Raw genomic sequence first — 230,686 nt, 5'->3', positions numbered from 1 at the left:
TTAAAATGTTCGTCAGTTTCATTAGCACCTTCTAATAATTGGTTGTAATTATCAAAACCAACTGCTAAGCTAATGCTTAAACCAACTGCACTCCATAAGGAGAAACGTCCACCAACCCAATCCCACATCGGGAAAACGTTGTCAGGATTAATTCCGAATTCAGTTACTTTTTGAATGTTAGTAGATACAGCAACAAAATGTTTTGCAATATCTTCTTGTGAAGCCGATTTTAAAAACCATTCTTTAATAGTTTCAGAATTGGTTAATGTTTCCTGAGTAGTAAAAGTTTTTGAAACAATTACAAATAATGTAGTTTCAGGGTTTAGTTTCTTAATAACTTCATTTACGTGATCACCATCTACATTAGAAACAAAATGTGTAGTTAAATGATTTTTGTAAAACTGTAAAGCTTCAACAGCCATAACAGGACCAAGGTCAGAACCTCCGATACCAATATTAACAATATCAGTAAAAGCTTTTCCTGTAAAACCTTTTCTTTCTCCAGCAATTACTTCATGGCTAAATTTTTTGATTTTGTTTTTTACTTCGTAAACTTCTGGAATTACATTTTCTCCGTCTACTTTTATTACAGCAGATTCTGGCGCACGTAAAGCAGTGTGTAAAACGGCTCTGTTCTCAGTTTGATTAATTATTTCACCACCAAAATATTGAGAGATCGCGTCTTTTAACCCAATAGAATTTGCCAGCTCTAATAAAAGAGAGATAGTTTCCTGATTAATATTATTTTTAGAATAATCTAGTAAAAAGTCATTCCATTGTAAATTGAATTTTTCAACACGAGTTGCATCTTGTTGAAATAATTCTTGTATCGTAGTTTCGTGAATTGTGTTATAGTGGTTTTGTAGATTTTTCCACGCTTCAGTCCCAGTTGGGTTTGTTGTGTTTAAAGCCATTTTTTTGTCTTAATTGAAAATTTGGTTATTAAAACACAAAAATACTGAAATTAGTTTTTAATAGTGTAACGCTTCACGATTATATAACAAATAGTTACGAAAACGTTTTATGTGGCTAAATACTATTATAATGATTATTGTATTTTAATTTTCTCCCATGATGCAACTAGTTTGCCTTCTATGTTGGCATCTTTAATTTCGTAATACTCAAGATTATTTTTAGATGTTTTTCTGAATAGCTTTTTAAAATCTTTGTCAATGAAATATTTATCGTTTAAAATAAAAGAGAATGATTTAATTTCTTTCCACTCAGAATCTTTTAAACTGTATATCGTAATTGCTTTGTATCTACTTGTACATGATGAATAATATTCGGCTATTTCACTTTTACCATCTTCATCAATGTCTCCAATGTTTATAATACTTGAAGGATGGCAACAATTAGAGTCGGTTAAAATTCGGGGAATGCTGTTATCTGTAAAGTAATAAGAATCTCCTTCTTCGCAATAATTCAATGCATGTAAAACAAAAACATAATCTTCTTTTTTGTCACCATTTAAATCTCCTAGATTATTAAACCCTTCATTATAATATTCATCAAACATTTTCTTTTTAAGTCTAAAAGGCAAGCATTCTTTTATTTTGCTTTCAGCTTCGTATTTTGAAATGTCTAATTTGAATTTTCTTTTTAAAATAGAATCGTTGATAAATTGTATGTCATTTGATAAAACAGAATCTTTTGATGTGCCATTCTTAACTGCGAATAATTGCCAATCATAAGAAATCTGATTGGACTCTAGGAATACTTTTTTTGTTCCAGTTTTTTCAACGTCATTTTTGCAAGATGTGATGTTTAAAATAATAATTATAAGGAGTAGTTTTTTCATCACCAAATCTTCCACCAAGGTTTTTTGTTTACTTCAATTGTTTTCTTGGCAGTATTGATTTCTATTCTTTTTGGAGATTCCGTTTTAATTTTAGAATCATCAAAGAACATTTCGCCATTGTCGTTCATCCCAATTGGAGTTTTGGTTCTTTCTTTCCAATCGTTAGTTTGTAGTTCAGGAATTAGCGGCGAGTTTCTTTTATCAATAAACTTTCCTCTTGCTTTTTCTGTAATTTCTTCTTCGAGGTTTGAAGATGAATTTTTAAATAGTGTTAATGAGTTGTCTGGAATGTTTAAAAGGAAAACCTGTGTTTTGTTATCAATTCTCTGAATATCTAATACTTTAAAATAAGCAATAGTGTCTAATAAATAGTGACCTATCTTTGCTGAATCAGGATTGAATATTGACAAATCTTTTGCGTTAGCGCTTGCAATTAAATATCTGAAATTTCCCGAAAGACCACCGCCAAGGGTACTCATGTCAGTAAATCCTTTTTCTTGAATTATCTGTCCGACTTTATAATTTGAAATTAAATCTTCGGGCAAATTTGTATCTCTGTAAAATAGTTTTAAACCCGAAAAAGTTTCATTATAAATTGCTTTAAGACGAGTGTTTTTCATTGTTCCTGTTTTTAGAGAATGTGTTTCAGTAAAAATTATATATTCCCAATACTATCCAATTCTCTCTTTAAAGGCTCTATTTGTTTCATGAAACGGGTTTTCTCATTTCCTGTTAGAGATTCTCCAGTAGGTAAATTAAGTCGAAGAGCATCTACCTGAACGCCGTTTTTCCAGAAACGATAACATACATGAGGTCCAGTTGCAAGTCCGGTGCTTCCTACTAATCCGATAGTTTGTCCTTGAGTTACACGTTGCCCGCGTTTTACTAATATTCGGGACATATGTAAGTATTGAGTAGAATAAGTACCGTTGTGTTTTACTTTTACAAAGTTTCCGTTTCCTGCTGTATATCCTGTAGCTTCTACAACTCCAGAAGCTGTGGTTGAAATAGGAGTTCCTGTTGGAGCTGCATAATCAGTTCCTTTGTGTGCTTTCCAGGTATGTTGTACCGGGTGAAACCTGTTGGCAGTAAATCTAGATGTGATTCGGCTAAATTTGATTGGTGTTTTTAAGAAGAAGTTTTTCAGTGTTTTTCCTTCGTCATCATAATATTCAACTTTTCCTGAAGTTGTGTCTCTTTCAAAAGGAAAGGCATATATAATTTTGCCTTTATATTCAAAAAATGCAGCTTCAAGTTCTTCAACACCATCATAAGTTTTGCCGTTTATAAAACGTTCTGTGAAAATTAATCCGTAGCGATCTCCTTTTTTAAGTTTGAAGAAATCGATAGACCATGAGAAAACTTTGGTGATTCGGCTTGCAAGTGCGGTTTCTACACTTTCATTTCCTAAAGTTTCTGATAAGGAGCTTTTTAAAACTCCACCTATTATTTTTCGTTTAAGAGTAACAGGTTTTACTTTTTTGTATGCTTTTGCAATACTATCGCGTAAGTCGACTACGTAGTAGCTTAATGCGTCGGGTTGATATATGAAAACTTGTAAATCGTTTGTTTTGTTTTTTGATCTAAGAAGGGTGTATGGTTTATGGTATCTAATGGTTCTTACATTAAATGAATCTTTAATTTGTTCTACAATATTATAGACTTGTTTGCTTCCAATGTTTTGTCCTTGGATAATAGTCCCAAAAGTTTCACCTTTTTCTATAGTGTCATTAACCACATTGTAGTCAGCATAATTAAACCCAAAATCAACTTTTTGTGGTTTTGGTTTGGTAATTTTAGTTTCAATTTTATCCGTTGTTTTATTACATGATATTATTAAAAATAACATTATTATAATTGCTGATACTTGTTTCAAACTCTTCTTTTTTTTATTAATTATATTTCTTTTTCATTTCCCCAGTCGGCCAATTCTTCTGCACTCCATAATTCTGGAAAAAATATCCTGCGTTGGTATTTAGGATGCATGTATTTTTGCCAATCACTTCCGCCTGTTGCTTCTCCATTTCCTTTTCCGCTTTCAAGAATGTATTTTCTGGCAGTATTTAAATGTTGCATTACCCAAGTAATATTTACGGTGTGGTCATAATGGCGCATTGCTTGAACTAATGCTGGGTTTTTTTGATCTTCTTCGGGAAGTTGTTTGAATTTTTGCCAAATATTTTTGGTCTTGTATTCTTTCATTTGTGTTAGAAATTGAGATTTGTATTTTTTCTCAAATTCTTGAAGTAAATATGATTTTTGACCTGTTTGATAATCTTTTCCGGCTGCTTGCCAGTATAAATGTTCAAAGCTAGTTTCTAGGTCGGTATTTGCATCAAAGCGGTCTTTGTATCTGCGATCTGTTAAATTAATTACATCTGTTGAGGAAAATTCGACTAATCGATATTGTGCGCTCTGAAAACCACTTGCAGGAGTTAATGTATTTCTAAATTTCATATACTGCTCGACTTCCATACCGTTTTCCATAATGCTAAATGAATTGGTTAGCATATCAAAATAACGTGTAATTCTGGAAAGGCGCTCACTAAAAAAATCAGTCTGAATATTTTCTACTTCCGAAACTTGCTCAATCTCCCAAAGAATCATCTTGAAGATTAATTCGTTTACCTGATGGTACATAATAAATACCATTTCGTCAGGAAGAGTTGTTCTTTGTATTTGAAGATTTAAAAGTGCATCAGTTTGGATGTAATCCCAATACGTAATAGGTTTTGACCAAAGCAGACCTTCTAATTGTACGTCTGTTTTTTGGTTAATAGCATGGTATTTTTTATCAATTTCTTTTAAAATTGATTCTGAATTATCAGTGATATTCATTATTTTTTTACTTTAAATGGATTTTTTAATCCTTTGAATGCGTCCAAATCGGCTTTTATAGAACCAACGGCAAGATCTGCTTTTATTCGGACAGGTAATTTATTATCGTCATCTGTTATCCAGAGTGTTACGCTTTCTTTTTCTTTAAAAACTCGTCCTGATTGTACCAATGGTTTAAAAATCATTGTCGGAACGGTTCCAAATTTAGTTGTAATATCCTCACGACCTACGAATTTTAACTTAAATTTTGTTGTTTCGTCGTCAAAAAACATGTCAATTGTTATCGATTCTCCTGATTTTAGTTTGTCTATATTAGGATGGTTCCTTAAATAGTAAAAGGAGGACATAATATCTTGTACGTTTTTACCAATAACAATTGTTTTCTCTGTCTTGTGTTTGTAATCTTTTACAAGAACACGCCCATCTTGGTTAAAGAAACCTTCTTGATTCTTGGTATAGCCGCCTTCGTCTATTTTTCGTACAAACTGATATGGGTTTCCAGTTTCTTTGTCAAAATAGCTTTCATATAAATCATCTACTTTAAAGAAAAAACGAGACATTCCAGTTGTGTAACCTTTACCCACGGCATGAAACACTTTTTTGTTGTTTACAGTAGCATCTTTTATTTCGAGTGTTGCATATCCAGCATTTATGATACCATAATGAATTCTGAATTTGAACCATTCGCCTACATCAAATGAGTCTTCTTTTTGAGTATCGAAGCTAAGTGTAAGGATTACGAATATGGAGAGGATTAGTTTTTTCATAAGATTCTTTGACAATTTATAAAATAAATGCAAATTCTATTCCAAATGTATTAAAACAAAAAAACTCAGTCAAGGAATGACTGAGTTTTTATGCTATTAACTAACCAAAAAACTATAAATTATGAAATTTATATCAATTTAGGAAGGAAACCACCCCCTCCTGTTTTGCGAGTGCAAAGATAGATATAAAGACATTAAAAATAATAGTAAAAAAGTGAGTTTAACATATCATTTGCAAAAAAAGCATCTGTTTAAAGAGGATTTTTCCACATAATGCATAAAAAATGCGTTTTTACAGCGTTCCTCGCAATTCTTGTTCTCTCTCAATCGACTCAAAAAGTGCTTTAAAGTTACCAGCACCAAATCCTTTAGCTCCCATTCTTTGAATTATTTCGAAAAATAGGGTAGGACGGTCTTGAACTGGCTTCGTGAAAATCTGTAATAGATACCCATCTTCGTCAGCGTCGACCATAATTGCTAATTTTTCAATTTCGTTGATATCTTCTTTCATCATATCCATATGAACACCTAATCTTTCAGGAATTGCCTGGTAATAAGTGTGCGGAGGGGCAGATAAAAACTCAACCCCACGCGCTTTTAATTGTGATACCGTTTTTATGATATCATCGGTTGCGATGGCAATATGCTGAATTCCTGGTCCGCCATAGAAATCTAAATATTCTTCTATTTGAGATTTTTTCTTTCCTTCGGCTGGTTCATTGATTGGGAATTTAATTCTTCCGTTTCCGTTAGACATTACTTTACTCATCAAGGCCGAATATTCTGTTGTGATTTGTTTGTCATCAAACGATAAGAAATTTACGAATCCCATAACGTCTTCGTAGAATTTTACCCATGTGTTCATTTCATTCCATCCCACATTTCCAACCATATGGTCGATATATTTTAATCCTGTTGGTTCTGGATTATAGTCTGATTTCCATTCTTTATAACCTGGTAAGAAAACACCATTATAGTTTTTTCTTTCTACAAAAATATGAACTGTTTCTCCGTAAGTGTAAATTCCAGAACGTACTACTTCTCCAAATTCATCTTTTTCGACAGTTGGTTCCATAAATGAACGTGCACCACGTTTCATAGTTTCTTCGTAAGCGCTTCTTGCATCTTCAACCCAAAGAGCGGCAACTTTTACACCATCACCATGTTTTTTAAGATGTTCGTGTATTGGTGAATCTTGTGTTAAAGGGGTTGTTAAAACAAGTCTTATTTTGTCTTGTTTTAAAACGTAAGATGCTTTATCTCTTACTCCTGTTTCTAATCCTGCATAAGCTAATGATTGGTAACCAAAAGCTGTTTTGTAATAATGTGCCGATTGTTTTGCATTTCCTACGTAGAATTCTACATAATCTGTTCCTAATAACGGAAGGAAATCTTGTGCTCCTTCAAAGATTTTTTCTAATCCGTATTCTACTGATTTTACCTGTTTCATAATTAGATAATTTGATAATGAGAAAATTAGATAATTTTTGATGTGCTAATTAAATTAATTTTCTAATTGACACATTTCTTTAATTATCTCATTTTTTCATCTTAGATGTTGATATTATTTTGTTTAAAATTTTTAAAATTTCGGATAATTCATTTAATAATCCTTTACAGTCTGGATAGCCTCTATGAGCATCACATAAGAACAACCAATATTCTGCTTCGTCTGCTTCCTTAATGGCTATTTTTAATTTATGTATAAAATCGGCTTTACTTTCTGCGTTTTGAGATTCTTTTGAATTGGCTCCAATTGATGTTCCGCTTTTTAATAACTGATTTGCAATTACGAATTTCTTTTGTTCTTGAAGTTCAGTCGTGTAATCAATTATGTTTAATGCGAAATTGAATGTTTTAATTAAAAGAGCGTTGTCTTTATATTTTTCGTTGAAAGTCATTTGTTTTAATTTGATAATTAGAAAATTCGCTAATGAGATAATTAATTTATAGGTTTAAAGTTGTAAATTAATTAAATTTTCTAATTGATTAAATTATCTAATTATCAAATTGGCACATTGACTAACTATTCCGTCCAGGATTTGTAATACTGTCCATCATCAAGACCCATTGCTTCTTCCGTGACCATAAGTGGGCGGAAAGTATCAACCATTACGGCTAATTCATGAGTTTCTTTGTGACCAATACTACGCTCCATTGCGCCTGGCGCTGGACCATGCGGAATTCCTTTTGGGTGTAAAGTGATATGACCTTGCTCAATATTATTACGACTCATAAAATCACCATCAACATAATATAGTACTTCATCAGAGTCTATATTGCTGTGATTGTATGGTGCCGGAATTGCTTTCGGGTGATAATCGTAAAGTCTTGGGCAGAATGAGCAAACGACAAAAGTTGCCGTTTCAAAAGTTTGATGTACTGGTGGCGGTTGGTGTACACGACCAGTTATAGGCTCGAAATTATGAATCGAGAATCCGTATGGGAAATTATATCCATCCCAACCCACAACATCAAAAGGATGTGTGGCATAAACCACTTCGTGAATCATGCCTTCTTTTTTGATTTTAATTAAAAAATCACCTTTTTCATCATGTGTTTCCAATTCGTTTGGCAAAATAAAATCACGCTCACAAAATGGAGAATGCTCTAAATGCTGACCTGATTGGTTTTTATAACGCTTTGGGGTATAAAAAGGAGCGAAGGATTCGACATAAAAAAGGCGGTTTTCTTCGGTCTCAAATTCTATTTGATAAATAATACCTCTCGGAATGATTAAATAATCGCCATACTCAAAAGGGATATTCCCAAGCATGGTTCTTAGTTTTCCTTTTCCTTTATGGATGAAAAGCATTTCATCGGCATCGGCATTTTTGTAGTAATATTTTCTAAGCGATTCTTTTGGAGCTGCTAAACCTATAATACAGTCTTTATTGACTAACATGGCTTTGCGGCTGTCAAGAAAATCATTTTCAGGTTTAAGTTCAAAACCTTTAAAAAGTAATGATTTTATGTTTTTTCCGATTGCAATTTTTGGTTCAACCGAATAAGAATTTAAAATTTCTTTTACTTGTGTTGGTCTGTGAACATGATAAGACAATGACGAATGTCCGTGAAAACCTTCGGTTCCAAACAATTGTTCGTAGTATAACCCTCCGTTAGGTTTTTCGAATTGGGTGTGTCTTTTTTGAGGAAAATCTCCAAGTTTATGATATAATGGCATGGCTTTTCTATTAGATAATTTTAAATTAGATAATTCGAAAAATTTGAATTGTGTGAACAGATAATTAGCTCAATATTGTGTAATTGACTAATTATCTCAATTCGGTAGTTTTATTCAGGATTTCTCTTGATAAGGAATTGAAGATACTCTAATAAACCTGTCCATTTTGTTTTCATTATAACAAATGTCGTAATTTTTATGAATCAAAATTACATATTATATTATTTATAACATAAATTTTTTCTAAAAAACTAAATTAAAACACAAAACCTATTTTAAACCATGTATAGCCTTTGGTGTTTTCAGGCGACCAGGAGTATTTTATTTCTATAGGACCTATTATTGTCTCTAAGCCATAACCTACGGCATAACCTGTGTATTTTGGTACTGAAACCCACTCGACTCCTTCAAAAATATTGTTTCCAAGGTTTGCAAAGTTGGCTGTGAAATTAATATGATTTTTTTTGAATATTTCGTAATCAAAGGTTGCTTCGGCTTTTATAAGACTGTTTCCTGCAAGACTTAAAAAGTCATATCCGTAGAAATAATTAAAATTATCTAATTTATAATAACCATATCCTCCTAAAACGTAATTGAAAAATGGTACACTTGTTTGACCAAAAGTAAGTCCTGCATTTGCTTTAAAAACTACAGTTGCTTTATTGAATATGGTTTTTGCTACACCAATTTCTGCTTTTGCAGTAGAGAAAGGTTCAAAGGCACTTGTGTAATTTGAAGAAAATAAATAAGATTGAATATTACCTGAAAAACCCCATCCTCTTTTAGGAAAATCTTTATTATCGAAGGTGTCATAATTCATATAACCAAATAAACTAAAGTAACTGCTTTTGTCTATGTTTGGATCTATAGCTGCTAAGGTCTTTGAGTGTATTTTTAAATATTTATATTCGACTCCTCCACCTATCAGGAATTTTTGGACAAAAAGTGTTTGAAAATAGGCTTGATTAGTTATGTCGAGAAAATCAACATTAACTAAATTAGGATCTGTACTTTTAAGAAGTGGACTACTTAGTTCTTGAGTTATATTTCGATTAAATTGTGTTAGTCTTGATTTGAATCCAAAGCTTATATTAAATCCGTTCTCGATATAATAGTCAAGATTGTATCTAAAATTATCTCCTAAAATGATATCCAATGAAGTAATGTCGTTTTTAAAGAGCGTTTTTCTGTGGGTAAGATTTACTAAAATTGCACTTTTGTAAAGTCCGTCATAATGCAAACCAAATTTTAGATAGGTTTGAGTTGGATTTTCTTTTAACGTTAAATTTAAGTCATCACGAGTTCCATTTGGATCTAATGAATAGGAAATTGCACTAAAGTTTTGGGTGGCATTAATATTATTGACACCTTTTAAAAGGTCACTATAAGTTATTTTCGATCCTGCTTTAAAGCGTAATTTACTTGTAATATATTCGTGAGTAAAATTTTCCAGGTGATTGCAATTTATATCTTCGATTTGCAATGTGTCTGAAGCTACTTTTAATTCAGGTTTTTTGTAATAACCTTGTTTTTCGACCAATGCTTTAATTTTTTCGTAAGTCGCAAAGGTTGCATCTTCTCCTCTTCGGATAATTTGTTCTCCTTTATCAAAAGAGATTACACCATATTCTTTAATATCTGGTTTGATATATATATCGGTATTTTTTATTTTTCTCTTCATCTTATCGATAGATTGAAGATTGGTTATTTGTACTAATATACGAGTAGCATCTTTCAGTTTTGTGCGATCTAATAAATCATCCTGAACATCTACACCTATGATTATATCTGCGCCTAGATTACGAACTTCTTTTATAGGATAATTATTTACAACTCCACCATCTACGAGTAGTTTTCCGTCTATTTCTACAGGTGAAAATAGGGAAGGGAATGCTGCGCTGGCAATCATGGCTTGCGCCAAATTTCCTTTGTTAAGCAATACTTCTTCGCCAGTTTCGATATTGGTAGCGATACATAAAAATGGTGTTGGTAGCTGATTAAAATCGCGGATGTGTCTTACGTTTCGAGTAAGGCTGCTTAGTAAATTATAGTTGTACATCCCTTTAGAAAGTGCTTCGGGAATTCCAATTTTAAAATTGCTAAAAGGTAAAATTATAGCGTATAATTCGTCGTTTCTTTTTTCGTAAAAGTTTTTAGATGATCTTGGGATGTAGTCATTTATTAAATCATCAAAATTAGTTCTCTTAAAAATTGAATCAATCTGAGATGCATTGTAACCAGATGCATAAAGTCCACCAATGATGGATCCCATACTGGTACCGCCTATATAATCGATTTTGATTCCTGCTTCTTCCAGAACTTTTAATACCCCAATATGAGCAAATCCTTTGGCTCCACCGCCACTTAATACCAAACCAATTTTTGGACGATAAGTGGGATCGTTTTTATCTTTTTTTATAGTATCCTGAGCAAATATGTTCTGAGTGAAACCTAATGTTATTAAAACAACTAATGTTTTTATGCCCCAGATGGGAATGGAAAACTGCGAGTGAAGAAAAGCTATTTTTTCTTGTAGAAAAAGAGCGACCCAAGAAGCTCCTTTTTTTGCAATAGAAAAAAAGTTTTTTAATCGAGTATTTGTAATGGACAGCTGGATGAGGCTCATAGAAATAGCTGGTTTGTTCTGTAAAAGTCGGAAATATTATCGAGCTTTATATGTCATTTTTGTTTTAATAACATTATTTCTTCAATAATATAAGGTTTTTGTTTTTGTCGAATTTCCAAACGTCAGTATGCCATCGTGCACCACCTCGACAACTTGATTGAATTGTCTTTTTCTTTTTGTTTATTTGGATGTCGCAAAACTCATCACATTCTGGTCCGAAGTTTCGAGGCATTTTTAATTGTTTAAACTGACTGCTTATTGGGTCGTAAATAAAAAGTTGAAATATGGTGTAAACTCCCATGCCGTCGTCTAGATGATAGGTGGCAAAGTCCTGATAACCATCGAAGTTGTAATCTTCAATCGCAAAATGCATTTCTCTGTCTGAAATTGAAGTTTCTATGCTATCTATAATTTGTGTTTTATTATTTTTAGAAGTGGTGATTTCTAACTTTTCGAAATCATTAACCGCTTTTATTTTTATTTGGGTGTTATCTTTTTGATTAATTTCAATATTCTTTTGACTATAACTATGGTATGAAAATAATAGAATGATGTTTAAAAGGATTATTTTCATGAGGTTATTCTTGATTGGTGTTACTGTAAAATGTTGTTATTTTTTTTGCTTTGGATGGACCTACAACATCTGCTATTTCTTTTTCGGTTGCCAGTTTTAATCGTTTAACACTTTTAAAATGTTGTATTAATGTAAGCATGGTTTTCTCACCTATTCCCGGAATACTTTCTATAGAGGAATTTAATGCGGCTTTACTACGTTTGTCCCGATGAAATGTGATTCCGAATCGGTGTGCTTCGTTTCGTAATTGCTGAATTACTTTTAGGGTTTCGGATCTTTTATCTAGATATAATGGGACTGAATCTCCAGGATAAAAGAGTTCTTCGAGACGTTTGGCGATACCTATTATTGTGATTTTACCGCGTAATCCGAGTTCGTCGATACTTTTTAAAGCCGATGATAATTGTCCTTTTCCTCCATCGATAATTATAAGTTGTGGCAGAGGTTCATTTTCATCTAATAATCTTTTGTAACGGCGATATACAATCTCGGTCATAGAGGCAAAATCATCTGGACCTTCGACGGTTTTTACATTAAAATGACGATAATCTTTTTTGCTTGGTTTTCCATCTTTAAAAACTACGCAGGCTGCAACGGGATTTGTTCCTTGTATGTTGGAGTTATCAAAACATTCTATATGACGTGGCTCAACTGGCAGGCGTAAATCTTTTTGCATTTGTGCCATAATACGCTTGGTATGACGATCGGGATCTACGATTTGTAATTGCTTGAGTTGTTCGATTCGGTAAAACTTAGCGTTTCTGATTGATAAATCGAGAATCTGTTTTTTATCGCCCAGTTGTGGAACGGTAACTTTAATGTTTTCTCCCAAATCGACTTCAAAAGGAACAATGATTTCTTTAGATAATAATTGGAAACGCTCACGCAGCTCAATTATAGCAAGTTCGAGCAATTCGGCATCGGTTTCGTCTAGTTTTTTCTTGATTTCTAAAGTATGAGAACGAATAATCGAGCCATGCGAAATTTGAAGAAAATTGACATACGCCGCGCTTTCATCCGAAACTATCGAGAACACATCGATGTTGGTAATCTTAGGATTTATAATAGTCGATCTGGATTGATAATTTTCCAGAACTTCTATTTTTTCTTTTATTTTTTGTGCTTCTTCAAATCGTAAATCTTGCGCCAATTGGGTCATATGGCGCTTAAAATCTTTCATGCTTTCTTTAAAATTTCCTTTTAGAATTTCGCGAATAGCATCGATTTGTTTTTGGTAATCTTCTAGTGTTTGTAGTCCTTCGCACGGACCTTTGCAATTACCAATATGATACTCTAAACATACTTTAAACTTACCACTATCAATGTTTGATTTACTTAAATCGAAATTACAGGTTCTAAGCGGATATAGCTCTTTTATAAGATCGAGGATTGTATGTACGGTTTTAAAACTGGTATATGGACCAAAATATTCTGAACCATCTTTGACCATTCTGCGTGTAGAAAAAATACGCGAAAAAGGTTCTCTTTTTATGCAAATCCAAGGATAACTTTTATCATCACGCAACAATACATTGTAGCGTGGTTGTAGGGTTTTTATAAGGTTGTTTTCTAATAAAAGCGCATCGGTTTCGGTAGGAACAACAATGTGTTTTATAGTTACAATTTTCTTTACCAAAACATTGGTTTTGGCAGTATCATGAATTTTATTGAAATAAGATGAAACTCTTTTCTTTAAATTTTTGGCTTTGCCTACATATAATATTTTTCCATCTTTATCATAATATTGATATACGCCAGGATTATCTGGTAAAGTTTGGATTTGAAGTTCGAGAGGAGTCTGCATACAACAAATTTAAACTTTTGAGTTTGAATTTTATAATTCTTTTGAGTTTCTTCCAAAAAAAGAGCCCGTTTTTTTATAGAAAACGGGCTCTTTTTTTATTTGGAATTTTTATTTAATTGTAAAGTATTCGGTTTGTAGTAAATGCGTTCTTTCATCAAATGAGAAGTCTACATATTTTGCATCGTCTTTTTTAATAGAAACCTCTAAACTGCTTCTTCCGATTTCTTTTTTATCGGCATCAAAAGCTTTTAAAACTAGATTTCCTTTAAAATCTTTTTTAGCAATTAAGTAAATTGTTACTTTCTTTTGTTTATCAGTATCTGCTCCGTATATTTTTTCGGCTTTGCATTCCTCAAAGTTTGCTTTAAAAGTGGGTTCAGAAATCACTTTAGAGGTGTTGATGCTTTCGCTCATTCCTGAATTTATTCCTTTTATAACATCTCCAATTCCTTTAGATGCGCTTTTGGCGGCGTCTTTTCCTTGTTCTTGGAGTGCTTTTCCTGCACCTTCTATTAATTTAGATTTTACAGCAACTGCTTCGTTTCCGTCAGCTTCTGCTTCTTTCATTTTCTCTTCTTTACTCATGCAGGAAACCAGAAGGGTTAATGCGCCAAATAAAACTGCTATTTTTTTCATTTTAAATTTTGATGTGGTTAGTTGGTTAAGATTATAAGTGTTAAAGTCAAAGATATAAATTTAAAATATAATTTCTATATTTAGCTTTTATTATTGAATATGAGAAATAGTAAACCATTGGTGATTTTTGGGGAATCCATTTTACCAGGTGAAAGCAAAACCGTTAACGTCGAAATTGCTCGACTGCACACTACAACCAAATTAAACATTCCTGTTATTGTAAGACGTTCGAAGATTGAAGGGCCTGTTGTGCTTTTTTCGGCAGGGATTCATGGTGACGAAATTAATGGTGTCGAAATCGTACGTCAGATAATAAGCAAGAGAATTAATCGTCCGCAAAAAGGAACTATCATTTGTATTCCGGTTATAAATATGTACGGTTTTGTAAATAAAGCGCGTGAGTTTCCTGATGGACGTGATTTAAACCGAGTTTTTCCTGGAAGTAAAAAAGGCTCTTTGGCAAGCCGTTTTGCTTATCATATTGTTACCGATGTTTTGCCAATTGTAGATTATGCTGTCGATTTTCATGCTGGTGGAGCAAGCCGTTTTAATGCACCGCAGATTAGACTCTCTGAGAATAATCATGACTTAAAGGTTTTGGCGGATGTATTTAGCGCACCATTTACTTTGTATTCTAAAAACATTTCGGGTTCGTTTAGGAGTATCAGCGAAAAATTAAAAGTAAAAATGTTGCTTTTTGAAGGTGGAAAGTCATTAGATATTAATCATGAAATTGCTAATATTGGTATTGATGGAGTAAAGCGTTTGCTAGCTTATTTAGGAATGTTAGATTCTAATCATATTGTTGCAACGCCTGAAGAACCGTCTATTTATATCGAAAAATCGGTATGGCTACGAGCTAAATGCTCAGGGTTACTACATGACTACAATACAATTGGAAAGTTTGTTAAGAAAGGAACTATTCTGGCAATTATTACCGATCCTTTTGGTAAGTTTGAAAGAAAAGTAAAAGCACCGCATGATGGGTATATTATTAATGCAAACCATTCGCCAATTGTGTACGAAGGGGATGCTATTTATCATATGTCCAAAAACAATCTAGACGAAGATGACAACTAAAAAAGAATTGCGCTTACAAAAAAAAGGGTTGAGGAAACAACTTACTGAAACTGATATTGACGAATTGAGTTTGGTTATTGCCAATAAAGTACTTTCATTACCAATTTGGGAGAAAACTTATTTTCATGTTTTTTTACCAATAGTAGAACATAAAGAAGTAAATACGGAGTTTATTTTGCATTTACTTGCCGGAAAAGACAAAGAAATTGTAATTTCTAAAAGTGATTTTGAGACCCGAGAAATGACTCATTTCTTGCTTACTGATAATACTAAAATAAAGAAGAACGAATATAATATTCCTGAACCTGTTGATGGTCTGGAAGTTCCGTCGAGTAAAATTGATGTTGTTTTTGTTCCTCTTTTAGCATTTGATACTTCTGGAAATAGAGTAGGATATGGAAAAGGATTCTACGATAAATTTTTATCTGAATGTAAACCAGAAACAATTAAAATAGGTTTGTCTTTCTTTGAGGCTGAAACCGAAATTACAGATGTTTTTGAAGGGGATATAAAACTTGATTATTGTGTTACGCCTGAGAAGGTATATAAGTTCTAGGTTTTGGGTTTTTACCGCAAAGTTTATTTTGGGTCTTTTTACCGCAAAGTTCGCTAAGAAATTAGGTTTAGTTTGTGGTGTATTAAGGTTCGCAAAGTTTCTCCGTTTGTTTTTTTTTACCACAAAGTTCGCTAAGAAATTATATTTAGTTTGTGTTGAATTAAGGTTTGCAAAGTTTCTCCGTTTGGTTTTTTACCGCAAAGTTCGTAAAGAGATTATGTTTAGTTTGTGGTTAATTAAGGTTCGCAAAGTTTAAGAAAACAACATTCAATTTTAAATCGTTTATTTTCATTTGTAGAAAAAATTTAAAAAATTTTTGGCATTGAATTTGAATTGGCTCAAATCGCAGATAATTTTAACTAGTACATCCGGAATGCTAGCCATTATTTGAAAGAAAAACCAATTTACTAATTCTTAAAATTTATTTAAATGAAAAATAAACATTTTTATTTGATGGCATTCCTTGTTCTTGTTTTATTTAGTTGTTGTAAAAAACGTGAGTACAGCGATGAGGCTGCAGCCGCTGATGATGTAGTAGTTTATGATACGGAAATTCCCGAAAACATACTTCCAGATTCTAATACCGAAAGTTATGTTGGTCTTGAAGAAAATCCTTTTGAATCTCCTATAAAATCACCACTTTCTACTTTTTCTATTGATGTTGATAACGCATCTTATACCAATATCAGGCGTTTTATTAACAACGGACAAAAGGTTCCTCAAGATGCTGTTCGTGTTGAAGAAATGATGAATTTCTTTAAGTATAAATATCCACAACCAGAAGGACAAAATCCATTTTCGATTAATACAGAATTAAGCGATAGTCCTTGGAATAAAAACAGTCAATTACTAAAAATTGGTTTGCAAGGAAAAGATATTCCAATGACGAATTTACCAGCATCAAATCTTGTTTTTTTAATAGATGTTTCTGGATCTATGAGTGATGATAATAAGCTTCCGCTATTAAAAGAATCTATGAAGATTTTAGTAAAAGAACTTCGTAGTGAAGACAAAGTTTCGATTGTAGTTTATGCTGGTTCTGCGGGAGTGGTATTAACGCCAACTTCGGGAGATAATAAAGAAGAGATTTTAGATGCTTTTGATAATTTAAGCGCTGGAGGAAGTACAGCTGGTGGAGAAGGAATTGAATTGGCTTATAAGTTGGCACAACAAAACTTTATTAAGGAAGGAAATAACAGGGTTGTTATTGCTACTGACGGAGATTTTAATGTTGGAGCTTCTTCTGACATGGATATGGAAAAACTAATTGAAGAAAAAAGAAAATCGGGTGTTTATTTAACTGTTCTTGGATTTGGAATGGGGAATATTAAAGACAGTAAGATGGAAATTTTGGCAGATAAAGGAAATGGAAATTACGCTTATATTGATAACATTCAGGAAGCGAATCGATTTTTAGGAAAAGAATTTAAAGGTTCAATGTTTGCCATTGCAAAAGATGTAAAAATTCAGATAGAATTTAATCCTAAGCATGTTCAGGCTTATCGATTAATTGGGTATGAGAATCGCAAATTGAAGCCTGAAGATTTTAAAAATGATGCAATTGATGCTGGAGAATTAGGAAGTGGTCATACCGTTACAGCATTGTATGAAATCATTCCTACAGGAGTCGAAAGTGATTATATACCTTCAGATTTAAAATACACAAAAGTAAAATCGGACAATTCGAATTATAATGATGAGCTTGCAACTATTAAATTTAGATACAAAAAACCAGATGGTGATAAAAGTATAGAAATGGTAAGTACTATTGATAATAAGAAAGTCTCTTTGGATAGTAGTTCTTCGGATTTTAAATTTACAACAGCAGTTGCTTGGTTTGGATTAAAATTAAGAGATTCCAAACTTATTGCGAATAGTTCTAGTGCGGATATAAAAAAGTTAGCAAAATCAGGATTAGCAAATGATGATGAAGGTTATAAAGCCGAATTTATACGATTGGTAGATGCTGTAAATTAGATAGATGTAGCAAACAAAAGAAAATCCCAAATTCAATTTTATATAATATTGAATTTGGGATTTTTATTTTTTAAACAAATGAATTATTTCACCTCTTTAACAGCCGAGGATTCTATCCAACCTTCGGTTCCATCGGTTAGTTCTATTTTTTTCCAGTTTTGTAATGACTGTTTTACGTATACTTTTGCTCCTTCGTGAAGGGTAAAAATAGGTGAACCAGCTTTTTGAGGTTCGCTACGTACTTCGGCAATTTCTGCAAATACTATGGCAGGTCTTTCGTTATCAAAATGACTTTTTTCTAAAAACCCTGCTGTTAAGCTTACCAATAAAGCAAGTAATATCAAAAACATTCCGATAAAATAAACTCTTTTAGAACGTGTAAGTTGCGAAAAATAGTACCCGATAAAGCAAAGCAAGAATGCCGATGCTATCCCTACAGAAATCCATGCCCAGGTATTGTAATGATATATTCCGGTAAAGTTTCGGATGAGTTTTGCAAAACCCACTTTAGGAACTTCTTTTATTTCGTCGATTGTTAGTTTTTTAGCAAATTTTAAATTGTTTAGAGCCTCTGGATGATTAGGGTTTAATACCAAAGCTTTTTCGTAATTGTATATTGCTGGAGCTACTTTATTTAGTTTGTAATAGCAATTACCTAAATTATAATATAATTCAGCCGATTGTTTTTTATCAACTTTTATAACGTTTTCATACTCTTGTACTGCTTGCTCGTATTTTGATTCTTGGTATAAAGCATTCGCTTTATCAAAGCTATTTTGAGCAAAGAAAATTTGGGATAATAATAAGAATAGGTATAAAAGAATATTTTTCATTTTATTGATATGTAATAAGAGTTTCAACTTTGCGAACCTTAATTCAGCGTAAGCTAAATTTAATTTCTTAGCGAACTTGTGTGGTTAGAAACTATATTAAACAATTTGTTTTTCTAATTCTGAAATTATCAATACAGCTTTATCAAAATCTTGCTGAATAGAAGCGCTAGATGCTGGTGCATATCGTGCAAACTCACAGTTTTCGGTTAGGCTAATAAAATTTTTAACCGATTCTGGATTTGCTTTTCGAGACAATAAAAGCTCTGTGATATTATCCTTGCTCATTTCTGAAGTTTCGATATGTAATTTGGCTTTCAGGAAATTATGCATTGCTTTTTCAAGCGCAATATAAAACGGTTCTTTGTTATTGATTTGTTTTTTAGCTTCAGATAAATATTTCTTAGCCAGTTTATTGTTCATTTTAATTCTGTTTCCAGTAATGTCACCATCAATAGCTTCTTTTTTCTTCTTAGCTAAAACTATAATTGGTACAATCAGGAATGGTAAAAACAATAGGGCATAAAACAAGTTTGATCCATAAAAATCATCGTTTACGACAGAGGTAAAATTGCTTTTTAGCTTAATATACTTGAACTGTTCTGTAGCCGATATTTTGTTTTTTGCAGTTGGGCTAGAAGCCACATTTGCATCTGATGGCGTTGGACCATCAAGAACATTCACCATGATTTCTGGAGAAGTAACTGTTTTGTAACTTCCTGTATTTAAATCAAAATACGAGAACTGCATTGGTTTTATGGCATAATTTCCTTTGTATTGTGGTATAATGGTATAGGTGTCTGATATTTTTCCAGACATTCCGCTAAGTGTTGTGTTTACCTTCTCGTCATGTACAGGGTCGTACATTTCTAGCGCGTTTGGTACAACTGGTTTAGGCAGGGTAAATAATTTCATATTTCCGCTACCAGCAGCACTAACAACTAACTCCAGGCTTTCTCCGTTTTTTAACGTAGTTTTAGATGGCGTTACTTTAAAGTCGAATCGACCTACAGCACCCGAAAATCCTTCTGGTTTGCTAGATTCAGGAAGTGCTTTTACATTGATAGTTTTGGCTCCTGCCGATACACGTTTGTTACCATCGGTAACTACAACCTGACCAAACATATTTCTTCGGTTAGTAGGTAATTGCACATCGATATCTAATGCTAAAGGTTCAATCACTAATTTACCTGATTTTTGTGGATATAATACCGTTTTTCTAAGTACTACGTAACGATATTTTTCGCCTTTAAACATACCTTCTTCAGCAACTAGTTGCTTAATGTCAATATTTTGACTCCAGAAATCATTGTATTTAGGTTTGTCTAATTCTCTCCAATTTGTGATACCGATATTATAGCTGAAATACAATTTGTAAACAACAGTAATTGGTTCGTTTATATATGGGTTCGTCTTAGATATATCGGCAACTAGATATAAATTATCATCGGCAGATATTTGTTGTGGATCATTTGGATCTCTTTCTTGTGCTACTGCAGCTGTAACATTTATTTTTATAGGAGATGTTTTGTAAACCTGACCATTATATTCTATTGCAGCTTGTCTTATAACAAGGCTTCCTTTTTGGTTTGGTAATAAGAAATATGAATACACTTTCTCGAATGAACTTCTTCCGTTTACCCATGACTGACTTACTTGCTGACTTGGTCCAGCAACAATTCTAAAACCTTCAAATGTGGGCTGAACAAAGTTATCGCCATCAACATTCATAATGAAGTCAATTCGAAGTCTTTCGTTTAAACCAAGCGTAGTTTTGCTTACTCTGGCCTCAAATTGAACTTGAGCCATAAGCCCTTGGAAACTTAATAGTAATAGAATTAAATATCTTTTCATTACCTGTTTAATCGTTTTTTTAAATCGTTTAACTGTTTAATCGTTTAACCATTTATTGTTTGTCAAATAAACAAATAAACAGTTAAACGATTCAACTTTATTTTACCAGTCTTTTTCAGTTTTTCTAGGAGCGCCTTTTACTTTTTGACCGTTTACTTTATCCTGAATTTTCTTTTCTTCATTATTTACTGCATCAAGAAGATTTTGTAAACGTTCTTTAGAGATTCCGCCTGGTGTAGGTTTTGGTTCTCCTTTATTATCATCTTTCTTAGGGTCGCCTTTATCGTCTTTTCCGTCTTTTTTATCTTTATCAGGATCTCCCTTATCATCTTTTTTATCTTTGTCCTTATTATCTCCTTTGTCGTCTTTCTTATCTTTTTTATCGTCCTTCTTGTCGTCTTTTTTGTCCTTGTCCTTATCTTTATTTTTGTCTTTGTTTTTATCGTTTTTAGGAGGATTTTCTTTTAGCATTTTCTTAGCCAATGCAAAGTTGTAACGTGTTTCTTCATCTGTAGGGTCGTTACGTAATGCATTTTTATAAGCTTCAACAGCTTGTCCATAATCTTTCTCTTTCATAAAAACATTACCAAGGTTGTGGAGTGCTTTGTGTTTTTGAGATGGTGTTTTGGCATTCTTTAATGCTTTTGCGTAAGCAAATTTAGCTTCGCTAGCTTGGTTTTGCTTATAAATAGCATTTCCTAAGTTATAAGGTGCAACGGTACGATTTGGGAATTTAGATTGCGAGATTCTATAATCAGCTTCGGCATCTACAAATTTATTCTGTTTATATTCTTCATTAGCTTTAGGCAACGCTTTGTCCTTTTCTTGAGCCGAAACAGCCAAAGAAAGCGTTAATAAGATATATAGAAGTAAATTTCTCATTCTAATTTTTTTGTTTTTTTTGTTTCAAAAGATAACTGTGTTGAAACAATTATTTTGTTTCGTTAAATAAATTCAACTCTTTAACCCAATTTGTTTTTCTTTCTAATAAGAAAAGATCAATGAATAATAATGCAAATGCAATACCAATAAACCATTGGAATTGAGACTGAAAATCGGCCATTTGCGTAGCTTCAAATTCTGTTTTCTGAATATTATCTAAAGCATTTTTTACATAATCCAAAACTTCTTTGGTATTACTGCCATAAACATAACCACCTTTGGTCGCTTTTGCAATAGCTTTTAGCCCTTCTTGATTTAATTTTGTTATAACGACTTCATTGTTATTGTCTCTTTGGAAACTCTCAACAACACCATTTTTTTTCAATGGGATTGTAGCTCCTTTTTCAGTTCCGATACCAATAGTAATGATTTTCATTCCTAGTTTATTGGCTTCTTCGGCAGCAGCTTCGGCTCCTTCAGAGTGGTCTTCTCCATCTGAGATTAAAATCAATAGCTTACTTGTTTTGCTTTTTTCGTCAAAATAAGTTGCAGATAGTTTTATAGCTTCATCAAGTGAGGTTCCTTGCGATGAAACCATATCTGGGGTCATGCTTTGCAAGAACATTTTGGCAACGCTATAATCTGTTGTAATTGGTAAAACTGGGAATGCACTACCAGCATAGGCTACGATTCCTATTCGGTCGTTTCCTAGCTGATTAATAATTTGCGATACTAATTGTTTACTTTTTTCTAAACGACTTGGAGCAACATCTTCGGCAAGCATACTTTTAGAAACGTCTACTGCAAATACAATATCAATTCCCTCACGTTTTACAGTTTCCATTTTTGTTCCAATTTTCGGATTAACCAATCCTAAAATTAATGCTGCTAAAGCTAAAAGGATAACTCCTAACTTTAAAAATGGTTTAAAAACAGAATGCTCCGGAGTTAGTTTTTTTACTAAATCCAAATCTCCAAATTCGCGTTGTTTTTTTCTTTTCCAATACATATTGAAAAGAAAAATGCACACCAAAATTGGAAGCAATATAAGAAGGTATAAATATTTTTTTTCGTCTAATTCCATTTTTAAATTCTAGTTTTCAGTTTCTAGTTTCAGCTCTCAGTTATTTACTGTGACTGTAACTGAATACTGAAATATTAAATAAAGCTTCTGTAAACAGTATTTCGTAATCCAATTTCCAATAATAGCAATAAACCAGCTAATATCACAAAAGGTCTGTATTTTTCATCATAATCATAGAATTTTAATTCTTCGATTTCGGTTGTTTCCAGTTTATTGATCTCATTATAGATAGAAGCTAATTTTTCATTACTTGTAGCTCTAAAATATTTTCCGCCAGTTTTGTTTGCAATGGTTTTCATCATTTGCTCATCAATTTCTACTTTCATCATTCTAAACAAGAACTGACCATTTGGAGCAATTGCATAAGGAAACTCTGCCATTCCGTTAGTTCCAATACCAATTGTATATACTTTAATACCGTATTGTTTTGCAATATCTGCGGCTGTATCTGGCTCAATAAATCCAGCATTATTAACACCATCGGTCATTAATATAATAACTTTACTTTTGGCTTTGCTGTCTTTAAGTCTGTTTACGGCTGTTGCCAATCCCATTCCTATTCCAGTTCCGTCAACAAGAACATTGTCATATTTTATACTTTTAATAGCCTCAAGAATAATTGCTTTATCACTTGTTACCGGAGTTTTTGTATAAGCTTCAGATGCGTATAAAACAAGTCCAATTCTGTCGTTTGGTCTTTCGCTAACAAAGTCGGCAGCCAATTTTTTAAGCGCTTGCATACGATCTGGTTTTAAATCTCGTGCAAGCATACTTCCAGAAACGTCTATTGCCATTACAATATCAATTCCTTTTGTTGTTTTTGTCTTATTACTTACATCTACCGTTCTAGGTCTTGCTAGTGCAATTATCAAAGAGCTTAAAGCTAAAATTCTAAATACACCCAAAAAAGGTTTTAGTTTTGCTAATAATGATTCTGAAGATTTAAAACCTTGCAGTGAACTCATTTTTAATGTTGCCGATTGCTGATTTCTTTTCCAGAATAACCAAGCAATTGCAATGGGAATCAAAAGAAACAACCAGAAAAACTCAGGGTTTAAAAAAGTTATTTTATCCATTAATTAGTTGCTTTTTTTAGTTCTACAGAGTTTAATATGCGGTCTGCAATATCATTGGCATAAGTATCTCCTTCTTCGTGAAAAATCATTATTTGTTGTAATCCGCCTTCTTGGCTAAATAAAAGGATTTCGTAATACATTTTGGTACTCGATTTTGTGCCTTCATCTATACTAGAGAAAGTACCGTAACCTTTAACTCCGCGAATTCCTTCTTTGGTTTCGAAATCTTCTTGTTTAACAATCATATTTCGTGCTCCTTGTGCTTCGATAGTTTTTATGGTAACTTCTAGAGATTTAGATAAATCTATTTGAGTTTCTTCCTTATATTTTAAAGTAGAAATCATCAATGAGAAATTATCAACCAAGCTTCCGTATCCAAAGGATTGCATTTCTTTAATTAACGCTAAACCTTCTTTAGGGAACATTTTAGTCAAATCCATTCTTTTTAAAACTTTTGGAGTTTCAATTAAGATGCCAGGATTTCCGTATTCACTTTTTACCCATTCTCCTTCTAATAATTCTTTAGATGGATGTCCGATAATATTATCTTTTACATAAGTAAAACCTTTGGTCGCAATAAAATAACTGGTAACAAGAACAATCAAAAACAATACAGTTGCTACTGATAAGGCAATACGTTTGTTGCGTTTTTTTAGTAACTGAAGTTTTATTTGTTTCTGTCTTTGCGCTTCGTTTAATAAAGTATCTTCCTCGACAACTACTTCTACAGGAATTGCGCTGTCTAGAGTAAGGATTGCTTTTTGAATTTTATTTCTGTCTTCGGTAATTTCAAAATCTAATGGTTTAGATTTTGCAAATTTCACTAAATCGGCTTGTTTTAATACACGCTCTAAGTTCTCGACAGTTTCTGGCGTTAATGCCATTTTTTTCTTTACTGATGCAGCTCTAATTCCTTGTATTAATTCAGATGTCGTGCTTTCCATTGCTGGAATTTCGATTGCTTCCTCGATATAATTTCTGGCAATATCAGTCAACTCGCTATAATAGGCTTTAACTTCACCTTTTTGCCAAAGTTCTTTTTTCTCTAATGTGTTAAGCAAACTTGTTGCTTTTTCGATAGGAGTTTTATAAACTTCTTCTTCAATTTTCTTTTGTTGTCTTTTTTTGATAAACCAATATACAAAAGCACCAATTCCTAAAATTAAGGCTAGAATCAAAAGGTATTTCCACCAATCTCCAATTCCATCTTCAACTTTAGTAATGTCTTTAATGTCATACATTTTTTGTTGCAACGTATCTACTTTTACATTTGCAACTTCTACTCGAATAGAATCAGATAGGTAAGGTTTTTTATCGATGAGGATTTGAATACTAGGAATAGTATATCTTCCAGAATCAAATTGAGTTAAACCATATTTTTTTATCAATTCATAACGGTCATCTTTTTTGACAGTATCAATTGGATATGATTTAATTACCTCAAGAGGACCAATATTTTTAAGTTTAGGAAAAACAACTTTCGACTTAGAATCGACAGAAGTTTTAATTGTTAACTTAAACTCAGCTCCAATTTTATTTTTAGTAGTATCTATACTAGTCTCAATCTGTTTTTGTTGTCCAAAAACAGTTGCCGATAGCAAGAATAAAAATATGTAAAGTTTTAATTTCATTTGATTTTTTTGATTCAGATTTTGGTCTAAAACGAATGCTTAAAAATGGAACGATGATGATACAGATTTAAGCAGATTTTATTTTTATTTTTTTCTTCGAATTATGTTTAAAATCTAATTTTCTAACAATCTAAGAAGTCTAATTAATCTAATTCTCTTATCTCGATTTAAAATAGCCTAATAATTTGGTTACATAACTTTCGTCTACGCGAGTATTTACAACACCTGCCCCCGATTTGCTAAAAGTCTCCTTAAAATAAGCTACTTTGCTATGGTAGTGTTTTTCGTAATTTGCTCGTATTGTTTTGGAACCTGTATTGATTAATTGTGTTTTACCAGTTTCGGCATCAAGCATTGAAACCATTCCGATATTTGGTATTTTTTCTTCTCGAATATCATATACTCGAACACCTGTAATATCGTGTTTTTTGGATGCAATTTTCAAGGTATGCTCATAATCATCAGACATGAAATCGGAGATTACAAAAACGATGGCTTTCTTTTTTTGTGTACCTGATAAAAACTTTAATGCTTGTGCAATATCAGTTTTATGACTTTTAGGTTCGAATTCTATTAATTCGCGGATAATACGCAATACGTGAGATCTTCCTTTTTTAGGCGGAATATACAATTCGACTGTATCTGAGAATAATATTAAACCTATTTTGTCATTATTTTGAGTTGCCGAAAAAGCCATTGTGGCTGCAATTTCGGTTACAATATCTTTTTTAAACTGATTTTTAGAACCAAAACTCTCAGAACCCGAAATATCCACCATAAGCATCATGGTAAGTTCGCGTTCTTCTTCAAAAACTTTTACGTGGGCTTCATTATAACGAGCGGTTACATTCCAATCGATAGCACGTATATCATCGCCATATTGGTACTGACGCACCTCGCTAAAAGTCATACCACGACCTTTAAATGAAGAGTGATATTCTCCCGAAAAGATATGATTACTCAATCTTTTGGTTTTGATTTCTATTTTACGTACTTTTTTTAATAGGTCTTTTGTATCCATTTTTAATTTGTTTAAAGTTTAAGAGTTTAAGGTTTCAAGTTCGATATGCGACAATTTGAAACTTTAAACATTAAACAAATTTTTAAGGTACTTCAATTTCGTTTACAATTTTATTGATGATGTCTACAGAAGTGATGTTTTCAGCCTCTGCTTCGTAAGTAATACCTACTCTGTGACGTAATACATCGTGAACAACTGCACGAACATCTTCTGGAATTACATATCCACGACGTTTAATAAAAGCATAACATTTTGCGGCATTGGCTAAGTTGATACTTCCACGAGGAGATGCTCCAAAACTGATAAGTGGTTTTAAATCAGCTAATTTGTATTTTTCTGGGTAACGCGTTGCGAAAACAATATCAAGAATATATTTTTCTATTTTCTCATCCATGTAAACTTCACGAACAGCTTCTTGTGCACGTAAAATTTGCTCAACAGAAACAACTGGATTTACTTTCTCATAACTTCCTTTTAAATTTTGGCGAATTACTAGACGCTCTTCATCCATTTTTGGATAGTCAATTACGGTTTTAAGCATAAAACGGTCAACTTGCGCTTCTGGTAGTTGGTATGTTCCTTCTTGCTCAACAGGGTTTTGAGTTGCAAGTACTAAAAACGGGCGATCTAGTTTAAAAGTAGTGTCCCCAATAGTAACTTGTTTTTCTTGCATCGCCTCCAAAAGTGCCGATTGTACTTTGGCAGGAGCACGGTTAATCTCATCGGCAAGGACGAAATTGGCAAAAATTGGTCCTTTTTTGATAGAAAATTCATTTGCCTTGATGTTGTATATCATCGTACCAACAACATCGGCAGGTAATAAATCGGGTGTAAATTGGATACGGCTAAACGAACCTTGCACTGCTTGGGAGAGTGTATTTATCGCTAATGTTTTGGCTAATCCAGGAACACCTTCTAATAAAATATGACCCTGACCTAGAAGTCCGATTAATAAACGTTCGACCATATGTTTCTGACCCACAATAACTTTGTTCATCTCCATTGTGAGAAGGTCTATAAAAGCACTTTCTCTTTCAATTTTTTCATTGATCGCTCTAATGTCTAAAGTCGTTGTATTTTCTTCCATATAAATATTTTTAAAACCTTGAATTTAATGCCTTACTTTTGAGAGTGCAAATTGAATATTTTTTGAGAAGTAAGATGTTAAAGAATGGTTAAAACTTCGACCAAAGCTCTAATTTTAAGGTTGAATTGTGATTCTATTTTTATATTTTTAAGAACTTTGATGATTATGTTTTAGAAAGCAAGATTTATTACTACAAATAATGTTATATTACCATGAGCAAAACGCTATTATCGCCTATAATTGTGGGCACTATGAATTGGGGAGTTTGGGATAAAAATCTAACTCCCAAAGAAATGGAAAACCTTATCCAAATATGTTTAGAGAATAAAATAACCACCTTTGATCACGCAGATATTTACGGTTCATATACTACCGAAGCTGATTTTGGAAAAGCATTCGCAGCAAGTAAAGTTTCAAGAGAGAAATTACAACTGATTTCGAAGTGCGGAATCCAGATGATTGCCGAAAACAGAAACAATAAAATTAAGCATTACGACTATTCTAAAGAATATATTACTTGGTCTGTAGAAAACTCTTTGAAGAATCTTAAAACGGATTATTTAGATGTTTTTTTACTACACAGACCAAGTCCTTTAATGCAAGCCGATGAAATTGCCGAAGCTGTTGAGAAATTAAGAACTGAAGGTAAAATTGTAGATTTTGGATTGTCTAATTTTACAAGTGCACAAACGGAATTAATTCGCCAAAAAATCGATGTTAGTTTTAACCAAGTACAATTTTCGGCTACAAATTATGAGCCGATGGTTGATGGTAGCTTTGATTATATGCAAATGCACGGAATTCGTCCGATGTCATGGAATCCGCTAGGGACAGTTTTTAGAGAAGACAATAAACAAACGCGAAGATTAAAGAAATTATTGGCAACATTGGTTTCTAAATATAGCTTAGGGTCAGATACTATTTTGCTAAGTTGGATTTTAAGACATCCTGCAAAAGCTCTTCCGATAGCTGGAACAGTAAACGTAGCTAGAATTCAATCGTTAATGAAAGCGGTAGAATTAGAATTAGAAAAAGAAGATTGGTTTGCTATCTGGACAGAAAGTATGGGAGACGATGTGCCTTAATAATAGTTTTAAGTGTCAGTATTCAGTTTTCAGCAGCTATTAGTATGAAAAAATATTTGCCACAGATTAAAAGACTAAAAATATTTTTTTAATCTGTGGCTAAAAAATAAAAAACATAGAATGAAAAAAACAGTTCTAATTACTGGTGCTACAAGTGGTATAGGTAAAGCCACGGCACAATTAATGGCACAAAATAACTATAAAGTTATTCTTTGTGGTAGAAGACAAGATCGATTATCAGAATTAGAGAAGGAACTTTCGGAATTTACAGAAGTGCATACTTTGGCATTTGATGTTAGAGATAAAGAAGCTGTTTTGGAGCGCATTAGTTCTTTGCCAGAATCATTTTCTGTGATAGATGTTCTTATCAATAATGCAGGAAATGCACATGGATTGGATCCAATTCAAACAGGAGATTTAGACGATTGGGATGCAATGATTGATATTAATGTGAAAGGACTTTTGTATGTTTCTAAAGCGATTATTCCGCAAATGACAGAACGAAAATCGGGACATATTATAAATATTGGTTCAACTGCAGCCAAAGAAGTTTATCCTAACGGAAATGTATATTGCGGTACAAAACACGCTGTTGATGCAATAAGTAAAGGAATGCGAATAGATCTGAATCCTTATGGAATTAGAGTAGGAGCTATTCATCCTGGAATGGTTGAAACTGAGTTTAGCGAAGTACGTTTTAAAGGTGATGTTGAGAGAGCTTCAAATGTTTACAAAGGGTTCGCTCCATTGCAACCAGAAGATATTGCCGATATTATTCATTTTGTGGTTTCAAGACCTTATCATGTAAATATTGCCGATTTAGTAGTTACGTGTACAGCTCAGGCATCCTCGACTATTGTTAAAAGAAATTAATTAGATTATTAGACTAGCTAGACTTCTTAGATTTTTAGACTAATAAAAATCGTTAAATGAGATAATTGAGGTTTTAATAATTGCACTAATATGAATTAAGATGGTTTTATTTATGTTGTCTTACGATAAGACAATCGAACAATCCAGTAATCAAATAATCCAACAGTCTAAGAAGTCTAAGCTAGTCTAATAATCTAAGAAGTCTAAATAATGATTAACAAACGCCTTTTAATAAAAAACCTACTCGCTCATAATGATGAGAGTAGTTTTTATGATAAAAAAAGGCAATTGAACTTGCATTCTCGCGAAGGGAAGGCAAAGTTTTTAAAGCATATCTGTGCTTTGTCAAACTCGAACCCTACTAATAATTCTTATATAGTTGTAGGTGTTGAGGACCAGGATAATGAGATTGTAGGTGATGATTTTTTTGACGACAGTCGGATTCAGAATCTGGTAAATGCTTTTCTTGAAAATCCTCCAAAAATTCAATACGAAAATGTACCTTTTCCTAATCTTCCAAAAGATAAAGTAATAGGATTGGTTACAATTAAGCCTAAAAGTAAGATTTCTTATTTTAAAAAAGGAATTCACACTATTGTTGCTAATAGTGTTTTTATTAGACGAGGAAGTAATTCGGTTCCTGTTGAAGAAAGGGAAGTGGAGAAAAATTATCAAAATACTGAAACCGTAATTGGGATAGAGAATAGTTCCCGTAATAGTATAGAGTATACGCTGGATGGTGTAATCGACTTTATGAATTTTCGACATAAAGATATGTCGCCTAAGTATAAAGTTTTTAAAGAATTATTTGTTATTTGTTGGGCTGGAGTTCCTAATAAATCTCGTGATAAAACGTTTTTGTCCCGTGTCGATATCGAGCTGATAAATGAGCAAATTAAGTTGTTTTATTCTGCTCAGGATGTAGTCACAATTACTTTTGATGAAGATAGTTTTACTATTCTCGAATACGTTCCGTTGGGCTTAAATGATAAAACAAGTTATTATCCGCTGGAACAACAAACAATTCATTTTTTTGATAATGGCTACTATAAAATAGATAGAGAAATACTTTTTCAGCCGCCGGAGTTTAATCGAAAAATGCTTTATCATATATACAACTCTAATATTGCATTGCTTGGAAAATTACAAAAAGGAGTGGCCTTGTCTAATCGTGAAATGATTGATTTGGAGAATTTACCTTCGACTTTTATGATTTGTTATCTTAATGGTTTTGAAGATGCAAAACAAAAATTAATTGATGCGAAATTACTTTTAAAGCCTTTTACTCAAGTGTATTTATCTTTTAAAGAAGCTTTACGAATCTTGAGAAAGATGAAATATGATGTTTAGTGAGGAAGGTGAATTAGGTGCTAAGGTTCTGAGAAGCAAAGGTTCAAAGGTTTTTTTAGACTGCATCTAATGAAAATTTTTCATGAATGTCAATAATGTGTCTCGCAAAGGTTTTTCGTAGAGACGCACCGCAGTGCGTCTAATTCTTTGTGATTGTTTTTTTTGAATTGCCTCCAGTTTTAACTGGAGGAGAAATTAAGGTTTTGTGGTTGGCTTCAGCCAAATTGTTTTCGCTTCTGTATTCAAGAATTACTTGAAAATTAAGTAATCATTTACTTTATCGTAAGGCAATAATAATTCTTTTGGACCATCTGCGTACGAAGCAGCTTCATACGAATTGTAATAAAGTAGTAATCCTTCTTTAGTATAAAAAATATTTAAAGGTAGATTGAACTTTTCATTTTCAAACATTAATCCTGTTGCATTGATGCTTCCGCTGGCAGGAATTTTATATTTGTTTCTGAATTCTTTTTCGGCGAAAGCCTTAAAATCTTTTTCGCTTTTAAATAATTGATTGTTTGTAATTGTTTTTCCTGTTTTAGGATTAAATAATAAAGAACGATATCCTTGGTAACCATGTGCGCCACCAGTAAAGGTATAATGGTTAAATTTTATGTTTAGAATGCTATCAGATTGATATTCTACATTACCCTCAATTTTGGCCTCCCAACCAAATTTATCTTCGGGAAATTTTTTCTGCATTTCTTCGTAAGAGCTAATAAAGGATGCAGTTAAGTCATTATAGTCGGTAGATTGGAATGGTTTTTCTCCAAAATAAACGATTTCTTTTAAGACAGAAAATACTTTCTTATTGATGCTATCTGCTACGATTGGAACATTTTGAGCAATCGGAACTTTTAAACTAATCTGAGGACAATTGGTTTTGCAAGGTAAAGCTGATTTCTTTCCGAATGTTTGTTCTTTAAAAGAAAGTTCTTTAGTACAACTTGTTAAAAACAAAAGGCTTACGAATAAAAAGGTATATTGTCTCATCTTGAAAAATGTTAATTAAATATAAAGGTATTAACTTGTAACTTGATTAAAATAAATTAATGGGTAAATTTGTAGAGTATTTTGGAGTCTCAAAAACATAAAGGTATGAAATTGATAAGATTTCAAGCATAAAATTATAATTAAGTAAAAACAGTGCCATATTGCACTAAAAAAATAAATATTATCTACATATGAAATTCAATACAAAAGTTATACATGGTGGTCAGCATCATGACCCAAGTACAGGAGCAGTAATGCCTCCAGTGTATCAAACATCTACGTTTATCCAAACAAGCCCAGGGCAACCTCTTGGAGATTACGAATATAGTAGAGCATCAAACCCTACAAGAAGTGCTTTGGAAAATGCCTTGGCTAGTATTGAAAACGGAACACGTGGATTAGCTTTCTCATCTGGATTAGCTGCGACTGATTGTGTTTTACGCTCATTTAAAGCTGGTGATGAAATCATTGCTATGGATGATTTATACGGAGGAACATACCGTATGTTTACACGAATTTATAAAGATTCAGGAATAAAATTTCATTTTGTAGATATGAATGATATCGCAAAATTTGAGTCTTTAATAAACGAAAATACAAAATTGGTTTGGGTAGAAACACCTACAAACCCGTTGATGAAATTGGCGGACATTCAGGAAATTGCCAAAATCACTAAAGAGAAGAAAATATTATTTGCAGTCGATAATACTTTTGCAACACCATATTTACAAAAGCCTCTTGATTTAGGAGCTGATATTGTAATGCATTCTGCTACTAAATATTTAGGTGGACACTCAGATGTTATTGCGGGAGCTTTAATTGTAAAAGATGAAGCTTTGGGTGAGCAATTACATTTTCAACAATTTGCTACTGGAGGAACTTTAGGGCCAATGGATAGTTTCTTGGTTTTAAGAGGGATTAAAACGCTTTCGCTAAGAGTACAAAGACATTGTGAGAATGGAGAAAAAGTGGTTGAGTTTTTAAGTAATCATCCAAAGATAAAAACAGTTTATTATCCGGGATTACCTAGTCATCCGTTTCATGAAATTGCTAAGAAACAAATGAAAGCTTTTGGAGGAATGGTTTCCTTTACTTTTGTTTCGGGTAAAAAAGAAGATTCGATTACTTTCTTAGAAAAATTGAAAGTTTTTACTTTGGCAGAATCTTTAGGTGGAGTAGAATCTTTGGCAAATCATCCTGCTTTAATGACTCATGCTTCTATTCCTGCGGATAAAAGAGCAGAAGTAGGAATTACAGATGATTTGGTTCGATTAAGCGTAGGTATTGAAGATGCAGAAGATTTAATTGCTGATTTGAAACAAGCTTTAGAATAATAGAAAAATAAGAGAAATAAAAAACCCCAACATTTATAAAATGTTGGGGTTTTGCTTTATGTAAAAGTTTCTAATAATCTAAGTAGTATACATAACCTAATGTAAACCAAACCTGAGAATCATTAGATTTATTTTCTGTGAATACTTTCGAATTTGGGTTTAATCCGTCAATCCAATCTGAGTTGTAAAATTGAGCTCTCATTTCAAATAATAAATCGTGCATAGGAGCTAATTTAAATCGTGTTCCGATCCCAGCGGTTAATGATAATACAGTTCCGCTTTCGCTAGAAAACCCGTATGGGTGCCCGTCTGAAGGAACTAAGTATTTATAAAAAGTAGTTGCTGGATCTCCTAAAGGTCCAAGAGAAGAACTTACTTTGGTGTTGTAATAACTAAACTGAATTCCTCCACTTATATAGGGGCTAAAACTACCTATGGTATTTTCGTAATCATGCATTTTCATAAATGGCGAATACTCTAGTTGTGTACCAAGATTAACCAATGATGTTTTTCCGCTCATGGCTTTAAGTTGGATAACTCCTATTTTATTAGGATTGCCATTAACCGTTTCACCAAAGTGGTCTAAACTTGTTTGGTTGTATGAAATTTCAGTACGTACTTTAAAGTGTTCATTAAAATACGCTTCACGTCTTGAATTGTATGAAAAATTTAAAAAGTGTACTACACCAATACCAAAACCTGTGTTTTTGGTATTTGTAGAGTTATCATTTCTTTGGCCATAGTCTGACTTGAAAGCAGAGGGGCCAAAAATAACACCAACTTCATGAGCTAGCCTAGATTGTGCCTTGGAATTGTATGAAAAAATAAACGAAATTAATAGTGAGATTACTGTGTTTTTGAGCATTAGGTTTAAATTTCTTTTCGCGACAAAGATATAAATATCCATCACAAATCATAAAATTTTCAAAAAAAATAAAAATGCTAAGGAGTATGTTGTTTTGACATTAAAACTATAACGTTTTCGTGCAAGACATTGCGTTAAAAATATCTATTTTAAAAAATATGTATTAATAATACAATTCTACTCATAATTTATAAAATATCAAGCCCAATTTCTTTATTAGGCGTATATTTGTGGAAAATAACAAAAGGATACTTTTATGTGTGTTTTTTGTTGTTTGGTTGAGTAAATAATAAAATTAATTTATTTGATAATTTTTTTAGAAAATGAAACAAAAAATAAATGAATTTATGGCTCTTGTAGAGTCAAAAAATCCAAATGAGCCTGAATTTATTCAAGCAGTTAGAGAATTTGCTGAAACAGTAATTCCATTCATTGCTGAACAAAAAAAATATGACGGTAAGAACTTGCTTCTTAGAATCGCAGAACCAGAACGTTCTATAATTTTTAGAGTGCCGTGGGTTGACGATAAAGGAGAAATTATAGTAAATAGAGGTTTTAGAATTCAGATGAATTCAGCAATCGGACCATATAAAGGTGGAATTAGATTTCACCATACAGTAAATTTATCAGTTTTGAAATTTTTAGCTTTCGAGCAAGTTTTCAAAAATAGTTTAACTACACTTCCTATGGGAGGTGGAAAAGGAGGTTCTGATTTTGATCCTGAAGGAAAATCTGATGGTGAGATTATGCGTTTTTGTCAATCGTTTATGACCGAATTATGTCGTCATATCGGACCAGACTTAGATGTACCTGCCGGAGATATTGGTGTTGGAGCTAGAGAAATTGGATACTTATTTGGTCAATATAAAAGAATCAAAAATGAGTTTACAGGAGTTTTAACAGGTAAAGGAATCGCCTACGGTGGTTCATTAATCAGACCAGAAGCTACTGGATATGGTGTTGTATATTTTACAGACCAAATGTTACGTACTATCGGACATGAGATTAAAGGAAAAAGAGTTGCGATTTCTGGTTTCGGAAACGTTGCTTGGGGTGTAGCTTTAAAGATAAATGAATTAGGAGGGAAGTTGGTAACAATTTCTGGTCCTGATGGATATATTTATGATGAAGAAGGTATTTCTGGAGAGAAAATCGAGCATATGGTAGAAATGAGAGCAAGTGGAAATAACAGAGCAGAAATGTATGTTAAGAAATATCCAAATGCTCAATTCCATAAAGGGAAAAGCCCATGGGAAGTAAAAGTGGATATTGCTATTCCTTGTGCTACTCAAAATGAATTGAACGAAGAAGATGCTAAGAAATTAATCGCAAATGGTGTTTTATGTGTTACTGAGGCAGCAAATATGCCATGTACACTTGATGCAATAAAACAATTTGTAGGTAAGAAAGTTCTTTTTGCTCCAGGAAAGGCTGCAAATGCTGGTGGAGTTGCTGCATCTGGATTAGAGATGACGCAAAACTCAATTCGTTTAAACTGGACTAGTGAAGAAGTAGATCTTAGACTAAAAGACATAATGGTAGGAATCCATAACCAATGTAAGAAATATGGCGTTGGTGCAGATGGTTACGTAAATTATGTAAAAGGAGCTAATATTGCTGGATTTGTAAAAGTAGCAGACGCTATGCTTGCTCAAGGAGTAGTATAGTTTTTTAAATACAATTAAAATGCCTCCATTCGGATTTTCGAATCGGAGGCATTTTTTATTTATATCAGAACGAAATTCAAATACTTTCGTTTGTATTATATTTGTGGAACCAATTGTATAGGTATAGATAATGGAAAAAAAGTTTCTTTACGTTTTGTTCTTATTGCTCATGCAATTTGGTTTTGCGCAAAACAAATTATTATGGCAAGGTTATTTCTCTTATAACCAAATAAAAGATGTTTCGGATTCTCCTACAGCAATTTATGCTGCTACAGAAAATGCATTGTTTTCTAAAAATACTGCAACAAATATTGTTAAGACAATAAATACTGTTGATGGCCTTTCTGGGCAATCTATCTCGTCTTTATATCATAGTGAATCATTTCGTAAAACACTTATTGGGTATGAAAACGGATTGATGACAATAATTAATGAAGTTGATGGAAGTATTGTAAAAGTGGTTGATATCATAAACAAACAACTTCCTGCGAATCTTAAAAAAATTAATCATTTCATGGAATATAATGGGATGGTTTATGTTTCATGCGATTTTGGAATTGTTCAGTTTAATCTCAAGACATTGCAGTTTGGAGATACTTATTTTATTGGTGACAGTGGAGCTCAAATTAATGTAAGACAAACTACGATTTACAACGGATTTATTTATGCAGCGACTAATAGTGGTATAAGGAAAGCTAATATTACGAATCCTAATTTAGTCGATTATATTCAATGGTCATTAGTTACTGCGGGCGATTGGTCAAGTGTAGAAACAAATGACACAAAACTGATTGCAATTAATGCTTCAGGTTATATTAATAACTACGATTCAGGGTCTAATACTTTTGTTGGATTTATGTCGCTCCCTCTACCGTCAAAAGATATGAGAGCTAAAAATCATAATTTATTTATAACTACAGCAAGTACAGTTTATGTATATAATAACCAAATGGTTTTACTACGCCAAATAAATAATAGTGACGTTTCGACCACAGGATTGAGTTTTACTTGCGCAACTGCTATTGGCGATAATATCTATATTGGAACAAATGAAAGCGGACTTTTTGTTTCTACGCTTTCAGGGGCTTCTATGTTTGAAAACACAATGCCAGCTGGGCCATCACAAAATAATATTTTTGCTATAAATGTTACGCCAAATTCTCTTTGGGCAGTTTATGGTAATTATGATGTTTTTTATAATCCATATCCATTGGATAGTTATGGGATTAGTAAATTTAGTACTGCGGGATGGTTAAACATACCATACGAAAAATTGTTTCAGGCGAAATCGATAACAAGAGTTATTGTTAATCCTAATAATGAAAATCAAGTATATGCGAGTTCTTTTTTTTCAGGATTATTAAAAATAGATAATGAGACTCCTTCAATTTTATATAATCAATCAAATAGCGGATTAGAGACTTTAACATTTTTGGGACCGAATTATATAGATGTTAGAATAAACGGAACTGCTTTTGATAAGTCAGGAAATTTATGGGTAACCAATAGTTTAATTAAAAATGGACTAAAGGTGTTGAGAACTAATGGGCAATGGCAAACATTTCCTATTGGTGCAGTTCTTAGTAAGCCTGAGGATGCTAGTTTTAGTAGTATGACTATAGATAAGAATGGAACAAAATGGATTGGTACAAATAGAGATGGCGTAATTGGTTTTAATGAAAGTACAAATACAGCCAAAAAAATTGCAGTTGGTATCGATAGTGGAAATTTACCAACTACAGATGTAAGAGCAGTTGTCGTAGATGCTAAAAATCAGCTTTGGATAGGTACAACAAGGGGGCTTCGTGTTTTGAGTAATGTAAGTAATTTCCAAACAGAAAATCAATTAAAAACAAACCCTATTATCATAATGGATGATGGTTTGGCTCAGGAATTACTTTATGAGCAATTTATCTCGGCAATTGTTGTAGATGGGGCAAATAATAAATGGATTGGAACCACAGATTCAGGTGTTTTTTTTGTTTCACCAAATGGTCAGGAAACTAAATATCACTTTACGATAAATAATTCGCCATTACCAAGTAATCAAATTAATGATATTGGTATAAACAGTGTCACTGGAGAAGTTTATATTGCGACAAGTAAAGGAATGGTTTCGTTTAAAGGAATCGCTACTGAAGCTAATGAAAATTTAAATAATGTATATGTATATCCAAATCCTGTACGTCCAGAATTTTCGGGAACAGTAAAAATTGCAGGATTACTAGATAAAGCCAATATTAAAATTACAGATATCGAAGGTAATCTTGTGTACGAAACAACATCCGAAGGAGGAACAATCGAATGGGATACGACTGCTTTTGGAAAATATAAAGTAGCTTCTGGTGTGTATATGATTGTTGTTTCGGCTGAAGACGGAGGAGAAACCAAAGTTAAGAAAGTAATGATAATACGATAGTTTTTAGTGTCAGTCCCAGTAATCAGTCTCAGTTTCTAAAAATCTAAGAAGTCTAAGCAAGTCTAAATAATCTAAGAAGTCTATTTTGCAAGTAAAAACCAAGGCAATTGTCATTTCAGCTATAAAATTCCAAGAAAAAAGCTTGATTGCCAAGTGTTTTACACTTTCGCATGGATTGAAAACTTATTTTGTTAGAGATGCTTTTTCAACTCGTAAATCCAGTCAGAAAATAGCTTATTTTCAGCCATTAACTATTCTTGAAATTGAGGCTGTACATAAAAATAAAGGCACATTAGAAAATTTCAAGGAAATAAAAATTGGAACCCCTTTTCAGACCATTCACACCGACATTGTAAAAAGTACGATTGTCATGTTCTTATCCGAGATTCTGCATTATTCAATTCAGGAAGAAGAAAAGAATGAATCACTTTTTATTTTTTTAGAAACAGCTTTGTTTTGGTTGGATCAACATGATGAAATTGCCAATTTCCATCTTATTTTGATGTTAGAAACTACTAAGTACCTAGGCTTCTATCCCGATGTTTCTGATGCCGATCTGCCGTTTTTCGAAATGAATGAAGGTGTTTTTACTCTTTTTCATGGGTTAAGTGCCCTAACCGAACATGAAACTAATTTGTTCAAAAAGCTAATAGATTTGAAGTTTGATAATGATCAAAAAGTTTTTCATGTTATTGAACGACAACTACTCCTGAAAATCTTAATAGACTATTATAGTTTTCATTTAGATGGTTTTAAAAGGCCGAAATCACTAGAGGTTTTGAAAGAAATATTTTCTTAAAAATCGAATCCTATTTTTATATATTTGCGCTGTAATTTTTATAAAATTTTGAAGTTTTCAATCTTTTATAATTAATTTCAAGAACATTATTCATTCTTAACTATAAAATTTTAAAAAACCAAACATGAAGAAAATTACGTTTTCGATTATTTTACTTTTATTAGTCAGCTTTTCGGCTATTTCCCAAAGGAAATATGACGAAATAGTTAACACAGAGAATACCGTACAAGATATGGTACAAAATGGAATTACAGGAATTGTTGTTTTTAATGAAGGAGGAACAATAAAAGGTTTAGATCCTGAAACTAAAAAAGTTGTATGGACTTTGACCAAAGATGATTTTGGAGGTAAATCAGCATTGACTATCATAGGTGATACCGATCTTACAAAGCTTTTTGATGATAAAAGTGCTTTAACTACTGTTGCCGGAAGTCCTTATGTTGAAGCTTACATCAATAACAAGTACATTATCATCAATACTGATACTGGTAAAGTGGTTTACAACTCTTCAAAAGAATCTTTTTGGGTAACACAATCAGATTTTATTCCTGAGACAAATGAGTATTTGCTTACTTTGAAAAAAGATGGCGACATGGCAATTGCATTATTGGATATGACGACTGGCGAATTAAAATGGAATACTACTGTAGATAAAGCAAAATCATTATTTAGCTTCTCTTTTAGAGAATCAGTAAACACAAACGTTGCTAAAGTACACGGATCAGTAATTTATTATTTGCTGTACGGAAAATTATATTCTTTTGACAGAGCTACCGGAAAGTTAAACTGGAAAGGTGAAGAAGATTATTCAAAATTCTTCCTGACGCAAAATGATAAAAATATTGTTGTAGTAAACAACACTGGAACTTTTTCGAATAAACAATATTTGAATGTTTTGAATACAGAAAACGGAAAAAGTATCTGGAAAGAATCAATCAAAACAAAGAGAGTTGTTTATCTTGAAGATTGGGGAACAAAATTGTTAGTAGCTCACTATAGTGGTTTTAACTTTTTTGATTTAAAAACAGGTGAGAAAATCTGGAAAAAAGATGCTCGTGGAGATGGTTTGAAAAGAGTAATTCCTATCGATCAGGATTTTTTATACGTTGCTGAGAACGAAATGATGTTGATCAATAAAGACGGAGAAAAACTTTGGAAAAAATTTATTGAAATTTCAGATGATAAAGAAGATCCGATTTATTATTTAGGTAAAGTAGGTGAAAAAGTAATGTATCTTACAGGTACTTACGGAAACATGGTTGATTATAAGACTGGAGTTAAACTTTGGAAACGTAACATCAACTTTGATAAAAACCGCCCGGTCTTACCAACTTATGATGAAGCAACAAACTCGTACTTAGTATATAATGATGAGAAGTTATATAAATTTGATCCAAGTATTAAAGACAAACCAGAGCCTTTTGCTAAAGTAAACATCAAAAAAGAAAAAGACTTAAACAGCATCGAATTATTTCCTTGGGGAGTTGTGCTTTCAGGACCAGTTGAGGTAATGGGAGTTAATATGGATGGTACAATCAAATATCACCTTACTTATACACAACCAGGAGAGTCAACAAGACGCCTTCTAAAAAGTGCTGCCATTGTAGGAAGTATCGGTTTAGGAGTTGCTGCTGGTGTAAGTGATTTTAAAGGTTCAGAAGTAACAATGACATATCGTGATTCTGGCGGAAACATGAGAACTACAGTTGTGAAGGCAGAAGATCAAACGAATAAAGATCAGGCAAAAGCTTATGCAGCCGGATCTGTAGCTCTTGGTATTGTAGCAGCTAAATTTAATTCTCGTTTTAATGCAATGAAACAAAATAGAGATTACTCTTATATTTTTGCAAAAGCAGAAACAGGAGAAAAAATTCTTGTAAAAGTAAGTAAAATAGACGGTGTTGAGGTTGATAAAATTATTTTTACAAACAACAAACCGGTTTATGAAGTAGATCCTGCAACACAAAATATTTTTTATGTTTCGGATAAATCTATTCAGATCTTTAATAAAAAATAAGAAAAATAAAAACCCAAAGCCATCAGGATTTATTTCTGGTGGCTTTTTTTTTGCCTATGAAAAAAATATTACTCTTAGTGGCTTTGCTTGTAATTGGATCAATTCAGGCACAAGAAAAAATAAGCTCAAAAACAAAGAAATTTAAAATTCCGGTAATTAGATATTCTGAATTTCCAGCTCTTGATAATGTATTAACGCAAACGGCTTTTTATCAAATGGATAAATCGCTGCAGGAAGAAGAATCTAATTTAAAGAAGGATTTTTTTAAAATTGATGGATTTATAAAAGATCCTGTAAACGGAAAGCTTAAGCTTTATTTGACCTTTGCGATGCCCAGATATACAGACACTCAAATAGATAGTGTGTATGATAAGGAAAAAAATCGTTGGACTTATAATGCGCACTCTAATTATATAAATAATGTAAAATTAGATGTTAAGCTTGGCGATAAAATTATATTGACTAAGGATTTTGGAGGTTCAGATTCTTATTCGGTAAGTGTGGGAAATAGTATGGGTGCTTTGAAAGTTGTAGCCTCAGAACAGGATAAAAAAGTAAAGACAGCTGTAAAGAACTCAGATTACAGTGATGTAGGGCTTGGATTTGATAATGTTGTTTACAAAGCGGCAATAAGAATTCAGGATTTTTTAAATTATAAATTTGGATATTCAACTAGTGTAGTAAAGGAAAAATTTGAGTTTGTAACTTCAAAAGGGCATTCAGAATACGCACAAATGCTTGCTTTCGAGACAGAAATTACAGCTCAGATGGAGAAAGTAACTCTTGAGAAAGGTTTAGACGAGAAATTACTAACGCCACATTTGCAGTATTTAGAAAGTCTGTTGGTAAAATACCCACTTTCTCCGGCAAATGAAGATATTCGTTTTATTGTCACCAACAATTTGGCTGAAACTTATTTTTTACTTGAGAATAAAGAAAAAGCCCTGAAATATGCTAATTTATTAATTGAAAATGATAAACAAGATTCGAGAGGATCTACAATTATCGAAAGAGTTAATAATGGCTATTTTGCAGATAAAAAAATAAGAAGTCATACACCTCGTTTTGCAGAGCTTAAAAAATTAGGTTTAAAGATTGCGGAGGAAAAAGAAGAATTAAGATTAGCGTTTTTTGAAAAAATCGACCGTCAGGAAGCAGATTGGAGTATTGAGAAAGAAAATAGAGCAGCAGCTTTAGAAAAAAGTAAAATTCAACGAGAAAATATGCTTGATTCTATTGCATATCAATCTAATCCAGATTTGTTAGCGAAGATTATTGCTAATCTTGGTGGAAGCAATATTCTGAAAAAAGTAGAGAAAACACATTTGGTATCTAAGTTAACTTTAGAAGAAAGTAATATACCTCACACCGAAGAAAGATGGGCGACAACGACAAATTATCTTTTGAAAAAGAAAATGCCGGAAACCTATTATGAAATCGTAAATGGACCAGAAGCATGGAGTCATAGTGATCGCGAAAGCGGAGTGGAAGCCAAATGGGCAAAATTGCCAATTTACAAGTATAGTAATCTTTCTGCAAATTTGGACCCTGTGAATTTCTTAACTGCTTTTAGACTTGATTTATGGAATAAGCTGGAGCTATTGCAAGACGAAATGGTTGACGGGAAATGGTGTTATCATTTTAATTATTTCGAAAAAACATTGAACACAAGTAATAGAACCATTCCTAAAACAGATTATCATCTTTTTATTGATAAAGAAGATTTTTCGATTGTTGCAACGGAAAGAACAGAATTTGATGATGGAAATAAAAGTTTTTTTGAGCGAAAGCTTTTCAAAGATTATCGTCCTGTAGCAGCTTTAAATTCAGGAAAAATTCCGCATAAGATTAATTATGAAATTGAAGATTTTTACGGAGATACTTCCTATCAGGAAAATCGCGAAAAAGTGGAAGTAAATGCCGTTTTTGGTAATAGAATTTTTATGAAAGAAGTTTATTTCGGAAGTTTTAAATAAAGATTAATACTATTAATGGCGACCGTCTTTTTTGCTAATAAAAGACTGTTATATTTTCGCTTTTGTGGACACTAAGAAATATTTTCTTGAAGATTGAATCCTTAGGGTTTTTAATTTTTGAGAAAATATTTCTGTTTAAATCAATAACTATTTTTTGATAAATGTGGAATTATAAATGTATTAACAAATTTAATTAGTGAATTGGTGGCTAAAAAAATCAAAATTCCTTACTTTCGCACTTCGATTTAAGAAAAGGATAAAATGAGCACAAAATTTACTGAATACAAAGGACTTGACTTACCTACTGTAGCGTCTGAAGTACTTGACTTTTGGAAGAAAGAAAATATATTTGAAAAGAGTGTAACTACTCGCGAAGGTGCAGTGCCTTACGTATTTTTTGAAGGTCCTCCTTCGGCAAATGGATTACCAGGAATTCACCACGTGATGGCACGTGCGATTAAAGATATTTTTTGCAGATATAAAACTCAAAAAGGTTTTCAGGTAAAAAGAAAAGCTGGCTGGGATACTCACGGATTGCCTGTTGAGTTAGGTACCGAAAAAGAACTAGGAATTACAAAAGAAGATATTGGTAAAACAATTTCTATCGAAGAATATAACGAAGCGTGTAAAAAAACCGTAATGCGTTATACGGACGTATGGAATGACTTAACCGAAAAAATGGGATATTGGGTAGATATGGAAGATCCATATGTAACTTATAAACCAAAATATATGGAGTCTGTTTGGTGGCTTTTGAAACAAATCTACGATAAAGGATTGTTGTACAAAGGATATACTATTCAGCCTTATTCTCCAAAAGCAGGAACAGGATTATCTTCTCACGAAGTAAATCAGCCTGGAGCTTATAGAGATGTTACAGATACTACAATTGTAGCACAATTTAAAACATTGCCAGAAACTTTGCCTTCGTTTTTACAAGGTTTTGGAGATGTTCATATTTTGGCCTGGACGACAACGCCTTGGACATTACCATCGAATACAGCTTTAACAGTTGGTCCAAGAATTGACTACGTTTTGGTAAAAACTTTCAATCAATATACTTTTGAACCAATCAATGTTGTTTTGGCTAAAAATTTAGTTGGAAAACAATTCGGAAAAGGATTTTTTGCAAGTGAAGATGATGCCGATTTCGAGAATGTAAAAGAAGGTGATAAAAAACTTCCGTATAAAATTTTAGCGGAAGCGAAAGGAGCTGATTTAGTCGAAATACGTTACGAACAATTATTACCATATGTATTGCCATATCAAAATGCTGAAAATGCATTTAGAGTAATAGCAGGAGATTTTGTGACTACCGAAGACGGAACGGGTATTGTACATACCGCTCCAACTTTTGGTGCTGATGATGCTAAAGTAGCAAAAGAGGCTAAGCCTGAAGTACCGCCAATGTTGGTTCTTGACGAAACTGGAACTGCAGTTCCTTTGGTGGATTTACAAGGAAAATTTACTTCGCATTTAGGTGAACTTGCTGGTAAATACGTGAAAAACGAATATTATGATGCAGGTCAGGCGCCAGAGCGTTCTGTAGATGTTGAAATTGCTATTCGATTAAAAGAAGAAAATAAAGCCTTTAAGGTAGAGAAATATGTGCACAGTTATCCACATAGCTGGAGAACTGATGAGCCGTTATTATATTATCCACTAGATTCTTGGTTCATTAAAGTAACCGATGTAAAAGATAGAATGTTCGACCTGAACGAAACTATCAATTGGAAGCCTAAGTCTACTGGTGAAGGACGTTTTGGAAATTGGCTTAAAAATGCCAATGACTGGAACTTATCTCGTTCTAGATATTGGGGTATTCCGTTGCCAATTTGGAGAACTGAAGATAAAAAAGAAGAAATTCTTATTGGTTCTGTTGAAGAATTGTACAATGCGATTGAGAAATCTATCGAAGCAGGTTTTCAAAAAGAAAATCCGTTTAAAGGATTTGAAATCGGAAATATGTCTGAATCTAATTATGATTTAATCGATTTGCATAAAAATGTAGTCGATCAAATAACTTTAGTTTCGGCTTCAGGCCAGCCAATGAAACGTGAAAGCGATTTAATTGATGTTTGGTTTGATTCTGGAGCAATGCCTTACGCACAATGGCATTATCCTTTTGAGAATAAAGACAAAATTGATGAGAATAAAGATTTTCCAGCTGATTTTATTGCTGAAGGTGTCGATCAGACTCGTGGATGGTTTTATACGCTTCACGCAATCGGAACTTTAGTTTTTGATAAAGTAGCTTATAAAAATGTGGTTTCAAATGGTTTGGTTTTAGACAAAAATGGAATAAAAATGTCTAAGAGTAAAGGAAATACAATTGATCCTTTTAAAACCATTGCAGAATACGGTCCTGATGCCACACGTTGGTATATGATTATGAATGCAAATCCTTGGGATAATTTAAAATTTGACCTTGAGGGAATTGCTGAGGTTCGTCGTAAATTCTTCGGAACATTATATAACACCTATTCATTCTTTTCGTTGTATGCAAACATCGATGGATTTAAATATGCTGAAGCAGAAATTCCGATAAACGAAAGACCAGAAATTGATCAGTGGATTATTTCTGAATTAAATACACTTATCAAAGAAGTTGATGGCTTTTATGCCGATTATGAGCCAACAAGAGCTGCTCGTGCAATTTCAGACTTTGTACAAGAGAATTTAAGCAATTGGTATGTTCGTTTATGTCGTCGTCGTTTTTGGAAAGGAGAGTACGCGCATGATAAAATAGCAGCATATCAAACACTTTATACTTGTTTGTTAACTATAAGTAAACTAAGTGCTCCAATTGCTCCATTTTTTATGGATAAGCTTTACAGAGACTTAACAACTTCAACACAGTCAGAAAATTATGACAGTGTACATTTGGCAGAGTTTCCAAAATACGTTGAAAACTTTGTTAATAAAACGTTAGAAAGCAAAATGCAGAAAGCGCAGACTATCTCATCACTTGTTTTATCACTTCGTAAGAAGGAAATGATTAAGGTACGCCAACCGTTGCAAAAGGTAATGATTCCAGTACTTGACGATAATCAACGTAGTGAAATTGAGGCAGTTTCAGAGCTTGTAAAAGCAGAAGTTAACGTGAAAGAAATCGTTCTTTTAGATGATGCTTCGGGTATTTTGGTAAAACAAATTAAGCCTAATTTTAAAGCATTAGGACCTCGATTTGGTAAAGATATGGGCTTGATTTCCAAAGAGATACAGTCTTTTACAGCGCAGCAAATCAGTCAGTTAGACAAGGAAGGTTCGTTAGATATTGTTATTGCAGGAAATAATGTAACTTTATCATTAGAAGATGTCGAAATTACATCACAAGATATCGAAGGTTGGTTGGTTGCAAATTCAAACGGAATAACAGTTGCGCTTGATATTACGATCACGGAAGAGCTGAAAAATGAGGGTATCGCAAGAGAATTGGTTAATAGAATTCAAAACATCCGTAAAGATTCTGGATTTGAAGTAACTGATAAGATAAAGGTACAGATAAAGAGAAGCGGTATATTAGAAACTGCAATTCTTAAAAATGAAGACTATATTAAGTCTGAAACATTAACAGATAGTTTGGTTTTCTTAGACGAATTAGAAAGCGGCATAGAAATTGAATTTGATGATATAAAAACAATGATATTAATTTCAAAATAATATAAAAATGGTAGATGAAATTACAAGATACTCTGACGCTGATTTAGCTGAATTCAAAGAGATCATTTTGGGTAAAATACAAAAAGCGCAAGCAGATTTAGACTTGATTAAAAGTGCTTACATGAATGACTTAAATAACGGTACAGATGATACGTCTCCAACATTTAAAGCATTTGAAGAAGGAAGCGAAACTATGTCCAAAGAAGCAAACTCACAGTTAGCTATCAGACAAGAAAAGTTTATTCGAGATTTAAAGAATGCGTTATTTCGTGTAGAAAATAAAACATACGGAGTGTGCAAAGTAACAGGAAAGTTAATCGGAAAAGAAAGATTAAAGATTGTTCCTCATGCTACAATGAGTATTGAAGCAAAAAACTTGCAACGATAGTTTTTTAAATAAATAATAAAGCGCTCCTATTTAAGGGGCGTTTTTTTTGCATCAAAATGAAGAGAAGTAATTTAAGTGTAAAAAAGGAAGTAGTTAAATTAAAACTGTCTTTGTGCAAGACAGTTTTAATTAAGAAAGTAATGCTGTTACGCTAGATTTTTTTCCAAATCAGTTTTGTATTTTCTTAAAACAGCTCTTGTCATTCCTAAGTTGGCTTTTGTAGAGTCTGCGACTAGATAAACCATGAATTTATTATTTGGTGAAATATCAATAATGTGAATTTGATTGGTAAGCGTAATTAAGATATCCTCGATATCTTGTTTTAAATTTAAGGCCTTTACAGCACTTAATTTAGCTTTAACTACTTCAAGGTTGTATGCAGAAGCTAATTCGGGATCAAATGCCGAATCGATGCTTAAATTACCATAACTAAGCCCTGTTTCAATCTCGGTTACAGCTACAGCTATAAAACCATTCACATTTGTTTTCATTTCAGTTAGAAAAACATTTAAAAAGTCGTTGCTCATAATTTTTGGGGATTTATTGGTTATTAATTATTTTAAAAGACTGTTTTTGTTAAGCTGAGTGGCTAGTTCATCGATATTGCGCAGAAATAATCCGAGATTGCTACCATCATTAGAGAAAACGATGATGCTATGAGAATTGTTTATTTTGTTCATTACAGCGACTCCATTGGTGGTTTTAAGGTATAATTGTTTAAGTAGTCCTTTGTCTAAGTCATTAAGGAATTTGTCGCTCATAGATAGGATTGCGTCGCTCATTGCGGCAACACTGTCACTATATTCTAAGTGTAAAGAGGTAATCAATTTTCCTTTTGTACCCGATATAAGTGCCGATGTTGATTTGGTCTGAATTAAAAACTCATTTAGCATGGAAGTGATTTCATTCATTGTGTGGAGATTTGGGGAGTTGTTAAAAAATAATTGATTAAGCTAATTTAATTAAAAAATCATAGCTTTATCATGTATTATCTCGTTAATTTATTTAAAAAATATAAAATTTTTGCGTATTATTGTAAGAAAGGAATGGAGGATTAAGTAAGTATTAATTTAAGATAAAACGTTATGGCTAAAGTGTTGAAGTTTAAAGATGTGAAGTCGGATGTTGATAGTAGAATAAAGGAATTTGATAAAATAAGGGTTAAGTTGAATGTTGCCAAAGCAAAAAAGGCACAGGGTAATATTGTTAAGACTACAGATGGGAAAAAAGAAGCTAAAGGATTGTTCAATTCAATCTCAAGTTTTTTTTCTGAAGGATCTAAGCCAGTTAGAAATAATGGAAAATAATAATGAAACATTTTGTTACGAAATAATTAACGCTCCTAAGGGGGCGTTTTTTTTGATTTAATTGTTACTTTTGCGCCAATAAAAAATTATAAAATGTCACTACGAAAAGCGTATTTACTTATTTTCATTATTTTACTTATTGATCAGCTTTCTAAAATTTATATAAAAACCAACTTCGTTTTAAGCGAAGAAGTGGAGGTTTTTAAGTGGTTTAAGATTCTTTTTATTGAGAATGAAGGAATGGCTTGGGGAACAAAAATACCAGGAGAATACGGGAAATTGATTTTAACCGTTTTTAGGATTTTTGCTGTTTTTGGTATTGGATACTGGTTGTATGACTCTATTAAAAAACAAAGCTCAACATATTTAGTTGTTGCTATTGCTTTAATTTTGGCTGGAGCTGCAGGAAATATTATAGACTCTGTTTTTTATGGTGTAATATTCGATGACAGTTATAACAACTTAGCAACACTATTTGCTCCAGAACATTATGGAACGTGGTTTCATGGTAAAGTAGTAGATATGTTGTATTTTCCTATTTGGGAAGGAAATCTACCAACTTGGTTGCCAATATGGGGGGGACAACAATTTAAATTTTTTAATGCAATTTTTAATTTTGCCGATATGGCAATTTCTACAGGTGTTGGTATTTTAATTGTTTTCAATAAAAAAGCATTTAATAAGCACTAATTAATTTTACTTTATAGAATTTTAGTTTTTTGCAACCGAATAGTTCTCGGGATGTTTTATTTTTACAGTTCGAAAAAATTAAAAAATGCAAAGACCTTCCTTCTCTATATATGATGCATCCGCAGGTTCAGGAAAGACATATACCCTAGTTAAGGAATATCTTAAAATTATACTTTCGGCTCCTAAAAATGATGCGTATCGCAATATTCTTGCAATAACTTTTACAAATAAGGCAGTTCATGAGATGAAAAGCCGAATTGTAGGTAGCTTATCTGAGTTTGCCAAAGAAGAACCTTCCGCGAAAGCGATAGATTTAATGGAGGATTTGGCGAGGGAAACCGGCCTTTCAATCATTGAATTAAAAACAAAATCACAAAATATTATTAAGCATATTATTCATAATTATGCTGCTTTTGATATTTCTACAATTGATAAATTTACCCATAAGGTTATTCGTGCTTTTGCGCATGATTTAAATTTACCCATGACTTTTGAGGTAACTCTGGACACAGAAAACTTACTCATTGAGGCAGTCGATGCAATTATTGCACAAGCGGGACAAGATGAAACTTTGACCAAGTTGCTGATTGATTTTACTATGGAGAAAACCGACGATGATAAAAGTTGGGATGTTTCTCGTGAAATTCTTGAAACAGGAAGGTTAATCTTAAATGAAAATAATCGAAATGAGATTACTCATTTTCATGATAAATCAATCGGAGAGTTTGTAGAAATAAAAAATAAGCTAAAGGATTTGTGTGAAAATCTTGAGGAAGAAAATGCTGTTTTTGCGACTGAAGCTCTTTTGTTAATTGAGAAAAACGGAATCGATTTAAAATCTTTTTCAAGAGGAACATTTCCGAATCATCTGGAGAGCATTCGAGATGGGAAGTTTAATCCCAAGAATAAAACATTTCATGAGTTTGATGATATTGCAATTAATAAAACGGCCAAAGACAAAGCCGTAATAGAAAATATTATTCCTGAATTACTTCAAATTCTGGATAAGATTTATAAAAATTTCGAAAAGAGAGATTTCTACAAAGCGTTTCTTAAAAACATTACGCCATTGTCATTGCTGAATACAGTAAGCAATGAATTAGAAAAGATTCAGAACGAACAAAATGTTTTGTCTATTTCTGAGTTCAATGCAATTATTCATCGCGAAATCCAAAATCAACCTGCGCCTTTTATTTATGAACGTTTAGGAGAAAAATACCGTCATTTTTTTATTGATGAGTTTCAGGATACTTCCGAAATGCAATGGCAGAATTTAATTCCGCTAATCGATAATGCCCTTTCTGGGCAAGATGATTATGGAGTAAAAGGAACTTTGATGATTGTGGGAGATCCGAAACAATCTATTTATCGTTGGAGAGGGGGAAAAGCGGAGCAGTTTATTGAATTAAGTAAGGATTTAAATCCGTTTAATAATCCAGATAAGAAAATAACACATTTAGATACTAATTACAGAAGCTATAGTGAGGTTATTGAATTTAATAATGGCTTTTTTAAATTAATCTCTTCAGAGTTTGAAAATGCAGATTATAAAGATTTATATGAGAATCATAGTTATCAAAAGACAAATGCAAAGAAAGGTGGTTATGTAAATATTTCGTTTCTTCCGGTTATTGATAAAAATGAACAAATTGATGATGATGCTGCTCTGGAGAAAACTGATTTGTATGTTTTAGCAACTTTAAATACAATCCAGAAAGTACTGCGTGAAGGATTTGAATATAAAGATATTGTTATTTTGACTCGTAAAAGGGATCAGGGTATCGCTGTAGCAAATTATCTTACGGAGCAAAATATTCCGTTATTATCATCAGAAACATTGATGATCCAGAATGCAACCGAAGTTCGATTAATTATTCATTTATTAAAGTATTTGAATAACAATGCTGACTTAGAAGCTAAAGCTAATTTTTTACATTTCTTAACTAAGAATATTGAGATTAAAAGGCCTGTTCATGACTTTATAGCCGAAGGAATGGCTGAGAGAAATGAAGCTGCTTTTGAAAAATGGTTAGAGAAATTTGATATTTCGCTTTCGTTTGAAAATATTCGAAAGAAATCACTTTATGAAGCCGTTGAAACTATCGTTTCTAAATTTGTGCGTCTGGAATATAATAATGCCTATGTGCAATATTTTCTTGATATAGTTTTGGAGCGCGACATTAGGAATCAAGCAGGTATTTCGGATTTCTTAAGTTATTGGGATAAGAATGCGGGGAAATTTAGTATTCCGTCTCCTGAGGGGAATAATGCTGTTCGTATAATGACAATTCATAAATCAAAAGGATTAGAGTTTCCAGTGGTAATTATGCCTTTCGCAGAAGAAGATTATAGTCGAAAACCAAAAGATAAGTTATGGTTAAATGCGGAGGAGTCAGACTTTGGATTGCCAAAAGTGTTAATAGATAATAGTAGTGCGGTAGCTGGTTTTGGAGAAGATGCCGCTGTTGTTTTTAATTCAAAAAAACAAGAAGAGCTACTAGATAATGTAAATGTTTTATATGTTGCCTTGACTCGTGCTGAGGAGCAATTATATGTTATTTCTCAGGAAATAAAGCCTAGAAAAGATGGAGAATTCCCAGGTAATATGGCATCTTTTTTTATAAAGTATTTAATTAATCTGGGGGTTTATGATGAGAGTAAATTGGAATATGAATTTGGAAATTCAGTAAAATTATCTTCGGGAGATAAACATTCTTCGTTTACAAAGACGATTCCGCTAGTTTCGGAAGTTTTAAATCCAAAAAATATTAAAATTGCACAACGTGAAGCATTAATGTGGGGAACGCATCAGCAGGAAGCTATATCTTATGGAAATGTGATTCATGAAATCTTAGCGTTTGTAAAATATAAATCAGATGTTGATTTGGCAATTGTAAAAGCATTAGAAGATGGGTTAATTGTATTTGAGCAAAAAGAGATAGTTTTAAAGACGATTAAGGAAATTGTAAATCATTCAGAAATCAGTATTTGTTTTGAGGAAGGTAATAGGGTTTTAAATGAGGAAACAATAATCCAGAAAGCAGGAAAGACATTGAAGCCTGATAGGGTAGTTATTACTCCAAAAGGAGAAGCTTATCTTTTGGATTATAAAACAGGTTTGAGTAATCCTAAATACATACAACAGTTACAAGAATATCAGGATGCTATTGAAAATATGGGTTTCAAAGTGTTAAAAAAAGCATTGGTGTATATAGGAACCGATATCGTTGTAGTAAATTTGTGAAAAAATTAATCAGACGTTAAAGAGAAGAATCAGGCTAACTTGTTAAAATTTAACATATTAAATAAATAAAAATGTACGGAAAAATTAAAGAGCATTTGCAGAATGAATTGCAAACTATTGAAGAAAACGGAATTTTTAAAAAAGAACGAATAATAACTTCTGCTCAAGATGCTGAAATAACAATTTCTACAGGAGAGAAGGTTTTGAATTTTTGTGCCAATAATTATTTAGGATTGTCTTCGCATCCAGAAGTGGTTCAAGCTGCAAAAGACGCTATGGATACTCATGGTTTCGGAATGTCATCTGTACGTTTTATATGTGGTACGCAAGATATTCATAAAACATTAGAGAAAAAGATTGCTGATTTTTACGGAACAGAAGATACAATTTTGTACGCAGCAGCTTTTGATGCTAATGGCGGTGTTTTTGAGCCTTTATTAGGTGAAAACGATGCGATCATTTCAGATAGTTTAAATCATGCTTCTATTATAGATGGAGTTCGTTTATGTAAAGCAGCTCGTTATCGCTATGAAAATAGTAATATGGAAGACTTGGAGCAACAGCTAATAAAAGCAAATGAAGCAGGAGCTCGTTTTAAATTAATTGTTACCGATGGAGTGTTCTCTATGGATGGACTTGTAGCTCCATTGGATAAAATATGTGACTTAGCAGATAAATATGATGCTATGGTTATGGTTGATGAGTGTCATGCTGCTGGATTTATTGGAGCAACAGGAAAAGGAACTCTAGAGGCAAAAGGAGTAATGGGTAGGGTTGATATTATTACAGGAACACTTGGTAAAGCTTTAGGTGGAGCTATGGGAGGATATACAACTGCTAAAAAAGAGATTGTAGAATTATTACGCCAAAGATCAAGACCTTATTTGTTTTCAAACTCATTAGCGCCTGCAATTGTTGGAGCTTCGATTAAAGTATTTGAGCTTTTAGAAAAAGATACTGTATTAAGAGATAGATTAGAGTGGAATACTAATTATTTTAAAGAAGGTTTAAAGAAAGCTGGTTTTGATATAATAGATGGAGATTCGGCTATCGTTCCAGTTATGTTATATGATGCAAAATTATCGCAAAATATGGCAAATGAGCTTCTAAAGGAAGGAATTTACGTAATTGGGTTCTTTTTTCCAGTAGTTCCTAAAGAAAAAGCAAGGATAAGAGTACAGTTATCTGCAGCTCATACGAAAGACCATTTAGACAGAGCCTTAGCGGCTTTTGTTAAAGTAGGTAAAATGTTAAAAGTTGTATAATTCCCACTTTTTACATTTCTTATTGCTTTTTTTTAACATTTCATTTTGTAGTTAAAAATTTACGCATTACTTTTGTCTATAATTAACTAAATTGTAATTAAATAAAATTAAGTATGAAACATCTTAACAAACTTTTAGTTGCTGTGATGATGGCGATGGGTTTAACTTCTCACGCACAAGACAGTAACAATCCATGGGCGATCTCTTTTGGAGTTAATGCCGTTGACACTAGAACCAGTTCTGGTGCAGGGAGTGGTTTCTTTGATCAACACTTTTCTCAGCCATTCGCAGTGAAAGACAACTGGAATATTCTTCCTTCTGTATCTTATATTAGTGTATCAAGATATGTTGGTAGTAATTTTTCTGTAGGATTGCAAGGTTCTGTGAACAAAATTGATAAATTGGTTGTTTTCAATCAGCCAAGTCTTGGAGCTTCTGATTCAAGAGGTAATACTGTGTATAATCCTGGTGACTTAATGTACTACGGAATTGATGCTACTATTAGATATAGCTTCCAAGAATTAATCAAATCTAAAGTAATCGATCCTTCGTTAACTGTAGGTGGAGGTTATACTTTCTTCGGAGATAGTAGTTTTGGTACAGTTAATCCAGGTGCTGGAGTAACTTTTTGGTTTACTGAATCTATTGGTCTTGAGCTTGCTACAAAATACAAATGGGCTGTTTCTCCTAACGAAACTAAAGCTACTGACAGATCTGTTTTCCAACACACTGCTGGTATCGTTTTCAAATTCGGAGGTAAAGATACTGACGGAGACGGAATCTACGATAAAGATGATGCTTGTCCAGATGTTGCTGGTTTAAAACAATTCAATGGATGTCCTGATACTGACGGAGACGGAATCGTTGACGCAAGTGATGCTTGTCCTACTGAATTTGGTTTAGCTGCTTTAAACGGTTGTCCTGATAGAGACGGAGACGGTGTTGCTGATAAAGATGACGCTTGTCCAGACGTATTTGGTTTAGCTGCTTTAAAAGGTTGTCCAGATGCTGACGGTGATGGTATTGCTGATAAAGATGACAAATGTCCTACTGTAGCAGGTCCTAAAGAAAACGGTGGATGTCCTTGGCCAGACGCTGATAAAGATGGTGTACTTGACAAAGATGATGATTGTCCTACTGTAGCTGGTCCAGCTAGTAACAGAGGTTGTCCAGAAGTAACTACTGCTGTATTAGATGATCTTAAAGTTCAAGCTAGAGCAGTATTCTTTGACACTGGAAAAGCTACTTTCAAAAAAGGTGATGCTCAAACTCCAGTTAGATTAGATGCTATCAAAGAAATCCTTAAAGATTATCCAAATGCTAAATTCAGCATTGAAGGACACACAGATAGTACAGGTTCTGCAAAAATTAACGATAAATTATCTCAAGAAAGAGCTGATGCTGTAATGAACGCATTAATCGCAAGAGGTGTTAATCCAGCAAACTTAACTGCTAAAGGATTTGGTTCATCTCAACCAGTAGCAAGTAACAAAACTGCTAAAGGAAGAGCTGAAAACAGAAGAACTGAAATTAGACACGTAGGTTCTAAATATGAAGGTAAATTGTAATTTACTTTTCTAAATAATTTTAAAAAGCCATTCTTAATTGAATGGCTTTTTTTATTTTTATACAATGACAGAGACTTACTTTTTAGATAAGATTGCAAAGGTTATTATTGAAAACTATTCGGGTAAATTAGCCGAAACTACAATTGTGTTGCCGAATAAAAGAGCTAAAATTTTTCTTATTGAAGCTTTAAAAAAACAAATTACCAGTACAGTTATTAGCCCAAAAATAATTAGTATAGAAGACTTTATTCAAGATATAGCTTCTGTGCGTTCAATTGATTCGATTGAATTGTTGTTTGAGTTTTATGAAGTTTACTTATCTGTTACAGAAAAACAGAATCAGCAGTCTTTTGAACTGTTTGCGAACTGGGCAAAAACATTATTACAAGATTTTAACGAGATTGACAGGTATCTACTAGACCCTTCTCATGTTCTTTCTTATCTTAAAGACATTGAGGATATCAAAAAATGGGGAATTGAGGTTGAAAACAAAACGCAATTATTAGAGAATTATATAGATTTCTGGAAACTGTTACCTAATTATTATGAATCGCTGTATACTCATTTGTTGAATAAACAAATCGGATATCAAGGATTGATTTATAGAGAGGCCGTTAATAATATAAATCACTTTACAAATTCAGTTCCGGGGAAACATTTTGTTTTTGCAGGATTTAATGCTTTAAATGCTGCGGAAGAAAAAATTATTCAACATTTAATTGCTTCAGATCAGGCTAAGATATATTGGGATATTGACAGAGTATTCTTGAATGATCCATATCATGATGCAGGATTGTTTGTGCGACGTTTTAAACAAGACTGGAAACATTATAAAGCAAATGATTTTGAGTGGATATTTGATGATTTTTCTCAATCTAAAAACATACAGGTCATTGGAACGCCAAAAACAATTGGGCAGGCTAAAATAACAGGTAGTATAATTGAAGAAATAATTACAAATAATCCAGGTTCTTCACTAGATAAAGTTGCTGTAGTATTAGGAGATGAAAATTTATTGATTCCGCTTTTATATGCTTTGCCTTCTACAGTTGGTGCCTTAAATATTACGATGGGTTATTCTAGTAAAAACAATCCAACTCAAATTTTAATTGCAAAGTTGTTTAAAATGCATACTAATGCATTGTCTAGAAATGGAGCGTCTTATGTTTTTTATTACAAAGATGTTTTGGATATATTAACTCATCCATTAGTCGAGCCTTTTGCAAATGTAAAAGAGTTGGTAAAAAAGATAAATCAGAATAATTATACTTTTATTACTCATTCTAAAATCATTGAACTTAATGAAAATCCATCGGATTTATTTTTATTACTTTTTCAGAAATGGGATTCAGGTTCTGTAGCTGTTTTAAGTAATATTTCTACCCTCTTACTTGTAATAAAAGAGAATTTAAGTAATGATAATGAAGAAGATAAAATAGCTAAGACATTTGTTTTTGCCATTTTTAAAGTAATCAATAAATTAATTAACTATTACTCTCAACATGGACATATCGATAAGATAGAAACGCTGTATGCTATTTATAAGCAGGTTATTGATGTTGCTGAAGTTTCATTTGAAGGAGAACCTTTAAACGGTTTACAGATAATGGGAGTTTTAGAGAGTCGTGTTTTAGATTTTGATACTGTTATAGTCACTTCTATGAATGAAGGAAAATTTCCGGCAGGAAAATCTATGAATTCGTTTATTCCTTATGATGTAAAACGCGAATTAGGTTTGCCAACTTTTAAAGAAAAAGATGCTATTTATACGTTTCATTTTTATCATTTATTGCAACGTGCTAAAAATATTTATTTACTATATAATACAGAGAGTGAAGGATTAGATGCGGGAGAAAGAAGTCGTTTTATAACACAACTAGAAGTCGAAAAAAAGCCGAAACATAATTTAACTCAGGAAATTTATAATGCAGTTTTGCCTGAAACAGCTTATCAGCCAATGGTTATTCCGAAATCGGAAGCTGTAATGACACGATTGAAGGAAATAGCTACTACAGGATTCTCACCATCGGCATTAACAAGTTATATTAGAAATCCAATTCAATTTTATTTTCAAAAGATATTGCGAATTCGTGAAGTCGAAGAGGTTGAAGAGAATATTGCTTTAAATACGTTAGGAACTATTATTCACGAAACGCTAAAGGCGCTTTACGAGCCTTTTATTGGAAAGTTTATTTCAGAAAGTGATATTGCTAATTGTTTCAAGTTGTTAGATGATGAAGTATTGAAACAGTTTAAGGTAGTTTACAAAGAGGGAGAGATTAAAAAAGGACGTAACCTTTTAGCTTTTGAAGTTGCTAAGCGTAATGTTTCTAATTTCTTAAAAGTTGAGCTTGATAGTATTAAAGATGGCGATGCAATTAAAATTTTGGCAATCGAAGAAACTTTCGAAAGAACATTAACGCATCCAAGTTTGCCATTTCCGGTTTTAATAAAAGGAAATGTTGATAGAATTGAACAACGTAACGGAATACTTAGAATTATAGATTATAAAACTGGTAAGGTCGAAAAAGCAAATGTTGTTCTTAAGAATTGGGACGGACTTACAGCAGATATAAAAAATGACAAAATTATTCAGGTTTTGGCATATGCTTTTATGTACGAAAACAATGCCAAAGGATTGCCTATCGAGGCAGGAATTATTTCTTTTAAGAATTTAAAATCAGGGTTTTTACCTTTTGGCTTTAAAGAAGAAAAGGATGTTAATATGATTATTAACAATGAAATAATGCATAGTTATTTGGAGCAAATCGTGTTATTGCTCAATGAAATATTGGATATTACAATTCCTTTTGAAGAGGAAATATTATGAGAATAATTAAGAAGTTAGGGAATGCTTTTGAGTTTTTTAAAGGTACAATAGCGATTAATCTGGCTGTTAGTATCTTGCCTTTGCTTTTTGGAGGATTGCTTCTCTTTAATTATTCGGTTGTGAGTTTTGGTTTTGCCATAAGTTTAGCGGTAAAAGAAATTAATTCTAAAAATGAATATTTATTTTATTTCAATAATGGACTTTCTAAAGGAGTTCTTTGGTTTTATTCTTGGTGCTTTAATTTTATTCTTCTAATATCTGGAATTCTCATTTTTAATCTAATAAATAGATTGTTTTGAAAAGACATATTTTAGAAATTGATAGTGTTAAAAAGTCTTTTGGTGAGAAAATAATTCTTTCCGATGTTTATTTGCAATGCGAAACAAATGATATTATTGGGCTCTTGGGAAGAAATGGCTCGGGTAAATCTACTTTTCTTAAAATTATTTTCGGAGTTATACCGGCAGATTTTAAGTTTGTAAGAATTGATGGAGATATGAAAACCAAGACCAGGGAATTAATGAGTGAAATAAGTTATTTGAGTCAAGATAATTTTATTCCTAATGTTTTTTCTGTTAAAAAAGCAATTCGACTTTCGATTGCAAAAGAAAGGATTGATTCGTTTTGTAATGACGAAATGATACAGGTAATAACCGACAAAAAGATTGCTCATTTATCAGGAGGCGAATTGCGTTATCTCGAAATAAAACTTGTATTAGAAAATTCTTCAAAGTTTGTATTACTCGATGAACCTTACAACGGATTATCTCCTTTGATGATTGAAAAAGTAAACCAATTAATTATCATGAATTCGTCTAAAAAGGGAATCATAATATCCGACCATAATTACAGAAACGTAATTAGCATTTCGACAAGATTGGTTTTAATCAAAGATGGAAAATTAAATCATCTAAAAGATAAAAACGAACTGATCGAAAAAGGATATTTAAGTCCTGAGATGATTTAAATCCCTTTAAAAAAATCTAATAATACAGCAGTTAATTCTGTTTCATTCTCTATGGAACTCATGTGTCCATCAGGAAAAGTAACGAGAGATACATTTGTATTTTCTATTTGTAAAATACTTTCTTCGTAATTTAAAACAGGGTCTTTTTCTCCTAAAATTAATAACATCGGGAAAAGATTAGTATGTAAAATAATTTCCTTGTCTTTTCTTATTTTCATTCCTTCTAAGGATGCAATTATCCCCTGAAGTGGAGTTTTTAAGGCTTCTTCTTTTACGAGTTCTATATTCGTAGCAAGTCTTTCTCTATTGTTTTCGCTAAATAAATTTCCAATGGCTAAACCTATAAAAGCAGCATAGTTTTGTTTAACGGCTTTAATAGCTCGATTTCGATTTAGTTTTCGTTCAGCACTATCGGGCTTAGATGTAGAATTTAATAAAACCAAACCTTCTACCTTTTCGGTATATAATTCGGCGAAAGCCAAAGCAACATATCCGCCCATAGAATGTCCTATAAAAACGGCTTTATTAATCTCAAGGTGAGATAATACTTCATTAACTACATCAGCATTATCCTCCATGGTATGAACGTAACCTAGAGGTTCGGTCTTCCCATGACCCAATAAATCAATAGTAATAACACGGTAATTTTTAGAGAATGCATCAACATAGTGGTTCCACATAGTTTTATTTTCCAAAAAGCCATGAAGTAGGACTATTGTGGTTCCTTTTCCTGTGTCTGAATAAGAAATATTGGTGTTTTTAAAAAGAATATTTTTCAATGAGATAGATTTAATGTTGCAAAAATAGCGGTTTGTTGTGTAAGGAAAAGCAAAACGGCTAACATTTCTGAAAGCCGTTTATTTTATGAATTTAGTGAACTGAATTAAACGTTCATTAAGCTTTCTATTTCATCAGCTTCGATAGGAATATTGCGCATTAAATTAAATGGTTCTCCAGTTTCTTGGATTACAACATTATCTTCTAATCGAATACCAAAACCTTCAGCAGGAATGTAAATTCCAGGTTCAACCGTAAAAACCATATTAGCTTTCATAGGTTCGTGTAACAATCCATAATCATGCGTGTCCAATCCCATGTGGTGAGAAGTACCGTGCATGAAATATTTTTTATAAGCTGGCCAATCAGGGTTTTCATTCTGTACATCGGCTTTGTCTATTAATTTTAGATCTAATAATTCCGAAGTCATTATTTTTCCAACCTCTATATGATATTGTTTCCAAAGTGTTCCAGGAGTAAGCATTTTTGTAGCCTCATTTTTCACACGTAAAACAGCATTATAAACCGCTTTTTGGCGAGCCGAGAATGTACCTGAAACCGGAATAGTACGCGACATATCGCTAGAATAATTAGCATATTCGGCAGCAACATCCAGCAAGATTAAATCTCCAGCTTTACATTGTTGATTGTTCTCGATATAGTGTAAAACATTTGCATTATTTCCAGAAGCAATAATCGGAGTATAAGCAAAACCTTTAGAGCGATTACGAATAAATTCGTGAATAAGCTCTGCTTCGATTTCGTATTCAGTTACATTTGGTTTTACAAAAGACAATAATCTACGGAAACCTTTTTCGGTAATATTGCAAGCATGTTGAATCAAATCGATTTCTTCGCTTTCTTTTACCGAACGAATGCGTTGTAATATAGGGTTGCTTTTTGCAACCTGATGCGCAGGATATCTTTCCTTCCACCATTTTACAAAACGAGCTTCACGAGTTTCAGTTTCAACAGTTGCACGATAATGTTCATTAGTATTAATGTACATAGTATCGGCATACGTCATCATTTCGTTCAGAATCTTATGAAAATCTTGTAACCAATAAACGGTTTTAATTCCCGAAACTTCAAATGCGCGTTGTTTAGTAAGTTTTTCCCCTTCCCAAACAGCAATATGGTCATTGGTTTCTTTTAAAAATAAAATCTCGCGCTGATTTTCGTATGGAGCATCTGGAAAAAGCAACAAGACACTTTCTTCCTGATCTACACCACTTAAGTAAAAAATATCTCTATGTTGAGCAAAAGGTAATGTGCTATCGGCGCTAACTGGGTAAATATCATTTGAATTAAAAACCGCTACACTATTAGGCTTCATTTGAGCCATGAATTTTTCGCGATTTTTTATAAAAAGAGAGCTGTTTATTTGATGATATTTCATATTAATTTAGTTTTATACTTTGAATACTCAAAAATACTAATTTTAGAAATACTAGGTAGATTTGGTTTATTAAAATTTTCTTATTTATCTATACAATATTCACACAAACTTGTCTTTCTGAGGAACGAAGACACGAGCGATAGCGAATTGGCGAAGCAATCTCCACATGGCACTCATACAAAGCATCTCCAGATTGTTGAGCTACTCGCGAAGATTTCTCCTCCGTCGAAATTGACAAAATTGAGGATAAATAAAACTTTCTAAAGTCTTAGCAACTTAGATTCTCAGAACCTTAGAACCTAGAATCTCAATAATGGCGTGTCCCTCCGGGTCGGGCTTTCGGCTATATCTTTTATTCCGCTATCGCTTCATAAAAGGATACCGCCTCTATCCCTCACGCGAACTCAGTATTGTGAGAAATTGTGTTAATAAACCAAGTATTGTAATTTGTTAAAAAATCTTACATGACTAAACTCTTTAATAATCATTTATTTGTACATTGCATATATAACTAATTGTATTATGAAAGAACAAATTATTAGGCAATATTTAGAAAAACTAAAGACGGCTGATTCAATTATTGAAATTGATTCTGTCTTAAATGAAATTATTCCTTTATTAGCTTTATCTGGAGTTTCACTTCCTGAATTGATGGTTTATTTTAAAGTTCATCAAAATGATTATGAAACAAAATCTCAAGATCATCAAAATTCAATCTCTAACTCTAATAAAACGCAATTAATACTTCAAAGATTAATGGCTAAGCTTGGAAAATAATGTGTCCTTCTATAACTGATTGGATAAGCGCATTTTCGAGTGTTCTTTCTGTAATAATTTCTTTAGGTGTTCTCTTAGTTGCGTGGTATCAAATAAAACAAGTTAAAATTCAATTGCAAAGTTTGGCAGAAAGTCAAAAGAATAGTACCCTTATGACTGTTCTAGAATTGGAGAGTGAACTAAATAAAAGAAAAGAATATTTTGATCAATGTAATTTTGAGTTAAGAGCTTATGATATTCAAATAAATTCTTCTGAAGTTGAATTGAATGAAGATGTTTTGGTGTTACTTGATGATAAAATCAAAATTGCTCGTGAAAATTATTTAAATGCTCTTGATCGATTTTCTTACTGTATAATTCACAAATATATTTTGGATAGAGATTGGAGAACGGAATATCGAGATGTGATATTTGAGGCAGTAGATAATTACAGTGAATGTTTTGGGGTTTCCTCACGATTTAGAAATACAAAACAATTATATGAAAAATGGAAAAGTGAATAACAAGAAGATATTTACTGTCAATAAAAGTGACGTACGCCCGATAGCGGATTTACAATCCGTGCCCGTAACAATGAGCCATAATCCATAAACATAAAAAAACCGAAGTTTTGTTGCTTCGGTTTTTTTATAAATATATCGTTTGTAAAAATTATTTCTTCTCGCTTAACAATTTTTCTAAAAAAAAAAGCAACTTTCTCTTTTTCAGCCTGAACCAATCGTTCATAAAGCTTTTTGTTTTCATTATAAGACTCAATCAACTTGTTTAAAGGATTAAAATTGAAAAACAGATCCATAAGCAAGCGATTTTTTTACTTCGAAATAAGTTCAAAATTTCTTCATTCTTCATTATTAATAAATAAAATAACTATTTTTATTATAATCTAACTTTGATAAAACAACCTAATTAAAAATGATTTTATGGGATACTATGACACAATAAAAATGATTTTAGAATTTTTAAGTACAATTTCATGGCCATTAGTTACACTTATTATTTTCTTAATCTTAAAAAGACCAATTACAAATTTTATAAATAACATTAAAAAATTTACTTATGGAAGTACAGGAATAGAAACAAATCTTGCAAATAAACAAATTGAAGAAGATTCTTTGGCTGAAATATTAGGTGATGGTCAAGATGCCTCAAATCTAGATAAAATTTTGGCAAAATTTTCGGACTATACTCTAGCATCAATTGATAAAACAATAGAAAATGAAACTCAAATTAGCAAAGTAGAAGGTCTGCAAAATAAATACGATAGAATTTATAAATATACCAAAATTCTAATTCTTATTAAAAATGTTGAAAAAATTTATAGTGCTATTTTTGGAAGTCAAATTAGGTTACTCCAAAGATTGAATTATTCTCAAACAGAAACTAAAAGTGAATTAAAGCTATATTATGACAATGCTGTAAAATATAATCCTGAAGGCTATAAAAATTACTCATATGAAAGTTATTTGAATTTTCTTGCCTTTTCTGAGTTAATTAAAATTGATGAGGAAACGGTTAGTATAACTGATTCGGGCCGAGATTTTCTGAGATATATTCTTGAGGCAAATTTAGCAGTTGAAAAAATTAACTAAAAAAACTATTTATATCCCTATATAGGATCTTCAATCTGCGGACACAACAATAAGCATAAAAAAACCGAAGCAATCAAACTTCGGTTTTTCTATAAATATATCTTTCGCAAAGATTATTTCTTACTTAGTAATTTTTCTAAAAGAGTAACTTTATCTTTTCAGCTTGAATTAATAGTCGTACGTTTGTATCGACTAAATATTTAAAGAACTTTCAATAAAACTTATTAAAAGTTAACATAAGCGAACCCTCGCCAAGGTGATGGAGCAGGAAACTGCCCTAAATCTATCTTTGGATATTTAGTCACACCTACAGCGAGGGTTTCGTGCGTTTAATATTTTCGATATGACTAAAGAAAATCACAAACTATCTCATCATCATAATGATGATGTAATGCCATCCGTGGCAAAATTCCTTTCGGCTCTTTGGATGGAAGGAGAATTTAAGAATCAACCTGAATATTTATCTGAAATTTTCGAGAATATTCTGGAAACTGAAATGGGTAATAATCTCGACCTGAGAACCAAAATGATTAGTTGTATAAAAACTAGTAAAATGCTAGTAAAAGCACTAGAACCATTTTCAGATGTACAAATCGAAAAAGCTTGCATTAAAATCATGAATGCTTAATATATTTGACGGGTGAATCAATTTTGTTTAAATTGATTCACCCGTTTTGTTTTTTGTTGATGTATGTATTAATAAATCCAATTAGATTAAAATCAATCGTATAATTATGACCGTAGAAAAAGCAAATATAACCGACCATGAAATCCTCACGGAAATCACCAAAAAGTCAAAAGCATATTGGGGATATTCGGCAGAACAGATTTTACAGTGGGATAAAAATCTAACAATTACTGAAGATTATATTAAGAATAATTATGTGTTCAAGTTGATGAAGGAGGGTTTAATCATTGGTTATTATTCATACTTTATTGAAGAAAAAAAGAATGTAAAACTGGATAATTTATTTGTTAGACCAGAATATATTGGAAAAGGATTCGGAAAATATCTAATTGACGATTTTTTAAGTAGGATTAGAGAGGGTAAATTTGAAAAAGTAATACTCGATTCTGAGCCAAATGCAGAAGCATTTTATTCGAAACTTGGATTTGAAAAAGTTGGAGAATTCGAAACTTCAATAAAAGACAGATTCATGCCAATTATGGAAATGAAACTAAAAGAAAACACGAAATAGATAGTGTTAAATTTATTAATGCATACGCTAGAATATATTTAAAATAAGGCAGTAAAAAATGAATAAGTTAGATTTTAAATTAATAACAATCAAAGAAGTCAAATCGCAATATCCATTTTTGATAGAGCGAGAAGGATTCGATTATTTTGAAGAATGGGAAGATCAGGATTTCTTTCTTGTAGCAAACGGAAATGTAAATTTTGAGGGTAATTTTTATTTAGATCTTTATGAAGATAAAGAGAAAAAATGGCTTACAAATGTATTAAATCTACCGTTAAAAGAAATTGATACAAGAAGAATCGAAGGTATTTTAATAAACGGAGATTTCTCTACAAACGGAACAATTATAAATGCGGAAGGTGATTATGGTCCTTACATTTATATTAATGGTAATGTTACTTGTCAGAGTTTGTTATTAGGAGGTTCTTATACCGAAATAATAGGAAATGTAAAAGCAAAGGAAGTTGTAATGACCTCTTATAATCATGGTAATTTTAAATGCACAGGACTTATTGAAGCGCCAGTATTTATAGTCGAAGACCATTATACAACATTTGCGGAGCGTAAAAATAATTTGTTTTATTATAATGATAAAACAGACAATTTTGATGTTAAAAACGAATGTGAATACGATGAAGTTTCAGGAGAAGATATTATCTCAATAGAATTGCGAAAACATCTTGATAATCCGTTAATAGAAACTTTTGAAGAATTAAAACGAGAATTAGAATTTGGAGAATTGATTTTAAAACAAAATAATCCTCCTGCAAAAACGTATGAATATTGGCGCGGTCGTGTTTTATCAAATTATAGAGATCTTAAATTGGTTCCGAAAGAATTTAAAACCGAGGAACTTTGTAATCTGGCATTAAATATTAGCTATCATGCTTTGTCATTTATTGATGAGAACTTAATAACTTTTGAATTCTGCGATAAATTAGTTGGTAAAGATGGTTTTGCAATTCAGGTTATTCCGGATGAATTTATAACAAAAGAACTTTGTTTTAAAGCGGCTGAAAATGGAACAATGTTAAGATTAATTCCAGAAGAATATTATTCTGAAGAATTGATTTTGTTAATTTTCAAGAACGGAAAACATCAACCAGATATTAATGATGTTCCTTCTGAGTTTATCACCGAAAGTTTGCTCAAAGAATATGTAAAAATCGGAAAAGGATTATGGCTTGATAAGGCTTGTAAAGAAAATGGAATTGATAAATTATCTATTCTAAAACAAGTAGTTGATTCTGGAATAGAATATTTGGATACTGTTTTGGGAAATCATTTCAGTAAAGAAATAGTTGATTACGCTTTTTCTGTTTATTGCAGTAAAAACAAAGAGGAATGGAATAAATATGTTCAAAAATACAAGGTTAAATTTGAGCGTATTGGTTTAGAAGGGGGCTTTCAAAAAGAATAAAAGATTATGGAGCTAAAAATTAAAATTAGAAAAGTAGAGAAACAAGACCTAAATTTTGTTTATAAATCGATATGTGAACTCGAAAACGAAGTTTTAGATTTTGGAATTTTTACAGAAATTTTCAATGAAAATATTTCTAACCAAAACAATTTATATTTATTAGCAGAAAATGAGAATGTAGGTGTAGGTTTTATTAGTTTTCACACACAAAATCTTTTGCATCATTGCGGATTAGTTGGTGAAATTCAGGAATTTTTCATCAATAAAGATTATCGAGGTAAAGGAATTGGGCGACAATTAATACAAAAAATATTGGATTACGCCGATCAAAACAATCTAAAAAGCATCGAAGTTACCACTAATCGCAGAAGAGTAGAAAATGTCTTGATTTATGAGAATCTAGGTTTTGGTTTAACGCATAATAAGTTTACTATTTATAAAGAATAATTTAATAAATTGCGGCAAATAATAATTTAAATAGATTGAAAAAACATTTAAAATATCTGATTTATCTCTTTCTGGCATTTGTCGTGATTGCGGGTGATGGTGCTTTAGATTTTCAATCAAAATCAGCCAATTATTATCAATCTTCACTCATTAACGAAAGCAGAGAATTAAAATTTAAAGATTCTGGCTTATATGTTTTTAATCGAATAAACTCGTTTGAAAAGGTTTTTTTCTCGATTCCTTTAAGATGTGTAGAGTTTGCTGCCGTTTTTAGCCTTCAAGTCGAGATTGTTTTAAAGGAACAAAAGTTTCTTTATCAAAATTTAAGATCATTTATAATTCAGTCTGTTTTTATAAATGAAATAATTACTTCCCGTAATCCATATTAAAAGTTTATGCAGCGCTTAGAAAACTTTTTCTAGGTTTTTATGCTATTTAAGGCATAATGATGATAAAAAAAATGTCTAATCATTTATCATTTACAAAATGTATAAACGTAATAATAAAACACGCTTAGAGCAATCTAGGCGACCAATACTTTGGCTAAAAAGAAAAATAATCCTAATTATAACCGCATTCATGCTCGGAATGGCAAACGGAATGAACGTAGATGAGCAATCAATTAAAGGAAATCAAAATTATACAGAACAGCATAAGAAGGATTGATTAAGTAATTAAAGGGTGAGAAAGAAAAATCATTTTAATCCATTCAATCTGTGGCAAAAATTAACAGTTGCAAAGTCTTTGCGAGGAACGAAGCAATCTCATTTTACGCATTACTTTGCTTCCTTTTGTTAGTGTGGTTGCTTCGTTTCTCGCAATGACAGGATTGGCAATTAATAAAAAAACCGAAGCTTAAAGACTTCGGTTTTTAAATAATTTAATCAACCCATTTATAATATCTCGCCCCAATTAAGTTTGGGCTTTCTTTCTCGATTCTATCCAGAACCCATTCGTTTTTGGGAGTTCGGATGCTTTGTTTTTGTTCTTTTTTGTGAAGCTTCTCGTAGGTTTCAAAATCAATTTCGGTACTTTTTTCTAAAGTCTCAAAAAGTTTGGTTTCAGTAAGAGCAGATTTCCATTCAGGTTGAATTGTTCCTTCAAAAACTTTCGATTTAGATCCACTTCCGTAAGCTAGAAAACCGAATTGAGTTCCTGAAATTTCATTTTTGGTGTCATAAAAATGAGCCAAAGTCGATAATAATCCCATAAAAATAGATCCTGTATAAAGGTTTCCTATTAAAGAAGAAGCTAATTCAGCAGGTTGTAATTTATCAACAACAAAAGTTTTGTATGCTTCAGATTTGCTTACTTCTTTTAGTTTGTTTTGATACTCAGCTGCAGATTCATCTCCCGAAATAATTTTAGTTTCGCTGTCTAAAGCATAAATTTCAGATAACATTCTGCGTCCCTGAAAAGAGTATGGTAAATGCATGATGATACTTTTCCAGGAATTGTAAACAGTTTCTGAAGTGTTTTTTAATTTCTTAAACGAAAAATAAGCATTTCGAGTACGATCCATATAACATTGATTCGAATATTGTCCGTCGAAAACAGGTTGGTCCTTATGGATTTCTATTTCGGCTTCAAGATTGTCAAACCAAGATTCATTGGTTGTGTTTCCTGTTATAGATTCTTTTGAAATAGTACGGTATGGTTTAAAAAAGTCGAAAACGCCTTTTGTGCTTGTTGCCCAATTATTTTCGAAAGCAATAATTCTAGGGTTTGAAGTTACAAGCATTGCAAGGGCTCCAGCTCCTTGAGTATATTCTCCAGTTGAATTTAAATCGTATTTTGCAAAATCGGTAGTAACTACAATGGCTTTTTTAGTCGGATTTAATTTTACATAATCAATACAATTCTGTAAAGCATCTACGCCTCCGATACAAGCAAATGTAAAATCGACAACATCGCATTCGGCTAAAGTATCTTCTCCAAATTTCTGTTCCATCAAAGCAATCAAGAAAGAGCTAATAGGTTTAGAACTATCAATGGCACTTTCGGTTCCAACATAAATACGGCCAATTTCGCTTAAATCGATTTTATTATCTTCTATTAATTTGGTTAAGGTATTTGCTCCAAAAACTACGGTATCCTGATAAGTGTCTGGAAGCGTCATTTTAATTAAACCCAAGCCTTTTTCTAGTTTTTCGGGTTCTATATTTCTGGCGGTTGCCAATGTTTTTATAGGTAAATGTATTTTGGCTACATCAAATGTAATAGCGTCAATTCCTGTTTTCATTCTGGTTTCTTTGAGGCGATAAAGGTAAAATTAAGCTATCAAACTTCTATTGTTTTAAAAGGATAAAATTCGGTTTTGGGATACTTTTGAGGAAAACAAATTAAAATGTTAGAAAAAATAACAATTTGGTAATTATATAAAAAGCAGGATTTTGTTAAAACAACCTTTAGAGAAAATGTATTTTATTGTTTTTAAATAATTTGCAATAAAATCATTTAAAACTCTTTAAAATCATTATAAATAACAACGAAATGGTTGTAGTTCATGTCTATTTGAGTTATTTTTGTATAATTTTTTAAAACAAACTACTTAAACACTTATGGCACAATCTGCACTATTGAATGCTTCCATCTTAAAGAAAGTGGCTATGGCTCTTTCGGGAATATTCTTAATCACGTTTTTAGCGCTGCATGTTTCTTTAAATTTTATTTCTATTATTAGTAAAGATGTTTTTAACGAAGCTTCTCACTTTATGGGATACAATCCGCTGATTCAATATGTAATGCAACCAGTTTTGGCAATCGGGGTAATTTTCCATTTCGTAATGGGATTTGTTTTGACTTTACAAAATAGCGCTGCAAGACCAATTGCGTATGCAAAATACAATGGAGCTGCTAATGCTTCTTGGAGTTCTAGAAATATGATTATTTCTGGATTGGTTATTTTAGCATTCTTAGGATTGCATTTTTATGATTTTTGGTTTCCTGAAGTTGCCTACAAATACATTGCAGGTACAGCACCAGATGCTACGAGATATTATGGAGAGTTAGTTCATAAATTTCATGACCCAATTCGTACTGGGTTATATTGTATTTCTTTTGTGTTATTAGGATTCCACCTTTGGCACGGATTCAGTTCTTCTCTTCAATCTATGGGAATGAACAATAAGTACTCAAGATCTTTAAGTAGATTCGGTTATGGATTTGCGGTAGTAGTACCAGCACTTTTCGTCATAATCGCATTATTTCATCATTTCAATAATTAATATAAATTATAATGGCATTAGATTCAAAAATTCCACACGGCCCAATATCGGACAAATGGACAGATTATAAAGATCATATTAATTTAGTAAACCCTGCTAACAAACGTAATTTAGATATTATCATTGTTGGTACAGGTTTGGCTGGAGGTTCAGCTGCGGCTACTTTGGCTGAGCAGGGATATAACGTAAAAGCTTTTTGTTTTCAGGATTCACCAAGACGTGCGCACTCTATTGCAGCTCAAGGTGGTATCAATGCAGCAAAAAACTATAAAGGTGATGGTGACTCGGTTTACAGATTATTTTATGATACTGTAAAAGGAGGTGACTACCGTGCGCGTGAAGCAAACGTTCACCGTTTGGCTGAAGTTTCGGCTAATATTATTGACCAATGTGTGGCTCAAGGGGTGCCATTGGCAAGAGAGTACGGAGGTCTTTTAGATAACCGTTCTTTTGGAGGAACTTTGGTTTCTCGTACTTTTTATGCACAAGGACAAACAGGACAACAATTATTGTTAGGAGCTTATTCTGCAATGAACCGTCAGATTGGTCGTGGAAAAGTAAAAATGTACAACCGTCACGAAATGTTAGACATTGTTATCGTGAATGGAAAAGCGAGAGGTATTATCGCTCGTAACTTAGTTACTGGAGAAATAGAAAGACATTCTGCTCACGCTGTAGTAGTTGGTTCTGGAGGATACGGAAACGTGTTTTTCTTGTCAACAAATGCTATGGGAAGTAATGCAACAGCAGCTTGGAAAATTCATAAAAAAGGAGCGTTTTTTGCAAATCCGTGTTATACACAAATTCACCCAACTTGTATTCCGGTTTCAGGAGATCACCAGTCTAAATTGACTTTGATGTCTGAATCGTTACGTAATGATGGTCGTATTTGGGTTCCTGCAAAACAAGAAGATGCTAAAGCAATCCGTGAAGGAAAGAAAAAAGCAACTGATTTGTCTGAAGCTGAGAGAGATTATTTCTTAGAAAGAAGATATCCTGCTTTTGGTAACTTAGTACCTCGTGACGTAGCGTCTCGTGCTGCAAAAGAAAGATGTGATGCTGGTTTTGGTGTTAATAAAACCGGAGAAGCTGTTTACTTAGATTTTGCTGCTGCAATTAAACGTTACGGAACTGAAGAAGCTTTTGTAAAAGGTTTAGATGATAAGGATGCTGCATTGGTAACTAAATTAGGAGCTGAAATCGTGAAAAGTAAATACGGAAACTTATTCCAGATGTATTACAAAATCGTCGATGAAGATCCTTATACAACACCAATGATGATTTACCCAGCGGTTCACTACACTATGGGTGGAACTTGGGTTGATTATAACTTAATGACTACAATTCCTGGATGTTTCTCAATTGGAGAATCTAACTTCTCTGATCACGGAGCAAACAGACTTGGGGCTTCTGCATTGATGCAAGGTTTAGCTGATGGATATTTCGTATTACCTTATACTATTGGAGATTACCTTGCTCCGGATATTAAAATGGGAGAAATTTCTACAGATTTACCAGAATTCGTAGCAGCAGAAAAAGAAGTAAAAGATCAAATCGATAGATTTATCAATAATAAAGGAACTCATTCTGTAGATTATTTCCATAAGAAATTAGGAAAAATCATGTGGGATAAAGTTGGTATGGCTCGTAATGCTAAAGGATTATCTGAGGCTATTGTTGAGATTGCTGCTTTACGTGAAGAGTTTTATAAAGATGTAAAAGTGCCAGGAAGCGCTAACGAATTTAATCAGGAATTAGAGAAAGCGACACGTGTTGCCGATTTCTTAGAGTTAGGAGAATTGTTCGCAAAAGATGCATTACACCGTAATGAATCTTGTGGAGGTCACTTCCGTGAAGAATACCAAACAGAAGAAGGAGAAGCACTTCGTGATGACGAAAACTTTGCATATGTTGCAGCTTGGGAATACAAAGGAAAACCAAGTGATGCAGTATTACACAAAGAACCTCTAGTTTACGAAAACATTAAATTAGTTCAAAGAAGCTACAAGTAACAAGTTAAGAGTTAAAGGTTATGAGTTCATTAAAGTCGTTCGAAGATTTGGAATGCTGGAAAGCAGCAAGAGAATTGAGGATATTTGTGTCTCAAAATATAATTCCGAAATTTTCAATCGAAGAAAAATATGCCTTAACAAGTCAACTTAGACGTTCTTCAAGATCTGTTAGTGATAATATTGCCGAAGGGTATGGAAGATATCATTATCAGGAAAATATTCAATTTTGTAGAATTGCCAGAGGTTCTTTAACAGAATCATTAAATCAGGTAATAACAGCAATGGATGAAAATTATATTGAAGAAGATTTGTTGCAACAATTTAGAGAAAGGTTTGAAAGAACCAAAGCAATATTAAATGGATATATAAATTATTTAGCTAAGACAAAAATGATGTAGCGAAAGAAAATGAAATCGTAAGATTTTATTTTCTTACTTCTAACGTTTAACTCTTAACTTATAACCCATAACAGAATTATGAAACTTACATTAAAAATATGGCGTCAGAAAAACGCCCAAGATAAAGGAGGAATCGTTGATTACCCAATCGACGGAATCGAACCAGATATGTCTTTCCTTGAAATGCTTGATGTTCTTAACGAACAATTAATCAATAAAGGAGAAGAGCCAGTAGCATTTGATCACGATTGTCGTGAAGGAATCTGCGGTATGTGTTCATTATTCATCAATGGAGAAGCACACGGACCAGACAGAGGAGTAACTACTTGTCAGTTACACATGCGTATGTTTAAAGATGGTGATACGATTTTTATCGAGCCATTTAGAGCAAAAGCTTTCCCAGTAATTAAAGATTTAGTTGTTGATAGAAGTTCTTTTGACAGAATTCAACATGCTGGAGGTTTTATCTCGGTGAATACTTCAGGAAATACAATTGATGCAAATACAATTCCGATTAACAAACACGATGCAGATAAATCATTCGATGCAGCTGCTTGTATTGGTTGTGGAGCTTGTGTTGCAACTTGTAAAAACTCATCAGCAATGTTATTCGTTGCTGCAAAAGTATCTCAATATGCTTTATTACCTCAAGGTAAGATTGAAGCTGTTGATCGTGTATTAAACATGGTACACCAGATGGATCACGAAGGTTTTGGTAACTGTACTAACACTGGAGCTTGTGAAGTAGAATGTCCTAAAGGAATTTCTCTTGAAAATATTGCACGTATGAACCGTGAGTATTTATCTGCAAGCTTGAAAGGATAAAAATAAAATGCAATTTAGTTTTTGTAAAAAACGCATTCGCCGCGGCGAATGCGTTTTTTTATGTGCTATTTGCAAATATTAACAAATAATAAATTATTCAAAAATGAAAAGAATTTTAGTTATTATAATGCTTGTTCTGAGTATTAAAAATTATGCTCAGATAGCAATAACGTCTTCTTATAGAGGAGCAAATGATGAATTTAAAAAAGGAGAGTTAGAGGCATTTAAAAGTACAACTACAATTTTTGTCCTGCCTGAATTAAATAGTAAAGAAGATTATGAGAAAATTTTAAAAGAAGTTTGGACTATTACTCCCTTTAAAGTGGTTGAGTATGCAGATTTTAAAATGTTAGATTATGCTGATGGTAAATATTCATTTGCGAAGTTTGATGGAGACATATTGAGAACTTCTAAAGGAACAGTATTTGTTCATACCAATTTTGCAATAAGAGTTTTAGATAAGGAAAAGTTTGATAAGGGGTTTAAAAAATTAAAACCTGAAGAAAAAAAGTATAATTTGAAACTGTATGATCTTTTTAATGAAACCTTAAGTTATATTGCAAGAGCTCCTCTTAGTGTTAATAATAAGTTCTTAGTTGACGCAATGAAAGCAAGTTCTGAAGAGAGCAGGTCTGATCTTTATACTCGAATGTATAAAGAAAAAAGTTTTACAAATACTAATTTGGGAATGCTAAAGAATTATTTTCAACAGATCAATCAAATTATTAGTAAAGGAGAACATTGTGGGCTTTATGATGATTTCGTAAATCCGGAGATTAAGAATTTAAAAGATAATACACTTTATATTCCTGAAGCTTATTTAATGGAATATAATCCATGGAGAATATCTGAAAAACTTAGAGATGAAAAAGAGATGAAAAAGCTTGTAGAAGACTATAAATTTAAGTTTGAATTTATAAAAGATGCAGATTTAGAAAAGAAGATTTTAAATAATGAGGAAGTGTATTATTTAAGATATGTAAGTATGAACGCAAATAAGTACCTACAAGTTGTGAATGCTAAAACGGGTGATCCTGCATATTATTTTTATGGTGCTGCAACTTATAATTTAAAGGATAATGATTTTGAAAAAATTAGTAAAGCTGTTATAGGTAAATAATTTTTAAACATAAAAAAAACGCATTCCTTTTAAGTTGAATGCGTTTTTTGTTTTGACTATTCATAATACAATTGCGAAGCACTTATTTCTTGTTTTTCTTTCCCTTCTTGTCGGATAAAGCATTGTAGTGTAGAACTTCCTGCAGCATCAAAATAACGGATGTTTATCTTATGGAACCCTTTTTCGAGTTTTGCTGCTCCAAAAGCTTCATTAATCCAATGTCTTCCGTCGTTATCAACAATAAGCTGGTTGTCTATAAATAATTTTGCACCATCGTCTACAATAGTCGAGAACTCATATTGTGCAGTTTCAGGAATATAGATATAGCCTTCAAATTTTAAACCCATATATAGGTTCTCTTTTGATTTGTATCTTTTCATTTCAATTACTCCTTCATGAATGCCTGACTTAATAAATTTGATAGTATCTAGTTCTAGTGTTTGTTGAACGAGTTTATTTGTATAGGAATATTTTAAGCCATTTTTGGTTGGCTTAATAGCTAAAGCAGGTTGGGTTTCGGAATTTTTAACTGAAATTGTGGTAATGGAACTTCTTCTTCCACTTGGACTTATTTGTACTACTTTGATGTTTCTAAATTCTCCTTTTGGGATATAAACTGTAACAGGTTTTGTGTAATTGCTGGCTGTTTCATCTGGATTATAACCATCGATGGTATAGAAAATTTGCCCATTTTTAATGGTTGGTTGCATTTCTAGAATGAATTTTGACGCTATAATAGTGGTGTCCTGAATTCCAAATGGGGTAGGGACTTTATATAATCGTTTTTCGGATTCCAATTTTTCGATATGATGTGGGAACCTTTTTAGCATTAAATTTGAATAATTTTTATTCTTTGTCTCTGTCCAGGCTATTTCTGCAAATGGAAATAGTCTTGGATATAGCATATAATTTAGCTTTGCTGGACTGGTTACATATTCCGACCAAATATTAGCCTGAACTCCATGAATGTATTTTTGTTGCTCTATGGTTAGGCTGTCTACGGGAGTTGGGTTGTAGTTGTATACTTCATGAACTGTGGTTAATCGACCAACTGATAATGGTTCTTGTAAAGAATAGCCTTGATTATGGTCGAAATAAACATAATCTTCCGGAGTCATTACTACTTTGTGTTTGTCTCTAGCTGCTGCAATTCCGCCAGATTCGCCACGCCATGACATAACTGCTGCATTAGGAGCAAGGCCACCTTCTAGAATTTCATCCCATCCAAAAATCTGTCTTCCGTTTGCATTTAGAAATTTTTCCATGCGTTTAATAAAATAACTTTGTAGCTCATGTTCATTTTTTAGACCAAGGTCTTTTATTCTCTTTTGACAATTCGGACATTTTTCCCATCGTGATTTTGGACATTCATCTCCGCCGATATGAATGTAGTTACTTGGAAAAAGCACCATTACTTCTTTTAAAATATCTTCTAAAAAAACAAAAGTTTCTTCTTTGCCTGCGCAAAATACATCTTCGAACACACCCCAGGATTCAATTACTTTTAAGTCTGTAGATGGAAAACAGGCTAAGTTTGGGTAAGCAGCTACGGCAGCAGAGGCATGTCCTGGCATTTCGATTTCGGGAATAACGTTTACAAAATGCTCTTCGGCAAATTTTACAACTTCTTTGATTTCTTCCTGTGTGTAATAACCTCCGTAGGGAGTATTGTCAAAAAATCTTGGGAATCGTTCGAATTTATTCCCAACGAGTGTTTGTGCTCTTTTAGATCCGATTTCGGTAAGCTTAGGATATTTTTTTATTTCAATTCTCCAACCTTGATCATCAGTTAAATGCCAATGGAAATTATTTAGTTTGTAATAAGACATTTGGGCAATGAAATCTTTAATAACATCTGCCGAAAAAAAGTGACGACATACATCGAGATGTAATCCTCTATACGGATATCTAGGCTCATCGATAATTTCAATACATGGTAGTTTGATCTGAGAACTTACTGTTAAGTTATTTGGCAAAAGCTGAAGTAAACTTTGTACTGCATAAAATAGCCCTTGCTCTTGACCCGTAACAAAAATACCTTTTGGAGTAATATTTATTTTGTAAGCTTCCTTATCTCCTTTTGCGGAAGCGGATTCGGTTGTAAATTGAACCAAAATGTCAGCTTTCTTTTTAGGAGAGTTTTTGTTTATAACAGATTCAAAAATTTGAGCTGTTTTGAGTTCTTTGGAAGTGTATTTATTGTTTTTAAAAACAATTTTTATTTGTCCTTTTATAGCGATACTATCACCTGTTGCCTTATAAAAATTAGGTGCAGGAATTATAGTTGTATTGTTAGAAGTTTCTTGGGCATTCCCTAATGAATAGCACAATGTTAAAATAAATAGGAGGATTTTTTTCATGTTAGGGTTTTTGGTTGGTTAAAAACAAATTTAAAGTTTATAGTGATTTAAATTAGTTGTTTTGCAAAAAAATTGCACTGTGTGTTTTTGTGTTTAATGTATTGTAAATGATGTTTTTTGTGTTGTTTTTGTGTTAGTTTTTTATTTCTTCCAGCAATATTATTGCATTATTTGTTTACTTTTGTTATAATAAATGGAAACGCATGAATGATAACGAATTGGTAAATTACACCAAGGAAGAAAGAAAAGCTCATATTTTAAAAGAGATTAACTTACATACCCGAGTGAGTTTCGACACACTTTCTAATCAATTGTTTGTTTCTGAGGATACAATTCGAAGAGATATAAATGAACTTGAATCAGAGTCTTTACTGATTAAGGTGAAAGGTGGTGCTATGACAAAAGCATATCATCATTCTTCGGTAACAAAAACTTACGCAGGTGAATCTAAACAAATAATTGCAAAAAAAACTGTTGGATTGCTTCACGACGGAATGGTTTTGTTAATTGGTGGAGGAACTACAATTAGAGAGTTTATTCGATTAATTCCTAATGATTTAAATCTTACCATTTTTACCGTAACTGTTTTATCTGCAGTTGAACTTTTGGATAAACCTAATGTGAAAGTTATAATGATTGGTGGGAGTATTTCGCCTTATAGTCAAATGTGTGTGAGCGGAGATGTGTATCATCAGTTATCAAGTATTAAGGTTGATTTATTAATTTTAGGAACAAATGCATTAGATATCAAAGGAGGTTTTTCAGACTCAGATTGGGAAACTGTTCAGGTAAAAAAAGCAATGATTCAGGCTTCTCAAAAAACGGCTATACTTACAATATCCGAAAAATTGGATACGGTTTTAAAGATGAAAATTGCCAGCTTATCCGAAGTAGATTTTGTAATAACTGAGGTTGATCCTAATCATGAAAAACTTCAATCGTATAAGCAGGCTGTTCCAAATTTGACTTTTATTTAATCCCAATTTTTTATTAGGAAGTTTATCCAGTTTTGATGGAAGATATTTTTTAAATCTTCTTCTGAATATCCATGGCTTCTAAAGATGAAGACTAATTTTTGTAAATCGGCTATAGTGTTTAGATCATATGGTGTTTGTTCTGTGCCAAATGCGCCATCTAAATCTGAGCCTACGCCAATGTGATTTGCATTTCCTGCCAATTGGCATATGTGGTCCATATGTTTAAAAACGGTTTCGAGATTACATTGCATTCCTAATGGAGTAGAAACGCCTCGTTCCCAGTTTGGTACCAACATCCATGCATCTAATGCGCCACCTATAACTGCTCCTCTGGAAATGAGTTCTTTGATTTGATCATCACTATATTGTCTATTATGATTTACTAAGCTTCGGCAATTATTGTGGCTTGCCCAAACTGGACCGTTATAGTTTTCTAGGGCTTGCCAAAAAGCATCGTCACATAAATGTGTTGCATCCAGAATAATATTTAAACGTTCCATTTCTTTAAGCAATTCGATTCCGTTTGCGCCCATTTTTCCTGTAGAATCGGTTCCGTTAGCATAACGACCTGGGCCATAATGTGCGGGACCAATAGCTCTTAGTCCGTAATTGTGCGCTTTTTCTACGTATGAAACATCAATAAGGGAATCTGCACCTTCGAGACTTAAAATATAGCCAATAGGTTTTTTGTCGTTTGGAGTGCCATCATTCCATAATTCAATTTGTTTTAGTAATGATTTCTTGTCGGTAATTGCAACCATTTCGCCTTCCTCTTCCATGCATTTGTACCAAGAGACTTGTGCTTGTGTTTGCGCCCAAGCTTGTTGTGGTGAATTCCAACCAGGAATTTTACTATCGGGTTTAACAAATCGCGCTATTTGAGTAGCTACTACAATCCCGATGTTTCCTTTTCTTAAATCGGGGAATGATACAGTAGCTTTTTCTCTATCTGGTTTGTCATTCATTCCTTTTTCTAAATGACGCAATGTAGATACATCATTTCTTAAATCTCTATTCCATTCCATAGCATTCATGCTTAGGTCTAGATGTGCATCAAATATGAACATAGTGTTGTATTTTATTTTTAAATACTTATTTTTTTATTGCGGGCAAGAACAGTCCATTGGTTGTAAATATCTTGCTGAGCGTTTACCACTTGAACTGTTTCGTATAAAGCACAAGTAGGGCAAATATGGTAGGGGATTGCATAAATGGTATCGCCTAGTTTGTATTGTTTGTTTCCTTTGTTTTCGAGAACTAAATGTTCTTCGGAATGCGATATTGGAATTAATTTATCGTCATTTAAAATTGTCAAACGTTTATCTATTGGGTTTTCTGAAGCTACAGATTTATATCCGATATCGATACATAGAGTATTTTCTGTGGGTTTAGAAATAATTGTTCCCACTAAAACCGCTGCGGGTTTAAAACTCTGCTCAGGTAAATTAGTCTGATAATTAATATCCCAAAATACAAATGTACCTGGGCTAGATTCTACATTTTCCTGAGTGGCATAAAACGGAAATGTATTAGAGCCACCAGCAACAATTTTTAGTTTGTAATCTAGTTTTTGTTCAAGTGTAGAAAGTTTATCTGTTATCTGGGTAAATGAATCTAATGCTTCTTTTGTTCGTTGTTCTACAGTGCCTTTTAAATGGCCATCATAAATATGTAGTCCTAAGAAATTGATATTTGGTAATTGGATTATGGCACTGGCTAAATCACTCCAATTGCTTTTAAAATTTACTCCGGTTCTATCCATTCCAGCATTTATATCAAGATAGATATTTAGCTTTAAATTGTAGCTTTTACCTAACTCGGACAATTCGTTTGCTGTGTCGATATTATCAACAATAGTCGAAAAATTAAGGCGAGGATATTTATGTAGTAAGGTAATCCAGCGTTTTTGTTTTAATCCTGTGGGTTGGTAGGCTAATAATATATCAGGAACATTATGAATGGCACATAATTCGGCCTCGGCAATAGTGGCACATTTTACTTTGTTTATTTGATATTTTTTAAACAAATCGAGAATTTCTCCAAGTTTATGCGTTTTTATATGTGGTCTTAATTTTTGAGTATTACCATTTACAGATTCAATTAAGTGCTCGATATTGTATCGAATACGGTCGATATAAAGCGCTAAAAAAGGAGTGTCAATACGCGTTTCTGGATTTATTTCCCACCAATTATTTTCCATGTCTTTATTTTCTGGTTTTATCAACAATAGCAATTAAATTTTTAAAAGCTTCAAATGATTTATTATAATCTAATTGAGATAACATTTCTTTGGAGAACAAGTGAGAGCCAATTCCTACACAAACAACTCCTACTTTAAACCAGGATTTTAAATTGCTTTCCTCTAATGTTACTCCGCCAGTAGGCATCAGTTTTAAATTTGGAAATGGCGCTTTTATAGCTTTTACATAATCAGGTCCTCCTATTTTATCGGCAGGAAAAAGCTTAACTATTTCGGCTCCTAATTTATTAGCATGAAGAACTTCGTTTAATGTAGCTGCTCCCGGAATCCAATAAAGGTTATTTTTTAAACAATAATCTCCTATTTCTAAATCTGTATGGGGGCATATAATGCAATCTGCACCAAGTTTATGGTACGTTTCGGCATCATTTAAGGTCAGGACAGATCCAACAGCCAATTTTATATCTAGGTTATTTGTGTTTCTAAAATTTACCATTTGGGCAAAAACTTCTTTTGCGTCATCAGCACGTGCAGCAAATTCAATGATTTTAATTCCTGAATCTGAAGCAGATTTTAGTATAATCTCGGCAGTTTTAATGCTGATTTGTGTGACTAAAGGAAGTACTCTTTGTGCTTTTAAAATATTATACATTTTGTAATTATGTTTTATCTATTAATTCTATTACTTGAGCCGTATTTGATGAAATGGTTTATTTCTTCGGATGTGGTTATTGCAAAGTCTCCTACTATGCTTTGTTTTATAACACCACATGCCGTTGCCCAATCTATACATTCTTGTCCTGATAGATTGTTTTTAAGGCTGTAAAGTAATCCTGCGGTAAAGGCGTCTCCTGATCCAATCTGGTCGGTAACTAAATGTATTAGATATTGTTTTGATTCGTAAAATTTACCTTCGTGAAATAACATGCCTGAATACAAATGGGTTTGACCTTCTGATTTTCTGAAGCTCATAGCTAATGTTTTTAGGTAAGGCATTTTTTCTTTTAGCAATTCGTATGTTTTTAGAAACCGATTAGAATCGGAATCATTTTTGTCTGTTTTAATACCAAAATATATTTCTGTCGAATCTAAATCGGCTACAGTAATTGTGCTATAATAAAGTAAATCGGGCATAATTTCGGAAGGACTTTTTCCGTATTGCCATAGTTTTGTACGAAAGTTAAAGTCAGATGATATTGTTAAGCCTTTGTTGTGAGCGGCTAATATTGCTTTCTTGCAAACTAAACCAGCCTCATTAGAAACTCCTGGGCTGATTCCAGACCAATGAAAATGGGTTGTATTTTCTAAAACTTTATCCCAATTTATTGCATCTTCGGCAATAGTTGCAAAAGCCGAATTATTACGGTCATAGATTACCTGCGATTGTCTTATCTGATTACCTGATTCGATAAAATATAAGCCAATTCTATCTCCTCCATAAATACAATCTGTGGTATTTACATTGTACTTATGGAGTTCATTTAATGCAAGCTGAGATAGGTCGTTGTTAGGTAAACGAGTTATGTAATTGGTATTTATGCCTAATTGTGAAAGTAGTACACAAACATTTGCTTCGGCTCCTCCTATATGAACCTGCATTTCTTTGGCTTGCGTAAATCGATTGCCATTGGCTATGCCCATTCGTAATAGAAGTTCTCCAAATGTTGCAATTTTTGCTTGTGAGGTATTTGTGTTCATAGTTATTTTTTTTTACCACTCCCGATAGCTATCGGGATTCACAGATCAAACATTTAATATTTTTTTACCATTAAGATATTAAGAAAATTAAGCTTGACTTCTTAATGAAAATTAGTAGGTTAAGAAAAATTAAGCTTAGATTCTTAATGAAACTTAATGCCTTAATGGTTTAATTAAAAAAATCAATGTTAATTATTGAATCCCGATAGCTATCGGGAGTGACATAGCTTTTTTAATATAATTCGAAAATCGCTTCTACCTCAACAGGAATATTATCTGGTAAAGAACCCATTCCTACGGCACTTCTTACTCCGATTCCGTTTTCTTGTCCCCATACCTCAGCAAATAATTCGCTACATCCATTAATAACATAAGGATGACGTAAAAAATCAGAGGTACAATTTACCATTCCGAGTACTTTAATTACTCTTTTTACTGCGTTTAGACTATCAAAATTGGTAACAATTGTAGATAACATTGTTAATCCTACTTGTCTTGCGGCTAGTTTACCTTCTTCAATGTCCATATCTTCTCCAATTCTTCCTATGATTAAAGATTTGTCGTCTTTTACAGGACCATGACCAGATAAATACAAATATTTGCCATCGATTAAGAATGGTTTGTATATGCCTAAAGGTTTAGGAGCTGGAGGTAATGTTAGGCCAAGTGATTCGAATTTTTCTTGTGGTAATAAGCTCATAATATTAGTGTATAAAAATGTTTAATATAAATATAAAAATAATTCCAAGGACGGATACTAATGACTCCATCACTGTCCAGGATTTAATGGTGTCTTTCATGCTGGTGCCAAAGTATTCTTTGAACATCCAGAATCCAGGATCGTTTACATGAGAGCACATCAGGCTACCTGCGCCTATAGAAAGAACCAATAAGTTGGGGTCTAATGATTTTAATTGTAATAAAGGTACTAAAACTCCGGCAGTCATTAAGCCTGCGGCAGTGGCCGATCCAACACAAATTCGTATTAATGCAGCTATTAACCAGGCGAGTAAGTAAGGGTGGATGTCTATTTGTATTAAAGATTCGACAATGGTTTGACTTACGCCGCTTACCATCATTACTTCTTTTAAACTTCCGGCTCCCCCAATAATAAGTACTATTAATGCAACGTCTTTTATCGCAACTGCATATTCGTCCATGATGGTTTTCATGTTTTTACCTGTACGAAAGCCTAATGTGTAGGTGCAAATGATTAATGAAATTAACATGATAATACTAGGTTCGCCTATAGTTTTGCATATTAGTTCTACTTGTTCGTTTTTCCAGACTAATGGTAATAAGGAAGTAATTGTTAAGCCAAATACTGGAAATAATGAAGAAGCTATACTTGTAAAAAAACTAGGTTTTGTAGCTTGGTTTGTAGGTTCTTCGGTTGGAACAATAGTGTTTTTATCATTAGATTTAATATTCTTAAGCGTGTCAGAGAATAATAAACCTGCAATAAGAATAGTTGGTATAGAAACAATAATACCATAGGTTAAAACCAAGCCAATGTCGGCACTTAAGGTATTGCTTAAAGCCATTGGTGATGGGTGAGGAGGTAAAAAACCATGTGCAACCGAAAGTGACGCAAGCATAGGGATACCTATATATACCTTGGGTAGTTTAAACTGATTGGCTACAGAAAATATTAAGGGAACCAAAAGTATAAAGCCTACACTATAAAATAAAGGGATTCCAACAATAAATCCTGTAATCATTAAACCTAATCGTACGTATTTTTCGCCTGTCCATTCCATAACTGTTTTTGCAATTACAGATGCGGCTCCAGAAGAAACGGTAAGTTTACCAATGCAGGTACCAAATATGATAATTAGGGCAATTGAGCCCAGCATATCGCCCAAACCTTTTTGAACGGTTTGTGTTAACGTTATTATTGGCAAACCTAATAATAGGCCTGCCAATAATGATGTTATAATAAAGGCAATAAATGGGTTGATTTTAAACCAAGTTATTTGTAGCACTAAAAAAATAATGCATGCCGAAAGAATTATAATACTCATTTAATTTATTTATATTATTGTTTATCCCACCACATTCTTGTTGTAAATGCATCGCTGCCCTGACGCTTAACTGCTTCTGCTAAGTTAGCAGAATTAACAGAATATTCGGCAGTTGGATATTTAAAACGCCTTGGTATTGTGCCGTTTGTCACGTTTCCAGGAAAATTTACAGGAGTTAATATTGGGTAGCCAGTTCTTCTCCAGTTTGCATAAACCTCTTGTTCATCTACAAATAAAGCAATCCAGAATTGAGTATGTATCTGATTCATTTTTTGATCAAATGTACCTCCAGCCAAATATGGATTTGCAGTTAAATATGGGGTTGCATCAGTTATGGCGTAAGATGGTCCATAAATCACAGCATTTAGGAAAGAGGCTTTTACCGCTTTTTCGTATAAACTTTGGTCAGATTCTCCCACATACCATCCTCTAAGGGCAGCTTCTGCCAGATATAAATTAGTTTCGGCATTACTAATTATAATAAGAGGTGAGTCAACTTTAAGAACGGTACTTTGGTTTGGTTCAGAATAAGTAGCCTGCTCAATTGGAGTTGGTGCTATTTTAGTTCCGTTTGGAAAACCTTTTTGCACGGCAGGACTTGTATTTTGTACCGTACCTTGCCAAACACCTGCGTATATACTGATTCTTGGATCGTTAGTAGTTTTTAGTACATCAATAAAAGTTTTACTAAGTTTTCCACCTTCATTGTTTTTTTGTCCGAAAGATGATTTTACAAAATCAAGATTTATTGGATCTAGAGCAGAAGGGTTGCGGTTTATGTCGTTTGGCCCGTCTTTATATTCCATTATGGCATTATCGGCAGCATTAAGGATTACCCCACCTGTAATTGCCTTATTTACCCAAGTTTTAGAAAGCGCTGGGTCAACTTTAGATAATCTCATTCCTAATCGAAGCATTAATGAATATGAAAATTTCTTCCATTTATTAATATCACCATCGTATATTAAATCAGCCTCGCCAAAACTAGGTTTGGATGTGGTTAATGCTGATGCTGCTTCATCTAATTCTTTCAGTAAATCTTTATATATAAATTCCTGACTATCATATTTAGGTAAAAAAAGCAGATCAGAATTTGCTTTTGCAGCTTGAGAGTATGGAACGTCCCCGTATAAATCTGTAACGCGGTGAAATAAGTAAGCTCTCCAAATTCTGGCAATATTATACCTGTTGATATTTTCTGGATTATCCTTCAGTGTGTTTATTACAATAGTTACTTCGTTTATTGCATTTGGATATATTCGTGCAAAAAAGGCAGAGTAATATACTTCGTTGTCAAGGTATTTGTCTCCTGCTCCTGATGCTTCTTTGTAAGTGGAATAATGTTGCATCATTTGACCACATTCAATAATTGAGGTGAAAAAATAATTATTGTTTAATCCGTCAAGCTGAGATCTGCTAAAAATGAAATTTGGAGTAGGTTTATCTACTGCGTTTGGATTTGTATTAGTTTCCTCAAAATCTTTAGTACAAGCTGATATGCTTAATAAAAGGATGCCTGCTATATATAGAGTTGTTATCTTTTTCATGTCTTTTAATTTTTATATTTTAACACTTAAGCTTAAACCAAAACTTCTGGTTCTAGGTACACCAAATTGTTCTATACCTTGAGCATTACCAGCGCTAAAAACTGATTCAGGATCTACGTTTGGAGTTTTCTTATAAAGAATAAATAAATTTCGGGCAACAAATGAAATTGATGCTGATTGAATTACAGACAGACCTTTAATCTTATTAATAGGCAATTGGTATCCGATAATTACTTGTCTCAATTTTACAAAACTAGCATCATAAACAAATTCAGATGTTATGTTTTTTAATCCGTCATAATATGTTCTTAAGTTTTCAGGAGCAATAACCATATCTACAGTTCCTCCGTTTTTATCGACACCTTTTATTGGTAATCCATTTTCACGTCCTTCCAGAGTAAGTTTTGTAAGTCCCATACGAGTTCCGTATAAATCGGTACCAGAATATAGGCTACCTCCAAATTTCGCATCTATCAAGAAGCTAAATGTTATTGCTTTGTATCTAAATTCATTACTAAGACCTGCTCCCCAAGGATGTACACCTTGACCTAATTCTTCAAGTGGTCCTCTTTCTGTGGTAGCCGAGCCTCCGCTTACATTATAAACAGTGTTTCCATTTGCATCTTTAAGTGGTTTGTATCCTTTTATGATACTATATGGTCTGCCAACATCACTTGCAATAATCGCATAATTATTTACAGAAGATGCCATTGTTATAGAGGTTAATTCTTCGGTTAAGGCCTCTACCGTGTTTTTGTTATAAGATCCATTGAAGGTAACATCCCATGAGAAATTTTCTGAACTCATAATTTTTCCATTAATTAAAAGTTCTACACCTTCGTTTCTCATTTTTCCGAGATTTAATAAAGAAGTAGTTGCCCCAGATGCATTAGAAATAGTAGTTTCTACAATGTCGTTGGTTGTTTTACGATTGTACCAAGCAAAATCAATATTCATACGATTATTAAAAAATCCTAGATCTGTACCTATTTCAAATGTTGTTGAGGTTAAAGGGCTTAGAGTAGGGCTAGGTACTCTTGAGCTAGTTGGACCTTGGAGTTGTTGTCCATTGTGTCCTCCTTGAATCATAGAGTAAGATGGATTTAATGCGTATGGGTCAGGAGTTGCTCCACCTACTTGTGCCCATGAACCTCTTAATTTTGCAAAAGAAACCCAGCTTGGCATTGTTAATATGTCTGAAACTATTACGCTAGATCCAATAGAAGGGTAGAATACGGTGTTATTATCTTTAGATAGTGTAGAGAACCAATCCTGGCGTCCTGTAAAGTTTAAAAAGAATACATTTTTATAATCTAAATCTATCGCACCGTAAACTGAGTTGGTTTTGGTCTTTCCGTAAGGGTATGTATAACTTACAGTTTTTAAGTTTGTTAGTGAGTAAAAATCGTCTAGAACAAATCCTGTTCCATCCACTCTTACTTCGTCTCTTAGTGTCGTTCTCGAATTAACTCCTATTAATGAGCTTAAAGAAATTCCTCTGTATATGTTTTTCTTGGTGTAATTAAGTATTGCTTCAGAATTTATATTAGATAATATCATTTTTGAACCCTGAACATAACCATCAGGAGTATTTAAAGATGTTTTAGGGATGTATCCAAAGAATTCATAGTTTGTGTAATCTTGACCGATACGACCTTGTAAAAATAAATCTGGTGTAAAGTTTAACTTTACGTTTGCCATCCCTACAAAACGGTTTTTAGTATCATTATTTTTAATTCTATTCACTACAAATTGAGGATTTGTTGCAACGGGAACAGGGTTCCATGCTACTTCTCTTCCGTTTTCATCATATCCAGGAGCTAAGTTTCTAATGTCTACAGTATTTGCAATTAAGTAAGTTCCCCAGTTTGGGTTTGCTTCAGCATCGGATACAGTTGGTCTGTTGTTTGATTTTTCTAGATTGTATTGTGTTACCACATCAAATTTTAACCAATCAGTTAGATTTACATTACTGGCTAAATTGATTGTTTTGCGATTAAAGTCGGCATTTGGTACAATACCTTCGCTATTCATATTAGAGAACGAAAGACGGCCACTTGCTTTGTCGGTACCACCAGATAACGCAATTGAGTTTATATATGTAGTTCCAGGTCTGTAGAAATTTTTAATATTATCTTTTTGTGGGCTATAAGGTCTTTTTACTCCATCAAATTGCACTACATCAGTTCCGTCCATTTTAGCTCCCCAAGACCAGCGTCCGGTAGCTATGGCTTCATTTTGGGTTAAAGGCTTTTTGCCCGCATCTCCAGCTCCATATTCATATTGCCAATCTGGTATTACTGCGGGAGTTTCTAGAGTAAATGATGTGTTATAGTCAATCCCGATACCTTTTTGAGTAGAACCTCTTTTGGTTTGAATCAAGATTACTCCATTAGCAGCATTAGCACCATATAAAGCCGCAGCAGTTCCTCCTTTAAGAACTGTTATAGACTTGATGTCGTCAGGATTTATTAAAGCAGTTCCATCTCCTCTGTCTACATTTAATTTTGGTGAGCCAGGTGCATTTCCTGTTCCGGGTAGATTAAGTTGTGTGTTGTCTATTGGTAAATCATTTACAACATACATAGGTTGGTTATTTCCGTTTAAGGAACCATTTCCACGTATTACAACTCTGGTCGAACCGTTTGGTCCTGTTGCTGTACTACTAACGTTTACTCCGGCAATTTTACCAACCAAAGCATTTGAGATATTGGCTTCTTTTGCTTTGTTAAACTCAGACCCTTTTAGCTCGGTTACTGCATAGGTTAGAGATTTGCTTACTTTTTTGACACCTAACGCAGTAACAAAAACTTGTTCTAATACATTTTCAGATGGTTTTAAACTTATAAGTAATTGATTTGTGCCATTTATTTTGGATTCGCTTGTTCCGTATCCCATGTAGTTAACGACAACAAAACTTTCACTTTCAGGAACATTTAGTTTAAAGTTTCCGTTTTCATCAGTAATCGTTGCTATTCGGTTATTGCTTTTTGCGTATACGGTTGCTCCAGCAATTGGCATTCCGTCATCTTGACCTACTACTTTACCAGTTATCTCAATTTGACTCGTGCTTTGTTCTAAGAAATGCTTTTTTATTGCATTTTCATGTGCGTTTATTGTTAGACTCATTCCTCCAATAAATACTAAAGATAATAATTTGGTTTTCATAATTTTCTGGTTTTCATTGTTTTGTGGTTTGGTTGGTTATTTGTATGTGGTCAAATATATATAATTTATTCTCACGATTTGAAATATTTTTGCAATATTTTGCAAAAATATTGCAATATTTTTTTGTTTAATGTTTTTTTATTCCCAAAAGTGTGATGTTTGTTGAGTTGGATGAATTTTAAGAAATAATCTATTTGGAGTTAAAGTCGAATGAGCTGATTTATTTTAAAAAAGAGTATTTTTACAATATGAAAATTGCATTAATTCAAACAGATCTCTACTGGGAAAGCCCAGAAAAAAACCGAAATTATTTCGAACAAAAGATTCATGAAATTAGCGAAGCTGTTGATTTGATTGTGCTTCCCGAAATGTTTTCTACAGGATTTACTATGAATCCTTCTAGCGTTGCCGAAACAATGCAAGGAGAAACCGTTGAGTGGATGAGTTTATTAGCTAGAGCTACAAAAAGGGCAATTACCGGAAGTTTGGTAATCGAGGAGAATGGGGAGTTTTATAATAGGTTATTATTTGTTTTTCCCTCAGGAGAAACAAAATATTATGATAAGCGACATTTGTTTACTCTTGCAGGAGAAGATAAAGTGTATACCAAAGGAGATCAGAAACTAATTGTAGATTATTTAGGATGGAAAATATGTCCGCTAATTTGTTATGATCTTAGATTTCCTGTTTTTTCTAGAAATACAGAATCCTATGATTTGCTATTATATGTAGCCAATTGGCCTAAAATACGCACTAATGCATGGGATACATTATTAAAAGCGCGTGCTATCGAAAACATGTGTTATTCGGTAGGGGTAAACAGAATTGGTTTAGATTATCATGGATACGAGCACATTGGGCACTCACAAGTAATAGATTTTCTTGGAGAATATTTAATTACTCCCCAAGAAATAGAAGGTGTTTTTATTACGGAATTAGATAAAGAAAAAATGTATGAAACAAGAAAAAAACTTGATTTCCTGAATGATAAAGATCAATTTATAATCCAGGGATTGTAGTTTATTTCTTTTTATCGGTTTTCTTTTTATCGGTTTTCTTTTTGTCTGTTTTTTTATCAGATTCTGGATTATAAGGAATGCTTAGATCAAAAACTTGATCAACATCCCAATTGGCTCTAACGTCGATTTCTTTTGAGAAATAAATAACCTCTTCGGCATATCTTTTTTCTAAAAAATAAATAAATTTTTCTTTTATTCTCACGGACATCATGAATAATAAAATTGGGATATAAAGACGTATAATTCGAAATATATTCAATGATGGCTGAAGGTGATTCTTCTTATATTCTTTTTTTTTGGATTATAATTATAAGATTATTAATGTTATATGTAAAAAATATGTAAATAAAATACTAATTTTAAGTTAATTTCATTTACTTTAGATGTTGGTTAATAATTTAATGTAGATAACGCGTCAGCCGAAAAGCTAAAATAGAGTAGGTGAAATTTTAATTTATTATTTAATATTATGAAGAAAATTAATTTAGACTCAGTACATTTTTTAAGTAAAGGTGAAATGAAAATGATTGGTGCGGGAGGTTATATAGAAATTAGATGCAAAGGTGGAGGTGGTGCATCGTCAAGTGGTTCAACTATGAGTCAGGCTAAGGCGTATGCTTCTAGCTTGTGTGATGGTGACTATACTATTATTCAGGTAGGAATGCAAGCCCCTTATGAAGATCCTATTTTTATTGATCCTATTGGTGAGAAACCAGAAAAACTTTAATAAAAAGCCTCCAGAATTATGAATCTTGGAGGCTTTTTTATTATTAAAAGTTTTATTATAGTTAAGGCTAAAAAAATGTTCTTTAAAATTAGATGGGATAAATAATTAGCAATTGAAGAACAAAAAGGAGTTTCTATGTTTTATTCAAATTTAAAATTATTTTTTCTTCTTCTTTTCTTCTTCTTTTTTCTCAAGTTCGGGATTGTATGGTATGCTTAAATCGAAAGTATGTGTGGCATCCCAATTGGCTCGAACATCATTGATCTCTTTTTGATAATAATTGACTTCTTCGGCATATCTTTTTTCTAAATAATTACCTGGATCGTATTGTTTGTTTTTATTATCATCATAAATCACGCGAACTGTAAATACATCAGGTTCCAAAAGATTGAACTCAAACGTAGTTTTATCTTCAGAGTAATCATTGGCTAAGATAATGTCACCTTTTTTATTGGTTAATTCAACAATTATAGGAAAGCGTTTTACATTCTGTAAATTAAGGGTAAGATTCCCATAATCAGCAGGAGTTTTTGTTGTTAAAGTATATTTTAAAGTATCATTTGTTTTTTCGTAAAAATCAATCAATGCTCCAGGTAAAAAAGTAAATGAGTATTTTTCAGAAGGTTCTTTTTTGAAGTCAAAGAATAGGCGTTGATCAAAATCATCATATTCGGTTTTAAAAGGAACTGCTACAGAATCTTTGTTTATTAGTTTTATTTTGGATTCATCAAAGCGAACCAAAGGAGTTCCGCTTTCTAATGTAAATCGGTCTCTAAAATGGATAATTCCACTTTGCAGCGCATTAATATGTAAAGTATCTTTCTTTTGATCTTTTATCTTAAAAGAGTAATTCTTTTTGTAGTTGTCTTTGGTGATTTCCATCGATAGAGAATCGACTTTTAGAGGTTTGTACCATACCTGAAGTGAATCTTTTTTAGGAAATTGAGTAACAATTGTTGGGAGAATTTCTCCGTTGTTCTTTAAGATAATCTTAGGTCGGGAGTTCTTAAAATTTTGTTTTCCATCGTAACCTACAACTAGTCTGTTTCCTGAAACTTGAGCAGGTTTATGTGTTTTTAAAGGTAGTACTTCTTTAAATAATTCTAATTCATAAATAGTATCATTAGGTATTGTAATAGGATGTTTTATAAAACCTATTTTGTCATCCTTAGGGTTGAATTTATTGTTGTTTCCTTTGTCTTTTAGAGCAACCAGAAGATATTTTCCAGCCTTTAGATTCTCTAATCTAAACGTCTTTAAACTATCTAATGTGTTGGTAATATATCGTGGATTTTCCTTGTAAACAACCGAATCTTTATAAGTGTCGTTTATTTCATAAAGCATTACAGATACAAATGAGTCTGATTGTTTATCATGTGCATCTTTTATTTTTCCGCCAAGGGCCAAGGAATCTATATAGCTTCCTGTAGAAAAAATGTACTTAAATTGGTTATACGGATTTCCCTCATTATTATCAGTAATACTTTGCCCAAAATTAAAACTATAGGTAGTATTAGGTTGTAAAGTGTCGTTTATTTTTATAGTGATGTATTTGCTCGCCGTTGTAGGATTTATGAGAGGTTCATGCTTCATTGGTGGCGAAATAATCAATTGTTTATTCGCGTTTTTAATTTTTACATACTCATCAAATGTCAATTTTATAGTATTGCCTTTAAATTCTGTGCTAAAATTTTTAGGAACACTAGATAATAAAACAGGTGCAAGGGTGTCTTTTAATCCTCCGGTTATGCTTCCGCGTTTGGCGCAACTTACCATTAATAAGGTCAATAAAAAGAAAATATATTTTAAGTTGCTTTTCAACATAATCGGTTTAGATTTTTATTGCACAAAATAACAATTATATTTGCTTTAATCGAAATTTTTTATCGAATTATTGGGAGTTGTTGCTTTGGATTAAAATAAAGGTAAGTTAGATTTACCTCAAATTATTTATAGATAAACTCGTTTGTATTTATTATTAAAATAAAATGTATCCTTACATTTGACAGTAAACTTAATTTAGAATATTTTGAAATTTCGCATTGTTTTTAGTGTTTTGTTTTTATTATTGATTTCATGTAATAAACAAGAAAAACCAGTTGCAGCTTTTTATTATTGGAAAACTATCTTTAAATTATCTACAGAAGAGAAAGAAGCTTTGCAGCAAAATAATATCAGTAAGATTTATATCCGGTATTTTGATGTCGATTTGCATCCAAAAACTAAAGAAGCATTCCCGCTTAGTCCAATACATTTTGAAAGTAAAACAGAAAACTTAGCAGTTGTTCCAGTGGTATACATCAAGAATAAAGTGATGTTGAAAAAAGGAATTGATGTGGATAGTTTGGCTAAAAAAACATTTGATTTTGTCGAGTTAATAAATAATAAAAATGGAATTTCGTGTCAGGAAATCCAAATCGATTGCGATTGGACATTGGCAAGTAAATTAAATTATTTAAAATTTATAGAAACTTTCAAGAAGATATCTCATAAAAAGCTCTCAGCTACAATACGGTTGCATCAGGTAAAATATTTTGAAAAGACTAAAATTCCAAATGTTGATACTGGGGTTTTAATGTATTATAATATGGGAACAATTGCGCCTGATTCTCTTAACTCTATTTATGACAGAAGAGTTGCGCAGCGATACATAAAAAGTTTAAAGAAATATCCTTTACCGCTTGATTTTGCCTTGCCAATTTATTCTTGGGCGGTTCATATTCGAGACAATAAAGTAATAGGATTAAAAAGTAAAATAGATATAGAAGAATTGCAAAATGATACTAATTTTGTATTAAGTCGGAAAAAATACTTTACTGTAAAGAACTCCAATTATAAAAAAGGTACTTTTTACAAACAAGGTGATGTTTTAAAAATAGAAGCGATTTCTAAGGATGATTTGCTAGAAATGGCTTCCGACCTGGAGGAGAATACGGCTCAATATCCTAAAGAGATTATTTTTTACGACTTAGATGAATTCAATTTAAAAAATTATGAAAAAAATGTTTTTAAACAAGTTCTTTCTTGTTTTTAGTGGTGTTTTATTGTTTGCCTATGGTATAATTTATGCTTGCGGAGGCGGAGATGATTGGGGAATGGGGTATAGTTCTAATTTTACTCCCGAAACTTTTGTCGAAAAATCATACAGACCATTGTTTTACTCTGGAGAAGTTTTTTACGGGATTGGTTTTGATACTCAACATAATTCTAGATTTAATGATGACATCAAATCAGATTGGAATGCCTATTTAAAAACTAAGGTTGATACTGCTACGGTAAGTTATTTTTTAATTGGGGATAATACTTCAAGATATTCGTATGATAAAGAAAATGCTTCAAAATATAAGGAAGAAATTGAACAGCTTCATGTTTTTTTTAAAAACAAAAAAGGAAATCAGGCTTCTTTAAAATGGGGTAAAAAAATAAATTTGAAAGATGATAAAACGAAGGCTTTTATCGAGTTTTTATATTTGGCACAAAAGATAGAAACAGTTTCAGTTGGAGAAGATTATTGGAGTTATGAACCTAGGGTTGCTAACACCTTTGATGATTTAAAAAAGATTCAATCTATCGAAAACGTGTATAATACTATATCAGATCCATTCTTAAAAAACAGGTATTGGTTTCTTACCATGAAAGCTTATTTTTATAGTAGTAATAAGCAAAAAGCAATTACGTTTTTTAATAAAACAGAAGCAGCCGTTCCTAAAAATGTATTGTATTATCGTGCGCTTGCTTATGTCGCAGGAATAAATCATCAGCAAGGTAAATATTCAACTTCTAATTATTTATATGCGCAAGTTTTTGATAAATGTCCAGAAATGAGAATTGTTACAGCTTATAGTTTTCACCCAGAAAACGAAGCAGACTGGAATAAATCTTTGGCTATGGCCAAAAATAATAAAGAAAAAGCAGCGCTTTGGGCAATTCATGGGTATTATAAAGATGAAGCGCAAGCGATTGATAAGATTTATCAATTAGATCCAAAAAATGAACATTTAAATTATTTGCTTACAAGGTTAGTTAATCAGCAAGAGCAAGGGATTAATAATTCATTTGAGTTGGCTAGGGTCGATTCTGAGGGCTCTACTGATTATGGTGCGCCTGCAATAAAACAAACTGTTGCTGAAAACAAGAAAGGAAATCAAGCGAAAATTGATTTAAAAGCATTCGATTTAGTGTCTAAAATTGCTTCAACAGGAAATACGGAAAAGCCTTATTTGTGGGATATTGCTTTAGCGTATTTGCAAACATTAAAAGGGAATTTTGCTAAGGCTGATGAGAATTTTGCCAAAGCCGAAAAGACAATGCCTAAAACAGAGTTGGCAAATAATCAGCTTAGATTACTTCGTTTTGTAAATAATATGAGCAAGATTGATAAGTTAAATTCTAAAAATGAAAAAACAATTCTTAAAGATCTAAATTGGTTGTACAAAGAGCTTCCGAAGCAACAAGTAGGTGATTTTCGTTATGAAAACGCTTCAAGCTGGAGTAAAATGTATTTAATGACTCTTTATACAGAGCAAAAAAATTATGTAATGGCAGAGTTGTTTGCTAATACGTCGGCTTATGGTTATTGGGGAACAGGGAATTCTTTTTATGATGTCGAAAAGAATTTGTTAGGAATGAAAGCATTTTTGGCTAAGCCGGATAAAACCGAAATTGAGAAAATAGGTTACAGTATTTATAATTTGAATTTAAATAACATCAATAATTTTCAAGCAATACAGGCAACATATCAAAATAAAATCCCTGAAGCAATTACTTTCATGCAACAAACGGATACGTTACAAAATGCAGTTTTTTATGGAAATCCGTTTAACGGAAATATAAAAGATTGTCATGATTGTGACCATTCTGCATTCCAAAAAAAGAAATATTCTCAAATAGAATTTTTAACGACTATAAAAGCCATGCAAGATAAACTGGCTAAAAACGAAGATGTATATACAAACAGTTTATTACTAGGGAATGCATTTTATAATATCACCCATTTTGGAAACGGAAGAAGTTTTTATGAGATCGGAATTGTAGGCTATGGTTCAAGTCCGTATTCATTTAGAGATTCTATGAAAAAAATGATCACAGATTGTTCAGTGTCTAAAATGTATTATCAAAAAGCTTTGGAAGCTGCTACAACCAAAGAGCAAAAGGCAAAGTGTACTTATATGCTGGCAAAATGTGAGCGAAATGAATATTACAATAAAAAGTATATTGCGGTTAAAAATTGGTGGACTGCAGATGATGATAAGATAAATTTCTTGGCGTGGAATAATTTTAAAGTACTGAAAAAAGATTATTCGGATACAAAATATTATCAGGATGTTATTGCCGAATGTGGTTATTTTAATACATACGTTAATCAATAAATTGAGATGATGAATAAAATAGAACATATAGGAATTGCGGTTAAAGATTTAGAAGTTTCGAATCTTTTGTTTGAAAAGCTTTTTGGAGCTCCTGCTTATAAATCAGAAGCAGTAGAAAGTGAAGGAGTGATAACTTCGTTTTTTCAAAACGGACCAAATAAAATTGAACTTCTGGCAGCGACAAACCCAGAAAGTCCGATTGCTAAGTTTTTGGAAAAAAAAGGGGAAGGAATTCATCATATCGCTTTTGATGTAACAGATATTGTTGCGGAAGTAGAGCGTCTAAAAAAGGAAGGTTTTGTTGTTTTAAATGAAAATCCCAAAAAAGGTGCAGATAATAAACTAGTTGTTTTTTTACATCCCAAAAGCACAAATGGGGTTTTGATTGAGCTTTGTCAGGAAATTAAATAATTTTAGAGTATTTAATACGGAAATTAGAAGCTTAAGAATCAGATAGTTTTGATTTTACTGAAATTATTAACGAAATTAATGTAAAAATCATTGCCAAATATTTGCTACAAATGAAAAATAGTGGTAATATTGCAACCTCAAAACCGGTCCTATAGCTCAGCTGGTTAGAGCACCTGACTCATAATCAGGTGGTCCCTGGTTCGAGCCCAGGTGGGACCACAGTTTAAATTAGAAAAGCCTTTACAGTAATGTAGAGGCTTTTTTTGTGGGTAAAAATTTTTAGGGTTCAAAAAACAACAGGAAATTTATGTAATCCGTATTATGTTACTGGGGCGCCATTTAAGAAATTTGGCTTCTTTATCGAATCTTAAATTTGGTAATCGGTTTAAAATAGTATTTATGGCTATTTCGCATTCTAGGCGAGCTAAGGCCGCTCCCATACAGAAATGTATTCCATGACCAAAAGCAAGATGCTTGTTGTTCTCTCGGGTTATATCAAAGCGAAGTGAATCGTTGAACATGGCTTCGTCTTGGTTTGCAGATGAGAATAATGCCAATACTCCTTCTTCTTTTTTAATTGTAATCCCTTTGATAGTGATGTCTTCTGCGGCCAATCGCATTGTTGAAGCAAAAAGGGGGCTATTATATCGTAGCATCTCTTCGATAGCAGAATGAATTAGTTTTGGATTGTTTTTTAAAAGCTCCAACTGGTCAGGGTGAGATAATAAAGCATGCATTCCGTTGCTAATAAGGTTAAGTGTGGTTTCATGGCCAGCGATGATAAGTAGTAGGATAGAGGCGTAAAGTTCGTCTTCTGTCATATGGTCTTCGGCTTCTTCCAGTTTTAAAAAAGCACTGATAAGGTCGTTACCAGGTTTTTTTCTGCGTAAATCTAGTATGTTTTTCATGTAGTCGATAAAAGCTTCAGAACTTTCATTGAGAGATTGTTTGTTTTTCTCAGTTATATGAGACTCAATCAAAACATCTGACCAGCGTCTAAGTTTTTCTTGGTCTTCAATCGGGATACCTAATAATTCGATAATTACTGTAAAAGGAAGTGGGTAAGCAAAATCATCAAGGAAATCCATTTTTTTTAATCAAATTCTTGCAATAAAGCTATAAGGATTATAATTTGAATCTTATGGACTTAGATATTCCTTATATCAGAGTAGGAATTTCCTATTTCAAAATTATTGATAAACCTTTAATATCTGGCGATAAAGTAAAAGTAATGGTTCGGTAGAATCGTGAAATAATCATTTCAGATCACGGAAAATCATTTTTGAGTAACGTCTTAAATTATATGGATTTTGCTGTATTCCTAATCATTTTGGTTATGAGTAAATTGTAGATGATTTCTATAATATCTATCATGAGCTCCCTAACGAACAGATCGTTGAAGATTTTCCAATACATGAACTCGAAAAATTGATTCCGAATTCATTGCAATTTATTCAACATGTTTTTGGTGATCAAACGCAATTAGGCTTAGACTATGTAAAACTTTTATATGAAAAACCTAGGCAAATATTGCCAATCCTTTGTTTAGTAAGTAAAGAACGATCGTTAGGAAAAAGTTCTTAAAGGGAGAGGTATTTCTTTTATGGATGATAATAAAGTAAAAATAAGAAGAAGTGAAGTTGTTTTTTCAGTAATAAAAATTAAAAAGATATTACATCAGAAACTACAGTATGCTATCAAAAATGCAGATGAAGAAAAAAAATATGATAGAGATAGTTGGTCAGTATCTAGTTTTTTTAACACAGAAAAACAAAAAGAAGAATTCGATCCTTTAGCAGTTGTGGTAAAAGTAAAAGTATAGCCAGACAAATGATTTTTACAAAACACAAACAAGGATTCGATCAGTTGTGTGCAGCATTTCCTTTGGTAATAGAGTATGTTATAAAATTTAATAGGTTCTGATTTTGATGGTATTGTACTTCCGCCACAACAGCTAGATGATGTTGTAACATATTCATTAATTACACAAGCTTTAGTCATAAAAGGTTATCCTAAATGAGTTATAAATAAAATTCTTGGCAGAAATATTTTAAGGGTATTGAAAGCAAATGAAGTTAAAAAATAATAGAAATACTTTTTTGTCTTTATTTTTCTTCTCAAACAATCTAACCTATAACATGATAAAAATGAAACCACAAAGAGTGTTTCTGCTTTTTTGTGGCTATTTATGGTAAAGAAAATAATTATTTGTATTTGAGGCTGTCTTAATGTACTGTTTTAATGTCTTATTTGGACTATTGCACTCAAGTGGTATTTGTATTTTTGCGTTCCCATTGTAGGAATGGTTAGTTAAGTTTTGGTTAATGAAGGGGAAAGATGCTTAATAGTATTACTAGTGCAATGATTTAAGCGTTTTTTTTTTTAAAAATTAATTATTATGAATATTTTGAAGAAGATGAATTTATATTGATTTCAATTTTTAAAAGGGTATTCCTAAAAATAAAGAGCAAGCAAGGTATTGACAGTAGCTCATATGTTATTAGTAGTAGAAAATGCTTTGAAAACTTATAGTACCAGAACATTATGGGCAAAATTAAATAAAGACACAATGAACAGAATAATTAAAGCAGACCTTTTTCGATATGGTGGGCTTTCTGGCACTAAAGGATTTTTAAAAGGCCTAAGAATAGAAGGATTTAGATATATGTATTTATTGCGGAAAATTTCCGAAAGTAAAAAATATTCAGTAAAATGGTTTTTTTTTACTTTTCTAAAGACAAGATATTCTTATAAATATGGTTTTCAAATTCCTTCAACTACAGAAATTGGTGAGGGATTTCACATTGGACATTTCGGAACAATAGTAATCAATCGTAAAGCAAAAATTGGGAAAAACTGCAATATTGCACATAGTGTTACTATTGGTCAAGCTAACAGGGGTAAGTTAAAAGGATGTCCGACTATTAGTAATAACGTATGGATTGGCACGGGTTCAGTAATTGTTGGCAATATAAATATTGGGTCCAATGTATTAATTGCTCCCAACTCATTTGTAAATGTTGATATTCCAGACAATTCATTGGCGTTCGGAAATCCTTGCAAGATTGTAAGTAAAGAAGATCCTTGCGAAGGTTATATAAATTACATATTAAAATGAAATATTATACTAAATTTTGATGGCGAGATATAGAAAAAGATGATTGGCATATAATGAAATATGATAGAAAAACAAATGTTGAAATTTTTTTTTTGAGAAGAAGTATTATAAGGTGAATGGTGTTTTGTCTAATTCAAATTCATGAATAATATTGTTAACACGACCTGAATATTTTTCAATTAGATCATTAATTTGCTTGTATTCTTTGTGCGATTTTTTAAGGCATTCCGTTTCAAATGATCAATCTTTATGTTTGCATTTCTTCTTGATTGATAAACTAGTATTTATCCTGTCTTTTCAATTAGTTTGCAAGATTAATAAAATACTCACCAGATGCATTTGGCGTTGCCTTTAGAGTAAATTTGTATGATACCATTATTGAAAATATAACTTATGATTTTAGACGAACAAAAGTACAATTAGAAATAATGATTTATTTTAAAAATCACAAACACTTGATTATGGGATGTAATGATGAAAAAGTAAATGATGTTAAAATAAAACAAACCTGACTCATAATCAGGTGGTCCCTGGTTCGAGTCCAGGTGGGACCACAGTTTAAATTAGAAAAGCCTTTACAGTAATGTAGAGGCTTTTTTTGTGGGTAAAAATTTTTAGGGTTCAAAAAACAACAGGAAATTTATGTAATCCTCGTATTATGTTACTGGGGCGCCATTTAAGAACTTTGGCTTCTTTATCGAATCGTAAATTTGGTAATCGGTTTAAAATAGTATTTATGGCTATTTCGCATTCTAGGCGAGCTAAGGCCGCTCCCATACAGAAATGTATTCCATGACCAAAAGCAAGATGCTTGTTGTTCTCTCGTGTTATATCAAAGCGAAGTGAATCGTTGAACATGGCTTCGTCTTGGTTTGCAGATGAGAATAATGCCAATGCTCCTTCTCCTTTTTTAATTGTAATCCCTTTGATAGTGATGTCTTCTGCGGCCAATCGCATTGTTGAAGCAAAAAGGGGGCTATTATATCGTAGCATCTCTTCGATAGCAGAATGAATTAGTTTTGGATTGTTTTTTAAAAGCTCCAACTGGTCAGGGTGAGATAATAAAGCATGCATTCCGTTGCTAATAAGGTTAAGTGTGGTTTCATGGCCAGCGATGATAAGTAGTAGGATAGAGGCGTAAAGTTCGTCTTCTGTCATATGGTCTTCGTCTTCTTCCAGTTTTAAAAAAGCACTGATAAGGTCGTTACCAGGTTTTTTTCTGCGTAAATCTAGTATGTTTTTCATGTAGTCGATAAAAGCTTCAGAACTTTCATTGAGAGATTGTTTGTTTTTCTCAGTTATATGAGACTCAATCAAAACATCTGACCAGCGTCTAAGTTTTTCTTGGTCTTCAATCGGGATACCTAATAATTCGATAATTACTGTAAAAGGAAGTGGGTAAGCAAAATCATCAAGGAAATCCATTTTTTTGTTGTCGTAGATTTTATCTATTAGCTCATCGGTTATTTGTTGAATTCGAGGACGCATCTCGGCAACTATTTTTGGGGTAAAAGCTTTTTGTGCAAAACCTCTCAGTCGTGTATGTTGAGGTGGATCGCTGGAAAGCATGTGCCATCTTCTTAGTATATATGCGGCTGTTGTTCGTTTGGCTTTTTCTTTTGAGGATTCGTTGTTAAGTGTTTGCAAGTTGTTTAGAGATTTGACAAATCTGGGGTCGCGTAGCATGTTGGTTACGTCATCGTATTTGGAAATTAGCCATATGGGGAATTCGTCCCCCAATGTAATTTGCTGAATTGGAGTAATGTTTCTTAGTTTCTGAAACGTCAATTCAGGATTTGCAATAAATGATTCGTCGTAAAAATCAAGAAGGACGTGTGATTTCGTAGGATAAGGACAAGTGCTTTGGGTTTTGGTAAAGTCAATCTTGTTGTTGATAACGGGATTTTTCATAGTAGGTATTTTTAAAGGAGTTGTGTTTGGGTGAAACTCATTATAAAAATAAGGAAAAATCTTTCAATTTGTAATTAAAGTATTGGTTTTTAGTAAATTAATTATTTTTGTACTTCAGAAGTAAGTAAGAATTTGATAATGAGGAGCGGTTTTTGGGTTTTAGCTTATGTCTTGGTAACGTTTTTTGTGTAGGATTTTTAGTTTGTTAAATGCTGAATTGTGTGGATGTGATGAGAAGTAAAATAGCTTATAGTCAGGTGGTTGTGTGTTTTTGTTGATGATAATTGTTGTGTTTTTTAGAATTTGTTTAAGCTTTTTTTATTAAGGTATTGCAGCTTTCTATTAAATTTATACATTTGTCCAGCAATTTTGTTTTGAGTTTTTTCATTGCAAGATTTAATTAAAAAAAACGGATTTCCTTTATTTATTGTGTTGAACTCAGGTAGCTAATATTTTTATATGAAAATTATTTCAAGTAAGTTTTTAATGGTTTTTTTCTTCATGTTTAATGTCGCTACAGTTTTGGCAGGTTCCCCTCCGCCGGGGCCTCCACAAAAAGGGCCAATAAAACCACCTGTTGCTCCAATTGACGAAAACCTTTCGCTATTGTTGGTAGCAGCACTATTCTTCGGGATATATAGTATATATAAACATAAATCAAAACAAAAAACTCCAGCATAGCTGGAGTTTTTTGTTTATTAATGCTTTTGTTTTTTTTAGTTGTTTTTGTATAATCTCGATACATATTTTCCGATTACATCAAACTCTAGATTTATTTTAGTTCCAACTTTAAAATCTTTGAAATTAGTATTTTCAAAAGTATAAGGGATTATCGATACGCTAAATTGGTTTTTCTTAGAGTTTACAACCGTTAAGCTAACTCCGTTTACGGTAATTGACCCTTTTTCGATTGTAATATTGTTCAGATTTTCGTCGTATTCGAAAGTGTAGTTCCAGCTACCGTTGGCTTCTTCTATTGCAATACAGTTTCCTGTTTGATCTACGTGGCCTTGTACAATGTGCCCATCAAGACGGTCATTTAGTTTCATGCCTCTTTCTAGATTGATAATATCACCAGTTTTCCAATCTCCAATATTTGTCTTTTGTATTGTTTCGGCGATGGCTGTAACGGTGTAAAGTGAGTCCTGTGTATTTACAACAGTTAAGCAAATACCATTATGGGATACGCTTTGGTCTATTTTAAGTTCGTTTGTGATTGTAGAATCTACAGTTATATGAAGATTGTCTCTGTCTTTTCTTATTTCGGTTACTTTGCCAAGGGTTTCTATGATTCCTGTAAACATTTCTTATTTTATTTTACTAAATTTGCACATCAAAATTAGTAATAAATAACCTGAGGTCATGATAAAAAATGCAGAAAATATAATCGTTGGAATTTCAATAGGGGATTTAAACGGTATTGGAAGCGAAGTTGTTCTTAAAACATTCGAAGATTCTCGGATGCTTGAGCTGTGCACACCAGTTATTTTTGCAAATGTGAAAATTCTCTCTTTTATCAAAAAGAATTTTACTTCATCGGTAATGTTGCATGGAATTGATAAATTAGATCAGATTTTGCCGGGAAAAATTAATGTTTTTAATCTTTGGAGAGAAGGGATTGATATTAATCTGGGGGCTAATGATGATAAAGTAGGGGAGTACGCGATAAAGTCTTTTGTTGCAGCTACTAAAGCTTTAAAAGAAGGAATTGTAGATGTTTTGGTAACTGCACCTATCAATAAGTATAATATTCAATCGGAGACGTTTAAATTTCCTGGGCATACAGATTATTTAGATCAGGAGTTAGAGGGTAATGCCTTGATGATGATGGTTCAGGATAATCTAAGAGTTGGTTTGTTAACAGATCATATTCCGTTAAGTGAAGTTGCATCGCATCTTACAGAAGAATTAATAGAGCGTAAAATTCAAACGATTAAACAATCATTGATTCAGGATTTTAGTATCAATAAACCGAAAATTGCAGTTTTAGGAGTTAATCCGCATTGTGGAGATGGTGGTGTAATTGGTAAAGAAGATGATGCGATTTTAAAGCCGACATTAAAGAAAATATTTGATAAAGGGACATTGGTTTTTGGACCTTTTCCTGCAGATGGTTTTTTTGGAAGTGGTCAATATGAAAAATATGATGCAATTGTAGCTACATATCATGATCAGGGATTGATTCCTTTTAAAACATTAGCATTTGGTAAAGGAGTTAATTATACAGCTGGTTTAAACAAGGTGAGAACCTCGCCGGATCACGGTACAGCTTATGATATTGCAGGGAAAGACGTTGCAGATTACAATTCATTTAAAGAGGCTGTTTATTTGGCAATAGACATATTTCGCTCTCGTAATCAATATGAGGAGATTAGCAAAAAACCTCTTAAAATAAAAGAAAAACAGTTATAAACAAAAAAAGGTGAATAAGATTATTAGTTTTACAATAATTTTATATCTTTGCACCCCGATTCAGACTTCTGTGGTTCAGAATATGAATTAGGAAAAATGATGTTGAAATGAGCAAGACAAAAGAATATTTAATTCCTTTCGTAGGATTAAAGTTAGGGAAACACCATTTTGAGTATCAAATAAATAATGTGTTCTTTGAGAACTTTGATTATGAAGAATTTCAAAATTCTGATATCAAGGTAAATGTAGTTTTAGAGAAGAAAAGCAACATGTTAGAGTTGGGTTTCAAACACAAGGGTACGGTAAATGTACCATGTGACTTAACAAGCGAAGATTTTGATTTACCATTAAAGGGTAATATGAAGTTGATAGTGCGTTTTGGAGAAGCTTTTAATAATGACAATGAAGAATTGCTTATTCTGCCTTATGGTGAATTCGAAATAGATATAGCACAATATATCTATGAAATGATTGCACTTTCGGTTCCTCTAAAAAGAATTCATCCAGGAATTAAAGACGGAAGTTTAAAAACTGAAGCTTTGGATAAGCTGAATGAGTTAACTATAAAAGAACAAAAAGTAGAGAGTACAAAAGAAGAAGATATTGACCCTCGTTGGGACAAATTAAAGAAACTATTAACGGATAAATAATATAGTAAAATGGCACATCCTAAGAGAAAAATCTCGAAAACAAGAAGAGATAAGAGAAGAACACATTATAAAGCTACTGTAGCTCAAATCGCTACATGTCCTATTACTGGAGAAGCACATTTATACCACAGAGCTTACTGGCATGAAGGGAAAATGTACTACAGAGGGCAAGTTGTTATAGATAAATCTGTAGCTGTTGCTTAATACATTTTTGTAAATGATATTAGAACTCTCACTATGTGAGAGTTTTTTTTGTTAGTAATAATTTTCTTTATTTAAGAAAATTAAGACATTACGTTTAGAATTTTTTTTGTAATTTTCAAGTCTTTTAAAAATTTTTCAAATACCAGTATTTGGAAGGAAATAATTGAATATAATGAATACAATCACAGCCGCAATAACCGCTGTTGGAGCTTATGTTCCAGACTTTGTACTTTCAAACAAAGTCTTAGAAACTATGGTAGATACCAACGATGAATGGATTACTACCCGCACCGGAATAAAAGAAAGAAGAATTCTTAAAGATACTGATAAAGGAACCTCATTCCTTGCCATAAAAGCAGCACAAGATTTAATAGCCAAAGCTAATATCGATCCTCTGGAGATTGATATGATAATAATGGCAACCGCTACAGCAGATATGCCAGTAGCTTCTACAGGAGTTTATGTTGCTACAGAAATAGGCGCAACAAATGCATTCGCATACGATTTACAAGCAGCTTGTTCTAGTTTCCTTTACGGAATGTCTACAGCTGCAGCATACATTCAATCAGGAAGATATAAAAAAGTATTACTAATAGGAGCAGATAAAATGTCTTCGATAGTAGATTATACAGACAGATCAACTTGTATTATTTTTGGAGATGGAGCAGGAGCAGTATTATTTGAACCAAATTACGAAGGTTTAGGCTTGCAAGACGAATACTTGCGTAGTGATGGAGTAGGGCGTGATTTCTTAAAAATACCAGCAGGTGGTTCTTTAATCCCAACTACTTTAGAAACAGTTCAAAATAATAGACATAATATTATTCAAGATGGGAAAACAGTATTTAAATATGCTGTTACCAATATGGCTGATTCAAGCGAATTGATTCTTAAGAGAAATAATTTAACAAATCAAGACGTAAATTGGTTAGTTCCGCATCAGGCAAATAAGCGTATTATAGATGCTACTGCACACAGAATGAATTTAGAAGACTCAAAAGTATTAATGAACATCGAAAGATACGGAAATACAACTTCGGCGACATTACCATTGGTACTTAGCGATTTTGAGCATTTATTCAAAAAAGGAGATAACATTATTTTTGCCGCTTTTGGAGGTGGATTCACTTGGGGATCTATTTACCTAAAATGGGCTTACGATAAAAAATAAATTTAAACTAAAAACGAATATTATGGATTTAAAAGAAATTCAAAACCTAATCAAATTTGTAGCAAATTCGGGAGTTGCTGAAGTAAAGTTGGAGATGGACGATGTTAAAATCACCATTAGAACAACTTTAGAGGGTAATGTAACAGAAACCACGTATGTTCAACAATTGCCTACTCAAGCAACGTTACCACAAGCTGTAGTACCACAGGCTATTCCAGTAGTAACAAATACAGAAGCTCCAGCAGCAGCTGAAAATTCTAAATTTATCACTATAAAATCTCCAATTATTGGAACTTTTTATAGAAAACCTTCACCAGACAAACCAGCTTTCGCAGAGGTAGGTTCAACAATTGCAAAAGGAGATGTTCTTTGCGTTATTGAAGCAATGAAATTATTCAATGAAATTGAATCTGAAGTTTCTGGTAAAATTGTTAAGATTTTAGTAGACGATATGTCTCCAGTTGAGTTTGATCAACCATTGTTTTTAGTAGATCCATCATAAAAATTTAGATTTTAGATTTTGGGTTTTAGAAATTTTCTATAATCTAATGATCAAACTATCTAATTATCTAATTATCTAATTTTAAAAAGATGTTTAAAAAAATATTAATTGCGAATAGAGGGGAAATTGCACTTCGTGTAATTCGTACATGTAAGGAAATGGGGATTAAAACTGTTGCAGTTTATTCTACAGCCGATGCTGAAAGTTTGCATGTTAAATTTGCAGATGAAGCGGTTTGTATAGGTCCACCTCCGAGTAACTTATCGTATTTGAAAATGTCAAATATTATTGCTGCTGCCGAAATTACTAATGCAGATGCAATACATCCGGGATACGGATTTCTTTCTGAGAATTCAAAGTTTTCTAAAATATGTCAGGAACATGGTATCAAATTTATTGGTGCTGCTCCTGAAATGATTGACAGAATGGGTGATAAAGCTTCTGCTAAAGCTACAATGAAAGAAGCAGGAGTTCCTTGTGTACCAGGTTCAGATGGTTTATTAGAATCATTCGAACAAACACAAAAATTAGCTGAAGAATTTGGTTATCCAGTAATGCTTAAAGCTACTGCCGGTGGTGGTGGAAAAGGTATGAGAGCTGTTTGGAAAGCTGAAGAACTTCAAAAAGCTTGGGATAGTGCTCGTCAAGAATCATTAGCTGCTTTTGGTAATGACGGAATGTACCTTGAAAAATTAATCGAGGAACCACGTCATATCGAAATTCAGATTGTTGGTGATGCTTACGGTAAAGCATGTCACCTTTCTGAAAGAGATTGTTCTGTACAACGTCGTCACCAAAAATTAACTGAAGAAACTCCTTCGCCATTCATGACAGATGAATTGCGTGAAAAAATGGGTGAAGCTGCTGTAAAAGCTGCTGAATTTATTAAGTATGAAGGAGCTGGAACAGTAGAATTCTTGGTAGATAAACACAGAAATTTCTACTTCATGGAGATGAATACGCGTATTCAGGTTGAGCACCCGATTACAGAACAAGTTATTGATTATGACTTGATCCGTGAGCAAATTATGGTGGCAGCTGGAATTCCAATCTCTGGAAAAAATTACTTACCACAATTACACGCTATAGAATGTCGTATTAATGCTGAAGATCCTTATAATGATTTTCGCCCTTCACCAGGAAAAATTACTACGCTTCATATGCCAGGAGGTCACGGTGTGCGTTTAGATACTCACGTGTACTCAGGATATAGCATTCCGCCAAACTATGATTCTATGATTGCTAAATTAATTACTACTGCACAATCTCGTGAAGAAGCAATTAGCAAGATGAGAAGAGCTTTGGATGAATTTGTAATCGAAGGAGTAAAAACTACAATTCCTTTCCATAGACAATTAATGGATGATCCGCGTTATATCGCAGGAGATTATACAACTGCTTTTATGGATACATTTAAAATGAAAGATCCAGAATAAAACATTACTATATTATTCTAAAAGCCTCACAGCAATGTGAGGCTTTTTTTTGTTTCTGCTCTTTTCTAATGAATCTGTGTATACTTTTTATACACTTTTTATCCAGTTTACACACTTTGTAACTGGGTAGAATATAATTTATTTTATTTAAATGCCTGACAATTAGTTAATTGACTTGTTTTATGGTTCGTTGAATTTTGCGGCATAATAATTTCTTTATCTGAAGTGTAAAAACAATACAAATAATTTAAAATCTATTATTATGAAAAAGTTAATCTTATCAGCCGCAATCGTATTAGGAAGTTTATCTTCATTTGCAACAACTTTACCAACTTCAGTTATAGATGTTAAAACTACATCAGTTCAAGAAGAATACACAGAAGTAAAAATCGAAGAATTGCCAGCAGCTATTACTGCAGCCTTGAAAAAAGCATATCCAGATGCAGTACTTAATAAAGCATATGTAAATGCAAACAAAGAGTACAAACTAGATGTTACTGTAGGTGATAAAGTAGGAAATCTTTTTGCTGATGCTACAGGAAACTGGATTAAAAAATAATTTAATCTAGAAACTATAAACCCAAAATAGAATAAAAACATTAAAAATATATCATTATGAAAAAGTTAATCTTATCAGCCGCAATCGTATTAGGAAGTTTATCTTCATTTGCAACAACTTTACCAACTTCAGTTTTAGATGTTAAAACTACATCAGTTCAAGAAGAATACACAGAAGTAAAAATCGAAGAATTACCAGCAGCTATCACAGCAGCCTTGAAAAAAGCATATCCAGATGCAGTTCTTAATAAAGCATATGTAAATGCAAATAAAGAGTACAAACTAGATGTTACTGTAGGAGATAAAGTAGGAAATCTTTTTGCTGATGCTACAGGAAATTGGATTAAAAAATAATTCAATCTAGAAACTATAAACCCAAAATAAAATAAAAACATTAAAAATATATCATTATGAAAAAGTTAATCTTATCAGCCGCAATCGTATTAGGAAGTTTATCTTCATTTGCAACAACTTTACCAACTTCAGTTTTAGATGTTAAAACTACATCAGTTCAAGAAGAATACACAGAAGTAAAAATCGAAGAATTGCCAGCGGCTATTACTGCAGCTTTGAAAAAAGCATATCCAGATGCAGTACTTAATAAAGCATATGTAAATGCAAACAAAGAATACAAACTAGATGTTACTGTAGGTGATAAAGTAGGAAATCTTTTTGCAGACGCTACTGGAAACTGGATTAAAAAATAATCTAACTTAGTGGTTTAAAATAAATTAAAAACATTAAAATCTATTATTATGAAAAAGTTAATCTTATCAGCAGCAATCGTATTAGGTGGTTTATCAGTTAATGCTGCAACTGTAGCGAGTACAGAACCAACAGCAAAAGTAATTAGTGTTCAAGACGAATACACAGAAATTGGAGCAGATGCACTTCCTGCAGAGGTAAAAGCTACTCTGGAAAAATCTTTTCCAGGAGCAAAACTTGAAAAAGCATACAAAAATGAGAAAAATGTGTATAAACTAGAAATCGCTCATGGTGATAAAAAGTATACTATTTTCTCTGATGCATCAGGAAATTTGATTAAGAAGTAATTATAAGCCAAATAAATTAAAACATATATCATTATGAAAAAGTTAATCTTATCCGCAGCAGTTGTTTTTGGGAGTTTGTCAATTTACGCAGCAACTATAACAACTACAGAGCCAGTTGCTAAAGTTGTAAAAGTGCAAGATGGTTACACAGAAGTTAGCGTAGATGTAGTACCGGTACCGGTAAAAACAGCTTTACAAAAGGCTTATCCGGATGCGAAACTTGATAAGGCATATGTGAATGAAAAGAAAGAATATAAATTAGAAATTTCAGTTGGTGACCAAAAGGCTACTGTCTATTCAGATGTCAATGGCAATTGGATAAAAATATAATTTAGGTAGATTAGTTTAGGTTTTTTTAAAAAGAGATTGCATCTGCAATCTCTTTTTTTTTGCAAAATTTTATGAGAATACAATTATTTTAGTCTTATTTTAGCATGAAAAGCCCAAACACTAATGCCGAAGATTTTATTAATAGAAGATGATATTTCGTTTTGTAAATTGTTAGATAAATTCCTGACAAAAAAGTTATACACGGTTGTGACTGCTTTTTCTGCAGCCGAAGCACGAAATATAATTAAAGAAGAATCTTTTGACCTTATTATTACCGATTTAAGACTTCCAGATTCAGATGGAATTGGGTTAATGTCTGAATTTAAAAAAATGTATCCCGAAATTCCAGTTATTTTAATGACAGGATATTCAGATGTAAATACTGCTGTAAAAGCAATAAAAAATGGAGCTTCAGATTATATTTCGAAACCATTTAATCCAGAAGAAGTTTTACTTGTAATTGCAAATGCTTTACAAACTTCACCTCAAGTTCCAGAAAAAGAACAAAAAGCTAAAGTTCAAAAAAAATCAAGCGAATTTGAATTTGTAAAAGGAATTTCTAAAGCTTCTAAAAAATTAGCAGAACATATCGAGTTGGTAAGTCCAACTAATATGTCGGTTTTAATTATTGGTGAAAGCGGTACCGGAAAAGAAATAATTGCCAAGAGTATTCATGAACAGAGCCCTAGGAAAGGCAATAATTTTATTGCGGTAGATTGTGGTGCAATACCAAAAGAATTGGCTGCAAGTGAGTTTTTTGGGCATTTAAAAGGTTCTTTTACAGGAGCAGTAACTGATAAAATAGGTTATTTTGAAGCGGCAAATGGAGGAACAATATTTCTGGACGAAATAGGGAATCTTTCGTATGAAAATCAAATCCAACTTTTAAGAGCTTTACAAGAACGAAAGATAAAACCTGTAGGTAGCAATAAAGAAATCGATGTTGATATACGTATTGTAACTGCGACCAACGAAGATTTGCGAGAAGCTGTAAAAAAGGGAGATTTCCGTGAAGATTTATACCACCGAATTAATGAGTTCTCTATACATTCGCCTTCATTGATTGATAGAGAAGAAGATTTAATGCTTTTTGCAGATTTCTTTCTTGAAAAAGCAAATGAGCAATTGAACAAAAATATTATTGGTTTCTCGGATGAAGTAATTACTATTTTTCAGAAATATAGATGGCCAGGAAACTTAAGAGAACTTCAAAATTGTGTAAAGAGAGCAACGCTTTTATCACAAGGAGATTTTATAGAAAGTACTGTATTGCCAGTTGAATTTTTTCAGGTTCAGAAACAAGTTCCAAATGATTTCTCATTATCTGAAAATGAAAAAGAGGCTATTATTCATGCTTTAGCAAAAGCGAAAAACAATAAATCTGAAGCTGCAAAAATGCTTAAGATTACCCGAAAAACATTATATAATAAGCTGAAACAATACGATATAGATTAGGCTATTTCTTTTTCCAGAATTAAAAGTAGCGAACTAATCTTCGTTTTTAATGTAGTGAAAATTGTTTCTAAATCGGTGTCAGGGTATTTCTTTTGCTCTAGATTATCTAAAATTTTGCTGATTTCCGAAGCTTGAATTTGTTTAAACATTGGAGCAATTCTATGTGCAATAGCACTTATTTCCATGCTATCTTTCTCAGTAATACTTTTTTCTAAAATGACTAAGTTGTCTTTTGTTGTTTTTATGAAAGTTTTAATTACCTCTCGCAGTGCTTCTTTATCATTGGTTAAAAATGATTTTAAAGAGTCAAGAGAGAATCCTTTTTCTAAATTAGCATTATTGCTTTCATCATCTTCGGGAGTGATTTCGGTTGAATTATCAAAGAGTGAAAGTATTGTTTGTAGTAATACTTTAGGCGAGTATGGTTTTTTTACAACAGTTGTAAATCCTGCATCAGTATAAACTTTCAGATCCAAATCGTCTCTTCCTGTTAAAGCAATTATAGGTTGGTTTTTATATTGAGAATTGTTGGTTTCTTTTAGCTTTTCTAAAAACTGAAATCCATCAATTTCTGGCATTTGAATATCGGTTAAAATAAAATCAAAAGCAGTGTTCTCAATCGTTTTTAGCGCTTCATTGGCATTACCAAAAGCCAGAACCGTGTAATTATGCTGTTTTAAAACCTCAGAAGTTAAACCTAATAAATTACTATCATCATCTATTACAATTGCGGTTTTGGCCGTGATAATAGGTGTGATGTGAGGCTCTTTATTTGTTTCTTCTAGTTCTAATTCTGTGTTAGTGTCGAATACTAACGGAAGTTGAATTTCAAAAGTACTTCCTTTTCCAAAAACGCTTTTTAGATGTAAATCACCACCCAAAAGAGTTGCTATTTTTTTAGATATAGCAAGTCCCAGACCAGTTCCGCCATATTTTTTTTCAATGCCTTCATTTGCCTGAGCAAATTCTTCAAACACAAGATTTTGGTTTTTTTTCTCAATCCCGATACCTGAATCTTCTATTTTAATAAAAACAAATTCTCCATTATGATTAATTGTAGCATCGATTTTTATAAATCCTTCTTCGGTAAATTTATAAGCATTCCCGATGATATTGCTTAAGATTTGTTTTAATCGAAACGAATCTCCAATTACTCTTTGGTTTAATCTCTCGTCGGTTTTAATTATAAGTTCTATATCTTTTTGCTTGTAAACAGATTGAATGTTTTTAGCAACATCAGTTATAATTTCAGGAAGTGAGAAAGGTTTTTTCTCAATTGCAATTTTCCCAGCTTCGATTTGAGAAAAATCTAGTAAATCCTGTACTAATTGAGAAATGTATTCAGATGAATTTTTGATATTCTTAATAAAATACGATTGCTTCGTATTTAGGTCAGAATTGCCCAAAAGCTCAGTATAGCCTACAATTGTACTCAAAGGTGTTTTTAAATCATGACTTACTGTAGAGATAAGTTGCTCACGACTTTTCAGGAGATTTTTGGTCTTAAAATTGGCAATTTCTAATTGTTTCTTATACAGCTGTGTTTTAGAATAATCACTGGCGATAAGTATAGAGAAAAAGACTGTAAGCAATAAACCAACAACGGCTGCTCCAGTTACAATTTGATTAATTTTTTTTAATGATTTTTCTTTATCCGTATTGTATTTTATCGAGTTAATTATGATTTCTCGTTCAATAATTCGCAATACTTTTCGGAGTTGTTCGGATATTAAAATCTCATTTTTAAGTAGTTTATTCTCCTGATAATTTAAAGATTCTTTTTTCTTTTCAGTTTCTCTTTTTACAGAACTTAATAATTTTTTGGATGTAGATAAAATCGAATCAGATGCTTTTTTACTTAACGTATTTGTACTGTCATCTGGGATATTTTGGTTGAGATAATCAACATATTTTTGCAGTACATTACGCTGATAACTCCCCAGTTGGCCTGGGTTTTTGGTAAAATCCTCAAGTTGTAATTTACGTAATGAAAATTCTAGTTTTGTTAATTCGTCAATGGCATTGTTTACCGTAACTTCATCATTAGCCTTGCTTTTGATGGTTTTTAATTGACGAATATTTTTAGTTTTTTCTGCCAATAAATAATTTACGCTATCAAGTAGAACAATTTGTGATTGCGTAGTGACAATTTTTTTTAAAGAATCAATTCGAATTCGTAAAGAATCCGATTCTCTAATGTAATGTTCAAAGTCTGATTCTGAATTAGACTGAATTGTCTTTCGGGCAAGACTTTCGGTTTTATATACATTCGAAAAAAGCTGACTAACCTTTAAAATTTTAGTCTTTTCAAAAGCAATTTTGCTTTCTATTTTTGAATAAATAACATTTTCTGAATATAAAACCCACCCCACACTAATTACAAGCGAAGCTAATGCAATGTAACTTATAAAAACTTTAAGCGGAATGTAACTCTTCTTACTTTCCATATTGTATGGTTGAAATAATTAGTATGGGATGTGTTTTTTAATTTTAATTATAGGGTCTCGTTTAACCATTTAAAGAATTCACTTTGCCAAACTTGAGCATTTTGAGGTTTTAAAACCCAGTGATTTTCTTCAGGGAAATACAATAATCTACTTTTTATACCGCGCAATTGAGCAGCTTGAAATGCTTCTTGAGATTGTCCAATTGGTACACGGAAATCTTTTCCACCCTGAATAATCAAGATAGGTTGGTTCCATTTATCAACATGGTTTATTGGGTTAAAAGTAGTGTATGTTTTTTGAGCAATTGCATTGTCTTTTTCCCAGTATGCACCACCAAAATCCCAGTTGTTAAAGAAAACTTCTTCAGTAGTTCCAAACATACTTTGCGTGTTGAAAACACCATCATGAGCGATAAAAGTTTTGAAACGGTTGTTGTGGATTCCAGCTAAATAGAAAACAGAATAACCACCATAACTTGCTCCTACGCAACCTAAACGAGTTTTGTCTACATAGTTTTCTTTGGCAACATCATCAATAGCCGATAAGTAATCGTCCATAACCTGTCCGCCCCAATCTTTACTAATTTGTTCGTTCCATTCTACACCATGACCTGGCATTCCGCGGCGGTTAGGAGCAACAACAACATAACCTTTGGCAGCCATTAATGAAAAATTCCAACGGAAAGAATACGATTGTGTTAAAGCAGATTGAGGTCCGCCTTGGCAATATAAAAGAGTTGGATATTTTTTTGAAGCATCAAAATTTGGAGGTAAGATTACCCAAACCAACATTTTTTTACCATCAGTTGTAGTAACATAACGTCTTTCGGTTTTGCTTAAAGTTAAAGTGCTGTAAGTAGCTGTATTTACATTTGATAATTGTTCCCAAGTGTTTTTCTTTAAATTGAAAGAAAAAATCTCGTTTGCATGATTCATATCCGATCTTGTTACAATGATATTATCACCTACAAAACCAACGATATCATTTACATCATAATTACCATTTGTAATTTGAAGTATTTTTATAGCAATTTTAGTTAATCCAGGAAAGTTTACTTCAAATAATTGTTTTGTACCATCTATTGGAGCTGTAAAAAATACTTTTTTACCGTCTTTGCTCCACGTAAAGCTATCAACAGTTCCGTCCCAATTAGCGGTTAGGTTCATTTTCATACCTTTAAAATCAACAATAATGTCGTTTTTATCAGCCTCATAACCATCACGTTTCATTTGTAACCAAGTTAGGTTTCCGGTTGGCGAAAATTGTGGTGCCATATCGTAACCTAAATTTCCTTCGGTTCTATTTGTTGTTTTACCAGTTTCAAGATTGTACTCGTAAATATCAGTATTGGTAGAAATAGCATATTGAGTTCCTGCTTTTTTCTTGCTTACATACAAGATACTTTTACCGTCAGGCGACCAGATATAATCTTCGTCTCCACCAAAAGGTTTTTGCGGACTATCAAAAGTTTCTCCTTTTAAAATATCAATTCCAACAGCTCCATCTTTGTTTTCTTTGTAAAAAACATGATTAAATTTACCTTCATTCCAAGTATCCCAATGACGGTAATCCAGACCATTGTATATTTGAGCATCAGATTTATCCAGATTAGGGTAAAAATCTTTCCCTAAAACTTTATCGATTTTTACTTCTTCATTATACACTAAAAATTTCCCGTCTGGCGAAATGTTTTTATCTGCCAAAATGGTTTTTGTGTCCGAAATTTCGGTTGCATTTCCACCATTTACAGGTAAAGTATAATATTTTGATGTCGAATTATTTTCGGCAATAGATGGTGTTGTAACCTTGTAAACAACGTTTTTTCCATCTTTTGAAAGTCCAAGTGCTGTAACTCTTCCTAATTTCCACAATAATTCTGGTGACATTACATTCTGTGCCATGGTGCTTAAACTCATCATTACTAAGGTTGTAAATAGTACTTTTTTCATAAATTTAATCTAAAAATTTTAAGGTTTTAAAAGTACAAAATTAATTCCAGCAACCCAGTGATAACACAATTGGTATTGTCTTAAATAAATGATAAAAGTTACCCCATGATTAAGAGGGATGAGCTAGTTTTATTTAAAAGGTTTAACCATGTAAGTAATATAAGTTCATTTAAGTTTTATCTGTTTAAGGTCAAGTTTATATGGACTTAAATTTCTTATATGGTTTAAAAAAACATTATTTTTATAAAAAATATCGAAATGGAATTAAGCTATTGGGAACTTAAAAATTGGTTTACAAATGTAGATTTCACCATTGTAGGTAGTGGAATTGTAGGTTTGCATGCAGGATTGCGCTTACGCGAAAAATTTCCGAAAGCTAAAATTTTGATTCTCGAGAAAGGAATGTTACCACAAGGAGCCAGTACCAAGAATGCTGGTTTTGCTTGCTTCGGAAGTCTTTCGGAAATAATTGAAGATTTAAAAACACATACCGAAGAAGATGTAATCCAGCTTATCGAAAAACGCTGGAGAGGGTTACAATTATTACGTAAACGGTTAGGAGATTATGCAATCGATTTTAAACCTTATGGAGGATATGAATTATTCTTAAAGGAAGATGAAAATGGATATGACGAATGTTCAAGCAAATTATCTTTTGTAAATGAAATTCTCAGACCACTTTTTAAAACAGATGTTTTTGCTAAAGAAATAGATCGTTTTGAGTTTAAAGGTATTCATGAGTATTTAGTTTTTAATCCTTTTGAAGGACAAATTGATACAGGTAATATGATGCAGGCATTGCTAAAAGAAGCAATTGAAGCTGATATTTTAATCTTGAATCAACAAACAGTAACTTCCTATTTAGATACTGGGAAGAATGTCGAAATAACCTTGAAGGATTTTAGTTTTACTACAAATAAAATTCTTTTTGCTACCAATGGATTTGCTAATACACTTACAAACGGTGGAGTTAAACCTGCCAGAGCACAGGTTTTAATTACCGAACCAATTCCTGATTTAGAAATTAAAGGCACATTTCATTTAGATAGAGGGTATTATTATTTTAGGAATGTGGGTAATAGGATTTTATTGGGAGGTGGGCGAAACTTGAATTTTGAGACAGAAACTACCACTGAATTTGGGAACACAGAAATAATACAAAATAAATTGGAAGATTTGTTGAAAAATGTAATTTTACCAAATCAAAAAATAGATATCGCTCATAGATGGAGCGGGATAATGGGAGTAGGAAATAGTAAAAATCCTATTGTAACCCAATTATCCGAAAATGTATATTGCGGCGTTCGATTAGGAGGAATGGGAGTAGCAATAGGAAGTTTAATAGGAACAGAATTAGCAGATTTAATATAATGGCAGTAACCAAAAAACCGGCACCAAAAAAACCGGCACCAAAAAAAACAACACCAAGTAAAGCAAAACCAGCAGCGAAAAAGAAAAATCGCTCGTTTGGGAGCAAAATTGCTCGTTTCTTTTTTAAGCTACTTTTATGGTTCTTTGGGCTTTCAATATTTTTTGTAGTTTTCTTTAAATATGTTCCTGTACCTTTTACACCTTTAATGGTAATTCGTGGTATTGAAAATAAGTTAGCTGGTAAAGAGAATTATTTTAGTCACGATTGGGAACCAATAGAAAATTTATCGATGAACTTGCAAAAAGCAGTTATTGCAAGTGAAGATGGAACTTTCTTAACACACAATGGTTTTGACTTTAAGGCATTGCAAAAAGCATATAAAAGTAACGAACGCGGCAGAAGAATAAGAGGAGGAAGTACGATATCGCAACAAACTGCCAAAAATGTATTTTTATGGCAAGGGAAAAGCTATTTCCGTAAAGGACTAGAAGCTTATTTTACAGTTTTAATCGAGTTGGTTTGGGGAAAAGAACGTATTATGGAGGTATATCTTAATAGTATCGAAATGGGCGATGGTGTTTATGGAGCCGAGGCTGCAGCACAACATTGGTACCGCAAGAGCGCAAAGAGTCTTACACCTATACAAGCTGCGGGAATTGCAGCTATCTTGCCAAATCCACGAAAATTTAAAGCAACTGGGTCATCTAGTTATATTAATAAAAGAAAAAATAAGATTGTTAAAGTAATGCGTAGCGTTGGTAAAATTAATTATGATGGTACCAAAAAAGGGACTTAGTATTCTGTTTATTTTAGCAACCACTTTTGTTTTTGCCCAAAGTAGAACCAGTGAGATTGGATTGATTACCGATAATGATTTATATACATCGTCTAAAAATGACATGTATTATACAAATGGTTTAGAGCTTTTCTACCGTTTTTTATCTAAGAATGAGAACGAAAGGATAAACAAGAAAATTACAGAATTTCGTCTTGGACAATATATTTATAATCCAAGATTTATTAATCAATCGGCTGTTGATAAAAATGACCGTCCTTTTACAGGATATCTTTTTGTCGAAGCAGGCCGAAGTTTTTTTTATCAAAGTGAATCGGTTTTAAAGACAGATTTTCAGTTAGGTTTCATGGGTCCGAATGCTTTAGGGAAAGAAACTCAGGAAAGTTTTCACCATTTAATAGGCTATAAAAACGTATATGGATGGGAAAATCAGCTTAGTAATGCTTTTGCCGTGCAGGCGCATGTTATGTATTCTAAGAAATTATTCCCAACGAAACACAATGATTTTATTGATCTTCATTTTCAGTCCGAAGCAAATCTTGGGACTATTTTTACGGGAGTTTCTACGGGATTATTAACCCGAATAGGCTTTAAGAGATTACTCCCAATTTATGACTCTAATTTGCATGATGCTTCAGTAAGTTTCGAACCACAATTCAATATTAGAGAGTTTTACTTTTACGCCATGCCAAGCGTTAATTACCAGTTTTATGATGCTACGATTCAGGGTAGTATGTTTAACAATTCAAGTCCAATAACTTTTGATTTACAACCGCTTCGTTTTAATGCTGAGTTTGGTTTAAAATACCGCCACAATAATTTTAATATGTCTTATTCTTTTATTTATCGTGGCAAAGAATTAAAGGGGGACCCTTATAATACTAATACTGGTTATTTCTTTGGTTCTATTCGATTTGGGTATTTGTTGAAGTAGGACTTATTTTCTTAATGATATTTTGAGTTTATCTTTTTAAAAAAATTAGGAATTGATTTATTTTGATTAGATTAGACTTTGTTTTGAAAAATCTAACTAAGAAAATAACCTATAAATGACTACAAACATACCTAAACAATCTATTAATCAATTAAAAAAAACTCTTGAGAATTTTAAAATTAGCGATGCAATTGAATTGTGTACTAATGAAGCTCAAACACGTAAATTTTTAATTGAACCATTTTTCGAAATGTTAAACTTTGTTTCGAATGATTTAATACCAGAATACAATGCTGATTTTGGTGAACGCATAAGTCAAAAAATTGATTATGCTATTTTGCTAAATAAAAAAGATACAATTTTAGTAGAGGCAAAAAAGTATAATAGTAGATTAAGTGATAAAGAAGCGGGTCAGCTAAACGGGTATTTTAATAATACTAAAAATTCAAGAATTGCGGTATTGACAAATGGAATTGAATATAGATTTTATTCAGATGTTTTGCAGCCAAATGTAATTGATAATAAGCCTTTTTTTGTTTTTAACTTATCTAATTATTCAGATAGAGATTTAGAGACGCTAATTAAGTTTGATAAGAGGTATGTTGTTATTAATGAGATTATTAAAACTGCACAAGAAGCAGTTTTTGTCGAAGATTTTGAAAATAGTCTATTAAAAGAATTGATTGCTCCTTCAAAGGATTTATTGAAAATTATTCATAGAAATATGAATTTTAAAACTAAATTCAATGACGATACTCAAGGTAAAATGATAAGTATGATTAATTCATCTTTATTAAAATCTCTTTATGATAAAAAAGTCATTGCAGAATCAAACTCCAATACTGGTGGAATTATTACAACCGAATCTGAAATTCAAGCATATCATACAATAAGAACATTACTTATTCAAAATAAAAAAATTCCAAATGAAAGAATTTTTTATAGAGATTTTAAAAGCTTCTTTAATATTAGTATTGATGATAATGTCAAAAAAGTGATTTGTAAGTTGGTTTTTAATGATTCAAAAATGAAGATTCTTATTGAAAATAATGAGTATCTGCTAACGAGCATTGATGATGTTTTGAAATATAAAAATGAATTAACTAATAGAACACTTTCTTTGATAGAATAAATAAAAATAAATTAGAGTGAGTACGAAGTCAGGAGACTTCGTCTTTACTTTGGATTAGATAAAAAACTTTAATTTTATTCAAAGGAAAGCAGAGGTGAACTTTAGACTTCGCTAGTTAAGAACCATGCTGTGCATTAGTCCTCTGCCTTCTCCTTGAATCCCGTTGAATTGCTTCAAATAGAATGATAGACATGACGGTCTAATAAAGGCTCTAAAGAAGTTCAACATTTTTATTCATCTTAAATTCAAAGTTATGAAAAAGTATTTATTTTATGTTGGTATTGATGTATCAAAAGCAAAATTGGATATTAATATTCTTGATTCTTTAACTCTTAAATCAGAGCATTTTATCATAGAAAACAATATTAAGAGTATTTCTATTTTTATTAAAAAACTGGATAGAAAAGTTGATAAAGGATGTACTCTTTTTTGTTGCGAGAACACAGGTGTTTATACCAATCATTTATCAAGTGTTTTAGTGAAACTTAATCTAGATTTATGGATTGTTCCCGCTATTGAAATAAAAAAATCTAAAGGAATTTCAAGAGGAAAAAATGACAAAACTGATGCTAAAGATATTTCTTATTACAGTTATAGAAATATAGATAAATTAAAACTATTCGCTTTCGCAAGCATGGATATTCAGAAATTAAAAATTCTTTATACTGAAAGAGAGAAAATGCTAAAAGCGTTATTACTTCTACAAGCGACTAAGGAAAGTAAAGCTTTCACGGATAAAATAATTTTTAAAGAAGTATCACAAATTAACCAAACTCTTGTCAAATCTATTAAAAATTCCATCCATAAAATTGAGTCAAAAATTAAAGAAGTCATCAAAGCAAACGATCAATTAACTAAGCAAGCTCAACTTATCAAATCGATTCCTGGATTGGGAGAACAAACCAGCGTATATTTGATTATTGCAACAAAAGGATTTACAGCTTTTAAAAACTGGAGACAATTTGCCTGTTATTCTGGTGTTGCGCCTTTTGAACATAGTTCAGGTTCGAGTGTAAAAGGAAGGACAAGAGTAAATCATATGGCAGATAAAAAAATGAAGTCATTATTGCAAATGTGTGCTATGACAACATTAAAATATGATCCACAATTAAAAGAATATTACAAAAAGAAAAAAGCGGAAGGTAAAAACTCAATGTTGGTTTTAAATAATATTAGATGCAAACTTATAAGCAGAGTTTTCGCTGTTATAACTAGAGAAACTCCCTATATAAATACTTATAAATTTGCATCTTGAATTTTAACTCTTTTTACTTGTTTTTCATCATAGAATGCACAGCGGGTAAATAAAACATTATTGTTTATTTACCATTCCATAAAAACAATAAAATGATTATCAGGATCTTTTAGGAGAAGCACTTTTCCACCAGGAAAATCCCATGGACCTGAAAATGTACCTGCAGGTAATTTTTCTATATCAGATTCATTGCTTTGAGGGAGTTGGTTTTTTATAAGTGTGTCGTATAATTGGTCTACCAATGCTTTATTTATTTCTATATTTCCTTCATTAATAGGTTTTTGTAAGGTGCTTATTTTTAATTCGACATGATTGTTAATCGGTGCAAAGAAGGTTTTTGCTTTGTTTGTAAAGGTTTGGGTTTTGAGATCAAAAACTTTTTGATAAAAATCAAAAGAAGCTTCGAGATTAGAACTATAAAGCCAGAAATGAATTTTCATACAACTATTTTTAAGTAAAGTTAAATTAGAAAGTCCAGATTTGCAATTTGTATGCACCATCAATATCAAAAAAAAGGTTCTTGTAAAATCTAAAACCTCTAATCTAGCCCCGATGGAAACGGCATCCTTTTTATCCGTCTTTTTGCGGATAAAAAGATATAGTGTACAGCGGGAAATAGGTCTTTTATAAATGGAACTTTCTGCTTCTAAAAAAAATAAGCCGCAATCACATAAGAGCGATTACGGCTTTATATCTGTCTTTTCTGGAACATTTTTAATTTGTATTTAATTTCTACGTACTAATTCAGAAATATTTAAAAATGTTATATCATAAAAAAACAAATAAATTTTTATATCAATACTCAGACGATTTATATTGAGTAGTTTGTGTTTTGTGTAACTATATGTCATAAGACTACTATAGAAACTAATTGTTACAGTGTTAAAGTATTATTTTTATCTTTTTACTTAAAAAACACAACTTACTGTAATAAAATCGTGTTTTTGTAATAAAAATCACAAGGAGTTGTTTGTGGATTTGTACTAATGGACATAAAAAACCGTAAATCATTTAATTTAAAAATAATTTACGGTTTTGAACTCACTTTTATTTGAGCAAGAATTTCTAGATACTTATTGTTTTATGTAATTTCCAGGCAGATGTCCTTTTGATTCCATTTTTGTATCGGATGTTTTTACAAAGTTAAATCGGATTATAGAACCTTCTTTGCCTTGAGAAAAATCAGATACATATAAATTTGGGCTAGAAGATATTTCTTGTGGTAATGTATTAGAGAACTTGGTTGTTTGTTTGCTAAAAGAAAAAGAATCACCTGTTGTGGTATATTTTATATCACGTGCAGTAAAAGTTAATATTGCTCCAGAAGTTTCCTCTTTCCAAGTTCCTTGAATCCAGTTAGGGGGATTAAAAATGCCATAAGTATCTTCATCGTTAGATGAGCAAGAAGTAATAATAAGCATTAAACTAAATAATAGAATAATTTTTTTCATGTATAATAATTAAAAGATTAAATAATGGAAATATAACAAGAGGCTATGTTTTGTTATATTGCTCCTTAAATTCAAAAAACGTACCATTTATTAAGCATTAACTACGTTTTAACTCTTGTTTTATCAAGATTTAGAACAAGAAGCTTTGTTTGCAATAATTAGAAAACAGAGTATTTATTTTCTTAACTTAGTTTTTTTAACAGAAATATTAAAATAATTTTAAGATATAAATAATTGTATTTCAGTTGATTGGTTTTTATTTTAAAAATAAATGAAAAATATTTTATTTAATATGTCCAATTCTGAAAGTTCGATTGTTATTAGGGTATAACAATTAAAAATTTAAACAAAATGGAATCAAGAATTAACATTCAGGAAAAAGGACAAAGCGCATTAAAACCACTTTTTGGAATTGGAGCATATTTAAAAAAATCGGCAGTAGAAGAAATGCTATTAGAATTAGTTTACTTTAGAGTATCACAAATTAATGGTTGTGCTTATTGTCTGGATATGCATTCTAAAGATTTGCGTGCCAAAGGAGAAACAGAGCAACGTATATATGGTTTGAGTGCTTGGCGTGAGACTCCGTATTATACTGAGAGAGAAAGAGCAGCACTGGCCTGGGCTGAAGCATTAACAAAATGTGAAGTGCCAGATTCAGTTTACAACGAAGTGAAAAGTCAATTTTCAGATGAAGATTTAATCGATTTAACGATGGCAATTACAACAATCAATACTTGGAATCGTATTAATCTTGCATTTCCATATGGAGTAGGTACCTATCAGGTTGGACAATTTGGAGGTTAATTAAACGATTCAATAATAGTAAAATAATAAGAAATGGAAGAATTTGTATTGATATTTAGAAGAGATAGCATAACCAAAGAAATTCAGCCTTCGCCAGAAGAAATGCAATCATCTATTAAATTATGGCAAGATTGGTTAGGCGGAATCGCTGCTCAGGATAAATTGGCTAGACCACTACAACGCTGGGATGGTGAAGGTAGAGTTGTGAAGCAAAATAATAATGTAACTAATGGACCTTTTGTAGAAATTAAAGAAGCAATAGGTGGTTTAATTATGATTAAAGTAGCTAATTATGACGAGGCAGTAGAAGTTGCCAAAGGTTGCCCAATCCTTTTATGGGGCGGAAATGTAGAAATACGAATGGCTGTTGTTTTTGAAGGCCATTAATTAAAAATTAAAAATGCTTTTGTGTTTTATAAAAGCTTCAGGATTTGATTTTATGGAAGACAATCAGCTTTTGCCACATTTATTTAGAACAGAGTATCGAAAAATAGTTTCGGTACTCTGTTATTTATTTGGGATTAATCATATCGAAATTGCGGAAGATATTGTGAGTGATACATTTCTTTCGGCTACCGAATTGTGGAGTTTAAAAGGGATTCCCGAAAATCCGACTGCTTGGCTTTATACGGTTGCCAAAAATAAGACGAAAAATTATTTAAAACGTGATGCTCTTTTTGAGCAAAAACTTTCGGTAGAAATAAAACATAATGCTCCTAAAGCCGAAGAAATCGAGATAGATTTATCTAGCAAAAATATTATAGATAGTCAGCTTGCTATGATTTTTACGGTTTGTGATCCTTGTATTTCGTCTGAATCGCAGGTTGCGCTTGCGCTAAACTTGCTTTGTGGTTTTGGAATCCAAGAGATTGCCGATGCTTTTTTGACTAATAAAGAGGTTATTTATAAACGTATAAATCGAGCGAAAGACAAGCTAAAAACGGAGCAAATAAAAATTGAACAACCCTCTTTAAATGAGATTGACAAAAGATTAGATACTGTTTTAACAACCATATATTTATTGTTTTCTGAAGGATATTATTCGACTTCCCAGAATACGATTTTACGTAAAGACCTTTGTGTAGAGGCAATGCGATTGTGTTATTTACTTATCGAGAATGAAGGAACTAATAAACCAGCGGTTAATGCTTTGTTTGCGTTAATGTGTTTTCACTCTTCGAGATTTGAAGCTAGAATGAATGAAAATGGAGAAACGATTTTATATGAAGATCAGGATGAAACTCTCTGGAACAAAGAGTTAATAAATAAAGGAGAAGAGTATTTAAGTAAATCTTCAACTGGAAATAAAATATCAAAATATCATCTTGAGGCAGGAATAGGGTATTGGCATACTCATAAAGAAGACACAGCCGAAAAATGGGAGAACATTTTACAATTATATAATAGTTTATTGATTCTGGAATATTCGCCAATTGCAGCTTTAAACAGAACTTATGCTTTGGCAAAAACTAGTGGAAAAACCGTAGCGATACAAGAAGCAGAAAAATTAAATCTCTTAGATAATCATTTTTACTATTCGTTATTAGGTAATCTATACACAGATATCGATAATGAGAAAGCGTTGCAACATTTTAAAACAGCTTTAAAACTAGCCAACACAACAGCAGATAAATCGACAATTATTAAAAATATAGATAGACTTATTATTCCAGAATAATAATAAAATTAAATAGGGTTCCGCTTTAATTAAAGTGGAACCCTATTATTTTTAAATATACACGATTTTACTCTTCGTTCTTTTTGTCTAAATGTTCTTCAGGACTGTCTATTCCTTTTAAATACGTTGGTAAATTTAATCCTGCCATATTAAACAAGTCGTTTAAAGGAGGAACAGTTTTCATCATCCCAGAAACAAAGTTCGCGGTAGATGAATTACCGTTTTCATTTTGTCCGCTGCCAGAATCCCAAACAGTAATTTTATCAATTTTGATGTTTTTAACAGCCTCAACTTGTATTCTTACTAGTTCTGGTAGTTTTTCTAATAAGAGTAATTGGAATGCTTTACTTGGATCTCCACCAGCTGCAGCCACAACTTCTTTGTAACCTTCTGCTTGTTTCGTTAAAATCTCAAAAAGACCTTTTGCTTCAGCTTCCATTTTAGCAAAAATCGCATCTGCTTCTCCTTTTGCATTTTCTCTTATCGTTTCTGCAGCAGCTTGTGCTTCTATAATGGCTCTTTGTTTAGCAATTTCGGCAGGAATTACAATGTTTGCAATTTGTGTAGAACGTTCTCTTTCTGAACGTGCTAATTCGGCTATTTGTTCTGCTACATAAGATTCTTCCAGAGCTTTTGCTTGTTGTACTTTTTCGGCAGTAATTGCAATACGTAGTGATTCTGCTTCTTTTTCTCTACGAAGTGCTTCTGAATTTGCAATAGCAATTCTTGCTTGGTTTTCTCCCTCAATAGCAATCGCATTAGCTTCGGATGTTTTTACTCTGGTATCTCTGTCTGCTTCTGCTTTTCCGATGGTTTCATCTTTTGCAGCAGTTGCAATACTAATTTCTCTGTCTTTTTGGGTAATAGCAATCTTTACATCTCTGTCTCTGTGAGTTTCGGCTATTTGAGTATCTTTTTCTCTATCGGCTAGTGCTTTCCCTGTTTCTCCTATTTTTTCTTGTTCAGCGACACTAATTTTGGCTTCGTTAATTGCTTTTGCGGCAGCTTCTTTTCCTAATGCTTCAATATAACCTGATTCATCTTTAATGTCGGTAACGTTTACGTTGATTAATTTTAAACCGATTTTTTTCAGTTCACTATCAACGTTTTTAGAAATATTATCAAGGAATTTATCACGGTCAGAGTTAATTTCTTCAATAGTCATTGTTGCAATTACCAAACGTAACTGACCAAATAAAATATCTTTGGCTAATTCCTGAATTTGTTCAGATGATAATCCTAAAAGTCTTTCTGCAGCAGTATTCATACTATCAGATTCAGTAGAAATAGCAATTGTAAAACGACAAGGAACATCTACTCTAATGTTCTGGCGGCTTAAAGCATTTGTTAAGTTTGCCTCGATTGATAAAGGCTTTAAATCTAAGAATGCATAGTCTTGAATTACTGGCCAGATAAAAGCACCTCCACCGTGAACACATTTTGCTGATGTACCTCCAGTACGCCCGTAAATGACTAATATTTTGTCAGATGGGCAACGTTTGTATCTCGATACTAATGCTGAGATTGTTGCAAATAAAACTACAGCTGCAACGACTATGATTATCATTGGTGTCATCATGTTTATTAAATTAAATTGTTTCTACTATTAGAATATTATCGTTTTCTATTTTTACGACTTTTACGACTGCACCAGATGCAATTGTATTCTTTTCGGTCATTGCTTCTAATTCGTGAAATGCACCATTTACACTAATCATAATTTTACCTTTTCCTTTCTTACTTTCGGGAATAGTCAAATAAACTTCGGCTGTTTTGTTTAATGTATTTATGATTTTAAAAGAATTGTCTTCGGCTAATTTTTGTAGTTGTTTAATAATTATGAAAAACAAAAAGACAAACACAATTCCGACCAATAGAGCTAGAATGACAATTAAAGTTTTATTAGGAACGGTTGCGTAAAAGGAAATTCCTGTCCAGCTAAAGCCTAAGAGAAAATTAATTAAATTTCTCAAAGAGAATAGTTGAAACGGTGCGTCTGCTTCTCCTAAATCAGTATCAAAATCGGCATCAAGCCCATGAAAGGAGTCAGCACCAATAAATGATAGAATAGTTTGAATAATAAAAATTACACTTGTAGGTATAGCAACAAACCAAAAGGCGCGGAGCAAAGGATCTAAGTTCTCTAACATTTCCATAATTGTGATTCTTTTTAGCTAAAAAAGCCTTTAGCTTCTTTATAAATAGATAGCATTTTGTATTTGCTATAAATTTTTTGCAAAAGTAGAGCTAGTTTAAATCAGCAAGGACCACAATAAGGTTTTAAAGTAAAAGAATAAGTTTGAATATATGTGGGTGATTTTTAGTGTATTACATAATAAAGTTGGACTCAGTGATGATTTTAGTATTAAGCATTTGAGAAAAACGTTTTTGACAAAATTGCATACTAAGACTGGTTTTATTGAATTTTTGGGGTATCAAAGGTCAGCAAAAGTAACGTTGAATAATTATATTGATAAGGTTCAAGTTGTAAAAGAAATTAATAGAATTGGGTTTGGGTATTTTAATGAGTAGTGTTGATATTGGAGTAATGCATTAAAAGAGTTTAAATAATAATTGAAATGGTTAAAAAACTATATGATATAAAGTGTTTTGAATAGTAATTTTCATAAATTCGTTTTTTTGAAAGAAAAACCAAGACTTTACAGAATGTTAGTTACTAAATTCGACAATTATTAAGCTGAATCTGGATGGATATTTTAATAAGTTTTGAACTATTTTCTTTTAATCTAACTCCACTTGAAAATTAAAAATGGGAATATTACTAAAACAGATAAGGGTACACGGGTTTAGAGGGTTAGACAATATTGAAATTGATTTTGAGCCCACAACAGTTCTGGTTGGTACAAATAATGCTGGCAAAACAACTCTTTTAAAAGCATTACAGCTTGCATTATCCAATTCGTTTCAAATCACAGATGATGATTTTTTCTTTTCAGATGCTATTAATAGAAATAAAATAATTGTTGACTTACTTTTTATTAGTGTAGATGTAGACGGTATTCAAATTCCTGAATTTGAAGATCATTGGGCTACTGTTTTTACTGAAAGTAGAATTAGCTTTGATTCTAATGGTAACCAGATGTTAGCGTTTAGAACTGTAGTAGAGGAAAATCTAATCAGAAAAACATTTACAAAAAAGCAATTTGTTATTGATGAATGGAGCGATTTTCAAAATGATGCTGAGGAATATTGGTATCAAAAAGAGTATGACAATTCTTTAAGTTTTTACTTTGATGAGATTCCATTTTTTTACTTGGATGCTAATAGGGACATCTTAGAAGATTTAAAATCTAAAACTTCTTTTCTAGGTAAACTTCTTTCATCTATAAACTATAATGATGGTGATAAGGAAATAATTGAGGAACTTATAAAAGAGCTAAATAAGGAGACAATTGACAAAAGTGACGTCTTAACAAATCTACATAAGACTTTAGAGGAATTAGACACGGCAATGGATAACCCTAATAATACTGTAGATATTACGCCTTTTACGAAAAAATTAAGAGACTTAAATAAAGGAATTAAGATTAATTATTCTCAGTTTTCTATGGAGTATCACGGAATGGGAACGAGAAGTTGGTCATCATTGCTAATTCTAAAGGCATTCATTTTGCAAAACATGAAATTAGCTCACGATAGTCAAGTTGCCTATTATCCAATAATTGCAATTGAAGAGCCTGAATCACATTTGCATCCAAACGCTCAAAAAAAATTATATTCTCAAATTAATGATATAATTGGGCAAAAAATAGTGGCTACTCATTCGAGCTATATTGCTGGAAGTGCTAAACTAAAAGAAATAAGAAGTATAGTTAAAAATAGTAACTCAACACTAATTGGTAAAATTAACGATAGTGATTTGACTACTGAGGAAATACGAAAAATTAATCGTCAAGTTGTCAATACAAGAGGTGAACTATATTTTTCTAAGGTAATAATACTGTGTGAGGGAGAGACGGAAGAACAAGCATTGCCATTATTACTCAAAAAGCATTTTAACAAAAGTACAATAGAACTTGGAATTGACGTTGTCGGAATTGATGGTGGAGGAAATTATTTTCCATTTATTTATTTTGCAGAGAATCTTCATTTAAAATGGTTTATTTTAAGTGATGGAGAAGAAGCTATAATTAAAAAGTTAAAAAAAGATTTTAAAAAATTATCTAAATCAACTTCAGCAATAAATCAAATAGTTTTGCCTGAGAATATAGTTCATTTTGATAATGGATATGATTTTGAATCTTACATTTCAAATAATGGTTTTTCTGACGAAATTGAAATTTGCCTTGAAACAATATTAGGTGTTGATGATTTAGACGAATTGATTGCAAATAAAAATGGAACTTCTAAAGGCAGGATGAAGACAGAAGATGTATGTGAAACTTGTAATCAAAATATTTTTGTAGATAGTTTAAGAGATTATAATGGCGATGAGGGCAGAGCAAATGCAATAAATGATTTACTCACTAGTAATAAGACTAAATATCCAAGTTTATTATCAGAACTTATTTATAATTCTGAAAAAGACTTACCTGCTAAAATTACAGAATTATTTGACCAAGTGAATAAAATAATAAATCCCCCAACTAATGACTAAAATCAATTTATCACCAAATCAAAGTAATATTGTAGGCTTAAACCAAGGAGCTTATTTGGTTCTAGCGAGTGCAGGTAGCGGAAAAACAAGAGTTTTAACCGAAAGAATAAAACGTTTATCAGAAACTGTAAATGATAAAATATTAGCAATTACATTCACTAATAAGGCTGCAGCTGAGATTAGAGATAGACTAGGCACATCAGATAATATTAACAAAAGAGTCTTTGTTGGTACATTTCACAGTTTTTGTCAATCTATTCTTGAATTAAGGTTTAAGCTTTTGGGATATAATAGAATGCCTCATATTTTTGAAGACGATTCCGATAGATTAGAACTAATTAAACAAGCAATTAAGTCTGTTCCCTTTTTTACAGAAATATACGACAATCTAGAACCAAAGAAAAAAAATGAATACACTTACAATGCATTACAGTTTATTTCAGAGGTAAAACGAGAACTGATTTCAGCAGAAGAGTTAGCCGAAAGTTCAGAAAACATAGAATATCAATACTTATTCGAGACATATCAAGACTTACTAAAGTCAAATAATGCCATTGATTTTGATGATATAATAAGGTTGGTTTATGAATTATTTACAAATAATGAGGCTGTTGCAAATCTATATCGTAAAGCTTATTCTTTTGTTTGCATTGATGAATGCCAAGACTTAAATAAGCTTCAATATTTTCTCTTAAAATCATTATGTGGTAACATTATAAAAAATGTGATGATGGTAGGAGACCCTAACCAGGCAATTTATGGTTTTAATGGCTCTGCATCATCATTTATGCAAGAAGATTTTGTATCAGATTTCAAAGCCCAAAAAATTTCACTTGATGAGAATTATCGTTGCTCTAAATCCGTAATTGAAGCTTCAAATATTCTAATGGGATTAGAAGTAGAAGCTATTAACTATGTGATTAATGGAAGTTTTCAAATTAAAGCTGCTGATACAGAAATTGATGAAGCTAAACTGGTAATAAATGGAATTAAAAAACTTGTCAATCTAAAATTGCACAATGATATTGAGGGTGAAATTACATTTGACAAAATTTCTGTCTTAGGAAGAAATAAATTTGTATTCAAATATGTTGAAAAACTACTTATAGAAGAAGATATACCTTATTACTTCAAATCTGGAAATATAGGAATTAAATTTAGTTCAGTTTCAATGAAAATTTTTGATTTATACTTTCGAGTAAAAATTAATCCTCTTGATAAGCTACATCAAAAGAAACTAGAAGACATTTTGAAAGTTCATGACGTATTTAATTCAAACGAGCTTCAAGCTTCAAAATTTCCAATTTCATTAAATATTAAGGAAGTAGTAATTGATTCTACAATTGAGAACCTTCATTTGAAAATGGATATATTAAAGAAACTATTTAACGAATCAATAAACGATGATGATGAGAAGAAGTTAACCCTAGATGAATTAGAAGATTTTGCAAATCAATTGATTCAATATAAAAAACAAAACCTAAGACCGTCACTTGATGGATTCAAATCTGCAATAGCTCTAGGTTTGACAAATAATTCGAGTAATAAAGATTTAGGTGTTTGTTTAAGTACTGTGCATACGATGAAAGGCCAAGAATGCGAAATTGTTTTTTTAATAGGCATGGATGATGGGACATTTCCAGATTTTCGGGCGGTTAACAAAGGAGGCGAAGAGTTGCAACAAGAAAAGAACAATACATACGTGGCTTTTACAAGAGCTAAAAGATTTTTATATGTCACGTATCCAAAAAATAGATTAATGCCTTGGGGAGACTATAAAGCACGAACAATTTCAAGATTTTTAAAGCCTTTGGTTTAAGTTCAAGCTTACCAAAACAGCAAAAGTACACTCTAAAACAGCACTTAGATAAAAAGATAAAAGCCTTACATCTCTGTAAGGCTTGATTTTACTGGTGGAGAATACGAGATTCGAACTCGTCACCTCTTGCCTGCCAGGCAAGCACTCTAGCCAAATGAGCTAATCCCCCAAAGTGATTGCAAATAAAGTCAATTAATTATCAAAAAACAAATTTCAAATAGTATCGACTGAAAATATTCTTCAAAACCGTAACTTTACAATAAAATCAACTATATGAGTTCAGAAAATCAAAATGGTTTACTTCATACCATAATCCAAAATAAAATAGCAACTATTGAGTTTGGTCATCCGGCTAGTAATTCTTTTCCTAGAACTTTGCTTAATAAACTAACTAAGGAAATTGATAATTTGAGTAAAGATAAGTCTGTAACAGTTATTATTTTAAGAAGTGAGGGAAGTGGTGCTTTTTGTGCAGGAGCTTCTTTTGATGAACTTTTAGCAGTTGAAAATGAAGAACAGGGAACCGAATTTTTCTCTGGATTTGCACATCTTATTAATGCTATACGCAATTGCTCCAAAATAATTATTGGGCGTATTCATGGCAAATCTGTTGGAGGTGGAGTTGGTATTGCTGCTGCTTGCGATTATGCTTTTGCAACGCAAGATAGTTCTGTTAAACTTTCTGAACTTGCAATAGGGATTGGACCTTTTGTTATAGAACCAGCTGTTTCTAGAAAAATAGGAAAAACGGCAATGACCGAGATGACTCTTGCTGCTCACGAATGGAAATCGGCAATTTGGGCAAACCATAAAGGTCTTTTTGCTAAAGTACTTGAAAATGAACTAGAGTTGGACGAAGAATTATCTCATTTTGCTTTAAAATTAGCAAGTTATAATCCAGAAGCTTTGGCAGAGATGAAGAAAGTTATTTGGGAAGGAACAGAAAATTGGGATTCATTACTTTCTGAACGCGCTCGTATTTCAGGAAAATTAGTTTTGTCTGATTTTACAAAAAAAGCCTTGGCACAATTTAAAAATTAATAAATATGAATATTGTTTTATTCGCTCTTAAAGTGGATGTTGCAGAGAAAATGAAGTCTGCTCCCGATGCAAGTTATCAAATAGGAGTAGTTATAGGTTCCTTTATTCCGTTCGTGATTTTAGTAGGGGTTGCCTATTGGATGTATAGTAGAGCCAAAAAAAGAGAAAAAAACGGTTTTTAATTTTGTAAATTTGCAATCTAAAATACAACTCGATGAGTAATATCAGAATTACAAAACAATTTAGTTTCGAAACAGGACATGCGCTTTACGGATATGATGGAAAATGTAAAAATGTCCACGGACATAGTTATAAACTTTCTGTAACAGTTATTGGTTCTCCAATTACAGACCGTGATAATGTAAAGCATGGAATGGTTATTGATTTTTCGGATCTAAAGAAAATTGTAAAAGAAGAAATCGTAGATCAGTTTGATCATGCTACCGTTTTTAATGAAACGACACCACATATAGAATTAGCAAAGGAATTAAAAAACCGTGGACATCACGTAATTTTGGTTGATTATCAGCCAACAAGTGAAAATATGGTTGTTGATTTTTCTGAAAGAATTATCAAAAGATTGCCAACAAATATCTCTCTTTTCTCTTTAAAACTTCAAGAAACTGAATCATCATTTGCTGAATGGTACGCAAGCGATAATTTGTAATCGAAATCTATTTTCATGCAATTACCCAATAATAAAAAAGTATATTTTGCTTCCGATCAACATTTTGGAGCACCAACACCTGAGTTAAGTTTTCCCCGCGAACAAAAATTTGTTGCGTGGCTTGATGAGGTAAAAAAAGATGCTGAAGCAATTTTTTTATTAGGTGATTTATTCGATTTTTGGTTCGAGTATAAAACTGTTGTGCCAAAAGGATTTATTCGTGTTTTGGGTAAATTGGCAGAAATACGTGATAGCGGAATCCCAGTATATTTCTTTGTAGGGAACCATGATTTATGGATGAGTGACTATTTTCAGACTGAACTTAATATTCCTGTTTATCATGATAATGCAGAATTTACTTTTGGAGGTAAAACATTTCTGATTGGTCATGGCGACGGAAAAGGTCCTGGAGATAAAGGATATAAAAGAATGAAAAAAGTCTTTACAAATCCGTTCTCAAAATGGATTTTTCGTTGGCTCCACCCAGATGTTGGTGTAAAATTAGCACAATACTTATCTGTAAAAAATAAATTGATTTCTGGCGACGAAGACGTGAAATTCTTAGGTGAAGAAAATGAATGGTTGGTATTGTATGCTAAACGCAAACTAGAAACCAAGCATTATAATTACTTTGTTTTTGGTCACCGTCATTTGCCTATGATTATTTCTGTAGGTGAGGATTCTAATTATGTAAACCTAGGAGATTGGATAGGATATTTTACCTACGGTGTTTTCGACGGAGAGACTTTTGAACTAAAAGAATTCGGGAAATAATTGCCTTGTTCGTTTAACTACTTAAGTTTGATTATAACAAGTATTCAAAAGTTTATATTCTCTTAAATTGTTTAAGTAGATTGGGTAAGAGTGAACCATTTAAGTTATGTAAGTTCATTTAATGCAAGTATTCTAAATCTTATATTTTCTTAAATGACTTATATGGTTGGAATAATTTTATTGAATTATGTTGAAGTTTTAGAAAAACTTAGATAGTTAATGATATAAGTTCATTTAAGCCGAATAGTCTAAAACTTATATTTTCTTAAATGACTTATATGTTTAAAGCTACCTAATAATTACTTTTTCTTAGTCGGGTAAATAGCAATTTTATGTGTTCTTAACATATAGTTGGAGTCTTTGGATGCTTTAGAAAGTCGGAAACTAATTACTCCCGATGGTTTTTTCGGCATATGACATTCTATGCAATTATCTTTTAGTAAGTTATCTGAAATTGTTTTAATTGTTGCCGTATTGTGCTTTACTGTGTTATGGCAACTCATACATATTTTGGAGTATGTAGCTAAGTTTTTAGTTGCATTTTCATGTGGATTATGACAAGAAATACAATCCATAGTTTCGCTTTTTGTAAAACATTTGCTTTGTAGTAATAACTTAAATTGGTTTCCGTGCACATCAAAATCGGTTGTGTCGGTTGGGCTATGCGAACTTCTAAAATACTCCGAAAGATTGTCTCCGGGTTTAAAGTCAAATCTGGATTTTATTTTCATTCCGTCATTTCCAGAATGACATAATGCACAAGCGTCTAATTTTTGTTGCCTGGTTAATGATTTATAAGTAACAATATTTTTTGCAACTTTTAAGTCTGGAAATTTCAAGTGTTGGTTAACATGTTCTTTGGCAGGTCCGTGGCAACGCTCACAATCAATACCATAAACGATTGTTTTTTTATTAATAACATCTTCTACATCCATAGACATAAAGTTCTTGTCTTTAGAGTTTTGATCTACATTTCTGCTGCTTATATTAGAGCTATGGCAAGCATAACAATCTTTGACCACCTTTCGGTCAAAATAAGGTTTTTCAGCCGAAAACCCTGGACTTGTAGCCCAACTATGAACAGATGTATAATAGGAAAGCGGCAATTCGTATGTGTTGTTATTGCGCCAGAATACGGAAGTTTGAGCGTGTTTGGTTCCAAAAACTATTTCGAGTTTGCGGGCTTCAACTTCTTTTCCGTTTTTGTATAAAACCTGATAAAGACTATCATTTCTTTCTTCCATGACCATCTTGGTGTTTTTATCGTAAACAAAAACATGGTCTCCAGAACTAAAATTACCTAAAACATTCCCCTTTATAGCTGCTGCGGTTGCTTTATAGTGTGAACTTTGTATTGCTTTATGATATACGGCTTGATGACATTGTATGCAGCTTTCGGAGCCTGCATAATCAGTTCCGCGTGGATCAATATATTCATCGGATTTATTGCTGCAGTTAGATAATAAAACAACTAAAAATAAAAGGATAAAAAGCGTACTGGTATTTTTCATTAATGTAAATATACTTTTTTTGAATAAAATCAAAATATATTTAATTATGAAATCATTGATGTTAAAAAACAGAGAATTTGTCTTAATTTAAGCCAACTCCATAAACATATTCTTCTAGCTCAATCTTAAATAAAGAACCTTTTACCAAATCTTCAATCGCTTTTAGTTCATCCATAGAAACAGCTAAATCTATTTGGGTACAAGGAGTTTTTAGCAAAAACTTATGGCATTTGTTTTTTAAAGCACATTCATCACAACATGCATTTGTAAGTAAACTATCTTCGATTAAATCATCAAAATCTTTTAGTTCAGATACTGAAAAGTAGAACCCTGTTTCTTTAAAAATCAGTTGTATTTTGTCAAAAAGGGTCTCATTATGGTTTTTCCAATAAAAGGAAATCCCAAAGTCGTTATGATATATTTGTTCTATTTCTCTCATGTTCTTCAATTATAGAAACAAATATAATTATTATTTATATCAATTCTAAATAAAAAAATCATAAAATAGGTTAATTTTTGTTAACGAAATAAATAGTCTAAAATTAGATTAGGTGAGTTTTGATCAACATTCTTAATAATTGCATTAAAAAGGGGGAATGAACCATATAAGTTATATAAGAAAATATAAGACGAAGCTTATTTGCGTAAAGCTTAAATGAACTTATATAACTTATATGGTTTTATATAACTGAACTAAATGATTTAAAAATTGCCTGATTTATTTAAGCCACTTATAAATGCTATCTAGAAATTCTTTTTGTTGGTCTACAAATAAATAATGAGAGCAGTTTTCGATAGATACGAAATTTTGTTTGCCAACAATATTCTTTAAAGCATTTATTTCTGAAACCGAAAAAATACCGTCTTGCTTTCCATATATAGCATAAATAGGCATTCCTTTTATTTTTAATTTCTGAAGAACAGGCTTTGTATCGATATTGTTTTGCTTTTCATTTTTATAAAATAACAGAGGAGCATTTTTATTTCGAATATTCGTTTTATAAAAATCACTTATTTCATATTGATGATATAATGCTTTAGATTCAGTTGTAGGTTTTGGCATTTTAAAGAAATTATTCTCTCCAGCCAGTTCGAAGCAACCTTTTCTATATTCAGCAGAATTTTTGTCAAGTTTTTCTACATGAGAAACTTTATCAAGCATAGCTAAATCATCATTCTTAGTATAGATTTTTTTGACAGAATCCAGAATATGATTATATGTTTTTTGTTGTGAAAATAAAGCTCCAATAAGAATTAGAGAATTAATTTTTTCAGGATATTTTTCAGAATAAAGTGTAGCAACCAAGCCGCCAAAACTATGAGCGAGTAATGTTGCTTTTTTTAGATTGTAAGTTTTATAAATGGCATTTAAATCCTTAAAGGCTTCATTATAGGTAAATGTGGCATTTGGATCTGTAGACCTTCCTTCGCCTCTACGGTCATATGCAATTACATAAAATCCTCTTTTCGAAAGTGCTTCGGCAGTATTAGTGCCTTCAAAAAGAGTAGCGTTACCACTTGGTCCACCATGGATGAATATAATTGGTGTATCAGTTTTGTTTCCGTATGTTTTTATATATAATGCTTGAGCATTCGCTAAGAATGTCAAAAAAAGAAACGAGAATAAGAATGTTATTTTCATTTACTACATGTTTTGATGGTCTTCCATGTCTTTTTGTAAATCTAGTTTTCTAAAAGTTGGGGACGATATTCCAAAACCTAAAACAGTTAATAGCGTCATGCTTCCGCCAAAAACTACTGAAATTACAGGTGTCATTAATCTAGCAGTTAAACCACTTTCAAAAGCTCCCAATTCGTTAGATGAACCTACAAACATTGAGTTTACAGCAGCAACACGACCACGCATATGATCTGGAGTTTTTAGTTGTAAAATGGTTTGTCGGATAACAACCGAAATTCCATCGGCAATACCACTTAAAAATAAAGCGGCAACCGAAAGCCAGAATATGGTAGAAACACCAAAGAGAATAATGCATAGTCCAAAAACAAAAATAGCGCCCAAAAGTTTCATTCCCGCTTTTTTATACAAAGGAACGTAGGCAGAGATTAGCATCGTAATAAAAGCTCCAATTGCCGGAGCGGCTCTTAATATACCAAAGCCTTCTGGGCCAACTTTTAAAATATCTTGAGCAAATATGGGTAACAAAGCAACTGCTCCACCAAACAGAACTGCGACCATATCCAGAGATAATACACCTAAGATGGTTTTGTTGTTAAATACAAACTTGATTCCTTCTTTTAAACTTTCCATGATTGGTTCACCAATTTTTGGATTTAAAATAGGTTTGGTACTTATTTGTGATAAGGCAATTAAGGCAAAAAGTGAACAAGCAAAAACAGAACACATAGACCAATGTACACCAATCCAGTTAATAGAAAAACCCGCAATTGCAGGGCCTAAAACAGAACCTACTTGCCAAACAGAGCTACTCCAGGTTGCAGCATTTGGATATAATTTTTTGGGAACAATTAAAGATATAAGGGAGAAAATTGTAGGGCCTAGAAAAGCTCTTACTAATCCGCCTAGAAAAACCAAAAAGTAAATAGAATATAAAATAGCTTCTTTAGAGAAACCACTTACTACTTTTGGCCATGTTAATAAAAATAAACCAAAACTAATAACCGAAAAGCCTAAAATACATTTTACCAATAATCCCTTTTTTTCATTTTGATCTACAATATGACCAGCAAACAGAGCCATAGAAACTGCAGGAATTACTTCCATTAAACCTATAATTCCTAACGAAAGAGGATCCTTGGTTAAACTATAAACTTCCCATTCGATTACAATAAATTGCATAGACCAAGCAAAAACCATGGCAAAACGCAATAATAAAAAAACATTGAATTCTCTAATACGCAATGCTGCGTATGGGTCATTTTTCTTGGCTTTATCTTTCATGTTACTGGATATCTTTTAACATTAATTGGATAGAAACGTTGCCATTCCATTCGTTTTCTGAGATGCAATAAGCGGCTTGAAATGTTTTTTGATTAGTTGTTAGGTCTAATTTTTTGCCTAAACCAAATCCTATTGCCGAAATTCCTTCGGTCCCGAGACTTCGGGATTGCTTTACAAAAAGTTTAAGATGATCTTCATCTGCGCCCATTGCTTTTGCATAACCTGTATCCTTTATGTTTTTGGTCATAAAAACAGGAGTCATATTAAGAGGTCCAAAAGGTTCAAACTGTTTTAAAATTCGAATTAACTTTGGAGTAATATCTGTAAAATTGATTTCGGCATCGACCTCAATTTCGGGAGTTAGCATTTCGGGTAGAATAGTTTTTTCTACTTGTCTTTCAAAAGCTTCTTTAAAAGCAGGATAATTTTCTTCTTTTAAAGTCATTCCGGCTGCATACATATGTCCTCCAAATTGTTCCAAATGAGAGGAACAAGCATCAAGAGCATTATATACATCAAAGCCTTTTACAGATCTTGCCGAAGCAGCATATTTATCTCCACTTTTTGTAAAAACAAGTGTAGGGCGATAATAAGTTTCTATTAATCGGGAAGCTACAATACCAATTACGCCTTTGTGCCAGTCTTCCTGAAAAACAACTGTCGAAAAGCGATTCTGTTCCTGATTTTTTTCTATTTGCTGAAAAGCTTCTTTGGTAATTTGTTTGTCCAGATCCTTACGGTCGGCATTGTATTTTTCTATTTCGGATGCAAATTGTTGTGCTTGCTCAAAGTTGAATTCAGTTAACAATTCGACAGCGTGATTACCGTGTTTGATACGACCAGCTGCATTAATTCGTGGAGCTATGATAAAAACAACATCAGTAATGTCGAGCACTTTTTTCTTTACTTGGTGAACCAAAGCTTTTATTCCTGGTCTTGGATCACTATTAATAACTTGTAAGCCGTAATAAGCTAAAACTCTATTTTCACCCGTCATTGGTACAATATCTGCAGCAATTGCAGTTGCAACCAAATCTAAGTAAGGAAATAAATCATCAATAGTTTGATTACGATTTGTTCCTAAAGCCTGAATTAATTTAAAACCTACACCACAACCACATAATTCATCATAAGGATAAAAACAATCTTCTCTCTTTGGATCTAAAACGGCAACCGCATCGGGAAGAAATTCTCCAGGACGGTGGTGATCACAAATAATGAAGTCTATGTTTCGTTCTTTTGCGTAAGCGACATGATCGATAGATTTTATACCACAATCTAAAGCGATAATCAATGAAAAATCATTGTCATCAGCAAAGTCAATTCCCATGAAAGAAATCCCATAACCTTCGGCATAACGATCCGGAATATAGGTTGCTACATTCGGGTAGTATGATTTTAAGTAAGAAGAAACTAAAGAAACAGCCGTTGTACCATCGACATCATAATCGCCAAAAACAAGAATGTTTTCCTGATTGGCAATTGCAAGTTCGATTCGGGAAACAGCTTTGTCCATATCCTTCATAAGATACGGATCATGAAGATGTTCTAATGATGGACGAAAGAAATTCTTAGCATCATCAAAAGTTTCAATACCACGTTGGATTAATAGAGTTGCTACAAAATCTTCTACATTTAGAACTTGAGCTAAATGTTTGATTTTATCTTCGGAAGGTTTTGGTTTTAATGTCCAACGCATGGTTGATTTTAGATTTTAGAGTGTAGATTTTAGATTCTTGAAATCAAAAATCGTTTAATCTGATATGTTTTTTTGCCACAGATTTTAAAGATTTTAAAGGATTTTTTTAATCTGTGCTAATCTGTGAAATCTGTGGCAAAATATTTGGTTTTACCTTTGTCAAAGTTTAAAACTTTGACAAAGGTTTCAGGGTTATTTTTGTTTCAAAGCTTCACCTTCAAACTTAATTCCGTCCCAACCTAAGTTGATGAAGTTTCTAATGTTTTGATGATTGGTTCCGTTTGGATCTCCTAAAACTTCTTCAAAATAAAAAGCTCCAAAACAAGCCAAGGTTTCTTCCTGTGAAAGGTTTTGTGCTTTTGCAAAAGCAAATAATTTACAAGAACCTGAGTTTTCGCCAGCAGCATTGTGTTGAGTTCCGTTCTGGAATGCAGTTGGTGTAAACGTGTAATTCTCTTCGATTACAGCAATAGTTTCAGGGAAAGTTATTTCGTTTGGAGTTTGTTTTAGTTTTTCTAAAAAGGCTTGGATACTCATAATGTCGATATTTTTTTTACCACAAATTACACAAATTTCCACTAATTAAATTTGTGATAATTTGTGTAATTTGTGGTGAACATTTTTTTAATTTATGCTAATTGGTTAGTTCATGGAGAAATTATTCTTCATCATCATCCTTAGAAAATTTACTTTTCTTAGGTTCTTTTATTATTGTTTTTCCAGCAACAACTACAACAATTTCTCCGCGTGGAGCTGTTTTTTCAAAGTGTGCCAATACTTCCTGAGCAGTTCCGCGAACATTTTCTTCATGTAGTTTTGATAATTCTCTGCATACACAAACTTGTCTGTCTTCACCAAAATAAGTGATAAATTCAGCTAAAGTTTTTACTAATTTATGTGGAGAAACATACAAAATCATGGTTCGGGTTTCTTCGGCTAGAGCCAAATAACGAGTTTGTCTTCCTTTTTTATCAGGCAAGAAACCTTCAAAAACAAATTTATCATTTGGTAATCCGCTATTTACCAATGCAGGAACAAAAGCGGTTGCACCAGGTAAACATTCTACTTCGATTTTATTTTCGACACAAGCACGAGTAAGCAAAAAACCAGGATCGGATATTGCAGGAGTTCCCGCATCCGAAATCAAGGCGATAGTTTCTCCAGCTTTTAATCTTGCAATTAAACTCTCGGTAGTTTTGTGTTCGTTATGCATATGATGGCTGTACATATGTGTGCCAATCTCAAAATGTTTTAAGAGTTTGCCACTTGTACGGGTATCTTCGGCTAAAATTAAATCTACTTCTTTAAGAATGCGAATGGCTCGAAAAGTCATGTCTTCAAGATTGCCAATAGGCGTGGGAACAATATATAATTTAGACATAATTTTTTCTGAATTCTGTTTAATCAATTTTTAGTTAACACAAATGATTCTATCGAACTCTTTGTGAAAGGAACGCGGATTATGCGGATTCGCTATCGCGAAAACACGATCCCGAAGCGTCGGGACGGATTTTATTTTTGATTGTTTTTAAATCAGTTTTAATCCGCGTCCCTTTATGGACAATTTAAGTTAGTAACTCTTTACTTCATCCGTCCTTCGCTATCGCTCGAGTGTCAAAGTCCTAAGATATTTTCTTGAAATTTGTGTTTTATTTTTTATGAGAATTTTTTCTCGATAATGCTTACGAAACGTTCCGCATATTCGTCTTTTCCTTCCCAGTTGTTATAATCTGGTTTCACCATGTTTTCAAGAAATTCATTGGCTTCGCTAAAACTATCAAATGTGATTAATTGGTTTAAAACGCGATTGTAATCTTCTGGGCTATTCCCGAAAAGATTTTTTGTAAATGCAATACGGTCGTTAAGATCAACATGAAATCCTTTTGAAAGTTTTTCGTTTAAAGAAACTGGTCTGGATTCTTCTAAAACTGCTGTTGTAGTTGTTTCTTTTGCAACTACTTCTTTCTTTTTCTCTTTAAACTCTATTGGAGCTGATGGAGTAGGAGATACGGCTTCAAAACTATCAACTTTTACAAATTGGGCATTACTATAATCAATACCTAAATCCTCAAATGAGATATGTACAACGTCTGATTTTTTTGGAGTTTCTTCTTCTGTTTCAGGAGTTAGCTCAAAAGCAGGAGCAAAATCCAGAGTTGGAGTTTCTACTACTTCTTCAGCTTTTTCCTCTTCGGCTTTTATTGGTTCAGAAACTTCTGCAACAACTTCTTCTGTAATCTCTTCAGTTTCGATTACTTCTTTTAAAAATGGCTCAGGAATATCTTCGATAGATTCTTCGGTTTCTGCAATAACTTCTTCTATAATCTCTTCCGTTTTGGTTTCAATTACTTCTTCTGCAACTGGCTCAGGAATCTCTTCGATAGCTTCTTCAGTTTCTGCAACAACGTCTTCTATAACCTCTTCCGTTTTGGTTTCTATTACTGCTTCTGCAACTGGTTCAGAAACCTCTTCGATAGGAGTTTCTATAACTTCATTTACAATGATTTCTTCTTTTGCAATCGGTTCTTCGATTACAATAGTTTTTTCTGGTTGTATTGCTTCTTCTTTTTCAAATGCAGTTGCAATAGTAGCATCTATTTGGCTACGACCAATAGTTGGTTTGGTATCTTCAAAATTTTCATCAATAAATTTCAAAACGGCCAATTTTTCATATAATTTCTGCGTTTCAAGATATAATTGATTGATATCGGACTTGTTTTTAAGTTTTAAAATTCGATGTGCAATGCTGATTAAATCGGCTTCCAATTTTTTTTTCATAACGTTTGAAAATTATAATGTGTTAGGCTTGTTTATTAATGCGTATTCTTTTTGATGAAAATCAAAAAATGAAAGAAACATTGTGCAATATTTTTTTTATTTCTTTAAATTAATGCTCCCGAATCTTTGATTTGATAAAAATTTTCTACTTTTGAAAAAACGTAAAAGTATCGAATTTTTATGTTGATTTATTACCAGTACAAAGTAATAAAAACTATTCATCTTTAAAGGTAGAAAAATACAAAATGTTTCTCGAAAATACAGTAAATCACAAAGAACAATTTGGATGGATTGAAGTTATTTGTGGGTCAATGTTTTCGGGTAAAACCGAAGAATTAATCCGCAGATTAAAACGAGCTCAATTCGCCAAGCAAAAGGTCGAAATTTTTAAACCAGCTATTGATACCCGTTATCATGACGAAATGGTTGTGTCGCATGATGCAAACGAAATTCGTTCAACACCAGTTCCTGCAGCAGCAAATATTGCTATTCTTGCACAAGGCTGCGATGTTATCGGGATTGATGAAGCTCAGTTTTTTGACGACGAAATTATTACCGTTTGTAACGACCTTGCTAATCAGGGAATTCGTGTAATTGTAGCAGGATTGGATATGGATTTTAAAGGAAATCCGTTTGGGCCAATGCCGGGACTTATGGCTACAGCCGAATATGTAACTAAAGTTCACGCTGTTTGTACAAGAACAGGAAATCTGGCTAATTATAGTTTCCGTAAAACCGACAATGATAAATTGGTTATGTTAGGCGAAACCGAAGAATATGAGCCGTTAAGCCGTGCAGCTTATTATAATGCGATGAAAAAGAATCAGGAAAAATAGACTTATTATTTTTCTGGAAACAATAACTAAATAAATAATAATGCAGGAAAAAAGCAAGAAAAGAAAAGTAATTACGCAAGTAATAATAGCAGTTGTAATTGTGGCGATTCTGGCAATTTCTGCAAATTTAATTCAGTATTATTTTTTTAAAGGACCATCTGCTGTCGATAAACATATGACAGAATTGGTTAATAAGTACAATAAAAATTGTCCATTAACGATTCAGGAAGGAATTCGTTTAGACAGCGTTAGTTTAATTCAGGAAAGAGTTGCTCAATACAATTTAACCTTAGTAAATAACGACAAAGAAACTACAGATGTTGGAGCTTTAAGTAAGAACATCGAAGAAAGCTTATTAAGTACTGCCAAGGCAAATCCGGGACTTAAAGATTTTAGAGATAATAATTTCACTCTGATTTATAGTTATAACGATAAAAAGAATGAGTTTTTATTTAAGATAAAAATAATTCCGGAGCAGTATAAATAAAGAAATTACAAAAAAGAAACCCGACAATTATTAATTAATTGTCGGGTTTCTTTTTATGTTTAATCAATAGAAGAATTAAATCTTTAATTTTCTTAATTCCTTAATGGTAAAAAAAAATAATTACATTTTTTTACGCATTCTTGCTACAGGAATATCAAGTTGCTCACGATATTTTGCAATAGTTCTTCGAGCAATAGGGTATCCTTTTTCTTTTAGAATTTCGGCAAGCTGATCATCAGGAAGAGGTTTTCTTTTGTCTTCTTCTTCGATTGTATTTTGTAAAATCTTCTTGATTTCTAGAGTCGATACATCTTCACCCTGATCATTCTTCATCGCTTCCGAGAAAAATTCTTTTATCAGTTTTGTTCCATAAGGAGTTTCAACATATTTACTGTTTGCAACACGCGAAATAGTCGAAATATCCAACCCAACCATATCGGCAATATCTTTAAGAATCATCGGTTTTAGTTTGGTTTCGTCGCCATCCAGGAAGTATTCTTCCTGATAATGCATAATCGCATTCATGGTTACAAATAATGTTTCCTGACGTTGTCTGATTGCATCGATAAACCATTTAGCCGAATCCAGTTTTTGTTTTATAAACTGTACAGCATCTTTTTGAGCTGTTGATTTATCTCTGGAATCCTTATACGTTTGCATCATTTCCTGATAATCTTTAGAAACGTGTAACGATGGAGCATTTCTTCCGTTTAAGGTCAATTCAAGCTCGCCGTCAACAATACGTATCGCAAAATCGGGAACTACATTCTCGGTAACTTTATTGTTTCCTGTAAATGCGCCACCTGGTTTAGGATTTAATTTTTCTATCTCGTGAACTGCTTTTTTAAGTTGTTCATTCGAAACATTATATTTTTGTAACAGTTTATCGTAGTGCTTTTTGGTAAAAGCATCAAATTGGTTTTCGATAATATCAATTGCCAATTCTACGTATTCTGTTGGAGTTCGGTGTTTTAATTGTAGCAATAAACATTCCTGCAAATCACGTGCACCAACGCCCGAAGGTTCTAGTTCATGAATTACATTCAGCATTTTTTCGACCATTTCCTCATCCGTATAAATACCTTGCGTAAATGCCATATCATCTACAATATCGGGAATACTTCTTCGTATGTAACCCATATCATCGATGCTTCCTACAAGGAATTCGGCTATTTCACGCTCTTCATCATTTAAGATAAAAGTATTTAACTGATTAATTAAATCCTGATGAAAACTAACAGGCGATGCAAATGGAGTTTCGCGTTCCTGGTCGTCATCACTATAATTATTGGCTTGCGTTTTATAATCCGGAGTATCGTCGTCGCTTAAGTATTCGTCGATGTTAATGTCGTCTGCTTCGATTCTGTCCGATTCAGCATCATCATAATCATCGTATTCTTCATTAGCAAATTCGTCAGCTTCGTACTCTTCTTCTTTTCCAGCTTCAAGAGCCGGATTTTCGTTCATTTCTTCTAATAAACGTTGCTCAAAAGCTTGCGTAGGCAATTGAATTAACTTCATCAACTGAATTTGCTGAGGAGATAATTTCTGAGATAATTTTAAATTTAAAAATTGCTTTAGCATAAAAAAGTGACTAAGTTACTAAGGCTCTGAGGCACTAAGTATCATTATAGTGTTGAATTAAAATTCGTTTAAAATATTTTTCTTGTTTTAAAAACTTTGAACCTTAGTGCCTTAGCATCTTAGGAACTTTTTATTAAAACTCTGCATTTCCAGGAGTTCTCGGGAAAGGAATTACGTCTCTAATGTTTGTCATTCCAGTTACAAAAAGAACAAGTCTTTCAAAACCAAGTCCGAAACCTGCGTGTGTAGCCGATCCAAATCTTCTGGTGTCTAAATACCATGATAATTCTTCTTCGTCTATTTCTAAGGCTTTCATCTTTTCGATTAAAACGTCGTAACGTTCTTCTCTTTCAGAACCTCCTACGATTTCTCCAATTCCAGGGAAAAGGATATCCATTGCGCGAACTGTTTCTTTTCCTGGTTCAGTGTTATCATTTAAACGCATATAAAACGCTTTTATGTTGGCTGGGTAATCAAATAAAATTACCGGACATTTAAAGTGTTTTTCCACCAAGTAACGCTCATGCTCTGATTGTAAATCAGCTCCCCATTCGTTAATGATATAGTTGAATTTTTTCTTTTTATTTGGAGTAGAATCTCTTAAGATATCAATAGCTTCCGTATAAGAAACACGTTTAAAGTTGTTCTCCAATACGAAGTTTAATTTCTCTAACAATGCCATTTCGCTTCTGTCTGCCTGAGGTTTAGATTTTTCTTCATCTAGAAGTCTAGCTTCCAGGAATTTTAAATCATCCTTACAATTGTCTAAAGCATATTTAATTACGTACTGAATAAAATCTTCAGCCAAATCCATGTTGTCATCAAGATTATTGAAAGCAACTTCAGGCTCAATCATCCAAAATTCTGCTAAGTGACGAGAAGTATTAGAATTCTCAGCTCTAAAAGTTGGTCCAAAAGTATAAATCTGACCCAAAGCCATTGCATACGTTTCACCTTCTAATTGTCCAGAAACGGTTAAGTTTGTTTCTTTTTCAAAGAAATCTTCTTTATAGTTTACTTTTCCATCTTCAGTTCTTGGAGTATTGTCAAATGGTAAAGCAGTAACTTTAAACATTTCTCCAGCACCTTCAGCATCAGATCCAGTAATAATTGGCGTATTTACATACACAAAACCTTTTTGTTGAAAATAGCTATGTACTGCAAATGATAATACCGAACGTACACGCATAATTGCACCAAACATATTCGTACGTACACGTAAATGCGCATTTTCACGTAAGAAATCTAAACTTGGTTTATTTTTTGGCTGTATTGGGAATTTCTCTGCATCCGAATCTCCTAAGATTTCAAGTTTTGTAACCTGAATTTCAACACTCTGACCAGCACCTTTACTTTCAATCAAATTTCCTGTTACAGAAATCGCAGCACCAGTAGTAATTCTCTTTAAAGTTTCGTCTGGTGTATTTTCAAAATCAACAACACATTGTATATTATTAATGGTAGAACCGTCATTAAGAGCGATGAACTGATTATTTCTAAAAGTTCTTACCCATCCTTTTGCATTAACCTCCTGAAGCGTCGTAGTACTGTTTAATAAGTCTTTAACTTTTGTGTGTCTCATTTTAATTTTAGAATTGATATTAAAAATTGTCTTTCAATCGAAATGCAAATATAATCGAAATGTTTGTAATTGCCATAAGGAGTTGCGAAGTAAGGAGCTATTTCCTGCTATCCGCTATATCTTTATGTTTTTAAAGAAAAAACATAAAGGATGCCGCTACTATCAGGGCTAGAAGTGGGAGTAAAATAAGGTAATTAGATAATGTGTTAATGTGAAAATTAGATAATGTACAAATCCTGCAAGGTTTTTAAAACCTTGTTGAATCATAAAAAAACAAACCCGATAGACTTTTAAGTCTATCGGGTTTGTAATTATCTAATTTTCTCATTGAGACATTATCCCATTAAGCAGCACCGAACCAAGTCAATAAAATAAGTAGTAATACAAGAGCACCTGTAATTATAAAAAGAACTATTGCAACTTTCTTAAAAAAATTATGAATAGGGCTCTTAGGTCTTATGCCAGCTACAACTCCGGTATTACCATTAATGTAAAGAATATTTTTTTTGCCATTATAATCATAAGTAACAACATAAAGTGGTAATAAAATATGTTTAAATTTTATATTATGATATTGACTCTGGATAGACTTAATTGTTGTATTACCGCCTATTCCAAATTGAGAGCTTACTTTTTGACGAATAGCTTCGTCAACAGCTCTTTTACCTACATAAAAACCTTGTTTTAAACTTATTTTATATTTCTCTACAATATAATCACTCAGATATTGGTCGTTTGTATTAACAAGATTCTTGGTAATCCAAGGACCTGCTTTTGTTAGCAAACTCGCATCTACAGTTCCGGAAGCAGGAACCACAACATCATCAAAAGAGAGAGAAAGATTCCCCGAAGTAGATTGCGTATAGGTATTGTTACCGTTTACTTGTTTTCTTTCCAGTGCATAATTTGTACTGGTTTGCATATCATATGTCCAATGAGGAACATAAACTCCAGATAAATCGATAGAAGACGGTTGGATTTTTTTTGTAAACCAAGTGTCTTTTGCCCAATTATAAGCCAATAGAGATGCCTTTTGTTTGTCTATTTTAAAAGGTAATAAATATTGAGGCTTTATAGTTTTATCTTCTTTTTTATTGCCATCCATTAATGGAGTGTTGCAATACGGACAATCCGAAGATTTTGAATTTATATTTATAGTCGAAGCAGCACCACAACTTTTGCACTGCAATGTTTCTTCAACAACTGAATTTTCTGACTCTAATTTTTCAAGATAAGCTACAAAATCATTTTCTTCAATAATCGTTTGTTCCTGTGGGATGTTATTTTTGGTATTACAATATTCGCATATTAAGGTAGTTGTTCCAGGCTTATATTTTAATCCAGCTCCACAATTATTACAGTCGAAAGCTTTTAATGTTTCATTTTTAATTTCGGCGTTTTCCATTTTATAAATTAGATGTTAGGTAGAGGAGGAGGAGTTTGAGAAAATAAGTTTTGTAATCCAGGAACACTCGATGCTTTTTCCCATCCCGTCATTCCTTGGTTCCATACCAAAGTATCTGCTAATAATTGTCCTTTTTCAATTAAAAGCGAAATCTGACTTTCGTTAAAAGGTCCAGCTTGCGCATTATTAATAGCTACAAAATAAGTTATTCCCGTTGTTGGTAAAGGCGGTGGTGCCTGAGGAGGCATCTGATGACTTGAAAAAGAAGAAAAAGAGCTTGTTTGAAAAGGCTCTTCAAAAGATTGCATCATTTGTCTCGCCATATTCATACCAGTTCCAAAACTAAAGGCAGTTCCAGCTATTCCAGATGGATTTTCGGCAGCTTTTTCAATAGATTGAGCTGTTTTATACTGCGTAAACTTTTTCATGTCGATCTTGTTAAGACGACTTAATTCAAAAATCTCTTTCTTAACATCCTCTGGCATAGAAGTGTTTTCAAGTAAAAATTTGCTAAGTTCAATTCCGTAAGCAGCAAAATCATCTTTCATTATAGTAAAGACGGTAGCCGAAAGCTCACTAGTGTTGCCTACATAAGATTCTATAGGTAAGTTGGCTTCGCCTATAGCATCGGTAAAACGAGATACTATTATGCTTTTTAATTGTTCGTTAATTTCTTCGGTAGTAAAATGCCCGTCAGTACCAACAATTTCTAATATGAATTTTTGAGCATCAACAATTTTAAAAGTATAAGTTCCAAAGGCTCTAATTTCGAGCATTCCAAAACGATCATCATTTAAAATTAAAGGGTTTTTTGTTCCCCATTTTTGGTCGATGAAATTTCGTGTGTTTATAAAGTAAACTTCAGCTTTAAACGGACTGTTAAAATCGTATTTCCAGCCTTTTAAAGTAGATAGAATAGGTAAGTTTTGGGTGTTTAAGTTGTAAGTCCCTGCATTAAAAATATCGGCAATCTTCCCTTCATTCATAAAGATGGCTTGCTGGCCTTCTCTAACAATAAGTTTACTATTGTTCTTTATTTCGTTCTGAAATCTTTCAAATCTGTAAACAAGAGTGTTGTTGCTATTGTCTATAAATTCGATGATATCTAGAAACTCATTTTTTAACCTATCAAATATTCCCATTTTAAATCTAATTAATTTAGAAATCAAATGTAAGAATAATTTGTTTTCTTGTTTTATGAAAAAGTACTTTTTATCCTCTTAATAAGTCTTATTTATTGGTTTTTTCCTTTGAAATTAGTTAATGCACGAATCCTGTAAGGTTTCTTTTAACCTTGCAGGACTGAAAAACAAAATCGTATAAATAAAAAAATCCGTTTTGTAAAAAACGGATTTTTTTATAGAACCTTAGAACCTTAGAACCTTAGAACCTTAGAACCTTAGAACCTTAGAACCTTAGAACCTTAGAACCTTAGAACCTTAGAACCTTAGAACCTTAGAACCTTAGAACCTTAGAACCTTAGAACCTTAGAACCTTAGAACCTTAGAACCTTAGAACCTTAGAACTAATTAATTTCTTCTTCCTCCCATATAAATAGAGACATAATATAATAAAGTAGCAATCGAACCAATAGCAGCTACTACATATGTTCTTGCAGCCCACTTTAAAGCATCTTTTGCACCAGCTTGTTCTTGTTGTGTAAGCATTCGTTTGCTTTCTAACCAAGCAAGAGCACGATTACTAGCATCATATTCTACAGGCAAAGTCACAATCGAAAAGATTGTAGTTGCTGCAAAAATGATAATCCCAATTAGTAATAATTGCGGAAAGCTACGAAGCATTAGGATACCTGCAAGCAAGATCCATTGCATATAAGTCGAAGCTACACTTACGATTGGCACTAATTTAGAACGCATCGTTAACCATTGATAACCTACTGCATGTTGTACAGCGTGTCCACATTCGTGTGCGGCAACAGCAGCTGCAGCGGCATTACGTTGGTTGTAAACGGCCTCACTTAAATTTACTGTTTTATCTACTGGATTATAGTGGTCTGTTAACTGACCTGGAGTCGAAATTACTCTAACATCACGGATACCGTTATCGGCAAGCATTTTTTCGGCAATTTCTGCACCGCTCATTCCGTTTTGTAATTGTAATTTCGAATATTGTTCGAATTTACTCTTTAGTCTTGAACTAACTAACCAGCTAAATAACATAATCGCTCCAGCAAGAATTAAATAACTCATTCCCATATCTTTTGTTTTTTAGTTTATTGTTTAAAGTTATGAGATAAATAGCAATTTCTGAACCAAATTAAAAAAATGTCATTTTGTCATTTTAAACCATATTTAGTTTAAAAGGTTGTTTTTAAGAAGATGCGTCATTAATTCGGCAACATTTTTCATCTTATATTTCTGTAGAATATTTCGTCTATGCGTTTGCACAGTCAAGAAACTTAAAAATAATTCATCGGCAATTTCCTGAGTCGATTTTCCTTTGGAGAGTAATACAACAATATCTTTTTCTCTGCGACTAAGACTAGGAATGTATTCTAAATCTTCGGATAATGGCTGACTAATAATTGTTTTTACTTCATCACTAAATACGATCTCGCCATCGATCGCTTTATAAATGCAACATTTAAACTCTTCGAAAGAAGCATTTTTAAGAATATAGCCATTTCCTCCGTTCTGGATAAATTGCATAACTAAGCTCCTTTCAGACTGGCTGCTCATCCCAATTATTATTACTTTTGGATGTTTTTGCTTAATTGTTTTACATAAATCGACACCATTTATTAGAGGTAAAAAAATATCCATTAAAATTAAATCGACCTTGTTGGCTCCAATATAATCAAGAAGTGTAACCCCAGATTCTAATGTCTGAACAAGTTCTATCTTGTCTAAATCGGAGAGTAATCCCGAAACTCCTGAGATTACAATCGGATGATCATCTACAATAATAGTTTTATAAGTCTTCATGTTTCACTTTTAATTCGATGTAGGTAGAAGTTCCTTTGTTTTCCTTACTATCAATTTCTAATTTTCCGTTTAAGAATTCTACGCGGTTTTTAATATTTCTTAAACCCATTCCTATATTGTCTTTTATTTCAGATACATTAAAACCAACTCCGTTATCTTCGACTGTAATGAAAAAAACATCTTGGTTTTGAGAACAAGAAACTAGAATTTGTGTTGCATTGGCATACTTTAAAGTATTGTTTAGTAACTCCTGAATAATCCTATAAATCATGATTTCATAATTCTTAGATAAATTCTGGTTTTGTACTAAATACTGAAATTCAATTCTGGTTTTTGAATTAGAGTTGGCTATGCATAAATCTCTTAAAGCATTTTCTAAATTTAATTTTAATAAACTTTCGGGCATTAAATTTTGAGAAATATTTCTTAGCTCTTTAATTGAGCTGTCTAATAAAGTTCCTATTTCTATTTTATTGGTAGCATTATCTTTCTCTGCCAGATTCAGATGCATTTTTAGTCCCGAAAGCATACTACCAAGACCATCATGTAAATCTCTTGCGATTCTTTTTCTCTCCACCTCTTCACCCTCTATCAAGGCGTTTGAAACGGATAGTTTTTTCTGGTTCTCGAGGGCAGTTAATTCTTGTTCGTGATTAACTTCTTTCTGGAAACTTAATTTTTTTTGATTTTTGTTTAATATCCATAAAAATAAAACCGTAATAAATAAAACGAATGATAGCACACCAAAAAGTATAGAGTTTAAACGATTGTTATTTGCTAATAAAGCTGCTTTATCGTTTTGCGCTTGTAATAGTGTTATTTTCTTCTCGCTTTCGGCTTTTTTATATTTAGCTTCAAGTTCTACGATTTCGTTCTGAAACTTAGATTTGTTTAGGCTGTCATTTACAGTATTGTATTTATTGGAATAGAAATAAGCTTTCTCATGATTTTTGGTTGCATTGTAAACTTTTGCCAACTCATTGTAGTAGTTTTTTTTATCTACAATAAACGGAGTATTTTCTAAAAGATATTCTAGATTTTTTTTGGCTTTTTCGTAATCTTTTAATTTAAAAAGAACCTCGTATTCTGCAAATTTTAATCGGTTTAAAGCAATGAGATTTTGATGCTTTTGAGCAGATTTAATTCCCTTTTCATAGCTTTTTAATGCTTTTGGATGTTGGTTTTGTTTAGCATAATATATTCCTTCTGCATAAAAGTAAGAGTCATTAAGATTAGATTCCGGGTATTTTGATAATTTAGAATATGCTTTGTCTAATGTTTTTTTCGCATCATAAAAACGCTTCAATTCTACTAGATTTTCAGCATTGATAATATATGTCTCCATTTTAGACTCTGCAAGAGTAGGAGATTTTTTGGTCGCTTTTTCGATGTGATTTTGAGCTTCACTTAAATATTCACTTGCTTTTTCGCGTTCATTTGTATTCATGAAGATAATAGCAATGGCTTTGTATAAATTACTTATCAATTCGTAATCGCCACTTTTCTTTGCAAGAGGAATGGCTTCATAAACCAATATTTTCATGTAGCCTTTTTCGTTGTTTTTTCGTTGCTGCATGAGACCATAATTTTGGAGTATTATGGCACGCAATTTATAGGCTTCGGGATTATTGTATTTTTTTAATTTGTTGTTGGCTTCAACTAATGTTTTTTCAAAACCATCAGCATCTCCTTTTTCTAGAAAACTAAAGGCATTATAATATATAGAAGCGTCATTTAAGAAAGGGAATTTAGTTTTTAGTTTATTAGCTTCTTGCAAATATTCTTTAGATTTTTTCATATCCTGAACCATCAGGTACAATTTAGATAATCTAAAGCTGTAAAGACTTTTTAGACTATCAGACTGAGCATTTTTAGTAACTCGGGCAATACTATCTATATAAACTGTATCATCATCTAAAGAAAGTATAACCTGTGAGTAAGTGGTAGTTGAGAAGAATATAAGGAATAAATAAAAGCCTATTTTGGTCATAAATTGTGTTTTATCAAAAATATTAAATTTAAATTTTTTTCAAAATTTTTTTCTGTTTTTTACCTGATATCAGGTAGAATAAATTACACTTTATCAGGTATTGTCATCTTTTTTCTTCAGGTTTATATTTGTTAAAATGATTATTAAATATAAACAAACCCAAAGAATTCAATCATGAAAACGACTTTAAAAAAAATTATGTTCTTGCTAACCTTGGTTTTTGTAGCTGCATCATGTAGTAGTAGCGATGACGATAATGAGCCAGGACAAGTAACCAAATCAAGAGATGTAAAATATGAAATAACAGGAAATTTTACTGGAGAACTTAGCGCAATTTATTTTGATAAAGGCGGAAGTCCACTAAATGAAGATGTTACCAGTTTTCCTTGGACTAAACAAATTACTGCAGATGCAGGTGTACCAGGAATAACATTCAGCGCAAGCGGTCATGGTGGCGTTAAGGACCAAACATTAACTGCTAAAATCTATGTTGGTGGAGAAGTAGTAAAAGAATCTACTGCAAAAGCAAACAATGACGGAATCATTGTTGTAACTCTTGCACCTTTTCTTTTTCCATAATAATTTATATAAAACATTAAGGTTAAAAAAAAGCTTTGTAATGATACAAAGCTTTTTTTTATGATTCTAATTGATTATTAACTTCTTCAAATTTTGCAATTAGATCATTCAATTTTGATTGTTGTTTTTTAATTTGTTTTGGACGAATATAAAACCAATTAAAGCCCATCCAAAGCAAAGTTACTCCGTAAGTAAAAAAGCCCCATAAAGTCGCCATTCTCGATGTATATTCATAGAGATAAAAACAAATTCCAACTCCAAGTAAAAGAAAATACAAACTCAACATTGTAGATTGCATAAATTGTTGCTTCTTTTTAATTAAAATCAGTTTCTGTAAATATTCCTGATTGGTTTGAGCGGTAACAATATTTTTATACGTTGATACTAATCGATTATAAAAAAACAAATAAATAACCATTGCTAAAATCGTTAAAACGATTCCAATTTTTGTCGAAATAAATTTCGGTTGATAAGTGTACCAAACAAAAATAATGAAGACACAAGTTGTAAAAAGCAAAATATTGGTGATCCATAAAGTACGTACTCCAGCTTTTTTAAATTGCTTTAATCTTGCTAGTAAATCTTCTATATTGGGCTGACTTACGGTTTGTTTTTTCCATAAATCTTTAAAGTCTATATTATTGTCCATTTTCTTTAAATTTTTGAGTTAGTTTTTCTTTAATTCTATGAATTTTCACTCTTATATTCGCTTCTGAGAGACCTACGATTTTAGCTATTTCGACCTGTTTTACATCTTCTAGTTCGAGCGAAATAATAATACGGTCCGTTTCTGGTAATTCGGCGATGCATTTGTATAAAAATTGAATTTGTGGTTCTAGCGAATATTCTTTTTCCTCGGTAATATGTGCCGGAAGTTCTGATTTTGGAAAACGTTTTCCTTTTTCTATTTGTCTAAGGCAATTATTAGATGCAATCCTGAAAATCCAGCTTCCGATATTGGCTTCGTTTCTAAAAGTGTGGAGTTTTTCCCAAATAATAATAAATGTTTCCTGAGCAATATCCTGAGCAATGTTGTAATCATTTACGTAACCCATGCACAACCTAAAGACCTTTTCCCAATAGGATTTATATAGCTGTTCAAACTCCATTATTTCGATTTTATAAAGTTGGTTAGTTGGGCTAAATACCAATCTTTATCATCATACATGATAAAATGTAATCCTTTGTTTGCATATTGAAGATTAGCATTCTTTAAGTTTTTATATTGAGCTTCGATAGCAGGTTTCATGTTTACAAAATAAGCTTCAAGTAATATGAGTGAAGGACATTTTATGGTTGCGATTTTATCTCTTAAATCAGTGTTAGAAAAATCACAAAACATTTCGGCAAATGTTTTTCTGTCGGATTTAACACTCCAGCTAAGTAATAAATCTTGCTTAGAGGTATCTTCTAAAAGTCTTGGAAGGTATTTTTTTTGATTTTCAGAAAATTGCTCATCGGACATTGCTGTCATTTTATTGATTATTGGCGTACAATCATTATTTTCTTTTGCTTTAAAAGAAGGATCCATTAAAGCCGACAAACAAGGAAGAGCATCAACTATTACAATTTTACCTATCAATTCCGGATAATCAGCGGCTAGAGCCAGAGCCAGTCCGCCACCCATACTATGACCGACTATAATTGGTTTTTCGATTTTGTTAGCTTTTATGTAATTAGCTATTTCTGTTTCCCAATTTATAAAAGAAGCATTTGGTTGTGGTTTAGCTCCTGCAAAACCCGCCATTGTAAAAACATAACAAGTAAAATCTTTTTCGAAGTTAGATTTTGTATCGTTCCACACATCTCCAGAACTAGCAAATCCAGGTAAGAAGATTATAGATTGTTTTCCTTTTCCAGTTTTGGTAATTTCAAACGGATACGATTTTGTTTGTCCGAATACATTTAAACATAATGCTGAAAATAAAAGGGCGATAACTAAGAAGATATACTTTTTCATTTTAATAGTTTTTAGTTGTTAAATGATAGAATTTGCCTTTTAGATACAGGAGTTGTTAAAATGTTACAACAAAAATAAAAATTTCAATAAAAAAAATTCCAAACCCCAACAAAAGTTGGAATTTGGAATTTATAAAATATTGTAAATTGAATTTATTATCCAACCAAATTAATGATTTTTCCAGGAACAATAATTACTTTGTTTGGTGTTTTACCATCCAATTGTTTTAATGTTCTTTCGTCTTTCATAATGATTTCTTCAATTTGTTCTTTGGTTAAATCCAAAGGCAATTCGATTGTGAAACGCATTTTTCCGTTAAACGAAACTGGGTATTCTTTGCTGCTTTCTACTAAATACTTAGGTTCAAAAGTAGGGAAAGCAACAGCTGCAATAGATGTTGTATGACCTAGTAATGACCATAATTCTTCCGCAATATGTGGTGCATAAGGCGAAATTACAATTGCCAAAGGCTCAAGTATAGCACGAGAATGACAGTTTTGTGCAGACAATTCATTCACACAAATCATAAATTGAGAAACCGAAGTATTAAAAGAGAAACTCTCGATATCTTCTGCTACTTTTTTGATGGTTTTATGTAATGATTTTAAGTTGTCTTTTGTTGGTTCGTCATTGGTAATGATTAAACCATTATCATCAAAATACAAACGACATAGTTTTTTTAAGAAACCAAATACGCCTGAAATTCCAGCAGTATTCCAAGGTTTAGCCTGTTCTAATGGCCCCAAGAACATTTCGTACAAACGTAATGTATCAGCACCATATTCATTACAAATATCATCCGGAGTAACTACATTATAATATGATTTCGACATTTTTTCGACCTCGCGACCTACAATGTATTTACCGTTTTCATCAAAAATAAATTCGGCACTATTAAAATCTTCTCTCCAAGCTTTGAATTTTTCAATATCCAACTCATCCGAAGAGTTTACGAAATGAACATCAACACGAATTGGCTGTACATTTTGATCTCCAATCTTATTTTTAGAAATAAATGTATTTGTACCTTCAAGTCTATAAACATAAGCAGTAGTTCCCAAAATCATTCCCTGATTAATCAGTTTTTTGAATGGTTCTTCAGTTGGAGCAAAACCTTTGTCTTTTAAGAATTTATTCCAGAAACGAGAATACAATAAATGCCCGGTTGCGTGTTCGCTTCCGCCAATATATAAGTCAACACTTTCCCAATATGCTAAAGCTTCTTTACTTGTAAATTCATTTTCGTTATGAGCATCCATATAACGCATCCAGTACCATGAACTTCCTGCCCAACCTGGCATAGTGTTTAATTCTAATGGGAAAATAGTAACGTTATCAACCAAATTAGTATTTACAACTGTATTGGTTTTAGTATCCCAAGCCCAAACGTTTGCATTTCCTAATGGAGGTAATCCGTCTTCGGTTGGTAAATATTTCTCAACTTCAGGTAAAATGATTGGTAAATGTTGCGCCTCAATCATTTGTGGCAATCCATTTACATAGTATACTGGGAAAGGTTCTCCCCAATAACGCTGACGTGAAAATACTGCATCACGCAAACGGTAATTGGTTTTTCCTGTTCCTTGATTTAGTTTCTCTAATTCGGCTATCGCTTTCTGAGTTGCCTCTTTATAATTTAATCCGTTTAAGAAATCAGAATTTGCAATTTCTACATTGTCTTTTGAGCCGTAAGCGGCTTCAGAAATATCAACATTAGCAAAAATATTTTTTATAGAAGGCATCCCTTGCTCTCCTTTAAAGAAATTTGCAAAAGCATAATCCCTTTCGTCTCCACAAGGAACGGCCATTACAGCACCAGTTCCGTATCCTGCTAATACATAATCACCAATCCAAACCGGAATTGGTTCTTTGGTAAAAGGATGTTCAGCATAAGCACCTGTAAATACTCCCGAAATAGTTTTTACATCGGCCATACGCTCACGCTCAGAACGTTTTGCAGTTTTTTCGATATAGGCTTCAATCGCTGCTTTTTGTTCTGGAGTTGTAATCTCAGCAACCAAAGGATGTTCTGGAGCCAATGTCATAAATGTAACTCCAAAAATGGTATCAGGACGAGTGGTGAAAACCGAAATAGTTGCTGGTTGTTGGTTGTTGGTTGTTGGCAGCACATTGAAAGAAACCATTGCTCCAACTGATTTCCCAATCCAGTTTCTTTGTGATTCTTTTATAGATTCACTCCAGTCGATATCGTTAAGACCTTGCAACAAACGCTCTGCATAAGCAGAAATACGCATGCTCCATTGTGTCATTTTTTTACGGATTACAGGATAACCACCACGCTCAGAAACACCATTTACGATTTCGTCATTTGCCAAAACAGTTCCTAAACCAGGACACCAGTTTACTTCAGTTTCTGCCAAATAAGTTAATCTGTATTGTAATAGTATTTTTTGTTGTTCATCTGATGAAAATGATGTCCATTCGCTTGACGAAAAACCTACTATATTATCATCGCAAACTGCATTTACAGTTGCATTTCCTTCTTTTTTGAAAATAGAAATTAAAGTCGAAATGTCTTCAGCTTTATCAGCATCTTTATTGTACCAAGAATTAAACAATTGGATAAAAATCCATTGTGTATGCTTGTAATAATCAGGATTTGAAGTACGAACTTCTCTGTCCCAATCAAATGAGAATCCTATTTTATCTAATTGCTTTCTGTATCCAGCAATTTGTTTTCCTTCTTTATCTACACCACCATCAATATTTACACGAGTAGTATCTTCTGGGCGTTGACCTGTTTGTATAGCATATTGCTCTGCAGGTAATCCGAAACTATCGTAACCCATCGGGTGTAAAACATTAAAACCTTGGTGTCTTTTAAAACGAGAATACACATCAGAAGCAATATAACCTAGCGGGTGCCCAACGTGTAATCCCGCTCCAGATGGATAAGGAAACATATCGAGTACGTAATGTTTCGGCTTTTCGGAATTATTTTCGGCTGCAAAAGTTTTATTGTCTGCCCAATATTTTTGCCATTTGGCGTCTATTTCAATCGGATTGTACTTCATTATAAAAGATTCAAAGGTTCAGAGTGACAAAGATTCTAAGGTTTTATCACTGAATTATAAGTTGGCAAATTTACGTTTATTGTGCATTGTACCAAAGTTATTTTTTAAGATATAGGATTAATGATAAAAATCAGTATTTAAAAAAACGGGAATACATAAATTTGTGGTTTGCAGGTAGGAATGATTTTTTTGTTTTTTAAAATATTTAAGCAATTGAGAGAATAATTTTACTTAAAATTTGAGTATTTTAGATGCGTTTTTAAAAGATAAATGGGAGATAAGAAAAAATATTCTATTGAAGTTCGACTTTGGATTGAAGAAGCCGAAGGTCCTTTTTTGGGTATTGGCAAGATTTGGTTATTGGAGAATATTAAAAAAACGGGTTCTATTACCAATGCTGCCAAAGAAATGAAAATGGCGTACAGACAAGCGTGGCAATTGGTTGAGGAGATGAACCAACGCGCCGAATCGCCTTTGGTAGAGAAACTTCTGGGAGGAAAAGGTGGTGGAGGTGCACGATTGACCGAAGCTGGAGAAACTGCAATTACAGTATTTTATGAAATCGAAAAAAGAATTAAAGATTTTGCTCAGAAAGAAGTTCAAAATTTAAAGTTCTAAATTTTTTTAATAATCAGTATTCATTTTAAAACATACTGAAAAAAGTATTGACTAATTATAGTCGATTGAGTATAATGGTTTTTAACACATAGAAACATAGATTTTATGTGTAAAAAAGAACACAAAAAGAAATATATTTCTTTCACATAGAATGGCTATGTGTATTTTAAATAAGTGAAACGCCTTCTTTTGAGTTTACAAGTCTATGTTTCTATGTGTTAATTTTTTTTTGGAGTTATGCTTAACGAACTAATTATAATCAAAATAAAAATGCTAATAATCAGTGTTCTTTTAAAAACATACTGAGAAACTATTAAAATTATGAAGTTAAAAATTATAATGTTTTTACTATTTCCGCTCATTGGTTTATGCCAACAAAACAATTCGGTTGCTGTCGATTCGGTAAAACCTACTAATATGTTTATGCTTGGAGAAGTTATTATAAAAAATAATAAAACCAAGGATATGCTAAATAGGGTAACGACAAAAAAGATGGAATCGCAAAATAAAATGGATGTTTCGCAGGCATTAAATATGCTTCCGGGTGTAAGTTTAACTGCTTCGGGACCAAGAAATGAATCTATGGTTTCTATTCGTGGGTTTGATTTAAGGCAAGTTCCTGTTTATATGGACGGAATTCCGGTTTATGTTCCTTATGATGGTTATGTAGATTTGGCTCGGTTTACGACTTTTGATCTTGCTGCGATTGATGTTTCTAAAGGATTTTCATCGGTGCTTTACGGCCCGAATTCATTAGGAGGAGCTATTAATCTTATTTCGAGAAAGCCTTCGGAAATATTAGAATATGATGGTTCGTTAGGAATGATTAATTCAAACGGATATAAAGGCAATATTAATATAGGTTCTAATCTGGGGAAATTTTATGTTCAGGGTGGCTATTCGTATTTGCATCGCGATTCGTTTAGAATGTCGTCTAATTATGTTCCTTCTAAAAATGAAGATGGTGGACAAAGAGATAATTCCTATAGTACTGACCAGAAAATTAGTTTTAAAGTAGGATGGACTCCAACTGAAAAGAGTGAATATGCAATAGGGTACATTAATCAACAAGGAGAGAAGGGGAATCCTGTTTATGCAGGAGACGATGTACTTAATTCGCTTTTAGCAAAACCGCGTTATTGGCAATGGCCAAATTGGGATAAAGAAAGTTATTATTTTATCTCTAATTCTAGTTTTGACGATAAGAACAGTTTTAAAACCAGAATATACTACGATAAATTTAAAAATAAGTTGGATAGTTATGATGATAATACATATTCAACTCAAACGAAACCGTATGCTTTTCAGAGTAATTATAACGATTATACGTATGGAGGAAATCTGGAATATGACACACAATTAATTCCGAAAAATAACCTTAAGATTGCGTTTCATTTTAAAGAAGATGTGCATCGGGAAAATAATCTTGGCGAACCTGTGCGTAATTTTGTAGACAATACAATACTGATTGGGATTGAAGATGTTTATAAAATCTCGAACAAATTTACTTTGGTTCCCGGAGTGAGTTATAATATCAGGAAAAACAAAGAAGCAGAAGATTATAATAGTACTACAAAAGTAATTTCAGATTATCCAACGGCAGATGCAAGTGATGCTTTTAATGCGCAAATAGGATTTTTTTATCAGTTAAATGAAAATCAAAAACTAGGAGCAACCGTTTCGCAGAAAACACGATTTGCAACTATTAAAGATCGTTATTCATACCGAATGGGAACTGCAATTCCTAATCCAGACCTAAAGCCTGAAAAAGCAGTAAACTATGAAATAAATTATACTGCTAATCTTTTTAGCAAAATAACATTTCAAACGGCTGTATTTTATAGTTCGCTAACTGATGCGATTTTAAATGTAAGTAATGTTATGCCTGGTAAATCGCAAATGCAAAACTTTGGAAAAGCCGAATATATAGGAGTTGAGGCGCAATTGAATTATTCGCTATTGCAGAATTTATCTTTTAATGTAAACTATACTTATATCGAAAGAAATAACTTAACAGATCCTACCATTCATTTTACCGATGTGCCTAATACTAAAGTTATGGGAACGGTAGAGTATCAGCCAATAAAATTACTGAGATTAATAGCTAACTCTGAGTTTAATTCGTCTAGAATTAGTACTAGTTATGGCACGAGAGTTCCAGATTATACCCTTTTAAATCTTTATGGCTCGGGTAAAATTGCTAAAAACTTTAGTATCGATGCTGGAGTAAATAACATATTTGATAAGAGCTACAGTCTTGTAGAAGGATATCCTGAGGAAGGGCGCAATTTTTTTGTGACGCTTCGTTTTTTTAATAACTAAATCAAAAATAATTTTATATGAAAACTCAAAATTATATTCTTATTCTATTAATAGCATTTTCATGCACGATGTGTAATTCTTCTAAAAAGGAAAAAGAAGATGCTGTTGCAACTGAAAAAGTTTCAAAAGTGGATAACGATAAACATCCAGTTCTTACGCCAGAAGATAGTTTAAAACTGGTAAATCATCAAATTGAAGTAAAAGGTGAAGTAGAGTTTCTGTTGCAATTAACTGTAGATTCATTGCGTAAAATGAAAGTGGTAACCATAAATGATTTTAAAGTAGTTTGCCAGAGCGGAGAAGTTAAAAAAGATGATAAAACTTGCAAAGGAGTTTTACTAAAAGACATTTTAGAGAAAGCTAAAATTAAACAAAGCGGACATAAAGACCGTAATTTTTATATCGTAGCAAGAGCTTCTGATGGGTATATGGCAACATTTTCGTGGGCAGAAATTTTTAATAATCCAACAGGAGAAAATGCCTATGTTCTTTTTGAAGAAAATGGTAAACCGGTAAAAAACGGAGAAATGATTACGATTTGTAAAAATGACATAAAAACAGGTCCGCGCCATGTTTCCTGGCTTAAAAGTATAGAAGTTTATAAAGTTAAGTAAAGGTTCTGAGTTACTAAGGTTTTTCTAAGCTACTAAGGTTCTAAGTGGCTAAGGTTTTGAAGATCTAACCGCAAAGTGCACAAAGGGGTACGCAAAGTTCGCAAAGCTTTGTGTACTTTGCGTTTTTATAAAACTATATATTTAAAACCTTTGCGCACTTTGCGGTTAAATCAACTTTTAAGGTTCTAAGTGACTAAGATTTTCAATAAGTAAGCTTACGAAAGACTAAGTTGTTGATTCAGCTTTGCGCACTTTACGTTTTTATAAAGTCGCGCATTAAAAAAACTTGGCGTACTTTGCGGTTAAATAAACTTTTTATTCAATGTCTAAATGTATAATTATAGTATAAAAGTTCGTTATTAGCTGTAAATAATGAAATTCTTTATTATTTTTACCACATAATTTAAGCAAACTATGAGTTCTAACTTTGATAAATTTCAAAAACGCAGGTTAATTTCCTCTTATTTTTCGGTTGTATTAAGTGTATTTCTGGTTTTATTCCTTTTGGGAGTACTAGGATTGTTCATTATTAATTCTAAAAAATTAGCAGATGATTTTAAAGAAAAAATCGCAATGACGGTTTTCTTCAAAAACGAAGCTAATGATAGTATAATAAAGGCATTTAATACCGAATTGAAAAGAGCTCCTTTTGCAAGATCGTTTGTTTATGTTACTAAAGAAGCTGCTGCTAAACAACATACCGATATTATTGGTGAAGATTTCCTAACGTTTTTAGGAGAGAATCCATTATTGAATTCTTACGATATTCACTTAAAAGCAGATTATGTTGTTAGAGATAGTATTACTAAAATAGAAACTAACTTACGTAAAAACACTATGGTTTCGGATATTGTTTATGACAAACAATTGGTAAATCTGGTTAATGATAATATCAAAAAAGTAAGTATGTGGATTTTAATTATAAGCGGATTTTTAACTGTAATTGCAGTATTGCTTATTAATAGTTCATTACGTTTATCAATACATTCTAATCGATTTATTATTAAAACAATGCAAATGGTTGGTGCTACAAAATCGTTTATTCGTAAACCATTTGTAATGCGAAGCATTAAATTAGGATTAATTGGTGCTGGTTTGGCAATTGTTGCTTTAATCGGACTTTTAATATATGTAGATACAAACTATCCAGGACTGGGAATATTAGATGATAAAGCTCTTATTGGGTTAGTATTATTGGCTGTTTTAGGAATCGGAGTTTTAATTACTTGGTTAAGTACACACTTTGCTACACAACGTTTCTTGAATTTAAGAACCGACGATCTTTATTAAAAAGTGTATAGTCGCAGTATTCAGTAAACATTATAACAGAATTTAATTTTAGAAATGAAAAATAAAGAAGAACAAAAAAAACAGGAATTCCTTTTTGATAAAGTAAATTATAAAATTTTATTGGTTGGGATTGGTGTAATTGCATTAGGATTTATCTTAATGGCAGGCGGAGGAAGTGATGATCCAAATGTTTTTAATGAAGCTATTTTTAATTTCAGACGTATTCGTTTGGCTCCAACTACCGTTTTGATAGGCTTTGGAATCACAATTTATGCTATTCTTAAAAACCCTAAAACAGACTAATTAGGATCCTTAGACATTTTAGATCTTTAGATTATTAGATTAATCTTTTCTGAAAAATCTAAACAGTCTAATATTCTAAACAATCTAACAATCTAATAAATGAATACTTTACAAGCTGTTGTTTTAGCCATTATTGAAGGAATTACAGAATTTTTACCTGTTTCTTCAACTGGCCACATGATTATTGCCTCATCATTTTTTGGGATTGCCCATGATGATTTTACAAAACTTTTTACGATTGTAATTCAGCTAGGCGCGATTCTTTCGGTTGTAGTTTTGTATTTCAAACGTTTCTTTCAAACGCTAGATTTTTACTTTAAATTATTAGTTGCTTTTATACCAGCAGTTGTTTTAGGATTACTATTAAGTGATTTTATAGATGGTCTATTAGAAAATCCAGTTACAGTTGCAATTTCACTTTTACTAGGAGGAATTATTTTATTAAAAGTAGATGAATGGTTTAGTACACCAAAAGGAGCCGAAACATCACAAGAAATCACCTATTTGCAAGCTTTTAAAATAGGGATGTTCCAGTGTTTGGCAATGATTCCTGGAGTTTCTAGAAGTGGAGCAAGTATAGTAGGAGGAATGTCGCAAAAATTGACAAGAACTACGGCCGCAGAGTTTTCATTCTTTTTGGCAGTTCCTACCATGTTGGGAGCAACGGTTAAAAAGTGTTATGATTATTATAAAGCAGGATTCGAATTATCGCATGATCAGGTTAATTTATTGATTATTGGTAATATTGTAGCCTTTATAGTAGCACTTTTGGCTATTAAAACCTTCATAGGATTTTTGACTAAAAACGGATTCAAAGTATTTGGATATTACCGAATTATTGCAGGAATTGTATTGTTGCTGATTCATTTCTTTATTCATCCGCTTACAATTATATAATGAATACTCCCGAAGATTTTTTAAACGGACAAATTTTACTAATAGACAAACCTTTACATTGGAGTTCTTTTCAGGCAGTAAATAAGTTAAAATATGCACTGATAAACAAAGCTGGATTACCAAAGAAATTTAAAATTGGTCATGCAGGTACATTAGATCCTTTGGCAACAGGGCTATTACTTATTTGTACAGGCAAGTTTACCAAAAGAATTACCGAGTTGCAAGGTCAAGCCAAAGAATATACAGGTACTTTTTTTATTGGAGCTACCACGCCTTCGTATGATTTAGAAACCGAAATCGACCAAACTTTCCCAACGGAACATATCGATGAGGTCTTGATTCATGAAACGGTAAAACAGTTTTTGGGCGAAATAGATCAAAAACCACCTATTTATTCGGCTATAAAAAAAGATGGAGTTCGTTTGTATGAGCATGCTCGTGCAGGAGAAACTATCGAAATTGCAAGCCGAAAAACTACAATTCACGAATTTGAAATTACTAGAATCGCACTTCCAGAAATCGATTTTAGAGTAGTTTGCAGCAAAGGAACTTATATTCGTTCATTAGCCTTTGATTTTGGAAAAGCAATGAATTCGGGGTCTCATTTAACTGCTTTGCGAAGAACCAAAATTGGTGACTACGATGTGAAAAATGCCATCGACGTTACTTTATTTGAAGCTTCTTTAGGGTTGAATAAAGAATAAATTATTTCGGAGTAAACCTGTCTTCATTATTTTCTCGGTTTTCCTTTAAAACTTAATATTTGAGTTTATTAAAACGTATTGAATGAAAGAGCTCAATCTTTCTGTCAAATTGATAAATAATAAAAAAGCACATTATAAATAAGATATTATAATGTGCTTTTTTTTAAGTATCGCTATTCCATAAATTGTGTTTTTTGAGGTTAATAATGAGATATGTTTTTCCCTCCAAACAAGAATCGCGAAAAAAAATCGTAGAACTTTTCAAATAACTTTTTCATAATAGTGCATTTTTTAATTGTTAGACAATAAATAGACACCAATAAAAAGAGCAAATAAAAAAGTAAATAATAGAATTGGGACTATAACAGCAAGTTACAAAAAATAAATTAAAAATAAATATTTTTTTTGATGTATAATCCTTGTTTTCAGTGTTTTAGTTTGTGTTTTGTAAATATTTAAGATTTGTGGTAAAAAATACAATTAGTTATCCTTCCTGTTTTTCCATGATTTCCATGATTTCATCCTGTGTAGAAACTCCTTTATCATGAAGGTACCATAATTGTAAATTGGCCTTGATAGTTTCATCAAAAGCCCCAAATTCTTTTTTATAGTTGTTTACCAAGTCAATTGCTCCTTTTGGGCGAGGTCCCCAATCGGCAAGAACTTCAAGTTTTTCTTTATCGATTATAATTAATTTCGGAATTGCTTTTCCTCCATTTGTCAAGAACAAATTCATTAACTCAGGATTTTCATCACGAAGTACAATTTTCAGATCGATTTTGTTTTCAGATTCTGCGGCCATTTTATAAATAATAGGCAATAGTTGTGCAGCATCTCCACACCAACCTTCAGAAATAACAAGCCAAATGTAATTTTTGCGAATGTTTTCTAGCTTAGAAATTGTTGTTTCGGTAATTTTTATTGTTTTTTCCAGCCGATTCATTCGAGTTTCGTTTAAGCTGCTATAATTTGTTAAATCTTCAGATTGTTCTAGTCCTGTCGATTTTCCTTCGGCTAATAAATCAGAAACAAGTTTTCGGTATTCGATATATGAATAGCTATTGGACAGGGCGTTGGAAATACATTTTTGCATAAATTTTATTTTTTTATGAAATACAAATTTACAGCTTTAATATAAACCGATGCTGATTTTTGTCATGTTGTGTCCTAAATACATTATTAAAATGGACGTTTTATGCAAAAAAGAGAAGATAAATTAATTTTTTTAAAACACTATTTTTAAAAATCAGAATATGTCTATATTTGCACAAACCAACGCAACATAGAAATGAAATACAAAAGAATTCTTCTTAAATTAAGTGGAGAAGCTTTAATGGGAGATTTACAATACGGAATCGACCCAAAAAGATTGGACGAATATGCCGAAGAAATTAAGCAAATTCATGCAAAGGGAGTAGAAATTGCCATTGTAATTGGAGGAGGAAACATTTTTAGAGGAGTTTCTGGGGTAAGTTCAGGAATGGATAGAGTACAAGGTGATTATATGGGAATGCTTGCTACTGTAATTAACGGAATGGCATTACAAGGCGCTTTGGAAAATAAAGGAATGTTAACGCGTTTGCAAACGGCTCTAAAAATAGAATCAATTGCTGAACCTTATATTAAAAGAAGAGCAGTACGCCACCTTGAGAAAAACAGAATTGTGATTTTTGGTGCAGGTACAGGAAATCCTTACTTTACAACAGATACAGCAGCAGTTTTAAGAGGTATAGAAATTAATGCTGATGTTATCTTAAAAGGAACTCGTGTAGACGGTGTTTACGACTCAGATCCAGAGAAAAATGCATCAGCTGTAAAATTTGATTTTATCTCTTTTGAAGATGTACTTAAAAAAGGATTAAATGTAATGGATACTACTGCTTTTACATTAAGCCAGGAAAATAAATTACCAATTGTAGTTTTTGATATGAACAAAATCGGAAATTTATTGAAAATTTGCGAAGGTGAAAATATTGGAACTGTAGTAAATATATAGTATTCAGTTACGGTTTACAGTCGCAATTGTCGACTTGAACTGAAAACTGAGATTGAAAACTGAAAACTTAAAAATATGACTGAAGAAATCGAATTTATCTTAGATAGCACTAAAGAATCAATGGCAAATTCTATTGCACATTTAGAAAAAGAATTTCTAAATATTCGTGCAGGAAAAGCATCTCCAGCAATGCTAGGAAGTGTTTTTGTAGATTATTATGGTTCAGCAACACCACTTTCGCAAGTGGCTAAAATTAGTGTTCCAGATGCAAGAACAATTACTTTGCAACCATTTGAAAAAAATATGTTGCAAACAATTGAAAAAGCAATCATGGTAGCCAACATTGGTTTTAATCCTATGAATAATGGAGATGTGATTATCATAAGTGTTCCGCCATTAACAGAAGAGCGTCGTAGAGATTTGGCAAAACAAGCAAAATCTGAAGCAGAAGATGCTAAGATTGGTGTGAGAAACGTTCGTAAGGATGCCAACACAGATATTAAAAAACTAGAAAAAGAAGGAACTTCAGAAGATGTTTGTAAAAGCGCAGAAGAAGAAGTACAAAACCTGACTAACAAATATATTAAACTTATTGATGAGTTATTAGCTAATAAAGAGGCTGAAATCATGAAGGTTTAATCTTTTTATAACGATTAAAAAATCCGTCTTGTTAATTTTATACGAGACGGATTTTTTTATTCTTACTTTTGTGTATCCTAGCCAATTTATAATATTGTTTTCTGTATGAAGTTATTGTGTTTCTTGACATTGTTTTTCACGCTTTCTATACAAGCGCAATTCCAGATAAACGGAATTGTAACGGAAAACGCTACCAATAAACCACTTCCTTTTGCAACAATCGTTACAGATGATGGTATGAACACCATTACTGATGTCGATGGAAAATTTACACTCCTATCAATTTCTAGTATCGAATATTTTTCGGTTTCTTATATAGGTTATACATCAATTACAATTTATACTTCGCCTAATAAGAAGTTTTATAAAATAAGCCTGGCCGAATCGACAGATGCTTTAAAAGAAGTTGTTATCTCAAACGAGAATCCCGCTCTTGAAATCATCAGAAAAACAATTGCGAGTAAAGACAAAAATAACCCACAAAAAAAATTAACGAGTTTTGAGTATAAAACCTATAACAAATTAATTGTAACGGCAAATCCCGATTCTATAAACTCAAGATTAGATTCTATTTTTGTGCAAGAAGCTATAGGTCGAAGATTTATTAAGGTAGATTCTGCTAATTTTAAATTCAAAGAGATTTCTAACAAACAGCATTTGTTTCAAACCGAAAAAGTATCTCAATATCAATTTGGTAATAAGAAGCTAAAAGAAACCATTCTAGGAACAAAAATGGCAGGTTTCAAGCAGCCTATTTATGAAATTATTGCATTTAATCTACAATCGATTTCTATATACGATTCTAATTACGAACTTTTCGAAACGAAGTATAATAGCCCGATCGCCAAAGATGCCTTAAAAGACTACAGCTATAAGTTGCTGGATACGGTTATGATAAAAGGAAGGCAAACCTATATGGTTTACTTTAAAAACCGAATGAAGAAGTCTGAATTAGGCTTGGAAGGAGTTCTTTATATTGATCAGGATAGTTATGCTATTGCAAAAGCGGTAATGCGCATAAAAGGTGTACTCGATATTAGCGGAATACATGAGTTTGATTATATTCCAGAGGAGAAAATTTGGTTTCCAAAGAATACAACATTCAAAATCGTTAAAGGGAAAAATGACGATGATATTAAGATTCTCGGAGGAACAATTCAGTTTGACGGAGATGCAGAACAAGAAGAAGATATTCATAGAAAAAAAGGAGCTTCGGATTATACATATCTAATGTCCGAAAGCAACAATTTTGATGTTCATTATAATAGACCAATAGAAATAAAAAATCCATCTATCTATATTGAGATTACAGATGATGCTATAAAAAAACCAGAGAGTTTTTGGAATAAATATCGAAAAGATAGTTTAGATATTCGTTCCCAGAAAACGTACATGCTATTAGATAGTATTTCGTTAAAGAAAAGAGTCGAAAGCAAAATTAGGTTTGGACGAAAAATTATTAATGGCTACTTGCCGTTAAGTGTTGTCGATTTAGACTTAAGAAAACTATTTAGTTATAATAATTACGAAGGATTCCGATTTGGTTTAGGAGGAGTTACCAATGAGCAGTTTTCTAAAAAATATAAGATTGGTGGTTACACAGGTTACGGGACAAAAGACGGTAACTTTAAATATAACCTGGATTTATCTACAAGAGTCGAAAGATTTTCGAATACATGGGTAGGAGCATCATACACCAACGATGTAAGGGAGATTGCAAGTACCATTTTTGCAGTAGATAAAAGAGTATTTAAACTCTATGATCCAAGACCCATAAACATTAGTACTTTTTATAATTATGTGAGTTGGGCTAGTTATGTGGGTACTCGAATTGTACCAAAGACAGAAAGTATTTTTGAGCTTTCGCGATCTTTTATCGAACCCAAATTTGACTATGCTTACAATTTAAACGGAAGATTGTATACTAACTATGTTATGACGACGGCAATGTTATCATTGGCTTGGAATCCGTTTAGTGATTATATGCAAACCCCAAACGGGCGAATTGAAACTGAAAAAAGATTTCCGAAGTTTACCATACAATACACTCAATCATTGCCTAAAGTGATGGAAAATGATTTTAATTTCTCTAAAATAGATTTTAAAACCGAATACGAGAAAAAATATCTGAATGGGCAAAAAACAAGTTTGCTCTTGCAAGCAGGATATGCAATGGGCGATGTACCAATTACACACTTATACAATACCTCTCCGAATAATATTACCAAAGAAACAATGATTCAGAGAATAACGTTTGCAGGTAGAAACAGTTTTGAAACGATGTTTTTTAATGAATTTTTCTCAAGCGAATATGCTATTTTTCAGGTGAAGCATGGTTTTAACCGATTTAAAATCATTAAGAAAGTAAGGCCATCATTAGTATTGGTTTCGCGTATGGCGTGGGGAAATATGAAAAATCCAGAACAACATGTGGGGATTGACTACAAGACGTTAAATAAAGGTTTCTTTGAATCGGGTATAGAAATTAATCAGATATTTAATGGTTTGGGATTAAGCGGATTCTATCGCTACGGACCAAATCAGTTACCTAGATTTGAAGATAATATCGCCGTTAAATTGAGTTTTGTGCTTAATTTAGGTATATAAATAAAAAAAATCCCATTCTTTACGAATGGGATTTTTAAAACTATTAAGGTTTAAGAATTAAAACCGATGGCGTATTATTAAGCCATGTGCTTTGAGATTCGATTAGTTTTTTCCAGCTGTCTAAACTAATAATCATTAAATCTTGATTCTCTAAAAACTCTTTTTTAATAGTTCTATCAGACATTAGCATGATATGATTTGGGGCAATTTGTTCAATAGATCGAATAGATTCCTGCATATCCCGGGTGCTTTTTAATTCTCCGCTCGCATCCAGAATCGTAATTTGGGAACCATTATTGTTAATTAATTTTTTAGCATATTCGATAAGGAATGCATCTTCTTTGCTAAAAATAGGCATGAAAACCTGATTTATTTCTTCTAATTCTTTGTCGATAAAAATTCCGACTGGCATTTTGCTTTTAGCGATAACGTGTCTTGTTCTTTCATCAAAAGGAGAATTTTCAAACAATCCTTCCTTTCCTGTGAATTTATCAATTAAACGGTCTGGATTTACGATTCTGGTTGTGAAACCAAGGATTTTACCTAGCAACGTTCCGTCGAAAATAGATTGTCCTAAACTAACCAATAATAAATCGTATTCGCCTTGGTTTGCCGTTTCAGTTATATCTGCATCAATATCATTAGATACTTTAAAAAGACTAATCATGTTTTGGTTTAAAACCTCAGATTCTGAAATAACTGGTAAGAGCATTTCTCTTTCATAATCTTTTACTTCAAACGAGTGCAACTCAGAGCTCAACGATAAATGCATTGCTGTTACAATAGTATTATCAGGTTGTTTTTTAGTCAGGCTATTTGCAATTCGTAATAATGTTTTTCCTTTTTCGGGAGTATCAAATGAAAATAAAATTTTGTATTTGCTTTTGTTTCCTATTTCTTCTGGAATAGTCGTCTTTTTATCTTTAAAGATAAAATTGATAAAGTCTAAAGCTGGTCCAGTCATAAATGTAGTAACCAATGCCATAATTACCATCATGGTAAAAATTTCGGTAGATAAAACGCCTAAATCATATCCTATGTTTAGCACTACCAGCTCCATTAAACCACGAGTATTCATTAAGGCACCGATGGCTAAACTATCTTTCCAGTTTTGTCCCACAAATTTAGCTGCAAGAGCACTTCCGAAGAATTTCCCGACTACAGCTACAGCAATAATTACTCCTGTAACCTTCCATAAATAAGGATCATTTAATAATCCTATTTGTGTACGTAATCCTGTAAAAACGAAGAATAAAGGAAGTAAAAGTATAACCGATACATCTTCTACTTTTTCGATGAAAATATTACGGAATTTGTTGTTTTCGGGCATAATCGCTCCTGCTAAAAATGCACCAAATAAAGCGTGAATTCCTATTAGCTCTGAAGCGTAAGAAGAAAATAAAAGCGTTAAAAAGAAAATGGCAACTACTGGTTTGTTTAAACTTTCACGAGTTGAATTTAAATCGCCTACACGTTTTAAAAACGGTCGAACTATTTTTAGCATCACAATTACATACAAAATAGCTAATCCTATTACATATAATGAACTAGTAAATGAGCCTGCTTTTACAATAGCAATTACTACGGCAAGAATACACCAGGCAGTAATATCATCGGCAGCAGCACAAGTTATGGCAATGGTACCAAGTTTAGTTTTTTGCAAGCCTCGTTCCTGAACAATTCGAGCTAAAACGGGAAATGCCGTAATACTCATGGCAATACCCATAAAGAGACCGAAAGAAGAAAATTCAACTCCTACAGGAGCAAAAGTATGATAAATGAAATATGCCAATGTTAGTCCTAATGCAAATGGAATTACAATACTTGCATGACTAATTACAACAGATTCATGTGCTTTGTTTTTAAGTACTTTTAAGTCCAGTTCCATACCAATTACGAACATGAAAAGTATTAAACCAATCTGACTTAAAAATTGTAGGTTCCCTAAGGATTCTTTTGGGAATAAAGTGGCTGAAAATTCAGGAAAATACATTCCGATAAGGGATGGTCCTAAAACAATACCAGCAACCATTTCTCCAATTACTGATGGTTGACCAATTTTTCTAAAAACCCACCCAAAGAAACGCGCTACCAAAATAATTGTAATAATCTGGGCAAGTAAAATAGCAAGCGGATGTTGTAGATTTTCGATCATTGCTGAAATGAAGTCATTCCAATGGCTACTTTCTGTTTTTTTTACAACGATATCTCTTCCTATTTCTAATGCTTTTCCTTTTGAGATTACCAAATAGATTAAAGTCGAAAATCCGCCAATAATTATTAGATAAAATAATGAGTTTTTGATGTTTTTCATATCACGTCATTTTGATTTATTGTGCAAATATGAGAAGTGACTTTTAAGGAAAAAAGAAAATCTAGAGCTAATTCCTATTAGATGTAATAAGACGGAAAAACTTTGTAATAACTTATATTTTTACTTTAAGTAAAAAGTCAGATCGGTACGTTTCGCTTAAAGAAAGAGTAATATTCTCCCCGTTTTTTCTCTGATGAAGCAGTACAATTTCGTTGTGATTAAAGAATTGTATGGCGTTCATAGCTATGATTTCCTTTTTATTAACCCGACAAAAATGGGCATCAGGTAATTGCTTTAAAAGGGTATCAAAATTAATGTTTTTTAACGTAAGCAAACTACCATCTGTAAGTAGTACTGTTTTGTCCCGACTATCTGTTGTGGCTGTTTTTATGTATTGAATTTGGTTAAAATACAACAAGGTTTTGCCTTTGTCGGTATTTAAGTGCATGAATTTTTTTGTAGCCTCAGGTTTACTGAATTGTTCAAGCGCTTTGGAAATTGCTTTTTGCAAACGTTCTATTTTTACAGGCTTTGTAATATAATCTACAGCATCAATATTAAAAGCTTCGGCTGCATAATCTTTGTAAGCGGTACAAAAAATAATTAATTTATTCTCTAATAAACTGGCAAGACTCAATCCGTCAATTCCTGGCATTTCGATATCCGAGATTAATAAATCGAAATCGAGATTAGGAATTTCGGCTAGTAATTTTTCGGGATTATTAAAAGTTTTTACAATCTCTAATGCTGGAATTTGCTCACAAAGCATCTTTAGATAAGTTAAACCAGGTAACTCATCATCCAGTAGTAAGCATTTGAGTTTTGTATTCAAGTAGATTAATTTTTAAATGAGCAATGTAAATATCGTTCTCTACAAATTTATCAAGTTTGAATTGATTTTTGTAGATAATTTTTAATCGTTGTTCCAATGTAGTGTTCCCGATACCGCTTCGTTCTTTTTTTAATACTTTTTTATCTGATATTTTATTAGAAACGGTCAGAGAGAAATGGTTATCCTTAAATTCGAATATTACTGAGATAAAGGCATCGGCATTTTGTATATCAGCGTGTTTAAATGCGTTTTCGATTAAATCGATAGAAATTAAAGGTGCGAGTAAAGGTTGGTCGTATAATTTTTCGTCTTCGCCAATAATAGTTTTTACTTTTAATTCGAAAAGTGGACTGATCTTTATTTTATTGATTTCGATAAGATTCAGTGCAAACTCGATTTCTTCTTTTGGTGTTACTAGCTTTTTTTTGCTTTCGTAAAGGATATAATCTAACACATTTGCTAGTTTATCCAGAGCAAAATATGTTTGATACGCGTGTGATTGAATTGAATTAAGAATGTTCTTGAAAAGATGTGGATTCAGTTTAGATTCCAGTGTTTCCAATTGCAAATCATTTACTTTCATCTCAAGTAAATAAAAATTCTTTTCGGCTATCTCTTTTGCTTTTCTGGATTGAACTAACTGATAAACGATATAACCAATTAAAACTACTAGCAAAAGAATTATTGCTAGTAGAGAATTAGTTATAGTGTTGCTTGTTTGCATGTTATTAATGGCTAGAAACAAATTTTAACCCAATAATCGAAGCTATTAATGTTGATAAGAAAAATATTCTCCAAAATGTTGCAGGCTCTTTAAATATAAAAATCCCAACCAAAACAGTTCCCACAGCTCCAATTCCTGTCCAGACAGCATAAGCCGTTCCTATAGGTAAAACCTGAGTTGCTTTAAATAATAAAACCATACTTATGGTAAGGCATACAAAAAATCCAATCATCCAGTAGGTAGATACCATTCCAGATGTTTCTTTGGCTTTGCCAAGACAAGAGGCAAAACCTACTTCGAATAGCCCAGCTATTATAAGTAAAATCCAATTCATTTTTTAGGGTTTAATAATTAATACAGAAGGCACGTTACTTAACCAAGTGCTTCTGGAGTCGACTAATGCTTTCCAGCTTTCAAGACTAATAATCATTAGATCTTGTTTGTCTAGAAATTCCTTTTTGATGATACGGTCGCTCATCATAGATATGTTCTTAGGGAATTTTTGCTCTAAGGTACTAATAGCACTCTTAATTACAAAATTAGACTCTATGTTTCCGTTTACATCCAGAATCATGATGTGTGAATTGTTATTGAAAATTAGCTTTTGAGCATAATCTATCAAGAACGTATCTTCGACACTAAAAATTGGTATAAATACTTGATTTACATTTTGTAATTCTTTGTCGATTAAGATTCCCAAAGGCATTTTAGTTTTCGAAACAATCAATCGGGTTCTTTCATCAAAAGGAGAATTCTGAAACAATCCTTCTTTCCCAATAAATTTATCTATAAGTCTATCTGGGTTAATGATTCGGGTTGTAAAACCAATTACTTTCCCTAACAATGTTCCCTCAAAAATAGATTGTCCTAAACCAACCAGTAACAAGTCATAATTACCTTGATTGGCAATGTCGGCAATGTCACTTTCAATGTCTATAGTTGCTTTAAAAATAGTGGTGATTTCCTGTTTAAGAATTTTTGATTCTTCGACAAGCGGAATAAAACTGTCTTTCTCTTTATCTTCGATATTAAAAGCATGCATCTCGTCGCTTAAAGATAAATGCATTGCCGTAACTTGAGAGTTATCTTGCTGTTTCTTGACCATACTATGTGCCAATCGCAAAAGAGATTTTCCTCTTTCGTTATTTCCAAACGAAATCAAGATTCGGTATTTATTGCTAATTGATGGCTCTTCGAGAACTGGGGTTTCTTTGGTTTTAAATACAAAATCGATTAAATCCAGTGCGGGTCCAGTCATAAAAGTAGTTACCAATGCCATGATAACCATCATTGTAAATACCTCGGGAGTTAGCACTTTGAGCTCTAATCCTATATTCAGTACAACCAATTCCATTAATCCCCTTGTATTCATTAAGGCTCCAATGGTTAAACTGTCTTTCCAGCTTTGTCCTACGAACTTGGCTGCAAGCGCGCTTCCGAAAAATTTCCCAACAACTGCAACTAATATAATCATTCCGGTTACAGTCCATAAATAAGGATCGTTTATAAGTCCGATTTCGGTTTTTAAACCAGTAAAAACGAAGAAAAGAGGTAGTAATAAAATTACAGATACATCTTCGACTTTCTCGATAAACATGGTTCGGAATTTAGGAACATCAGGCATGATTGCTCCAGTCATAAATGCACCAAAAAGTGCATGAATACCAATAACTTCGGTTGCGTATGAAGAAACAATAAGAGTAAGTACAAAAATGGCAACGACAGGTTTGTCTATATTCGATTTTGCTCCGTATAAATCACCTATTCTTTTTAAGAATGGTTTTACAATATATAACATTGCCAGAACATAAATAACAGCTAGGAAAATGATGTATATCGAGCTAACAAAACTTCCAGCTTTTACAATAGCAATTACTACAGCAAGTAAACACCAGGCAGTAATATCATCGGCAGCGGCACAAGTGATAACAATTGTACCTAATTTGGTTTTATGAATACCTCGTTCCTGAACGATTCTTGCAAGTACAGGAAAAGCTGTAATACTCATGGCTATTCCCATAAATAAACTAAAGGATAGGAATTTTACACCTTCGGGAGCAAATTGGTTGTAAACAAAATAAGCGAGCCCAATACCTAATGCAAAAGGAATTACGATACTGGCGTGACTTATTACAACGGCTTCATTTGCCTTGTTTTTTAATGCGTTTAAGTCGAGTTCCATTCCAATGACAAACATGAAAAGTATTAAACCAATCTGACTTAAAAATTTTAAGTTCCCTAAGGATTCGACAGGAAATAAGGCCATTGCAAATTCAGGAAAATACAAGCCTAATAAGGATGGTCCAAGAGCAATACCGGCAATAATTTCGCCTATTACAGATGGTTGCCCAATACGTTTGAAAATCCACCCAAAAAAACGGGCGACAAATATTATTGTTATAATTTGGGCTAATAATATGGCTAGTGGGTCTTGAAAATTAGATTGCATCGAAGAAATAAAATCTTGCCAAGAACCTTTTCCTGTACCTACAACTTCTATTGTTTTATTTGCCTCTAAGTATTTACCTTTAGTAATGATCCAGTAAATTAAAGCTGTAAAACCTCCGGTTACCCCTATATAAAACAATGCGTTTTTGTAGTTCTTCATCCTATATTTTAAATAATGTAATTATTTTCTCAAAAATAATACAAATATGAGAAAAGGTAGCTAAGAAATCGCATCAATTTCAATTAACTTATTGTAAAAAAATGACTATAATTTATAGAAATAATAGTATAAAAGTGTACTCAAATTTTATCCTTTCCTGTGTTTTTCACTACATTTGCATCCATTTTTAATACTTTTATGAAAAAGAAATCAAATGTAGGTTTCTGGGAATCTATTGCCAGAATTATACTTAAAAATAGAATCCTAATTTTAGGGATTATTGCAGCCATAACTGTTTTTCTTGGCTTGCAATGGAGAAATCTTGGAATGACTTATACGGAAGCTAATTTACTTCCTAAAAAACACATTGTAAACCAGCAATATCAAGACTTTTTAAATAAATTTGGTGAAGAAGGAAATCTTATCGTTATCGGATTTAAAGACGAAACTTTTTTTACGCCAAAAAATTATGCTGCCTGGAATGAGTTAATGACAGGATTAAAGGGTTCTAAAGCGGTAGATTTAGTTGTTTCGCTAAATGATTTAAAGAAGCTGGAAAAAGATACTGTTGCAGAAAAATTTGTACTTGTTCCTTTTATAGATCAAAATCAAGCAGTAAATCCGGAATACCTTAAAAAAATAAAATTTGACCTTTTTAATAATTTGCCTTTTTACGAAGGTTTATTGTTTAATAAGCAATCAGGAAGTATTCGTTCAGCAGTTTATCTGAATAAGAAAATAGTAAATACTGCAGCTCGAAAAACATTTATTCTGGAAGAATTGGTTCCTAGAATCGAGAAGTTTGAAAAAACTACAGGAATAGATCTTCGCGTTTCGGGAATGCCATATATCCGAACAATTAATGCGGAGAATATGAAAGGTGAAATTGGACTTTTCATTGGTGCGGCATTACTTATTACTTCATTGATTTTCTTTTTGTTTTTCCGTTCTTTCAGAGCTACGTTTATATCAATCTGTATTTTGTTAATTGGGGTAATGTGGTCGTTTGGGACATTAGGATTGTTTCATTATAAAATTACAATTTTAACTGCAGTAATTCCTCCATTGATTATCGTAATCGGAATCACAAATTGTATTTTCTTAATCAATAAATACCAGCAGGAAATAAAGATTCATAACAATCAGGCAAAAGCTTTACAACGTATTATTTCTAAAATTGGAGTTTCGACTTTAATGACGAACTTAACAACTGCTGTAGGTTTTGCAACGTTTATGATTACGGGTAACGATTTGTTGTTTGAGTTCGGATTAGTGACTTCTATCAATGTTATATCGGTTTACTTGCTTACACTTGTAATAGTGCCAATTGTGTATAGTTTTATGCCTTTGCCTAAAGAGAAACATTTGTATCACTTAAGTAAAAATTACATTTCGTCTTTACTGGATTGGGTTGAGAATGTTGTAAAAAATAAACGAAAAGTAATTTATACAATTTACGGTTTAGCACTTCTTTTTAGTGTGATAGGAGTTTCTCAAATAAAAGTTTCGGGTAGTTTAATTGGTGAAATGCCAAAAAGCGCATCGTTTTTTAAAGATATTCTTTTTTATGAAAAAGAGTTCAACGGTGTGATGCCGTTGGAGATTATGATTAACACCAAGCATAAAAAAGGTGTTATGAAATTATCGACTATGAAAAAAATGGATGAGTTGCAAGAAACAATTGCTACGATTCCAGAATTATCAAAACCAGTTTCGATAGTAAATTTAGTTAAATACTCTAAACAGGCATTTTATAATGGTAACCCAGAATATTATGAGTTGCCAACTTCGCAAGAGCAAACTTTTATTTTATCGTATGCTAAAAATGCTACGAAAAACAGTAAAGATAACTTGATGAAAAGTTATGTAGATTCGACTGGACAATACGCTCGAATCACGACTTTTATGAAAGATATTGGAACTCAGGAAATGGCTCGAGTAGAAGGGAAGCTGAAAAAGAAAATAGAAGAGATTTTTCCAAAAGATCGTTACGAGGTTACCTTAACAGGGAAAGCTTTAGTGTTCCAGAAAGGGACTTCGTATTTGGTAGATAATCTTATAGAGTCTTTAATTTTTGCGATTTTAGTAATTGCAGCACTTATGACTTATTTGTTTAGATCAGGAAAAATGGTAATGGCATCGGTAATTACTAATATTTTGCCACTTTGTATTACATCAGGATTAATGGGATATTTTGGTATTCCGCTTAAGCCATCAACAATATTGGTATTTAGTATTGCTTTTGGTATTTCGGTAGATAATGCGATACAGTTTATGGCAAAATACCGTCATGATTTATTGCAAAGTAACGGGAAGATTAAAAAATCAGTATTTAGTGCTTTAAGGGAAACAGGAATTAGTACGTTTTATACTTCGATTGTATTAATTTTCGGATTCGCGACTTTTACATTGTCTAGTTTTAGCGGAACAATTGCGTTAGGAGGATTAATATCTTGTACATTGCTATTTGCAATGTTTGCTAATTTATTAGTCTTACCAGCATTGGTCTTGACATTTGAAAAGAAGAAAGCAAAAAAAGAAGATAATATAGAAGGAGAGATTTAATCTCTCCTTTTTTATATATGATATATTCAGGTAATTATAGCTGAATTTGTCTGTCGATTTGTTGGTCTAACGAGATGAAGGTTTCTGTTCTGGATACGCCTTCAATTGCCTGAATTTTGGTGTTTAATAACTGCATTAAATGTTCGTTGTCACGACATATTATTTTAATTAATATTGACCAGTTTCCTGTTGTATAGTGGCATTCGAGAACTTCGGGTATTTTTTTTAATTCTCTCACAGCTTCTGGATTTCGCGCAGCTTTATCAAGATATACGCCTACAAACGCCATTGTATTATATCCTAGAACTTTATTGTTAACGGTGAATTTTGAACCTGATATCACTCCCGATTGCTCTAGTTTGCGTAATCGCTGGTGAATTGCTGCACCCGAAATTCCGATTTTATTAGCAATCTGTAATATTGGTTTTCGTGCATCCTCCATTAAGTGTCGTAAAATTTCTTTATCGATACCATCTATTTCTATAACGAGTGAGTTGATTTTCATGTGTTGTGATTTGAAACTAATTTTAGTATTTTGGTTTAAAATAGAAATCAAATTTAATGATAAAACTTTAATTAAGTTCTGAAATCGAAATCTTTGTCAAAGTTTTAAACCAAGGCTGTAAGGAACTTGGTTTCATGCATTAAATGTTTCTAATTTAGTAGGATCTCCACCACAATGTATTACTACTTGTTGAATAATGTCATTTTGCAATTGATTACAAAATGACATTTTGGGGATTTTATATCCTTTTAATTGATTTAGTTTTATGTAACTCAAAAGCAATATTGATGCAATTAAAATAATGTAAATCATTACTTGAATTCCATTCCACTGTCTTGAAAAATAGTGTTTAAAATTCAATTCTTGTTTTATAAATCTAAAGAAACGCTCAATATCCCAACGTCTTTTGTAAATTTCAGCTATTTGAATTGCTGTAAATTCATCTTCAGGTAAATTGCTTAAAAACAATATTTTTTCTCCATCAGATTTTAATATCCCCTCAACTAATCTAAAAACTATTTTAGTCTTCTTTTGATTAGCATAAAGGTAAACCTTGCTATGTCTTGTTAGTTTAAGGATTTCATTTTCAAAATCTAATAGAGTTACTTTACTACCTTTATCTACTTCATATTTAGATGATTTATAAATTCGGGTCACAAAATACTTATCATCATTAGAGAGTTCAACCATTGTCTTTCTATCCTTCATTCCCCTGTCAAAAACTGCAATATCTTTTTTATTGGCTATGTGTTCTTCTAGAATATTTCCCAAAGCCAAATCCTCACTAATCATTTTTTGATCTTTGTGAAACTTGACATTAAAAGGCAGCTCACTAAAGCCAATCGTGAATTTTATACTATTTTTTCCTTGTTCGCCTTTTTTGTTCTTTTGTCCATTTTGCATTCCAAAACTCAGTAAAGAAGCTGATAAACTTGTAATTGTTGAGTCATATAAACTTAATTTAGCTTTATCTTTTTCATTAAGTTTATCCTCAAAGATAGTAACAGTATGCTGATATAATTTCTCAAAATACGCAACGTTTATTTTTCCTATTCTCTCAGCAATACTACTGTGACTAACACTTTTATCTTTAGGAATTTGAGCATATTTACAAAAGAAATGATTTTCATAAAAATTCTCAAATACTCTAGAGCTAGCTCTATTTTCATTTAGAACTCCAAAAACACAAAGTTTAAATAATTCCTTACCTTTTAATTTTTTAGCATTCCAATCAACCATAGTTTCTCGAGCAAAAAAATCAAGTTGATCATCTGAGATATAACTTAATATTTCTCTCACATCTGTTCTGATTTGCATTTCATGATATGTTTAAAGATATACGAAAATAAAAATAATATTTTTTACTAAAGTTCCTTACAGCCTTGGTTTTAAACTTTGACAAAGATGAATTGGGGTGGAAGTTGAGATAAAACAAAAATTTCAAATCTATAAGTGATGTAAGGTTTTGTATTACTTGAAGTTGGGATTTGAGCATAAAAAAAAGCCGCGAAATTCGCAGCTTTTTATTTATTTAGATAAAAGGATTATTTTCCTTTATTTGCTTCAGCAATATATTTCTCTAATGCCATTGTCATTGATGGAGTTTCAGGAGTTGGAGCAAGAATATCTATTCTTAAACCATAATCTAAAGCCTCTTTTTGAGTTGTGCTTCCAAAAACAGCTATCCTAGTTTCGTTTTGTTTGAAGTCAGGAAAGTTTTTAAATAATGATTTTATTCCTGTTGGGCTGAAAAAAGCTAAAATGTCATAATAAACATCTGCTAAGTCAGATAAATCACTCATTACTGTTTTGTAAAAAATTGCTTGAGTCCAATCAACTTTTAAGTTGTTTAAAGTAATAGGAGCATCAGCATTTAATTGATCAGAAGCAGGTAGTAAGAATTTTTCGTCTTTGTACTTTTTGATTAATGGAGATAAATCTGCAAAATCTTTAGCGCCAACATAAATTTTACGTTTTCTGTACACTACGTATTTTTGTAGGTAAAAAGCAACGGCTTCCGATTGACAAAAATATTTTAATCCTTCAGGAACTTTATAACGCATTTCTTCTGCTACTCTAAAAAAATGATCAACAGCGTTTCTGCTTGTTAAAATGATTGCAGTGTAATGATTAAGATCGATTTTTTGAAGTCGAATCTCTTTAGCGTTAACTCCTTCCACGTGAATGAAAGGTCTGAAATCAATTTTTATTTTGTGTTTCTGTTGGAGCTCAAAATAAGGGGAGTTTTCCACTTTAGGTTCAGGCTGTGACACCAAAATTGTTTTCACTTTCATAAGTTGTAATATTTTCTAAGCACTCCCTTTGGTAAACCAATAATACATAAAATAATAAGGGGCTATTTCAAGAGTGCAAAGATATAAAATAAAATAAAATAACTTACTCAATATTACGTTTTGATAGTTTTTAATTGAAATAAAATAAGAGAACAGGCTAATACATAGTGAAATAGCTAGTATTGTTAGCGGTACATTTTTTGAAATATCGTCATAATAGAACAAAATTGCATTAACTGGAAGGATTAAAATACCGATATAAGCTCTATAAGTTACTTTTTGTAAGTTAAAGTGCTCGATAAATTCTTCAATATTAAAAGAAGTAGCAACAATCTTTTCGATTAAATACTTTGATAAAATAAAAAATCCCAGCAAGGTTACAATTTGGATATAAAGAGTCCAATCGGTTTTTGATGCATGTCCAAAACTACTTAAGGTAAGTTGTATAAAGAATGCAAAAGAAATAATTTGTAAAAAAAATAAGGCAATTGTAAAACCGCTTTTTATGTGGCTGCTATCTCTATATATTTTTGCATATTTATCAGAGAAAATCAATTTTGTAAAGTCTCCAAAACGGCTCTCATAGATAGACTTTGTTATAGCAATAACCGCAAAGCATAACACAAACAAAAGTGTTGCCCAGTCTTTGTTTTCAGTAATTCTTGGATGAAGTTGTTCAATCATAGCGATGCAAAATTAGTAATTTTTTATATCAATACTTTTATTATAACTTTATTATGAATGAAATGCTATAAAAAGTTTACTTTTGCGTTGAAATTACTCAGAAAAATGAATGATTGTATTGTCATAATTCCCACTTACAACGAAATTGAAAACATTGAAAGCATTATAAGAGCTGTGCTTTCTCAACATAAATCTTTTCACCTTCTTATTGTCGATGATAACTCTCCAGATCGAACTGCAGATAAAGTTGTCATGCTTCAAGAGGAGTTTGAAGGGAAATTGTTTTTAGAAAACAGAGCCAAAAAAGCAGGCTTAGGAACTGCTTATGTTCATGGTTTTAAATGGGCTCTGGATCGAAAGTATAATTATATATTCGAAATGGATGCCGATTTTTCGCATAACCCAAATGATCTCGAAAAACTTTTTGATGCTTGTCATTTTGGTGGAGCAGATCTGGCTATTGGATCTAGATATGTAACAGGGGTAAATGTTGTAAACTGGCCATTAAGCCGTGTATTGATGTCATATTTTGCATCGGTGTATGTAAAATTCATAACAGGTATGAAAATACATGATGCCACTGCAGGATTTGTATGTTATAAAAGAGAAGTCTTGGAGGCTATTAATCTTAACAGAATAAAATTTGTTGGTTATGCTTTTCAGATTGAAATGAAATATAGAACGTATTGCAAGAAATTTGAAATTACCGAGGTTCCTATTATTTTTACTGATAGAACCAAAGGAGTTTCTAAAATGAGTAATGCTATTATAAAAGAGGCAATTTTTGGAGTTATCTCACTTCGACTAAAAAAATTAGTCAATTCATTATAAACCAATATTAAGGATGAATAGGATTTTAATAAAAAATGCTAAAATTGTAAACGAAGGGTCAATTTTTGAAGGCGATTTGCTAATCGAAAATGATATAATTGTAGAGATCTCAGATAGTATAAGTCTAAAGTCTTCTAATTGTGTCGTTATTGATGCCGAAGGAAGTTACTTAATGCCGGGAGCTATAGATGATCAAGTACATTTTAGAGAGCCGGGTTTAACACATAAAGGAGATATTGAATCTGAGTCTAAAGCAGCTGTTGCCGGAGGAATTACTTCGTTTATCGAGCAGCCTAATACTGTTCCTAATGCTGTAACTCAGGAAATATTAGAAGAGAAATACCAAATAGCTTCAAAGAAATCGTATGCGAATTATTCGTTTATGATGGGAGCTACAAATGATAACTTGGAGGAGGTTTTAAAAACAAATCCAAAAAATGTAGCAGGAATTAAGATATTTCTAGGTTCTTCAACGGGAAATATGTTAGTAGATAATGAAGCTACACTCGAAAAAATATTCTCTAGTACACCAATGCTTATTGCGGTACACTGTGAGGATGAAACAACAATTCAGAATAATTTAGAAAAATATAAGGCAGAGTATGGTGAAGATGTTCCTGTGACGGTACATCATTTAATTCGTAGTGCCGAAGCGTGTTATATTTCTTCATCTAAGGCTATCGCTTTGGCGAAGAAAACAGGAGCTCGTTTGCATATTTTTCACCTTTCGACTGCTAAAGAAATGGAATTGTTTACAAACAAAATCCCTTTAGAAGAAAAGAAAATTACTGCCGAAGTTTGTGTGCATCATTTATGGTTTACAGATGAAGATTATAAAACTAAGGGTAACTTTATAAAATGGAATCCTGCTGTAAAAACTGCCGATGACCGAAAAGCTCTTTGGGAAGCATTGCTAGATGGACGAATAGATGTAATTGCTACAGATCATGCGCCACATACTAAAGAAGAAAAGAAACAATCCTATTTAAAAGCTCCTTCTGGAGGTCCTTTGGTTCAGCATGCCGTTGTAGCTATGTTTGAAGCGCATCATCAAGGAAAAATTAGCGTTGAGAAAATCATTGAAAAAATGTGTCACAATCCTGCTAAAATTTTTAAGATTGAAAAAAGAGGTTTTATTAGAGAAGGTTATTATGCCGATTTGGTAATTGTAAATCCTGGTTTACCTTGGAGTGTAAATACAGATAATATTTTGGCAAAATGTAAGTGGTCTCCATTTGAGGGATATACATTTAAATCAAGAATTACTCACACTTTTGTAAATGGACAATTGGTTTACAATGCATTTAAAGTGAAAAACGTTCACGCTGGAAAAAGATTATTATTTGATAGATAAGATATGAGAAAAATAGTCATAATTATTTCGGTATTAATGTTTGTTGTAGGATGCAAGAAAGAACTGGTTGCAAAACCAGAACGACTTGTTGAAAGAGATAAGATGATAGATATTATGTATGACTTATCATTATTAGAAGCAATAAAATACCAGAATCCAATGTCTCTTGATTCTAGCGATACTAATCCTACCAGATTTATATTAAAAAAATATAAAGTAGATAGTTTGCAATTTGTAAAGAGTAATATGTATTACGCTGCAAATTATAATGATTACAAAGACATGTTTGATGAGATTAGTGCGCGTATAGAAAAAAATAAAAAGAAGGTAGATTCTTTAATCAAAATTGAAGAGAAGAAAAAGAAGTTGCTTGAAAAAAACGGCAAAGCTGTTAAAAAAGACACTATTAAAAAACCTAAAGAAGAATTGATAAAAGTAAAGCCGGTTTCGCCTAAAATAGAGATGAAACAGAGTAATTAACTTTTTATAAAGTAGAAACCTCTTTAATATATTGATGGATATTTATGAAGTCAGTTTTTAAAGTGGTTTTTATTTTTTCATTCGAATATAAATCTTTTGTATAAGACGATTTTGCAGTCGCTTTTGTAATCTGTCTTTTCTTCAGGAAAAATGTAGATAGAAACCAATCGATTCTCCATATAATTTTCATAAGTAAAGGACTTGCATGAATTGTAGGTCTTTTTACTTTTAATGCATCAGCAATAATATTTAAAACATCTCGAAAAACGATATTATCTGCAATTAAAGTAAATCGCTCGTTTTTTATCTCGCTTTTCATTAATGTTACGGCGATTCTAACAACATCATCTACGGCAACAAATCCAGTACTTCCCAGCGTGTAGAATGAAAGCCCATTGGCTACTTTTGTATAAAGTTCTGCGCTTCCTTGTTCATCACTTTTAGATTTTGGGATAGGACCCATAATTACCCCAGGATTTATAATAACAACATCAAGGCCTTCTTGCCAACTACGCCAAACTTCCATTTCGGCGCCATATTTAGATATTGCATAATCGCTATGTGGTTTTTCAGGATTCCATTCTGTTTCTTCGGTTATGATAGTTTCATGCGCTGCAAGGTCTCCAAGAGCGGCTATTGAACTTACAAAGCATAATTTTTTTATTTGCTTTGCGATACAAAAATTTACAATGTTTGCAGTGCCTTCAATATTGGTTTTTCGTACTAAGTCTTCGTCCTTTGGGTCAAAAGAGATTAAGGCTGCACAATGATATACATACTCAATATCTGCAAAAGCAATTTCTAATGAGGGAACATCGAGGATATCAGCTTCAACCCATTGTATTGATTTGAATAAATGTGATTTTTTATATAAATCAAAAACTGATTTTGTTTTTTCTATTTTATTTGCGTTTCGGTAAATTGCCCGAACGTTGTCTCCATTTTCAATTAAATGAAGTAATAAATGTGCGCCGACTAAACCTGTTCCTCCTGTTACTAAAACCATTTTGTAAAGATAATACTTTCGATTTATCTACATACAAATTTCGTACGATTCAGGGTACAGATAATAAATAAGGCATATTAAAAAGTATCTTTTCAATATGCCTTATTTGTTTATAGGATCAAATGTTTTGTTTATTAGAAAATTGTGTATCCTAAAACAAAATCTATTGAGCTATATTTTGCAGAATAAGTTAGATAATCGCGCATTAATTCTTTTTTGGTATTTAATCTTGCTTCGAAGCTAAATTTATTTTTAAAGTTATAACCAAGGCCGAAAGCAAAATTACTTCCAGAACCACTTTCATATTCTCTTGTAGTTTTATTTGTAACATCTGTGTAAGTGATGTTTGTTTTGCTTCCTGCATCAAATGCATAAGCTACGTTTATAAAAATTTTAGAGCTTTGATTTAAAAACATATAATGTCTTATTCCGATAGGGATTTGTATAGAAGTGTATTTTACTTTTGCATTGTTAGGGGTTTCCGGGCTTATTATAAATCCACTAGGAACATTATATGTTTTATCATCTTGGTATGTTTGATAAGCAGGATTTATAAAAATACTCCATTTGTTTTTGTTGTATGGAAGGATGTACTCTGCCTCGACACCAAACTTGAAGTTAATTTTATTATCTAGTTGTACGTTATCGCGAAGAAAGTAATCATTTTCAGTAGATAATGATGCAATGCTTGCGCTAGGCGTTATTTTAACTAGAAAAATTCCTTTGTTTACTTTTCTTTCTTCTTTAGCTAAATTAGGTTTGATGTTATTGTATTTTATGAAATACTTAGTAAGATCTGATTTATTGTAATTAAGTTTTATAATTTCTTTTTCGGTTGTGTTTTCGGCCTTTACATTTTGAAACAGTTGTTGTTTATATTCATTATTTTCGGCTAGTATTGTTGGGGAGCCGTTAGAATCAATCTGATAATATTTTGTATAAACAAGTTGCTCCACAGGAATCGTTTTTGTTTCGTAAAAATATCTATTAAGGTTTTGATCGGTGTAACTATATAAAGTAGCATCGCCTTTTATAAGAATTTTTAAAAAAATTACTTCTTCTTTAAAAACAGGGTTTCTGTCAGCTAATAACTTATTTGGTTCGTCGCTTGTACGATCTATTTTAATTTTAAATTTTTTAAATGTGGTTTCATTGTCAATCCCGAACTCTTGAACGTTTGCAATGGTTTCGGTTTTAAAGTCGTTGTCACTAAGTTGTGTTTTGTATTTAAAATCTGTTGGGTTGTTTTTCCAGTCTATGTTTCTTATGAAACATTCTATGCGACTTCCATCGTTTAAAATATAATATCCTTTTTCAAAAGAGATTTGAGCGTATGAAAAGGTAAAACAGAATAAAAATAAAATAGTAATTAGTAATGGTTTTTTCATGGTAATTTGTTAGTTTTTTTGCGAATGTAGCCATTATATATTGCTTTTACTGCATATTAAAGGTTAAAGCATGAACTGTTTAGCTGGGTATAGATGAAGATAGTTTTTATAGTTTGAATTTAATGGTTAATATTTTGCAGGACAGAAATGAAAATCTTTTGTAACAGGAGTGTTTTATAGTATTTACTCCTAACAGAATTAATTATATTTGTAAAAATTATTTTAAAAGAAATGAAAAATTTTATTGAAGAAGTAACTTGGAGAGGAATGCTTCACGACGTTATGCCAGGTACTGAAGAACATTTGATGGAACAAATGAGAGTGGCATATGTGGGAATTGATCCAACTGCGGATTCATTGCATATAGGGCACTTGGTTGGAGTGATGTTATTGAAGCATTTTCAGTTATCAGGACACAAACCATTGGCGTTAGTTGGTGGGGCAACAGGTATGATTGGTGATCCATCGGGAAAATCGAATGAAAGAAATTTACTTGACGAAACAACGTTACGTCATAATCAGGAAGCTATAAAAGGGCAATTGTCTCGATTTTTAGACTTTACTTCAGATGCGGCTAATGCTGCCGAATTGGTGAACAACTACGATTGGATGAAAGAATTCTCATTCCTAGATTTTATTCGTGATGTGGGTAAACATATTACGGTAAATTATATGATGGCAAAAGATTCTGTAAAGAAAAGATTGTCTTCAGAAGCTGCCGAAGGAATGTCGTTTACAGAGTTTACTTATCAGTTAGTTCAAGGATATGACTTTTTGCATTTGTATAAAAACAAACAATGTACCCTGCAAATGGGTGGAAGTGACCAATGGGGTAATATCACCACAGGAACGGAATTGGTAAGAAGAATGGAAAGCGGAAAAGCTTATGCTTTAACTTGTCCATTAATTACAAAAGCTGACGGAACAAAATTCGGAAAATCAGAAGGTGGAAATATTTGGCTGGATGCAGCAAGAACATCTCCGTACAAGTTTTACCAATATTGGTTAAATACTTCGGATGTTGATGCTGAAAAATATATTAAGATTTTTACTTTCTTATCAAAAGAAGAAATTGAATCTTTGACAATAGAACATAGAGAGACACCACATTTGCGTATTTTGCAAAAAAGATTGGCTGAAGAAATTACTGTAATGGTACATTCTACTGCAGATTTAGAAAATGCAATTAAAGCTTCGGGTATCTTATTCGGAAATTCTACTTCAGATGATTTAAAACAATTAGATGAAGCGACTTTCTTAGATGTTTTTGACGGTGTGCCTCAAGCAGAAATTGCTAAAGCCGACCTTGAAAACGGATTGGAGATTATAAATGTTCTCAATGAGAAAACAGGATTCTTTAAGTCGAATGGTGAAGCTAGACGTGCTCTTACAGCTAATTCTATTTCGGTTAACAGAGAAAAAATAACAGAGGAATTTGTTCTTTCTAATAAAGATTTAATAAACAATCAGTTTGTTTTATTACAAAGCGGAAAGAAAAATTATTTTGTGATAAGAGTGGTTTAATTGTTTAGCAGGTAATTTGTTTAATCGTAAGTTTCGGTTAACCGATTTAACAAATAAACAAATCAACTTTTTTACAAAACCATCAAATTACAACCTCGAATATCAGAGTTATCAAAACGTCCCAATACCTCGAAAGAGTTGTTGGGATATTTTTTGCCTAAATCTTGCGTAGCGATAAAGGAGCAGGAATTAATATTGGCTAAGTCGATTACGTTTATACCACCAGTTTTTCCTTCTTTTACGTAAGTTAAAGCATCTTCGGTATCACGAATAAGCACTTGAATCCACGATGGACATTCAAAAATTCCTTCACCCAAAGAATAAGCTTGCGATAATAATTCGGTCATACCATACTCAGAGTGTATTGCCGATACTCCAAAGCCTTCACATAATTCTTTGTGTAATTCTTCGCGAATCATTTCTTTGCGTTTGCCTTTCATTCCACCAGTTTCCATGATGATGGTATTTTGTAGTTTAAACGAGTTTTTTTCGATTAAATCTAATAAAGCATATGTTACACCAATTAAGATAGTATTTTGTCCTGACTGGTCTAATTCGATTAGTTTTTGGGTAAGTTCTTCATGGTTGTGTAAATAAAACCCACTTTCTGGATGGTTTGATAATTTAATTAAATCTTCGACCATGTATATTAAAGAAGATCCGTTGCGTTCTAGATAAGAAGGCAAAAGTGCTAGTACAGCATAATCTTCGATGTTACCATAAAATTCTGAAAATCCTTTGCGATAACTTTCTTCATACAAAGAAACATCGGTTACAATATGCTTGCTGGTAATCATTCCTGTTGTACCGCTACTGGTAAAAGTAACCTGTGCAGGATTAGAATTTGAGACTACATTATGGCTCTTAAAAAACTGAATTGGCAAGAAAGGAATTTGGTTAAGAGACTTTACTTTTTGAGGATCTGTTTTAAGATAATCACAGAATGTTCGATATACTACGTTGTTTTCGTATTGAAAGCGAAATACTTTCAACGCTATTTTTTCAAATTGCTTTTGATTGGAAATCGTAAATATATCGGTTGTTGTAATCAAGATCTTTTTTTTGCAAAGGTAATTTATTTAAAAGAAAAAGCTCCAAAATTACTTTGGAGCTTTTTTATGTTTTTATTTTTAAAAATTACCTGACAATTAGCTTTCTAGTTGCAGTTGCGTTCTCTTCGTTTATTTTTATGATATAAACACCTGGCGAAAGATTAGAAACATTAAGCTCTTTAGAACTTATTTGTGTCTGTAGGACTTTTTTCCCCAGTACGTCAAAAATGGTTATCTCTTTTTCTAAATCATTTTTAGACGAAATGTATACTTTACCGTTGCTCACAGGGTTTGGGTACAAACTTAAGCCCTCTATAACAGTGCCGTCTTGCGGTTTTGGCAGTTGTTTACTGTCTTGTGCCGAGACACTTACAGTAAAGAAAAAAGCCAATAAGAATGTAATATAAAAGTAGTTTTTTGCCATCACTTAAATTTAGTATTAGTAAATATACAAAAAAGTTTTCAAAAACTACGCCAAAAAAAAACATCCTATAAATTTAGGATGTTTTTAACATTTTATTTCGAAGTTATTAGAAATCAACTAATCAATAAAGAATTGTGTGTTTTTCTAAAACTTTATTTAATTACTTAGTCCAGTTACCCCAAGTAGGTAATTCAGCACCAGCACCAGCACCAGTTGCACCAGTAGTTGTTCCTGATAATTTAGCACCATCAAAAACAGTTACAGAAGCTCCAAAAGTATAGTTTGTGATAGTAAAGTTACCAGCAGCGATATTTGCAGTTGCACCAGCATCAGTTGATAATTTAGTAAGGTCTTTAGGCATTCCATCAGCAACATATAAGTTTGTGTAAGCTTGTTTTCCACCACCTTCTTTATAGTTGATTGATTTTTCGTCAGCTGGGAAAGCAGCATCACCTTTAATGATAGAGATATTAATGATTTTAGCATCAGTCATTGGAACAGCTGTACTTGGATTTTTTTGATTGGTAGATCCTTCAACACCTGCTTTAGTAACACCTTTGATGTAAACGTTTGTAGCAGTACCTTGCCATCCGTCAGCAAAATCTAATGAATCATCATAAGAATTGATAATTACTAAGTTAGAAGCGTTTACTGCTCCTCCGAAGAATTCAATTCCGTCATCACCACTTTCAAAAGTGTAGATATCAGATACTATTGTTCCTGAACCTACCCCGAAGAAAGAAACTCCATTGTATTCTTTTTCAGCAGTGTATTTAGAACCTGTGTAAGAAATTTTTAAGAAGTTGATATTTCCAGAAGAATCTGCATTGTTATTACCTCCATAGCTTAAAGCACCTACTTCAGAAGTACCATTGTCTCCAGTGTTCACTTTTGCATTACCAGCGATAATTAATCCACCCCAGTCACTTTGAGCAGGAGTAGCTTTTCCAGATGTCATAATAACTGGTTTAGCAGCAGTACCATTGATGTTGATTTTAGCATTTCTCTCTACAGCAATGAATAAAGAAGTAGCTTCTGCAGTAGCAGAACTTTTAATTACCGTTCCGGCAGGAATTACTAAAGTAGCTCCACCTTTAACAACTAAACCTCCAGTTAAAGTGTAAGTTTTAGTAGGGTCTAAAGTTACAACACCTTCATTGATGTCTCCTTTTAAATCGTCAACCTTTAATACGAAATTACTTTTGTTTTCGTCCTTTTTGTTGTTGTTATCATCAGAACTACAGCTTGTTAAAGCAAGTCCTAATATTGCAGTCATCGCAAATAATGATTTTTTCATTTTGTTGTGTTTTATTGTTTTGATTTATTTAAGGCAAAGTAAACGAACATATGTTTTTGCTGAGTTAAGACCATATTAACAATATATTAAGTATATTGAGTAAAAAATAAACCCGCTTAATGTAAAATTTACATTGAATTTTGATAAATAAAAAAAAGGTGATTAGATAATACTAATCACCTTTTGAAATTTTTATGGTTTTACTTTTAGAATGTATAGCTTAAAGTAAGTCTAAAATCTGAACCTGCTTTATATGAAATTGCAGTAATATCACCAACAGATTCTTTTCCTGGTACTTTTCCTTGTTCTTGTACACGATTGAAAGCTGGGTTTAAAATATTATTGTAAATAAAGCCTAATTTTAAGTTTTTAGTCAAACTTGCATTAGCGATAAAGTCTAGTTTATTTACAGCTTTATCAACTAAGTTTCCTACTTGTCCGGTTCCAATAACAGCTAATTTATCTGAAAAATAAGAGTATGATATTGTTGTAGTTATATCCTGACCTTCTCTGAATTCATTTAAAAATGATAAGTTAGCATTGGCAAGGAAATTAGAAGCCCCTGTTAATTTACTCTCTGTAAAAGTAAAGTTTGCCCCAAAATCATTTTCGTTATTTACTTTCTCATTACTTAAATCCTGATTTGTATAAAGGTAAGATCCATTGGCATCAAACGAAAGTTTTGTCTTTAGGTTGTTACTGTTTTCAATTTCAAAAATGTCTTTTCTAAATTCTAATTCAACCCCTGCTACAGTTGCTTTGTCTCCTGTATTAGCATAAGTAATATCATTTGAAGATGAATTAAGGAACATTTCGTTGATTGGATTTTGAATGATTTTTCCAAATGCAGTAACAGAAATTAATTCGCCTGCCTTAGGAAAAAATTCCCATCCTAAATCAAAGTTATAATTTGTTGAAGCATACAAATTAGGGTTTCCTTCGTATGCTTGTGCGACATCTTCGTAAATAATAGGCACTTTTTCTTTAAACTGAGGTAACGTATATGTTTTACTTGCAGAGAATTTTAAATTCTGCTTTTCATTCAAGGTATACTTTGAAATTAAACTTGGTAATATGTTAAACTTTGACTCATCTGAACTATCCCCATCAGGAACTGTGGTTGTGATATAGGAAACATTCTGAGTCAATTGTTCCAGTCTCGCACCTAATATCACACTCAATCTATCAGTTAAAGAGTATTGAACATTAGCGAACGCAGCATTGATATATAAATTTCCATTATACAATTGGCTAATTCTGTTTGAGTAAGATGAACCCCAATGTGCAGGGTCTAAATAGTTGTCTACGTGATGTATGTCTTCTTTAGGGAAAGAAATTGTAGTTCTGTTTGGGAAGAATGAATATTGCTCCATTTTGTAATCTACATCCTTGAACTTTCCTGAATAACCAACAGTTACTTTTCCTTTGTATGTGTCATCGCTTTTTTTGCTGAAATTATATGATAATGCAATATTAGCAGCGATTTCATTCTCTTTTAAGTCCTGAAAAAATCGGTGATTATTGATGTTTGAATTGGTGAAAAATGTATAGTCAATGCCATTAGGTGCATGTACAAAAGAGTTTTGCATACGATCTGGTATTGCGCTGTCAGACATGCTGTATCCTACTCCCCAATTTAAATTCCACTGATCGTTGAATTTGTTTTTCCCTGTTAATTGGTTTACAATTAATTGAGTTCTTTCAAATGTTCCACGTTTGATAAAACCTGAAATTTGTTGATGAGCGTCTCCACCACCGTCAAAATTCTGGTTAGTTCCTTCATACTCACTGTAATCCTGATCACTTGAATTTAAGAATAAAGAAGTAAAGAAGATTGAGTTTTTATTATTGATTTTATAATCAGCCGTAGCCATAACAGTTGTTGTAGTGTTATGTTTGTATGCTGTTCTGTAAAAATCTGAAAAGATATCTCCGTCAGCACTAATCCCGCCTCTGCTATATCCTTCTGTAAATTTATTTCTTGCACTAAAAGAACCTGTAACAAAAGTTGCTATTGAGCTTTCGTCATTTATATTAAACTTCTTTCCTGCAGATAGTGTGTAGAATGCATTCAATACATTTTTGTTTTCTTGTCTGTCCCAGCTCGTTGAATAATTATATGGTTGAAGCGGAGAATTAGGAACGCCTACTTTTTTGAATCCAGTGTAAGAAGGTCCGTCTTGTAAATAGAAATGATCTTGCCCCAAGACGTTTGTATTGGCACCTGTTCCTATTGAAAAGCTGATAAAAGGTTTTCCGCTGAATTTTTTTGAACTGATGTCAATATTTGCTCCACCAAAATCCGCATAATTTTGAGCCTCAAATGTTTTACTTACTCCGATATTATCTACAATGTTAGTAGTAAAAATATCTAAAAGGATATTTTTATTCGCAGGATTGTTTGATGGTAATGGAAGTCCGTTTAAAGTAGTAACATTATAACGGTCACCCAATCCTCTTACGAAAACATTTCCTGAGTCGTCATTTTTAGAAACACCACTTACTTTAGATACTGCATTTGCAACATCGTTAATTCCTTTTCTTGAAATTTCTTCTGCACCAATAGCAGATTTAAAGGCAACTGCATTTTTTTGTTCTAAAAGTAAAGCAGATTCTTTTTGTTTACTTACAGGCGAAGCTTTTATTACAACATCTTTTAGCGTATAACTCCCCGAAGATAACGCTTGATTAACAGTTGTAGTTTCATTCGATTTAACAATTACTGGAACTTCTACAGTTTCATACCCCAAGAAACTATAAATTACAGTATAGCTACCAGGAGCTATGTTTATCGAATATTTACCATCGATGTCGGTATTTGCACTGTTGTTTGTTCCTTTAATAAGGACATTTGCAAATGGTAGTGCTTCATTATTAGTTTGTTTGTCTGTTAAAACCCCAGAAATTGTACCTTTGGTCTGAGCCATAGAAACAGCACAAATAAATAATGTAATAAATAGAAATTTTAAGTTGAATTTCATTTTCGTTTGTTGTTTGTTTATTTTTTTGCAAATAAAAGACGGCTTTGTAAAGTTCGTGTTAGCTGCTTGTTATTGTTTTGTCTCTAATATATTATGAAATTGTTATGAGATTAAATTACGGTTAACACTACTTTTTAACAGTTGATTTATTATTACCTTTACACTCGCAACTACAATCATTGAATATTATATCGTATAAGTATCAATGAGATAACCCAATTTTTTGCTATTTTATGAAAAAAACACAAACTAAGATTTTACTAGTAGATGATGAACCGGATATTTTAGAAATTGTTGGATATAACCTATCTCAAGAAGGGTATCAAATAATTACAGCCTCAAACGGAAAAGATGCAATTGCAAAAGCACAAAAGGAATTGCCAGATCTTATAATAATGGATGTTATGATGGCTGAAATGGATGGTATGGAAGCTTGTGAACACATCCGAAAAATACCTGAACTAAATAACGTTATCATTACATTCCTAACTGCAAGAAGTGAAGATTATTCACAAGTAGCTGGTTTTGATGCTGGAGCGGATGATTATATCACTAAGCCTATTAAACCAAAATTACTAGTAAGTAAGGTAAAAGCATTATTGAGACGTTTAAAAGAACAAGAAGTTAGTAGTGATACATTAAACGTAGGTGGAATCGAAATTAATCGTGAAGAATATAAAATCGTAAAAGATAATATAGAAATCGCTTTGCCTAGAAAAGAATTTGAATTATTCTATTTATTGGCTTCAAAACCAGGAAAAGTATTCAAGCGTGATGAAATACTTGATAAAGTTTGGGGTAATGAAGTAGTTGTAGGCGGAAGAACGATTGATGTACACATTCGAAAATTAAGAGAAAAAATTGGAGAAGATTTATTTAAAACCATCAAAGGAGTAGGTTACAAATTCGAGGTTTAAAATAAAGATTACCAACCAAAAGCATAATGCAAAGAAATCAGAATTATCTTTGTAGAAGCTATCCATGAACTAAATGAAAATAAGTTTTAAAAAAACCTATAAGTTTGCTGTAAAGTCAGCACTATATATAAGTCTCTTTGCTACAGGATTTGTAGTAATTCTAGTTTTATTATTCTTCAAAAATAGAACAGAACATTTATTACCATTCAGTCTTGTCTTTCTTGTGTCGGTATATGCGTTCTCGTTTATGGTTTTACAATACCGAGTAGAACGTTTTATTTATCGCAGAGTAAAGAAAATCTACGATGAGGTTTCGTTATTGGAATCCAGTACACTTATCAACCAGCCGATCACTACGGATATGGAAACGCTTTCGCGTGAAGTCAAAAAATTTGCAACCGATAAAAAGTTAGAAATCGAAATGCTCGAGATTCGTGAAGAATACCGTCGAGAATTTCTAGGTAATGTTTCGCATGAACTTAAAACGCCATTGTTTACAGTTCAGGGATATATTTCGACTTTATTAGATGGAGCAATGGAAGACAAAACCATTCGAAAAAAATATCTTAAACGTGCCGAAAAAGGAGTAGAACGATTAATTTATATTGTCGAAGATTTAGACATGATCACTAAATTAGAAACAGGCGATTTAAACTTGATAATCACCGATTTTGATATTGTCGAACTTATTCAGAATGTTTTTGATTTATTAGAAATGAAAGCTGATAAAAAGAAGATTAAGTTAACTTATGAAAAGAAAATTCTTCAGCCGATTTTGGTGAAAGGAGATAAAGACAGAATTCAACAGATACTAGAAAATTTGATTGTGAATTCAATTAAATATGGTAAGCAAGGCGGAACTACAGAGGTAGGGGTTGTGAATCTTACAAAGAAAAAAGTACTTATTCGTATTAGTGATAATGGAGAAGGAGTAGAGAAACAAAATATACCAAGACTTTTTGAACGTTTTTATAGAGTAGATAAAAGTGGAGCCAGGTCAGAAGGTGGTTCTGGTTTAGGACTTGCTATTGTAAAGCATATTATTGAAGCCCATAAAGAAAAAGTGTATGTTGAGAGTGAGTTTGGGATAGGTTCTGAGTTTTCATTTACTCTCGAAAAAGCCCACAAAAGCGCTAATCTTGAAGTTAAGTAATTGTAATTAGATCATCTCAGATCAGCATAAAATTCTCATGATTTAACCTCGATTTAAAGTTGCCGATTCTCTCTTAATATTAAATTTTCATAATAATAACATCTTGGTAACGTTATGTTAACTTTGATGGGTGATTTTTGCACTCTGAACGAGGAGTTTAAAAAAATAAGATGAGAAAATTTTTAGTGGTAGCTTTATCTTTAGCGGCGGGCTTAACGCATGCACAAGAGGTAAACAAAGATGAGATAAAGAAAGAGGTAGTTCGTATTTTAGACTCTATTAATAAGGCAAAAGAAACTGCAATAATAACAGCACCAAAGATTGAACCTATTCTTCAAAAAGAAGAAAAAGATCATTGGTATGATAAAATCTCATTACGAGGTTATGTTCAGATAAGATATAATGGTTTGTTTTCTACCAATGATAAAGTTTCATGCGAACAGTGTGATAGATCTTGGGGAACAACATCTACAGAACCAGATGCAAAATCTAATAATGGGTTTTTTATAAGACGTGCACGATTAGTATTTTCTGGTCAAATACACCCAAATATATATTTTTATTTCCAACCCGATTTTGCAAGTTCACCAAGCACTGGAATCAATAATTTTGTTCAAATTAGAGACATATTTTTTGATTTCTCATTTGATCCAAAAAGAGAATACCGTGTTCGTGTAGGACAAAGTAAAATTCCTTATGGTTTTGAGAATATGCAATCTAGTTCTGTTCGACTTGCTTTGGATAGAAATGATGCTATGAATAGTGCTATATTAAATGAACGTGACTTAGGAGTGTTTTTTTATTGGGCACCTAGCAAAATAAGAGAACGTTTCGAAATGTTAGTTAAAGATGGTTACAAAGGTTCTGGCGATTATGGTGTTTTTGCTTTTGGAGTTTACAACGGGCAAATCGCAAATAAGTTAGATAGCAACAGAGACTTAAATGTTGTAGCAAGAGTAACTTATCCTTTCGTAATAGGAAGCCAGATTATTGAACCAGGAATCCAGGCTTATTCAGGGAAATGGGCATTTACCAACGAAATTTCAACTGGAGTTGCAATAGATAACAAACAATATGTAAAAGATCAGCGAGTAGGAGCAACTTTTGTATTATACCCTAGACCTTTTGGAATCCAAACGGAGTATAACATAGGTAAAGGACCACGTTATGACAAGACTACTAATAGTGTCGATGTTACAAATATAAATGGAGGTTATGTTTTATTAAATTATAAATTAGATTTAGGAAAACAACTATTATATCCTTTTGCAAAATTTCAATATTATGACGGAGGAAAAAAATATGAAAAAGATGCCAGAAGTTATGTAGTTAGAGATTATGAAATTGGAATAGAATGGCAGCCTCTAAAAGCATTAGAGTTTACAGCAGAATATGTTATTGCTGATAGAACTTTTGAAGATAGCGCATTACCAATTAATCGCCAACAAGGAAATTTACTGAGATTACAAGCTCAATTTAATTTCTAAAATATAAAAAACATATAGGATGGAGTTTATTATTTTTCGAAAACAGAAAATAATGAACTCCATTTTGCTTTCTTCTTATATTGAGGTAATCCTTTGTATTCTTTAATTTTCGCAATATCCTCAATCTTAAAATCATCTTGTAATGCGTAAGGAACAAGGCCTTCTTCCTGTAGTTTCTCAGCAAGATATAATTGCTCATATTGACCAGGAGTTGGTATAAAAAAAGCTTTCTTTTCTAGTTTTACCAAATCCATTACGGTTGTATAGCCTGAGCGACATAAGATTTGCTCACTTTCGTTAAAAGTTTGTTCTAGCTGGCGTGTATTCATGAAATTGTAATACGTAACATTATCGATGATTTCCTTTTTTTGGTCTTTTTCGACAATGCCTTTCACAAAAACTACTTTTCCGTCGTAGCGAATAACTTCTTGTTTTAATTTCTCTTCGAGGTAACCACGTTGAGGTTCTGGTCCAGATAAGATAACCATTAAATCATATACTTTAGGCGTTTCCTTCTTGCGCATTCGGCTCATAGGACCTATGTATCTTAACTTGATTTTTTTTGATTTTAAATGGCCTAATTTTCCAGTTAAATTAGGATTCTTTTTTATGTCGGGAACCCAACATTCAGTATACTTCTTTATAAAATATTGATGACATTTACTGGTAAACCAAGTCGTGTTTCCAGTCATTACATTTAATTGATGCGTAATAAAAACCGATGGTATCTTATCACTGTAAACACCCAAACGATTATCAGAAATAATACCGTCGATACCATATTTTTTAATCCACGATTTTACCATTTTTTTTTCGTCCAAAATGGCTTCAATCATTTTAGGACAATTTTTGATTAATTTCCACTTAAAATTTTTGCCATTCTTGGCATATTCTATTTGGTAAGAAGGTAATTCGAGTGTTTGGATATATGGGAATTCTTTTCGTAATAGCTCTAAAGCAATACCATCAGAGGCAATTATTGGAATGTAATTGTTTTCTTGCAATGCTTTAATTATCGGGATACATCTTGTGGCGTGACCTAAGCCCCAATTTAATGGAGCAATTAAAATAGTTTTATTAGTTGAATCTAAATTCATATAGAATTGGGTTATGTTAAGTTAACCCTGCGAAAGTTACAAACAGTAAGTCTTTTCCTTATTTATAAATGATTACTAAAATATTAAGTTATTATTTTAGTAAAAGCAAAAAGGCTAGACGCTATAAGAAGTCTAGCCTTTTTAATTGTATCAGGAAAAATTGATTAGTCTTGAATATAAGTTTTGTTTCCGTTAGAATTAATGTAGTATTTACCACCTCTTGGTCCCGTATATACTTTTTTGCCATTATATTCTCCAGTAACTTTATCTGCTACTTTAGGTGCTTTTTCATTAGTTTCTTTAACTGTTTTTGTCGCAGTCTTAGCAGTAGATTTTGTTGTTGCTTTAGTATCAGCTTTTGCTTTATCTACTTTTTCAGTAGCAGTTTTTGTGTCAGCTTTAGCTTTAGTTACTTTTTTAGTAGCATCATCAGTTGCAGTCTTAGCATCAGTTTTTGCTTTGGCAGCTTTTTTTGTAGTTGACTCTTCTGCTTTAGTGGTTTTTGCCTTAGCATCGCTTTTAGTTTTTGTAGCTTTATCTTCTACACTTTTAGTTGCTGATGCTTTTTCTTTAGTTGCTTTTTTCTCTGTAGCAGTTTTTGTGTCGGTAGCCTTTTTAGTAGCAGTCTTTTTTTCTTTAGTTGCTTCTGATTTAGCTTTGGTTTTAGTCGTCTTTACAGCAGTTTCTTGTGCGTAAAAATTACTTGAGAAAACTAACATAAAACAAAGTAATAATAATTTTTTCATGTTTTTTAAGTGTTAAAGTTTATAATAAAATTAATCAATTTATTGTAATGTTTTCGAAAATGTATCAAAAATAAGCTCTTAGCTGAACATTTCCTGTATGGATAGTTGGTCCGGTTTCGCCTTTTCTTCCTTGATAGTTTACATTAACATCCAAAAACTGAGTGATGTTTTTTTGCAATAGCAATCTCCATACCAAATTTTGTCCTGTTTGTAAACCTTCTAACATTTGAAAACCTACTGATGAAAATTCATTGCCTGTAAATTTATTCTTATAAAATGAAAACTCACCATTTAATGTGATTTTTTTATCACCAGCATAAGAAAAAGATGTTCCTAATCGGCTTTGTTCTAACGTTTCTTCCTCTCCAATTTGATTGTCTTTGTTCTGAATTTCATAGAAGAAATCTAAACTTGTACTTTTAGAAAACAAATAACTAATTTTTGGAGCAAGTTGATAACCTGTTAGCTTATAGTTTTTTTCTGGGAAACTTTCAGAGATAAGATCAGTTTGTATGGTTTTGGTAAAAAATCCGAATAACCAACTTTTATCATACAAATGAGAATATTGTAATTGATGTGAACTATTTTTAGCCTGTTGCGATCCTATTGTAAGTAAGTTTCTGCTTTTGTTTTGTAAATAGGTATAAGTTGTAGAATGTTTTTGTTTACCACGATTATAAAATAAACTGTTTCTGAAACTGGAGTTTAACCCCAGCACATTTTCATCTGAAGAATTAAAAGGATTAAGTTCAAAACGATCACCATCACTTTTTACTTTTCGATCTAATATAAACGAGGTCTGGTTATAAAAATAAGATATTACCTTTTTTATTCCAGTTTCATTTAACCATTGGTTTGGGTTTAATGTTACCGATTGAGAAAACTTATTCTGATTTGTTTTAATATAAATCCGGTTAGGTAAAAAGATACGAATGTATTTTGCCTGATCAATAAATGCAGCTACTTCAAATTCCTGTAATTCCTGAATTCCATTATTGTTGTAATCGTTCCAGGTGTAAACTCCTTGTCCTGCAGGAACTTCTACATAGGTATAATCTTGTTGCGGCATTGTTCCCGAACTGGTTTCGTAGGCAGTAGTAGTTTGGATAAATTGATTGAAAAAACGATCATTATAAAGAATTCTGGAATTTAGTGATGGTTCTCTTTTTTTAGTCACATCTTCAAAATTCAATACTCTATAGCTCGCATATACAGATAAATCACTTTTGGTAGTTTGGATTAATTTAGATCTTAAATAATAAGTCTGCGAGTTGTTTACACGTTGTAATAGTCCGTTTTGTAAACTATCATTGCTTCGTTTTAAAAAGCCTAATTCTACAAAAACCTTGGTACTATCACCACGACCTATAAATAAACCATATTCATTAAATCTTTGGCTTAAAGCCGAAAACTGATTGGTTTCCTTATTCTTTTCTTGATTATCTTCAAGTTGTACAGTACCACCAACCCAGTTTTTATTAAAATGATAACGGGCTTGAGTTTGGTTTCTTAAAAACTTAGAAGTCGATATTGTGCTGTTACTATTTAGTAAACTACCTTGGTTCTGAATCAGCCAGTTTTTTACTTTAAAAAGACCGTTAACGGTATGTCGGCTTCCAGAATAGTTTTCGGTAAAATCTAAGTTTTCAAATTGATAGGTTAGTAATCCTATATCTGAGGTCTTTTTTTGAGGAAATAAATCAAAATTTAATCCCGAAATTAATAAACTCTGATTCCCAAATCGATTTGCAGGAAGATTCCAATCCCGATCAAATTCGATGTTATAAAGGCGTTCTACCGATTTAAAATTGTCCTGAATAAATTGATAATTTACAAATGCATCCAGATTCCAACTTCTGGTAAATAAACGTTGCTTAGCGTTTATTTTGGATGCAATTCCTTTATTATTTCCATCTTGTATGCTCGAAAATAAATTTGCATCATTGTTACTAACTCCAATTTCAAAATCAAAACTTGTTTTTTCGGTTGGGTTATATTTACCCAAAAAAGTAGCTACTTGCAGTTTTATTGGAGCAACGAGTTTAATAATTGGAGCATAATTTCCTTGCGGAATGCCATTTATAGGAGCAACATATTCATAAATACGATCAATTGTATTTACGTTTCTAAGAATGTAATTGGCAGATTTTGAGCCAATTAAATTGAATCTTACATTGTATAATTCTTCTTTTGGATCGTTAGAGAATTCATAAACTTCCGTTCCGTTTATCATTATTTTTCGGTAAAGAATTTTATTGTCCGAATAAGAGTCAACGTAAGCCGAAGGAGCAATCATAGCATTTGTATCATCTCCTGCATTACTTAATATTTCTACCTGTTCTTTGGTTAGATTTTGTTGTAACGGTTGGTTTTTTAAGTCATTTTCAGAGTATAGATACCCTCCAAAACTCCATTTTTTATTTTCATGAGTAACTCCGGCATACGTTACAAATCGGGTATAATTTTGATTTGTATATTGGTACTCAACACTTATACGCATCTCCGAAGTAATTGTAAAAAGAGAAGTAAAAGTGATTTCCCCAGCATTATAATCAATAGTATAATCTTTGTTTTCGCCTCGTTTTAATAAAACACCATTTACATAAACTCTTTCAGAACCCGAAATTACCAATATGTATAACTCACCATTCTGACCTGTTAATTTATAAGGACCTTGATTTCCTTCCTGCCCAGTAATGTTACTTTTTGCATATTGCCCTCTTACCAATGCGGCAGAAGCAAATACATTGGTTTTGCTATCTTCATCACCAAAATTAAAATTAACGGCAAGACCTTGAACCTTTTTGTCGAAATTTAGGAACTGTGTTTTTTTATTTTCAAGAAAAATATCTCCAGCTCGTAATGCCCAATCATTACTAAAAAGCTCAATAAATATATTATCGAATTGATCTAATTTTTGGGAGTAACCACCATCTTGCAACGGAATATTATTGTCTTGTAATGATGCACGAAGACTTACTTTTTCAGATATTTTTCCTGTAATCTGTAAGTCAAGATTGGAGTTTAAAACGGTGTTTTGGTTGTTACCAATAGTAATCCCTCGGGTAATACTTCCTGAAGTATTTAATCCGTCAAAAGGAGTTACAGTTTTATTGGTTTTAGGTTGTATTTGATATAAAGATTCAGAGGTTACACCATTACTTACGATTCGGTCAGAATCATAAATTTTATACTCTTTGGTTAAAATATCTGGAAGTTTTAAATACTCAACTGTTAGGGAATCAGTATTCGAAATCATTTTTTCGTTTAAAAGTAATGTTCCTTTCTGGAAATTTACTTTGTAGAAACTGCTATCAATAGGTTGTTTATTGTTGTCGTATAATTTGAAAAAACTCGAATTGATACTAACGTTTTCAAGGTGAATAGTATCTCTGGAGATACCAACTTTTTTGGTTTTATAGTGCGTGTTTATTTCCTGGGCATGAAGTCCAGAACAAAAAAGAATTACAATCCAAAAGAGTAATTTTTTAAACATAAATACTTTAACTCCAAAACGTCAAAAGTAGTATTTATAATTGTGAAATGTTGCGACTGGAATTTTAGTTTTACTATCAAATGTAATTGAATTTAAGAAAACTACTTTATGTATTTTCCCAAGACACATAGTATTGCAATTATAATAATTAATATGAATACAGAATTAGGATTTGCAAAATTAGTTGTCCATCCCATTAGCTTATTTCTTTTGGGAGGAAACATTCTTTTATCTTCTTTGTTGTAATAAAAAATTCCCCAAATCCAATTGTTAGAATCATTATGCCAGTTGTCTTTGGTTTCTTTACTTGGTTTCTTGTTTCTTTCCATAATTTATTGCTTTAATTTTCATTTCAAAATATTGATAAATACTATTTTCATTATCTAGATAAAGAATAAGGGCTGCAGTCATAGGAAAGAAAAACGTAATTAAACCGTGGGTCAGCACAATACTTAAATGAAAAAAAACACCTAAAGTCAAGAACAATTTTTTAATCAGTTTATCTGTAGCTAAAATACAGGCAAATAATCCTAATTCAAGAATTATTACAGACCAACTTATTAGGGGAGTAAATGGACTAAGTGTAATAATGGATAATATTTTTTGCAGCCATAGAGGGGCTCCAAAAATATTATTAGTAAACCAATAATAAATACAAGTACCATCTTTCCATTCATCATTAAATATTTTCCCCACTCCAGCATGCAAATATATAATAGCCACCTGTAATAATATCAAAAAGTAATAAGTATTAAAAAACACATTTATTGCTTTTCTACTTTTTGTTATAATTAATTTATTATTGCTCCACTGATTGATTCGATTGTCAAAAATACAAATAGGGATAAGTAACATACTTAAATTGGATGCTATTTGGTCACCTCCTTCAATTGCAATAAAAGAATTACAAATGCTAACATGCACCCAAGTTTGCAATAAAGAAAATAGCTGTGGGAAATAACCAGTAAAAACTATTAATAAAATTGAAATTGAAATTGTTTTTGCAAACGAGGAACTAAACAAGTTGAAAAGACTAATATGTTGAAGAAAAACGTCTAATTTAAAAGAGGTTTCATTATGAATTAATAGATTCATATTTGTTACTTCATCTATATCGTTAAAGCATATAGTAAGTAAAGCCCCAAAAGCTAGCAAAGATCTGACAAAAATCAATCGATTATCAAAAATGATTTTTTGTTCTAAATGAGAGATAAATTTATTCATCTTGGTGAATATTTATAGCGTATACAATAAAGGATGAGGGATAATCAGGTTTTTGATTTAATAATGACCAAGGCAATGCATGTTTACTAACAAATAAATATTTACCTTTAAAATCGGGAACATTTTTTTTAAACACACTAATTTTATTAAATTTCAATGTGTCCAAATTTATTTTTTCAGTTATATTTTCTGCTATTTTCGCTGTTAATCTGTAACCAGTTATTGAATCTGACTTTATTTTATTTAAAATTGTACTTGCTTCTATAGTCAATATTCTATTGTGTCTTGAAAGGCCATAGTAATAATCATTAGAAAAATTTCTTAAATTTTTCATTTCAATTTTGCCATTAAAACACTCAAAAATATAGAATTCTGGTTCTTTTGCACTTTTTGTAAAAAAAGCCCAGCCTTGTGGGAATGCAGAAATAAATTTTGATTTAGCAGTATAACTATTATTAAGAGGATTGTTTCCAAAATAAATGGAAAGTATAGTGAAAAATATTACAAGAACAATACTAACTGAACTATAAAACGCTATCAGTGATGGTTTCGATGTTTTATTCATGGTTGTGAATTATTAAAATAGGCAAGTCACTTTGATAATAACTTGCCATATTTAATTAAATACCAGTAAATTCTATAGTGACATCTGACTGGAATTTTTCAATTAAGTATCCCTCAGAATCTATGTAACCAGGATCCTCATAAAAATCAGGTGATGGTGGTAGTGGTGCTTCTTGCAAAAACAAGACAATTACGATGACGGCTGCAGCTGCGGCTAATAACCAAACAGCAACGGAATAGTAAGGCGCTGGATATACGACTTTATTGGTGTTTTTGTCTGATTTCATACTCTGAATAGCATTAAGCAATTCTTCTTTTGTAGATTGTTCATTAATTTTATATTTTGAAGTGAATAAACTAATAAATTTATTCATGTCATTCTCGGTGCCTCCTTTTTTACTTTCATTTAATAATCCAAAGGCAGCATCTGATATTTTATTAGCAGCATCTACAATACCATATTTTACTTGATAAAAATCGCCTGATCCTATTTTTGCTCTAAAGTTTGATAAAAACTCTGGATTGGATTCCTTAATGGTTTCTATAATTTTATTTTGAAGGACTAACATTTCATCCATTTGAGCTTTGTCATTAATAAATGTTCGAAAATTTAAATCTTTAAAATCATCTAATTTATTAGCTAGAGGACCTTCAAGAAACATAATCCCTTTAAACACATCTTCGTCAGTAAAAGAATTAGTCGCATTGTTTTTATCAATATTTGACATCTTACTTTCACGACCTATTTCATCCTTAGTACAACTAAAAAAAATAAATACAAAAGCAACTAGAGTAAAAATGTGGTGCCTTATAACGAATTCTCTAATTTTTTTCATAATGCATAGTTTAATGATTAGTAATAACTTATTTGATGACAAATCTACACGTGATTTCAAACGACTCTTATGCGAAAATCGGTTATTTCTACCCTGAATTTATATTGTTGTAAAATATTTCTTATGTTTGAATCGGTATAAAAGTTAAATTATGAATGTAATCGTAGGAAATAAGCTAAAACAGCTACGTAAAAGCAAGAATATGTCGCAAGAGCAAGCGGCAGATTGTTTGTGTATATCTCAGTCTGCGTATGCGAGGATAGAAAGAGGAGAGAGTAGTTCTTGGGCGAGCCATATTAGTAAAATATGTAAATTTTTCGAAATAACCCCAGCCGAATTGATGATGAATGAAAGTCGACTGAACAAGGAAGAGAGTAATAATTTAAATGAAAGTTTTATTATCAATCAATTGTCAGATAAAATAATAGAACAATATGAAGCACGAATAAAAGAGTTGAAAAAAATAATTAAAGATCTAAAAAGGAATGAAGGAGAGTAAATACAAAGAAATTCATTTGTTAACGAAATTTTTTATGGTTTTTTACGAATTACAATTAATTTTTATAAAAACAATTTAGTAACACTTAAATAAAATTTCTATGGTTGGTGCTAAAATTATGGAGTTAAGGAAAATTAAAAAGTTATCACAATTTGAATTATCAAACCGATTAGGGATTAGCCTGACAGCATTATGTGATATTGAAAGTGGAAAAAATAAAAAAATAGACTTTTTGTTAATAGATAAGATTTGTAATGAGTTAGATGTAGAGTTTAATTATTTTCTCGAAAACCCAAATCCAAAAGTATTTGATGATAAAAAATTTATGGAACGTTTGACGGAAATTGCGCTACTTAGTGTTTATAGAAAAATAATAAAACAATATGAAGTCGAGATTTTAGAATTGAAGCAGATAATAAAAGATTTAAAAAGAAAACATAAACCATAAATAAAGGCTCCACTTAAAAAAATGAAGCCTTTATTATTATATTGAATTTTGTAATTAACTTTTTAAAAGTAAACTAATTAGATTCCTTTGTTACTATTTGCATAGTCTCGCGGCTTACTTGTTTTAGTAAAACTACTTTGTTTTCTTCGACAGTTTCGGCAGCTTTATCATCAAAATGACGAATTGTATATAAAGTTACATTTTCGCTGAAATCAACTTTGAACTTTTTAGAAAGAATGGCATTCAAATCATTGAAATTCTCAAATTTATCTTCTACACAAACAGAAAAACTAATCGCAGAGTTTTGAATTAAATTTACTTTAATTTTAAATTCATGGAATAAAGCAAAAATCTCGCTGATGTTTTCCTCCATGATAAAAGAGAAATCTATTGATGAAAGAGAAATCAAAAGTTGGTTTCTTTTTACGATAAAACAAGGCAAATAAGGTTCTAAATCGACACCTTTAGAAACACTTGTTCCTTTTAGCAAAGGGTTTATAAATGATTTTACATACAACGGAATCTCTTTTTTCTGTAAAGGTTGTAATGTTTTAGGGTGAATAACTGTTGCTCCGTAAAAGGCTAATTCGATAGCTTCACGATATGAAATTTGATTAAGTAAACTTGCATTTTCAAAATAACGTGGATCAGCATTCATAACTCCGGGAACGTCTTTCCAGATGGTAACACTTTCGGCATTTAAGCAATAAGCAAAAATTGCAGCAGTATAATCTGAACCTTCACGACCTAAAGTAGTAGTGAAGTTGTTTTCATCGGCACCTAAGAATCCTTGAGTAATATTTAGCATTTTTCGCTTTACATTATTACCAATATTTTTTTGAGTTAATTCCCAATCAACTTCGGCATCTCTGTAATTAGCGTTGGTTTTTATAAAATTACGAACATCAATCCATTGTGTTTGGATGCCCATAAAATTCATAAAATGACTTAAGATAGTAGTCGAAATTAACTCTCCAAAGCTTACAATTTGGTCATAAACAAAGTTGTAATTAGGAGATTTGTTATGAGCAAGGAAGTATTCTAACTCCGAAAACAATGCCTTTACAGCAGTAAAAACTTCGTGTTTCTCATTTTCGAATAAATCTAATAATATTTGGTTATGGTATTTTTTTACTTCTTGAACAGATGAACTTAACTCAGAAGATTTTTCGAAATAATTCTTTATTACAACCTCAAGAGCGTTTGTGGTTTTTCCCATGGCCGAAACCACAAGCAATACATCTTCATAACCTACTTTTTGTAAAACGTCATAAACGTTTTTAATTCCTTCAGCATCTTTTACTGAGGCACCACCAAATTTGAATACTCTCATTATTTATTATATCTTAATATTATCTATTGTCTTTTAATTTTTGTTTTTCTCTAAAAAAGTATCTATTCCAGCTTCGTCCATTTGTACAACACGCCATTCTTCGATAATTTTAGCACCAGAATTTTCATAGAATTTAACTGCAGGAGTATTCCAATCGAGTACATTCCATTCAACTCTTTTTACTTTATCCTTTTTGGCCTGCTTCATTATTTCGGAGTATAAAGCAAATCCTAAACCAGATCCACGCATTTTATCTTTTACAATCAAATCCTCTAAATGTATTGTTTTTCCTTTCCAGGTCGAAAATCGGTAATAGTACAAAGCAATCCCCACTATTTCGGCATCTACCTCGGCTACAAATACATGAAAAAGAGGGTTTTCTCCAAAGCCATCACGAACTAAATCACTTTCTGTAATCAAAACAGCGTCTGGTTCTTTCTCGAATATGGCTAGTTCCTGAATCAAGCCTAAAACAGCTTTCATATCATCAGGGTTTCCTTTTCTAATATTCATAAATTCTTATTATTAATGTATTTATATCTAAAATAATGGTTTTTTTGAACTCAATTTTTACTTTTGATTAACAAATATACAATACGGACAAACTAACTAAATAATTTTTAAATCAATTTCACAAAAAAGGCGATATTTGTGACTTCAAAAAAAAATCTACAACGATATAGTATAATGGAAGAACGCAATAAAACACTAGGAGAGTTTATTATTGAGAACCAAAAAGCATTTCAGTATTCGTCGGGAGAGCTTTCCCGAATTATCAACTCTATACGATTGGCGGCCAAAGTCGTTAATTATAAAGTAAACAAAGCTGGTTTGGTCGACATCGTTGGCGCAGCAGGAGAACAAAACATTCAGGGAGAAGATCAGCAAAAACTAGATGTGTATGCAAACGAGGTTTTTATTCAAACCTTAATTAATCGTGAAATTGTTTGCGGAATCGCTTCAGAAGAAAACGATGATTTTATCACTGTTCAAGGAAGTGACAACAGTCATAACAACAAATATGTAGTTTTAATGGATCCTCTTGACGGATCTTCTAATATTGATGTAAATGTTTCTGTAGGAACTATTTTTTCGGTTTATAGAAGAATTACGCCAATAGGAACTCCAGTTACACTGGAAGATTTTTTACAACCAGGAGTTAATCAAGTTGCGGCTGGATATGTAATTTATGGAACTTCGACTATGTTGGTTTACACAACAGGTCATGGTGTAAATGGATTTACACTGAATCCAGCAATTGGAACATTCTATTTGTCACACCCGAATATGAAATATTCTAAAGATGGAAATATTTACTCTGTAAATGAAGGGAACTATGTTCATTTCCCTCAAGGAGTAAAAGATTATATTAAATATTGTCAGCATGAAGAAGATGATAGACCTTATACTTCAAGATATATCGGAAGTTTAGTTTCCGATTTTCATCGAAATATGATTAAAGGTGGGATTTATTTATACCCTACAAGCAGTAAAGCACCAAAAGGAAAGCTTCGTTTATTGTACGAATGTAATCCAATGGCGTTTGTAGCAGAGCAAGCTGGAGGAAAAGCATCTGATGGATTTAATAGAATCATGGAAATTAACCCAACCGAATTACACCAACGCGTTCCGTTCTTTTGCGGAAGCTATAATATGGTCGAAAAAGCTGAAGAGTTTATGCTTAAAGCGAAGTAATAAAAATAAAACCCGACTAGTGATAGTCGGGTTTTTGTTTTTTAGTACCTGTTTTAGTTTTCAGTCTCAGTTTTTAGTACCAGTTTGTGAACTGAATACTGCGACTGCAAACTTTTTTAATATTAGTACCAGTTAGTAAACTGAATACTGCGACTGAATACTGAATACTGAATATTTCTATTTATTCATATTTTGCATTTCGAAAGTAAAAGTATCTAAATCTACTTTTTTATCTACTAATGAAAGTGCTTTTGCAATAATGTAGTTTACGTTTCCTGGAGTAAATCCTAGTGCTAGTCCAAGTCTTCTTAACATGATTTCCTGACTATCTCCCATGTGGTGATCTACGTGTACCATACGAGCCAAATCGTATAAACGCTCTAAACGTTGAGAATACAAATAAGGCGCATTTATAGGATGCTTCAATGGATCTGCAAGAATCTCTTTATACTCTTCGTCCGAAATTTCTAATCTAGAAGCCAGCTTGTCTAAAAAAGCTTTTTCTTCTTGATTTGTTTTTCCGTCTGCAAGAGCTACGCGAACAATAGCCGAAAAATGACCTTTATTTCTTAGTTTAAATTCGCTATCAAATAAATCTGAAAATGACATAATTAATTGGTTTTTTGTATTACAAAGATAAATCTATTTTTAAATTTTTAATTTTAATTTTCTCATAATTTTTATAATTGAAGAAACTGCAATTTTAACTTATTTTTATTTAATGATTTTAGAATAGCAATCTACCATTTTCAAAATTAATCGTAAGTTTACACACCCTTTATCAATTTTAAATTAAAATACCCATGTCAGATTTTTGGATTTATTTTCAAATAGGATTAAAACACGTTCTAGATATTCATGCTTACGACCACGTAATGTTTCTAATGGCTTTAACCATTCCTTATGCATTTAAGGATTGGAAAAGAATTTTGCTTCTTGTAACTATTTTTACAGTTGGGCATACATTAGCATTGTTGCTTTCGGTTTACGGAATCGTTACTATTAAAGTAAATATTGTCGAATTTTTAATTCCGATAACTATTTTAATAACAGCCTTTTTTAATTTTTTTACAGCAGGAAAATCATCCAAGACAGAGAGTATTAATTTAGTGTTTTTTATAACACTTTTCTTTGGGATAATTCATGGTTTAGGATTCTCTAATTATTTTAAAACAATATTAGGAGGCAGTCCATCATCAAAATTATTACCATTAGGAGAATTTGCATTAGGGATTGAGGCAGCTCAAATTATTGTGGTTTTTGTAGTTTTAATAATCTCATATATTGTACAGACTGTTTTTCGTTTTTCAAAACGTGACTGGACTTTGGCGATGTCGGCATTTATAATAGGTGTTGTAATCCCGATGGTTATTGAGAGCGAAATATGGAGCAGATAAAAAATGGAAAAGAAAAAATTAAATAGATACGACAAAGCCTATTTGAGAATAGCTAAAGAATGGAGTTTGTTGTCGTATTGCAAGCGCAAGCAAGTTGGTGCAATTATAGTAAAAGACCGTATGATTATTTCTGATGGTTATAACGGTACACCATCTGGGTTTGAGAACTGTTGTGAAGATGAAGAAGGATTAACGCGCTGGGATGTTTTGCATGCCGAGGCAAATGCTATTTTAAAAGTAGCGCGATCTACTCAATCTTGCGAAGGAGCAACGTTGTATATAACGCTTTCTCCATGTAAAGAATGTAGTAAATTAATTCATCAATCGGGGATAAAAAGAGTTGTTTACCAAAACGGATATCGTGATGATGCAGGTATTCAATTCTTAATAAAAGCAGGCGTAGAGGTAGAACATATTCCTGTGTTAGAAGAAGAATAAAGTTACAGTAATTTCAAGATACACGGTTACTTATGAAGAATAGCAATAATCTGTTCTCATAAATTAAATATTAACTACATATGAAATTCAATCCTAAATATTTGCCAATAGTTATTGGAGTAACTTTAGCTCTGGGAACTGTCCTTGGAGGTATGTTAAATGCTCCAGTACAGGATCAGTTTTTGGCTAAAACCAACTCTAAGAACAAACTCAACAAATTAATTGATTTCATCAATAATGAGTATGTAGATAGTGTAGATACCGATTCTATTGTAAACCTTACAGTAGATAATATTTTATCAAAACTAGATCCCCATTCCGTTTATATTCCGCCAAGCGAACAAGCAGAAGTTGCCGAAAGTATGAAAGGTGATTTTGTGGGTATTGGTGTAAATTTCTATATGTATAGAGATTCCGTTGCGATTATAAAACCTGTAGAAAATGGCCCTTCGGCAAAAGCAGGAATTCTAGCCGGCGATAGGATTTTATACGTAGGAAAAACAAAATTGTTTGGACGAAAACTCCCTTCAGATAGTTTATTTGCTAAATTAAAAGGAGAAAAAGGAACAGAGATAGAGCTGACAGTTTATAGAAAATCAGAACAAAAGAAATTAAAAGTCAAAATAAAGAGAGACGTTATTCCGATAAAAAGTGTTGATGTCTCGATGTTATTAGATAAAAATACTGGATATATAAAAATCAATCGTTTTGCAGAGACCACCTTTGCGGAGTTTAAATCGGGTTTAACCAAATTAAAACAAAATGGAATTGAGTCGCTTATTATCGACCTTCGTGATAATGGTGGAGGATATATGGAAGAAGCAGTTGCGATTGCAGATGAATTCCTGAAAAATAAACAACTGATTGTTTTTACCAAAAATAAAAATGGCGAAACCGAAAAAACCTTTGCTACAGGAGCCGGAAGTTTTGAAAACGGAAAAGTATCTATTTTAATCAATGAAAATAGTGCTTCGGCAAGTGAGATTCTGGCAGGAGCAATCCAGGATAATGATAGAGGAAATATTATTGGTCGCCGTTCTTTTGGAAAAGGATTGGTACAACGCGAAATGGATTTTAATGACGGTTCTGCTGTGCGATTAACTGTTGCAAGATATTACACTCCAACAGGTCGTTCTATCCAAAAACCGTATAGCCACGGAAACGAAGATTACTTTAAAGAATCGGATTCACGATTTAATAACGGAGAGTTATATAGTAAAGACAGTATTAAGGTTGTTGATACATTAAAATATAAAACACCAAAAGGTAAAATTGTTTACGGAGGTGGAGGTATAGTGCCAGACGTTTTTGTACCTATAGAAATGGAACATGGTAGCGAAGGCTCGGCTTATTTACTACAAACGGGTATCGTAGGACATTTTGTTTTTGAGCAGTTGGATAAAAACCGAAAAGCATTCACAGGACTGAACTATAAAGAGTTTATCGCCAAAATGCATGCGACGGATGATTATTTTAAATCGTTTCAAAAATATCTTTCTATTAACGGATTAGATTTAAAATTAGATAAAAATAAAGCAATCATTAGTCGTTATATTACAGCTGAATTTGCTCGACAATTGTATGGCGAAATTTACTATTACGATGTGATTCTTAAAAATGATGCAATGATTAAGGCTGTTTTAAATCAGAAGAAATAACGCTAAATTTTATCAAAATGGAAGTAAAGACTATTGTAAATGCCGAAATTGAGCTTTTAGCTGCTATTAAAAATGCAGATGTTTTAGCTCTGGAAAAGATTCTACATGATGATTTATTGTTTAACTTACCAGATGGGCAAACGATTACTAAGGAATTCGATTTAGATACCTATCGCTCTGGTAAAATTAAAATAGATGTTCTGGAAGCTTCAGATCAAATTATTAATGTAATTGATGATTCAGCAGTTGTTGGAGTTACTATTTTGCTAAAAGGGAAATATGATAATGATCCTATAGATGGTGTTTTTAGATATATTAGAGTTTGGAAACAATTTGATGACAATTTAAAAGTTATTGCAGGTAGTTGCATACAATTAAAATAGAATTAATGAGTTTAACTTAGCGAACTTCACAGTTAAATAATAAACATGAAAAATTTAAAAAGAATAAGTTTTCTGTTAGTCTTAATGGTTTTTGTAATTTCTTGTGCATGTATGAAAGATAAAAATACGATTTCAGGAAAAGTAGAATCTATCGAGTTTGGTAAAGATGGTTATACTGCAAAAGTAAAGACGGAGAAAAACGAAATTTACTATGCTACAATAAGCATTGTAAATGTAGGCGGTCCTGAAAACTATAAGAAACTAAAAGAAGGAGATGAGGTTTCTTTAAAAGGAGAAATCTGGAAAGCTGATACCGAGAAACATATAAAAGTAAAAGAGATTGTTTCTGTAAAATAAGTTAATACTTAGCATTAAGATTTTTGAACCATTAAGACATTAAGTTTATTAAGCTTAGTCTAATGGTTTTTCTTTTTTTTTACTATTTAAGAGATTAAGTCTGTAAAGTGTCTAAAACTTAACTTTCTTAATCTCTTAATGGTTTAAAATAAAAAACTGATGTTTTAGATTTTGCTATTAAAGCTTAAATTATTTAAACCCAAGCTTAATTTTCTTAATGGTAAAATAAAAAAATTGATGTTTTAAAAGTTATCGAGTACTGTCGTGTACATGAGTTTGCATGCCGTTATTCCATACCGTTAAGATATCCGTTGCAACGGCAGCTCCACTTCCTGCCGCAATTGCAAGTTGACTTCTCCAGCCAGCCAGAGTACCAATTACGTAAATACCTTCGGCAACTTTATGGTCGATGTTTTTTAACTGAATTCGTTGTTTTTCGGGAAGCGCTTTTTTATGAGGTTCGATATATTGCATCAAGCCTTCGATAGCAAAAGTATTTGCAGAACCAATCCCTACAACTATCATTTTGGTTTTGTAAGAGCTTCTGTTTGTAGTAATTAAAAATTCAGGATATTCACCTTCTATTTTTATTACTTTCTCATTTGGGATTTGCTCAATATGCGGATACGCCTGGCTTAAATGTTCGGTACTTTCAGATAATAATTCAGAACCTAATTTTCCAAGAGCAATACCATAAGCATTATTAAAAAGAGCTTCTTGAAGAGAAGAGTTTTTTTGGTGAGTAAAAACCCCAATTTTTTTGTCAATAGCAAAAGGTTTATTTTGTGCAGATCCTAAAACAAGTGCACAGGACATGCTTGATACCCCTCCGCCAATAATTAAAACGTCAAACATATTATTGTTGATCGTTCATCTTTTCTTCTATTTTTTTAGAAACTCTAAAAATTAAAAGAATTAGTACAGCGCAAAATGAAGCAGCGATTCCAATAAAAGCTACCATGCTATCTCCTTGTAAAGGATTCTGAAAGTCAAGCAAAGTAATATTGAAAATAATCAAAGCTAATGCTAAAAGCACTAATATGGAAGTAAAAATTTTCATAGGACAATTATTTATTTCTAACTATTAAGAGAAATAGATAAATACTGAAACGTTGTTTTTTGGATCCCTAAAACGAATATTCTGGTATTTAAGTATTTCTGAGGGGGTAAATTTATGAAAATTAATTTTAGACAAACAAACCTTTAACATTAGCTGCAAATAATTTAACAGCAATGGCCAAAAGGACTACGCCAAAAGTCTTACGAACTACGCCAAGTCCATTCTCACCCAGTAATTTTTCGATTTTAGAAGAAGATTTTAAAACGATATATACCAAGATAATATTCAGTATAATTGCGATAACTATATTTATAGTATGAAATTGAGAACGCAAGGATAATAAAGTTGTCATTGTACCTGCTCCGGCAATTAACGGAAATGCTAATGGAACAATTGATGCAGAGCTTGCTTCTTCGTTACGATATATATGTATACCAAGAATCATCTCTAAGGCTAAGAAGAATAAAACAAAAGATCCTGCTACAGCAAATGAGTGAACATCGATACCAATTATTTTAAGAAATCCTTCTCCGATAAAAAGGAAAATAATCATGATAAGACCAGCTACTATTGAGGCTTTTTCAGATTCGATATGCCCGACTTTTGATCTTAAATTAACAATGATTGGGATAGAGCCCACAATATCAATTACTGCAAATAACACCATCCCGACAGTGATAATTTCCTTAAAATCAATTTCTAGCATAATTTTTTGATTTAGTGTTTAAAGATGTGCAAAGTTAGATAATAAAGTTAGGGCTTTTTCATAAGAAATTAGCAATAGTGTATTTTTGTTATAAAAACACGTGTTGTTGTGTAAAATAATGATTTTTATAACAAAATTTTGTTTTTACTTCAAGGATTCGCAAAGATTATTAGTAAACTCAGGAGCGAAAATGGCTGGCAGGGTTTTGAAAAGGTTTCGATATGTCTTCTAAAATTTAATTTTTCGTTGTTTTTGTTGACGAAAAAAAAACTTTGGGGTTAAATTTCAACACATTCTGCAGTAAAAATTTAATCTCATTTCATCTGTTTTCTTTGCCTATCTTTGCACTTTATAAATTTCAGTATTTTAGTATCATGTTTCAATTAGGGAAAACCATCGTTTCGGAAGATATTCTTGAAAAAGAATTTGTTTGCAATTTATCAGCTTGTAAAGGTGCTTGCTGTGTTGATGGTGATGCTGGGGCTCCGCTAAGCGAAGAAGAAACAAAGATATTAGAAGAAATATACCCAAAAGTTAAGCCGTTTTTACGCAAAGAAGGAATTGCAGCTATCGAAGCGCAAGGAACTTGGGTAAAAGGTACAGATGGTGATCTGGAAACACCATTAATTGATAATAAAGATTGCGCCTATGTAATCTTTGATGGTAAAACTGCGCTTTGTGGTATCGAGCAAGCCTATAATCAGGGAATCGTAACCTGGAAAAAACCAGTTTCTTGCCATCTATATCCAATCCGAGTAAAAGATTTTACCGAGTTTGCAGCAGTTAATTATGACAAATGGGATATTTGTGATGCTGCCTGTTCTTTAGGTCAGGAGCTTGAAGTTCCAGTCTATAAATTTGTAAAAGAAGCGTTAATTCGCAAGTTTGGAGAAGATTGGTATATGGAACTTGATAAAGTTGCACAAGACATGAAACGCTCTTAAAAACATCCCATTTTTTTTACAAGGAAACAATGCTGATATTGCAGTAAAAATTATTGCAAATGATCTGAAAAAAGATTTTTAAAAATTATAAAAAAGTCTTGCATTTTATTTCAAAAATCCTATATTTTACGCTTGCTAACGTGAATTTGGACAGATTTAACTGTCTAATTTTCAGAATGTTAACAATTGTATGAAAATTATTCTGTTTTTGTCCCTTTGTTAAAAACTAGACTCGATTGTGAATAAGTTTGACTTTTATTTTAGCCAACAAATGACAATCTTTGTAGTCTACAGAAATGGATGAAAATCTATTGAAAATATTTAAAATAAAACACAACTATAATGTCACAAGTCGAACCAATTTTACAAGAAAATAAGAACCGTTTCGTAATTTTTCCTATCAAACATCATGATATCTGGGAATGGTACAAAAAAATGGAAGCTAGTTTTTGGACTGCTGAAGAAATTGATTTGCACCAAGACTTAAATGATTGGAATAATAAGTTGTCTGACGACGAAAGATACTTTATCAAACATATATTGGCATTCTTTGCTGCATCTGATGGAATCGTAAACGAAAATCTTGCTGAGAATTTTGTAAACGAAGTACAATATGCAGAAGCAAAGTTTTTTTACGGATTCCAAATTATGATGGAAAACATTCATAGTGAAACTTATTCATTATTAATTGATACTTACGTAAAAGACGAAGCAGAGAAAGATGATCTATTTAATGCATTAGATGTTTTTCCAGCAATTGCCAAAAAAGCAAAATGGGCTTTAAAATGGATTGAATCAGATTCATTTGCAGAGCGTTTAATTGCTTTTGCAGCTGTAGAAGGAATCTTCTTTTCAGGAGCTTTTTGTTCTATTTATTGGTTGAAAAAACGTGGATTAATGCCAGGATTAACTTTCTCAAACGAGTTAATTTCTCGCGACGAAGGAGTTCATTGCGATTTTGCAGTGCATTTACACAACCACCATTTAATTAACAAAGTTCCTAAAGATAGAATTAAAGAAATTATCGTTGATGCTTTAAACATCGAAAGAGAGTTTGTTACAGAATCTCTTCCAGTAAGTTTAATCGGTATGAATGCTGTCTTAATGACACAATATTTAGAATTTGTTGCCGATAGACTACTTGTTGAATTAGGATGTGACCGTGTTTACGGTTCAGCAAATCCGTTTGACTTTATGGATATGATTTCACTTCAGGGAAAGACCAATTTCTTTGAAAAACGTGTTGCAGAGTATCAAAAATCAGGTGTGATGAACACAGATAGTGATGCTCAAAAAATTTCATTCGATGCAGATTTTTAGACAACAAAGCATTTAGCGATTACCACGACGCTCAAAAAACAAAAATTAAGAAACGAAGGTTTCTATAACTAGACAATTTAAAAGTTGAATCTGATTTCCCCCAAATCGTAGATTCGACACTATCACTGACTAATTTTCAGCCTGTATACCAGGTTGGGGAGAGGGTAACTATTGGAAATCTACTAATTTCCAAATTAATATAAAAACACGCAATGTTTAAGTATAGAGGCTTGTCCTCTATGCTTTCATTTTTTCAATAATAATTATAAAGGTAAGCTTATGTATGTAGTAAAAAGAGATGGCCACAAAGAGCCCGTAATGTTTGATAAGATTACAGAAAGAATCAAAAAATTGTGTTACGGGTTAAATGAACTTGTAGATCCTGTTAAGGTAGCTATGCGCGTTATCGAGGGATTGTATGATGGTGTTTCGACTTCGGAACTAGATAATCTTGCTGCCGAAACTGCGGCTTCAATGACGATTGCACATCCGGATTATGCTCAATTGGCTGCTCGTATTGCAATTTCAAACTTACACTCTAATACTAAAAAATCGTTCTCAGAAACGATGAAGGATATGTATAACTACGTAAATCCAAGAAATGGTCAAGAAGCACCACTTCTTTCGGATGAAGTATTTAAAGTAATTCAGGAAAATGCTGAGTTTTTAGATTCGCATATCATATACACAAGAGATTTTAATTACGACTACTTTGGTTTTAAAACCCTGGAGCGTTCGTATTTGCTTAAAATAAATGGTAAGATTGTCGAGAGACCACAACATATGTTAATGCGTGTGTCTGTAGGTATTCACCTTGATGATTTAAAATCGGTAATGGAAACATACGACTTAATGTCGAAGAAATTCTTTACTCATGCAACGCCTACATTATTTAATGCAGGAACTCCAAAACCTCAAATGTCATCTTGTTTCCTTCTTGCAATGCAAGACGATAGTATCGATGGAATTTACGATACGTTGAAACAAACGGCTAAAATTTCTCAATCGGCTGGAGGAATCGGACTTTCTATTCATAATGTACGTGCTACAGGTTCTTACATTCGTGGAACTAACGGAACTTCAAACGGGATTGTTCCTATGTTGAGAGTATTTAATGATACAGCACGTTATGTAGATCAAGGTGGAGGAAAACGTAAAGGAAGTTTTGCGATTTATATCGAAACCTGGCATGCAGATATCTTTGAATTTTTGGATTTAAAGAAAAATACAGGAAAAGAAGAAATGCGTGCGAGAGATTTATTCTTCGCAATGTGGACTTCTGATTTATTCATGAGACGTGTACAAGAAGATGCTTCTTGGACATTAATGTGCCCTAACGAATGTCCTGGGTTATATGATGTTTACGGAGAAGAATTCGAAACAATGTACCTTGACTATGAATTTAGAGGAAAAGGAAGAAAAACAATCCGTGCTCGTGAATTATGGGAGAAAATCCTTGAATCACAAATCGAGACTGGAACACCGTATATGTTGTACAAAGATGCAGCAAACCGTAAATCTAACCACAAGAACTTAGGAACAATTCGTTCATCAAACTTGTGTACTGAGATTATGGAGTTCACATCTAAAGATGAAATCGCAGTTTGTAACCTGGCTTCTATTTCGTTGCCAATGTTTATCGAGAACGGAAAATTTGATCACGAAGCGCTTTACAACGTTACAAAACGTGTAACACGTAACTTAAACAAAGTAATCGACAGAAACTACTATCCAGTAAAAGAAGCTGAGAATTCTAATATGCGTCACCGTCCGGTAGGACTTGGTGTGCAAGGATTAGCAGATGCTTTTATCTTGTTGCGTATGCCGTTTACAAGTGATGAGGCTAAGAAATTAAACCAAGAGATTTTCGAAACATTATACTTTGCAGCTGTAACCGCATCTATGGAAATGGCTCAGGAAGAAGGACCATATTCTACATTTGCTGGATCTCCAATGTCACAAGGAGAATTCCAATACAATATGTGGGGAATGAAAGACGAAGAATTATCAGGACGTTGGGACTGGGCTTCGTTACGTAAAGAAGTAATGGAACATGGAGTTCGTAACTCATTATTGGTTGCTCCGATGCCAACAGCTTCGACTTCACAAATCTTAGGAAACAATGAAGCTTTCGAGCCTTACACATCTAATATTTACACTCGTCGTGTATTATCTGGTGAATTCATCGTTGTAAACAAACACTTGCTAGAAGATTTAGTAAAACTTGGATTGTGGAACGAAACATTGAAGCAAGAAATCATGCGTCATAACGGATCAGTTCAAAACATTGATATTATCCCGCAAGACTTAAAAGATCTTTATAAAACTGTTTGGGAAATGTCGATGAAAGATATTATCGATATGTCACGCCAAAGAGGTTACTTTATAGATCAATCGCAATCATTAAACTTGTTTATGCAAGATGCGAATTATTCTAAACTTACGTCAATGCACTTTTACGCTTGGCAATCAGGTTTAAAAACAGGAATGTATTACCTACGTACCAAATCGGCTGTAGATGCAATTAAATTTACATTAAACAACGATAAAAAAGAAGAAGATGCACCAGCAGCAGCTTTGGTTCCAGAAACAGAATCAATAAGCGTTGAGGATTACAAAGCAATGTTGCTAAAAGCACAAGCAGGAGATCCAGACGATTGCGAAATGTGTGGTTCTTAATCTTTTTTAAAAGATAGAAAATAGAGAAAAGATTTATTCTTAATTAATAGAAAGCAGTTATCATTATGGTAACTGCTTTTTTACAATAAATTAGATATGAAATTAGTCAACGATATAATAAATGAATTAATTGATATAGAGAAATCAATAAGTTCTCCGCTTTTAAAAACGAAAGTTTTAGCGAGTAGACTTCAAAATGAAACTTTATTAAAATGGGTTAGCAATGAATTAAAAGGATATGAAAGTTCAGATGAATTACCAATTTATCGAAAATATAAAGGAAATATTGTTGGGACATTTATTAATGGAAATCAAAAGTATAATAATCAACCAGTTCCAATACTTGGTCTTGATAAAAAATTTCAAGATACACTAACAGATATGAAATTTTTTGATAGTATATCAAGTTTAGAAAAACTTAATCAAGAAGATGGAAGAACAATGATGGGCTATGTTTTTCCTGCTGAAGTTACTGGGCTTATAGCTGAAAATTGGAGAAATATGGGAAATCCTTATTTACATTTAATCAACTGTCAAAGGCGAGTTGCAGGTAGTGTAGTTGAAGAAATTATAGCATCAGTTAGAAATAGCTTGTTAGATTTTATGCTTAAGATAGATTCAGAGTTTGGAAATATTACAGAGATAGACGAATTAAAAACTAAAAAAGAAGCAATTGCAACAATTATGAATCAAACAATTATAAATAATACTGGAGACGGAAATGTTTTAAATACTGGAGAAAAAGCTAAAATTTCGGCAAATATAAATATTGCAAAAGGAAGTAAAGATGAACTTTATAGGCGTTTACAAGAAGGTGGCGTTAAAGAAGAAGATGTAGCTGAGTTAATTGAAATAATAGATGTTGAAGAGCCAAATTTTGAAAATAAAACATTTGGTCAAAAGGTAAATACTTGGACACAAAAAATGTTAGGAAAAGCGCTTGATGGTTCTTGGGATGTTGGAATAGGTGCAGCTGGAAGCTTGATTGCTGAAGTAGTAAAAGGTTATTACGGAATGTAAAAGATTTTATTAGAAATTTAATTTTAGAAATATAAAAGCAGTTATCATTATGGTGGCTGCTTTTTTTTTGCCCAAACTTGTCATCTCGAAGAATGAGAGATCTCCACGAGTAGCTCGCCAATCTTGTCCTTCATCGTTAGGAAAGACAAGATTGAGAAAAAACTTTGCGAAATAACTCCCATGCCAGAAGAAAGGTAAACTTGTAGAGAGTATCAATAAATATAGAGTAAATACTCAATTTCCTCAAGGGCAATATTGAATCTATAAATAGCGTTTTTAATCTTAGAAGCTTAGCAACTAAGAATCTCGGAACTTACCTTTTAAACCTTTAATTAAAAACAAAGTCTTATTCTCAAATAATTCCTGCGTTATGAAAAAAAGCAATGTTTGGTCGTTACGATTGGGTTTTTCAGGTAAAGAATCTGATAAGATTGAAAAACTAGGATTAGAAAAATTTCTAAAGCATTCCTATGATTCAAAATTCGACAAACAACTTCCTGCTTTTTTAGACGATGATCCTAAAACACTTGTAGAACTTAAAGAGCTACGCGAATCTATAAAAACTGCTGACTCAGAAGTTAAAAAGAAGGCTCTTAAAAAAGAAATCTATTCGGCTGTTGAATTAAAAAAATGGTGGATTGCCAAAATGCGAAACGATGAATTTCCGTTACGCGAAAACATGGTTTGTTTCTGGCACAATCACTTCGTATCTACTTCTCAAAAAGTAAAAGTTAATTACTGGATTTACCAGCACAATATGATTTTGCGTGAGCATGCTTTCGGGAACTTCAAAGAACTCACTAAGCAAATCATAAAATCGAATGCAATGGTGAGATACTTGGATAATGTTGATAATAAAAAAGGAAAATATAACGAAAATCTAAGTCGTGAATTACTTGAATTGTTTACAATTGGAATTGGAAACTATTCTGAAAACGATGTTAAAAACGGAGCAAGAGCTTTGGCTGGATTAAATTATGGAGATGATGGTGCGGTTTACAGGCGCTTTGCAGAAGATGATACCGATAAGACGTATTTTGGAAAAACGGGAAATTGGAAAGCAGATGATTTAGTTGATATAATTTTTGAACAGAAAAGTATTCCGTATTTAATTACCCGAAAAATTCTGAAATGGTTTATTTATGATAATCCGTCAGAAGAATTAGTGACCTATTATGGCGATTATTTTAGGAAAGTGAAGTTTGAAATAGAACCGTTGCTAACTAAAATTTTTACCGAAGAATATGGTAAAGATGTTTCCGGAACCAAAATAAAAGATCCGTTAGTATATATTTTACAACTCCTAGAAGAATTGCATATTGATGATCTCGATGACGGTATGGTTATGTTTTTTCTGAAACAGCAAGGAATGGATTTATATAATCAGGTGAATGTAAAAGGTTGGGATGGCGGAAATTCATGGCTGACTTCTCAAGTTTATTTGCAACGAAATATTACCTCAGATTTACTTTGTAGCGGAAGAAGTATTACGAAAAAAGTACTGAATACAATGAATGGTGAAAGTGAGAAGCCGAAGGCGGAATTTGATAAAATTGATATCAAAATTGATTTTGATTCTAATGGGAGTAATAAAACAATTATCACCGAATTGTCTAACAGGTTATTATTTAAAGTAGATGAATCGGTACAAAAAGACATGGAGGATTTACTTAAATATGATTTTGATCCGAAAGATTCTCATGCCAATTATGCAGTAATCAGACTGTTTAATTACATTACAAAGTTGCCAGAATATCAATTAATCTAGAAGTTTAAAGTTATGAACAGAAGGAATTTTATATCGATAACAGGGACGTTTACTGGTGGAATGCTTTTGCTTCCTGATTTTTTGCATGCTTATGGTTCTCAAAATAGTTTGGTAATTGGGGAACAATGTGTTGTATTTGTTCAGCTTAATGGAGGGAATGACGGATTGAATACTTTTATTCCGTACGATAATCCGTTGTATTATGATTTGAGAACAAAAATTGCTTTGGGTAAAGATGTAGTAGTTGGGAAGAATAAAGGAATGGCGTTTCATCCTTCTTTGAAAGATTTTGCTCAAATGCAGCAAAATGGAGATTTAACTGTAATTCAGAATGTAGGTTATCCAGAGCCGATTCGGTCGCATTTTCGTAGTCAGGAAATTTGGCAAACAGCAACAGATTCTAATAAATATATAAATGAAGGATGGTTGGGGAGATATTTGGATTTGCAATGTAAAGACCATCAGGCAACGGCTGGGATTAATCTGGACACAATAGACAATCTGGCTTTGAAAGGAGTAGAGCCCAATTCAATCACGGTTAAAGATCCAAACCGATTTAAGGTAAAATCAGATAAGGAAGAGAATGTAACATTGTCGAATAATCCACAATTAGATTTTGTTCGAAAAATAGCTAATTCAGTTGTTGAAGGATCTGATGAAATTCAGAAAGCATTGGCAAAATCTAAAACTGAAATAAGTTATCCTAAAACAGAATTATCCAAAAATCTGGAATGGATTGGTAGATTAATAAAAGGAAATTTAAATTCAAAAGTTTATTATACATCACTTGGCGGATTTGACACGCATGATAATCAGCTTGCGATCCATGAGAAAAAGTTATCCGATTTGAATGATGCTTTGTATGCTTTTTATCAGGATTTAAAACAGGCTCAATTACTTCAAAATGTTACGGTTGTGGTGTTTTCGGAATTTGGAAGAAGAGTAAAAGACAACGGAAACGGAACCGATCACGGAACAGCAGCGCCGATGTTTATTATAGGTGGAAATAATAAAGGAACAATTTTAGGGAATAATCCAGATTTGTCTAATTTGGATAACGGGGACTTAAAATATGAAATTGATTTTAGAAGTGTATATGCTTCCTTATTACAGCAAAAAATGAATTTTGATTATTCTAAAATCGGAATAAATAATAAACCTGTTAGGGGATTGTTCTCGTAAGTTTTATTTTCTGTCCACAATATTTCATTTCGAGGAACGAGAAATGACAAGATGGAGTAAAAACATTCCTTTTAGTTTGAGAAAATGATATTCAAAGTCAGAATGAATTTGTGCTAATTTGTGAATTCGTGGCGAAAAAAAATCGTGTTTTTCTTAAACCCAATGCATCGTAATTTTGATTAAATTTGTAACATTGATAATATTAGTAATACTGAAAATATGGAAATTAAAAATTTATCTAAATATAGTGATGCAGAAAAAATTGTTTTGGCAGAACAATTATGGGATAGTGTTTCTAAAGAGAATTTAGAAGTTTCTGATGATGTGAAGAGGGAATTAGATATTCGTATTCAGAATTTAGAAGAGGGGAAAACTGAGTTATATACTTGGAATGAGGTTAAGGCTCATTTAAGATCGATTAGATAATGCGTAGGATTAGGTTTGTTAAAGAAGCGTTATTTGATGTTGAAGATGTTGTTATTTGGTATGAAGAACAAAGAATAGGGCTTTCGTATGATTTTGAGCTTTGTCTGGAAGTGGGACTTGATGAAATCTCAAGAAACCCGAATGCTTTTCAAAAGAAATATAAAAATGTAAAAATCAGATTTATTTCAAGATTCCCTTATGGGATTCATTATCGATTTGAGAAAGATGAAATTGTTGTTATAGGAGTATTTCATACATCGCGTTCTCCTAAAAACTGGTCTAAAAGACTAAGGTTATAAAATCTCATTTTCTTTGCAATTAAGTGTCATGAAAATTTCACAATGCAATAGTGAATGTGCAGAAGTTGTCTGTAGTAAATTAATAAAGAAAGCCATCATTAAGATGGTTTTTTTTATGGGAAATCCTTTTGTAGGTAAAATTTATGAAATAATAATGCTTCATAAATGGATGAAAAGAATTGATTAAATTTGTAAAAAACAATAGTAATGAGTTATCCGGTTTTAGAAATTGCACATAAAATTATTGCACACACAGACGCTAGTCAAGGAGAGATTATTTCTAACTTAAAACTGCAAAAAATACTGTATTATATGCAAGGTTTTTTTATTGCTGTATATGATAAGAAATTATTTGAAGAAGAATTTGAAGCTTGGCAATATGGTCCTGTTGTGAGGGATATGTTTGACCATTTTAAAGATTTTGGTTCGGGTGCCATAACGCTAAACGAAGATGTACAAATTATTGAATTGACTGAGGAAGAAAATGAATTGTTTAAGGAAGTAATGACCGAATTTGGACAATTTTCTGCTATAAAGTTGATGGAAATGACACATGCAGAGTTACCATGGAAGAAAATTTTTCATGAAAATCCTCAAGGAGAAATCTCTTATGACTTGTTGAGAGCGTATTTTAAAACTCAAATCATCGAGTAGATGGGTAAAATTAAAAAGAGAGATATTAAGGAAAGTAAAATTACAGTTCCTACTCAAAATAATACCGAATTAAACTATCCGATTTTTTGCTTCAAGTATTTGCAGACAGAGCCTAATAAAGATTATAAGTTCTATGCGGACTTTGTGGAGAGGTTAAAGAAACTATCTAATTTATCTTGGAGTCAGATAAATGTGGCTCAAAAACATGGCTTTGGAACTGAAAAAATACCTGTAGCACAAATAAAACCAGATTTGCCTAAATTTGTTTCACCAGATGTAACAGATTTAATTGTTTTTAGAGCAAATGGGGATAATCGACCTTTTCTGGGTTTAAGAAAACAAAACGTTTTTCATATAATATTCTTGGAAGAGAAGTTTGGAGACATCTATAATCACTAATTAGCAATTGGTTAAATCGCATTTTAAGGCTGATTTATTTAAATATCTTACAAAATTGAGCTTATTTGTTAAGAAATCCTTTTTTGTTTCATAAAATGCATTATTTTTTTTGGTGCGGTAAAAATAATTTATACATTCGCAGAGAATTTATTGAAAAACACAAACAAAATGTCAAGCAACCGTTTTTATTTTAGCAACTCTTTTTATTTCTTCTTTAGTAGAAGTGAGGATTGTGCTATGGTTATTTGAGAAAATTTAAAAGACAAATAAAACTAATATACAATCCTGATGCAAATCAGGATTTTTTTTTGAGTATATGACAACAAAAATTGCAATACAAGGTATTAAAGGTTCATTTCATCATCAGGTAGTGAATGAGTATTTCTCTGAAAACGTGGATATTGACGAATGTTTATCATTTGAAGAATTAATTGATAGCGTACTTTCGGGAAAATCTGATCAGGCTGTAATGGCGATTGAAAATTCGATTGCGGGACCAATTATTCCGAATTATGCCTTGATAGATAAGAACAATTTGCACATAATTGGCGAGCATTATTTAAATATATCTCAGAATTTAATGGCATTAAAAGGCCAAAAAATGGAAGATATTACAGAGGTTCATTCGCACCCAATGGCATTGTTACAATGTATGGATTTCCTAAAAAAATATCCAAATATTAAATTGGTAGAGGATAAAGATACTGCCGAAACAGCAAGAAGAATCCAAGAGAAACAATTAAAAGGGATTGCGGCAATTGCAAGTAAAGCGGCTTCGGTAATGTATGATTTAGAAATTCTGGCACCAGAAATTCAGACAATCAAAAACAACATGACCCGTTTTGTGATTATCAAGAAAGAGAATTCGTTTTTGCCTACAACTGAGATCAATAGAGCGTCGATTAAATTTGAACTGAATCACAAAAGAGGAAGTCTGGCAGCAGTTTTAAACGTAATGAGCGATTGCAAACTGAATCTAACAAAGATTCAATCGTTACCAAAAATTGAGACACCTTGGAAATATTCATTTTTTGTAGATGTAACTTTTGAAGATTACGAAGATTATGCTAAAGCAAAAAGATTAACAGAAATAATGGCTGAGTATTTTAAAGTTTTAGGAGAATATAAGAATACAAAACCATAAAACACGGAATTTTCAAATTCCAAATTCCAATCCTTCGGGTCGCTCAGGATGACAAAAAAATAAAATAGGAAGCATAAAGCTTATGGCTTAAAGCCTAAAGCAAAAACAAAAGAACCATGATAACAACAGCAAAAAGATTAGATGTCGTAGAGGAATACTACTTTTCTTCGAAGCTTAGAGAAGTAAGACAATTACAATCTGAAGGAAAGCCAATCATTAATATGGGAATTGGAAGTCCGGATTTAAACCCTTCAAAAGCGGTTGTCGAAGCAGTAGTTTCGGCAATGCAGGATGAAAATGCACATCAATATCAAAGTTATCAGGGATTGCCAGAATTGAGAAAAGGAATGGCCGATTTTTATCAGCATAATTATGGTGTTGCTTTAAATCCAGCTAATGAAATTTTGCCGTTAATGGGTTCAAAAGAAGGAATTATGCATATATCGTTGGCTTTCCTAAATGAAGGTGACCATGTTTTAATTCCGAATCCAGGATATCCAACATATACTTCGGTTACAAATTTGGTTGGTGCAGTTCCGGTTTATTATGATTTGAAAGAGGATAATAACTGGGAGCCAGATTTTGAAGCTTTAGAGAAATTAGAGCTGGAGAAAGTAAAGATTATGTGGTTAGGTTATCCGCACATGCCAACTGGTGCTAGAGGAAGTTTAGCGTTATTTGAAAAATTGGTTGCTTTTGCTAAAAAACATAGCATTTTATTAATTAATGATAATCCGTATAGTTTTGTCTTGAATGATAAACCAATGAGTTTATTACAGGTTGAAGGAGCAAAGGATGTGGCATTAGAGCTTAATTCGTTGAGTAAAACTTTTAACATGGCAGGATGGAGAGTTGGGATGGTTTTAGGAAACGCTGCAATTATTGACGCTGTCTTGAAAGTAAAAAGCAATATGGACAGCGGTATGTTCTACGGAATACAAAAAGGTGCTGTTGCTGCATTAAATTGTGATAAATCATGGTTTGAGGAGCAAAATGTAATTTACAGACGCCGTCGTGAATTAACCAATAAACTGGCTGAAAAGCTAGGTTGCAAAGTATATGCTGAGGGAGTTGGATTATTTGTTTGGGCAAAATTACCAGAAGGTATAGCATCTGCAGAAGATTTTATCGACCAGATATTATATGAGAAACATATTTTTATTACGCCGGGAACTATTTTTGGTAGTAATGGCGAAGGATACATAAGGTTTGCTCTTTGTGTAAAAGAAGAAAAAATACAAGAGGCAATAGAGAGATTTTAAATTGTCATTGCGAGGAACGAAGCAATCTCTGATGCTGAATCAATTGCTAGTATGATTGCTTCGTACCTCGCAATGACAAACGTCTTGAAAAAACGAAAAGTTTAGCCCTGATGGAAGCGGCATCCTTTTTCTTGCTTCTTTAGAAAGAAAAAGATATAGCGGACAGCAGGATTAGCTTTAAATAAAAAATAAAAATGAACATACACGTAATAGGAATAGGGTTAATAGGAGGTTCAATGGTTTTAGATATCAAAGAATTATATCCGGAGGCTACTATTTACGGAATCGATAATAACGAAGCGCACTTACAAGAAGCAATTGCGTTGGGTGTTATCGATAAAGCGTCGACTTTTGATGATTTGGTAACCGCCGATTTTGTAATTGTTTCGGTTCCTGTAGATGTTGCGCTTACTGTTTTGCCTAAAGTATTGGATGTGATTGGTGAAAATACAATTGTTTTTGAAGTAGGTTCGACTAAAAAACCAATTTGTGAAGCGGTTGCAAATCACCCAAGAAGAAGAAACTTTATAGCAACTCATCCGATTGCGGGAACAGAGTTTTCTGGACCTTCGGCGGCGATAAAAGGTCTTTTTAAAGGGAAAACGAATATAATTTGTGAGGTGGAAAAAACCACTTTTAAATTACAGGAAAAAGCCTTGCAACTTTTTACAGCGATCGGAATGCGTATACGATATATGGAACCAAAATCGCATGATAAACATATTGCTTATGTATCGCATTTGTCTCATATAAGCTCGTTTATGCTTGGTAAAACGGTAATAAATAAGGAGAAAGACGAACAGGATATTTTTGATATGGCGGGAAGTGGATTTGAAAGTACTGTACGTTTAGCAAAAAGTTCTCCAGCAATGTGGACGCCGATTTTTAAACAGAATAAAAAACAGGTAATCGAAACCCTGGAAGAATATATATCAAATCTTACCCAGTTTAAAGATTTGCTGGCTGCGGATGATTATAATGCCATTTATGAGGAAATGGAAAGCGTGAATAAAATAAAAGAAATCTTAAACGGAATAACAATAAAAAAATAAAAAAAAATGGAAAACAAGAAAGAAATGAGAAATTGGTTA

Annotated in this window: 210 protein-coding genes, 3 tRNA genes and 1 pseudogene (2 of these 214 running past the window's edge); 116 read left to right on the top strand and 98 right to left on the bottom strand. The window is 32.3% G+C overall.

Annotated features, from left to right (window positions below; genetic code table 11):
- The 13 genes from pgi to ACJ6WR_RS09065 all read right to left on the bottom strand — a co-directional run.
- A protein-coding gene (pgi, locus tag ACJ6WR_RS09125) for a glucose-6-phosphate isomerase (RefSeq protein ID WP_409417639.1) crosses the window boundary here: on the bottom strand, nt 1–914 show its 5' portion. Its footprint begins 730 nt before the window's first position; the window shows 914 of its 1,644 coding nt (coding positions 1–914); the start codon lies at nt 912–914; the stop codon falls past the left edge of the window.
- Between the two features lie 134 nt (nt 915–1,048).
- On the bottom strand, nt 1,049–1,801 hold the full coding sequence (locus ACJ6WR_RS09120) for a hypothetical protein (RefSeq protein ID WP_409417638.1): 753 nt from the start codon (nt 1,799–1,801) through the stop codon (nt 1,049–1,051).
- On the bottom strand, nt 1,801–2,421 hold the full coding sequence (locus ACJ6WR_RS09115; RefSeq protein ID WP_039117967.1) for a hypothetical protein: 621 nt from the start codon (nt 2,419–2,421) through the stop codon (nt 1,801–1,803). Before ACJ6WR_RS09115 ends, ACJ6WR_RS09120 begins: the two co-directional genes overlap by 1 nt.
- A gap of 35 nt (nt 2,422–2,456) precedes the next feature.
- Nucleotides 2,457–3,650 (bottom strand): peptidoglycan DD-metalloendopeptidase family protein, encoded by a 1,194-nt coding sequence (locus ACJ6WR_RS09110; protein ID WP_369827398.1) that lies wholly within the window; start codon nt 3,648–3,650, stop codon nt 2,457–2,459.
- Between the two features lie 47 nt (nt 3,651–3,697).
- Nucleotides 3,698–4,639: a tryptophan 2,3-dioxygenase family protein gene (locus ACJ6WR_RS09105; RefSeq protein ID WP_039113175.1), complete on the bottom strand. Its 942-nt coding sequence runs from the start codon at nt 4,637–4,639 to the stop codon at nt 3,698–3,700.
- The gene (locus tag ACJ6WR_RS09100) at nt 4,639–5,406 is read right to left on the bottom strand and encodes a DUF3108 domain-containing protein (protein WP_039113174.1); all 768 of its coding nucleotides are present in this window, start codon (nt 5,404–5,406) and stop codon (nt 4,639–4,641) included. The genes ACJ6WR_RS09105 and ACJ6WR_RS09100 overlap by 1 nt, the downstream gene beginning before the upstream one ends.
- Nucleotides 5,407–5,698: 292 nt before the next feature.
- On the bottom strand, nt 5,699–6,859 hold the full coding sequence (gene hppD / locus ACJ6WR_RS09095) for a 4-hydroxyphenylpyruvate dioxygenase (protein ID WP_039113173.1): 1,161 nt from the start codon (nt 6,857–6,859) through the stop codon (nt 5,699–5,701).
- A gap of 85 nt (nt 6,860–6,944) precedes the next feature.
- Complete coding sequence (locus ACJ6WR_RS09090) at nt 6,945–7,307, bottom strand: four helix bundle protein (RefSeq protein ID WP_323491147.1); 363 nt, start codon at nt 7,305–7,307, stop codon at nt 6,945–6,947.
- A gap of 125 nt (nt 7,308–7,432) precedes the next feature.
- Nucleotides 7,433–8,590, bottom strand: a complete 1,158-nt coding sequence (locus ACJ6WR_RS09085; protein WP_039113171.1) for a homogentisate 1,2-dioxygenase — start codon at nt 8,588–8,590, stop codon at nt 7,433–7,435.
- Between the two features lie 256 nt (nt 8,591–8,846).
- Nucleotides 8,847–11,216, bottom strand: a complete 2,370-nt coding sequence (locus ACJ6WR_RS09080) for a patatin-like phospholipase family protein (RefSeq protein ID WP_409417637.1) — start codon at nt 11,214–11,216, stop codon at nt 8,847–8,849.
- A 73-nt stretch (nt 11,217–11,289) separates the two neighbouring features.
- The gene (locus ACJ6WR_RS09075; RefSeq protein ID WP_409417636.1) at nt 11,290–11,790 is read right to left on the bottom strand and encodes an XAC2610-related protein; all 501 of its coding nucleotides are present in this window, start codon (nt 11,788–11,790) and stop codon (nt 11,290–11,292) included.
- Between the two features lie 4 nt (nt 11,791–11,794).
- Nucleotides 11,795–13,594, bottom strand: a complete 1,800-nt coding sequence (gene uvrC / locus ACJ6WR_RS09070; RefSeq protein ID WP_409417635.1) for an excinuclease ABC subunit UvrC — start codon at nt 13,592–13,594, stop codon at nt 11,795–11,797.
- Nucleotides 13,595–13,702: 108 nt separating this feature from the next.
- Nucleotides 13,703–14,230: a hypothetical protein gene (locus tag ACJ6WR_RS09065; RefSeq protein WP_052250002.1), complete on the bottom strand. Its 528-nt coding sequence runs from the start codon at nt 14,228–14,230 to the stop codon at nt 13,703–13,705.
- 99 nt (nt 14,231–14,329) lie between these two features.
- Between ACJ6WR_RS09065 and ACJ6WR_RS09060 the strand changes: the two genes are divergently transcribed.
- From ACJ6WR_RS09060 to ACJ6WR_RS09050, 3 genes are all read left to right on the top strand, one after another.
- Nucleotides 14,330–15,310, top strand: a complete 981-nt coding sequence (locus tag ACJ6WR_RS09060; protein WP_409417634.1) for a succinylglutamate desuccinylase/aspartoacylase family protein — start codon at nt 14,330–14,332, stop codon at nt 15,308–15,310.
- Nucleotides 15,300–15,866, top strand: a complete 567-nt coding sequence (locus tag ACJ6WR_RS09055) for a 5-formyltetrahydrofolate cyclo-ligase (RefSeq protein ID WP_039113167.1) — start codon at nt 15,300–15,302, stop codon at nt 15,864–15,866. Before ACJ6WR_RS09060 ends, ACJ6WR_RS09055 begins: the two co-directional genes overlap by 11 nt.
- Nucleotides 15,867–16,295: 429 nt before the next feature.
- A complete protein-coding gene (locus ACJ6WR_RS09050; protein WP_409417633.1) occupies nt 16,296–17,843 on the top strand; it encodes a vWA domain-containing protein in 1,548 nt (515 codons plus the stop codon).
- 83 nt (nt 17,844–17,926) lie between these two features.
- On the opposite strand, the gene ACJ6WR_RS09045 is transcribed toward ACJ6WR_RS09050, so the two are convergent.
- From ACJ6WR_RS09045 to ACJ6WR_RS09010, 8 genes are all read right to left on the bottom strand, one after another.
- Nucleotides 17,927–18,676, bottom strand: coding sequence for a tetratricopeptide repeat protein (locus tag ACJ6WR_RS09045; RefSeq protein ID WP_039113164.1), 750 nt, complete (start codon nt 18,674–18,676; stop codon nt 17,927–17,929).
- 96 nt (nt 18,677–18,772) lie between these two features.
- Nucleotides 18,773–20,527 carry a BatD family protein gene (locus tag ACJ6WR_RS09040; RefSeq protein ID WP_039117973.1) on the bottom strand — a complete coding sequence of 585 codons (1,755 nt, stop codon included), beginning with the start codon at nt 20,525–20,527 and terminating at the stop codon, nt 18,773–18,775.
- Nucleotides 20,528–20,629: 102 nt separating this feature from the next.
- Entirely contained in the window at nt 20,630–21,409 is a 780-nt protein-coding gene (locus ACJ6WR_RS09035) for a tetratricopeptide repeat protein (RefSeq protein ID WP_409417632.1), read from the bottom strand.
- Nucleotides 21,410–21,458: 49 nt separating this feature from the next.
- The gene (locus ACJ6WR_RS09030) at nt 21,459–22,493 is read right to left on the bottom strand and encodes a VWA domain-containing protein (protein ID WP_039117974.1); all 1,035 of its coding nucleotides are present in this window, start codon (nt 22,491–22,493) and stop codon (nt 21,459–21,461) included.
- A gap of 74 nt (nt 22,494–22,567) precedes the next feature.
- A complete protein-coding gene (locus ACJ6WR_RS09025) occupies nt 22,568–23,569 on the bottom strand; it encodes a vWA domain-containing protein (protein ID WP_039113160.1) in 1,002 nt (333 codons plus the stop codon).
- Nucleotides 23,569–25,200: a hypothetical protein gene (locus tag ACJ6WR_RS09020; RefSeq protein ID WP_039113158.1), complete on the bottom strand. Its 1,632-nt coding sequence runs from the start codon at nt 25,198–25,200 to the stop codon at nt 23,569–23,571. The genes ACJ6WR_RS09025 and ACJ6WR_RS09020 overlap by 1 nt, the downstream gene beginning before the upstream one ends.
- A 157-nt stretch (nt 25,201–25,357) precedes the next feature.
- Nucleotides 25,358–26,221, bottom strand: coding sequence for a DUF58 domain-containing protein (locus tag ACJ6WR_RS09015; RefSeq protein ID WP_039113156.1), 864 nt, complete (start codon nt 26,219–26,221; stop codon nt 25,358–25,360).
- Nucleotides 26,222–26,303: 82 nt separating this feature from the next.
- A complete protein-coding gene (locus ACJ6WR_RS09010) occupies nt 26,304–27,308 on the bottom strand; it encodes a MoxR family ATPase (RefSeq protein ID WP_039113153.1) in 1,005 nt (334 codons plus the stop codon).
- Nucleotides 27,309–27,520: 212 nt separating this feature from the next.
- Between ACJ6WR_RS09010 and ACJ6WR_RS09005 the strand changes: the two genes are divergently transcribed.
- From ACJ6WR_RS09005 to ACJ6WR_RS08995, 3 genes are all read left to right on the top strand, one after another.
- A complete protein-coding gene (locus ACJ6WR_RS09005) occupies nt 27,521–28,393 on the top strand; it encodes an aldo/keto reductase family oxidoreductase (protein ID WP_039117979.1) in 873 nt (290 codons plus the stop codon).
- A gap of 120 nt (nt 28,394–28,513) precedes the next feature.
- On the top strand, nt 28,514–29,266 hold the full coding sequence (locus ACJ6WR_RS09000; RefSeq protein ID WP_409417631.1) for an SDR family NAD(P)-dependent oxidoreductase: 753 nt from the start codon (nt 28,514–28,516) through the stop codon (nt 29,264–29,266).
- 210 nt (nt 29,267–29,476) lie between these two features.
- Nucleotides 29,477–30,616: an ATP-binding protein gene (locus tag ACJ6WR_RS08995; protein ID WP_086893796.1), complete on the top strand. Its 1,140-nt coding sequence runs from the start codon at nt 29,477–29,479 to the stop codon at nt 30,614–30,616.
- 249 nt (nt 30,617–30,865) lie between these two features.
- Here the strand turns inward: ACJ6WR_RS08995 and ACJ6WR_RS08990 are convergent, their stop codons facing one another.
- Complete coding sequence (locus ACJ6WR_RS08990) at nt 30,866–31,609, bottom strand: PdaC/SigV domain-containing protein (protein WP_409417630.1); 744 nt, start codon at nt 31,607–31,609, stop codon at nt 30,866–30,868.
- Nucleotides 31,610–31,800: 191 nt separating this feature from the next.
- On the opposite strand from ACJ6WR_RS08990, the gene ACJ6WR_RS08985 reads away from it, so the two are divergent.
- The gene (locus tag ACJ6WR_RS08985) at nt 31,801–32,943 is read left to right on the top strand and encodes a cystathionine gamma-synthase (RefSeq protein WP_409417629.1); all 1,143 of its coding nucleotides are present in this window, start codon (nt 31,801–31,803) and stop codon (nt 32,941–32,943) included.
- A 70-nt stretch (nt 32,944–33,013) separates the two neighbouring features.
- Here ACJ6WR_RS08985 and ACJ6WR_RS08980 read toward each other — a convergent pair whose 3' ends face one another.
- Nucleotides 33,014–33,808 (bottom strand): THC0290_0291 family protein, encoded by a 795-nt coding sequence (locus ACJ6WR_RS08980; RefSeq protein ID WP_039118025.1) that lies wholly within the window; start codon nt 33,806–33,808, stop codon nt 33,014–33,016.
- 323 nt (nt 33,809–34,131) lie between these two features.
- Here ACJ6WR_RS08980 and gdhA point away from each other — a divergent pair, with 323 nt between their 5' ends.
- The 7 genes from gdhA (at nt 34,132) to ACJ6WR_RS08945 (ending at nt 46,737) form a co-directional block, all read left to right on the top strand.
- Nucleotides 34,132–35,475, top strand: coding sequence for an NADP-specific glutamate dehydrogenase (gene gdhA, locus ACJ6WR_RS08975; RefSeq protein WP_039113147.1), 1,344 nt, complete (start codon nt 34,132–34,134; stop codon nt 35,473–35,475).
- A 130-nt stretch (nt 35,476–35,605) separates the two neighbouring features.
- The gene (locus ACJ6WR_RS08970; protein WP_409417628.1) at nt 35,606–37,894 is read left to right on the top strand and encodes a two-component regulator propeller domain-containing protein; all 2,289 of its coding nucleotides are present in this window, start codon (nt 35,606–35,608) and stop codon (nt 37,892–37,894) included.
- Nucleotides 37,895–37,979: 85 nt separating this feature from the next.
- Nucleotides 37,980–38,693, top strand: coding sequence for a DNA repair protein RecO (gene recO, locus ACJ6WR_RS08965; RefSeq protein WP_409417627.1), 714 nt, complete (start codon nt 37,980–37,982; stop codon nt 38,691–38,693).
- A gap of 124 nt (nt 38,694–38,817) precedes the next feature.
- Entirely contained in the window at nt 38,818–40,710 is a 1,893-nt protein-coding gene (locus ACJ6WR_RS08960; RefSeq protein WP_409417626.1) for a PQQ-binding-like beta-propeller repeat protein, read from the top strand.
- A 56-nt stretch (nt 40,711–40,766) separates the two neighbouring features.
- On the top strand, nt 40,767–42,686 hold the full coding sequence (locus ACJ6WR_RS08955) for a hypothetical protein (protein ID WP_409417625.1): 1,920 nt from the start codon (nt 40,767–40,769) through the stop codon (nt 42,684–42,686).
- Between the two features lie 261 nt (nt 42,687–42,947).
- Nucleotides 42,948–46,349: an isoleucine--tRNA ligase gene (gene ileS, locus ACJ6WR_RS08950; protein WP_409417624.1), complete on the top strand. Its 3,402-nt coding sequence runs from the start codon at nt 42,948–42,950 to the stop codon at nt 46,347–46,349.
- 7 nt (nt 46,350–46,356) lie between these two features.
- On the top strand, nt 46,357–46,737 hold the full coding sequence (locus ACJ6WR_RS08945; RefSeq protein WP_082001802.1) for a TraR/DksA C4-type zinc finger protein: 381 nt from the start codon (nt 46,357–46,359) through the stop codon (nt 46,735–46,737).
- 146 nt (nt 46,738–46,883) lie between these two features.
- On the opposite strand, the gene ACJ6WR_RS08940 is transcribed toward ACJ6WR_RS08945, so the two are convergent.
- The gene (locus tag ACJ6WR_RS08940) at nt 46,884–47,264 is read right to left on the bottom strand and encodes a hypothetical protein (protein WP_039113140.1); all 381 of its coding nucleotides are present in this window, start codon (nt 47,262–47,264) and stop codon (nt 46,884–46,886) included.
- A gap of 27 nt (nt 47,265–47,291) precedes the next feature.
- Nucleotides 47,292–47,648: a roadblock/LC7 domain-containing protein gene (locus ACJ6WR_RS08935; RefSeq protein ID WP_039113139.1), complete on the bottom strand. Its 357-nt coding sequence runs from the start codon at nt 47,646–47,648 to the stop codon at nt 47,292–47,294.
- A 174-nt stretch (nt 47,649–47,822) separates the two neighbouring features.
- Here ACJ6WR_RS08935 and ACJ6WR_RS08930 point away from each other — a divergent pair, with 174 nt between their 5' ends.
- The 8 genes from ACJ6WR_RS08930 (at nt 47,823) to ACJ6WR_RS08895 (ending at nt 58,608) form a co-directional block, all read left to right on the top strand.
- Nucleotides 47,823–48,044 (top strand): hypothetical protein, encoded by a 222-nt coding sequence (locus ACJ6WR_RS08930; RefSeq protein WP_039113138.1) that lies wholly within the window; start codon nt 47,823–47,825, stop codon nt 48,042–48,044.
- Nucleotides 48,045–48,137: 93 nt separating this feature from the next.
- Complete coding sequence (locus ACJ6WR_RS08925; protein ID WP_039113137.1) at nt 48,138–48,734, top strand: lipoprotein signal peptidase; 597 nt, start codon at nt 48,138–48,140, stop codon at nt 48,732–48,734.
- Between the two features lie 85 nt (nt 48,735–48,819).
- The gene (locus tag ACJ6WR_RS08920; RefSeq protein WP_409417623.1) at nt 48,820–51,978 is read left to right on the top strand and encodes a UvrD-helicase domain-containing protein; all 3,159 of its coding nucleotides are present in this window, start codon (nt 48,820–48,822) and stop codon (nt 51,976–51,978) included.
- 71 nt (nt 51,979–52,049) lie between these two features.
- A complete protein-coding gene (gene kbl, locus ACJ6WR_RS08915; protein WP_409417622.1) occupies nt 52,050–53,243 on the top strand; it encodes a glycine C-acetyltransferase in 1,194 nt (397 codons plus the stop codon).
- A 113-nt stretch (nt 53,244–53,356) separates the two neighbouring features.
- Complete coding sequence (locus tag ACJ6WR_RS08910) at nt 53,357–54,811, top strand: OmpA family protein (RefSeq protein WP_409417621.1); 1,455 nt, start codon at nt 53,357–53,359, stop codon at nt 54,809–54,811.
- A gap of 64 nt (nt 54,812–54,875) precedes the next feature.
- Nucleotides 54,876–57,641, top strand: a complete 2,766-nt coding sequence (locus tag ACJ6WR_RS08905; protein WP_409417620.1) for a PD-(D/E)XK nuclease family protein — start codon at nt 54,876–54,878, stop codon at nt 57,639–57,641.
- Nucleotides 57,638–57,940, top strand: a complete 303-nt coding sequence (locus tag ACJ6WR_RS08900) for a hypothetical protein (RefSeq protein ID WP_409417619.1) — start codon at nt 57,638–57,640, stop codon at nt 57,938–57,940. Before ACJ6WR_RS08905 ends, ACJ6WR_RS08900 begins: the two co-directional genes overlap by 4 nt.
- Nucleotides 57,937–58,608: an ATP-binding cassette domain-containing protein gene (locus ACJ6WR_RS08895; protein ID WP_409417618.1), complete on the top strand. Its 672-nt coding sequence runs from the start codon at nt 57,937–57,939 to the stop codon at nt 58,606–58,608. The genes ACJ6WR_RS08900 and ACJ6WR_RS08895 overlap by 4 nt, the downstream gene beginning before the upstream one ends.
- On the opposite strand, the gene ACJ6WR_RS08890 is transcribed toward ACJ6WR_RS08895, so the two are convergent.
- The gene (locus ACJ6WR_RS08890) at nt 58,605–59,387 is read right to left on the bottom strand and encodes an alpha/beta fold hydrolase (RefSeq protein ID WP_409417617.1); all 783 of its coding nucleotides are present in this window, start codon (nt 59,385–59,387) and stop codon (nt 58,605–58,607) included. The genes ACJ6WR_RS08895 and ACJ6WR_RS08890 overlap by 4 nt on opposite strands.
- 104 nt (nt 59,388–59,491) lie before the next feature.
- Nucleotides 59,492–60,784, bottom strand: a complete 1,293-nt coding sequence (locus ACJ6WR_RS08885; protein ID WP_409417616.1) for an aminopeptidase P family protein — start codon at nt 60,782–60,784, stop codon at nt 59,492–59,494.
- A gap of 522 nt (nt 60,785–61,306) precedes the next feature.
- On the opposite strand from ACJ6WR_RS08885, the gene ACJ6WR_RS08880 reads away from it, so the two are divergent.
- Together ACJ6WR_RS08880 and ACJ6WR_RS08875 are read left to right on the top strand one after the other, a co-directional pair.
- Nucleotides 61,307–61,561 carry a hypothetical protein gene (locus ACJ6WR_RS08880; RefSeq protein ID WP_409417615.1) on the top strand — a complete coding sequence of 85 codons (255 nt, stop codon included), beginning with the start codon at nt 61,307–61,309 and terminating at the stop codon, nt 61,559–61,561.
- Entirely contained in the window at nt 61,561–62,064 is a 504-nt protein-coding gene (locus ACJ6WR_RS08875; RefSeq protein WP_409417614.1) for a hypothetical protein, read from the top strand. Before ACJ6WR_RS08880 ends, ACJ6WR_RS08875 begins: the two co-directional genes overlap by 1 nt.
- A 161-nt stretch (nt 62,065–62,225) precedes the next feature.
- Here the strand turns inward: ACJ6WR_RS08875 and ACJ6WR_RS08870 are convergent.
- Nucleotides 62,226–62,339 (bottom strand): annotated as a pseudogene (locus ACJ6WR_RS08870) (transcriptional regulator); the annotation flags it as partial.
- Between the two features lie 166 nt (nt 62,340–62,505).
- Here ACJ6WR_RS08870 and ACJ6WR_RS08865 point away from each other — a divergent pair.
- The 7 genes from ACJ6WR_RS08865 to ACJ6WR_RS08835 all read left to right on the top strand — a co-directional run bounded on the left by ACJ6WR_RS08865 (nt 62,506) and on the right by ACJ6WR_RS08835 (nt 66,882).
- Nucleotides 62,506–63,150: a hypothetical protein gene (locus tag ACJ6WR_RS08865; RefSeq protein ID WP_409417613.1), complete on the top strand. Its 645-nt coding sequence runs from the start codon at nt 62,506–62,508 to the stop codon at nt 63,148–63,150.
- A 343-nt stretch (nt 63,151–63,493) separates the two neighbouring features.
- Nucleotides 63,494–63,778 carry a hypothetical protein gene (locus ACJ6WR_RS08860; protein WP_039117997.1) on the top strand — a complete coding sequence of 95 codons (285 nt, stop codon included), beginning with the start codon at nt 63,494–63,496 and terminating at the stop codon, nt 63,776–63,778.
- Between the two features lie 106 nt (nt 63,779–63,884).
- Nucleotides 63,885–64,349 carry a GNAT family N-acetyltransferase gene (locus ACJ6WR_RS08855; RefSeq protein ID WP_409417612.1) on the top strand — a complete coding sequence of 155 codons (465 nt, stop codon included), beginning with the start codon at nt 63,885–63,887 and terminating at the stop codon, nt 64,347–64,349.
- 58 nt (nt 64,350–64,407) lie between these two features.
- Nucleotides 64,408–65,769: a polymer-forming cytoskeletal protein gene (locus ACJ6WR_RS08850; protein WP_409417611.1), complete on the top strand. Its 1,362-nt coding sequence runs from the start codon at nt 64,408–64,410 to the stop codon at nt 65,767–65,769.
- Nucleotides 65,770–65,775: 6 nt separating this feature from the next.
- Entirely contained in the window at nt 65,776–66,216 is a 441-nt protein-coding gene (locus tag ACJ6WR_RS08845) for a GNAT family N-acetyltransferase (RefSeq protein WP_409417610.1), read from the top strand.
- A 35-nt stretch (nt 66,217–66,251) separates the two neighbouring features.
- Nucleotides 66,252–66,605 carry a hypothetical protein gene (locus tag ACJ6WR_RS08840; protein WP_409417609.1) on the top strand — a complete coding sequence of 118 codons (354 nt, stop codon included), beginning with the start codon at nt 66,252–66,254 and terminating at the stop codon, nt 66,603–66,605.
- 97 nt (nt 66,606–66,702) lie between these two features.
- A complete protein-coding gene (locus tag ACJ6WR_RS08835; RefSeq protein WP_409417608.1) occupies nt 66,703–66,882 on the top strand; it encodes a hypothetical protein in 180 nt (59 codons plus the stop codon).
- A gap of 214 nt (nt 66,883–67,096) precedes the next feature.
- Here the strand turns inward: ACJ6WR_RS08835 and ACJ6WR_RS08830 are convergent, their stop codons facing one another.
- On the bottom strand, nt 67,097–68,458 hold the full coding sequence (locus ACJ6WR_RS08830; protein WP_409417607.1) for a hydroxymethylglutaryl-CoA synthase family protein: 1,362 nt from the start codon (nt 68,456–68,458) through the stop codon (nt 67,097–67,099).
- Nucleotides 68,459–68,777: 319 nt separating this feature from the next.
- Between ACJ6WR_RS08830 and ACJ6WR_RS08825 the strand changes: the two genes are divergently transcribed.
- The 5 genes from ACJ6WR_RS08825 to ACJ6WR_RS08805 all read left to right on the top strand — a co-directional run bounded on the left by ACJ6WR_RS08825 (nt 68,778) and on the right by ACJ6WR_RS08805 (nt 73,798).
- Nucleotides 68,778–69,443 (top strand): succinate dehydrogenase cytochrome b subunit, encoded by a 666-nt coding sequence (locus ACJ6WR_RS08825; RefSeq protein WP_039113117.1) that lies wholly within the window; start codon nt 68,778–68,780, stop codon nt 69,441–69,443.
- Nucleotides 69,444–69,454: 11 nt separating this feature from the next.
- Entirely contained in the window at nt 69,455–71,455 is a 2,001-nt protein-coding gene (locus ACJ6WR_RS08820; protein ID WP_409417606.1) for a fumarate reductase/succinate dehydrogenase flavoprotein subunit, read from the top strand.
- A gap of 20 nt (nt 71,456–71,475) precedes the next feature.
- Entirely contained in the window at nt 71,476–71,853 is a 378-nt protein-coding gene (locus tag ACJ6WR_RS08815; RefSeq protein ID WP_039118007.1) for a four helix bundle protein, read from the top strand.
- A gap of 78 nt (nt 71,854–71,931) precedes the next feature.
- The gene (locus ACJ6WR_RS08810) at nt 71,932–72,678 is read left to right on the top strand and encodes a succinate dehydrogenase/fumarate reductase iron-sulfur subunit (protein WP_035617551.1); all 747 of its coding nucleotides are present in this window, start codon (nt 71,932–71,934) and stop codon (nt 72,676–72,678) included.
- Nucleotides 72,679–72,781: 103 nt separating this feature from the next.
- Nucleotides 72,782–73,798, top strand: coding sequence for a hypothetical protein (locus tag ACJ6WR_RS08805; protein WP_409417605.1), 1,017 nt, complete (start codon nt 72,782–72,784; stop codon nt 73,796–73,798).
- A 56-nt stretch (nt 73,799–73,854) separates the two neighbouring features.
- Here the strand turns inward: ACJ6WR_RS08805 and ACJ6WR_RS08800 are convergent, their stop codons facing one another.
- Nucleotides 73,855–76,158 carry a family 20 glycosylhydrolase gene (locus ACJ6WR_RS08800; protein ID WP_409417604.1) on the bottom strand — a complete coding sequence of 768 codons (2,304 nt, stop codon included), beginning with the start codon at nt 76,156–76,158 and terminating at the stop codon, nt 73,855–73,857.
- A 203-nt stretch (nt 76,159–76,361) separates the two neighbouring features.
- Here ACJ6WR_RS08800 and ACJ6WR_RS08795 point away from each other — a divergent pair, with 203 nt between their 5' ends.
- Nucleotides 76,362–77,135: a DeoR/GlpR family DNA-binding transcription regulator gene (locus ACJ6WR_RS08795; protein WP_039113114.1), complete on the top strand. Its 774-nt coding sequence runs from the start codon at nt 76,362–76,364 to the stop codon at nt 77,133–77,135.
- On the opposite strand, the gene ACJ6WR_RS08790 is transcribed toward ACJ6WR_RS08795, so the two are convergent.
- The 8 genes from ACJ6WR_RS08790 to ACJ6WR_RS08755 all read right to left on the bottom strand — a co-directional run bounded on the left by ACJ6WR_RS08790 (nt 77,132) and on the right by ACJ6WR_RS08755 (nt 87,772).
- Nucleotides 77,132–78,202 carry a dipeptidase gene (locus ACJ6WR_RS08790; RefSeq protein ID WP_409417603.1) on the bottom strand — a complete coding sequence of 357 codons (1,071 nt, stop codon included), beginning with the start codon at nt 78,200–78,202 and terminating at the stop codon, nt 77,132–77,134. The two genes, ACJ6WR_RS08795 and ACJ6WR_RS08790, sit on opposite strands and share 4 nt — an antisense overlap.
- Before the next feature lie 17 nt (nt 78,203–78,219).
- A complete protein-coding gene (locus ACJ6WR_RS08785; protein WP_409417602.1) occupies nt 78,220–79,335 on the bottom strand; it encodes a D-TA family PLP-dependent enzyme in 1,116 nt (371 codons plus the stop codon).
- Nucleotides 79,336–79,339: 4 nt separating this feature from the next.
- Entirely contained in the window at nt 79,340–79,987 is a 648-nt protein-coding gene (locus ACJ6WR_RS08780; RefSeq protein WP_409417601.1) for a bifunctional 4-hydroxy-2-oxoglutarate aldolase/2-dehydro-3-deoxy-phosphogluconate aldolase, read from the bottom strand.
- Nucleotides 79,988–80,001: 14 nt separating this feature from the next.
- Nucleotides 80,002–81,033: a PfkB family carbohydrate kinase gene (locus ACJ6WR_RS08775; RefSeq protein ID WP_409417600.1), complete on the bottom strand. Its 1,032-nt coding sequence runs from the start codon at nt 81,031–81,033 to the stop codon at nt 80,002–80,004.
- A 232-nt stretch (nt 81,034–81,265) separates the two neighbouring features.
- The gene (locus ACJ6WR_RS08770; RefSeq protein WP_039113111.1) at nt 81,266–81,733 is read right to left on the bottom strand and encodes a RidA family protein; all 468 of its coding nucleotides are present in this window, start codon (nt 81,731–81,733) and stop codon (nt 81,266–81,268) included.
- A gap of 4 nt (nt 81,734–81,737) precedes the next feature.
- On the bottom strand, nt 81,738–83,057 hold the full coding sequence (locus tag ACJ6WR_RS08765; RefSeq protein WP_086893773.1) for a GntP family permease: 1,320 nt from the start codon (nt 83,055–83,057) through the stop codon (nt 81,738–81,740).
- Between the two features lie 14 nt (nt 83,058–83,071).
- Nucleotides 83,072–84,604 carry a SusD/RagB family nutrient-binding outer membrane lipoprotein gene (locus tag ACJ6WR_RS08760; protein ID WP_409417599.1) on the bottom strand — a complete coding sequence of 511 codons (1,533 nt, stop codon included), beginning with the start codon at nt 84,602–84,604 and terminating at the stop codon, nt 83,072–83,074.
- 12 nt (nt 84,605–84,616) lie between these two features.
- Nucleotides 84,617–87,772, bottom strand: coding sequence for a SusC/RagA family TonB-linked outer membrane protein (locus ACJ6WR_RS08755; RefSeq protein WP_409417598.1), 3,156 nt, complete (start codon nt 87,770–87,772; stop codon nt 84,617–84,619).
- A gap of 248 nt (nt 87,773–88,020) precedes the next feature.
- Here ACJ6WR_RS08755 and ACJ6WR_RS08750 point away from each other — a divergent pair, with 248 nt between their 5' ends.
- On the top strand, nt 88,021–88,791 hold the full coding sequence (locus ACJ6WR_RS08750) for a nitrilase family protein (RefSeq protein WP_039113107.1): 771 nt from the start codon (nt 88,021–88,023) through the stop codon (nt 88,789–88,791).
- A gap of 1 nt (nt 88,792) precedes the next feature.
- On the opposite strand, the gene ACJ6WR_RS08745 is transcribed toward ACJ6WR_RS08750, so the two are convergent.
- The gene (locus ACJ6WR_RS08745; RefSeq protein WP_409417597.1) at nt 88,793–89,002 is read right to left on the bottom strand and encodes a hypothetical protein; all 210 of its coding nucleotides are present in this window, start codon (nt 89,000–89,002) and stop codon (nt 88,793–88,795) included.
- 306 nt (nt 89,003–89,308) lie between these two features.
- Here ACJ6WR_RS08745 and ACJ6WR_RS08740 point away from each other — a divergent pair, with 306 nt between their 5' ends.
- Nucleotides 89,309–89,518 carry a hypothetical protein gene (locus tag ACJ6WR_RS08740; RefSeq protein ID WP_409417596.1) on the top strand — a complete coding sequence of 70 codons (210 nt, stop codon included), beginning with the start codon at nt 89,309–89,311 and terminating at the stop codon, nt 89,516–89,518.
- Nucleotides 89,519–89,674: 156 nt separating this feature from the next.
- Here ACJ6WR_RS08740 and ACJ6WR_RS08735 read toward each other — a convergent pair whose 3' ends face one another.
- Complete coding sequence (locus ACJ6WR_RS08735; RefSeq protein ID WP_039113104.1) at nt 89,675–91,342, bottom strand: Ig-like domain-containing protein; 1,668 nt, start codon at nt 91,340–91,342, stop codon at nt 89,675–89,677.
- A 205-nt stretch (nt 91,343–91,547) separates the two neighbouring features.
- Between ACJ6WR_RS08735 and ACJ6WR_RS08730 the strand changes: the two genes are divergently transcribed.
- From ACJ6WR_RS08730 to ACJ6WR_RS08715, 4 genes are all read left to right on the top strand, one after another.
- On the top strand, nt 91,548–92,552 hold the full coding sequence (locus ACJ6WR_RS08730; RefSeq protein WP_165763248.1) for a hypothetical protein: 1,005 nt from the start codon (nt 91,548–91,550) through the stop codon (nt 92,550–92,552).
- A complete protein-coding gene (locus tag ACJ6WR_RS08725) occupies nt 92,512–94,887 on the top strand; it encodes a hypothetical protein (RefSeq protein WP_409417595.1) in 2,376 nt (791 codons plus the stop codon). The genes ACJ6WR_RS08730 and ACJ6WR_RS08725 overlap by 41 nt, the downstream gene beginning before the upstream one ends.
- Before the next feature lie 9 nt (nt 94,888–94,896).
- A complete protein-coding gene (gene mce, locus ACJ6WR_RS08720) occupies nt 94,897–95,298 on the top strand; it encodes a methylmalonyl-CoA epimerase (protein WP_039118019.1) in 402 nt (133 codons plus the stop codon).
- Between the two features lie 145 nt (nt 95,299–95,443).
- Nucleotides 95,444–95,517 (top strand) — tRNA-Ile (locus ACJ6WR_RS08715).
- A gap of 86 nt (nt 95,518–95,603) precedes the next feature.
- On the opposite strand, the gene ACJ6WR_RS08710 is transcribed toward ACJ6WR_RS08715, so the two are convergent.
- A complete protein-coding gene (locus tag ACJ6WR_RS08710) occupies nt 95,604–96,386 on the bottom strand; it encodes a cytochrome P450 (protein ID WP_409417594.1) in 783 nt (260 codons plus the stop codon).
- Between the two features lie 515 nt (nt 96,387–96,901).
- Between ACJ6WR_RS08710 and ACJ6WR_RS08705 the strand changes: the two genes are divergently transcribed.
- The 3 genes from ACJ6WR_RS08705 (at nt 96,902) to ACJ6WR_RS08695 (ending at nt 98,970) form a co-directional block, all read left to right on the top strand.
- Nucleotides 96,902–97,120: a hypothetical protein gene (locus tag ACJ6WR_RS08705; protein WP_409417593.1), complete on the top strand. Its 219-nt coding sequence runs from the start codon at nt 96,902–96,904 to the stop codon at nt 97,118–97,120.
- A gap of 672 nt (nt 97,121–97,792) precedes the next feature.
- The gene (locus ACJ6WR_RS08700; protein ID WP_409417592.1) at nt 97,793–98,416 is read left to right on the top strand and encodes a serine acetyltransferase; all 624 of its coding nucleotides are present in this window, start codon (nt 97,793–97,795) and stop codon (nt 98,414–98,416) included.
- A gap of 489 nt (nt 98,417–98,905) precedes the next feature.
- Nucleotides 98,906–98,970 (top strand) — tRNA-Met (locus tag ACJ6WR_RS08695).
- 67 nt (nt 98,971–99,037) lie between these two features.
- Here the strand turns inward: ACJ6WR_RS08695 and ACJ6WR_RS08690 are convergent.
- A complete protein-coding gene (locus tag ACJ6WR_RS08690; RefSeq protein WP_409417591.1) occupies nt 99,038–100,327 on the bottom strand; it encodes a cytochrome P450 family protein in 1,290 nt (429 codons plus the stop codon).
- A 459-nt stretch (nt 100,328–100,786) separates the two neighbouring features.
- Between ACJ6WR_RS08690 and ACJ6WR_RS08685 the strand changes: the two genes are divergently transcribed.
- Nucleotides 100,787–101,008, top strand: coding sequence for a hypothetical protein (locus ACJ6WR_RS08685; protein ID WP_409417590.1), 222 nt, complete (start codon nt 100,787–100,789; stop codon nt 101,006–101,008).
- Between the two features lie 35 nt (nt 101,009–101,043).
- On the opposite strand, the gene ACJ6WR_RS08680 is transcribed toward ACJ6WR_RS08685, so the two are convergent.
- Entirely contained in the window at nt 101,044–101,631 is a 588-nt protein-coding gene (locus ACJ6WR_RS08680; RefSeq protein ID WP_039113099.1) for a riboflavin synthase, read from the bottom strand.
- 58 nt (nt 101,632–101,689) lie between these two features.
- Here ACJ6WR_RS08680 and pdxA point away from each other — a divergent pair, with 58 nt between their 5' ends.
- The 12 genes from pdxA (at nt 101,690) to ACJ6WR_RS08620 (ending at nt 110,097) form a co-directional block, all read left to right on the top strand.
- On the top strand, nt 101,690–102,739 hold the full coding sequence (gene pdxA / locus ACJ6WR_RS08675) for a 4-hydroxythreonine-4-phosphate dehydrogenase PdxA (RefSeq protein ID WP_039113098.1): 1,050 nt from the start codon (nt 101,690–101,692) through the stop codon (nt 102,737–102,739).
- A gap of 107 nt (nt 102,740–102,846) precedes the next feature.
- A complete protein-coding gene (locus ACJ6WR_RS08670; protein ID WP_039113097.1) occupies nt 102,847–103,389 on the top strand; it encodes a YceD family protein in 543 nt (180 codons plus the stop codon).
- A gap of 9 nt (nt 103,390–103,398) precedes the next feature.
- Complete coding sequence (gene rpmF / locus ACJ6WR_RS08665) at nt 103,399–103,593, top strand: 50S ribosomal protein L32 (RefSeq protein WP_007137315.1); 195 nt, start codon at nt 103,399–103,401, stop codon at nt 103,591–103,593.
- Nucleotides 103,594–103,765: 172 nt separating this feature from the next.
- Nucleotides 103,766–104,764 (top strand): beta-ketoacyl-ACP synthase III, encoded by a 999-nt coding sequence (locus tag ACJ6WR_RS08660; RefSeq protein ID WP_039113096.1) that lies wholly within the window; start codon nt 103,766–103,768, stop codon nt 104,762–104,764.
- 22 nt (nt 104,765–104,786) lie between these two features.
- Entirely contained in the window at nt 104,787–105,266 is a 480-nt protein-coding gene (accB, locus tag ACJ6WR_RS08655) for an acetyl-CoA carboxylase biotin carboxyl carrier protein (RefSeq protein WP_035617503.1), read from the top strand.
- Nucleotides 105,267–105,355: 89 nt separating this feature from the next.
- The gene (accC, locus tag ACJ6WR_RS08650; protein WP_039113095.1) at nt 105,356–106,702 is read left to right on the top strand and encodes an acetyl-CoA carboxylase biotin carboxylase subunit; all 1,347 of its coding nucleotides are present in this window, start codon (nt 105,356–105,358) and stop codon (nt 106,700–106,702) included.
- 262 nt (nt 106,703–106,964) lie between these two features.
- Entirely contained in the window at nt 106,965–107,261 is a 297-nt protein-coding gene (locus tag ACJ6WR_RS08645; protein ID WP_086895680.1) for a hypothetical protein, read from the top strand.
- 56 nt (nt 107,262–107,317) lie between these two features.
- On the top strand, nt 107,318–107,614 hold the full coding sequence (locus ACJ6WR_RS08640) for a hypothetical protein (RefSeq protein ID WP_035617491.1): 297 nt from the start codon (nt 107,318–107,320) through the stop codon (nt 107,612–107,614).
- Nucleotides 107,615–107,670: 56 nt separating this feature from the next.
- The gene (locus ACJ6WR_RS08635; protein ID WP_035617491.1) at nt 107,671–107,967 is read left to right on the top strand and encodes a hypothetical protein; all 297 of its coding nucleotides are present in this window, start codon (nt 107,671–107,673) and stop codon (nt 107,965–107,967) included.
- A 48-nt stretch (nt 107,968–108,015) separates the two neighbouring features.
- Nucleotides 108,016–108,312: a hypothetical protein gene (locus ACJ6WR_RS08630; RefSeq protein WP_409417589.1), complete on the top strand. Its 297-nt coding sequence runs from the start codon at nt 108,016–108,018 to the stop codon at nt 108,310–108,312.
- Nucleotides 108,313–108,345: 33 nt separating this feature from the next.
- Nucleotides 108,346–108,642: a hypothetical protein gene (locus ACJ6WR_RS08625; protein ID WP_409417588.1), complete on the top strand. Its 297-nt coding sequence runs from the start codon at nt 108,346–108,348 to the stop codon at nt 108,640–108,642.
- 123 nt (nt 108,643–108,765) lie between these two features.
- Complete coding sequence (locus ACJ6WR_RS08620; RefSeq protein WP_039115471.1) at nt 108,766–110,097, top strand: sigma-54 dependent transcriptional regulator; 1,332 nt, start codon at nt 108,766–108,768, stop codon at nt 110,095–110,097.
- Here the strand turns inward: ACJ6WR_RS08620 and ACJ6WR_RS08615 are convergent.
- Together ACJ6WR_RS08615 and ACJ6WR_RS08610 are read right to left on the bottom strand one after the other, a co-directional pair.
- Nucleotides 110,094–112,544: a hybrid sensor histidine kinase/response regulator gene (locus tag ACJ6WR_RS08615; RefSeq protein WP_409417587.1), complete on the bottom strand. Its 2,451-nt coding sequence runs from the start codon at nt 112,542–112,544 to the stop codon at nt 110,094–110,096. The genes ACJ6WR_RS08620 and ACJ6WR_RS08615 overlap by 4 nt on opposite strands.
- Before the next feature lie 47 nt (nt 112,545–112,591).
- Entirely contained in the window at nt 112,592–114,493 is a 1,902-nt protein-coding gene (locus ACJ6WR_RS08610; protein ID WP_409417586.1) for an alpha/beta fold hydrolase, read from the bottom strand.
- A gap of 258 nt (nt 114,494–114,751) precedes the next feature.
- On the opposite strand from ACJ6WR_RS08610, the gene ACJ6WR_RS08605 reads away from it, so the two are divergent.
- The 5 genes from ACJ6WR_RS08605 (at nt 114,752) to ACJ6WR_RS08585 (ending at nt 119,982) form a co-directional block, all read left to right on the top strand.
- Complete coding sequence (locus tag ACJ6WR_RS08605; RefSeq protein WP_409417585.1) at nt 114,752–115,864, top strand: NAD(P)/FAD-dependent oxidoreductase; 1,113 nt, start codon at nt 114,752–114,754, stop codon at nt 115,862–115,864.
- Entirely contained in the window at nt 115,864–116,661 is a 798-nt protein-coding gene (mtgA, locus tag ACJ6WR_RS08600; RefSeq protein WP_039115465.1) for a monofunctional biosynthetic peptidoglycan transglycosylase, read from the top strand. Before ACJ6WR_RS08605 ends, mtgA begins: the two co-directional genes overlap by 1 nt.
- The gene (locus ACJ6WR_RS08595; protein WP_409417584.1) at nt 116,636–117,595 is read left to right on the top strand and encodes a lipid A deacylase LpxR family protein; all 960 of its coding nucleotides are present in this window, start codon (nt 116,636–116,638) and stop codon (nt 117,593–117,595) included. Before mtgA ends, ACJ6WR_RS08595 begins: the two co-directional genes overlap by 26 nt.
- 115 nt (nt 117,596–117,710) lie before the next feature.
- On the top strand, nt 117,711–118,727 hold the full coding sequence (locus tag ACJ6WR_RS08590) for a type I restriction enzyme HsdR N-terminal domain-containing protein (protein ID WP_086895673.1): 1,017 nt from the start codon (nt 117,711–117,713) through the stop codon (nt 118,725–118,727).
- A 253-nt stretch (nt 118,728–118,980) separates the two neighbouring features.
- Nucleotides 118,981–119,982, top strand: coding sequence for an IS110 family transposase (locus ACJ6WR_RS08585; protein WP_409415845.1), 1,002 nt, complete (start codon nt 118,981–118,983; stop codon nt 119,980–119,982).
- A 68-nt stretch (nt 119,983–120,050) separates the two neighbouring features.
- Here the strand turns inward: ACJ6WR_RS08585 and ACJ6WR_RS08580 are convergent, their stop codons facing one another.
- Nucleotides 120,051–120,422, bottom strand: a complete 372-nt coding sequence (locus ACJ6WR_RS08580) for a hypothetical protein (RefSeq protein WP_409417583.1) — start codon at nt 120,420–120,422, stop codon at nt 120,051–120,053.
- 633 nt (nt 120,423–121,055) lie between these two features.
- Nucleotides 121,056–121,433 (bottom strand): membrane lipoprotein lipid attachment site-containing protein, encoded by a 378-nt coding sequence (locus ACJ6WR_RS08575; RefSeq protein WP_039117919.1) that lies wholly within the window; start codon nt 121,431–121,433, stop codon nt 121,056–121,058.
- 351 nt (nt 121,434–121,784) lie between these two features.
- On the opposite strand from ACJ6WR_RS08575, the gene ACJ6WR_RS08570 reads away from it, so the two are divergent.
- From ACJ6WR_RS08570 to ACJ6WR_RS08560, 3 genes are read left to right on the top strand one after another with little or no spacing between them, the layout of a single operon-like run.
- Nucleotides 121,785–122,240 (top strand): carboxymuconolactone decarboxylase family protein, encoded by a 456-nt coding sequence (locus ACJ6WR_RS08570; protein WP_039115462.1) that lies wholly within the window; start codon nt 121,785–121,787, stop codon nt 122,238–122,240.
- Nucleotides 122,241–122,273: 33 nt separating this feature from the next.
- On the top strand, nt 122,274–122,627 hold the full coding sequence (locus tag ACJ6WR_RS08565; protein WP_035617460.1) for a YciI family protein: 354 nt from the start codon (nt 122,274–122,276) through the stop codon (nt 122,625–122,627).
- A 52-nt stretch (nt 122,628–122,679) separates the two neighbouring features.
- Complete coding sequence (locus ACJ6WR_RS08560) at nt 122,680–123,918, top strand: RNA polymerase sigma factor (RefSeq protein ID WP_409417926.1); 1,239 nt, start codon at nt 122,680–122,682, stop codon at nt 123,916–123,918.
- Between the two features lie 67 nt (nt 123,919–123,985).
- Here the strand turns inward: ACJ6WR_RS08560 and ACJ6WR_RS08555 are convergent, their stop codons facing one another.
- On the bottom strand, nt 123,986–125,494 hold the full coding sequence (locus ACJ6WR_RS08555; protein WP_409417925.1) for a flotillin family protein: 1,509 nt from the start codon (nt 125,492–125,494) through the stop codon (nt 123,986–123,988).
- Between the two features lie 13 nt (nt 125,495–125,507).
- A complete protein-coding gene (locus tag ACJ6WR_RS08550; protein WP_409417582.1) occupies nt 125,508–126,074 on the bottom strand; it encodes an NfeD family protein in 567 nt (188 codons plus the stop codon).
- Between the two features lie 614 nt (nt 126,075–126,688).
- Here ACJ6WR_RS08550 and ACJ6WR_RS08545 point away from each other — a divergent pair.
- Both ACJ6WR_RS08545 and ACJ6WR_RS08540 read left to right on the top strand, forming a co-directional pair.
- Nucleotides 126,689–128,536 (top strand): AAA family ATPase, encoded by a 1,848-nt coding sequence (locus tag ACJ6WR_RS08545; protein ID WP_409417581.1) that lies wholly within the window; start codon nt 126,689–126,691, stop codon nt 128,534–128,536.
- Nucleotides 128,529–130,355, top strand: a complete 1,827-nt coding sequence (locus ACJ6WR_RS08540) for an ATP-dependent helicase (RefSeq protein ID WP_409417580.1) — start codon at nt 128,529–128,531, stop codon at nt 130,353–130,355. Before ACJ6WR_RS08545 ends, ACJ6WR_RS08540 begins: the two co-directional genes overlap by 8 nt.
- A 92-nt stretch (nt 130,356–130,447) precedes the next feature.
- Here the strand turns inward: ACJ6WR_RS08540 and ACJ6WR_RS08535 are convergent.
- Nucleotides 130,448–130,524 (bottom strand) — tRNA-Ala (locus ACJ6WR_RS08535).
- 104 nt (nt 130,525–130,628) lie between these two features.
- Between ACJ6WR_RS08535 and ACJ6WR_RS08530 the strand changes: the two genes are divergently transcribed.
- The 4 genes from ACJ6WR_RS08530 to ACJ6WR_RS08515 are packed head-to-tail and all read left to right on the top strand — an operon-like array spanning nt 130,629 to nt 132,837.
- A complete protein-coding gene (locus ACJ6WR_RS08530; protein WP_039117917.1) occupies nt 130,629–131,396 on the top strand; it encodes an enoyl-CoA hydratase/isomerase family protein in 768 nt (255 codons plus the stop codon).
- A 5-nt stretch (nt 131,397–131,401) separates the two neighbouring features.
- The gene (locus tag ACJ6WR_RS08525) at nt 131,402–131,578 is read left to right on the top strand and encodes a hypothetical protein (protein WP_165572123.1); all 177 of its coding nucleotides are present in this window, start codon (nt 131,402–131,404) and stop codon (nt 131,576–131,578) included.
- 32 nt (nt 131,579–131,610) lie between these two features.
- Complete coding sequence (locus ACJ6WR_RS08520) at nt 131,611–132,063, top strand: 6-carboxytetrahydropterin synthase (protein ID WP_039115454.1); 453 nt, start codon at nt 131,611–131,613, stop codon at nt 132,061–132,063.
- 15 nt (nt 132,064–132,078) lie between these two features.
- The gene (locus ACJ6WR_RS08515) at nt 132,079–132,837 is read left to right on the top strand and encodes a UDP-2,3-diacylglucosamine diphosphatase (RefSeq protein WP_039115452.1); all 759 of its coding nucleotides are present in this window, start codon (nt 132,079–132,081) and stop codon (nt 132,835–132,837) included.
- 299 nt (nt 132,838–133,136) lie between these two features.
- On the opposite strand, the gene ACJ6WR_RS08510 is transcribed toward ACJ6WR_RS08515, so the two are convergent.
- The 8 genes from ACJ6WR_RS08510 to ACJ6WR_RS08475 form a co-directional block, all read right to left on the bottom strand.
- On the bottom strand, nt 133,137–134,348 hold the full coding sequence (locus tag ACJ6WR_RS08510; protein ID WP_409417579.1) for a cytochrome c3 family protein: 1,212 nt from the start codon (nt 134,346–134,348) through the stop codon (nt 133,137–133,139).
- 82 nt (nt 134,349–134,430) lie between these two features.
- Nucleotides 134,431–134,787: a hypothetical protein gene (locus ACJ6WR_RS08505; RefSeq protein WP_039115449.1), complete on the bottom strand. Its 357-nt coding sequence runs from the start codon at nt 134,785–134,787 to the stop codon at nt 134,431–134,433.
- Nucleotides 134,788–135,066: 279 nt separating this feature from the next.
- The gene (locus ACJ6WR_RS08500) at nt 135,067–135,990 is read right to left on the bottom strand and encodes an alpha/beta hydrolase (RefSeq protein WP_409417578.1); all 924 of its coding nucleotides are present in this window, start codon (nt 135,988–135,990) and stop codon (nt 135,067–135,069) included.
- Between the two features lie 3 nt (nt 135,991–135,993).
- Nucleotides 135,994–137,271: an MFS transporter gene (locus ACJ6WR_RS08495; RefSeq protein ID WP_409417577.1), complete on the bottom strand. Its 1,278-nt coding sequence runs from the start codon at nt 137,269–137,271 to the stop codon at nt 135,994–135,996.
- A 1-nt stretch (nt 137,272) separates the two neighbouring features.
- A complete protein-coding gene (gene recJ / locus ACJ6WR_RS08490; RefSeq protein WP_409417576.1) occupies nt 137,273–138,970 on the bottom strand; it encodes a single-stranded-DNA-specific exonuclease RecJ in 1,698 nt (565 codons plus the stop codon).
- A gap of 192 nt (nt 138,971–139,162) precedes the next feature.
- The gene (locus ACJ6WR_RS08485) at nt 139,163–139,507 is read right to left on the bottom strand and encodes a HopJ type III effector protein (protein ID WP_409417575.1); all 345 of its coding nucleotides are present in this window, start codon (nt 139,505–139,507) and stop codon (nt 139,163–139,165) included.
- Between the two features lie 121 nt (nt 139,508–139,628).
- Nucleotides 139,629–140,351 (bottom strand): 16S rRNA (cytidine(1402)-2'-O)-methyltransferase, encoded by a 723-nt coding sequence (gene rsmI / locus ACJ6WR_RS08480; RefSeq protein ID WP_409417574.1) that lies wholly within the window; start codon nt 140,349–140,351, stop codon nt 139,629–139,631.
- A 275-nt stretch (nt 140,352–140,626) separates the two neighbouring features.
- Nucleotides 140,627–141,748, bottom strand: coding sequence for a hypothetical protein (locus ACJ6WR_RS08475; RefSeq protein ID WP_409417573.1), 1,122 nt, complete (start codon nt 141,746–141,748; stop codon nt 140,627–140,629).
- 245 nt (nt 141,749–141,993) lie between these two features.
- On the opposite strand from ACJ6WR_RS08475, the gene ACJ6WR_RS08470 reads away from it, so the two are divergent.
- Together ACJ6WR_RS08470 and ACJ6WR_RS08465 are read left to right on the top strand one after the other, a co-directional pair.
- Entirely contained in the window at nt 141,994–142,584 is a 591-nt protein-coding gene (locus tag ACJ6WR_RS08470; protein ID WP_039115440.1) for a thymidine kinase, read from the top strand.
- Between the two features lie 40 nt (nt 142,585–142,624).
- Entirely contained in the window at nt 142,625–143,071 is a 447-nt protein-coding gene (locus tag ACJ6WR_RS08465) for a hypothetical protein (RefSeq protein ID WP_086894733.1), read from the top strand.
- Between the two features lie 120 nt (nt 143,072–143,191).
- On the opposite strand, the gene rpoN is transcribed toward ACJ6WR_RS08465, so the two are convergent.
- The 7 genes from rpoN to ACJ6WR_RS08430 all read right to left on the bottom strand — a co-directional run bounded on the left by rpoN (nt 143,192) and on the right by ACJ6WR_RS08430 (nt 152,577).
- Nucleotides 143,192–144,655 (bottom strand): RNA polymerase factor sigma-54, encoded by a 1,464-nt coding sequence (gene rpoN, locus ACJ6WR_RS08460; protein WP_409417572.1) that lies wholly within the window; start codon nt 144,653–144,655, stop codon nt 143,192–143,194.
- Between the two features lie 133 nt (nt 144,656–144,788).
- Complete coding sequence (gene asnS / locus ACJ6WR_RS08455) at nt 144,789–146,237, bottom strand: asparagine--tRNA ligase (protein ID WP_039117910.1); 1,449 nt, start codon at nt 146,235–146,237, stop codon at nt 144,789–144,791.
- Between the two features lie 343 nt (nt 146,238–146,580).
- Nucleotides 146,581–147,642, bottom strand: coding sequence for a hypothetical protein (locus tag ACJ6WR_RS08450; protein WP_409417571.1), 1,062 nt, complete (start codon nt 147,640–147,642; stop codon nt 146,581–146,583).
- Between the two features lie 8 nt (nt 147,643–147,650).
- Nucleotides 147,651–148,784, bottom strand: coding sequence for an SPFH domain-containing protein (locus tag ACJ6WR_RS08445; protein ID WP_039115431.1), 1,134 nt, complete (start codon nt 148,782–148,784; stop codon nt 147,651–147,653).
- Between the two features lie 387 nt (nt 148,785–149,171).
- Nucleotides 149,172–149,858, bottom strand: coding sequence for a zinc metallopeptidase (locus ACJ6WR_RS08440; RefSeq protein ID WP_323491353.1), 687 nt, complete (start codon nt 149,856–149,858; stop codon nt 149,172–149,174).
- Nucleotides 149,859–149,954: 96 nt separating this feature from the next.
- Nucleotides 149,955–150,587, bottom strand: a complete 633-nt coding sequence (locus ACJ6WR_RS08435) for a response regulator (RefSeq protein WP_409417570.1) — start codon at nt 150,585–150,587, stop codon at nt 149,955–149,957.
- Nucleotides 150,574–152,577 (bottom strand): ATP-binding protein, encoded by a 2,004-nt coding sequence (locus ACJ6WR_RS08430; protein ID WP_409417569.1) that lies wholly within the window; start codon nt 152,575–152,577, stop codon nt 150,574–150,576. The genes ACJ6WR_RS08435 and ACJ6WR_RS08430 overlap by 14 nt, the downstream gene beginning before the upstream one ends.
- Before the next feature lie 174 nt (nt 152,578–152,751).
- On the opposite strand from ACJ6WR_RS08430, the gene ACJ6WR_RS08425 reads away from it, so the two are divergent.
- Nucleotides 152,752–153,156, top strand: a complete 405-nt coding sequence (locus ACJ6WR_RS08425; RefSeq protein ID WP_409417568.1) for an MmpS family transport accessory protein — start codon at nt 152,752–152,754, stop codon at nt 153,154–153,156.
- A gap of 58 nt (nt 153,157–153,214) precedes the next feature.
- On the opposite strand, the gene ACJ6WR_RS08420 is transcribed toward ACJ6WR_RS08425, so the two are convergent.
- From ACJ6WR_RS08420 to leuS, 4 genes are all read right to left on the bottom strand, one after another.
- Complete coding sequence (locus ACJ6WR_RS08420) at nt 153,215–153,805, bottom strand: hypothetical protein (protein ID WP_409417567.1); 591 nt, start codon at nt 153,803–153,805, stop codon at nt 153,215–153,217.
- The gene (locus tag ACJ6WR_RS08415) at nt 153,795–154,265 is read right to left on the bottom strand and encodes an RNA polymerase sigma factor (protein WP_409417566.1); all 471 of its coding nucleotides are present in this window, start codon (nt 154,263–154,265) and stop codon (nt 153,795–153,797) included. Before ACJ6WR_RS08415 ends, ACJ6WR_RS08420 begins: the two co-directional genes overlap by 11 nt.
- Nucleotides 154,265–155,116: an alpha/beta fold hydrolase gene (locus tag ACJ6WR_RS08410; RefSeq protein ID WP_409417565.1), complete on the bottom strand. Its 852-nt coding sequence runs from the start codon at nt 155,114–155,116 to the stop codon at nt 154,265–154,267. The genes ACJ6WR_RS08415 and ACJ6WR_RS08410 overlap by 1 nt, the downstream gene beginning before the upstream one ends.
- A gap of 155 nt (nt 155,117–155,271) precedes the next feature.
- Nucleotides 155,272–158,151, bottom strand: a complete 2,880-nt coding sequence (leuS, locus tag ACJ6WR_RS08405; protein WP_409417564.1) for a leucine--tRNA ligase — start codon at nt 158,149–158,151, stop codon at nt 155,272–155,274.
- Between the two features lie 270 nt (nt 158,152–158,421).
- Between leuS and ACJ6WR_RS08400 the strand changes: the two genes are divergently transcribed.
- From ACJ6WR_RS08400 to truB, 7 genes are all read left to right on the top strand, one after another.
- A complete protein-coding gene (locus ACJ6WR_RS08400; protein ID WP_086895879.1) occupies nt 158,422–158,769 on the top strand; it encodes a winged helix-turn-helix domain-containing protein in 348 nt (115 codons plus the stop codon).
- A gap of 321 nt (nt 158,770–159,090) precedes the next feature.
- Nucleotides 159,091–161,091, top strand: coding sequence for a TonB-dependent receptor plug domain-containing protein (locus ACJ6WR_RS08395; RefSeq protein ID WP_409417563.1), 2,001 nt, complete (start codon nt 159,091–159,093; stop codon nt 161,089–161,091).
- A 17-nt stretch (nt 161,092–161,108) separates the two neighbouring features.
- The gene (locus tag ACJ6WR_RS08390; RefSeq protein WP_323491362.1) at nt 161,109–161,705 is read left to right on the top strand and encodes a molybdopterin-dependent oxidoreductase; all 597 of its coding nucleotides are present in this window, start codon (nt 161,109–161,111) and stop codon (nt 161,703–161,705) included.
- A 414-nt stretch (nt 161,706–162,119) separates the two neighbouring features.
- A complete protein-coding gene (locus ACJ6WR_RS08385) occupies nt 162,120–162,995 on the top strand; it encodes a cell division protein FtsX (protein WP_039115415.1) in 876 nt (291 codons plus the stop codon).
- A 54-nt stretch (nt 162,996–163,049) separates the two neighbouring features.
- Nucleotides 163,050–163,298: a DUF3098 domain-containing protein gene (locus ACJ6WR_RS08380; RefSeq protein ID WP_035617389.1), complete on the top strand. Its 249-nt coding sequence runs from the start codon at nt 163,050–163,052 to the stop codon at nt 163,296–163,298.
- Nucleotides 163,299–163,397: 99 nt separating this feature from the next.
- Complete coding sequence (locus tag ACJ6WR_RS08375; RefSeq protein WP_086895883.1) at nt 163,398–164,195, top strand: undecaprenyl-diphosphate phosphatase; 798 nt, start codon at nt 163,398–163,400, stop codon at nt 164,193–164,195.
- A complete protein-coding gene (gene truB, locus ACJ6WR_RS08370; protein WP_039115412.1) occupies nt 164,195–164,899 on the top strand; it encodes a tRNA pseudouridine(55) synthase TruB in 705 nt (234 codons plus the stop codon). The genes ACJ6WR_RS08375 and truB overlap by 1 nt, the downstream gene beginning before the upstream one ends.
- Nucleotides 164,900–165,383: 484 nt before the next feature.
- On the opposite strand, the gene ACJ6WR_RS08365 is transcribed toward truB, so the two are convergent.
- Nucleotides 165,384–165,992, bottom strand: coding sequence for a thioredoxin family protein (locus ACJ6WR_RS08365; RefSeq protein ID WP_409417562.1), 609 nt, complete (start codon nt 165,990–165,992; stop codon nt 165,384–165,386).
- Nucleotides 165,993–166,187: 195 nt separating this feature from the next.
- On the opposite strand from ACJ6WR_RS08365, the gene pyrH reads away from it, so the two are divergent.
- From pyrH to ACJ6WR_RS08350, 3 genes are all read left to right on the top strand, one after another.
- Complete coding sequence (gene pyrH, locus ACJ6WR_RS08360; RefSeq protein WP_086896117.1) at nt 166,188–166,895, top strand: UMP kinase; 708 nt, start codon at nt 166,188–166,190, stop codon at nt 166,893–166,895.
- 75 nt (nt 166,896–166,970) lie between these two features.
- Complete coding sequence (frr, locus tag ACJ6WR_RS08355) at nt 166,971–167,534, top strand: ribosome recycling factor (RefSeq protein ID WP_039117895.1); 564 nt, start codon at nt 166,971–166,973, stop codon at nt 167,532–167,534.
- A gap of 105 nt (nt 167,535–167,639) precedes the next feature.
- Nucleotides 167,640–170,141: a DUF5686 family protein gene (locus tag ACJ6WR_RS08350; protein ID WP_409417561.1), complete on the top strand. Its 2,502-nt coding sequence runs from the start codon at nt 167,640–167,642 to the stop codon at nt 170,139–170,141.
- Between the two features lie 43 nt (nt 170,142–170,184).
- Here ACJ6WR_RS08350 and ACJ6WR_RS08345 read toward each other — a convergent pair whose 3' ends face one another.
- The 5 genes from ACJ6WR_RS08345 to ACJ6WR_RS08325 all read right to left on the bottom strand — a co-directional run bounded on the left by ACJ6WR_RS08345 (nt 170,185) and on the right by ACJ6WR_RS08325 (nt 176,619).
- On the bottom strand, nt 170,185–172,455 hold the full coding sequence (locus ACJ6WR_RS08345; RefSeq protein ID WP_039115868.1) for a cation:proton antiporter: 2,271 nt from the start codon (nt 172,453–172,455) through the stop codon (nt 170,185–170,187).
- Nucleotides 172,456–172,567: 112 nt separating this feature from the next.
- Nucleotides 172,568–173,287, bottom strand: a complete 720-nt coding sequence (locus tag ACJ6WR_RS08340; RefSeq protein ID WP_409417560.1) for a LytR/AlgR family response regulator transcription factor — start codon at nt 173,285–173,287, stop codon at nt 172,568–172,570.
- The gene (locus tag ACJ6WR_RS08335; RefSeq protein ID WP_409417559.1) at nt 173,253–174,011 is read right to left on the bottom strand and encodes a sensor histidine kinase; all 759 of its coding nucleotides are present in this window, start codon (nt 174,009–174,011) and stop codon (nt 173,253–173,255) included. Before ACJ6WR_RS08335 ends, ACJ6WR_RS08340 begins: the two co-directional genes overlap by 35 nt.
- A 4-nt stretch (nt 174,012–174,015) precedes the next feature.
- Nucleotides 174,016–174,345, bottom strand: a complete 330-nt coding sequence (locus ACJ6WR_RS08330) for a multidrug efflux SMR transporter (protein WP_035617362.1) — start codon at nt 174,343–174,345, stop codon at nt 174,016–174,018.
- Nucleotides 174,346–174,348: 3 nt separating this feature from the next.
- Nucleotides 174,349–176,619, bottom strand: coding sequence for a cation:proton antiporter (locus ACJ6WR_RS08325; RefSeq protein ID WP_409417558.1), 2,271 nt, complete (start codon nt 176,617–176,619; stop codon nt 174,349–174,351).
- A 198-nt stretch (nt 176,620–176,817) separates the two neighbouring features.
- Between ACJ6WR_RS08325 and ACJ6WR_RS08320 the strand changes: the two genes are divergently transcribed.
- A complete protein-coding gene (locus tag ACJ6WR_RS08320) occupies nt 176,818–179,184 on the top strand; it encodes an efflux RND transporter permease subunit (protein WP_039117890.1) in 2,367 nt (788 codons plus the stop codon).
- Between the two features lie 34 nt (nt 179,185–179,218).
- Here ACJ6WR_RS08320 and ACJ6WR_RS08315 read toward each other — a convergent pair whose 3' ends face one another.
- The 4 genes from ACJ6WR_RS08315 to ACJ6WR_RS08300 form a co-directional block, all read right to left on the bottom strand.
- Nucleotides 179,219–179,689, bottom strand: a complete 471-nt coding sequence (locus tag ACJ6WR_RS08315; protein ID WP_035617352.1) for an Lrp/AsnC family transcriptional regulator — start codon at nt 179,687–179,689, stop codon at nt 179,219–179,221.
- A gap of 132 nt (nt 179,690–179,821) precedes the next feature.
- Nucleotides 179,822–181,006, bottom strand: coding sequence for an IS4 family transposase (locus ACJ6WR_RS08310; RefSeq protein ID WP_409415626.1), 1,185 nt, complete (start codon nt 181,004–181,006; stop codon nt 179,822–179,824).
- A 227-nt stretch (nt 181,007–181,233) separates the two neighbouring features.
- Nucleotides 181,234–181,983: a uroporphyrinogen-III synthase gene (locus ACJ6WR_RS08305; RefSeq protein WP_039115878.1), complete on the bottom strand. Its 750-nt coding sequence runs from the start codon at nt 181,981–181,983 to the stop codon at nt 181,234–181,236.
- Nucleotides 181,984–181,998: 15 nt separating this feature from the next.
- Entirely contained in the window at nt 181,999–182,667 is a 669-nt protein-coding gene (locus ACJ6WR_RS08300) for a DUF4271 domain-containing protein (RefSeq protein ID WP_039115880.1), read from the bottom strand.
- A 105-nt stretch (nt 182,668–182,772) separates the two neighbouring features.
- Here ACJ6WR_RS08300 and ACJ6WR_RS08295 point away from each other — a divergent pair, with 105 nt between their 5' ends.
- Genes ACJ6WR_RS08295 through ACJ6WR_RS08285 form a run of 3 tightly spaced genes read left to right on the top strand, consistent with a single transcriptional unit; the run spans nt 182,773 to nt 185,332 of the window.
- Nucleotides 182,773–183,498, top strand: coding sequence for a polyprenol monophosphomannose synthase (locus ACJ6WR_RS08295; protein WP_039115882.1), 726 nt, complete (start codon nt 182,773–182,775; stop codon nt 183,496–183,498).
- A gap of 13 nt (nt 183,499–183,511) precedes the next feature.
- Nucleotides 183,512–184,852 carry a dihydroorotase gene (locus tag ACJ6WR_RS08290; protein WP_039117888.1) on the top strand — a complete coding sequence of 447 codons (1,341 nt, stop codon included), beginning with the start codon at nt 183,512–183,514 and terminating at the stop codon, nt 184,850–184,852.
- Nucleotides 184,853–184,855: 3 nt separating this feature from the next.
- Complete coding sequence (locus ACJ6WR_RS08285; RefSeq protein WP_409417557.1) at nt 184,856–185,332, top strand: DUF4296 domain-containing protein; 477 nt, start codon at nt 184,856–184,858, stop codon at nt 185,330–185,332.
- 4 nt (nt 185,333–185,336) lie between these two features.
- Here ACJ6WR_RS08285 and ACJ6WR_RS08280 read toward each other — a convergent pair whose 3' ends face one another.
- Together ACJ6WR_RS08280 and ACJ6WR_RS08275 are read right to left on the bottom strand one after the other, a co-directional pair.
- The gene (locus ACJ6WR_RS08280) at nt 185,337–186,338 is read right to left on the bottom strand and encodes an NAD-dependent epimerase/dehydratase family protein (protein WP_409417556.1); all 1,002 of its coding nucleotides are present in this window, start codon (nt 186,336–186,338) and stop codon (nt 185,337–185,339) included.
- Nucleotides 186,339–186,472: 134 nt separating this feature from the next.
- The gene (locus tag ACJ6WR_RS08275; RefSeq protein ID WP_409417555.1) at nt 186,473–187,726 is read right to left on the bottom strand and encodes an outer membrane beta-barrel protein; all 1,254 of its coding nucleotides are present in this window, start codon (nt 187,724–187,726) and stop codon (nt 186,473–186,475) included.
- Between the two features lie 231 nt (nt 187,727–187,957).
- Here ACJ6WR_RS08275 and tyrS point away from each other — a divergent pair, with 231 nt between their 5' ends.
- Nucleotides 187,958–189,250 (top strand): tyrosine--tRNA ligase, encoded by a 1,293-nt coding sequence (tyrS, locus tag ACJ6WR_RS08270; protein ID WP_409417554.1) that lies wholly within the window; start codon nt 187,958–187,960, stop codon nt 189,248–189,250.
- A gap of 71 nt (nt 189,251–189,321) precedes the next feature.
- Here tyrS and ACJ6WR_RS08265 read toward each other — a convergent pair whose 3' ends face one another.
- From ACJ6WR_RS08265 to ACJ6WR_RS08250, 4 genes are all read right to left on the bottom strand, one after another.
- Nucleotides 189,322–190,302 carry an acyl transferase gene (locus ACJ6WR_RS08265; protein WP_409417553.1) on the bottom strand — a complete coding sequence of 327 codons (981 nt, stop codon included), beginning with the start codon at nt 190,300–190,302 and terminating at the stop codon, nt 189,322–189,324.
- A gap of 85 nt (nt 190,303–190,387) precedes the next feature.
- Nucleotides 190,388–190,726, bottom strand: a complete 339-nt coding sequence (locus tag ACJ6WR_RS08260; RefSeq protein ID WP_039115888.1) for a T9SS type A sorting domain-containing protein — start codon at nt 190,724–190,726, stop codon at nt 190,388–190,390.
- A 160-nt stretch (nt 190,727–190,886) separates the two neighbouring features.
- Nucleotides 190,887–192,023: a hypothetical protein gene (locus ACJ6WR_RS08255; RefSeq protein WP_323491375.1), complete on the bottom strand. Its 1,137-nt coding sequence runs from the start codon at nt 192,021–192,023 to the stop codon at nt 190,887–190,889.
- A 206-nt stretch (nt 192,024–192,229) separates the two neighbouring features.
- Nucleotides 192,230–195,004 carry a TonB-dependent receptor domain-containing protein gene (locus ACJ6WR_RS08250; RefSeq protein ID WP_409417552.1) on the bottom strand — a complete coding sequence of 925 codons (2,775 nt, stop codon included), beginning with the start codon at nt 195,002–195,004 and terminating at the stop codon, nt 192,230–192,232.
- 233 nt (nt 195,005–195,237) lie between these two features.
- On the opposite strand from ACJ6WR_RS08250, the gene ACJ6WR_RS08245 reads away from it, so the two are divergent.
- The 3 genes from ACJ6WR_RS08245 (at nt 195,238) to ACJ6WR_RS08235 (ending at nt 198,561) form a co-directional block, all read left to right on the top strand.
- Nucleotides 195,238–195,921, top strand: a complete 684-nt coding sequence (locus ACJ6WR_RS08245; RefSeq protein ID WP_035617332.1) for a response regulator transcription factor — start codon at nt 195,238–195,240, stop codon at nt 195,919–195,921.
- Nucleotides 195,922–195,994: 73 nt separating this feature from the next.
- On the top strand, nt 195,995–197,074 hold the full coding sequence (locus ACJ6WR_RS08240; protein ID WP_409417551.1) for a sensor histidine kinase: 1,080 nt from the start codon (nt 195,995–195,997) through the stop codon (nt 197,072–197,074).
- A gap of 170 nt (nt 197,075–197,244) precedes the next feature.
- Nucleotides 197,245–198,561 carry a porin gene (locus tag ACJ6WR_RS08235; RefSeq protein ID WP_039115896.1) on the top strand — a complete coding sequence of 439 codons (1,317 nt, stop codon included), beginning with the start codon at nt 197,245–197,247 and terminating at the stop codon, nt 198,559–198,561.
- Nucleotides 198,562–198,590: 29 nt separating this feature from the next.
- Here the strand turns inward: ACJ6WR_RS08235 and ACJ6WR_RS08230 are convergent, their stop codons facing one another.
- From ACJ6WR_RS08230 to ACJ6WR_RS08200, 7 genes are all read right to left on the bottom strand, one after another.
- Nucleotides 198,591–199,658: a glycosyltransferase gene (locus ACJ6WR_RS08230; protein WP_409417550.1), complete on the bottom strand. Its 1,068-nt coding sequence runs from the start codon at nt 199,656–199,658 to the stop codon at nt 198,591–198,593.
- 164 nt (nt 199,659–199,822) lie between these two features.
- Entirely contained in the window at nt 199,823–200,404 is a 582-nt protein-coding gene (locus ACJ6WR_RS08225; protein WP_039117880.1) for a hypothetical protein, read from the bottom strand.
- Between the two features lie 64 nt (nt 200,405–200,468).
- Nucleotides 200,469–203,900 (bottom strand): hypothetical protein, encoded by a 3,432-nt coding sequence (locus ACJ6WR_RS08220; RefSeq protein ID WP_409417549.1) that lies wholly within the window; start codon nt 203,898–203,900, stop codon nt 200,469–200,471.
- 101 nt (nt 203,901–204,001) lie between these two features.
- A complete protein-coding gene (locus tag ACJ6WR_RS08215; protein WP_039115902.1) occupies nt 204,002–204,229 on the bottom strand; it encodes a DUF5808 domain-containing protein in 228 nt (75 codons plus the stop codon).
- Entirely contained in the window at nt 204,204–205,124 is a 921-nt protein-coding gene (locus tag ACJ6WR_RS08210; protein ID WP_039115904.1) for a hypothetical protein, read from the bottom strand. Before ACJ6WR_RS08210 ends, ACJ6WR_RS08215 begins: the two co-directional genes overlap by 26 nt.
- Nucleotides 205,117–205,689 (bottom strand): SdpA family antimicrobial peptide system protein, encoded by a 573-nt coding sequence (locus tag ACJ6WR_RS08205; protein WP_039115906.1) that lies wholly within the window; start codon nt 205,687–205,689, stop codon nt 205,117–205,119. The genes ACJ6WR_RS08210 and ACJ6WR_RS08205 overlap by 8 nt, the downstream gene beginning before the upstream one ends.
- A 55-nt stretch (nt 205,690–205,744) precedes the next feature.
- Nucleotides 205,745–206,524 (bottom strand): hypothetical protein, encoded by a 780-nt coding sequence (locus ACJ6WR_RS08200; protein ID WP_039115907.1) that lies wholly within the window; start codon nt 206,522–206,524, stop codon nt 205,745–205,747.
- 151 nt (nt 206,525–206,675) lie between these two features.
- Here ACJ6WR_RS08200 and ACJ6WR_RS08195 point away from each other — a divergent pair, with 151 nt between their 5' ends.
- Entirely contained in the window at nt 206,676–207,023 is a 348-nt protein-coding gene (locus tag ACJ6WR_RS08195; RefSeq protein WP_039115908.1) for a helix-turn-helix domain-containing protein, read from the top strand.
- Between the two features lie 100 nt (nt 207,024–207,123).
- Nucleotides 207,124–207,471 carry a helix-turn-helix domain-containing protein gene (locus ACJ6WR_RS08190; protein WP_039117875.1) on the top strand — a complete coding sequence of 116 codons (348 nt, stop codon included), beginning with the start codon at nt 207,124–207,126 and terminating at the stop codon, nt 207,469–207,471.
- A 73-nt stretch (nt 207,472–207,544) separates the two neighbouring features.
- Here the strand turns inward: ACJ6WR_RS08190 and ACJ6WR_RS08185 are convergent, their stop codons facing one another.
- Both ACJ6WR_RS08185 and ACJ6WR_RS08180 read right to left on the bottom strand, forming a co-directional pair.
- Nucleotides 207,545–208,804, bottom strand: coding sequence for an aspartate kinase (locus ACJ6WR_RS08185; protein ID WP_039115910.1), 1,260 nt, complete (start codon nt 208,802–208,804; stop codon nt 207,545–207,547).
- A gap of 33 nt (nt 208,805–208,837) precedes the next feature.
- Nucleotides 208,838–209,317, bottom strand: a complete 480-nt coding sequence (locus ACJ6WR_RS08180) for a GNAT family N-acetyltransferase (protein ID WP_086895211.1) — start codon at nt 209,315–209,317, stop codon at nt 208,838–208,840.
- Nucleotides 209,318–209,491: 174 nt separating this feature from the next.
- Between ACJ6WR_RS08180 and fbp the strand changes: the two genes are divergently transcribed.
- Nucleotides 209,492–210,499: a class 1 fructose-bisphosphatase gene (fbp, locus tag ACJ6WR_RS08175; protein ID WP_039115912.1), complete on the top strand. Its 1,008-nt coding sequence runs from the start codon at nt 209,492–209,494 to the stop codon at nt 210,497–210,499.
- A 177-nt stretch (nt 210,500–210,676) separates the two neighbouring features.
- Here the strand turns inward: fbp and ACJ6WR_RS08170 are convergent, their stop codons facing one another.
- Complete coding sequence (locus ACJ6WR_RS08170; RefSeq protein ID WP_035617301.1) at nt 210,677–211,108, bottom strand: TerB family tellurite resistance protein; 432 nt, start codon at nt 211,106–211,108, stop codon at nt 210,677–210,679.
- A 194-nt stretch (nt 211,109–211,302) separates the two neighbouring features.
- Here ACJ6WR_RS08170 and ACJ6WR_RS08165 point away from each other — a divergent pair, with 194 nt between their 5' ends.
- The 5 genes from ACJ6WR_RS08165 (at nt 211,303) to ACJ6WR_RS08145 (ending at nt 214,732) form a co-directional block, all read left to right on the top strand.
- Nucleotides 211,303–211,896, top strand: a complete 594-nt coding sequence (locus ACJ6WR_RS08165; RefSeq protein ID WP_409417548.1) for a HupE/UreJ family protein — start codon at nt 211,303–211,305, stop codon at nt 211,894–211,896.
- 3 nt (nt 211,897–211,899) lie between these two features.
- Entirely contained in the window at nt 211,900–212,334 is a 435-nt protein-coding gene (locus ACJ6WR_RS08160; RefSeq protein WP_039115914.1) for a deoxycytidylate deaminase, read from the top strand.
- Nucleotides 212,335–212,414: 80 nt separating this feature from the next.
- Nucleotides 212,415–213,992, top strand: a complete 1,578-nt coding sequence (locus tag ACJ6WR_RS08155; RefSeq protein WP_409417547.1) for a S41 family peptidase — start codon at nt 212,415–212,417, stop codon at nt 213,990–213,992.
- Between the two features lie 17 nt (nt 213,993–214,009).
- A complete protein-coding gene (locus ACJ6WR_RS08150) occupies nt 214,010–214,375 on the top strand; it encodes a nuclear transport factor 2 family protein (protein WP_039115917.1) in 366 nt (121 codons plus the stop codon).
- Between the two features lie 45 nt (nt 214,376–214,420).
- The gene (locus ACJ6WR_RS08145) at nt 214,421–214,732 is read left to right on the top strand and encodes a hypothetical protein (RefSeq protein ID WP_039115918.1); all 312 of its coding nucleotides are present in this window, start codon (nt 214,421–214,423) and stop codon (nt 214,730–214,732) included.
- Between the two features lie 249 nt (nt 214,733–214,981).
- Here ACJ6WR_RS08145 and ACJ6WR_RS08140 read toward each other — a convergent pair whose 3' ends face one another.
- The 3 genes from ACJ6WR_RS08140 to ACJ6WR_RS08130 form a co-directional block, all read right to left on the bottom strand.
- Nucleotides 214,982–215,587, bottom strand: a complete 606-nt coding sequence (locus ACJ6WR_RS08140; RefSeq protein WP_409417546.1) for an FAD-dependent oxidoreductase — start codon at nt 215,585–215,587, stop codon at nt 214,982–214,984.
- A 1-nt stretch (nt 215,588) separates the two neighbouring features.
- Nucleotides 215,589–215,792, bottom strand: coding sequence for a hypothetical protein (locus tag ACJ6WR_RS08135; RefSeq protein WP_039115920.1), 204 nt, complete (start codon nt 215,790–215,792; stop codon nt 215,589–215,591).
- Between the two features lie 127 nt (nt 215,793–215,919).
- Nucleotides 215,920–216,498, bottom strand: a complete 579-nt coding sequence (locus ACJ6WR_RS08130) for a MarC family protein (protein ID WP_039115921.1) — start codon at nt 216,496–216,498, stop codon at nt 215,920–215,922.
- A gap of 374 nt (nt 216,499–216,872) precedes the next feature.
- On the opposite strand from ACJ6WR_RS08130, the gene ACJ6WR_RS08125 reads away from it, so the two are divergent.
- From ACJ6WR_RS08125 to ACJ6WR_RS08060, 14 genes are all read left to right on the top strand, one after another.
- Nucleotides 216,873–217,442, top strand: a complete 570-nt coding sequence (locus tag ACJ6WR_RS08125) for a DUF3109 family protein (protein WP_039115922.1) — start codon at nt 216,873–216,875, stop codon at nt 217,440–217,442.
- Nucleotides 217,443–217,784: 342 nt separating this feature from the next.
- Complete coding sequence (locus ACJ6WR_RS08120; RefSeq protein WP_039115924.1) at nt 217,785–218,762, top strand: ribonucleotide-diphosphate reductase subunit beta; 978 nt, start codon at nt 217,785–217,787, stop codon at nt 218,760–218,762.
- A gap of 279 nt (nt 218,763–219,041) precedes the next feature.
- The gene (locus ACJ6WR_RS08115; protein WP_039115926.1) at nt 219,042–221,441 is read left to right on the top strand and encodes a ribonucleoside-diphosphate reductase subunit alpha; all 2,400 of its coding nucleotides are present in this window, start codon (nt 219,042–219,044) and stop codon (nt 221,439–221,441) included.
- A 96-nt stretch (nt 221,442–221,537) separates the two neighbouring features.
- On the top strand, nt 221,538–222,461 hold the full coding sequence (locus ACJ6WR_RS08110) for a hypothetical protein (protein ID WP_409417545.1): 924 nt from the start codon (nt 221,538–221,540) through the stop codon (nt 222,459–222,461).
- Between the two features lie 370 nt (nt 222,462–222,831).
- Nucleotides 222,832–224,229 carry a DUF1800 domain-containing protein gene (locus ACJ6WR_RS08105; RefSeq protein ID WP_409417544.1) on the top strand — a complete coding sequence of 466 codons (1,398 nt, stop codon included), beginning with the start codon at nt 222,832–222,834 and terminating at the stop codon, nt 224,227–224,229.
- A 12-nt stretch (nt 224,230–224,241) separates the two neighbouring features.
- Nucleotides 224,242–225,411, top strand: a complete 1,170-nt coding sequence (locus ACJ6WR_RS08100; protein ID WP_409417543.1) for a DUF1501 domain-containing protein — start codon at nt 224,242–224,244, stop codon at nt 225,409–225,411.
- A gap of 219 nt (nt 225,412–225,630) precedes the next feature.
- The gene (locus tag ACJ6WR_RS08095; protein WP_039112900.1) at nt 225,631–225,837 is read left to right on the top strand and encodes an addiction module protein; all 207 of its coding nucleotides are present in this window, start codon (nt 225,631–225,633) and stop codon (nt 225,835–225,837) included.
- Entirely contained in the window at nt 225,837–226,136 is a 300-nt protein-coding gene (locus ACJ6WR_RS08090) for a hypothetical protein (RefSeq protein WP_409417542.1), read from the top strand. Before ACJ6WR_RS08095 ends, ACJ6WR_RS08090 begins: the two co-directional genes overlap by 1 nt.
- A 207-nt stretch (nt 226,137–226,343) precedes the next feature.
- Nucleotides 226,344–226,790 (top strand): Panacea domain-containing protein, encoded by a 447-nt coding sequence (locus ACJ6WR_RS08085; RefSeq protein WP_086895431.1) that lies wholly within the window; start codon nt 226,344–226,346, stop codon nt 226,788–226,790.
- Nucleotides 226,791–227,189 carry a hypothetical protein gene (locus ACJ6WR_RS08080; protein WP_242667496.1) on the top strand — a complete coding sequence of 133 codons (399 nt, stop codon included), beginning with the start codon at nt 226,791–226,793 and terminating at the stop codon, nt 227,187–227,189.
- A gap of 316 nt (nt 227,190–227,505) precedes the next feature.
- Entirely contained in the window at nt 227,506–228,333 is an 828-nt protein-coding gene (locus ACJ6WR_RS08075; RefSeq protein WP_039117862.1) for a prephenate dehydratase, read from the top strand.
- A gap of 116 nt (nt 228,334–228,449) precedes the next feature.
- Nucleotides 228,450–229,595 carry a pyridoxal phosphate-dependent aminotransferase gene (locus ACJ6WR_RS08070; RefSeq protein ID WP_409417541.1) on the top strand — a complete coding sequence of 382 codons (1,146 nt, stop codon included), beginning with the start codon at nt 228,450–228,452 and terminating at the stop codon, nt 229,593–229,595.
- A 194-nt stretch (nt 229,596–229,789) separates the two neighbouring features.
- A complete protein-coding gene (locus ACJ6WR_RS08065; RefSeq protein WP_039117860.1) occupies nt 229,790–230,647 on the top strand; it encodes a prephenate dehydrogenase in 858 nt (285 codons plus the stop codon).
- Nucleotides 230,648–230,653: 6 nt separating this feature from the next.
- Nucleotides 230,654–230,686, top strand: partial view of a bifunctional 3-deoxy-7-phosphoheptulonate synthase/chorismate mutase type II gene (locus tag ACJ6WR_RS08060; protein ID WP_039112909.1) — the 5' end (the start) only. It continues 1,050 nt past the right edge of the window; only the first 33 of its 1,083 coding nucleotides appear in the window; the start codon lies at nt 230,654–230,656; its stop codon lies off the right edge, out of view.

Source organism: Flavobacterium sp. PS2, assembly GCF_046250155.1.
In the GTDB taxonomy this organism is placed as follows: Bacteria; Bacteroidota; Bacteroidia; order Flavobacteriales; family Flavobacteriaceae; genus Flavobacterium.
The sequence above is the reverse complement of the archived record's forward strand: the minus strand, read 5'-3'. Positions and strand labels throughout refer to the sequence as shown.

Excerpts from the sequence above, each read along its gene's own strand:
- ACJ6WR_RS09120 (WP_409417638.1), bottom strand. The coding sequence starts at position 1,801 with ATGAAAAAACTACTCCTTATAATTATTATTTTAAACATCACATCTTGC.
- ACJ6WR_RS09115 (WP_039117967.1), bottom strand. The coding sequence starts at position 2,421 with ATGAAAAACACTCGTCTTAAAGCAATTTATAATGAAACTTTTTCGGGT.
- ACJ6WR_RS09110 (WP_369827398.1), bottom strand. The coding sequence starts at position 3,650 with ATGTTATTTTTAATAATATCATGTAATAAAACAACGGATAAAATTGAA.
- ACJ6WR_RS09105 (WP_039113175.1), bottom strand. The coding sequence starts at position 4,639 with ATGAATATCACTGATAATTCAGAATCAATTTTAAAAGAAATTGATAAA.
- ACJ6WR_RS09100 (WP_039113174.1), bottom strand. The coding sequence starts at position 5,406 with ATGAAAAAACTAATCCTCTCCATATTCGTAATCCTTACACTTAGCTTC.
- ACJ6WR_RS09090 (WP_323491147.1), bottom strand. The coding sequence starts at position 7,307 with ATGACTTTCAACGAAAAATATAAAGACAACGCTCTTTTAATTAAAACA.
- ACJ6WR_RS09085 (WP_039113171.1), bottom strand. The coding sequence starts at position 8,590 with ATGCCATTATATCATAAACTTGGAGATTTTCCTCAAAAAAGACACACC.
- ACJ6WR_RS09080 (WP_409417637.1), bottom strand. The coding sequence starts at position 11,216 with ATGAGCCTCATCCAGCTGTCCATTACAAATACTCGATTAAAAAACTTT.
- ACJ6WR_RS09075 (WP_409417636.1), bottom strand. The coding sequence starts at position 11,790 with ATGAAAATAATCCTTTTAAACATCATTCTATTATTTTCATACCATAGT.
- uvrC (WP_409417635.1), bottom strand. The coding sequence starts at position 13,594 with ATGCAGACTCCTCTCGAACTTCAAATCCAAACTTTACCAGATAATCCT.
- ACJ6WR_RS09065 (WP_052250002.1), bottom strand. The coding sequence starts at position 14,230 with ATGAAAAAAATAGCAGTTTTATTTGGCGCATTAACCCTTCTGGTTTCC.
- ACJ6WR_RS09060 (WP_409417634.1), top strand. The coding sequence starts at position 14,330 with ATGAGAAATAGTAAACCATTGGTGATTTTTGGGGAATCCATTTTACCA.
- ACJ6WR_RS09055 (WP_039113167.1), top strand. The coding sequence starts at position 15,300 with ATGACAACTAAAAAAGAATTGCGCTTACAAAAAAAAGGGTTGAGGAAA.
- ACJ6WR_RS09050 (WP_409417633.1), top strand. The coding sequence starts at position 16,296 with ATGAAAAATAAACATTTTTATTTGATGGCATTCCTTGTTCTTGTTTTA.
- ACJ6WR_RS09045 (WP_039113164.1), bottom strand. The coding sequence starts at position 18,676 with ATGAAAAATATTCTTTTATACCTATTCTTATTATTATCCCAAATTTTC.
- ACJ6WR_RS09040 (WP_039117973.1), bottom strand. The coding sequence starts at position 20,527 with ATGAAAAGATATTTAATTCTATTACTATTAAGTTTCCAAGGGCTTATG.
- ACJ6WR_RS09035 (WP_409417632.1), bottom strand. The coding sequence starts at position 21,409 with ATGAGAAATTTACTTCTATATATCTTATTAACGCTTTCTTTGGCTGTT.
- ACJ6WR_RS09030 (WP_039117974.1), bottom strand. The coding sequence starts at position 22,493 with ATGGAATTAGACGAAAAAAAATATTTATACCTTCTTATATTGCTTCCA.
- ACJ6WR_RS09025 (WP_039113160.1), bottom strand. The coding sequence starts at position 23,569 with ATGGATAAAATAACTTTTTTAAACCCTGAGTTTTTCTGGTTGTTTCTT.
- ACJ6WR_RS09020 (WP_039113158.1), bottom strand. The coding sequence starts at position 25,200 with ATGAAATTAAAACTTTACATATTTTTATTCTTGCTATCGGCAACTGTT.
- ACJ6WR_RS09015 (WP_039113156.1), bottom strand. The coding sequence starts at position 26,221 with ATGGATACAAAAGACCTATTAAAAAAAGTACGTAAAATAGAAATCAAA.
- ACJ6WR_RS09010 (WP_039113153.1), bottom strand. The coding sequence starts at position 27,308 with ATGGAAGAAAATACAACGACTTTAGACATTAGAGCGATCAATGAAAAA.
- ACJ6WR_RS09005 (WP_039117979.1), top strand. The coding sequence starts at position 27,521 with ATGAGCAAAACGCTATTATCGCCTATAATTGTGGGCACTATGAATTGG.
- ACJ6WR_RS09000 (WP_409417631.1), top strand. The coding sequence starts at position 28,514 with ATGAAAAAAACAGTTCTAATTACTGGTGCTACAAGTGGTATAGGTAAA.
- ACJ6WR_RS08995 (WP_086893796.1), top strand. The coding sequence starts at position 29,477 with ATGATTAACAAACGCCTTTTAATAAAAAACCTACTCGCTCATAATGAT.
- ACJ6WR_RS08990 (WP_409417630.1), bottom strand. The coding sequence starts at position 31,609 with ATGAGACAATATACCTTTTTATTCGTAAGCCTTTTGTTTTTAACAAGT.
- ACJ6WR_RS08985 (WP_409417629.1), top strand. The coding sequence starts at position 31,801 with ATGAAATTCAATACAAAAGTTATACATGGTGGTCAGCATCATGACCCA.
- ACJ6WR_RS08980 (WP_039118025.1), bottom strand. The coding sequence starts at position 33,808 with ATGCTCAAAAACACAGTAATCTCACTATTAATTTCGTTTATTTTTTCA.
- gdhA (WP_039113147.1), top strand. The coding sequence starts at position 34,132 with ATGAAACAAAAAATAAATGAATTTATGGCTCTTGTAGAGTCAAAAAAT.
- ACJ6WR_RS08970 (WP_409417628.1), top strand. The coding sequence starts at position 35,606 with ATGGAAAAAAAGTTTCTTTACGTTTTGTTCTTATTGCTCATGCAATTT.
- ACJ6WR_RS08960 (WP_409417626.1), top strand. The coding sequence starts at position 38,818 with ATGAAGAAAATTACGTTTTCGATTATTTTACTTTTATTAGTCAGCTTT.
- ACJ6WR_RS08955 (WP_409417625.1), top strand. The coding sequence starts at position 40,767 with ATGAAAAAAATATTACTCTTAGTGGCTTTGCTTGTAATTGGATCAATT.
- ileS (WP_409417624.1), top strand. The coding sequence starts at position 42,948 with ATGAGCACAAAATTTACTGAATACAAAGGACTTGACTTACCTACTGTA.
- ACJ6WR_RS08945 (WP_082001802.1), top strand. The coding sequence starts at position 46,357 with ATGGTAGATGAAATTACAAGATACTCTGACGCTGATTTAGCTGAATTC.
- ACJ6WR_RS08940 (WP_039113140.1), bottom strand. The coding sequence starts at position 47,264 with ATGAGCAACGACTTTTTAAATGTTTTTCTAACTGAAATGAAAACAAAT.
- ACJ6WR_RS08935 (WP_039113139.1), bottom strand. The coding sequence starts at position 47,648 with ATGAATGAAATCACTTCCATGCTAAATGAGTTTTTAATTCAGACCAAA.
- ACJ6WR_RS08930 (WP_039113138.1), top strand. The coding sequence starts at position 47,823 with ATGGCTAAAGTGTTGAAGTTTAAAGATGTGAAGTCGGATGTTGATAGT.
- ACJ6WR_RS08925 (WP_039113137.1), top strand. The coding sequence starts at position 48,138 with ATGTCACTACGAAAAGCGTATTTACTTATTTTCATTATTTTACTTATT.
- ACJ6WR_RS08920 (WP_409417623.1), top strand. The coding sequence starts at position 48,820 with ATGCAAAGACCTTCCTTCTCTATATATGATGCATCCGCAGGTTCAGGA.
- kbl (WP_409417622.1), top strand. The coding sequence starts at position 52,050 with ATGTACGGAAAAATTAAAGAGCATTTGCAGAATGAATTGCAAACTATT.
- ACJ6WR_RS08910 (WP_409417621.1), top strand. The coding sequence starts at position 53,357 with ATGAAACATCTTAACAAACTTTTAGTTGCTGTGATGATGGCGATGGGT.
- ACJ6WR_RS08905 (WP_409417620.1), top strand. The coding sequence starts at position 54,876 with ATGACAGAGACTTACTTTTTAGATAAGATTGCAAAGGTTATTATTGAA.
- ACJ6WR_RS08900 (WP_409417619.1), top strand. The coding sequence starts at position 57,638 with ATGAGAATAATTAAGAAGTTAGGGAATGCTTTTGAGTTTTTTAAAGGT.
- ACJ6WR_RS08885 (WP_409417616.1), bottom strand. The coding sequence starts at position 60,784 with ATGAAATATCATCAAATAAACAGCTCTCTTTTTATAAAAAATCGCGAA.
- ACJ6WR_RS08880 (WP_409417615.1), top strand. The coding sequence starts at position 61,307 with ATGAAAGAACAAATTATTAGGCAATATTTAGAAAAACTAAAGACGGCT.
- ACJ6WR_RS08875 (WP_409417614.1), top strand. The coding sequence starts at position 61,561 with ATGTGTCCTTCTATAACTGATTGGATAAGCGCATTTTCGAGTGTTCTT.
- ACJ6WR_RS08865 (WP_409417613.1), top strand. The coding sequence starts at position 62,506 with ATGATTTTAGAATTTTTAAGTACAATTTCATGGCCATTAGTTACACTT.
- ACJ6WR_RS08860 (WP_039117997.1), top strand. The coding sequence starts at position 63,494 with ATGACTAAAGAAAATCACAAACTATCTCATCATCATAATGATGATGTA.
- ACJ6WR_RS08855 (WP_409417612.1), top strand. The coding sequence starts at position 63,885 with ATGACCGTAGAAAAAGCAAATATAACCGACCATGAAATCCTCACGGAA.
- ACJ6WR_RS08850 (WP_409417611.1), top strand. The coding sequence starts at position 64,408 with ATGAATAAGTTAGATTTTAAATTAATAACAATCAAAGAAGTCAAATCG.
- ACJ6WR_RS08845 (WP_409417610.1), top strand. The coding sequence starts at position 65,776 with ATGGAGCTAAAAATTAAAATTAGAAAAGTAGAGAAACAAGACCTAAAT.
- ACJ6WR_RS08835 (WP_409417608.1), top strand. The coding sequence starts at position 66,703 with ATGTATAAACGTAATAATAAAACACGCTTAGAGCAATCTAGGCGACCA.
- ACJ6WR_RS08830 (WP_409417607.1), bottom strand. The coding sequence starts at position 68,458 with ATGAAAACAGGAATTGACGCTATTACATTTGATGTAGCCAAAATACAT.
- ACJ6WR_RS08825 (WP_039113117.1), top strand. The coding sequence starts at position 68,778 with ATGGCACAATCTGCACTATTGAATGCTTCCATCTTAAAGAAAGTGGCT.
- ACJ6WR_RS08820 (WP_409417606.1), top strand. The coding sequence starts at position 69,455 with ATGGCATTAGATTCAAAAATTCCACACGGCCCAATATCGGACAAATGG.
- ACJ6WR_RS08815 (WP_039118007.1), top strand. The coding sequence starts at position 71,476 with ATGAGTTCATTAAAGTCGTTCGAAGATTTGGAATGCTGGAAAGCAGCA.
- ACJ6WR_RS08810 (WP_035617551.1), top strand. The coding sequence starts at position 71,932 with ATGAAACTTACATTAAAAATATGGCGTCAGAAAAACGCCCAAGATAAA.
- ACJ6WR_RS08805 (WP_409417605.1), top strand. The coding sequence starts at position 72,782 with ATGAAAAGAATTTTAGTTATTATAATGCTTGTTCTGAGTATTAAAAAT.
- ACJ6WR_RS08800 (WP_409417604.1), bottom strand. The coding sequence starts at position 76,158 with ATGAAAAAAATCCTCCTATTTATTTTAACATTGTGCTATTCATTAGGG.
- ACJ6WR_RS08795 (WP_039113114.1), top strand. The coding sequence starts at position 76,362 with ATGAATGATAACGAATTGGTAAATTACACCAAGGAAGAAAGAAAAGCT.
- ACJ6WR_RS08790 (WP_409417603.1), bottom strand. The coding sequence starts at position 78,202 with ATGTTCATATTTGATGCACATCTAGACCTAAGCATGAATGCTATGGAA.
- ACJ6WR_RS08785 (WP_409417602.1), bottom strand. The coding sequence starts at position 79,335 with ATGGAAAATAATTGGTGGGAAATAAATCCAGAAACGCGTATTGACACT.
- ACJ6WR_RS08780 (WP_409417601.1), bottom strand. The coding sequence starts at position 79,987 with ATGTATAATATTTTAAAAGCACAAAGAGTACTTCCTTTAGTCACACAA.
- ACJ6WR_RS08775 (WP_409417600.1), bottom strand. The coding sequence starts at position 81,033 with ATGAACACAAATACCTCACAAGCAAAAATTGCAACATTTGGAGAACTT.
- ACJ6WR_RS08770 (WP_039113111.1), bottom strand. The coding sequence starts at position 81,733 with ATGAGCTTATTACCACAAGAAAAATTCGAATCACTTGGCCTAACATTA.
- ACJ6WR_RS08765 (WP_086893773.1), bottom strand. The coding sequence starts at position 83,057 with ATGAGTATTATAATTCTTTCGGCATGCATTATTTTTTTAGTGCTACAA.
- ACJ6WR_RS08760 (WP_409417599.1), bottom strand. The coding sequence starts at position 84,604 with ATGAAAAAGATAACAACTCTATATATAGCAGGCATCCTTTTATTAAGC.
- ACJ6WR_RS08755 (WP_409417598.1), bottom strand. The coding sequence starts at position 87,772 with ATGAAAACCAAATTATTATCTTTAGTATTTATTGGAGGAATGAGTCTA.
- ACJ6WR_RS08750 (WP_039113107.1), top strand. The coding sequence starts at position 88,021 with ATGAAAATTGCATTAATTCAAACAGATCTCTACTGGGAAAGCCCAGAA.
- ACJ6WR_RS08745 (WP_409417597.1), bottom strand. The coding sequence starts at position 89,002 with ATGATGTCCGTGAGAATAAAAGAAAAATTTATTTATTTTTTAGAAAAA.
- ACJ6WR_RS08740 (WP_409417596.1), top strand. The coding sequence starts at position 89,309 with ATGAAAATGATTGGTGCGGGAGGTTATATAGAAATTAGATGCAAAGGT.
- ACJ6WR_RS08735 (WP_039113104.1), bottom strand. The coding sequence starts at position 91,342 with ATGTTGAAAAGCAACTTAAAATATATTTTCTTTTTATTGACCTTATTA.
- ACJ6WR_RS08725 (WP_409417595.1), top strand. The coding sequence starts at position 92,512 with ATGAAAAAAATGTTTTTAAACAAGTTCTTTCTTGTTTTTAGTGGTGTT.
- mce (WP_039118019.1), top strand. The coding sequence starts at position 94,897 with ATGAATAAAATAGAACATATAGGAATTGCGGTTAAAGATTTAGAAGTT.
- ACJ6WR_RS08710 (WP_409417594.1), bottom strand. The coding sequence starts at position 96,386 with ATGGATTTCCTTGATGATTTTGCTTACCCACTTCCTTTTACAGTAATT.
- ACJ6WR_RS08705 (WP_409417593.1), top strand. The coding sequence starts at position 96,902 with ATGGATGATAATAAAGTAAAAATAAGAAGAAGTGAAGTTGTTTTTTCA.
- ACJ6WR_RS08700 (WP_409417592.1), top strand. The coding sequence starts at position 97,793 with ATGTTATTAGTAGTAGAAAATGCTTTGAAAACTTATAGTACCAGAACA.
- ACJ6WR_RS08690 (WP_409417591.1), bottom strand. The coding sequence starts at position 100,327 with ATGAAAAATCCCGTTATCAACAACAAGATTGACTTTACCAAAACCCAA.
- ACJ6WR_RS08685 (WP_409417590.1), top strand. The coding sequence starts at position 100,787 with ATGAAAATTATTTCAAGTAAGTTTTTAATGGTTTTTTTCTTCATGTTT.
- ACJ6WR_RS08680 (WP_039113099.1), bottom strand. The coding sequence starts at position 101,631 with ATGTTTACAGGAATCATAGAAACCCTTGGCAAAGTAACCGAAATAAGA.
- pdxA (WP_039113098.1), top strand. The coding sequence starts at position 101,690 with ATGATAAAAAATGCAGAAAATATAATCGTTGGAATTTCAATAGGGGAT.
- ACJ6WR_RS08670 (WP_039113097.1), top strand. The coding sequence starts at position 102,847 with ATGAGCAAGACAAAAGAATATTTAATTCCTTTCGTAGGATTAAAGTTA.
- rpmF (WP_007137315.1), top strand. The coding sequence starts at position 103,399 with ATGGCACATCCTAAGAGAAAAATCTCGAAAACAAGAAGAGATAAGAGA.
- ACJ6WR_RS08660 (WP_039113096.1), top strand. The coding sequence starts at position 103,766 with ATGAATACAATCACAGCCGCAATAACCGCTGTTGGAGCTTATGTTCCA.
- accB (WP_035617503.1), top strand. The coding sequence starts at position 104,787 with ATGGATTTAAAAGAAATTCAAAACCTAATCAAATTTGTAGCAAATTCG.
- accC (WP_039113095.1), top strand. The coding sequence starts at position 105,356 with ATGTTTAAAAAAATATTAATTGCGAATAGAGGGGAAATTGCACTTCGT.
- ACJ6WR_RS08645 (WP_086895680.1), top strand. The coding sequence starts at position 106,965 with ATGAAAAAGTTAATCTTATCAGCCGCAATCGTATTAGGAAGTTTATCT.
- ACJ6WR_RS08640 (WP_035617491.1), top strand. The coding sequence starts at position 107,318 with ATGAAAAAGTTAATCTTATCAGCCGCAATCGTATTAGGAAGTTTATCT.
- ACJ6WR_RS08635 (WP_035617491.1), top strand. The coding sequence starts at position 107,671 with ATGAAAAAGTTAATCTTATCAGCCGCAATCGTATTAGGAAGTTTATCT.
- ACJ6WR_RS08630 (WP_409417589.1), top strand. The coding sequence starts at position 108,016 with ATGAAAAAGTTAATCTTATCAGCAGCAATCGTATTAGGTGGTTTATCA.
- ACJ6WR_RS08625 (WP_409417588.1), top strand. The coding sequence starts at position 108,346 with ATGAAAAAGTTAATCTTATCCGCAGCAGTTGTTTTTGGGAGTTTGTCA.
- ACJ6WR_RS08620 (WP_039115471.1), top strand. The coding sequence starts at position 108,766 with ATGCCGAAGATTTTATTAATAGAAGATGATATTTCGTTTTGTAAATTG.
- ACJ6WR_RS08615 (WP_409417587.1), bottom strand. The coding sequence starts at position 112,544 with ATGGAAAGTAAGAAGAGTTACATTCCGCTTAAAGTTTTTATAAGTTAC.
- ACJ6WR_RS08610 (WP_409417586.1), bottom strand. The coding sequence starts at position 114,493 with ATGAAAAAAGTACTATTTACAACCTTAGTAATGATGAGTTTAAGCACC.
- ACJ6WR_RS08605 (WP_409417585.1), top strand. The coding sequence starts at position 114,752 with ATGGAATTAAGCTATTGGGAACTTAAAAATTGGTTTACAAATGTAGAT.
- mtgA (WP_039115465.1), top strand. The coding sequence starts at position 115,864 with ATGGCAGTAACCAAAAAACCGGCACCAAAAAAACCGGCACCAAAAAAA.
- ACJ6WR_RS08595 (WP_409417584.1), top strand. The coding sequence starts at position 116,636 with ATGATGGTACCAAAAAAGGGACTTAGTATTCTGTTTATTTTAGCAACC.
- ACJ6WR_RS08590 (WP_086895673.1), top strand. The coding sequence starts at position 117,711 with ATGACTACAAACATACCTAAACAATCTATTAATCAATTAAAAAAAACT.
- ACJ6WR_RS08585 (WP_409415845.1), top strand. The coding sequence starts at position 118,981 with ATGAAAAAGTATTTATTTTATGTTGGTATTGATGTATCAAAAGCAAAA.
- ACJ6WR_RS08580 (WP_409417583.1), bottom strand. The coding sequence starts at position 120,422 with ATGAAAATTCATTTCTGGCTTTATAGTTCTAATCTCGAAGCTTCTTTT.
- ACJ6WR_RS08575 (WP_039117919.1), bottom strand. The coding sequence starts at position 121,433 with ATGAAAAAAATTATTCTATTATTTAGTTTAATGCTTATTATTACTTCT.
- ACJ6WR_RS08570 (WP_039115462.1), top strand. The coding sequence starts at position 121,785 with ATGGAATCAAGAATTAACATTCAGGAAAAAGGACAAAGCGCATTAAAA.
- ACJ6WR_RS08565 (WP_035617460.1), top strand. The coding sequence starts at position 122,274 with ATGGAAGAATTTGTATTGATATTTAGAAGAGATAGCATAACCAAAGAA.
- ACJ6WR_RS08560 (WP_409417926.1), top strand. The coding sequence starts at position 122,680 with ATGGAAGACAATCAGCTTTTGCCACATTTATTTAGAACAGAGTATCGA.
- ACJ6WR_RS08555 (WP_409417925.1), bottom strand. The coding sequence starts at position 125,494 with ATGACACCAATGATAATCATAGTCGTTGCAGCTGTAGTTTTATTTGCA.
- ACJ6WR_RS08550 (WP_409417582.1), bottom strand. The coding sequence starts at position 126,074 with ATGGAAATGTTAGAGAACTTAGATCCTTTGCTCCGCGCCTTTTGGTTT.
- ACJ6WR_RS08545 (WP_409417581.1), top strand. The coding sequence starts at position 126,689 with ATGGGAATATTACTAAAACAGATAAGGGTACACGGGTTTAGAGGGTTA.
- ACJ6WR_RS08540 (WP_409417580.1), top strand. The coding sequence starts at position 128,529 with ATGACTAAAATCAATTTATCACCAAATCAAAGTAATATTGTAGGCTTA.
- ACJ6WR_RS08530 (WP_039117917.1), top strand. The coding sequence starts at position 130,629 with ATGAGTTCAGAAAATCAAAATGGTTTACTTCATACCATAATCCAAAAT.
- ACJ6WR_RS08525 (WP_165572123.1), top strand. The coding sequence starts at position 131,402 with ATGAATATTGTTTTATTCGCTCTTAAAGTGGATGTTGCAGAGAAAATG.
- ACJ6WR_RS08520 (WP_039115454.1), top strand. The coding sequence starts at position 131,611 with ATGAGTAATATCAGAATTACAAAACAATTTAGTTTCGAAACAGGACAT.
- ACJ6WR_RS08515 (WP_039115452.1), top strand. The coding sequence starts at position 132,079 with ATGCAATTACCCAATAATAAAAAAGTATATTTTGCTTCCGATCAACAT.
- ACJ6WR_RS08510 (WP_409417579.1), bottom strand. The coding sequence starts at position 134,348 with ATGAAAAATACCAGTACGCTTTTTATCCTTTTATTTTTAGTTGTTTTA.
- ACJ6WR_RS08505 (WP_039115449.1), bottom strand. The coding sequence starts at position 134,787 with ATGAGAGAAATAGAACAAATATATCATAACGACTTTGGGATTTCCTTT.
- ACJ6WR_RS08500 (WP_409417578.1), bottom strand. The coding sequence starts at position 135,990 with ATGAAAATAACATTCTTATTCTCGTTTCTTTTTTTGACATTCTTAGCG.
- ACJ6WR_RS08495 (WP_409417577.1), bottom strand. The coding sequence starts at position 137,271 with ATGAAAGATAAAGCCAAGAAAAATGACCCATACGCAGCATTGCGTATT.
- recJ (WP_409417576.1), bottom strand. The coding sequence starts at position 138,970 with ATGCGTTGGACATTAAAACCAAAACCTTCCGAAGATAAAATCAAACAT.
- ACJ6WR_RS08485 (WP_409417575.1), bottom strand. The coding sequence starts at position 139,507 with ATGAGTATCCAAGCCTTTTTAGAAAAACTAAAACAAACTCCAAACGAA.
- rsmI (WP_409417574.1), bottom strand. The coding sequence starts at position 140,351 with ATGTCTAAATTATATATTGTTCCCACGCCTATTGGCAATCTTGAAGAC.
- ACJ6WR_RS08475 (WP_409417573.1), bottom strand. The coding sequence starts at position 141,748 with ATGAAAAAAAAATTGGAAGCCGATTTAATCAGCATTGCACATCGAATT.
- ACJ6WR_RS08470 (WP_039115440.1), top strand. The coding sequence starts at position 141,994 with ATGTTTCTCGAAAATACAGTAAATCACAAAGAACAATTTGGATGGATT.
- ACJ6WR_RS08465 (WP_086894733.1), top strand. The coding sequence starts at position 142,625 with ATGCAGGAAAAAAGCAAGAAAAGAAAAGTAATTACGCAAGTAATAATA.
- rpoN (WP_409417572.1), bottom strand. The coding sequence starts at position 144,655 with ATGCTAAAGCAATTTTTAAATTTAAAATTATCTCAGAAATTATCTCCT.
- asnS (WP_039117910.1), bottom strand. The coding sequence starts at position 146,237 with ATGAGACACACAAAAGTTAAAGACTTATTAAACAGTACTACGACGCTT.
- ACJ6WR_RS08450 (WP_409417571.1), bottom strand. The coding sequence starts at position 147,642 with ATGGAAAACGCCGAAATTAAAAATGAAACATTAAAAGCTTTCGACTGT.
- ACJ6WR_RS08445 (WP_039115431.1), bottom strand. The coding sequence starts at position 148,784 with ATGGGAATATTTGATAGGTTAAAAAATGAGTTTCTAGATATCATCGAA.
- ACJ6WR_RS08440 (WP_323491353.1), bottom strand. The coding sequence starts at position 149,858 with ATGGGAATGAGTTATTTAATTCTTGCTGGAGCGATTATGTTATTTAGC.
- ACJ6WR_RS08435 (WP_409417570.1), bottom strand. The coding sequence starts at position 150,587 with ATGAAGACTTATAAAACTATTATTGTAGATGATCATCCGATTGTAATC.
- ACJ6WR_RS08430 (WP_409417569.1), bottom strand. The coding sequence starts at position 152,577 with ATGACCAAAATAGGCTTTTATTTATTCCTTATATTCTTCTCAACTACC.
- ACJ6WR_RS08425 (WP_409417568.1), top strand. The coding sequence starts at position 152,752 with ATGAAAACGACTTTAAAAAAAATTATGTTCTTGCTAACCTTGGTTTTT.
- ACJ6WR_RS08420 (WP_409417567.1), bottom strand. The coding sequence starts at position 153,805 with ATGGACAATAATATAGACTTTAAAGATTTATGGAAAAAACAAACCGTA.
- ACJ6WR_RS08415 (WP_409417566.1), bottom strand. The coding sequence starts at position 154,265 with ATGGAGTTTGAACAGCTATATAAATCCTATTGGGAAAAGGTCTTTAGG.
- ACJ6WR_RS08410 (WP_409417565.1), bottom strand. The coding sequence starts at position 155,116 with ATGAAAAAGTATATCTTCTTAGTTATCGCCCTTTTATTTTCAGCATTA.
- leuS (WP_409417564.1), bottom strand. The coding sequence starts at position 158,151 with ATGAAGTACAATCCGATTGAAATAGACGCCAAATGGCAAAAATATTGG.
- ACJ6WR_RS08400 (WP_086895879.1), top strand. The coding sequence starts at position 158,422 with ATGGGAGATAAGAAAAAATATTCTATTGAAGTTCGACTTTGGATTGAA.
- ACJ6WR_RS08395 (WP_409417563.1), top strand. The coding sequence starts at position 159,091 with ATGAAGTTAAAAATTATAATGTTTTTACTATTTCCGCTCATTGGTTTA.
- ACJ6WR_RS08390 (WP_323491362.1), top strand. The coding sequence starts at position 161,109 with ATGAAAACTCAAAATTATATTCTTATTCTATTAATAGCATTTTCATGC.
- ACJ6WR_RS08385 (WP_039115415.1), top strand. The coding sequence starts at position 162,120 with ATGAGTTCTAACTTTGATAAATTTCAAAAACGCAGGTTAATTTCCTCT.
- ACJ6WR_RS08380 (WP_035617389.1), top strand. The coding sequence starts at position 163,050 with ATGAAAAATAAAGAAGAACAAAAAAAACAGGAATTCCTTTTTGATAAA.
- ACJ6WR_RS08375 (WP_086895883.1), top strand. The coding sequence starts at position 163,398 with ATGAATACTTTACAAGCTGTTGTTTTAGCCATTATTGAAGGAATTACA.
- truB (WP_039115412.1), top strand. The coding sequence starts at position 164,195 with ATGAATACTCCCGAAGATTTTTTAAACGGACAAATTTTACTAATAGAC.
- ACJ6WR_RS08365 (WP_409417562.1), bottom strand. The coding sequence starts at position 165,992 with ATGCAAAAATGTATTTCCAACGCCCTGTCCAATAGCTATTCATATATC.
- pyrH (WP_086896117.1), top strand. The coding sequence starts at position 166,188 with ATGAAATACAAAAGAATTCTTCTTAAATTAAGTGGAGAAGCTTTAATG.
- frr (WP_039117895.1), top strand. The coding sequence starts at position 166,971 with ATGACTGAAGAAATCGAATTTATCTTAGATAGCACTAAAGAATCAATG.
- ACJ6WR_RS08350 (WP_409417561.1), top strand. The coding sequence starts at position 167,640 with ATGAAGTTATTGTGTTTCTTGACATTGTTTTTCACGCTTTCTATACAA.
- ACJ6WR_RS08345 (WP_039115868.1), bottom strand. The coding sequence starts at position 172,455 with ATGAAAAACATCAAAAACTCATTATTTTATCTAATAATTATTGGCGGA.
- ACJ6WR_RS08335 (WP_409417559.1), bottom strand. The coding sequence starts at position 174,011 with ATGCAAACAAGCAACACTATAACTAATTCTCTACTAGCAATAATTCTT.
- ACJ6WR_RS08330 (WP_035617362.1), bottom strand. The coding sequence starts at position 174,345 with ATGAATTGGATTTTACTTATAATAGCTGGGCTATTCGAAGTAGGTTTT.
- ACJ6WR_RS08325 (WP_409417558.1), bottom strand. The coding sequence starts at position 176,619 with ATGAAGAACTACAAAAACGCATTGTTTTATATAGGGGTAACCGGAGGT.
- ACJ6WR_RS08320 (WP_039117890.1), top strand. The coding sequence starts at position 176,818 with ATGAAAAAGAAATCAAATGTAGGTTTCTGGGAATCTATTGCCAGAATT.
- ACJ6WR_RS08315 (WP_035617352.1), bottom strand. The coding sequence starts at position 179,689 with ATGAAAATCAACTCACTCGTTATAGAAATAGATGGTATCGATAAAGAA.
- ACJ6WR_RS08310 (WP_409415626.1), bottom strand. The coding sequence starts at position 181,006 with ATGCAAATCAGAACAGATGTGAGAGAAATATTAAGTTATATCTCAGAT.
- ACJ6WR_RS08305 (WP_039115878.1), bottom strand. The coding sequence starts at position 181,983 with ATGAAAGTGAAAACAATTTTGGTGTCACAGCCTGAACCTAAAGTGGAA.
- ACJ6WR_RS08300 (WP_039115880.1), bottom strand. The coding sequence starts at position 182,667 with ATGATTGAACAACTTCATCCAAGAATTACTGAAAACAAAGACTGGGCA.
- ACJ6WR_RS08295 (WP_039115882.1), top strand. The coding sequence starts at position 182,773 with ATGAATGATTGTATTGTCATAATTCCCACTTACAACGAAATTGAAAAC.
- ACJ6WR_RS08290 (WP_039117888.1), top strand. The coding sequence starts at position 183,512 with ATGAATAGGATTTTAATAAAAAATGCTAAAATTGTAAACGAAGGGTCA.
- ACJ6WR_RS08285 (WP_409417557.1), top strand. The coding sequence starts at position 184,856 with ATGAGAAAAATAGTCATAATTATTTCGGTATTAATGTTTGTTGTAGGA.
- ACJ6WR_RS08280 (WP_409417556.1), bottom strand. The coding sequence starts at position 186,338 with ATGGTTTTAGTAACAGGAGGAACAGGTTTAGTCGGCGCACATTTATTA.
- ACJ6WR_RS08275 (WP_409417555.1), bottom strand. The coding sequence starts at position 187,726 with ATGAAAAAACCATTACTAATTACTATTTTATTTTTATTCTGTTTTACC.
- tyrS (WP_409417554.1), top strand. The coding sequence starts at position 187,958 with ATGAAAAATTTTATTGAAGAAGTAACTTGGAGAGGAATGCTTCACGAC.
- ACJ6WR_RS08260 (WP_039115888.1), bottom strand. The coding sequence starts at position 190,726 with ATGGCAAAAAACTACTTTTATATTACATTCTTATTGGCTTTTTTCTTT.
- ACJ6WR_RS08255 (WP_323491375.1), bottom strand. The coding sequence starts at position 192,023 with ATGAAAAAATCATTATTTGCGATGACTGCAATATTAGGACTTGCTTTA.
- ACJ6WR_RS08250 (WP_409417552.1), bottom strand. The coding sequence starts at position 195,004 with ATGAAATTCAACTTAAAATTTCTATTTATTACATTATTTATTTGTGCT.
- ACJ6WR_RS08245 (WP_035617332.1), top strand. The coding sequence starts at position 195,238 with ATGAAAAAAACACAAACTAAGATTTTACTAGTAGATGATGAACCGGAT.
- ACJ6WR_RS08240 (WP_409417551.1), top strand. The coding sequence starts at position 195,995 with ATGAAAATAAGTTTTAAAAAAACCTATAAGTTTGCTGTAAAGTCAGCA.
- ACJ6WR_RS08235 (WP_039115896.1), top strand. The coding sequence starts at position 197,245 with ATGAGAAAATTTTTAGTGGTAGCTTTATCTTTAGCGGCGGGCTTAACG.
- ACJ6WR_RS08230 (WP_409417550.1), bottom strand. The coding sequence starts at position 199,658 with ATGAATTTAGATTCAACTAATAAAACTATTTTAATTGCTCCATTAAAT.
- ACJ6WR_RS08225 (WP_039117880.1), bottom strand. The coding sequence starts at position 200,404 with ATGAAAAAATTATTATTACTTTGTTTTATGTTAGTTTTCTCAAGTAAT.
- ACJ6WR_RS08220 (WP_409417549.1), bottom strand. The coding sequence starts at position 203,900 with ATGTTTAAAAAATTACTCTTTTGGATTGTAATTCTTTTTTGTTCTGGA.
- ACJ6WR_RS08215 (WP_039115902.1), bottom strand. The coding sequence starts at position 204,229 with ATGGAAAGAAACAAGAAACCAAGTAAAGAAACCAAAGACAACTGGCAT.
- ACJ6WR_RS08210 (WP_039115904.1), bottom strand. The coding sequence starts at position 205,124 with ATGAATAAATTTATCTCTCATTTAGAACAAAAAATCATTTTTGATAAT.
- ACJ6WR_RS08205 (WP_039115906.1), bottom strand. The coding sequence starts at position 205,689 with ATGAATAAAACATCGAAACCATCACTGATAGCGTTTTATAGTTCAGTT.
- ACJ6WR_RS08200 (WP_039115907.1), bottom strand. The coding sequence starts at position 206,524 with ATGAAAAAAATTAGAGAATTCGTTATAAGGCACCACATTTTTACTCTA.
- ACJ6WR_RS08195 (WP_039115908.1), top strand. The coding sequence starts at position 206,676 with ATGAATGTAATCGTAGGAAATAAGCTAAAACAGCTACGTAAAAGCAAG.
- ACJ6WR_RS08190 (WP_039117875.1), top strand. The coding sequence starts at position 207,124 with ATGGTTGGTGCTAAAATTATGGAGTTAAGGAAAATTAAAAAGTTATCA.
- ACJ6WR_RS08185 (WP_039115910.1), bottom strand. The coding sequence starts at position 208,804 with ATGAGAGTATTCAAATTTGGTGGTGCCTCAGTAAAAGATGCTGAAGGA.
- ACJ6WR_RS08180 (WP_086895211.1), bottom strand. The coding sequence starts at position 209,317 with ATGAATATTAGAAAAGGAAACCCTGATGATATGAAAGCTGTTTTAGGC.
- fbp (WP_039115912.1), top strand. The coding sequence starts at position 209,492 with ATGGAAGAACGCAATAAAACACTAGGAGAGTTTATTATTGAGAACCAA.
- ACJ6WR_RS08170 (WP_035617301.1), bottom strand. The coding sequence starts at position 211,108 with ATGTCATTTTCAGATTTATTTGATAGCGAATTTAAACTAAGAAATAAA.
- ACJ6WR_RS08165 (WP_409417548.1), top strand. The coding sequence starts at position 211,303 with ATGTCAGATTTTTGGATTTATTTTCAAATAGGATTAAAACACGTTCTA.
- ACJ6WR_RS08160 (WP_039115914.1), top strand. The coding sequence starts at position 211,900 with ATGGAAAAGAAAAAATTAAATAGATACGACAAAGCCTATTTGAGAATA.
- ACJ6WR_RS08155 (WP_409417547.1), top strand. The coding sequence starts at position 212,415 with ATGAAATTCAATCCTAAATATTTGCCAATAGTTATTGGAGTAACTTTA.
- ACJ6WR_RS08150 (WP_039115917.1), top strand. The coding sequence starts at position 214,010 with ATGGAAGTAAAGACTATTGTAAATGCCGAAATTGAGCTTTTAGCTGCT.
- ACJ6WR_RS08145 (WP_039115918.1), top strand. The coding sequence starts at position 214,421 with ATGAAAAATTTAAAAAGAATAAGTTTTCTGTTAGTCTTAATGGTTTTT.
- ACJ6WR_RS08140 (WP_409417546.1), bottom strand. The coding sequence starts at position 215,587 with ATGTTTGACGTTTTAATTATTGGCGGAGGGGTATCAAGCATGTCCTGT.
- ACJ6WR_RS08135 (WP_039115920.1), bottom strand. The coding sequence starts at position 215,792 with ATGAAAATTTTTACTTCCATATTAGTGCTTTTAGCATTAGCTTTGATT.
- ACJ6WR_RS08130 (WP_039115921.1), bottom strand. The coding sequence starts at position 216,498 with ATGCTAGAAATTGATTTTAAGGAAATTATCACTGTCGGGATGGTGTTA.
- ACJ6WR_RS08125 (WP_039115922.1), top strand. The coding sequence starts at position 216,873 with ATGTTTCAATTAGGGAAAACCATCGTTTCGGAAGATATTCTTGAAAAA.
- ACJ6WR_RS08120 (WP_039115924.1), top strand. The coding sequence starts at position 217,785 with ATGTCACAAGTCGAACCAATTTTACAAGAAAATAAGAACCGTTTCGTA.
- ACJ6WR_RS08115 (WP_039115926.1), top strand. The coding sequence starts at position 219,042 with ATGTATGTAGTAAAAAGAGATGGCCACAAAGAGCCCGTAATGTTTGAT.
- ACJ6WR_RS08110 (WP_409417545.1), top strand. The coding sequence starts at position 221,538 with ATGAAATTAGTCAACGATATAATAAATGAATTAATTGATATAGAGAAA.
- ACJ6WR_RS08105 (WP_409417544.1), top strand. The coding sequence starts at position 222,832 with ATGAAAAAAAGCAATGTTTGGTCGTTACGATTGGGTTTTTCAGGTAAA.
- ACJ6WR_RS08100 (WP_409417543.1), top strand. The coding sequence starts at position 224,242 with ATGAACAGAAGGAATTTTATATCGATAACAGGGACGTTTACTGGTGGA.
- ACJ6WR_RS08095 (WP_039112900.1), top strand. The coding sequence starts at position 225,631 with ATGGAAATTAAAAATTTATCTAAATATAGTGATGCAGAAAAAATTGTT.
- ACJ6WR_RS08090 (WP_409417542.1), top strand. The coding sequence starts at position 225,837 with ATGCGTAGGATTAGGTTTGTTAAAGAAGCGTTATTTGATGTTGAAGAT.
- ACJ6WR_RS08085 (WP_086895431.1), top strand. The coding sequence starts at position 226,344 with ATGAGTTATCCGGTTTTAGAAATTGCACATAAAATTATTGCACACACA.
- ACJ6WR_RS08080 (WP_242667496.1), top strand. The coding sequence starts at position 226,791 with ATGGGTAAAATTAAAAAGAGAGATATTAAGGAAAGTAAAATTACAGTT.
- ACJ6WR_RS08075 (WP_039117862.1), top strand. The coding sequence starts at position 227,506 with ATGACAACAAAAATTGCAATACAAGGTATTAAAGGTTCATTTCATCAT.
- ACJ6WR_RS08070 (WP_409417541.1), top strand. The coding sequence starts at position 228,450 with ATGATAACAACAGCAAAAAGATTAGATGTCGTAGAGGAATACTACTTT.
- ACJ6WR_RS08065 (WP_039117860.1), top strand. The coding sequence starts at position 229,790 with ATGAACATACACGTAATAGGAATAGGGTTAATAGGAGGTTCAATGGTT.